206 protein-coding genes, 1 tRNA gene, 1 other RNA gene and 1 pseudogene (2 of these 209 only partly in view) are annotated in these 226,819 nt (G+C 71.5%); 103 read left to right on the top strand and 106 right to left on the bottom strand.

Annotated features, from left to right (window positions below):
• The 3 genes in view from HD593_RS14015 to HD593_RS14005 are tightly spaced (at most 58 nt apart) and all read right to left on the bottom strand, a layout consistent with a single transcriptional unit that may run on beyond the window.
• On the bottom strand, nt 1-312 hold the beginning of the coding sequence (locus HD593_RS14015) for a sugar ABC transporter permease (protein ID WP_185102590.1). The gene continues 951 nt to the left of window position 1, outside the view; the window shows 312 of its 1,263 coding nt (coding positions 1-312); its start codon is at nt 310-312; its stop codon lies off the left edge, out of view.
• Nucleotides 309-1,073, bottom strand: a complete 765-nt coding sequence (locus tag HD593_RS14010; protein ID WP_185102589.1) for an ATP-binding cassette domain-containing protein — start codon at nt 1,071-1,073, stop codon at nt 309-311. The genes HD593_RS14015 and HD593_RS14010 overlap by 4 nt, the downstream gene beginning before the upstream one ends.
• Before the next feature lie 58 nt (nt 1,074-1,131).
• Nucleotides 1,132-2,247 carry a sugar ABC transporter substrate-binding protein gene (locus HD593_RS14005; RefSeq protein WP_185102588.1) on the bottom strand — a complete coding sequence of 372 codons (1,116 nt, stop codon included), beginning with the start codon at nt 2,245-2,247 and terminating at the stop codon, nt 1,132-1,134.
• Between the two features lie 293 nt (nt 2,248-2,540).
• On the opposite strand from HD593_RS14005, the gene HD593_RS14000 reads away from it, so the two are divergent.
• On the top strand, nt 2,541-4,076 hold the full coding sequence (locus HD593_RS14000; protein WP_185102587.1) for an alpha/beta fold hydrolase: 1,536 nt from the start codon (nt 2,541-2,543) through the stop codon (nt 4,074-4,076).
• 11 nt (nt 4,077-4,087) lie between these two features.
• On the opposite strand, the gene HD593_RS13995 is transcribed toward HD593_RS14000, so the two are convergent.
• Entirely contained in the window at nt 4,088-5,485 is a 1,398-nt protein-coding gene (locus HD593_RS13995; protein WP_185102586.1) for a hypothetical protein, read from the bottom strand.
• A 193-nt stretch (nt 5,486-5,678) separates the two neighbouring features.
• On the opposite strand from HD593_RS13995, the gene HD593_RS13990 reads away from it, so the two are divergent.
• On the top strand, nt 5,679-8,552 hold the full coding sequence (locus HD593_RS13990; protein ID WP_185102585.1) for a LamG-like jellyroll fold domain-containing protein: 2,874 nt from the start codon (nt 5,679-5,681) through the stop codon (nt 8,550-8,552).
• A gap of 37 nt (nt 8,553-8,589) precedes the next feature.
• Here the strand turns inward: HD593_RS13990 and HD593_RS13985 are convergent, their stop codons facing one another.
• Nucleotides 8,590-9,294 (bottom strand): sulfite exporter TauE/SafE family protein, encoded by a 705-nt coding sequence (locus HD593_RS13985; protein WP_312903459.1) that lies wholly within the window; start codon nt 9,292-9,294, stop codon nt 8,590-8,592.
• Nucleotides 9,295-9,421: 127 nt separating this feature from the next.
• Here HD593_RS13985 and HD593_RS13980 point away from each other — a divergent pair, with 127 nt between their 5' ends.
• The 3 genes from HD593_RS13980 (at nt 9,422) to HD593_RS13970 (ending at nt 10,886) form a co-directional block, all read left to right on the top strand.
• On the top strand, nt 9,422-9,730 hold the full coding sequence (locus HD593_RS13980) for an alkaline phosphatase family protein (protein WP_185102583.1): 309 nt from the start codon (nt 9,422-9,424) through the stop codon (nt 9,728-9,730).
• Nucleotides 9,727-10,059: a type II toxin-antitoxin system PemK/MazF family toxin gene (locus tag HD593_RS13975; protein WP_185102582.1), complete on the top strand. Its 333-nt coding sequence runs from the start codon at nt 9,727-9,729 to the stop codon at nt 10,057-10,059. The genes HD593_RS13980 and HD593_RS13975 overlap by 4 nt, the downstream gene beginning before the upstream one ends.
• 83 nt (nt 10,060-10,142) lie before the next feature.
• Nucleotides 10,143-10,886 (top strand): neutral zinc metallopeptidase, encoded by a 744-nt coding sequence (locus tag HD593_RS13970; RefSeq protein ID WP_312903458.1) that lies wholly within the window; start codon nt 10,143-10,145, stop codon nt 10,884-10,886.
• Here HD593_RS13970 and HD593_RS13965 read toward each other — a convergent pair.
• Together HD593_RS13965 and HD593_RS13960 are read right to left on the bottom strand one after the other, a co-directional pair.
• The gene (locus tag HD593_RS13965; RefSeq protein ID WP_185102581.1) at nt 10,883-11,737 is read right to left on the bottom strand and encodes an alpha/beta fold hydrolase; all 855 of its coding nucleotides are present in this window, start codon (nt 11,735-11,737) and stop codon (nt 10,883-10,885) included. The genes HD593_RS13970 and HD593_RS13965 overlap by 4 nt on opposite strands.
• A gap of 111 nt (nt 11,738-11,848) precedes the next feature.
• The gene (locus HD593_RS13960) at nt 11,849-13,330 is read right to left on the bottom strand and encodes an FAD/NAD(P)-binding protein (RefSeq protein WP_185102580.1); all 1,482 of its coding nucleotides are present in this window, start codon (nt 13,328-13,330) and stop codon (nt 11,849-11,851) included.
• Between the two features lie 248 nt (nt 13,331-13,578).
• On the opposite strand from HD593_RS13960, the gene HD593_RS13955 reads away from it, so the two are divergent.
• On the top strand, nt 13,579-14,727 hold the full coding sequence (locus tag HD593_RS13955) for a helix-turn-helix transcriptional regulator (RefSeq protein ID WP_185102579.1): 1,149 nt from the start codon (nt 13,579-13,581) through the stop codon (nt 14,725-14,727).
• A gap of 176 nt (nt 14,728-14,903) precedes the next feature.
• Here HD593_RS13955 and acnA read toward each other — a convergent pair whose 3' ends face one another.
• Both acnA and HD593_RS13945 read right to left on the bottom strand, forming a co-directional pair.
• Complete coding sequence (gene acnA, locus HD593_RS13950) at nt 14,904-17,642, bottom strand: aconitate hydratase AcnA (RefSeq protein WP_312904436.1); 2,739 nt, start codon at nt 17,640-17,642, stop codon at nt 14,904-14,906.
• Between the two features lie 141 nt (nt 17,643-17,783).
• Nucleotides 17,784-18,512, bottom strand: coding sequence for a metal-dependent hydrolase (locus tag HD593_RS13945; RefSeq protein WP_185102577.1), 729 nt, complete (start codon nt 18,510-18,512; stop codon nt 17,784-17,786).
• Nucleotides 18,513-18,814: 302 nt separating this feature from the next.
• Here HD593_RS13945 and HD593_RS13940 point away from each other — a divergent pair, with 302 nt between their 5' ends.
• The 3 genes from HD593_RS13940 to HD593_RS13930 all read left to right on the top strand — a co-directional run bounded on the left by HD593_RS13940 (nt 18,815) and on the right by HD593_RS13930 (nt 20,902).
• On the top strand, nt 18,815-19,570 hold the full coding sequence (locus tag HD593_RS13940) for a PadR family transcriptional regulator (RefSeq protein ID WP_185102576.1): 756 nt from the start codon (nt 18,815-18,817) through the stop codon (nt 19,568-19,570).
• Nucleotides 19,571-19,628: 58 nt separating this feature from the next.
• Nucleotides 19,629-20,132 (top strand): DUF1707 SHOCT-like domain-containing protein, encoded by a 504-nt coding sequence (locus HD593_RS13935; RefSeq protein ID WP_185102575.1) that lies wholly within the window; start codon nt 19,629-19,631, stop codon nt 20,130-20,132.
• 89 nt (nt 20,133-20,221) lie between these two features.
• Nucleotides 20,222-20,902 carry a DUF6879 family protein gene (locus HD593_RS13930; RefSeq protein ID WP_185102574.1) on the top strand — a complete coding sequence of 227 codons (681 nt, stop codon included), beginning with the start codon at nt 20,222-20,224 and terminating at the stop codon, nt 20,900-20,902.
• On the opposite strand, the gene HD593_RS13925 is transcribed toward HD593_RS13930, so the two are convergent.
• The 6 genes from HD593_RS13925 to HD593_RS13900 form a co-directional block, all read right to left on the bottom strand.
• Nucleotides 20,892-23,234 carry a glycoside hydrolase family 2 protein gene (locus HD593_RS13925; RefSeq protein ID WP_185102573.1) on the bottom strand — a complete coding sequence of 781 codons (2,343 nt, stop codon included), beginning with the start codon at nt 23,232-23,234 and terminating at the stop codon, nt 20,892-20,894. The two genes, HD593_RS13930 and HD593_RS13925, sit on opposite strands and share 11 nt — an antisense overlap.
• Before the next feature lie 10 nt (nt 23,235-23,244).
• The gene (locus tag HD593_RS13920; protein WP_185102572.1) at nt 23,245-24,120 is read right to left on the bottom strand and encodes an ABC transporter ATP-binding protein; all 876 of its coding nucleotides are present in this window, start codon (nt 24,118-24,120) and stop codon (nt 23,245-23,247) included.
• Nucleotides 24,120-25,061 (bottom strand): ABC transporter ATP-binding protein, encoded by a 942-nt coding sequence (locus tag HD593_RS13915; RefSeq protein ID WP_185102571.1) that lies wholly within the window; start codon nt 25,059-25,061, stop codon nt 24,120-24,122. The genes HD593_RS13920 and HD593_RS13915 overlap by 1 nt, the downstream gene beginning before the upstream one ends.
• Nucleotides 25,058-25,942, bottom strand: coding sequence for an ABC transporter permease (locus HD593_RS13910; RefSeq protein ID WP_185102570.1), 885 nt, complete (start codon nt 25,940-25,942; stop codon nt 25,058-25,060). Before HD593_RS13910 ends, HD593_RS13915 begins: the two co-directional genes overlap by 4 nt.
• Nucleotides 25,939-26,934 carry an ABC transporter permease gene (locus HD593_RS13905; protein ID WP_185102569.1) on the bottom strand — a complete coding sequence of 332 codons (996 nt, stop codon included), beginning with the start codon at nt 26,932-26,934 and terminating at the stop codon, nt 25,939-25,941. The genes HD593_RS13910 and HD593_RS13905 overlap by 4 nt, the downstream gene beginning before the upstream one ends.
• Nucleotides 26,935-27,012: 78 nt before the next feature.
• On the bottom strand, nt 27,013-28,767 hold the full coding sequence (locus tag HD593_RS13900; protein WP_185102568.1) for an ABC transporter substrate-binding protein: 1,755 nt from the start codon (nt 28,765-28,767) through the stop codon (nt 27,013-27,015).
• Between the two features lie 342 nt (nt 28,768-29,109).
• On the opposite strand from HD593_RS13900, the gene HD593_RS13895 reads away from it, so the two are divergent.
• Nucleotides 29,110-30,939, top strand: coding sequence for an alpha/beta fold hydrolase (locus tag HD593_RS13895; RefSeq protein ID WP_185102567.1), 1,830 nt, complete (start codon nt 29,110-29,112; stop codon nt 30,937-30,939).
• A 140-nt stretch (nt 30,940-31,079) separates the two neighbouring features.
• A complete protein-coding gene (locus HD593_RS13890) occupies nt 31,080-31,532 on the top strand; it encodes a lamin tail domain-containing protein (RefSeq protein ID WP_185102566.1) in 453 nt (150 codons plus the stop codon).
• Nucleotides 31,533-31,581: 49 nt separating this feature from the next.
• Here HD593_RS13890 and HD593_RS13885 read toward each other — a convergent pair whose 3' ends face one another.
• The 5 genes from HD593_RS13885 to HD593_RS13865 all read right to left on the bottom strand — a co-directional run bounded on the left by HD593_RS13885 (nt 31,582) and on the right by HD593_RS13865 (nt 36,309).
• The gene (locus tag HD593_RS13885) at nt 31,582-32,169 is read right to left on the bottom strand and encodes a hypothetical protein (protein ID WP_221524754.1); all 588 of its coding nucleotides are present in this window, start codon (nt 32,167-32,169) and stop codon (nt 31,582-31,584) included.
• A gap of 122 nt (nt 32,170-32,291) precedes the next feature.
• Nucleotides 32,292-32,891 carry a response regulator transcription factor gene (locus tag HD593_RS13880; RefSeq protein ID WP_185102564.1) on the bottom strand — a complete coding sequence of 200 codons (600 nt, stop codon included), beginning with the start codon at nt 32,889-32,891 and terminating at the stop codon, nt 32,292-32,294.
• Nucleotides 32,888-34,000 carry a sensor histidine kinase gene (locus tag HD593_RS13875; RefSeq protein ID WP_185102563.1) on the bottom strand — a complete coding sequence of 371 codons (1,113 nt, stop codon included), beginning with the start codon at nt 33,998-34,000 and terminating at the stop codon, nt 32,888-32,890. The genes HD593_RS13880 and HD593_RS13875 overlap by 4 nt, the downstream gene beginning before the upstream one ends.
• On the bottom strand, nt 33,997-35,112 hold the full coding sequence (locus HD593_RS13870; protein WP_185102562.1) for a sensor histidine kinase: 1,116 nt from the start codon (nt 35,110-35,112) through the stop codon (nt 33,997-33,999). The genes HD593_RS13875 and HD593_RS13870 overlap by 4 nt, the downstream gene beginning before the upstream one ends.
• Nucleotides 35,113-35,163: 51 nt before the next feature.
• A complete protein-coding gene (locus tag HD593_RS13865; RefSeq protein ID WP_185102561.1) occupies nt 35,164-36,309 on the bottom strand; it encodes a glycoside hydrolase family 18 protein in 1,146 nt (381 codons plus the stop codon).
• Between the two features lie 120 nt (nt 36,310-36,429).
• Between HD593_RS13865 and HD593_RS13860 the strand changes: the two genes are divergently transcribed.
• The 5 genes from HD593_RS13860 to mug all read left to right on the top strand — a co-directional run bounded on the left by HD593_RS13860 (nt 36,430) and on the right by mug (nt 43,410).
• Nucleotides 36,430-37,344 carry an LLM class F420-dependent oxidoreductase gene (locus HD593_RS13860; protein ID WP_185102560.1) on the top strand — a complete coding sequence of 305 codons (915 nt, stop codon included), beginning with the start codon at nt 36,430-36,432 and terminating at the stop codon, nt 37,342-37,344.
• A gap of 79 nt (nt 37,345-37,423) precedes the next feature.
• Entirely contained in the window at nt 37,424-38,971 is a 1,548-nt protein-coding gene (locus HD593_RS13855; protein WP_185102559.1) for a 3' terminal RNA ribose 2'-O-methyltransferase Hen1, read from the top strand.
• Nucleotides 38,955-41,417, top strand: coding sequence for a polynucleotide kinase-phosphatase (locus HD593_RS13850; RefSeq protein WP_185102558.1), 2,463 nt, complete (start codon nt 38,955-38,957; stop codon nt 41,415-41,417). The genes HD593_RS13855 and HD593_RS13850 overlap by 17 nt, the downstream gene beginning before the upstream one ends.
• Before the next feature lie 66 nt (nt 41,418-41,483).
• Nucleotides 41,484-42,884 (top strand): sugar porter family MFS transporter, encoded by a 1,401-nt coding sequence (locus HD593_RS13845; protein ID WP_185102557.1) that lies wholly within the window; start codon nt 41,484-41,486, stop codon nt 42,882-42,884.
• 31 nt (nt 42,885-42,915) lie between these two features.
• On the top strand, nt 42,916-43,410 hold the full coding sequence (gene mug / locus HD593_RS13840) for a G/U mismatch-specific DNA glycosylase (protein WP_185102556.1): 495 nt from the start codon (nt 42,916-42,918) through the stop codon (nt 43,408-43,410).
• Nucleotides 43,411-43,421: 11 nt separating this feature from the next.
• Here mug and HD593_RS13835 read toward each other — a convergent pair whose 3' ends face one another.
• Nucleotides 43,422-44,366: a GlxA family transcriptional regulator gene (locus tag HD593_RS13835; protein ID WP_185102555.1), complete on the bottom strand. Its 945-nt coding sequence runs from the start codon at nt 44,364-44,366 to the stop codon at nt 43,422-43,424.
• Between the two features lie 90 nt (nt 44,367-44,456).
• Here HD593_RS13835 and HD593_RS13830 point away from each other — a divergent pair, with 90 nt between their 5' ends.
• A complete protein-coding gene (locus HD593_RS13830; protein ID WP_221525823.1) occupies nt 44,457-45,395 on the top strand; it encodes an NADP-dependent oxidoreductase in 939 nt (312 codons plus the stop codon).
• A gap of 57 nt (nt 45,396-45,452) precedes the next feature.
• Here the strand turns inward: HD593_RS13830 and HD593_RS13825 are convergent, their stop codons facing one another.
• Nucleotides 45,453-46,205, bottom strand: coding sequence for a CAP domain-containing protein (locus HD593_RS13825; protein ID WP_185102553.1), 753 nt, complete (start codon nt 46,203-46,205; stop codon nt 45,453-45,455).
• Between the two features lie 219 nt (nt 46,206-46,424).
• Here HD593_RS13825 and HD593_RS13820 point away from each other — a divergent pair, with 219 nt between their 5' ends.
• Together HD593_RS13820 and HD593_RS13815 are read left to right on the top strand one after the other, a co-directional pair.
• Nucleotides 46,425-46,601, top strand: coding sequence for a hypothetical protein (locus HD593_RS13820; RefSeq protein WP_185102552.1), 177 nt, complete (start codon nt 46,425-46,427; stop codon nt 46,599-46,601).
• A 139-nt stretch (nt 46,602-46,740) separates the two neighbouring features.
• Nucleotides 46,741-47,286 (top strand): AAA family ATPase, encoded by a 546-nt coding sequence (locus HD593_RS13815; RefSeq protein ID WP_185102551.1) that lies wholly within the window; start codon nt 46,741-46,743, stop codon nt 47,284-47,286.
• Between the two features lie 68 nt (nt 47,287-47,354).
• Here HD593_RS13815 and HD593_RS13810 read toward each other — a convergent pair whose 3' ends face one another.
• Entirely contained in the window at nt 47,355-48,014 is a 660-nt protein-coding gene (locus tag HD593_RS13810; protein ID WP_185102550.1) for a potassium channel family protein, read from the bottom strand.
• 1 nt (nt 48,015) lies between these two features.
• Nucleotides 48,016-48,681: a potassium channel family protein gene (locus HD593_RS13805; RefSeq protein ID WP_185102549.1), complete on the bottom strand. Its 666-nt coding sequence runs from the start codon at nt 48,679-48,681 to the stop codon at nt 48,016-48,018.
• A gap of 139 nt (nt 48,682-48,820) precedes the next feature.
• On the opposite strand from HD593_RS13805, the gene HD593_RS13800 reads away from it, so the two are divergent.
• Nucleotides 48,821-50,836 carry an APC family permease gene (locus HD593_RS13800; protein ID WP_379478861.1) on the top strand — a complete coding sequence of 672 codons (2,016 nt, stop codon included), beginning with the start codon at nt 48,821-48,823 and terminating at the stop codon, nt 50,834-50,836.
• On the opposite strand, the gene HD593_RS13795 is transcribed toward HD593_RS13800, so the two are convergent.
• The gene (locus tag HD593_RS13795; protein WP_185102547.1) at nt 50,816-52,435 is read right to left on the bottom strand and encodes an alpha/beta hydrolase; all 1,620 of its coding nucleotides are present in this window, start codon (nt 52,433-52,435) and stop codon (nt 50,816-50,818) included. The genes HD593_RS13800 and HD593_RS13795 overlap by 21 nt on opposite strands.
• An 88-nt stretch (nt 52,436-52,523) precedes the next feature.
• On the opposite strand from HD593_RS13795, the gene HD593_RS13790 reads away from it, so the two are divergent.
• Together HD593_RS13790 and HD593_RS13785 are read left to right on the top strand one after the other, a co-directional pair.
• The gene (locus HD593_RS13790) at nt 52,524-53,753 is read left to right on the top strand and encodes a class I SAM-dependent RNA methyltransferase (protein ID WP_246546509.1); all 1,230 of its coding nucleotides are present in this window, start codon (nt 52,524-52,526) and stop codon (nt 53,751-53,753) included.
• A 174-nt stretch (nt 53,754-53,927) separates the two neighbouring features.
• Complete coding sequence (locus HD593_RS13785; RefSeq protein ID WP_185102545.1) at nt 53,928-54,479, top strand: hypothetical protein; 552 nt, start codon at nt 53,928-53,930, stop codon at nt 54,477-54,479.
• An 89-nt stretch (nt 54,480-54,568) separates the two neighbouring features.
• Here the strand turns inward: HD593_RS13785 and HD593_RS13780 are convergent, their stop codons facing one another.
• From HD593_RS13780 to HD593_RS13755, 6 genes are all read right to left on the bottom strand, one after another.
• Complete coding sequence (locus HD593_RS13780; protein ID WP_221524752.1) at nt 54,569-54,904, bottom strand: SRPBCC family protein; 336 nt, start codon at nt 54,902-54,904, stop codon at nt 54,569-54,571.
• 922 nt (nt 54,905-55,826) lie between these two features.
• Complete coding sequence (locus tag HD593_RS13775) at nt 55,827-56,057, bottom strand: hypothetical protein (protein WP_185102544.1); 231 nt, start codon at nt 56,055-56,057, stop codon at nt 55,827-55,829.
• Between the two features lie 92 nt (nt 56,058-56,149).
• Entirely contained in the window at nt 56,150-57,394 is a 1,245-nt protein-coding gene (gene aroA / locus HD593_RS13770) for a 3-phosphoshikimate 1-carboxyvinyltransferase (protein WP_185102543.1), read from the bottom strand.
• A gap of 10 nt (nt 57,395-57,404) precedes the next feature.
• Nucleotides 57,405-57,620: a hypothetical protein gene (locus HD593_RS13765; RefSeq protein WP_185102542.1), complete on the bottom strand. Its 216-nt coding sequence runs from the start codon at nt 57,618-57,620 to the stop codon at nt 57,405-57,407.
• A complete protein-coding gene (locus HD593_RS13760; RefSeq protein WP_185102541.1) occupies nt 57,614-57,877 on the bottom strand; it encodes a hypothetical protein in 264 nt (87 codons plus the stop codon). The genes HD593_RS13765 and HD593_RS13760 overlap by 7 nt, the downstream gene beginning before the upstream one ends.
• 145 nt (nt 57,878-58,022) lie before the next feature.
• Entirely contained in the window at nt 58,023-58,373 is a 351-nt protein-coding gene (locus HD593_RS13755; RefSeq protein WP_246546508.1) for a PadR family transcriptional regulator, read from the bottom strand.
• 107 nt (nt 58,374-58,480) lie between these two features.
• Here HD593_RS13755 and HD593_RS13750 point away from each other — a divergent pair, with 107 nt between their 5' ends.
• Nucleotides 58,481-60,217: an HAD hydrolase family protein gene (locus HD593_RS13750; protein WP_185102540.1), complete on the top strand. Its 1,737-nt coding sequence runs from the start codon at nt 58,481-58,483 to the stop codon at nt 60,215-60,217.
• Nucleotides 60,218-60,242: 25 nt separating this feature from the next.
• Here HD593_RS13750 and HD593_RS13745 read toward each other — a convergent pair whose 3' ends face one another.
• The 6 genes from HD593_RS13745 to HD593_RS13720 all read right to left on the bottom strand — a co-directional run bounded on the left by HD593_RS13745 (nt 60,243) and on the right by HD593_RS13720 (nt 64,266).
• A complete protein-coding gene (locus tag HD593_RS13745) occupies nt 60,243-60,911 on the bottom strand; it encodes a DUF3159 domain-containing protein (protein ID WP_312903457.1) in 669 nt (222 codons plus the stop codon).
• 4 nt (nt 60,912-60,915) lie between these two features.
• Nucleotides 60,916-61,122 carry an OB-fold nucleic acid binding domain-containing protein gene (locus tag HD593_RS65550; RefSeq protein WP_225289212.1) on the bottom strand — a complete coding sequence of 69 codons (207 nt, stop codon included), beginning with the start codon at nt 61,120-61,122 and terminating at the stop codon, nt 60,916-60,918.
• A 208-nt stretch (nt 61,123-61,330) separates the two neighbouring features.
• Entirely contained in the window at nt 61,331-61,969 is a 639-nt protein-coding gene (locus tag HD593_RS13735; protein WP_185102539.1) for a DUF3710 domain-containing protein, read from the bottom strand.
• Nucleotides 61,970-62,051: 82 nt separating this feature from the next.
• Entirely contained in the window at nt 62,052-62,492 is a 441-nt protein-coding gene (dut, locus tag HD593_RS13730) for a dUTP diphosphatase (RefSeq protein ID WP_185102538.1), read from the bottom strand.
• The gene (locus tag HD593_RS13725) at nt 62,489-63,043 is read right to left on the bottom strand and encodes a PaaI family thioesterase (protein WP_185102537.1); all 555 of its coding nucleotides are present in this window, start codon (nt 63,041-63,043) and stop codon (nt 62,489-62,491) included. Before HD593_RS13725 ends, dut begins: the two co-directional genes overlap by 4 nt.
• A gap of 11 nt (nt 63,044-63,054) precedes the next feature.
• Nucleotides 63,055-64,266 carry an AI-2E family transporter gene (locus HD593_RS13720; protein ID WP_185102536.1) on the bottom strand — a complete coding sequence of 404 codons (1,212 nt, stop codon included), beginning with the start codon at nt 64,264-64,266 and terminating at the stop codon, nt 63,055-63,057.
• Between the two features lie 144 nt (nt 64,267-64,410).
• Here HD593_RS13720 and HD593_RS13715 point away from each other — a divergent pair, with 144 nt between their 5' ends.
• Nucleotides 64,411-66,594 carry a DUF6351 family protein gene (locus HD593_RS13715; RefSeq protein WP_185102535.1) on the top strand — a complete coding sequence of 728 codons (2,184 nt, stop codon included), beginning with the start codon at nt 64,411-64,413 and terminating at the stop codon, nt 66,592-66,594.
• On the opposite strand, the gene HD593_RS13710 is transcribed toward HD593_RS13715, so the two are convergent.
• The gene (locus HD593_RS13710; RefSeq protein WP_185102534.1) at nt 66,588-67,817 is read right to left on the bottom strand and encodes an MFS transporter; all 1,230 of its coding nucleotides are present in this window, start codon (nt 67,815-67,817) and stop codon (nt 66,588-66,590) included. The genes HD593_RS13715 and HD593_RS13710 overlap by 7 nt on opposite strands.
• A 57-nt stretch (nt 67,818-67,874) precedes the next feature.
• On the opposite strand from HD593_RS13710, the gene HD593_RS13705 reads away from it, so the two are divergent.
• Nucleotides 67,875-68,393 carry an ArsR/SmtB family transcription factor gene (locus HD593_RS13705; protein WP_185102533.1) on the top strand — a complete coding sequence of 173 codons (519 nt, stop codon included), beginning with the start codon at nt 67,875-67,877 and terminating at the stop codon, nt 68,391-68,393.
• Between the two features lie 40 nt (nt 68,394-68,433).
• Here HD593_RS13705 and valS read toward each other — a convergent pair whose 3' ends face one another.
• Nucleotides 68,434-70,917, bottom strand: a complete 2,484-nt coding sequence (gene valS / locus HD593_RS13700; protein ID WP_185102532.1) for a valine--tRNA ligase — start codon at nt 70,915-70,917, stop codon at nt 68,434-68,436.
• A 108-nt stretch (nt 70,918-71,025) separates the two neighbouring features.
• Between valS and HD593_RS13695 the strand changes: the two genes are divergently transcribed.
• On the top strand, nt 71,026-71,310 hold the full coding sequence (locus tag HD593_RS13695) for a DUF4235 domain-containing protein (RefSeq protein WP_185102531.1): 285 nt from the start codon (nt 71,026-71,028) through the stop codon (nt 71,308-71,310).
• On the opposite strand, the gene HD593_RS13690 is transcribed toward HD593_RS13695, so the two are convergent.
• Genes HD593_RS13690 through HD593_RS13680 form a run of 3 tightly spaced genes read right to left on the bottom strand, consistent with a single transcriptional unit; the run spans nt 71,243 to nt 75,174 of the window.
• Nucleotides 71,243-72,676: an alpha,alpha-trehalose-phosphate synthase (UDP-forming) gene (locus tag HD593_RS13690; RefSeq protein WP_185102530.1), complete on the bottom strand. Its 1,434-nt coding sequence runs from the start codon at nt 72,674-72,676 to the stop codon at nt 71,243-71,245. The genes HD593_RS13695 and HD593_RS13690 overlap by 68 nt on opposite strands.
• A gap of 18 nt (nt 72,677-72,694) precedes the next feature.
• On the bottom strand, nt 72,695-74,230 hold the full coding sequence (locus HD593_RS13685; protein ID WP_185102529.1) for an FAD-dependent monooxygenase: 1,536 nt from the start codon (nt 74,228-74,230) through the stop codon (nt 72,695-72,697).
• Nucleotides 74,227-75,174: an MBL fold metallo-hydrolase gene (locus tag HD593_RS13680; RefSeq protein ID WP_185102528.1), complete on the bottom strand. Its 948-nt coding sequence runs from the start codon at nt 75,172-75,174 to the stop codon at nt 74,227-74,229. Before HD593_RS13680 ends, HD593_RS13685 begins: the two co-directional genes overlap by 4 nt.
• Before the next feature lie 150 nt (nt 75,175-75,324).
• Between HD593_RS13680 and paaI the strand changes: the two genes are divergently transcribed.
• Nucleotides 75,325-75,693 carry a hydroxyphenylacetyl-CoA thioesterase PaaI gene (paaI, locus tag HD593_RS13675; RefSeq protein ID WP_185111823.1) on the top strand — a complete coding sequence of 123 codons (369 nt, stop codon included), beginning with the start codon at nt 75,325-75,327 and terminating at the stop codon, nt 75,691-75,693.
• Nucleotides 75,690-76,979: a phenylacetate--CoA ligase PaaK gene (paaK, locus tag HD593_RS13670; RefSeq protein WP_312903456.1), complete on the top strand. Its 1,290-nt coding sequence runs from the start codon at nt 75,690-75,692 to the stop codon at nt 76,977-76,979. The genes paaI and paaK overlap by 4 nt, the downstream gene beginning before the upstream one ends.
• A gap of 15 nt (nt 76,980-76,994) precedes the next feature.
• On the opposite strand, the gene HD593_RS13665 is transcribed toward paaK, so the two are convergent.
• The 4 genes from HD593_RS13665 to HD593_RS13650 all read right to left on the bottom strand — a co-directional run bounded on the left by HD593_RS13665 (nt 76,995) and on the right by HD593_RS13650 (nt 80,453).
• Complete coding sequence (locus HD593_RS13665) at nt 76,995-77,804, bottom strand: hypothetical protein (RefSeq protein WP_312903455.1); 810 nt, start codon at nt 77,802-77,804, stop codon at nt 76,995-76,997.
• A 78-nt stretch (nt 77,805-77,882) separates the two neighbouring features.
• Nucleotides 77,883-78,182: a DUF4193 domain-containing protein gene (locus HD593_RS13660; RefSeq protein ID WP_020542847.1), complete on the bottom strand. Its 300-nt coding sequence runs from the start codon at nt 78,180-78,182 to the stop codon at nt 77,883-77,885.
• Nucleotides 78,183-78,492: 310 nt separating this feature from the next.
• Nucleotides 78,493-79,761, bottom strand: a complete 1,269-nt coding sequence (locus tag HD593_RS13655; protein WP_185111822.1) for a sensor histidine kinase — start codon at nt 79,759-79,761, stop codon at nt 78,493-78,495.
• Nucleotides 79,762-79,799: 38 nt separating this feature from the next.
• Nucleotides 79,800-80,453 carry a response regulator transcription factor gene (locus HD593_RS13650; RefSeq protein ID WP_080036256.1) on the bottom strand — a complete coding sequence of 218 codons (654 nt, stop codon included), beginning with the start codon at nt 80,451-80,453 and terminating at the stop codon, nt 79,800-79,802.
• A 234-nt stretch (nt 80,454-80,687) separates the two neighbouring features.
• Between HD593_RS13650 and HD593_RS13645 the strand changes: the two genes are divergently transcribed.
• A complete protein-coding gene (locus tag HD593_RS13645) occupies nt 80,688-80,852 on the top strand; it encodes a hypothetical protein (protein WP_185102527.1) in 165 nt (54 codons plus the stop codon).
• A gap of 48 nt (nt 80,853-80,900) precedes the next feature.
• Here HD593_RS13645 and HD593_RS13640 read toward each other — a convergent pair whose 3' ends face one another.
• Complete coding sequence (locus tag HD593_RS13640; protein WP_185102526.1) at nt 80,901-81,689, bottom strand: inositol monophosphatase family protein; 789 nt, start codon at nt 81,687-81,689, stop codon at nt 80,901-80,903.
• Nucleotides 81,689-83,782, bottom strand: coding sequence for a S9 family peptidase (locus HD593_RS13635; RefSeq protein ID WP_185102525.1), 2,094 nt, complete (start codon nt 83,780-83,782; stop codon nt 81,689-81,691). The genes HD593_RS13640 and HD593_RS13635 overlap by 1 nt, the downstream gene beginning before the upstream one ends.
• Nucleotides 83,783-83,793: 11 nt before the next feature.
• On the opposite strand from HD593_RS13635, the gene HD593_RS13630 reads away from it, so the two are divergent.
• The gene (locus HD593_RS13630) at nt 83,794-84,744 is read left to right on the top strand and encodes a ferrochelatase (RefSeq protein WP_185102524.1); all 951 of its coding nucleotides are present in this window, start codon (nt 83,794-83,796) and stop codon (nt 84,742-84,744) included.
• Here HD593_RS13630 and HD593_RS13625 read toward each other — a convergent pair.
• Nucleotides 84,735-85,937, bottom strand: coding sequence for a lytic transglycosylase domain-containing protein (locus tag HD593_RS13625; protein WP_185102523.1), 1,203 nt, complete (start codon nt 85,935-85,937; stop codon nt 84,735-84,737). The genes HD593_RS13630 and HD593_RS13625 overlap by 10 nt on opposite strands.
• A gap of 91 nt (nt 85,938-86,028) precedes the next feature.
• On the opposite strand from HD593_RS13625, the gene HD593_RS13620 reads away from it, so the two are divergent.
• The 3 genes from HD593_RS13620 to HD593_RS13610 all read left to right on the top strand — a co-directional run bounded on the left by HD593_RS13620 (nt 86,029) and on the right by HD593_RS13610 (nt 89,334).
• A complete protein-coding gene (locus tag HD593_RS13620; protein ID WP_185102522.1) occupies nt 86,029-87,231 on the top strand; it encodes an MFS transporter in 1,203 nt (400 codons plus the stop codon).
• 99 nt (nt 87,232-87,330) lie between these two features.
• On the top strand, nt 87,331-88,008 hold the full coding sequence (locus HD593_RS13615) for a polysaccharide deacetylase family protein (protein WP_312903454.1): 678 nt from the start codon (nt 87,331-87,333) through the stop codon (nt 88,006-88,008).
• A 45-nt stretch (nt 88,009-88,053) separates the two neighbouring features.
• The gene (locus HD593_RS13610) at nt 88,054-89,334 is read left to right on the top strand and encodes a D-arabinono-1,4-lactone oxidase (protein WP_185102520.1); all 1,281 of its coding nucleotides are present in this window, start codon (nt 88,054-88,056) and stop codon (nt 89,332-89,334) included.
• Between the two features lie 40 nt (nt 89,335-89,374).
• Here the strand turns inward: HD593_RS13610 and HD593_RS13605 are convergent, their stop codons facing one another.
• A complete protein-coding gene (locus tag HD593_RS13605; RefSeq protein ID WP_185102519.1) occupies nt 89,375-90,172 on the bottom strand; it encodes a hypothetical protein in 798 nt (265 codons plus the stop codon).
• A gap of 113 nt (nt 90,173-90,285) precedes the next feature.
• Here HD593_RS13605 and HD593_RS13600 point away from each other — a divergent pair, with 113 nt between their 5' ends.
• Together HD593_RS13600 and sepH are read left to right on the top strand one after the other, a co-directional pair.
• The gene (locus HD593_RS13600; protein WP_185102518.1) at nt 90,286-91,233 is read left to right on the top strand and encodes a protease inhibitor I9 family protein; all 948 of its coding nucleotides are present in this window, start codon (nt 90,286-90,288) and stop codon (nt 91,231-91,233) included.
• Nucleotides 91,234-91,393: 160 nt separating this feature from the next.
• Nucleotides 91,394-93,895 (top strand): septation protein SepH, encoded by a 2,502-nt coding sequence (sepH, locus tag HD593_RS63345; protein ID WP_281402455.1) that lies wholly within the window; start codon nt 91,394-91,396, stop codon nt 93,893-93,895.
• 130 nt (nt 93,896-94,025) lie between these two features.
• Here sepH and HD593_RS13590 read toward each other — a convergent pair whose 3' ends face one another.
• Both HD593_RS13590 and HD593_RS13585 read right to left on the bottom strand, forming a co-directional pair.
• Entirely contained in the window at nt 94,026-95,678 is a 1,653-nt protein-coding gene (locus tag HD593_RS13590) for a PH domain-containing protein (protein ID WP_246546506.1), read from the bottom strand.
• The gene (locus HD593_RS13585) at nt 95,675-96,187 is read right to left on the bottom strand and encodes a PH domain-containing protein (protein WP_246547862.1); all 513 of its coding nucleotides are present in this window, start codon (nt 96,185-96,187) and stop codon (nt 95,675-95,677) included. The genes HD593_RS13590 and HD593_RS13585 overlap by 4 nt, the downstream gene beginning before the upstream one ends.
• 860 nt (nt 96,188-97,047) lie before the next feature.
• On the opposite strand from HD593_RS13585, the gene HD593_RS13580 reads away from it, so the two are divergent.
• From HD593_RS13580 to HD593_RS13565, 4 genes are all read left to right on the top strand, one after another.
• Nucleotides 97,048-97,488 (top strand): YbhB/YbcL family Raf kinase inhibitor-like protein, encoded by a 441-nt coding sequence (locus HD593_RS13580; RefSeq protein WP_246546505.1) that lies wholly within the window; start codon nt 97,048-97,050, stop codon nt 97,486-97,488.
• A 184-nt stretch (nt 97,489-97,672) separates the two neighbouring features.
• Nucleotides 97,673-99,112: a hypothetical protein gene (locus HD593_RS13575; protein WP_221524751.1), complete on the top strand. Its 1,440-nt coding sequence runs from the start codon at nt 97,673-97,675 to the stop codon at nt 99,110-99,112.
• Between the two features lie 104 nt (nt 99,113-99,216).
• The gene (locus HD593_RS13570; protein ID WP_246546504.1) at nt 99,217-101,424 is read left to right on the top strand and encodes a SulP family inorganic anion transporter; all 2,208 of its coding nucleotides are present in this window, start codon (nt 99,217-99,219) and stop codon (nt 101,422-101,424) included.
• Between the two features lie 4 nt (nt 101,425-101,428).
• On the top strand, nt 101,429-102,442 hold the full coding sequence (locus HD593_RS13565) for an NAD-dependent epimerase/dehydratase family protein (RefSeq protein WP_185102514.1): 1,014 nt from the start codon (nt 101,429-101,431) through the stop codon (nt 102,440-102,442).
• A gap of 235 nt (nt 102,443-102,677) precedes the next feature.
• Here the strand turns inward: HD593_RS13565 and HD593_RS13560 are convergent, their stop codons facing one another.
• A complete protein-coding gene (locus tag HD593_RS13560) occupies nt 102,678-103,241 on the bottom strand; it encodes a DinB family protein (RefSeq protein WP_185102513.1) in 564 nt (187 codons plus the stop codon).
• A gap of 342 nt (nt 103,242-103,583) precedes the next feature.
• Complete coding sequence (locus HD593_RS13555) at nt 103,584-104,018, bottom strand: hypothetical protein (RefSeq protein WP_221524750.1); 435 nt, start codon at nt 104,016-104,018, stop codon at nt 103,584-103,586.
• Nucleotides 104,019-104,327: 309 nt separating this feature from the next.
• Between HD593_RS13555 and HD593_RS13550 the strand changes: the two genes are divergently transcribed.
• Together HD593_RS13550 and HD593_RS13545 are read left to right on the top strand one after the other, a co-directional pair.
• Complete coding sequence (locus HD593_RS13550; protein WP_185102512.1) at nt 104,328-105,191, top strand: serine hydrolase; 864 nt, start codon at nt 104,328-104,330, stop codon at nt 105,189-105,191.
• A 43-nt stretch (nt 105,192-105,234) separates the two neighbouring features.
• Nucleotides 105,235-105,876 carry a class I SAM-dependent methyltransferase gene (locus HD593_RS13545; protein WP_185102511.1) on the top strand — a complete coding sequence of 214 codons (642 nt, stop codon included), beginning with the start codon at nt 105,235-105,237 and terminating at the stop codon, nt 105,874-105,876.
• Here HD593_RS13545 and HD593_RS13540 read toward each other — a convergent pair.
• On the bottom strand, nt 105,873-106,472 hold the full coding sequence (locus HD593_RS13540; protein WP_185102510.1) for a hypothetical protein: 600 nt from the start codon (nt 106,470-106,472) through the stop codon (nt 105,873-105,875). The two genes, HD593_RS13545 and HD593_RS13540, sit on opposite strands and share 4 nt — an antisense overlap.
• A gap of 280 nt (nt 106,473-106,752) precedes the next feature.
• On the opposite strand from HD593_RS13540, the gene HD593_RS13535 reads away from it, so the two are divergent.
• Complete coding sequence (locus HD593_RS13535; protein ID WP_185102509.1) at nt 106,753-106,941, top strand: hypothetical protein; 189 nt, start codon at nt 106,753-106,755, stop codon at nt 106,939-106,941.
• Between the two features lie 155 nt (nt 106,942-107,096).
• Here the strand turns inward: HD593_RS13535 and rnpB are convergent.
• The 4 genes from rnpB to HD593_RS13515 all read right to left on the bottom strand — a co-directional run bounded on the left by rnpB (nt 107,097) and on the right by HD593_RS13515 (nt 110,549).
• An RNA gene (gene rnpB, locus HD593_RS13530) (RNase P RNA component class A) lies at nt 107,097-107,488 on the bottom strand.
• Nucleotides 107,489-107,635: 147 nt separating this feature from the next.
• Nucleotides 107,636-108,961, bottom strand: a complete 1,326-nt coding sequence (locus HD593_RS13525; protein ID WP_221526835.1) for a bifunctional RNase H/acid phosphatase — start codon at nt 108,959-108,961, stop codon at nt 107,636-107,638.
• Between the two features lie 44 nt (nt 108,962-109,005).
• On the bottom strand, nt 109,006-109,746 hold the full coding sequence (locus HD593_RS13520) for a zinc ribbon domain-containing protein (RefSeq protein WP_185102508.1): 741 nt from the start codon (nt 109,744-109,746) through the stop codon (nt 109,006-109,008).
• A 2-nt stretch (nt 109,747-109,748) separates the two neighbouring features.
• A complete protein-coding gene (locus tag HD593_RS13515) occupies nt 109,749-110,549 on the bottom strand; it encodes a Nif3-like dinuclear metal center hexameric protein (RefSeq protein WP_185102507.1) in 801 nt (266 codons plus the stop codon).
• 121 nt (nt 110,550-110,670) lie between these two features.
• Between HD593_RS13515 and HD593_RS13510 the strand changes: the two genes are divergently transcribed.
• From HD593_RS13510 to HD593_RS13500, 3 genes are all read left to right on the top strand, one after another.
• Nucleotides 110,671-112,110: a flavin-containing monooxygenase gene (locus HD593_RS13510; RefSeq protein WP_185102506.1), complete on the top strand. Its 1,440-nt coding sequence runs from the start codon at nt 110,671-110,673 to the stop codon at nt 112,108-112,110.
• 189 nt (nt 112,111-112,299) lie between these two features.
• On the top strand, nt 112,300-113,328 hold the full coding sequence (locus HD593_RS13505) for a dipeptidase (protein ID WP_185102505.1): 1,029 nt from the start codon (nt 112,300-112,302) through the stop codon (nt 113,326-113,328).
• Nucleotides 113,329-113,452: 124 nt separating this feature from the next.
• On the top strand, nt 113,453-114,553 hold the full coding sequence (locus HD593_RS13500; RefSeq protein WP_246546503.1) for a M20 family metallopeptidase: 1,101 nt from the start codon (nt 113,453-113,455) through the stop codon (nt 114,551-114,553).
• A 498-nt stretch (nt 114,554-115,051) separates the two neighbouring features.
• On the opposite strand, the gene HD593_RS13495 is transcribed toward HD593_RS13500, so the two are convergent.
• Entirely contained in the window at nt 115,052-116,035 is a 984-nt protein-coding gene (locus HD593_RS13495) for a helix-turn-helix transcriptional regulator (RefSeq protein ID WP_185102504.1), read from the bottom strand.
• Nucleotides 116,036-116,156: 121 nt separating this feature from the next.
• Between HD593_RS13495 and HD593_RS13490 the strand changes: the two genes are divergently transcribed.
• Nucleotides 116,157-116,705 carry a DinB family protein gene (locus HD593_RS13490; RefSeq protein WP_185102503.1) on the top strand — a complete coding sequence of 183 codons (549 nt, stop codon included), beginning with the start codon at nt 116,157-116,159 and terminating at the stop codon, nt 116,703-116,705.
• A 355-nt stretch (nt 116,706-117,060) separates the two neighbouring features.
• On the opposite strand, the gene HD593_RS13485 is transcribed toward HD593_RS13490, so the two are convergent.
• Nucleotides 117,061-117,459: an SSI family serine proteinase inhibitor gene (locus HD593_RS13485; RefSeq protein WP_185102502.1), complete on the bottom strand. Its 399-nt coding sequence runs from the start codon at nt 117,457-117,459 to the stop codon at nt 117,061-117,063.
• 179 nt (nt 117,460-117,638) lie between these two features.
• On the opposite strand from HD593_RS13485, the gene HD593_RS13480 reads away from it, so the two are divergent.
• From HD593_RS13480 to HD593_RS13460, 6 genes and pseudogenes are all read left to right on the top strand, one after another.
• On the top strand, nt 117,639-118,505 hold the full coding sequence (locus HD593_RS13480; RefSeq protein ID WP_185102501.1) for a GNAT family N-acetyltransferase: 867 nt from the start codon (nt 117,639-117,641) through the stop codon (nt 118,503-118,505).
• Nucleotides 118,506-118,570: 65 nt separating this feature from the next.
• Complete coding sequence (locus tag HD593_RS13475) at nt 118,571-120,004, top strand: Nramp family divalent metal transporter (RefSeq protein ID WP_185102500.1); 1,434 nt, start codon at nt 118,571-118,573, stop codon at nt 120,002-120,004.
• Between the two features lie 34 nt (nt 120,005-120,038).
• A pseudogene (locus tag HD593_RS65100) lies at nt 120,039-120,965 on the top strand (zinc-binding dehydrogenase); the annotation flags it as partial.
• Nucleotides 120,966-120,980: 15 nt separating this feature from the next.
• Nucleotides 120,981-121,889, top strand: a complete 909-nt coding sequence (locus HD593_RS65095; RefSeq protein ID WP_350668056.1) for an NADP-dependent oxidoreductase — start codon at nt 120,981-120,983, stop codon at nt 121,887-121,889.
• A gap of 17 nt (nt 121,890-121,906) precedes the next feature.
• Nucleotides 121,907-122,863, top strand: a complete 957-nt coding sequence (locus tag HD593_RS13465; protein ID WP_185102498.1) for a helix-turn-helix transcriptional regulator — start codon at nt 121,907-121,909, stop codon at nt 122,861-122,863.
• Between the two features lie 35 nt (nt 122,864-122,898).
• Entirely contained in the window at nt 122,899-124,014 is a 1,116-nt protein-coding gene (locus HD593_RS13460) for a C45 family autoproteolytic acyltransferase/hydrolase (RefSeq protein WP_221524749.1), read from the top strand.
• On the opposite strand, the gene HD593_RS13455 is transcribed toward HD593_RS13460, so the two are convergent.
• The 3 genes from HD593_RS13455 to HD593_RS13445 are packed head-to-tail and all read right to left on the bottom strand — an operon-like array spanning nt 123,981 to nt 127,668.
• The gene (locus HD593_RS13455; RefSeq protein WP_185102497.1) at nt 123,981-125,483 is read right to left on the bottom strand and encodes an AMP-binding protein; all 1,503 of its coding nucleotides are present in this window, start codon (nt 125,481-125,483) and stop codon (nt 123,981-123,983) included. The genes HD593_RS13460 and HD593_RS13455 overlap by 34 nt on opposite strands.
• A complete protein-coding gene (locus HD593_RS64295; RefSeq protein WP_185102496.1) occupies nt 125,483-126,505 on the bottom strand; it encodes an acyl-CoA dehydrogenase family protein in 1,023 nt (340 codons plus the stop codon). The genes HD593_RS13455 and HD593_RS64295 overlap by 1 nt, the downstream gene beginning before the upstream one ends.
• On the bottom strand, nt 126,502-127,668 hold the full coding sequence (locus HD593_RS13445) for an acyl-CoA dehydrogenase family protein (protein WP_185102495.1): 1,167 nt from the start codon (nt 127,666-127,668) through the stop codon (nt 126,502-126,504). The genes HD593_RS64295 and HD593_RS13445 overlap by 4 nt, the downstream gene beginning before the upstream one ends.
• A gap of 281 nt (nt 127,669-127,949) precedes the next feature.
• Here HD593_RS13445 and HD593_RS13440 point away from each other — a divergent pair, with 281 nt between their 5' ends.
• Together HD593_RS13440 and HD593_RS13435 are read left to right on the top strand one after the other, a co-directional pair.
• Nucleotides 127,950-128,549 (top strand): TetR/AcrR family transcriptional regulator, encoded by a 600-nt coding sequence (locus HD593_RS13440; RefSeq protein ID WP_185102494.1) that lies wholly within the window; start codon nt 127,950-127,952, stop codon nt 128,547-128,549.
• A gap of 76 nt (nt 128,550-128,625) precedes the next feature.
• Complete coding sequence (locus HD593_RS13435; RefSeq protein ID WP_185102493.1) at nt 128,626-129,615, top strand: AurF N-oxygenase family protein; 990 nt, start codon at nt 128,626-128,628, stop codon at nt 129,613-129,615.
• Here HD593_RS13435 and HD593_RS13430 read toward each other — a convergent pair.
• Nucleotides 129,572-130,342 (bottom strand): class I SAM-dependent methyltransferase, encoded by a 771-nt coding sequence (locus HD593_RS13430; RefSeq protein WP_185102492.1) that lies wholly within the window; start codon nt 130,340-130,342, stop codon nt 129,572-129,574. The two genes, HD593_RS13435 and HD593_RS13430, sit on opposite strands and share 44 nt — an antisense overlap.
• 51 nt (nt 130,343-130,393) lie before the next feature.
• Between HD593_RS13430 and HD593_RS13425 the strand changes: the two genes are divergently transcribed.
• The gene (locus tag HD593_RS13425; RefSeq protein ID WP_185102491.1) at nt 130,394-131,035 is read left to right on the top strand and encodes a copper resistance CopC family protein; all 642 of its coding nucleotides are present in this window, start codon (nt 130,394-130,396) and stop codon (nt 131,033-131,035) included.
• Nucleotides 131,032-132,066, top strand: a complete 1,035-nt coding sequence (locus HD593_RS13420; RefSeq protein WP_185102490.1) for a copper resistance D family protein — start codon at nt 131,032-131,034, stop codon at nt 132,064-132,066. Before HD593_RS13425 ends, HD593_RS13420 begins: the two co-directional genes overlap by 4 nt.
• 73 nt (nt 132,067-132,139) lie before the next feature.
• On the opposite strand, the gene HD593_RS13415 is transcribed toward HD593_RS13420, so the two are convergent.
• The 3 genes from HD593_RS13415 to HD593_RS13405 are packed head-to-tail and all read right to left on the bottom strand — an operon-like array spanning nt 132,140 to nt 135,508.
• On the bottom strand, nt 132,140-133,330 hold the full coding sequence (locus HD593_RS13415; protein ID WP_312903453.1) for a hypothetical protein: 1,191 nt from the start codon (nt 133,328-133,330) through the stop codon (nt 132,140-132,142).
• A gap of 49 nt (nt 133,331-133,379) precedes the next feature.
• Nucleotides 133,380-134,171 carry a class I SAM-dependent methyltransferase gene (locus tag HD593_RS13410; RefSeq protein ID WP_185102489.1) on the bottom strand — a complete coding sequence of 264 codons (792 nt, stop codon included), beginning with the start codon at nt 134,169-134,171 and terminating at the stop codon, nt 133,380-133,382.
• Nucleotides 134,172-134,215: 44 nt separating this feature from the next.
• On the bottom strand, nt 134,216-135,508 hold the full coding sequence (locus HD593_RS13405) for a cytochrome P450 (RefSeq protein WP_246546502.1): 1,293 nt from the start codon (nt 135,506-135,508) through the stop codon (nt 134,216-134,218).
• Between the two features lie 119 nt (nt 135,509-135,627).
• Between HD593_RS13405 and HD593_RS64290 the strand changes: the two genes are divergently transcribed.
• From HD593_RS64290 to HD593_RS13380, 4 genes are all read left to right on the top strand, one after another.
• Complete coding sequence (locus HD593_RS64290) at nt 135,628-136,035, top strand: PaaI family thioesterase (RefSeq protein WP_185102488.1); 408 nt, start codon at nt 135,628-135,630, stop codon at nt 136,033-136,035.
• A 98-nt stretch (nt 136,036-136,133) separates the two neighbouring features.
• Nucleotides 136,134-136,559, top strand: coding sequence for a nuclear transport factor 2 family protein (locus HD593_RS13395; RefSeq protein WP_185102487.1), 426 nt, complete (start codon nt 136,134-136,136; stop codon nt 136,557-136,559).
• Nucleotides 136,560-136,676: 117 nt separating this feature from the next.
• Nucleotides 136,677-139,850 carry an alpha/beta fold hydrolase gene (locus tag HD593_RS61280; protein ID WP_246546498.1) on the top strand — a complete coding sequence of 1,058 codons (3,174 nt, stop codon included), beginning with the start codon at nt 136,677-136,679 and terminating at the stop codon, nt 139,848-139,850.
• A complete protein-coding gene (locus HD593_RS13380; RefSeq protein WP_185102486.1) occupies nt 139,847-140,695 on the top strand; it encodes an ABC transporter permease in 849 nt (282 codons plus the stop codon). Before HD593_RS61280 ends, HD593_RS13380 begins: the two co-directional genes overlap by 4 nt.
• A 24-nt stretch (nt 140,696-140,719) precedes the next feature.
• On the opposite strand, the gene glpK is transcribed toward HD593_RS13380, so the two are convergent.
• The 3 genes from glpK to HD593_RS13365 all read right to left on the bottom strand — a co-directional run bounded on the left by glpK (nt 140,720) and on the right by HD593_RS13365 (nt 143,828).
• On the bottom strand, nt 140,720-142,234 hold the full coding sequence (gene glpK / locus HD593_RS13375) for a glycerol kinase GlpK (protein WP_185102485.1): 1,515 nt from the start codon (nt 142,232-142,234) through the stop codon (nt 140,720-140,722).
• A gap of 26 nt (nt 142,235-142,260) precedes the next feature.
• The gene (locus HD593_RS13370; RefSeq protein WP_312903452.1) at nt 142,261-143,067 is read right to left on the bottom strand and encodes an MIP/aquaporin family protein; all 807 of its coding nucleotides are present in this window, start codon (nt 143,065-143,067) and stop codon (nt 142,261-142,263) included.
• A gap of 314 nt (nt 143,068-143,381) precedes the next feature.
• The gene (locus HD593_RS13365; RefSeq protein ID WP_185102484.1) at nt 143,382-143,828 is read right to left on the bottom strand and encodes a GNAT family N-acetyltransferase; all 447 of its coding nucleotides are present in this window, start codon (nt 143,826-143,828) and stop codon (nt 143,382-143,384) included.
• A gap of 236 nt (nt 143,829-144,064) precedes the next feature.
• Here HD593_RS13365 and HD593_RS13360 point away from each other — a divergent pair, with 236 nt between their 5' ends.
• Entirely contained in the window at nt 144,065-146,185 is a 2,121-nt protein-coding gene (locus HD593_RS13360) for an ATP-binding protein (RefSeq protein WP_312903451.1), read from the top strand.
• Between the two features lie 13 nt (nt 146,186-146,198).
• On the opposite strand, the gene HD593_RS13355 is transcribed toward HD593_RS13360, so the two are convergent.
• Both HD593_RS13355 and HD593_RS13350 read right to left on the bottom strand, forming a co-directional pair.
• Complete coding sequence (locus HD593_RS13355; protein ID WP_185102483.1) at nt 146,199-147,065, bottom strand: terpene synthase family protein; 867 nt, start codon at nt 147,063-147,065, stop codon at nt 146,199-146,201.
• A 209-nt stretch (nt 147,066-147,274) separates the two neighbouring features.
• The gene (locus HD593_RS13350) at nt 147,275-147,568 is read right to left on the bottom strand and encodes an ankyrin repeat domain-containing protein (protein WP_312903450.1); all 294 of its coding nucleotides are present in this window, start codon (nt 147,566-147,568) and stop codon (nt 147,275-147,277) included.
• Between the two features lie 196 nt (nt 147,569-147,764).
• Here HD593_RS13350 and HD593_RS13345 point away from each other — a divergent pair, with 196 nt between their 5' ends.
• Nucleotides 147,765-148,667 (top strand): proteasome assembly chaperone family protein, encoded by a 903-nt coding sequence (locus HD593_RS13345; protein WP_185102481.1) that lies wholly within the window; start codon nt 147,765-147,767, stop codon nt 148,665-148,667.
• Nucleotides 148,668-148,694: 27 nt separating this feature from the next.
• Nucleotides 148,695-149,735: a Gfo/Idh/MocA family oxidoreductase gene (locus HD593_RS13340; RefSeq protein ID WP_185102480.1), complete on the top strand. Its 1,041-nt coding sequence runs from the start codon at nt 148,695-148,697 to the stop codon at nt 149,733-149,735.
• Nucleotides 149,736-149,774: 39 nt separating this feature from the next.
• Here the strand turns inward: HD593_RS13340 and HD593_RS13335 are convergent, their stop codons facing one another.
• Nucleotides 149,775-150,557: a tyrosine-protein phosphatase gene (locus HD593_RS13335; RefSeq protein ID WP_312903449.1), complete on the bottom strand. Its 783-nt coding sequence runs from the start codon at nt 150,555-150,557 to the stop codon at nt 149,775-149,777.
• A gap of 190 nt (nt 150,558-150,747) precedes the next feature.
• Between HD593_RS13335 and HD593_RS13330 the strand changes: the two genes are divergently transcribed.
• Nucleotides 150,748-151,503, top strand: coding sequence for a hypothetical protein (locus HD593_RS13330; RefSeq protein ID WP_185102478.1), 756 nt, complete (start codon nt 150,748-150,750; stop codon nt 151,501-151,503).
• Between the two features lie 9 nt (nt 151,504-151,512).
• Here the strand turns inward: HD593_RS13330 and HD593_RS13325 are convergent, their stop codons facing one another.
• Both HD593_RS13325 and HD593_RS13320 read right to left on the bottom strand, forming a co-directional pair.
• Complete coding sequence (locus tag HD593_RS13325) at nt 151,513-154,023, bottom strand: ATP-binding protein (protein ID WP_185102477.1); 2,511 nt, start codon at nt 154,021-154,023, stop codon at nt 151,513-151,515.
• A 112-nt stretch (nt 154,024-154,135) separates the two neighbouring features.
• Entirely contained in the window at nt 154,136-156,262 is a 2,127-nt protein-coding gene (locus HD593_RS13320; RefSeq protein WP_312903448.1) for a M6 family metalloprotease domain-containing protein, read from the bottom strand.
• 106 nt (nt 156,263-156,368) lie between these two features.
• On the opposite strand from HD593_RS13320, the gene HD593_RS13315 reads away from it, so the two are divergent.
• Both HD593_RS13315 and HD593_RS13310 read left to right on the top strand, forming a co-directional pair.
• The gene (locus HD593_RS13315) at nt 156,369-157,547 is read left to right on the top strand and encodes a PucR family transcriptional regulator (RefSeq protein ID WP_185102476.1); all 1,179 of its coding nucleotides are present in this window, start codon (nt 156,369-156,371) and stop codon (nt 157,545-157,547) included.
• A gap of 54 nt (nt 157,548-157,601) precedes the next feature.
• Nucleotides 157,602-158,603 carry an amidohydrolase family protein gene (locus HD593_RS13310; RefSeq protein ID WP_185102475.1) on the top strand — a complete coding sequence of 334 codons (1,002 nt, stop codon included), beginning with the start codon at nt 157,602-157,604 and terminating at the stop codon, nt 158,601-158,603.
• A 42-nt stretch (nt 158,604-158,645) separates the two neighbouring features.
• On the opposite strand, the gene HD593_RS13305 is transcribed toward HD593_RS13310, so the two are convergent.
• Nucleotides 158,646-159,065 carry a MarR family winged helix-turn-helix transcriptional regulator gene (locus tag HD593_RS13305; RefSeq protein WP_185102474.1) on the bottom strand — a complete coding sequence of 140 codons (420 nt, stop codon included), beginning with the start codon at nt 159,063-159,065 and terminating at the stop codon, nt 158,646-158,648.
• Nucleotides 159,066-159,133: 68 nt separating this feature from the next.
• On the opposite strand from HD593_RS13305, the gene HD593_RS13300 reads away from it, so the two are divergent.
• The 7 genes from HD593_RS13300 to HD593_RS13270 all read left to right on the top strand — a co-directional run bounded on the left by HD593_RS13300 (nt 159,134) and on the right by HD593_RS13270 (nt 165,665).
• Nucleotides 159,134-160,867, top strand: a complete 1,734-nt coding sequence (locus HD593_RS13300) for an ABC transporter ATP-binding protein (protein ID WP_281402454.1) — start codon at nt 159,134-159,136, stop codon at nt 160,865-160,867.
• A 104-nt stretch (nt 160,868-160,971) separates the two neighbouring features.
• A complete protein-coding gene (locus HD593_RS13295) occupies nt 160,972-162,225 on the top strand; it encodes an MFS transporter (RefSeq protein WP_185102473.1) in 1,254 nt (417 codons plus the stop codon).
• A 111-nt stretch (nt 162,226-162,336) separates the two neighbouring features.
• Nucleotides 162,337-162,771, top strand: coding sequence for an Hsp20/alpha crystallin family protein (locus HD593_RS13290; RefSeq protein ID WP_185102472.1), 435 nt, complete (start codon nt 162,337-162,339; stop codon nt 162,769-162,771).
• 61 nt (nt 162,772-162,832) lie between these two features.
• Nucleotides 162,833-163,144 carry a MerR family transcriptional regulator gene (locus tag HD593_RS13285; RefSeq protein ID WP_221524747.1) on the top strand — a complete coding sequence of 104 codons (312 nt, stop codon included), beginning with the start codon at nt 162,833-162,835 and terminating at the stop codon, nt 163,142-163,144.
• 35 nt (nt 163,145-163,179) lie between these two features.
• Nucleotides 163,180-164,733 carry a gamma-glutamyltransferase family protein gene (locus tag HD593_RS13280; RefSeq protein WP_185102471.1) on the top strand — a complete coding sequence of 518 codons (1,554 nt, stop codon included), beginning with the start codon at nt 163,180-163,182 and terminating at the stop codon, nt 164,731-164,733.
• 23 nt (nt 164,734-164,756) lie between these two features.
• Nucleotides 164,757-165,308, top strand: a complete 552-nt coding sequence (locus tag HD593_RS13275) for a hemerythrin domain-containing protein (RefSeq protein WP_185102470.1) — start codon at nt 164,757-164,759, stop codon at nt 165,306-165,308.
• Nucleotides 165,309-165,341: 33 nt separating this feature from the next.
• Nucleotides 165,342-165,665, top strand: coding sequence for a DUF5709 domain-containing protein (locus tag HD593_RS13270; RefSeq protein WP_185102469.1), 324 nt, complete (start codon nt 165,342-165,344; stop codon nt 165,663-165,665).
• Here the strand turns inward: HD593_RS13270 and HD593_RS13265 are convergent.
• Nucleotides 165,658-166,311 carry an HAD family hydrolase gene (locus tag HD593_RS13265; protein ID WP_185102468.1) on the bottom strand — a complete coding sequence of 218 codons (654 nt, stop codon included), beginning with the start codon at nt 166,309-166,311 and terminating at the stop codon, nt 165,658-165,660. The two genes, HD593_RS13270 and HD593_RS13265, sit on opposite strands and share 8 nt — an antisense overlap.
• Before the next feature lie 80 nt (nt 166,312-166,391).
• Between HD593_RS13265 and HD593_RS13260 the strand changes: the two genes are divergently transcribed.
• Together HD593_RS13260 and HD593_RS13255 are read left to right on the top strand one after the other, a co-directional pair.
• Entirely contained in the window at nt 166,392-168,395 is a 2,004-nt protein-coding gene (locus HD593_RS13260) for a catalase (protein ID WP_185102467.1), read from the top strand.
• A gap of 110 nt (nt 168,396-168,505) precedes the next feature.
• Nucleotides 168,506-169,108 (top strand): Uma2 family endonuclease, encoded by a 603-nt coding sequence (locus HD593_RS13255; RefSeq protein WP_185102466.1) that lies wholly within the window; start codon nt 168,506-168,508, stop codon nt 169,106-169,108.
• Here HD593_RS13255 and hrpA read toward each other — a convergent pair.
• Both hrpA and HD593_RS13245 read right to left on the bottom strand, forming a co-directional pair.
• Nucleotides 169,098-172,967 carry an ATP-dependent RNA helicase HrpA gene (gene hrpA, locus HD593_RS13250; RefSeq protein WP_185102465.1) on the bottom strand — a complete coding sequence of 1,290 codons (3,870 nt, stop codon included), beginning with the start codon at nt 172,965-172,967 and terminating at the stop codon, nt 169,098-169,100. The two genes, HD593_RS13255 and hrpA, sit on opposite strands and share 11 nt — an antisense overlap.
• 92 nt (nt 172,968-173,059) lie before the next feature.
• Nucleotides 173,060-173,419, bottom strand: a complete 360-nt coding sequence (locus HD593_RS13245) for a VOC family protein (RefSeq protein ID WP_185102464.1) — start codon at nt 173,417-173,419, stop codon at nt 173,060-173,062.
• Between the two features lie 58 nt (nt 173,420-173,477).
• On the opposite strand from HD593_RS13245, the gene HD593_RS13240 reads away from it, so the two are divergent.
• Nucleotides 173,478-173,915 (top strand): MarR family winged helix-turn-helix transcriptional regulator, encoded by a 438-nt coding sequence (locus tag HD593_RS13240; protein WP_185102463.1) that lies wholly within the window; start codon nt 173,478-173,480, stop codon nt 173,913-173,915.
• An 18-nt stretch (nt 173,916-173,933) separates the two neighbouring features.
• Here the strand turns inward: HD593_RS13240 and ppgK are convergent, their stop codons facing one another.
• Nucleotides 173,934-174,668 carry a polyphosphate--glucose phosphotransferase gene (ppgK, locus tag HD593_RS13235; protein ID WP_185102462.1) on the bottom strand — a complete coding sequence of 245 codons (735 nt, stop codon included), beginning with the start codon at nt 174,666-174,668 and terminating at the stop codon, nt 173,934-173,936.
• Between the two features lie 218 nt (nt 174,669-174,886).
• On the opposite strand from ppgK, the gene HD593_RS13230 reads away from it, so the two are divergent.
• Together HD593_RS13230 and HD593_RS13225 are read left to right on the top strand one after the other, a co-directional pair.
• Complete coding sequence (locus HD593_RS13230; protein WP_185102461.1) at nt 174,887-175,930, top strand: TIGR03118 family protein; 1,044 nt, start codon at nt 174,887-174,889, stop codon at nt 175,928-175,930.
• 108 nt (nt 175,931-176,038) lie between these two features.
• Complete coding sequence (locus tag HD593_RS13225) at nt 176,039-176,683, top strand: TenA family protein (protein ID WP_185102460.1); 645 nt, start codon at nt 176,039-176,041, stop codon at nt 176,681-176,683.
• Here HD593_RS13225 and HD593_RS13220 read toward each other — a convergent pair.
• Entirely contained in the window at nt 176,680-177,258 is a 579-nt protein-coding gene (locus tag HD593_RS13220) for an HAD family hydrolase (RefSeq protein WP_185102459.1), read from the bottom strand. The genes HD593_RS13225 and HD593_RS13220 overlap by 4 nt on opposite strands.
• Nucleotides 177,259-177,369: 111 nt before the next feature.
• On the opposite strand from HD593_RS13220, the gene HD593_RS13215 reads away from it, so the two are divergent.
• Genes HD593_RS13215 through HD593_RS13200 form a run of 4 tightly spaced genes read left to right on the top strand, consistent with a single transcriptional unit; the run spans nt 177,370 to nt 181,756 of the window.
• Complete coding sequence (locus tag HD593_RS13215) at nt 177,370-178,188, top strand: DUF4253 domain-containing protein (RefSeq protein WP_185102458.1); 819 nt, start codon at nt 177,370-177,372, stop codon at nt 178,186-178,188.
• A gap of 31 nt (nt 178,189-178,219) precedes the next feature.
• Nucleotides 178,220-179,737 (top strand): hypothetical protein, encoded by a 1,518-nt coding sequence (locus HD593_RS13210; protein WP_185102457.1) that lies wholly within the window; start codon nt 178,220-178,222, stop codon nt 179,735-179,737.
• Nucleotides 179,734-180,153 (top strand): hypothetical protein, encoded by a 420-nt coding sequence (locus HD593_RS13205; RefSeq protein ID WP_185102456.1) that lies wholly within the window; start codon nt 179,734-179,736, stop codon nt 180,151-180,153. Before HD593_RS13210 ends, HD593_RS13205 begins: the two co-directional genes overlap by 4 nt.
• A gap of 10 nt (nt 180,154-180,163) precedes the next feature.
• Nucleotides 180,164-181,756: an MFS transporter gene (locus tag HD593_RS13200; RefSeq protein ID WP_185102455.1), complete on the top strand. Its 1,593-nt coding sequence runs from the start codon at nt 180,164-180,166 to the stop codon at nt 181,754-181,756.
• A 6-nt stretch (nt 181,757-181,762) separates the two neighbouring features.
• Here HD593_RS13200 and HD593_RS13195 read toward each other — a convergent pair whose 3' ends face one another.
• On the bottom strand, nt 181,763-182,554 hold the full coding sequence (locus HD593_RS13195; protein WP_185102454.1) for an SAM-dependent methyltransferase: 792 nt from the start codon (nt 182,552-182,554) through the stop codon (nt 181,763-181,765).
• A 211-nt stretch (nt 182,555-182,765) separates the two neighbouring features.
• On the bottom strand, nt 182,766-184,022 hold the full coding sequence (locus HD593_RS13190; protein WP_185102453.1) for a Scr1 family TA system antitoxin-like transcriptional regulator: 1,257 nt from the start codon (nt 184,020-184,022) through the stop codon (nt 182,766-182,768).
• 223 nt (nt 184,023-184,245) lie between these two features.
• Between HD593_RS13190 and HD593_RS13185 the strand changes: the two genes are divergently transcribed.
• The 6 genes from HD593_RS13185 (at nt 184,246) to HD593_RS13160 (ending at nt 190,015) form a co-directional block, all read left to right on the top strand.
• The gene (locus HD593_RS13185) at nt 184,246-184,956 is read left to right on the top strand and encodes a hypothetical protein (RefSeq protein ID WP_185102452.1); all 711 of its coding nucleotides are present in this window, start codon (nt 184,246-184,248) and stop codon (nt 184,954-184,956) included.
• Between the two features lie 125 nt (nt 184,957-185,081).
• Nucleotides 185,082-185,744, top strand: coding sequence for a hypothetical protein (locus HD593_RS13180; RefSeq protein ID WP_185102451.1), 663 nt, complete (start codon nt 185,082-185,084; stop codon nt 185,742-185,744).
• A 38-nt stretch (nt 185,745-185,782) separates the two neighbouring features.
• Complete coding sequence (locus HD593_RS13175) at nt 185,783-185,989, top strand: hypothetical protein (protein ID WP_185102450.1); 207 nt, start codon at nt 185,783-185,785, stop codon at nt 185,987-185,989.
• A 70-nt stretch (nt 185,990-186,059) separates the two neighbouring features.
• The gene (locus HD593_RS13170; protein ID WP_185102449.1) at nt 186,060-186,806 is read left to right on the top strand and encodes a maleate cis-trans isomerase family protein; all 747 of its coding nucleotides are present in this window, start codon (nt 186,060-186,062) and stop codon (nt 186,804-186,806) included.
• Complete coding sequence (locus tag HD593_RS13165) at nt 186,803-187,990, top strand: FAD-dependent oxidoreductase (protein ID WP_185102448.1); 1,188 nt, start codon at nt 186,803-186,805, stop codon at nt 187,988-187,990. The genes HD593_RS13170 and HD593_RS13165 overlap by 4 nt, the downstream gene beginning before the upstream one ends.
• A 45-nt stretch (nt 187,991-188,035) precedes the next feature.
• Nucleotides 188,036-190,015 (top strand): RNA polymerase sigma factor, encoded by a 1,980-nt coding sequence (locus HD593_RS13160; protein ID WP_185102447.1) that lies wholly within the window; start codon nt 188,036-188,038, stop codon nt 190,013-190,015.
• 236 nt (nt 190,016-190,251) lie between these two features.
• On the opposite strand, the gene HD593_RS13155 is transcribed toward HD593_RS13160, so the two are convergent.
• Nucleotides 190,252-192,177 (bottom strand): Xaa-Pro dipeptidyl-peptidase, encoded by a 1,926-nt coding sequence (locus tag HD593_RS13155; RefSeq protein ID WP_185102446.1) that lies wholly within the window; start codon nt 192,175-192,177, stop codon nt 190,252-190,254.
• A gap of 75 nt (nt 192,178-192,252) precedes the next feature.
• Between HD593_RS13155 and HD593_RS13150 the strand changes: the two genes are divergently transcribed.
• Together HD593_RS13150 and HD593_RS13145 are read left to right on the top strand one after the other, a co-directional pair.
• Nucleotides 192,253-193,299 (top strand): ADP-ribosylglycohydrolase family protein, encoded by a 1,047-nt coding sequence (locus HD593_RS13150; protein ID WP_185102445.1) that lies wholly within the window; start codon nt 192,253-192,255, stop codon nt 193,297-193,299.
• Nucleotides 193,300-193,348: 49 nt separating this feature from the next.
• On the top strand, nt 193,349-194,008 hold the full coding sequence (locus HD593_RS13145) for a FadR/GntR family transcriptional regulator (protein WP_185102444.1): 660 nt from the start codon (nt 193,349-193,351) through the stop codon (nt 194,006-194,008).
• Nucleotides 194,009-194,059: 51 nt separating this feature from the next.
• On the opposite strand, the gene HD593_RS13140 is transcribed toward HD593_RS13145, so the two are convergent.
• Together HD593_RS13140 and HD593_RS13135 are read right to left on the bottom strand one after the other, a co-directional pair.
• Nucleotides 194,060-198,925: an SCO7613 C-terminal domain-containing membrane protein gene (locus HD593_RS13140; protein WP_185102443.1), complete on the bottom strand. Its 4,866-nt coding sequence runs from the start codon at nt 198,923-198,925 to the stop codon at nt 194,060-194,062.
• A gap of 255 nt (nt 198,926-199,180) precedes the next feature.
• On the bottom strand, nt 199,181-199,939 hold the full coding sequence (locus HD593_RS13135; RefSeq protein ID WP_185102442.1) for a hypothetical protein: 759 nt from the start codon (nt 199,937-199,939) through the stop codon (nt 199,181-199,183).
• A 151-nt stretch (nt 199,940-200,090) separates the two neighbouring features.
• Here HD593_RS13135 and HD593_RS13130 point away from each other — a divergent pair, with 151 nt between their 5' ends.
• Nucleotides 200,091-200,336: a hypothetical protein gene (locus HD593_RS13130; protein ID WP_185102441.1), complete on the top strand. Its 246-nt coding sequence runs from the start codon at nt 200,091-200,093 to the stop codon at nt 200,334-200,336.
• Between the two features lie 187 nt (nt 200,337-200,523).
• Here the strand turns inward: HD593_RS13130 and HD593_RS13125 are convergent, their stop codons facing one another.
• The 6 genes from HD593_RS13125 to HD593_RS13100 all read right to left on the bottom strand — a co-directional run bounded on the left by HD593_RS13125 (nt 200,524) and on the right by HD593_RS13100 (nt 209,026).
• Nucleotides 200,524-201,081, bottom strand: coding sequence for a YybH family protein (locus tag HD593_RS13125; protein ID WP_185102440.1), 558 nt, complete (start codon nt 201,079-201,081; stop codon nt 200,524-200,526).
• A 453-nt stretch (nt 201,082-201,534) separates the two neighbouring features.
• Entirely contained in the window at nt 201,535-201,882 is a 348-nt protein-coding gene (gene nirD / locus HD593_RS13120) for a nitrite reductase small subunit NirD (protein WP_185102439.1), read from the bottom strand.
• The gene (gene nirB, locus HD593_RS13115; RefSeq protein WP_185102438.1) at nt 201,879-204,308 is read right to left on the bottom strand and encodes a nitrite reductase large subunit NirB; all 2,430 of its coding nucleotides are present in this window, start codon (nt 204,306-204,308) and stop codon (nt 201,879-201,881) included. Before nirB ends, nirD begins: the two co-directional genes overlap by 4 nt.
• Complete coding sequence (locus HD593_RS13110) at nt 204,305-205,699, bottom strand: FAD-dependent oxidoreductase (RefSeq protein WP_185102437.1); 1,395 nt, start codon at nt 205,697-205,699, stop codon at nt 204,305-204,307. The genes nirB and HD593_RS13110 overlap by 4 nt, the downstream gene beginning before the upstream one ends.
• Nucleotides 205,696-207,726: a molybdopterin oxidoreductase family protein gene (locus HD593_RS13105; RefSeq protein WP_185102436.1), complete on the bottom strand. Its 2,031-nt coding sequence runs from the start codon at nt 207,724-207,726 to the stop codon at nt 205,696-205,698. The genes HD593_RS13110 and HD593_RS13105 overlap by 4 nt, the downstream gene beginning before the upstream one ends.
• Entirely contained in the window at nt 207,713-209,026 is a 1,314-nt protein-coding gene (locus HD593_RS13100; RefSeq protein ID WP_185102435.1) for an MFS transporter, read from the bottom strand. The genes HD593_RS13105 and HD593_RS13100 overlap by 14 nt, the downstream gene beginning before the upstream one ends.
• Before the next feature lie 202 nt (nt 209,027-209,228).
• On the opposite strand from HD593_RS13100, the gene HD593_RS13095 reads away from it, so the two are divergent.
• Nucleotides 209,229-209,516 carry a hypothetical protein gene (locus HD593_RS13095; RefSeq protein WP_185102434.1) on the top strand — a complete coding sequence of 96 codons (288 nt, stop codon included), beginning with the start codon at nt 209,229-209,231 and terminating at the stop codon, nt 209,514-209,516.
• Between the two features lie 59 nt (nt 209,517-209,575).
• Here HD593_RS13095 and HD593_RS13090 read toward each other — a convergent pair whose 3' ends face one another.
• The gene (locus HD593_RS13090) at nt 209,576-210,052 is read right to left on the bottom strand and encodes a GNAT family N-acetyltransferase (protein WP_185102433.1); all 477 of its coding nucleotides are present in this window, start codon (nt 210,050-210,052) and stop codon (nt 209,576-209,578) included.
• 98 nt (nt 210,053-210,150) lie between these two features.
• Between HD593_RS13090 and HD593_RS13085 the strand changes: the two genes are divergently transcribed.
• The 4 genes from HD593_RS13085 (at nt 210,151) to HD593_RS13070 (ending at nt 215,915) form a co-directional block, all read left to right on the top strand.
• On the top strand, nt 210,151-212,028 hold the full coding sequence (locus HD593_RS13085; protein ID WP_185102432.1) for a hypothetical protein: 1,878 nt from the start codon (nt 210,151-210,153) through the stop codon (nt 212,026-212,028).
• A gap of 78 nt (nt 212,029-212,106) precedes the next feature.
• The gene (locus HD593_RS13080; RefSeq protein WP_185102431.1) at nt 212,107-213,489 is read left to right on the top strand and encodes an aminotransferase-like domain-containing protein; all 1,383 of its coding nucleotides are present in this window, start codon (nt 212,107-212,109) and stop codon (nt 213,487-213,489) included.
• Between the two features lie 78 nt (nt 213,490-213,567).
• Entirely contained in the window at nt 213,568-214,860 is a 1,293-nt protein-coding gene (locus HD593_RS13075; RefSeq protein ID WP_185102430.1) for a vanadium-dependent haloperoxidase, read from the top strand.
• 77 nt (nt 214,861-214,937) lie between these two features.
• On the top strand, nt 214,938-215,915 hold the full coding sequence (locus HD593_RS13070) for an aldo/keto reductase (protein ID WP_185102429.1): 978 nt from the start codon (nt 214,938-214,940) through the stop codon (nt 215,913-215,915).
• A 204-nt stretch (nt 215,916-216,119) separates the two neighbouring features.
• Here HD593_RS13070 and HD593_RS13065 read toward each other — a convergent pair whose 3' ends face one another.
• The 3 genes from HD593_RS13065 to HD593_RS13055 all read right to left on the bottom strand — a co-directional run bounded on the left by HD593_RS13065 (nt 216,120) and on the right by HD593_RS13055 (nt 217,737).
• Nucleotides 216,120-216,425, bottom strand: coding sequence for a hypothetical protein (locus HD593_RS13065; RefSeq protein WP_185102428.1), 306 nt, complete (start codon nt 216,423-216,425; stop codon nt 216,120-216,122).
• Between the two features lie 80 nt (nt 216,426-216,505).
• Complete coding sequence (locus HD593_RS13060; RefSeq protein WP_185102427.1) at nt 216,506-217,063, bottom strand: hypothetical protein; 558 nt, start codon at nt 217,061-217,063, stop codon at nt 216,506-216,508.
• Nucleotides 217,060-217,737 carry a hypothetical protein gene (locus HD593_RS13055; protein ID WP_185102426.1) on the bottom strand — a complete coding sequence of 226 codons (678 nt, stop codon included), beginning with the start codon at nt 217,735-217,737 and terminating at the stop codon, nt 217,060-217,062. The genes HD593_RS13060 and HD593_RS13055 overlap by 4 nt, the downstream gene beginning before the upstream one ends.
• Between HD593_RS13055 and HD593_RS13050 the strand changes: the two genes are divergently transcribed.
• The gene (locus HD593_RS13050; RefSeq protein ID WP_185102425.1) at nt 217,703-219,028 is read left to right on the top strand and encodes a hypothetical protein; all 1,326 of its coding nucleotides are present in this window, start codon (nt 217,703-217,705) and stop codon (nt 219,026-219,028) included. The genes HD593_RS13055 and HD593_RS13050 overlap by 35 nt on opposite strands.
• A 102-nt stretch (nt 219,029-219,130) precedes the next feature.
• Nucleotides 219,131-219,445: a hypothetical protein gene (locus tag HD593_RS13045; RefSeq protein WP_185102424.1), complete on the top strand. Its 315-nt coding sequence runs from the start codon at nt 219,131-219,133 to the stop codon at nt 219,443-219,445.
• 68 nt (nt 219,446-219,513) lie between these two features.
• Here HD593_RS13045 and HD593_RS13040 read toward each other — a convergent pair whose 3' ends face one another.
• Complete coding sequence (locus tag HD593_RS13040) at nt 219,514-219,888, bottom strand: DUF5997 family protein (protein WP_185102423.1); 375 nt, start codon at nt 219,886-219,888, stop codon at nt 219,514-219,516.
• A gap of 54 nt (nt 219,889-219,942) precedes the next feature.
• Here HD593_RS13040 and HD593_RS13035 point away from each other — a divergent pair, with 54 nt between their 5' ends.
• The gene (locus tag HD593_RS13035; protein WP_312903447.1) at nt 219,943-220,662 is read left to right on the top strand and encodes a LysR family substrate-binding domain-containing protein; all 720 of its coding nucleotides are present in this window, start codon (nt 219,943-219,945) and stop codon (nt 220,660-220,662) included.
• 25 nt (nt 220,663-220,687) lie between these two features.
• Here HD593_RS13035 and HD593_RS13030 read toward each other — a convergent pair whose 3' ends face one another.
• Nucleotides 220,688-220,828 (bottom strand): hypothetical protein, encoded by a 141-nt coding sequence (locus HD593_RS13030; protein ID WP_185102422.1) that lies wholly within the window; start codon nt 220,826-220,828, stop codon nt 220,688-220,690.
• Between the two features lie 142 nt (nt 220,829-220,970).
• On the opposite strand from HD593_RS13030, the gene HD593_RS13025 reads away from it, so the two are divergent.
• From HD593_RS13025 to HD593_RS60280, 3 genes are read left to right on the top strand one after another with little or no spacing between them, the layout of a single operon-like run.
• Nucleotides 220,971-221,207 (top strand): hypothetical protein, encoded by a 237-nt coding sequence (locus tag HD593_RS13025; RefSeq protein ID WP_185102421.1) that lies wholly within the window; start codon nt 220,971-220,973, stop codon nt 221,205-221,207.
• A 22-nt stretch (nt 221,208-221,229) separates the two neighbouring features.
• Nucleotides 221,230-221,583 (top strand): ATP-binding protein, encoded by a 354-nt coding sequence (locus HD593_RS60285; RefSeq protein ID WP_221524746.1) that lies wholly within the window; start codon nt 221,230-221,232, stop codon nt 221,581-221,583.
• 12 nt (nt 221,584-221,595) lie between these two features.
• The gene (locus tag HD593_RS60280) at nt 221,596-222,156 is read left to right on the top strand and encodes a DUF4143 domain-containing protein (RefSeq protein ID WP_312904435.1); all 561 of its coding nucleotides are present in this window, start codon (nt 221,596-221,598) and stop codon (nt 222,154-222,156) included.
• 403 nt (nt 222,157-222,559) lie between these two features.
• Here the strand turns inward: HD593_RS60280 and HD593_RS13015 are convergent.
• The 7 genes from HD593_RS13015 to HD593_RS12985 all read right to left on the bottom strand — a co-directional run bounded on the left by HD593_RS13015 (nt 222,560) and on the right by HD593_RS12985 (nt 225,925).
• Nucleotides 222,560-222,631 (bottom strand) — tRNA-Val (locus HD593_RS13015).
• Between the two features lie 17 nt (nt 222,632-222,648).
• On the bottom strand, nt 222,649-223,590 hold the full coding sequence (locus tag HD593_RS13010) for an ROK family protein (protein WP_185111807.1): 942 nt from the start codon (nt 223,588-223,590) through the stop codon (nt 222,649-222,651).
• Nucleotides 223,591-223,933: 343 nt separating this feature from the next.
• Nucleotides 223,934-224,254: a hypothetical protein gene (locus HD593_RS13005; RefSeq protein WP_185102420.1), complete on the bottom strand. Its 321-nt coding sequence runs from the start codon at nt 224,252-224,254 to the stop codon at nt 223,934-223,936.
• A 32-nt stretch (nt 224,255-224,286) separates the two neighbouring features.
• The gene (locus HD593_RS13000; protein WP_185111806.1) at nt 224,287-224,748 is read right to left on the bottom strand and encodes a peroxiredoxin; all 462 of its coding nucleotides are present in this window, start codon (nt 224,746-224,748) and stop codon (nt 224,287-224,289) included.
• 31 nt (nt 224,749-224,779) lie between these two features.
• On the bottom strand, nt 224,780-225,208 hold the full coding sequence (locus HD593_RS12995) for a DUF3052 domain-containing protein (RefSeq protein WP_185102419.1): 429 nt from the start codon (nt 225,206-225,208) through the stop codon (nt 224,780-224,782).
• A 117-nt stretch (nt 225,209-225,325) separates the two neighbouring features.
• Nucleotides 225,326-225,733, bottom strand: a complete 408-nt coding sequence (locus HD593_RS12990) for a secondary thiamine-phosphate synthase enzyme YjbQ (RefSeq protein WP_185102418.1) — start codon at nt 225,731-225,733, stop codon at nt 225,326-225,328.
• A gap of 9 nt (nt 225,734-225,742) precedes the next feature.
• The gene (locus HD593_RS12985) at nt 225,743-225,925 is read right to left on the bottom strand and encodes a DUF1918 domain-containing protein (RefSeq protein ID WP_185102417.1); all 183 of its coding nucleotides are present in this window, start codon (nt 225,923-225,925) and stop codon (nt 225,743-225,745) included.
• A gap of 594 nt (nt 225,926-226,519) precedes the next feature.
• Between HD593_RS12985 and aceE the strand changes: the two genes are divergently transcribed.
• On the top strand, nt 226,520-226,819 hold the 5' end (the start) of the coding sequence (gene aceE, locus HD593_RS12980) for a pyruvate dehydrogenase (acetyl-transferring), homodimeric type (protein ID WP_185102416.1). Its footprint extends 2,448 nt past the window's final position; the window shows 300 of its 2,748 coding nt (coding positions 1-300); its start codon is at nt 226,520-226,522; its stop codon lies beyond the right edge, outside the window.

Raw genomic sequence — 226,819 nt, 5'->3', positions numbered from 1 at the left:
CGCGCAGACGCCGCTGGCGAAGCCCGCCGACAGGTCGATCTCGCCGAGCAGCAGCACGAACACCAGGCCCATCGCGATGAGCGTGATGGCGGCGCCCTGCGTGAACAGGTTGGCGAAGTTGATCGCGGTGACGAAGGAGGGCCGGGCCACGGCGAAGACCACGCAGAGCACGACCAGGCCCAGCACGGCGGGCAGCGCGCCCATGTCGCCGCCGCGCACCCGCTGGACGTAGGCGAGGAAGCTGTTCTTGATCGAGGGTTCCTGCGCCGCGGCGACGATGGCCTCGCCGGGCAGTTCCTTGACCTTGTTCATGGGGTGACCCCGTTCTTGAGGCCCAGTTCGCCGCTGCGGCCGGAGGTGATCAGTTCGACGACCTGCGCGTGCGTCACGTCGGCGGTCTTGACCTGGGCGGCCATCCTGCCGAGGTAGAGCGCCGCGATCCGGTCGGAGACGGCGAACACGTCGTTCATGTTGTGCGAGATGAGCACCACGGCCAGGCCGGTGTCGGCGAGCCTGCGCACCAGCTCCAGCACCTGCGCCGTCTGGGCCACGCCCAGCGCCGCGGTGGGCTCGTCGAGGATGACGACCTTGCTGTTCCACAGCACGGCCTTGGCGATGGCGACGGTCTGCCGCTGCCCGCCGGACAGGCTGGAGACCTGCTGCCTGATGGACTTCACCGTGCGGACGGACAGGCCGCTGAGGGTCTTCTCCGCCAGCTCCTCCATGCTGTCCTCGTCGAGCAGGATGCCGTTCTTGCGCTCCCTGCCGAGGAACATGTTCTGGACGATGTCGAGGTTGTCGCACAGGGCGAGGTCCTGGTAGACGATCTCGATGCCCAGCTCGCCCGCGTCGCGGGGGCTGTGCACGTGGACCTCTTCGCCGTCGAAGAGCAGCTGCCCCGAGTCGATCGGGTAGATGCCGCCGATGCACTTGACCAGGGTGGACTTGCCGGCGCCGTTGTCGCCGACGAGGGCGGTGACCTCACCGGCGTACGCGGAGAGCTCGACGTTGTGCAGGACCTTCACCGGGCCGAAGCTCTTGTCGATCCCGCGCACTTCAAGGAGGGGGGTCATGGGGCTCCCTAAGCGGAGGTACGGCCCCCGCTCGTGGCGCGGGCCGTACCCCTCGGTGTTATTGAATTCCAGCCTCGGTGCACTTGGCGGCGAAGTCGCCCGTGCACAGTTCCTCCTTGGTGACGTAACCGTCGGCCACCACGTCCTTGACGTTGTCGAGGTAGATGGCCTGCGGCTCCATCAGCTCGGCGGGCACGTCCTGACCCGTCTCGGGGTCCTTGACGCTGCTGCTCGCCGTGGGCTTCTCGCCCTTGGCCAGCGCGACGGCGAGCTTGGCCGCCGCGTCGGCCTCCTTCTTGACCGCCTTGTAGACGGTCATGCACTGGTCACCCGCGAGGATGTTCTGCAGGCCCTGGACGGTGGCGTCCTGGCCGGTGACGGGCACCTTGCCGTTGAGGTTGTTCTTCTTCAGCACGGTGATGGCGGCGTTGCCGAGCCCGTCGTTGGCGGCCAGCACTCCGGCGATCTTCGGCTGCTCGGTCAGCATCTGCTCGAAGAGCGTTCCGGCCTGGGTGTTGTCCCAGTCGGGCACCGACTGCTCGGGGCCCTTGACGTACTCGCCGGCGTCGAACTTGGGCTTGAGCACGCCGTCGTACCCGGCCTTGAACAGCGTCGCGTTGTTGTCGGTCGGCGAGCCGTTCAGGTAGGCCACGATCGGCTTTTCGGCCTTCTTGTCGGTCAGGCACTTGCTCAGGCCCTCGCCCTGGAGCGTGCCGACCTTGGTGTTGTCGAAGCTGACGTAGTAGGCGGCGCCGCCGCCGAGCGTCAGCCGGTCGTAGTCGATCGTGGCCACGCCCTGGGACTTGGCCTTCTCGATGACCGTCTTGCCGGTGCCGCTGTCCAGATTCACGATCATCAGGACGGTCGCGCCATTGGTGATCATCTGGTCGGCGATGGTCTGGAACGCCGTCTTGTCGTTCTGGGCGTTCTGGATGTCGTACTGGACGCCGGCGGCCTTGAACGCCTCTTCCAGGTACTTGCGGTCCGCCGTCTCCCACCGGGCTGAGGACTTGCTGTCCGGGAGGATGACGCCGATCTTGCCGGCCTTGGCCGCGTCCGTGGCCGAGGCGGTGGAGGTCGAGGTCGTGGTCTGACCGCTATCGCCCCCGCAGGCGGTGAGACCGAGGGCTAGCGCGGCTGCCGCGGCGGTCATGCTGAGGATCCCCTTGCGCATGGTGCAGGGTCCTTTCTTCCGGAGGGGCCCGGATGAATGTTGTTTGCGGCAACGTATTCCGGGAGGGACCACATTGGAAGGGGGTAGCGACGCCCAGTTTGTTGTTTCCGGTAACAATCCAGAAACGCCAGCTCAACCTTCCCGTCGCCTTACGGCCGAGCGTGGAAGCGCGGGACGGCCGCTGCGAGCGAGTCCGGGGAAGCGGTGCACGTCCGCCGGGATCTGACACGTCCTCCGGTCAGGGGATCAAGGGAAACGGCGAGGAAACAGCGGCTGCCCTATTACTGGTCGGCATGATCTACAGGACTGCACTGACGGCACTGGCCCTGGCGCTGACGGGGCTGGTGGCGCATCCGGCTCCCGCGGGCGCGAGGTCTGATGCGTCCGCTCCGGAGTGGACCTCCTGCCCGGCCTACTCCGATGAGGTGATCCGCGGCCTGGGCGTGGCGGAGGACAAGGTCGCGGCCTTCCGCTCCACGATGAAACGCCTGGAGTGCGGCACCGTCAGGGTGCCGCTGGACCATGGTGACCCCGGCGGACGGGAGATCGACATCGCGGTGACCAGACTGGCCGCCACGGACCAGGAACACCGGCTCGGCGCCCTGGCCATCCTGCCGGGCGGACCCGGCAACAGCGGCTACCTGGACCCGGTGCTGCGGGCCGCGCTCAGGAACGAGGAGATGGCCGGGCTCAACGAGCGCTACGACATCATCGGCTTCGACCCGCGCGGGGTCGGCTACAGCACCAAGGTCGCCTGCCCCGCCCCGCCGCCGGGCCCCCGGGAGCCCGGCACGCTGACCGAGCAGGCCGCCAGGAAAATCTACGACGCCCAGGCCGCCTCGAACCAGGAGTGCGGGCGCTCCGACCCCGCCTTCCTCGGACAGCTCACCACCGAGAACGTGGCCAGGGACCTCGGCCTCGTACGCACCGCGCTGGGCGAGAGCAGGCTCGACCTGCTCGGCTTCTCCTGGGGCACCTACCTGGGCATGGTCTACCGCAGTCTGTATCCCGGACAGACCGGGCGGGCCTTCCTGGACAGCGTGGCACCGCCGTGGACCCGCCTCGACGAGCACGCCAAGGGCGCCGCGGAGGCGGCCGAGCGAAACTTCGGCCGCATGGCCGTATGGCTGGCCCGCCGCGACGGGCTCTACGGGCTGGGCGCCACCGCCCGGCAGGTGCGCCAGGAGGTCGCGAAGCTGGTGCGCGCGTACGACAAGACGCCCAGGACGTACTCCGACCTGTCACGGCCCGTGGACGGCTCGGCGGTCGCCGACCTGGCCAGGCGCAACTCGACCGAGTGGACGCGCGCCGGCAAGGCGCTCTCCGAGCTGCGCAAGGCGACGGGCACCACCGCGCCGCCCACCGTCAAGGAGTTGCTGGGCGCACCGATGATGGGCGCGCCCGTCCCCGGCACGCCCGAGATGCTGAACCCGACCATGAACCGGGCCGTCGCGTGCAACGAGGACAGCAGCCGGGCCGCGTTCGACGACGCCTGGCGCGACTACCAGCAGCTCGTCAAGCGCTACCCGGCGACCGGCCGGTCGTGGGGGCCGCCGGCCATGTGCCAGGGCTGGCCGCTGCCGGTGCGGCAGGCCACACTGAAGCGGAGCGGCGGGTCGCTGGTGCTGGCGGGGCACCTGCACGAGTACATGTCCGCCTACGACTGGACGCTGCAGACGCGGCGCGCCATCGGCGGCACCGTGTACACGGTCGCCGACGACGTGCATGTGTCGGCCACCCGGGTGCCCGAGTGCGCCGCCGACGTGGTCCGCTACTTCGAGACAGGCAAGATCGACGGCGGCTGCGCGGGCAGCCCGATCCCGAGCTGACGCGCTGCGTCTCAGGCGAACAAGCCCATGATCTTGGACGCCGCCTCCCCCAGCTGCGCCACGCCGGGGGCGGCGTCCACCAGGCCGTTCCAGAATGTCTTCAGGCGGGCCTTGCGCGGCTCCGGCCGATCGAGCTCCTCCATGAGCCCGTCGAGATTCTCCCGCGCGGCCTCGTCGCCGGACTCCGCAACGTGTTCGGTGATGACGCGCAGGGCCTGGGCCACGTCCTCGCCGTCGCGGGTGGCGATGCGGTTGAGAGCGTTGACCAGCAGCGAGCGGTTGACGATGGTGGCGCCGGCGCCGATGTCACTGAAATTGTCGCCCATCACGACCTGTTGCTCCATTCTGGCGCGAATGACGTTGAGCTGATTCTGCTGCACAAAAAGGTTCTCGATGTTCACGCGTCGCCCGCGGCCCTCGAACACGTTGGCCACTTCTTCCGGCCGCAGCCTGCCCTGGGATATCTTCTCGAGGGAGAAGACCGCGTCGGCGAAGCGTGGCATGTACTCGTCGAAATCTGTGATGATCCTTCCCTCGTGCAGGGCCTCGACGTACCTTACGAGCCAGGGAATACGTTTGGTGAGCGTACCGCGTTCACCCGGCACGAAGTCGATGTAGGCGGCAGCGTACCGACCGTACTCGAAAAGTGATTCCGAGCCTGTCTGGCTCCGGAATATGACGGCGGCGCTGGCGAGCGGCTTGCGGGATGTCGTGTCCCATCGCATCGGCAGCGGTTCGACCCGGTCCACTCTGACGTACAAGGGCGGCACCCGACGGTAGTCGGAGTAGAGCGGGGTGAAGGCGTCCGGGAGGAACATGACCCGCCCCGCGAGGTGGGCCCGTACCGCACCGTACACCGCTATGTCCTCGATGACCTGGTCGTAGGCCGACTCGGTCAGCCCGACGGGCACTCCCTCGTGAGCGACGAGGGAGGAGGAGGCCGACATGAACCAGAGCCGCCCGTCCTCGGTCAATCGATCTCTGAGCCGGATACAGCCGTAGCCGCCGCGCAACATGCGGTTCTTTCCGTCAAGGGTGTAGACCTCAGGGGATTCCGGTTCCGAGCTCCGGTACCTCTGCAACTCATCACCCGGCAGCGTGAAGAAATGAGCTCGCGCCGTCCTTCGCGACCGTTCCGCATCGGGCGTGTGATAGAGGCCCGGAGACCTCGGGAACCATTCGAGCAGGAAGAAATCCTGGAGGCGGACCCGGTACCGGGAGCGGAGCTTCTCGGCGAACACGCTCTCCCAGAAGTCCTCATTGCTGAGGAATTCCCTGCTCGCGGGAACCCGGCCAGAGCCCGGGTCGCTCAACACGAGGCCGGCCGTGGCCAACTGGGCGTCCAGCTCCTTGCCGAGGCCGACGGACAGGGGAGTCAGAAAAAGGGCGCCATCGTCGGACCCGATCACCTGTGACCTCCTCGTCACCGCTCGGCGGCACGATCGCACCGCACGACGATACTCCCAGCCCGTTCTCCCCGGGCGGCGTCCATTTGCGGACAAAGGTCGTGACAACTGCCGCGTGATCTGCGATACATCGATCAAGGCCATTCGGCGTGCGGGGGCGCTGTCCTTGTCCTTCACACCCATTCCGGGGGTCCCCTTGAAGCGGCTCTGCAGCGCCCTGACGTCCATCGTGCTCGTCTCCGCCGTGCTCATCGGCTGGAACGCTCCATCCGCCGCGGCGTTACCTGCCCAGTTCCAGAAACAGACGGTCTTCAGCGGCCTGAACCACCCGTCCAACCTCGAGTTCTCCCCTGACGGGCGGGTGTTCGTGGCCGAGAAGAGCGGCCTGATCAAGGTCTTCGACTCGCTCACCGACACCACGCCCGCCATCTACGCCGACCTGCGCACCCAGGTGCACAACTTCTGGGACCGCGGCCTGCTCGGCCTCGCGCTGCACCCGGACTTCCCGTCCGATCCCCGCATGTACGTTCTGTACGCCTACGACGCCGTCCCCGGCGGCACCGCGCCGCGCTGGGGCACCCCGGGCGGCACGGACGACCCCTGCCCGACCCCGCCCGGCGCCACCGCCGACGGCTGCCTGGTCACCGGCCGCCTGTCGGTGATCTCCCCCACCGGGGCCGAGACGCCGCTGATCACCGACTGGTGCCAGCAGCACCCCAGCCACTCCGTGGGCGACCTGCAGTTCGGCCCCGACGGCGCGCTGTACGCCTCCGGCGGCGACGGCGCCAGCTTCAACTTCGCCGACTACGGCCAGGACAACCTGCCCGCCTCCGACGTCACCCCGGACAACCCGTGCGGCGACCCGCCGTCCCCGGTCGGCACCGCGCTGACCCCGCCCGCCGCCGAGGGTGGCGCGCTGCGCTCGCAGGACGTGCGCACCGGCGCCGACCCCGCCGGCCTGGCCGGCACCGTGATCCGGATAAATCCGGATACGGGGGCCGCTGCCTCCGGCAATCCGAACGCCGCCAGCACCGACCCCAACGTCGCCAGGATCGTCGCCCACGGCCTGCGCAACCCGTTCCGCATCACCCACCGCCCCGGCACCGGCGAGATCTGGTCCGGCGAGGTCGGCTGGAGCACGTACGAGGAGATCAACCGCATCGCCTCGCCCACGACGGCCGTGCCCAACTTCGGCTGGCCCTGCTACGAGGGCGCCGGCCGCCAGGCCGGCTACGACAACCTCAACCTGACCCTGTGCGAGAGCCTGTACACGGCCGGCGCCGCCGCGCACACCGCCCCGCACTTCGCCTGGAACCACAACTCCAGGCCCGCCCCGAACGACCCGTGCCCGACCGGCGGCTCCTCCTCCAGCGGCGTGGCCTTCTACGAGGGCGGCGACTACCCGGCCGGCTACGACGGCGCGCTGTTCTTCTCCGACTACAGCCGCTCGTGCGTCTGGGTGATGACCACGGGCGCGAACGGCCTGCCCGACCCCGCCACGGTGGCGAACTTCGACTCCGGCATCCCCGCCGTGGAGCTGGAGATCGGCCCCGGCGGAGACCTGTTCGCCGTCGACTACGCCAACGGCACGATCGTCCGCTACATCTACGACAACACTCCGCCCACCGCCGTCATCGACGCCACGCCGGCGTCGGGCGACGCCCCGCTCACGGTGAACTTCTCCGCCGCCCGCTCCGGCGACGCCGACGGCGACCCCCTCACGTACGCCTGGGACCTGGACGGAGACGGCGAGCTCGACGACTCCACCTCGGCCACCCCTTCCTTCACCTACCAGCAGCCCGGCTCCCCGGTGGTGCGGCTGCGGGTCAGCGACGACCGCGGCGGCCAGGGCGACGCCACCACGACGATCAACGTGGCCAACACCGCGCCCGCGGCCACCATCACCGCGCCCACGGCGGCCACCACGTGGGCGGTCGGCCAGTCGATCGCGTTCTCCGGGAGCGGCAGTGACGCGCAGGACGGCACGGTCCCCGGCTCGCGCATGCGCTGGGCGCTCATCATGCACCACTGTCCCAGCACCTGCCACGAGCACGAGATCACCACGTTCACCGGCGCGAGCGGCTCGTTCCAGGCGCCGGACCACGAGTACCCCTCGCACCTGGAGCTGCGCCTGACCGTCACCGACACCCATGGGCTGACCGGCACCGAGAGCGTGCTGCTGCAGCCCAGGACCGTGCAGCTGACGTTCGCCTCCGTGCCGTCCGGGCTGCGGCTGGGCTTCAACAGCGAGCAGGTGGCCACGCCGTTCACCCGCACGGTCATCGTCGGCTCCGGCAACTCGGTCTCGGCGCCGTCGCCGCAGGCCGCGGGCGGCCAGAGCTACGCGTTCGCGTCGTGGTCCGACGGCGGGGCCGCCTCGCACCAGGTGGTGGCGCCCGCGGCGGCGAGCACGTACACGGCCTCCTACACGCTGGTGCCGCCCGCGGGCGGGCTGGTGGCCGCGTACGGCATGAACGAGGCCTCGGGCAGCGCGGTCGCCGACTCCTCGGGCAACGGCAACACCGGCACCGCCACCGGCACGAGCCGCACGTCGAGCGGCAGGTACGGCCGGGCCCTGTCCTTCAACGGCCTGCTGAGCCAGGTCAACGTGCCGGACTCGGCCGGGCTGCGGCTGACCACCGGCATGACGCTGGAGGCGTGGGTACGCCCGTCGAGCGTCAGCGGCTGGCGCACCGTGGTCATGAAACGGCACGCGGGCGGCCTGGCGTACGCGCTGTCGGCCGGCGCGCCCGACCAGCGGCCGCACGCCCGCATCCACACCACCGCCGCCGCCGCCGACCTGCCCGGCACGGCCGCGCTCCCGGTCGGTACGTGGTCCCATCTGGCGGCCACGTACGACGGCTCGCTGCTGCGGCTCTACGTCAACGGCACGCAGGTGGCGCAGCAGCCGGTCACGGGCCCGATCCGCACGGACGGCGGCGCGCTCAGGATCGGCGGCAACGGCCTGCTGAACCAGGTCTTCAGCGGCCAGATCGACGAGGTGCGCGTCTACGGCAGAGCCCTCACGCAGGCGCAGATCCAGACGGACATGAACACGCCGGTGAGCTGACCCCGCCGAGGCCCGGCGCGGTGCGGCGCGCCGGGCCTCACATGGCGGTGATCACGTTCTGCACGATCAGCCCCACGGCCGACAGCGCCGCCACCGTCAGCACCGCCACCCGCACCTTGCCCCCGTCGAGGTAGCGCCGCAGCGGCCCCGACACCAGGAACCCGAGCACCATGGGCACGATGAGCACGCTCCCGGTCAGCAGCGCCTGGCCGGGCAGCTCCCCCACGAGCTGGAGGATGACCAGCGACTGGGCCGCGCTCAGGAAGAAGTACATCGCGAGGGTGGCCCTGATCTGGGGCCCCTTGGCGTTCTGGTAGACGAGCGCGATGGGCGGGCCGCCGATGCCGGTGGCGGTGCCGGTGATGCCGGAGACGAACCCGGCCGAGGTGATCGTGTACCCGTTGCGCGGCACGCTCAGCGCCCTGGCCGTCAGCGCCACCGCGATCAGCACCATGACGGCGACGAAGATGCCTCTGGTGTATACGGAAACGTAGACAATGATGACTGCGGCAATGGCGCTGCCGGGCAACCTGCCGAGCAGCGCGAACCCCAGCCCCCGCCAGTCCACCCGCCTCCATTCGGCGGCCAGTGTGAACAGCGGCAGCATCATGTTGACCACCTGGATCGCGCCGGGCATGAGGTCGGGGGCCAGCATGGTGAGCACGGGCGCGGCGACCAGCCCCAGCCCGAATCCGACCCCGCCTTGGACGATGGCGCCGACGAAGACCGCCAAGCTGCCCACAATCAGCACCAATGCCGCATTTGTCATGCAGCAGAGTCAATCATCTTTACTCTGTGTTGCCATAAGTGCCATGCGAGTAATGGCGCCGCGATAGTGTTCCTGCCGACGCGCACGTAGCCTGACGAGTATGGGTGCGAAGCATAACGCGGCGACCACGATTCGTGTCAGCGTCAAGACGAGAGACCGCCTAGCCAAGATCGCCCGCCAGGAGGGCCGGAACATGACCGAGGTGCTCAACGACGCCATCACCGACTACGAGCAGAAGCTGTTCTGGCAGACGGTCAACGAGCAGATCGAGCGCACCCAACGCGAGGATCCGGAGGGCTGGGCCGACTATCTGGCCGAGCGTGAACTCGTGCTGGGCGGGAAGCCGCGCTCCCGCCAGATCGCTCCCGAGTGGGAGGGGCTGATCACATTTCCCGAGGAGAAAGAGTGAAACTAGCGCAAGGTGACATCTGGTTCACCAGTTTCGGCCGGCCGACCGGTCGTGAGCAAGGCTTCGACCGCCCAGCCTTGATCGTCAGCAACGACCATCTCAACCAGTCGCGGCTCGACCTCGTTCTCGCAGTGCCGCTGACCACGCGAGATCGCGGCTACATGACCCACGTGCGCATCGACCGTGACGGCACCGGGCTGACCAGAACCAGTTGGGCGATGATGGAACAGCTCCGCGCCGTCTCACCCGACCGGTTCGACTTCTACGTCGGCAGTGCGCCCGATGAGGTGATCGACGAAGCGGTCACGGTGCTGAAGCGGATGTTGTGAAAGTTGGCCGCCCGGCGAAAAAGCGGTTCGCCGGGTGGCGCCTCTCATCCTGTCACAGCACGCCTGCCCTTAGGCTGCCGACCGTGCGATCCACACCCCTCATCCTCGCCGCCCTCCTCTTCACCGGAGCGCCGGCGGCTCAGCCCGCGCACGCCGCCCCGCCCCCGTTCCCCGGGAAGGCCGGCAAACTGGCTGTCACCGCCTGCCCCGAGCCGCCGCTCAGCACCGGCGGGATCCCGCGGACCCGCGAGTACCTCGACACGGTCGTGAAATGTCTGAACACGTCATGGTCGGCGTACTTCGGGCGGACCGGGGTGCGCTTCGAGCGGCCGGCCGTGCGCTACGCCGAGGCGGGCACGGTGTGCGGGGTGCCGGTCGCGGACGTGGACGCGTTCTACTGCCACCCCGCCAGGACCCTGGTGTTCCCGCTGAGCGGGCGCTGGATCGAGGGGCGTACGGACCTGTACCCGTTCAAGGTCGCCGCCCACGAGTACGCCCACCACCTGCAGACCCTCACCGGCGTGCGCCGCTCCTACGAGGCCCGGTACCGGGCCGAGCCGGGTGCCCGCGGCGAGTTGCGGCGCCGGTTCGAGCTGCAGGCCGACTGCCTGGCCGGGGTGTTCATGGGCAGCGTGCGCGCGTCGCTCGCCCGTACGGACGAGGACTGGTCGGCCCTGTACGAGGCGGTGCGCGCCAGTGGGGACGACGGCGAGCGGCGCAGCCACGGCAAGGGCGCCGGCCGGGCCTCCTGGTTCGAGCGCGGCGCCACCACGACCTCGCCCGCCGCCTGCGACACCTGGTCGGCGCCCGCAGCCAGAGTGTCCTAGGCCGCCACCCCGGCGATGAAGGAGCGCAGCAGGGCGAAGAGGCGCTCGCCCTCGGTGTCGGGGATGAAGTGGCCGGAGCGTTCGAACACCTCCAGGCGCGCGCCGGGCAGGCCGTCCGCGATCTCCCTGGCCGCGCTCAGCGGGGTGATGGGGTCGCGGGAGCCGGCCACGACGAGCGCCGGGCACCGGACGGCGGCCAGGCTGGGGACCAGGTCGAAGCGGGCGGTGGACATGAAGCTCATCGTGAGCCCGGGGTTGGTGACGATCCGGGCCATGGCCTCGATGTCGGACTGTGCGGGGAAGTCCGGGTCGGGGCTGTAGGCGGGCGCGCAGAGCCGCCCGAAGGCCGCGAACGTCTCCGGGGTCCCCTCGGTCAGGAACGCCTTCGCGGCCGTGGCGGCCTCCTCTCCCGCCTCGGCGCGGAAGCCTTCGACGATCCGGTCCAGGTCCCAGCGGGCGACGGTGCTCTGCAGGATCAGCCCTGCCGCGTGGCCGGGGTGGCGGGAGGCGTAGCTCATGGCCACCGCGCCGCCCCAGGACCAGCCGAGCACGATCGGCTTGACGATGCCGAGGGTGTCGCACAGGGCGCGTACGTCATCGCCCCACTGGTCGAGGTGCCAGGTGGCGGGGTCGGAGTCCTGGCTGCGGCCGTTGCCGCGCTGGTCGACGTAGACGAGCTGGGCCAGGTCGGCGAGCTGCCGGTAGGCGGGCTTGAAGATCGAATGGTCGTGGCCGGGGCCGCCGTGGAGCAGCAACAGGGTCGGCTTCTCGCGCATCGTGTAGCCGTCGGGCTCCAGGGCGGCGCCCTCGACGTCGACGTACAACGAGGTGCCGTTCACCTGAACACGCATGGGATCCTCCAGTCAGCGGGGGTTCATGATCAGTCTCACCGCCGCCCGGTGGCGGGCGCCATGAAGGCCACCCCCTGACGCCGGTAGGGAGCACCCCACCACCTGGAACCCTCAGCCGTTCAGCACGCCGGCGAGGCGGGCGGCCTGGGCGGCGAGGCCGGGGATGCTGGAGGTGATGAACGACCCGCCTCCGGCCAGGTCCCCCAGCACGTGCAGGCGCGGGTCGGCGGGGACCAGCCCGCCCGACGGGTGCAGCGCCGCCAGCCCCTCCTCGATGAGGGTGGTGACCAGCGGTTCCGCCGCGCCGGGCACGGCCTGGGGCGGCGCGTTCACGGCGTTGACCGCGACGTCCACGCGCAGGTCCCCGCCGTCGCCCCGGACCCGGAACCCGCCGTCCGCCGCCGCCTCGATCTTGCTTACGCCGGCGAGGACGGAGAGCTGCCCCGATGCGAACAGGCGCAGCAGGGCGGCGGCGTTCACCGGCACCATCGGCGAGGCCACGGCGGTGGCCAGGCGGGCGTGGCGGCGCAGCCGCTCGCGGTCTTGCTCGGGCAGCAACCGCCACGCGAACGGGCCGACGACGTGCGCGGCCTCCTGCAGCACCCGCCGCGCGATCGCGGGCTCACCGACGGCAGCCAGTTGCCGCCGCAACCGCTCGGCGGGCGATTCCCGCCGCAGCTGTTCGGCGGGCGATTTCTGCCGCAGTCGCTCGGCGGGCGGCTCGAACTGTGCCGGCAGCAGCTCGCCGGTGAAGGCCGCGTAGTCCTCGCCCGCCTCCTCCAGCTCAGCCCGCAGCAGCCCGGCCAGGTCGTCGAGGGTGACGGTGCCGCGCTCGCGGCGCAGCGCCTCCACCCGCTCGATGGTCAGGTGCCGCCGCTGGTGGCCGAGCGGGCGCTGCCAGACGGCGGGGAGCAGGCCGCTGCGCGAGACGAGGGCGATCCGGCCGGCATGGCCGCGCGCCGCCAGCGACACGACCACGTCCACGGCCGTCAGCCCGCTGCCGATCACCGCGACGGCGGCCTCGCCCGGGACCCCGGCGAGCGTGTCCGCCAGCGGGTACGGATCACCGACATACCCGGGCGCCCCGCCCAGCCCGTAGTGGTCCTGCGGCGTCCCCACGCCCACGCACACCACAACCTGGTCGGCCAGGTGCTCCCGCCCGTCGGCAGTCCGCAGCACCACCGGCGGCCCGCCACCGGTGCGGCTCGCCGCGATGACGCGGGAGGTGACGACGCGGGTGCGCCAGCCTCGGGCCCGCAGCCGCGCCAGGGCGGTCTCGGCGGTCTCGGCCAGGTACTCGCCGTAGAGGGCACGCGGCACCAGCGGCTGTCCCAGCAGCTCGTCGAGGTGGTCGGCGGCACGTTCCGGGCCGAGCCAGGCGGCGTAGTGCCCGGAGTCGGAGCCGCGGATGGACATGATGGCGGGCGGCGCGTTGACCAGCACGCTGTCCAGATCGGGCCCGTACGCCCGGCCCCGCCACAGGTTCGTGCCCGGCTCGAACACGGTGACCTCCGCCCCCTCCGCCTCCCCGGCGGCCAGCGCGTCCAGCAGTCCGACCGCGGCGGCCCCGGCCCCGATGATCGCGAGATGCACGGCGTTCTCCTTCGTCTGCGTACTCGTTCCAAGCGACGGGTCCGAGCCTCGCGGGCGCGGCGACCGCGTCCCATCCCCCGCGCGCGGCCGATCGCCCGGGGAATGACCCCCTCAAACGGGGGGTTGGCGAAGAAGGGCCGTCCGGGCAGGCTGGCCCCCGGAGAAGAAGCGGGGCGCACCCGGAGAAGACGCAGGAGCGCACGCCAGACCGAGGAGGCGAGATCACCCGTCCGGACCGAGGAGGCGAGATGACCCGCCCGCACCGTCACGCCGAGATCCTGTCGGCGGCCGATCGGGCGGCCGACGCGCTCGACTGCTTCGGCCGCGCCTCGGCCCGGCTGCGGCGGCTGATGCCGTTCGACGCCGCCGTGTGGTCGGCGACCGACCCGGAAACGGGCCTGGTGACCGCGCCCATGCTGGTGGAGAACCTCGGCTCGGGCGAGGGGTGCGGCGCCTACTGGGAGAGCGAGCTCCTGGAGGAGAACGTGCTGCCGTTCCGCGACCTGGCCCGCGCCACCGTGCCCGCGGCGGGGCTGCGCGCGGCCACCGGCGGCCTGCCGGCCCGCAGCGCCCGCTTCCGCAGCCTGCTCGGCGGCCAGGGCATCGACGACGAGCTGCGGGCCGTGCTGCGGATCGGCGGCCGGCCGTGGGGCTCGGTGAGCCTGTTCCGCATGCGCGGCGCTCCGGCGTTCGGGCAGGACGACGTCGCGCTGCTCGCCGAGCTGTCCGAGCCGCTCGCCGACCGCCTGCGCCGCTTCGCCACCCCGCACAACCCGCACGGCGGGAACGGCCAGCACGGCCCGCACGGCGGAAACGACCCGCACGGCGGAAACGGCGGGGACGGAGGGGCCGATGAAGGCGGCGGGGGTGGCAGCTCGGCGCCGGGTTTGGTGCTGTTCGACGAGAGCGGCGACGCCACGTCGATCAACGAGGAGGCACGCGCCCATCTCGCCTCGCTGCCGGACGGCCCGTCCACCCCGTCACCGCTGGGCGTGCGGCTGCCGATCTGGCTGGTCGGCACGGCGCTCCAGGCGCGGGCCATCGCCCAGGGCCGCGATCGCGGCAACGCCCGCATCCGCCTGCGGACCCGCGACGGGCGGTGGCTGAGCTGCCGCGCCTCCTGCCTGAGCGGCTCCGGCGGCCGGCCGGGCCCCGTCGTGCTCGTCATCGAGCCGGCCGCCCCCGCCGACCTGGCTCTCATCGTCGCCCAGTCGTACGGCCTGACGCCGCGCGAGTTCGAGATCGCCCGGCTCGTGGCGCAGGGCCTGGCCACCTCGGAGATCGCCGCGGCCCTGTTCATCTCCCCGCACACCGTCAGGGGCCACTTGAAGGCCGTCTTCGGCAAGGCGGGCCTGTCCAGCAGGGGCGAACTCGTCGCCCGGCTGTTCGCCGGCTAGTACCTCCGGGAAGGCAAGAGCCGCCTCGCGGGGGGTGTCCCGCGGGGCGGCTCTCAGGGTGTCGGGTGGTTCCCCCGATACGGGGCGCGTGAGGATCGCGCCCCAACCCCCGCGTTCCCGCCCGGCTCATGACCGGGCGAGGACGCGGGAAGACCTGCCTCACTTGGCCAGCAGCCTCACTTGGCCAGCAGCGAGCGCAGCACGTACTGCATGATGCCGCCGTGCCGGTAGTAGTCGGCCTCGCCGGGCGTGTCGATGCGGACGACCGCGTCGAACTCGATGTCGCCCGCCTTGACGTGCACGGTCTGCGGGATGCCGGTGCCCTGGTTGAGCTCCTCGACGCCCGTGATGTCGAACGTCTCCTCGCCCGTCAGCCCCAGCGCCTCGGCCGAGCCTCCCTCGGGGAACTGCAGCGGCAGCACGCCCATGCCGATCAGGTTGGAGCGGTGAATGCGCTCGTACGACTCGGCGATGACCGCGCGCACGCCCAGCAGCGCCGTGCCCTTGGCCGCCCAGTCACGCGAGGAGCCGGAGCCGTACTCCTTGCCGGCCAGCACCACCAGCGGCGTGCCGGCCGCGGCGTAGTTGACGGAGGCGTCGTAGATGAACGACACGGGCCCGTCGGCCTGGGTGAAGTCGCGGGTGTAGCCGCCCTCGGTGCCCGGCGCGATCTGGTTGCGCAGGCGGATGTTGGCGAACGTGCCGCGGATCATCACCTCGTGGTTGCCGCGCCGCGAGCCGTAGGAGTTGAAGTCCTTGACCTCGACGCCGTTGGCCTGGAGGTACTGGGCGGCGGGGGTGCCGACCTTGATGGAGCCGGCCGGCGAGATGTGGTCGGTGGTGACCGAGTCGCCGACCTTGACCAGCACGCGGGCGCCCTTGATGTCGGTGACGGGCTCCGGCTGCTCCGGCATGCCGTCGAAGTAGGGGGCCTTGCGCACGTAGGTGGAGTCGGGGTCCCACTCGAACGTGTCGCCGGTCGGGATCGGCAGCGAGCGCCAGTGGTCGTCGCCCTTGAACACGTCGGCGTAGTCGCGCTCGAACATGTCGCGGCCGATCGAGGAGTTGACCACCGCGGCGATCTCCTCCGGCGACGGCCAGATGTCGCGCAGGTAGACCGGCTCGCCGTCGTTGCCGAGGCCGAGCGGCTCGGTGTCGAGGTCGAGGTCCATGGTGCCGGCCAGCGCGTAGGCGACCACGAGCGGCGGCGAGGCCAGGTAGTTCATCTTGACGTCGGGGTTGATCCGGCCCTCGAAGTTGCGGTTGCCGGACAGCACCGCGGTGACGGCCAGGTCGTTGGCCTGGATGGCCTCGGAGATCTCGGGGAGGAGCGGGCCCGAGTTGCCGATGCAGGTGGTGCAGCCGTAGCCGACGAGGTTGAAGCCGATCTTGTCGAGGTACGGCTGGAGGCCGGAGCGCTCGAAGTAACCGGTGACGACCTGGGAGCCCGGCGCCAGCGAGGTCTTGACCCACGGCTTGCGGGTCAGGCCCTTCTCGACGGCGTTGCGGGCCAGCAGGGCCGCGCCGAGCATGACGAACGGGTTGGAGGTGTTGGTGCACGAGGTGATCGCGGCGATGGAGACGATGCCGTGGTCGATCTCGAAGGAGGTGCCGTCGGCCAGCGTGACGGGCACCGGCTTGTGCGGCCGGCTGCCGTTGGCGCTGGCGTTGGAGGCGGGCGCGTCGGAGGCGGGGAAGCTCTCCTCGACGGCCTCGTCGACGCCGTCGGCCACGTAGTTCTGCACGTCGTGGCGCCAGGTGGCCTTGGCGGCAGACAGGACGATGCGGTCCTGCGGGCGCTTGGGGCCGGCGATCGACGGGACGACGGTGGCCAGGTCGAGCTCGATGTACTCGGAGAACTCGGGCTCGGGCGCGGACGGGTCGAGCCACAGGCCCTGGGCCTTGGCGTACGCCTCGACGAGGGCGATCTGCTCCTCGGAGCGGCCGGTCAGGCGCAGGTAGTCGACGGTCTGGCCGTCGATCGGGAAGATCGCGCAGGTGGAGCCGAACTCGGGGCTCATGTTGCCGATCGTGGCCCGGTCGGCCAGCGGCACGGACGAGACGCCCTCGCCGTAGAACTCGACGAACTTGCCGACCACGCCGTGCTTGCGCAGGATCTCGGTGATGGTCAGCACCAGGTCGGTGGCGGTGGCGCCGGCGGGCAGCTTGCCGCTGAGCTTGAAGCCGACCACGCGCGGGATGAGCATGGAGATCGGCTGGCCGAGCATCGCGGCCTCGGCCTCGATGCCGCCGACGCCCCAGCCGAGCACGCCGATGCCGTTCTCCATCGTGGTGTGGGAGTCGGTGCCGACGCAGGTGTCGGGGTAGGCCTTCCCGTCGCGGGTCATGACGACGCGGGCCAGGTGCTCGATGTTGACCTGGTGCACGATGCCGGTGCCGGGCGGGACGACCTTGAACTCGTCGAAGGCCGTCTGGCCCCAGCGCAGGAACTGGTAACGCTCGCGGTTGCGCTCGTACTCGCGCTCGACGTTGCGCTGGAAGGCGTCGGGGTGACCGAAGTAGTCGACGATGACCGAGTGGTCGATGACCATCTCGGCCGGGGCGAGTGGGTTGATGCGCGCGGCGTCGCCGCCGAGGTCGCGCACCGCCTCACGCATGGTGGCCAGGTCGACCACGCACGGCACGCCGGTGAAGTCCTGCATGATGACGCGGGCGGGCGTGAACTGGATCTCCACGCTCGGGGCCGCGCTGGGGTCCCACTCGCCCAGCGCACGGATGTGGTCGGCGGTGATGTTGGCGCCGTCCTCGGTGCGGAGGAGGTTCTCCAGCAGGATCTTCAGGCTGTACGGGAGGCGCGCGGAGCCCTCGACGGCGTCCAGCCGGAAGATCTCGTATGACGCGTCGCCGACGCGGAGCGTGTCACGGCTGCCGAAGCTGTTCGCGGACACGGTGATTCGCCTCCTCCATAGACAGGTGTTCAGACAGAATCCTCCCGCACTGCGGAAGCAGCCAGCACGTTAGGTAACCCTAACCACCTGGCCCGGCGGCAGGTTGTCTCGACATCAAGATATCCCGCAGAATATCTCGACATCAAGTTAAACCGGCGCCAGCCGCCAGAACAGCAGCCCGACGATCGCCACCGACAGGATCGGCGCCAGGATCTTCTGCTCGAACTTCCTTCCCGTCTTGATGCCGATCTTCCACGGCAGCACGAACTTGGCCGCCAGCGGCCACAACACCGGGCATCCCCGCTCCGTCATGCAGTCGCCCACGACATGCATCAGGCAGCCGACGCCCACCGCCAGCCCCAGCCAGGCGTAACCCACGTCGAGCGACATGAACACGGCGTACAGCCCCGCGGTCATGCCGATGTTGACCATGATGGAGCCGATCTTGTTGCCCGGGATGCCCACGCCGATGGCGCGCAGGGCCAGGCCGATGAGCAGCACCACCATGATGTCGCGGCCGATCGGGTAGGCGTTGGCCAGCCAGTGCGCCCCGAGCCCGAGCGCCACCGCGAACACCAGCGAGTGCGTCGCCCCCCGGTGCCCGCCGCTGATCCAGGAGACGAACTTGCTCAGCCCCCACGTGACGGGCCCGAACGTCTGCGCGATCGTCGCGCTCGGGTGGTCGAGGTCGGGCAGCATCGCGGCGCCCGCGCAGATGATCGCCCCGGCGATCAGCTCGGCGGGGCTGAGCGCGGTGGCCATGATCCCCGTCTCGACGAAGCGGGAGGACTCGTTCAGCAGCGGCAGTGCCGCCAGGGGCGGAGCCAGCCCCAGCCAGGCGATGGCCCCGGTCATCGCGTGCGTGTGCCCCATCATGATCGGGACTGTACGGCAAAGAAGCTCTTTACGCGCCGAGGCATGCCGCGCCGCCACACACAGGTGGCCGGGAAGGGACCCGCAAACGCAGACGAGGTCGTCTCCGCGGCGACAGCACCCCCCAGCCCTGCCGACGCGGAACGACCTCGTCTGCTGTGAATAACGACGCCCTCCCCAATCCTGTTCCCGGATTCCGCAACTTTTTCGTGATCTGGCTCACTCCCCGGCCGGCCTTGCCAGCGATACGTTAGCGATATATCTTTGACGCATCGAGAATAGATCGCGATATAGGAGGAAATCGTATGACGCACCACTTCGCAGCGAGCGGGCCCTGGCCCGGCGCACACGAGTACAAGCGCGCGCTCCGCGAGACGCTGCACGCCATGAGCGACGCCTTCGACCAGGTGGGCGAGCAGTTCGGGCGCGGTGGCCGCGGTGAGGGCCACGGCGGTGATCGCGGAGGCCCGCACGACCGGCGACATCGGGGCAGAAGGGGCGGGCCGGGCCCGTTCCCGTTCGACTTCGGGCGCGGCGGCCCGTTCGGCCCCGGCGGGCCGTGGGGCGGCGGTCACCGCGGCTGGGGCGGCCGGGGCCGCAAGGCCAAGCGGGGCGACGTCCGCGCCGCGATCCTGGCCCTGCTCTCCGAGGAGCCGCGCAACGGCTACCAGATCATCCAGGAGATCGCCGAGCGCAGCGAGGGCGGCTGGAAGCCCAGCCCGGGCGCCGTCTACCCGGCGCTGCAGCAGCTCACCGACGAGGGCCTGGTGATCTCGGAGGAGAACGAGGGCCGCAAGACCTTCCGGCTCACCGAGGAAGGCCGCACCTACATCGAGGCGCACGCCGACGAGGTCCGCGCCCCGTGGGACGAGATGCGGCCCGACATCGACGACAACACCGCCGATCTCTGGCATATCGCCCGACAGTCGGCATTCGCCATGATGCAGGTCTTGCAGACCGGAAACGACGCACAAATCCGCGAAGCGCGTAAGACTCTGGTTGAGACCCGGCGCAAGCTGTACCAGATTCTGGCCGACGGCGACGAACCGGGCGAGGAATAGGCGTATGGCCGGCGTCGCACCGGATGGCCGCCGGTTCGGGGAGAGCGAGGAGCCTGGGATGGACCGCAACGATCTCCGCATCGGCGACGCCGAGCGCGAGCAGACGATGGCCGCCCTGCGCGAGCACTTCGCGCAGGGCCGCCTGACCCACGAGGAGCTCGACGAGCGCCTCGACACGGCGCTGGCCGCCAAGACGGCCCGCGACCTCGCACAGGTGACGGCCGACCTCCCGGGGCAGGAACCCGCTTACCGTGATCCTGCCTACCGTGAGCCCGCCTCGCCGTACGGGGCGGGCGACTGGCACGCGGCCATGCACGCCCACCGGGCGCAGGTGCAGGCCATGCGCCACGCGCAGCGGGAGATGCACCGCGCCGCCTGGATGGCCAGGAGGCACGCGCACGGGCACCGCCGCGGGCCGCACCCGATCCTGCCCGTCCTGGGCGCGCTCATGGTCATCGGGCTGATCGTGGGCGGCTTCGGGATCTTCAAGGTGCTGTTCGTGGTGTGGCTGGGGGCGATGGTGTTCGGTCTGGTGCACCGGCGTTTCCACTATCGCGGCTGAGGTCCCGCCCTGATCGTTTTTGGGCCTTGACCCTGTCAGGGGCCCAACTGATGATCTGGGCGGGCCTTCGACGCGAAAGGGACACCCACATGGCCGAGCAGGGCACTCCGGTCCGCCTCACGAACCCGTTCGCCGCCGTCGCGGGTGCCGATGGCGTCGTCATGGACGTGCCGGAGTACCAGGCGGGGTTCGACCGCGACCACGCCGCCTGCGCGGAGCCGATGTGGAAGCTGGAGCGCGCGCAGGACTTCTACGAGCCCGACGTGGCGAGCTGGCGGGCCATGATGGACGGCGACTGGGAGCGGTCGCTGGCCCTCGTGCACGCCATGGCGGGCCCGCTGGCCGACTACTTCCGCCACTACCAGCCCGTCTGGCGGTTACGCGTGGTCGAGCTGCCGGTCACCCCGTACCTGCAGTGGGAGATGCACGTCCTGGCGCTGCGCGCCGCGGCGGGCTCCCCCTGCCGGGTGGTGCCCGCCGCCCGCGTGGCGGACCTGGATCCGCTGCCGGAGCTGGTGATCTTCTCCCCGTTCCTGATGTACGAGGTCCTCTACGACGAGTACGGCGGCGGGCGCGGCGGCCGCCGGATCACCGATCGCGACGTCGTCGAGCCCTGCCTGCACGCTGTCCGCGCCCTGTTCGGCGACGGCGAGGACGTGCGCGACTTCCACGAGCGCGAGATCGTGCCGCTGCCGCCGCCGCTGATCACCGACGAGATGCGGGCCGCGCTGCCCGCCTACGCGCACCGTACCGAGGAGTTCAGGATCTGACCTCCTCGTTGAGGCATCGCAGGACCGGGAAGCGGGTCAGCGCGCCCGGGTCCAGCTCGCGCCCGGTGCTCACCTCGAACACGGCGCTCTCCCCCGGCAGCAGCGTGACGAGCTGGTCGTCCACGCTCGCGGCCGGATCGAGCCGGTCGGGGAACAGCGCCAGCTCGCGCAGCACGCTCGACGCGGTGACCGTCACCCGGTAGCCGTCCGGCGTGCGCTCCGCGTGCGCGTCGTAGGCGGCCGGCGGGTAGGCCACGGCCGGGTCCTCGGCGTAGCAGCGCACGATTCCCGTGCCGTCCAGCCGGGCCGTGAGCAGCTCGCGGGCCGGGTCGTCCGGCTCGGCCACCGACGGCGGGAGCGCCACCCTGAGCACCGACCGGGGCGCAGCGTGCACGGCGACGACCTCCTTGGCCAGCGGCCGGCCGTCGAGGCCCCGCCGCTCCAGGCGCAGCTCGCCCGTCCAGGGCTCGCCGGTGTCGTTGACCAGGGCCGCCTCGCCGTCCTGGACGGTGATCAGCCGGTCGGCGTAGGCGCGGCGCAGCGCGTACCACAGGGGTTTGCGCCGCCCGTCGCCGTCGACCGCCGACCAGGACGTGACCGGCCAGCAGTCGTTGAGCTGCCAGACGATCGTGCCCATGCAGTGCGGCATGAGCGCGCGGAACCGCTCGATGCCGAACGCCATCGCGCGGGCCTGGTTGAGCTGCGTGAGGTAGTGCCAGTCGTCGAACGTCTCCGGCCGCGGCAGGTGGTCGCCGAGGCCGCGCAGCAGCTTGGCCTGCCCGTCGATCGCCTTCTGGTGGGAGGAGTCAGGGGTGAGCGGCTCGTCGGAGGAGGCGCGGCGCAGCGTGGCGTAGGCGGGCGGCCCCTGGAAGCCGAACTCGGCCACGAACCGGGGCCGGTAGGCGGCGTAGCGGCGGTAGTCCTCGCGGTTCCAGACGTCCCAGATGTGGATCGTGCCCCGGGACGGGTCGTTCGGGGGCAGGCCGGGAGCGCCCGAGTAGGGACTGCCCGGCCAGTACGGCCGGGTGGGATCCAGCTCGGCCACGATCGACGGGAGCAGGTCGTGGTAGAAGCCAGCGCCCCAGCTCCGGCCCGCCAGCTTCTCCTGCCAGCCCCAGTCGGCGTGGCCCTCCAGGTTCTCGTTGTTGCCGCACCACACCACCAGGCTCGGGTGCGCGGCCAGCCTGGCGACGTGCTGCCTGGCCTCGGCCTCGACCTCGGAGCGCAGCGGCTCCTCCTCGGGGTAGGCGGCGCAGGCGAACGGGAAGTCCTGCCAGACCAGCAGGCCGAGCTCGTCGGCCAGGCGGTAGAAGTCCTCCGACTCGTACAGGCCGCCGCCCCACACCCGCAGCAGGTTCACCCCGGCGGCCGTGGCCTGCGCGAACCGCTCGGCCAGGCGTTCGCCGGTGACGCGGGAGGGGAAGCAGTCGTCGGGGATCCAGTTGACACCCCTGGCGAACACCGGCACGCCGTTGATCACCAGCTTGAACGCCTCGCGGTCCAGCTCGACGTCCCTGAAGCCGATCCTGCCGCGCCATTCCTGCTCCCCGAGGCGCACGGTCAGGTCGTACAGGGGCTGCTCGCCGTACCCGCGGGGCCACCACAGGGAGGGCTCGGGCACGCGCAGCTCCACGACGCCCGCGCGCCCGTCGAGGCGGTGCTCCGCGGTGACGCCCGCGAGCTCGGCGGTGACGGTCAGCGGTTGCTCGGTCGTGCGCTCGACGCGTACGTGCACCTCCACCCGGCCGTCGGCGCGGGCGAGCGGGCGCACCCCGGCCAGCCGGGCGCCCGACCAGCTCTCCAGCCCGATCGGCCGCCAGATGCCGGCCGTCACCAGGGTGGGGCCCCAGTCCCAGCCGAAGTTGCAGGCCATCTTGCGGACGAACGGGTACGGCTCGTCGTAGGCCCCCGGCCGCTCCCCCAGCGCCGCCCGGAGCTTCGCGGCGTAGTCGTAGGCGGAGGAGAAGCGTACGACCAGCTCGTTGGCGCCCTCGCGCAGCAGGTGGCGGACGGGGAAGCGGTAGGAGCGGTGCTGGTTGGCCGTCTCGCCGATCAGCACGCCGTTCAGCGTGATCGCCGCGACCGTGTCGAGGCCCTCGCACACCAGGTCGGTACGCTCGTGCTCGTCCGGCGACCAGGTGAACGCCGTGCGGTAGGTCCATTCCGTGCGGCCGATCCAGGCCAGCCGGTGCTCGTTGCCGTCCAGGTACGGATCCTCGATCGCCCCGGCCGCCAGCAGATCGGTGTGCACGCAGCCGGGGACGCTCGCCGGGATCTCCGCGAGGTCCTCAGACGACAGGGTCCAGCCGCTGTGCAGCGGACGGTACTTCAAGAAGCTCTCCTTAGCAGGTCTCGAGCCGGGCGCACGCCACCAGATGCCCGGGCGCGGCCTCGTACAGGCCGCCCGAGCCGCCCTTCTGGTGGTACAGGCAGGTCTCCACGGGCACGGCGTCGTCCCAGGCCTCGTGCAGGCGCGGCACGGCCGACAGCAGCTCGCGCGTGTACGGGTGCAGCGGGTCGCCGAAGACCCGCTCGGTCAGGCCCATCTCCACCACGCTGCCCTTGCGCAGCACGATCGTGCGCTCGGCGAGGTAGTTGCCCAGCGACAGGTCGTGCGTGATGTAGAGCACGCCCAGGCCCCTGGCCTTCAGCTCGGCCAGCAGGTTGAGCACGTCGATGCGGGTGGAGGCGTCGAGCATGCTGGTGATCTCGTCGGCGACCAGCAGCTTGATGTCCAGCAGCAGCGCGCGGGCGATGAGCAGGCGCTGGAGCTGGCCGCCGCTGAGCTGGTGCGGGTACTTGCCGAGCACCTGGCCGGGGTTGAGCCGCACGTCCATCAGCGCGGTGCCGACCCGCTCGGCCCACTCGGGCGCCGGCACGGCCGGAAAGTACGCCTCCTTGATCATGGCGAACACCCGGTCGGCCTTGAAGACCGGGTTGAAGGAGCTGAACGGGTCCTGGAAGATGCCCTGGACGCGGCGGTAGTACTCCTTGCCCGAGCGCACCGGCAGGCCGTCGAAGGTGATGGAGCCGCTGGTGACCGGGTTCAGGCCGAGGATCATCCGGCCGATCGTGCTCTTGCCGCTGCCGCTCTCGCCGATCAGCGAGACGACCTCGCCGGGCACGACCTCGAACGTCACGCCCTTGACGGCGGCGACGCTCTTGCCGCCGAAGGCGCCGACCCGGAATTCCTTGGTGACGTCGTGGAGCTTCAGCATCAGGCCTTCCAGCAGGCTACGTGGTGGTCGGGGGCGAGCTCGGTCACCGGCGGGTCCTCGGCGCACTGCTCGCCCGCGATGGGGCAGCGGTCGCGGAAGCGGCAGCCGGCGGGCGGGTTCAGCAGCGACGGCGGGCTGCCGGCGATGCCTTCCAGCCTGCGGTCGGCGTAGCGCACGCCGACCTCGGGCAGGGCTTCGAGCAGCAGCTTCGTGTACGGGTGCCGCGGCGCCTTGACGATCACGTCGGCGGGCGCCTTCTCGGCGAGCCTGCCCGCGTACATGACCATGATCGTGTCGGCGATGTGGTGGGTGAGCGCGAGGTCGTGGGTGACGAAGATCATGCTCTTGACGTAGCCGCTCTCGCGGAAGCCGAGCAGGGCGCGGGCGACGGCCTTCTGGGTGGAGACGTCCAGCGCGGAGGTGACCTCGTCGGCGATCAGCAGCGACGGGTCCAGCAGGGTGGAGATGACCATCACCATGCGCTGCTTCATGCCGCCCGACAGCTCGATGGGGTAGCGGTCGAGCACCTCGCGGGGCAGGCCGACCTGCGCCATCCGGCGTTCCAGCTCGGCGAGGTCCGGCGTGGCACCGCGCGACCTGAGCAGCTCGGTGACCATCCTGCGGAGCTTGCGGGTGGGGTTGAGCGCGCTCATCGCGTACTGCGGGATGAGGGAGACCTCGCGGAAGCGGAACTCGTTCATCGCCCGGTCGTCGTCGATGGGCAGCTCGCGGCCGTCGAGCACGACCGTGCCGCCGGTGCGGCGCATGCGGCCGTCCATGCGGATCAGCGACTTGCCCAGCGTGCTCTTGCCGCAGCCCGACTCGCCGACCAGGCCCAGTATCTCGCCGTCGGCCAGGTCGAACGTCATGCCGTCGAGCGCGCGCACGTCCCCCTTGAGCGTCCTGTAGTGCACCTTCAGCTCGCTGACCTGCAGACTCATGTCTCCCTCAGTTTCGGGTTGAAGACCTCGTCGAGCCCGACGTTGGCCACGTACAGGGCGCCCACGATGGCCGTGATGGCCGCGCCGGGCGGCACGAACCACCACCACAGGCCGAGCTGGAGCGCGCTCCACTGGTTGGCGTTCTGCAACATCAGGCCGAGCGAGACGCCCTCGGTGGGGCCGAGGCCGATGAAGTCCAGCGAGGAGGCGATCAGCACCGAGCCGCCGAACAGCAGGATGAACGTCATGAACAGGTAGGAGCTCATGTTCGGCGCGATCTCCCTGGCGATGATCCGGCCGGTGCCCGCGCCGCTCATCCTGGCCAGGTCCACGAACTCCCTGGTACGCAGCGAGAACGTCTGCGCCCTGATCGCCCGCGCCGCCCACGGCCACTGCGTCAGCCCGATGAACAGGCCCTGCACGGCCACGCTGCGGATGCCCAGGTAGGCGTTGATGATCAGCAGCACGGCCAGCGTGGGGATGACCAGGATGACGTTGGTCAGCATGTTGAGCACCTCGTCCACGATCCCGCCGCGGTAGCCGGCCACGAACCCGACGAGCATGCCGATGACCGCCGCGATGCCGCCGCCGATCACCCCGACCGCGAACGTGCTGCGCAGCCCGTGCACGAACTGCACGAACACGTCCTGGCCGAACGTGGTCGTGCCGAACCAGTTCTCGGCCGAGGGCGGGCTCATGGGCTTGGGGCCGTACTCGTTGGGCGTGCCCCCGGTCAGCACGGGGCCGAGCAGCCCCAGCAGGAGCAGCACGAGCACGATGCCGAACCCGGCCATCAGCTTCCCGTTGCGCACCGCGAAGTAGAGCGCCTCGCGCCGTACCCCGGCCGGCTCGCGCGGCGCGACTTCCTGGAGAGCGGTCATGCCTGCGCACCCGCCATTCCCGCCCTGGTCCGCGGATCGACCACGACGTAGACGATGTCGATGATGAAGTTGGCGATCAGCACGCCGAGCACGATGAACAGGAACGTGCCCTGGAGGAGGAAGAAGTCCTTGTTCTGGATGGCCTTGAGGATGAGGCTGCCCAGCCCCGGATAGGCGAAGACGATCTCGGTGACCAGCGCTCCGGCCACCAGCACGCCCAGTTGCAGGGCCAGGCCGGTGATCTGGGGCAGCACGGCGTTGCGGAAGGCGTAGCGGCGGATCAGCCTGCTGGGCGCGCCCAGCGCGGACAGGTAGTTGGAGTAGTCCGACTCCAGCTCATAGATGATCATGTTCCGCATGCCGATGGCCCAGCCGCCCAGCGCCACCAGGAACAGCGACAGGAACGGCAGCGCCCAGTGGTGCAGCAGGTCGAGCACGAACGTCATCGACCAGTTGGGCCGCATCGAGAAGCTGTAGCCGCCGGCCACCGGGAACCACCCGAGTATCACGCCGAACGCCCAGGCCAGCAGCACGGCCAGCCACATGTACGGCATCGCCGTCAGCACGTAGCCCACCGGCAGCACGGTGTTGTCGAGCAGCTTGCGCCGCGCCGCGTACGCGCCGAACTGGTTGCCCACCACCCAGCTCAGCAGCACCGACGGCACGATCAGCGCCAGCGTGTACGGCACCGCCTGCGTGATCACATCGCTCACCGGCGTCGGGAACAGCCAGATGCTGACCCCGAAGTCCCCCCGCAGCAGCGCGCCCCAGAAGTTGACGTACTGCTGCCACAGCGGCTGGTCCAGCCCGAACAGGCTGGTGTAGTACGCCCGCATGGCCTCCACGGCCTCGGGCTTGGTGACGTTGGCCCGGGCGACCATGCTGGCGACCGGGTCGCCCGGCATGAAGCGCGGGATCATCCAGTTGACCGTGACGGCGACGAAGAAGGTCAGTCCGTAGATGAGCAGTTTCCTGCCGAAATAACGACGCACGTGTGTTGTCTCCGGAGAGGTCCCTCCGCCCGGGGATACAGCGGGGCGGAGGGATCGCGGGGTTCGTCCTGGGACTCGTCAGGAAGCGGCGGGCTGGAGCTGGGTCAGGGTTTCGAAGCCGCCCAGTTCGAGCCAGTTGCGCCACATCACGGCGCCGGTCTTGGGTGCGCTGCCGTCCGCGGCGGGCCAGTTCTTCCACACGCTGGTGCTGGACTGCGCCCACAGGCCGTTGTACCAGAGCGGGATCACCGGCATGTCGTCGAGATGGATCTGCTGGAGCTGGGAGATGATCTTCTGCATGCCCGCAGTGTCGTCGGTCTTGACCTGGTCGAGCTGCTTGACGAGGTCCCAGGCCTTGTCGTTCTCGTAGCGGGCGAAGTTGACGGTGTTCTGCTGCTTCCGCACCGGGAGCTGGAACATGTAGTCGTAGTAGGTGTACGGCGAGTTCGACAGCTGCCGCTCGTTGTTGATGAGCAGGTCGAAGTCCCCCTTCGCGCGCTGCTCGACCAGCGCGTTGAAGTCGGGGAACTCGGGCGTGATCTGGATGCCGGCGGTCTTGGCGCTGGCGGAGATGGACCTGGCCGACTCCATCCAGTCGGTCCAGCCCGACGGCACGATCAGGGTCAGGCTGATCTTGGAGCCGTCCTTGTTCTCGACGTACCCGTCGCCGTCGGTGTCCTTGTACCCGGCGCCGGACAGCAGCTGCTTGGCCTTGGCGGTGTCGAAGGTGAAGCCGGAGGCGGAGACCACGCTCTGGTCCACGTACTTGTCCCACTGGGGCAGCAGGCCGGTGGGGCTGGCGGCCTTGACCAGGTTGCCGTACACGCCTTCGACGATCTTCTTGACGTCCACGGAGGCGGCCAGCGCCTTGCGGAAGGCCGGGTCGTCCATCGGCTTCTTGGTGGTGTTGGGCACCAGCCACGCGGTGTTGGCCGACAACATGTACGGGGGCTCGTTGTAGTACGTCGTCAGCCCGAAGTTGCCCTTGACCAGGTTGGCCACGCCGGGCAGGAAGTTGTTGCTGAGGTCCAGGCCCTTCTGCAGCAGCATGCCCATCGCGACCTCGTTGCTGGGCGTGGCGATGTCGACGATGTAGCGCGGCTTGGGCTCCATGTTGAGCGCCGTCTTGCCCCACCAGTCGTCGCGCCGCTGCAGGACCACGCGGTCCTGGTCCTTGCTGAGGAACTTGTACGCGCCCGTGCCGACCGGGTTCTCGTTGATCCCGTCGAGCACCTCCTTCTCCGAGCGGCCCTTCCAGATGTGCTCGGGGACGATCGAGCGGCTGTAGAGGTTGAAGTCCCACTGCTGGTAGTTGGCCTTGGTGAAGGTGAACTTCACGGTCTGGTCGTCGACCGCCTCGACGGTCTTCAGCCATTCCCACAGGTGGTGGTACGGGATGGTCTCCATCTTGCCGAGCTCGAAGGAGAAGACGACGTCCTTGGCGGTGAAGGGCTGGCCGTCCGACCACTTGATCCCCGGCCGCAGCTTGACCTGGTAGGTGGTGTCGTCGGTCCACGAGCCGCTCTCGGCCAGCCAGCCGTTGAGCTTGGCCGCGTTGGGGTCGTAGTGGAAGAGCGTCTCGTACACCAGGCCCTTGGTGCCGACCGCCGAGTCCCACTCCCTGATCGGGTTGAAGTTCGGCGGCGGCCCCCACTGGGTGCCCGTGGTGTAGAGCGTCTCGTTGCGCGGAAGCTGGTCGGGGTTGGCACTGGCCGCCGCACCGCTCTGCGGCTGGGAGGCCGGCGGGGTCGGCGTGGCTCCGCCACCGGAGCAGGCGGCGGCGAGCAGGCCCGCCGCCACGAGCGGAATCATGATCCGAGCCCGGTTACGCATCGTTTCTCTCCTTCCTCCGCGCCCGGCGCGAAGGGTACGTACGCCTGTCAGACCCCCGAATCGACCCTTGGGAGCGCTCCCAGCGCTGACGCAAAAAGCGCCCGCGCGCAAAGGGCCGGTGACCGATTTCGCTGTTCATCGAGCGCAGACCCGGAAGGCCTGCTGAACCGGATAAGTACCGCGAACGTAAATTCCGCATGTCCGTGCAGTCAAGGGCCGTGACGCTTTCGAGACGTCCCCAGCAAACGCTCTCAGAACCGGTTCGCGTGGGACCCTGCTCCTGGAGAACATTCGTTCTTCCGGAGGACGACCCGGCCGGAGCCGTGGGCGAGGGTGGAGAACATGACCCTCACTGCCCTCGCGGGCGTGGTGTTGAGTCTCGCTCTGACCGCGCCGCCGCTGCCCGCCGCCCCGCCGAGCCCGGCCCGGGAACGCACGACCGTGCCGGAGGGGTCGCACGCGTGCGCCCGCGCCGCCGCCCGGTGCGACGGCACGCTGGCGGTGCCGCTGGACTGGAGCGACCCCTCGTCCGGGCGCATCGAGGTCGCCTTCGCCTGGGTCCCGGCCGCCGGGCACGCGACCGGCACGATCCTGGCCGCACCCGGCGGCCCGCTGCCCGCGCTGCCCGACCTGCCGCGCATCCAGCAGGTGCTGGGCCCCGTGCTCGGCCGGCGCAACCTGCTCATCGTCGATCCCCGCGGGCTGGGCCGGTCCTCACCGCTGCTCTGCCCGGGCCTGAACCTCGCCGAGCCGGACACGATCGCGGCCTGCGCGGCCCGTCTCGGCCCGCGCACCCGCTTCTTCACCGCCGACCAGGCCGCGCGGGACCTGGACGCGGTACGCCGGGCGCTCGGCGCGGGCCCGCTCACCTTCTACGGCAACTCCTACGGCACCGTCTACGCCCAGGCGTACGCCGCCCGCCACCCGGAGGGCCTGGCCGCCGCGTTCCTGGACAGCACGGTGATCACCTCGGCCGGCGGATACGCGCTGTGGCCCATGCGGTCCCGCCCCGACCTGCCCGACCTCGTCTGCCGCCGCTCGCCGGCCTGCCGCGCGCTGCCGGGCGACGCCCGCCGCGCCTACACGCGGCTGGTGACCCGGCTGCGCGAGCACCCCGACCCCGAGGTGCCCCTCATCACGCTCAGGAGCATGGAGGGGATGGCCGAGCCGGTGGCCGGCCGGGAGCTCAACGCCGCCGCCACCGCCTACCTCGCCGGGGATCCCGAGCCGCTGCGGCGGCTGGCCCGCGCCATGGCCGGCGGCCCCGGCCAGCCGATCGAGGGGGCGCAGTGGGCCGGATACCTGGCCTACCGGTGCGGCGACGGAGGGTTCCCCTTCGACCGGGACGCGGGTCCGGCCGAGCGGCTGGACCAGCTCGAACGGTACTACCGGCGAGAGCGGCCGCTGGCCCCGTACACGCCTGCCGACCTGGGGCTGGACGTGCGCGAGGGCCTGGAGTTCTGCGTGAACTGGCCGGCGCCGCGGCACAGCCCGGTGCTGCCGCCCCGCGCGGACCTGCCCGACATTCCGGTCATGGTGGTCGGCGGCGACTTCGACACGCACTCACCCGCCGAGGTGAGCGCCGCGATGCGGGTCTTCCCCGATGCGACGTTCGTCCGGGTCCCCTTCGGCACGCACAGCCTCGCCTGGGCGGCCGGGAAGACGGGCGACTGCGTACGCGCGGCGCTGCGCTCGTTCGTGACCGACCACCGGGTGCCGCCGGCGCGGTGCACCGCGGAGAACTACCGCGCGATCGGGGCGTTCCCCTCGTCCCTGAGCGAGGTCGATCCGCTGCCCGCGACGGGGCTGGACGCGGGACGGCGGCGGGTGCTCGCGGCCGCCTTCGCCACCGCGGCCGACGCCGCCGCCCGCCGCAACCCCGGCAACCTCTTCCACGGCCGGCTGAAGGAGCAGCCGGGGCTGCGGGGCGGACGGGTCACGTTCGGGGACGGAGTGATCACGCTGGACGAGGCCGCCTACGTGCCCGGGGTGACGGCGAGCGGGCGGCTCGCCCTCGCGCCGGAGGGCAGGGCCACCGCCTCGCTGGACGTCCTGGCGGCCGGGCGGGCGCACCGGGTGGAACTGGCGTGGGAGGCGTTCACGGCCCAGGAGCGGCCCGCGCTGTCCGGCACCCTGGACGGCACCCCGTTCCAGGTCCCGGAGCAGAACTGACGGCGGGCCTGCGCCCCAGCCCCTGGTGAGCTCATGCACGAGCTGGTGGACGCCGCCGTGCAGAGATCGCTGCCAACCAGGTGACGTACTCCGCCGTCCAACTTCCGTCACATTCGCCACATACGTGAAGGAACTCGACGGTGAGACTTGCCTCCACGCTCGCGGCGCTGGTTGCCGCGGCCGCGACGCTCGGCACGGCGCCGCCCGCCCAGGCCGCCGCCCCCGCCCTCCAGATCGTGAAGATCTACTACGACTCGCCGGGGGCGGACCGGCGCTCCAACAGCTCGCTCAACGCCGAGTACGTCACCCTGCTCAACACCACGAGGAAGGCCATCGTCCTCGAAGGGTGGAGCGTGCGGGACAAGACGGGCTACACCTACGAGTTCGGCCCTGACGTGGTGCTGGGGGCCAAGAAGCGGATCACGGTGCGTACCGGGCAGGGCGACGACGGCACCAGCAGCGTGTTCTGGAACCGCAGGCAGTACGTGTGGAACAACGACCAGGACACCGCCTACGTGCGCAACCCCGGCGGCAAGCTCGTCGACTCCTGCTCCTACAAGGCCCGCAGCACCTCCGCGTACGTGAACTGCTGAGCCCGCCCTGTCGCGGCGCTCCCGGCGGTCCGGGAGCGCCGCCCGGTTCCTACTCGCAGAGCGTGACGGTCTCGGCGTCGCACTTGTCGGCGCCGTCACCGCCGTTCGCGCTGTCGGTGCCGTCGCCGCCGATCAGCACGTCGTCGCCCGCGTGGCCCGCGAGCCGGTCGTCGCCGGCCTCGCCGGCCGCCTGGTCCGTGGCCGTCCCGCCGAAGAACTGGTCCGAGCCCGCGCCGAGGACGACCCTCGACCGCAGCGTGGTCCTGTTCGTCAGCGTGTCGTTCCCGGCGCCCGTGTCGGCCACGATCGTGGTGACGCCATCGGCGTCGCAGACCGACACGTTCTTGGCCGTGGCCGTGCAGCCGGCGCCGGGGAACAGCAGCCCGCCGTCGTTCCTGACCACCAGCCTGCCGCCCACCTGCGTGACCGTGATCGCGTCGGCGGCGGCGTCCGCGGTGATCTGGAGCAGCGGCGCCGAGACGCTCACGCCGGCGGCGGCGTGAGCCGGTCCGGCGACGGCGAACAGCGAGGCGGCCGCGGCGGCCGCCACGGTGGCGCCCGCCATCAGCGCGCGCACCCCGTGCCTGCGCAGGACGGTGGCTCTCGACCGGCTGCCGGTCCGCCGTGTCGTACTCATACACATCCCCCTCTGTCGGATGACAGGCCGCCGCGATCGGCGGCCGAAGATGAGTACAGCTCGAAGGAGGGCCTGCGCTCAGTGCCGGAGCCGACAGGCGTTCTGTGCTGAATTGCGTGGTGTCAGAGCCAGCCCATCTGCTGGGCCGTGCGGATGGCCTCCAGCCGGTTCTGCGCGTTGAGCTTGGTCATGGCGCTGGACAGGTAGTTGCGTACGGTGCCCTCGGTCAGGTGCAGCTCGCCGGCGATCCTGGAGATCGTGGCGCCCTCCGCGGCCAGGCGCAGCGCGTCGCGCTCGCGCTCGGTCAGCGGGCTGTCCCCCGCCGCCATCGCCGCCGCCGCCAGCTCCGCGTCCAGGTAGCGGCCGCCGGACTGGACCTTGCGGATGGCCATCGCCAGCTCCTCGGCCGAGGCGTCCTTGCCGAGGAAGCCGCTGACGCCCGCCGCCATGGCCCTGCGCAGGTAGCCGGGCCGGCCCAGGCTCGTCAGGATGACGATCTTGCACTGGGAGCTGATCTGCTCGGCCGCGCTCAGCCCGTCCATGCCGGGCATCTCGATGTCGAGCACGGCCACGTCGGGACGGTGCTCGGCGACCGCGCCCACCACCTCGTCGCCCCTGCCCACCTGGGCCACGACCTCGATGCCGTCCTCCAGGTCCAGCAGGGCCGCGATGGCGCCGCGGATCAGGTGCTCGTCGTCGGCCAGCAGCACGCGGGTCGTCATGCGGGCACCGCCGCCCGCAGCAGGTAACGGCCTCCGGACACGGGCTCGGCCTGCAGGGTGCCGCCCGCCGCGCGTACCCGCTGCGCGAGCCCCGCCAGGCCGATCGGCGCGTGCTCGCCGACCGGTCCGCTCACCCCGTCGTTGGACATCTCCAGCACCCCGTTCTCGATGGTGATCGTGCAGCGTTCGGCCTTGCTGTGCTTGAGGACGTTCGTCGCGCCCTCGCGTACGACGGTGGCCAGCAGCGTCCTGGTCTCGGGCGGGAGCGAGCCGGTGTCGGCGCGCACCGTGCAGCGCACGTCGGCCGCCTCCAGCACCGCGCGCACGCTGGCCAGCACCTCGTCCAGGTCGACGGCCCGGTAGTTCTGCACCACGGTGCGCACCTCGCGCAGCGAGTTCCTGGCCAGGTCGCGCACCGCGAACATCTCGGCCGCCGCCGCCTCCCGGTCGCCGCGCAGCGTCCGCTCCGCCTGCTCGGTACGGACGGCGACGTCGGTGAGGCTGCGGCCGAGCAGGTCGTTCAGGTCGCGGGCGAAGCGCAGCCGCTCCTCCGAGACCGCCAGCTTGGCCAGCGCCTCCTCCCCCTCGTGCGCCTCCGCGGTCAGCTGCCACAGCTTGAGGTTGGCCAGCACGGCGCCGACGCAGAGCGCGGTGAAGAAGGACTGGACCACGATCAGCAAGGAGGGGTTGAAGTCGGGCGCGAACGAGGCGTACACGTTGAACAGCACGATCGACGCGACGGACACGGCGATGATCGTGCGCCTGCGGACGAACGGCGCCAGCAACGCCAGCCAGGTGGGCAGCGCGAACACCTGCCCCGCCGCGGCCAGCACCAGGGCGATCGTCCCGGTGATCGCCAGGATGGCCGTGGGACGCCTCTCCCCGCGCATCGCGATCCTGAACGGCCGGATGCTCAGCACGTTGAAGACCAGGAGCAGCAGCACGCCGACGGCGACCACCGGCCACGACACGTCCGCGTCCCGCCAGCGGACGTACAGCTCGAAGTAGCCGAACACCGGGATCAGCAGCACCACGTCCGTGCAGTAGATGATCAGCCAGCGGACCTTGGTCACCTTGCTCGCGTTCCGCACGCGGTCGAAGAGCCTCACGCCGGCACCACCGCGCGCAGCAGGAACCGCCCGCCCGGCGTGGGCTCGGCCGTGAAGGAGCCGCCCACGGTGACCAGCCGCTCCGACAGGCCACGCAGCCCGCTCCCGGGCGTCGCCGGCAGCTCCGTCACCCCGTCGTTGAGCATCTCCAGCACCCCCTCGTCGATCGTGATCTCGCACCGGGTGGCCGCGCTGTGCTTGAGGATGTTCGTGCCGCCCTCGCGGACCGCCCAGGCCAGCAGCATCCTGGCGGACGGCGACAGGCTGTCGGTCCTGGCCTCGATCGCGCAGCGGACCCCGGCCGCCTCCAGCGCCGCGCGCACTCCCGCAAGCTCCTCGTCCAGGTCGAGCGCCTGGTAGCCGTGCACCGCCTGCTGCACCTCGAACAGCGACTCGCCGGCGAGCGCGCGCACCTCGGCCATCTCGGCCGCCGCGCGGTCCGCGTCCTTGGTCGCCAGCTTGGCGGCCAGCTCGCTCTTCAGCGTGATGACGGACAGGCTGTGGCCGAGCAGGTCGTGCAGGTCGCGGGCGAAGCGCAGCCGCTCCTCCGCCACCGCGAGCCTGGCCCTGGCCTCGCGGCTCTTGTGCGCGTCCCTGATCACCCACCAGAGCCAGCGCCACACGAGCATGGCCCCGATCATCAGCACCGAGTTGACGACCTGGACGACCAGGACGCCCTGCCAGCCCTGGATGGTCATGAGGGTGCAGTAGACGGTGACGACGGCGACCTGCGCCGCGGCCATGACGATCATCGCCAGCGGCCGGAGATAGAGGGCGGCCAGCGACGCCCAGAAGGTCACGGTCTGCAGCCACATCACCGACGACGGGCTGTCGAGGGGCGACAGCGCGAGCACCACCGCCGAGAGCACCCCGGCGAGCAGCAGCTTCAGCGTGGGTCTGGGACGGTGGTCGAAAGCCTCGTGGAGCAGGACGGGAGTGAACGCGAAGAAACAGGTCAGCAGGGCGATGTTGACCGCCGCCCGCGCCGCGGGCAGCTCGCCGCTCATGGACTCGCCGACGACGACCACGCAGGAGATGAACCACACGAGGCCGAACGAGGCGTACATCCAGTACAGCAGGAGCTTCCTCGCGGTCTCGGGACGTGCCGCCATCACGCCCTCCCCCTGCCGGCTCTGTGCTCCCCTGTCGGCGAAATCCTATCTTCAGGGCGGAGTTCGCCAAAGAATTCGTGAGACGTCCGGCTTTGGGGTGACTCCGCGCAGCGAGAGCCAGGCCAGGCCGTGGCGGGTGGCGTACTCGGTCAGCGTGCGGGCGTCGCGCTCGGTCAGGTCGCCCGCGTCGGCCAGCACCGGCGTCAGCGCGATGCGCCGCCACACCTGGCCGGGGTCCGCCAGCCCCTGGGCCGGCGCGATCTGCTCCGCCGCCGCCCGTACGGCCGCCGCCACCAGGCCCAGGCGCGCGCCCCTGGTGCCGCGCGGTTCGACGTCGGCCAGCAGGTTGACGGTCTCGATCTCGGCGCCCGCCTCGCGGGTGGCGCGCAACATCGCGGCGTCGCCGGGGGCCAGGCCGTCGCGCCGCAGCGGCAGCGTGAAGCTGACCCGCAGCCGCCGTTCGCGCTGGACGGCGCGGATGGCCCGCGCGCGGCGCAGCACGGCGGCGCGGTCGTCGCTGTCGCGCACCTCGAAGTCCACGGCGGCGGCGTCGAACGCGCCGACGACCCGGCGGTAGGCCGCGGCCAGGCCGCCCGGCCTGGTGCAGGTGGCGGCCAGTTCCTTCCCGCCGGGCCCGCCGAACACGGGCGCGGCGTCGCCGCCCATCGCCCTGAGCCGGCCGATCCGGTTGGCCACCGGGTTCCTGCCCGGGTCGAGCGGGAACGTACGGCCGGCGGCGAGCGCGCCGTCCGCGTCCACGAGCCCGGTAGGCGAAGGGCCTTCCGAGTCCACGAGGCGGGCGCGGCCCGCAGGCGAGGTGCCGTCCTGATCGGGGCGGCCCGCGGGGGAAGGGCTGTCCGAGGTCAGGAGGCCGCTCCACTTGGGGGAGCAGCCGTCGCCGCCCGCGACGAGGTGGCCGAGGGCGTACCGGCGGACCCCGGTGCGGCGGGCCTGCGCGGGCAGGTCGAACGTGGGCTCGCGGGCGGTGTCCACGAACGCCACGAACGCGGCGGGCACCGGACCGGCGGGCGCCGCCGGCGTCGTGGCGGGCGAGCGCGCGACCGGGGGACGCGGCGGCGGAGCGGCGTCCGCCGGCAGCAGGCGCACCGCCGCGGCGGTGCCGGCGGCGAGCGCGAGCGCTCCGAGAACGGCGAGCGGGCGCGGGAGCAGGCCGGGCTCCCTCTGGTGCCGAGGCATGGGCCACCCCGAGTGTTCGGTCGGCTACGTACGGCTCTGGCGGTCGAACGTTAGCAAGCCCGTACGGCGCGGCGCGGGCCTTTTCCGGTTCGCGTCCGTTGTGTGCGGATAATGTGGACCATGAAGCTGCGGATCTTCACCGAGCCCCAGCAGGGCGCGACCTATGACGACCTGCTCGCCGTCGCCCAGGCCACCGAACGGCTGGGTTTCGACGCTTTCTTCCGGTCCGACCACTACCAGCGCATCGGCCCCGGCGACCAGGGCCCGGGCTCGACCGACGCGTGGATCACGCTTGCCGGCCTGGCCAGGGAGACCTCCAGGATCAGGCTGGGCACGCTGGTGTCGCCGGCCACGTTCCGGCTGCCGGGGCCGCTGGCGATCAGCGTGGCGCAGGTGGACCAGATGAGCGGTGGCCGGGTTGAGCTGGGCTTCGGCACGGGGTGGTACGACGGGGAGCACTCGGCCTACGGCATCCCGTTCCCGCCGGTGGGCGAGCGTTTCGGCCGGTTCGAGGAGCAGCTGGAGATCCTCACCGGGTTGTGGACCGCGCAGGACACCTACTCCTTCGAGGGCAGCTACTACCGGCTGGCCGACTCCCCCGCGCTGCCCAAGCCCGCCCAGCGGCCGCGGCCGCCGGTGATCATCGGCGGCTTCGGGGCCAGGCGCACGCCGCGGCTGGCGGCCACGTACGCCGACGAGTACAACGTGCCGTTCCACACGGCGTCCGACACCGGGGCGGCGTTCGACCGGGTGCGCAAGGCATGCGAGGCGACCGGGCGTACCGTGCTGCTGTCGGCGGCGCAGACCACCGTGGTCGGCAAGGACCGCGCGGAGGTCGAGCGGCGCGCGACCGCCATCGGCGAGGACGCCGACCGGCTGCGCGAGACCGGCCTGGCGGGCACGCCGGACGAGATCGTGGCGAGGATCGGGCAGTTCGCCGAGCTCGGGGCCGAGCGGATGTACCTGCAGATCCTCGACCTCGGCGACCTGGACCACCTGGAGCTGATCGCCACCGAGGTGCTGCCGCACGTGTAGTGCCCGATTGCCCGGTTTACAGCGCTTGCCGGACGTAATCGGTTGGCGGCGCTTTGCTGGGTTGCGGCAGACTTGGGGCGTGCTGCTGACGATCACGACCACCGCGACGCCCGCCACCGACCTGGGCTTTCTCCTGCACAAGCATCCCGAGCGCGTGCAGGAGTTCAGCCAGTCGTTCGGCACGGCCACGGTGTTCTATCCAGAAGCGGGCGACGAGCGCTGCACGGCGGCGCTCATGCTCGAGGTCGATCCGATCGCGCTGGTCAGGTCGCGCGGCAAGAACTCCCCCGACTTCAGCCTGTCGCAGTACGTGAACGACCGCCCGTACGCGGCCTCGTCGCTGCTGGCCGTGGCGCTGGCCGACGTGTTCCGCACGGCGCGGGCCGGGCGGTGCAAGGCCAGGCCCGAGCTGCCCGGCACGCCGCTGCCGCTGGAGCTGCGGCTGCCCGCGCTGCCCTGCCGGGGCGGGCCCGAGCTGGCGCGGCGGCTGTTCGAGCCGCTCGGGTGGGAGGTGGACGCGCGGCCCGTGCCGCTGGACGAGGGCTTCCCCGAGTGGGGCGACTCCCGATATGTCGGGCTCACCCTGCGCGGCACCACCCGCCTGGCCGAGGCGCTCAACCACCTGTACGTGCTGCTGCCCGTCCTCGACGACGGCAAGCACTACTGGGTCGCGCCCGACGAGGTGGACAAGCTGATCAGGGCCGGCGAGAGCTGGCTGGGCGGCCACCCCGAGCGGGGCCTGATCACCCGCCGTTACCTGGGCCGGCGCTGGGCCCTCGCCCGTACGGCGCTGGCGCGGCTGGCCGAGCTGGGCGACGAGACGGAGGAGGAGCTGGAGCCCGCCGTCGAGGAGGACGCCCCCGCCGACGTCACGGCCTCCGACGAGGCGGCCGCCGCCGAGGCCGAAGCCGCCACCGAAGCGGAGTCCGAGGCAGCCTCCGAGGCAGCCTCCGAGTCGGGGACCGCCGCCCAGACCGAGGCCCAGGACGCTGCCCGGGAGCAGGCGGCCGAGCCCAGGTCGAAGCCGCTGAACGTCCTGCGCCGCGAGGCCATCCTGGCCAAGCTGGAGGAGCTCGGCGCGGTCAGCGTGATCGACCTCGGCTGCGGCCAGGGCGAGCTGGTCGGCGCGCTGCTGGCCAGGCCCAGGTTCGCCAGGGTCGGCGGCATGGACGTCTCGCCGATGGCGCTCACCATCGCCGCCCGCAAGCTGCGCCTGGAGCGCATGCCCGACGCCAAGCGCGCCAGGCTCACGCTGTTCCAGGGCGCGCTCACCTACACCGACAAGCGCCTGTCCGGCTACGACGCCGCGGTGCTCATGGAGGTGATCGAGCACGTCGACCCGCCGCGTCTGGCCGCGCTCGAACGCGTGGTGTTCGGCCGCGCCAAGCCGGCCCACGTGCTGGTCACCACCCCCAACATCGAGTACAACGTCCGCTACGAGTTCCTGACCGGCCTGCGCCACCCCGATCACCGCTTCGAGTGGACCAGGGCCGAGTTCACCGGCTGGGCCACCCGGGTGGCCGCCCAGTACGGCTACCAGGTCGCCTTCGTCCCGGTCGGCGACGACGACCCCGAGGTCGGCCCCCCGACCCAGATGGGAGTGTTCACCCTTGATCAGCGTTCCTGAGCTCTCCCTCGTGGTGCTCGTCGGCGTGTCCGGCAGCGGCAAGTCCACGTTCGCGCGCAAGCACTTCAAGCCCACGCAGGTCATCTCCTCCGACTTCTGCCGCGGCCTGGTCTCCGACGACGAGAACGACCAGGCGGCCACCCCGGCGGCGTTCGACCTGCTGCACCACATCGTCGGCGTGCGCCTGTCCAGGGGCCTGCTCACGGTGGTCGACGCCACCAACGTCCAGTACGCCGCCCGGCGCAGCCTGCTCGACCTGGCCAAGCGGCACGACGTGCTGGCCGACGCGATCGTCCTCGACGTGCCGGAGGAGGTGGCGATCGAGCGCAACGCCGTCCGCCCCGACCGCGACTTCGGCCCGGGCGTGGTGATCAGGCAGCGCAAGGACCTGCGGCGCTCGCTCGGCAAGATCTCGGCCGACGGCTTCAGGCGGGTGCACGTGCTGCGCGGCCTGGAGGAGATCGACGCGGCCACGATCACGTACGAGAAGGCGTGGTCCGACAAGACGGAGCTGACGGGCCCGTTCGACATCATCGGCGACGTGCACGGCTGCCGCTCGGAGCTGGAGACGCTGCTGCGCGAGCTGGGCTGGCAGGGGCTGCGGCACCCGGAGGGCCGTACGGCGGTGTTCGTCGGCGACCTGGTGGACCGCGGCCCCGACACGCCGGGCGTGCTGCGCCTGGTCATGGACATGGTGGAGGCCGGCACCGCGATCTGCGTGTCGGGCAACCACGAGCAGAAGCTGGTGCGCGCGCTCAACGGCCGCAAGGTCAAGGTCGCGCACGGCCTTCAGGAGTCGCTCGACCAGCTCGCCGCGCAGCCGCCCGAGTTCGTGGAGCGGGCCAGGACGTTCATGGACGGCCTGCTCAGCCACTACCGGCTGGACGGCGGCCGGCTCGTCGTCGCGCACGCGGGGCTCAAGGAGGAGTACCACGGCCGCGCCTCGGGCCGGGTGCGCGCGTTCGCCCTGTACGGCGACACGACCGGCGAGACCGACGAGTACGGCCTGCCGGTCCGCTACCCGTGGGCCGACGAGTACCGCGGCCGCGCCATGGTCGTCTACGGCCACACCCCCACGCTTCACCCCGAATGGGTCAACAACACGATCTGCCTCGACACCGGCGTGGTGTTCGGCGGCCACCTGACGGCGCTGCGCTACCCGGAGCGCCGGCTCGTGCAGGTCCCGGCGGAGAAGGTCTGGTACGAGCCGGCCAAGCCGCTGTCGGCCGCCGGCGGCCGCGACCCGGGCATGCTGGACATCAACGACGTGATCGGCACCCGGCACGTGGAGACCAGGTTCGGCTCCCGGGTCAAGGTCATGGAGCAGAACGCCGCCGCCGCGCTGGAGGTCATGAGCCGCTTCGCGGTGGACCCGCGCTGGCTGGTGTACCTGCCGCCGACCATGGCGCCGCCGGAGACGTCCCGGCTCGACGGCTATCTGGAGCACCCGCACGAGGCGTTCGAGGAGTTCGCCGCGGCCGGGGTGCGCGAGGTCGTGTGCGAGGAGAAGCACATGGGCTCGCGGGCCGTGGCGGTGCTGTGCCGGACGCCGGAGGTGGCCGCGGCCAGGTTCGGGGTGGACGACGGCACCGCGGGCGCGCTCTACACCCGTACCGGGCGGCCGTTCTTCGCCGACACGGCGCCGCTGGTGGAGCGGCTGCGGGAGGCGTGCGCGCCGCTCTGGGACGCGCTCGGCTCCGACTGGGTGGTGCTCGACTGCGAGCTGCTGCCCTGGTCGGCCAAGGCGGGGGAGCTGATCAGGTCGCAGTACGCCTCCGTCGGCGCGGCCGCCGGCGCCGCGCTGCCGGAGGCGGTCGCGGCGCTGGAGGCGGCGGCCGGGCGCGGGGTGGGTGTGGGCGATCTGCTTGACCGCACCCGCCGCCGCTCCGGGAACGCTGCCCTGTTCCGCGACGCTTATGCCCGTTACTGCTGGCCGGTCGACGGCCTGGACGGGATCCGGGTGGCGCCGTTCCAGATCCTGGCCTGCGAGGGGCGCACCACGGCGCTGGAGCCGCACGCGTGGCACCTGTCCACGCTGGCCCTGCTGGACTCGCCGCTGATCACCGCGACCCGGCACGTCTTCGTCTCCCTGGACTCGCCGGAGTCCAGGGCCGCGGCGACCGCGTGGTGGGAGTCGATGACGGCGGACGGGGGCGAGGGCATGGTGGTCAAGCCCGCGTCGTACGTGGCCGGCCGGGTGCAGCCGGGGGTGAAGGTGCGCGGGCGCGAGTACCTGCGCATCATCTACGGCCCCGACTACACCGAGTCGCTGGACGTGCTGCGGCGCCGTTTCCTCGGCAAGAAGCGGTCGCTGGCGCTGCGCGAGTACGTCCTCGGCCTGGAGGCGCTGTCGCGGCTGGCGGACGGGGAGGCCGGCTGGCGGGTGCACGAGCCCGTCTTCGCCGTGCTCGCCCTGGAGTCGGAGCCGGTCGACCCGCGCCTGTGAGCCCGGACCTGGGAATACGTGGGTGATCGACGGGTAGTTCCCCGACCATTCGGGGGAGGTGCCTGCATGGCCACGCAATACACCCATCATGAGCATCTGGGGCATGTCATCTTCATCACGGCAGCCGCGGCCATCGGTGGGTTCCTGTTCGGGTACGACAGCTCCGTCATCAACGGCGCGGTGGTCGGCATCCAGAAGCACTTCCAGGTGGGCTCGTTCGAGACCGGCTTCGTGGTGGCCATCGCGCTGCTGGGCTCCGCCCTGGGCGCGTGGGTGGGCGGCGGGCTGGCGGACCGGTGGGGTCGTACGCGGTCGATGCAGGTGGCGGCGTTGCTGTTCGCGGTCAGCTCGATCGGGCAGATGCTGCCGTTCGCGATCTGGGACCTGGCGCTGTGGCGGATCGTCGCGGGCTTCGCGATCGGCATGGCGTCGGTGCTCGGCCCCGCGTACATCGCCGAGGTCGCCCCGCCCGCCTACCGCGGCCGGCTGGGCTCCTTCCAGCAGCTCGCCATCGTGCTCGGCATCGCGGTCTCGCAGCTCGTCGACTACCTGATCGCCCGCCTGGCGGGCGGGGACGTCAACAACATCCTGTGGGGGCTGGAGGCGTGGCAGTGGATGCTCGGCGCCTGCGTCGTGCCTGCGCTGCTGTTCCTGCTGTTCGCCTCGACCATCCCCGAGTCGCCCCGCTACCTGGTCATGTCCGGACGTACCCGGCGGGCCCGCGAGGTGCTGGCGGAGATCGAGGGCGACGACGTGAACCTCGACGACCGCATCGCGGAGATCCAGCACGTGCTGCGCACCGAACGCGTGCCCGGGCTGAAGGACCTGCGCGGCCCGGCGATGGGGCTGCTGCCGATCGTGTGGATCGGCATCGTGCTGTCGGCCTTCCAGCAGTTGGTCGGCATCAACGTGATCTTCTACTACTCGTCCGTGTTGTGGCAGTCGGTCGGCATCAACCAGAGCGACTCCCTGCTGATCAGCTTCTCCAGCTCGATCATCAACATCGTGGGCACGTTCATCGCGATCTCGCTCGTGGACAAGCTCGGCCGCCGGCCGCTGCTGCTGGTCGGCTCGGCGGGCATGGCGGTCTCGCTGGCCACGGCGGCGTGGGCGTTCAGCTCCGCCGTGGGTGAGGGCGAGTCCGTCTCGCTGCCCGACCCGCAGGGCGCGATCGCGCTGGTCGCGGCCAACGTGTTCGTGCTGTTCTTCGCGCTGTCCTGGGGTGTGGTGGTCTGGGTGCTGCTCGGCGAGATGTTCCCCAACCGCATCCGCGCCGCCGCCCTGGGCGTCGCGGCCGCGGCGCAGTGGATCGCGAACTGGCTGATCACGGTGTCGTTCCCGGCCCTGGCGGAGTGGAACCTGCCGCTCACGTACGCCGCGTACGCGATCTTCGCGGTGCTGTCCTTCCTCTTCGTGAGCAGGTGGGTCAGGGAGACCAAGGGGCGCAAGCTGGAGGAGATGGGCTGATCACGCCTCCTCATCGGCTACCCTCCGGCACGTGCTCGACGACGTTCTCGGCCCCTCGCTCGACGTGCTGTTCTGCGGCATCAACCCCGGCCTCATGTCCGAGGCCACCGGCCACCACTTCGCCCGCCCCGGCAACCGCTTCTGGCCGGCGCTGCACCTGTCCGGCTTCACGCCGCGCCTGCTGGCGCCCGCCGAGCAGCACCTGCTGCCCTCGTACGGGCTGGGCATCACCAATATCGTGCCCCGGGCCAGTGCCAAGGCCTCCGAGCTGACCCGCGACGAGCTGGTGGCGGGCGCCGAGGCCCTGGCGGCGAAGGTCGCCGCGGCCGGCCCGAAGGTGCTGGCCGTGCTCGGCATCTCCGCCTACCGCACCGCCTTCGCCCGCCCCAAGGCCGTCATCGGGCCGCAACCGGAGCCGGTGGGCGGCGCCCGCGTGTGGGTGCTGCCGAACCCGAGCGGCCTCAACGCCCACTGGACGGTGACCACGATCGCCGGGGAGCTGGGCCGCCTGCGCTCGTCCCTCTGAGGAGCCGACGGTCAGCGCCGGTCAGCGGCCTGGAAGGTGTGGCGGTACGACTGCGGCGAGACCCCGATCGCGGCGTGCAGGTGCTGCCGGAGCGACGCCGCCGTCCCGAACCCCACCCGCCCCGCGATCACCTCGACCGGCAGATCGCTGGCTTCCAGCAACTCCCGCGCCCGCGCCACCCGCTGCTGGATCAGCCACCGCCCCGGGCTCATGCCGACCTCGTCGCGGAACCGCCGGGCGAACGTCCGCAGGCTCATCCGGGCGTGCCTGGCCAGGTCGGTCAGCGTCAGCGGCTGGTCCAGCCGGGTGAGCGCCCACTCCCGGGTGGCCGCCGTCCCCGCCGAGGACGGCTCCGGCACGGGCTGCTCGATGTACTGCGCCTGCCCGCCGTCCCGCCACGGTGGCACGACGCAGCGCCGCGCGACGTGGTTGGCCACCTGGCTGCCGTGGTCCTTGCGGACGAGGTGCAGGCACACGTCCACGCCGGAGGCCGCGCCCGCCGAGGTGAGCACGTCGCCGTCGTCCACGAACAGGACGTCCGCGTCCAGCGCCACCTGCGGGAACAGCTCGCGGAAGCGGGGCGCCAGGGCCCAGTGGGTCGTGGCGGGGCGCCCGTCGAGCAGGCCGGCGGCGGCGAGGGCGAAGGCGGCGGTGCAGATGGACACGATGCGCGCGCCGGCCGGGATCAGCGCGAGCGCGCCGGCCACCGGGGCGGGGAGTTCCGCCGTGTCGTGGGCGACCGTGTACGGAGGGATGACCACCGTGTCGGCCGAGGCCAGGGCCTCCGGCCCCAGGTCCGCCATGATCGTGAAGTCGGCGGAGGTGCGCACCGGCCGGCCGTCGACCGTACAGGTCACCACCTCGTACAGGCCGTCGGCGGTGCCGAACACCCGCTGCGGGATCCCGAGCTCGAACGGGTACACCCCGTCCAGCGCCAGGACGACGACACGATGCATGGCAGGATTCTATCGACAGATGGCATTCATGCCACTCCCGCCGGGGCAGCCGCACCCGGCAGGCTGAGATCCATGAACGACATCCCCACCATGCGCGCGATCAGCCAGGACGTCGTCGGCGGCCCCGAGGTGCTCAAGGAGATCCGCCTGCCCCGGCCCGCGGCCGGCCCCAGCGAACTCCTCGTCCGGGTGCACGCCGCCGGGCTCAACCCCACCGACTGGAAGCACCGCGGCGTCCCCGGCCTCTTCCTCGGCGAGCCGCCGTTCGTGGTCGGCTGGGACGTATCCGGCGTCGTCGAGGCGACCGGCCTGGGGGTCACCCTGTTCAGGCCGGGCGACGAGGTGTTCGGCATGCTGCCGTACCCGCACGGGGCCGGCTCGCACGCCGAGTACGTGACCGGCCCCGCCCGCGCCTTCGCGCTCAAGCCCGCCACGCTCGACCACGTCCAGGCCGGCGCCCTGCCGCTGGCCGCGCTCACCGCCTGGCAGGCCCTCGTGGACACCGCCCGCCTGGAAGCCGGCCAGCGGGTGCTGGTCCACGCGGCGGCCGGCGGCGTCGGCCACCTCGCCGTACAGATCGCCAAGGCCCGCGGCGCGTACGTCATCGGCACCGCCAGCGCCCCCAAGCACGACTTCGTCCGCTCCCTGGGCGCCGACGAGGCGCTCGACTATCGCACCACGGACGTCGCCGAGGCCGTCCGCGACGCCGACGTCGTCCTGGACTCGCAGGGCAGCGACCACGCCATCCGCTCGCTGCGCAGCCTGCGGCGCGGCGGCGTGCTGGTCTCGCTCCTGCCGGACGGCGGCATGGCCGCGCTCGCGCAGGAGGCGGCCCGGCTCGGGGTTCGCGCGGAGGTCATGCTGGTGGAGGCCGATCACGCCGGGATGGCGGCCGTCGCCGGGCTCGCGGCCGACGGCCGGCTGCGTGCCGAGATCGCGGGGACGTACGAGCTGGCGGACGCGGCGAAGGCGCACGCGCTGGGCGAGACGGGGCACACGACGGGCAAGCTGGTCATCACCGTACGGTGACAGGGAAAGGGCCAGGGCCCCGCAGAACCCTGGCCCCCGGTCACAGGTGAAATCCGGTCACCTGGCCGCGAAGTCCTGGGTCCAGTAGAGCCTGCCCGAGGAGTTCTTGGCCACGCCGACCCCGATGAGGTTGTACTTGCAGTTCATGATGTTGGCCCGGTGCCCGGAGCTGTTCATCCAGCCCTGCATGACCTCGGCGGGCGTGCGCTGCCCCATGGCGATGTTCTCGGCCCAGCCGGAGCCTCCGGTGAAGCCGGACGCCTTGATGCGGTCCATGAAGGACCGGCCGTCCTGGGAGGTGTGGCTGAAGTAGCCCTTCGCCGCCATGTCCGCCGAGTGCCCGAAGGCGGCCGCGCGCAGTTGCGGGTCGTGCTTGACGGCGGAGCAGCCGCCCTTGGCCCGCTCCTCGTTGACCAGCCGCACGACCTCGTTCTCCTCGGCGGTGCCCACGGTGCCGGAGGACGGGGCGGACGAGGTGGGGCTCGGCGCGGGCGTCGTGGGGGTGGGCGCGGTGGGGCTGGGGGTGGGGGTGGGCGTGCCGCTGCCCGGGACGCAGGTCAGCTTGGCGGCCTTGGACTTGACCGGACGGCCGCGGTAGTCGGTGGCCATCGCGTAGTAGGTGCCGGGCTCGCACGCGAGCGTGAGGTTGATGCGGCCCTTCCTGGTGGCGCCGCTCTTGACGACCGGGTCCTTGCCCGGGACGGCCCGCAGGATGCGGATGCGCAGCAGCGCGGAATTGAAGCAGCCGCGCCTGGCGGCCGAGGATGTGATCTTCAGCGTGCCGCTGACGTGCGGCTTGGCCACACTCACGCGGCACCTCGCCGCTTCCGACGCCGCGGCAGCCTGCGCCGCGCTCACGGGCGTGGCGATCGCTGCCAGGCTGGCGGCTACGGCGAGTACCCCAAGGGGTCTACGCATAGGGGGTTCCCTCCAGTTGCGGTAGACGCTGGATGGCACCGCATTCTGTCGGGACCGATACCAACTTGTCATCGAAAACGGGATATTTCCCTAATGCGGATGTAAACCAAAGTGATCGTTGAGGCGTCTGCGCAGGCCATCGGGGGTCGCAGCCGGGAGGACCGAAACCCCGCCACGGCCGCCGAGTTGCCCGCGCCCACCGCGCCCACCGCGCCCACCGCGCCCACCGCGCCCACCGCGCCCACCGCGCCCACCGTGCCCACCGCGGCGGCGGCCGCACGCGCCTGATACGCTGCGGCCAGGACGGCCCCGCGCGACATCGCGCGCCGCTCACCGAAGCCGCCGTCCTCTCAGCCGAACGACCAGCGGATCAGGACGATCCGTCGTCGAACGGCGTCCGGATCCATGACAGACGAGGAACGATCCGGTGAAGCGCTACATCCTGACCGGCACCCCGGGAGCGGGCAAGACCGCGATCCTGCGGTGGCTGGAGCTCGACGGCCACACCGTCGTCGAGGAGGCGGCGACCGACGTCATCGCCCTGCGCCAGGCCCGGGGCGACGACGAGCCGTGGACCAGCCCGTCCTTCGTGGCGGACATCGCCGGCCTGCAGCGGCGCCGCCAGGAGCGGGCCGCCGCCCTGCCCGGCGACGTGCAGTTCTACGACCGCTCGCCCATCTGCACCTACGCCCTGGCCACCTACCTCGGCCACCCCGTCCCCCCGGCCCTGACCCGCGAGCTGGAACGGGTCGAAGAGCAGCGGATCTACGACAGGACGGTCCTGTTCGTGTGCAGCCCCGGGTTCGTCACCCCGACCGCGGCGCGACGGATCACGTACGAGGAGGCCCTGCGGTTCGAGCGCATCCACCGCGACGCCTACGCCTCGCTCGGGTACGAGTGCGTCCCGATCTCGCCGGGACCGCTGGCGGACCGGGTCACGGCGGTGAAGAAGGCCGCTCTACGAGCGGACTGATCGTGCACGCCCCCGCCCTCCACCGGCACGCCCGCGCGGTGCTTCGTCCAGGGCAGGGGCGGGGGCGCTCAGTGCTGGGAGAGCAGGTGCGCGAGCTCCTGCTCCACCTCCTGGCTCGCCACGAACAGCAGCTCGTCGCCGGCCTCCAGCGGGTCGTCGGCCGTCGGCACCAGGACGCGGCCCTCGCGCAGGATCGCCACCAGCGCCGCGTCCACCGGCCACGGGACCGAGCCCGCCCGCTGGCCCACCACCGGCGCGTCGTCCGCCAGCGTCAGCTCCACCAGGTTCGCCTGGCCCTGGCGGAACGTCATCAGGCGCACCAGGTCGCCGACGCTGACCGCCTCCTCCACCAGGGCGCTCAGCAGGCGCGGCGTGGAGACGGCGACGTCCACGCCCCACGACTCGTTGAACAGCCACTCGTTGTTGGGGTGGTTGATGCGGGCGACCACGCGCGGCACGCCGTACTCGGTCTTGGCCAGCAGCGAGACCACCAGGTTCACCTTGTCGTCGCCGGAGGAGGCGACGACGACGTGGCAGTTGTTGAGCCCGGCCTCGTCGAGAGAGGCGATCTCGCAGGCGTCCGCGAGCAGCCACTCGGCGCGGGGAACGCTGTCGATCTTGATAGCCCGGGGGTCGTTGTCGATGAGCAGGACCTCGTGGCCGTTCTCCAGGAGCTCGGCCGCGATGGAGCGGCCGACGGCGCCCGCTCCCGCGATGGCGACGCGCATCTCACTCGTCCTCTTCCGGTGCCGCGGCGAGCACCTTGTTGATCCGGTCCATGTCGTTCTCCGCGGCGATGACGTGCAGCACGTCGCCCTCCTGCACCACGGTGTCGTCGGAGATCGTGACGGCCTCGCCCATGCGGTTGAGGAAGGCGGCGCGGGCGCGGGTGCGAGACTCGAGGTCGACGACGCGGGTGCCGATCCAGGAGGTGTTCACGGTCACCTCGGCCAGGACGACGGTGCCGGTGGGGTCGCGCCAGAGCGGCTCGGCGCCCTCGGGCAGGATGCGGCGCATGATCTGGTCGGCGGTCCAGCGCACGGTGGCCACCGTGGGGATGCCCAGCCGCTGGTAGACCTCGGCCCTGCGGGGGTCGTAGATGCGGGCCACCACGTTGTCGACGCCGAACGTCTCCCGCGCCACCCGGGCGGAGATGATGTTGGAGTTGTCGCCGCTGGAGACCGCGACGAAGGCGGTGGCCGACTCGACACCGGCCTCGGTGAGCACGTCGCGATCGAAGCCGACGCCGGTCACCCGCCGCCCCCGGAACCCGGCGCGCAGCCGGCGGAACGCCTGCGGGTCACGGTCGATGATGGCGACGGAATGTCCGCTGTCCTCAAGGATGTGCGCGAGGGTCGATCCCACCCGGCCACATCCCATGATCACTATATGCATTTCCCCCCGCATCGTCAGCGGTCGGCCGGTTGCTCGACACCAGTATGGACCCAGGGGGGAGCGCCGCGTTTAGGGCCTCGGCATGGGGCTAGCATCTCGTTACGTGGCGAAGGTAACGGATCTTGTCAAACGATTGCTCGTGGGACGCGCCCTGCGAAGCGGGCAGCTCCACGAGCAACTACTCCCCAAACGGATCGCACTGCCGGTCTTCGCGAGCGACGCGCTCTCCTCCGTCGCGTACGCCCCCCAGGAGATCCTGGTCATCCTCTCGCTGGCCGGCGTCTCCTTCTACTCCTTCAGCCCCTGGGTCGCCATCGCCGTCGTGGTCGTGATGCTCACGGTCGTGGCCTCGTACCGGCAGAACGTGCACGCCTACCCCAGCGGCGGCGGCGACTACGAGGTCGCCACCACCAACCTCGGCAAGAACGCCGGCCTCACCGTGGCCAGCGCCCTCATGGTCGACTACGTGCTGACCGTCGCGGTGTCCGTCGCGAACGGCGTCGACTACGTCGGCGCCACGATCCCGTTCGTGGGGCAGCACAAGCCCGCCGTCGCCATCGTCATCGTCGTCCTGCTCACCGTGGTCAACCTGCGCGGCATCCGCGAGTCCGGCGCCGCCTTCGCCATCCCCACGTACGCGTTCATGATCTCCGTCCTGGGCCTGATCGCCTGGGGCGGGTTCCGGCTGCTGGTGCTGCACGAGAACATCGAGGCGCCGAGCGCGCACTTCACGATCGAGCCCGAGCAGCACAACCTCACCGCCTTCGCCGCGGCGTTCCTGGTGCTGCGCGCGTTCTCGTCGGGCTGCGCGGCGCTGACCGGTGTGGAGGCGATCAGCAACGGCGTGCCCGCGTTCAGGAAGCCCAAGAGCAGGAACGCGGCCACCACGCTGCTGATGATGGGCCTGGTCGCGATCACGATGTTCAGCGGCATCATCGCGCTCGGCCTCGCGTCGGGCGTGAAGGTGGCCGAGCCGTCGGTGGTCGCCGAGGACCTGCTCAGGCCGGACGGCACGCCCGTCGGCCCCGGCTACTACCAGCAGCCGATCATCTCGCAGGTGGCCGACGCGGTGTTCGGCGGCGGTTCCGTGCCGTTCATCGTGATCTCCGCGGTGACGGCGCTGATCCTGTTCCTGGCGGCGAACACCGCCTTCAACGGCTTCCCCGTGCTCGGCTCGATCCTGGCGCAGGACCGTTACCTGCCGCGCCAGCTGCACACCCGGGGCGACCGGCTGGCCTTCTCCAACGGCATCATCATCCTGGCGCTGGGCGCGTGCCTGCTGCTGTGGGGGTTCCAGGCGGACGTCAGCCGCCTGCTGAACCTCTACATCGTCGGCGTCTTCGTCTCCTTCACGCTCAGCCAGACCGGCATGGTCATCCACTGGACCCGCCACCTGAAGACCGAGGCCGACCCCAGAGTCCGCCACCAGATGCACCGCTCCCGCGTGATCAACTTCTTCGGCGGGGTCATGACCGGCCTCGTGCTGATCGTGGTGCTGCTGACGAAGTTCCTGGTCGGCGCGTGGATCGTGGTGATCGCGATGCCGATCCTGTTCCTCATGATGAAGGGCATCAGGCGCCACTACGACAAGGTGGCGGCCGAGCTGGAGCTCACCGAGGACTACGAGCCGGCCATGCTGCCCGCCCGCAACCACACGATCGTGCTCGTCTCCAAGCTGCACAAGCCGACCATGCGCGCCCTGGCGTACGCCCGCGCCACCCGCCCCTCCACGCTGGAGGCCATCACGGTCGGCGTGGAGGGCGACGAGGCGCGCAAGCTCCAGGAGGAGTGGGAGCGGCGGGGCATCCCGGTGCCGCTGAAGATGCTCGACTCGCCGTACCGGGAGATCACGCAGCCGATCCTCGACTACGTCAAGACCCTCCGCCGGCGCTCGCCGCGCGACGTGGTGACGGTCTTCATCCCCGAGTACGTGGTCGGCCACTGGTGGGAGCACCTGCTGCACAACCAGAGCGCGCTGCGGCTGAAGGCGCGGCTGCTGTTCAAGCCCGGCGTGATGGTGACCAGCGTGCCGTGGCAGCTCCACTCGTCCGACCGGCTCCAGGGCAGGCCGGAGCCGTTCGCGCCCGGGGCGGTGCGGAGGCCGTGGCACCAGACGGTCAAGGAGGAGTCGCAGCTAGCCGACAAGCGCCCGTAGCCGCCACGTGTCGTGCGGGCTCCAGCCCGGGGGCGCGGCCACGGCGGCCCAGCCGTCGACGATGTTGGCGCCGTACCGGTGGCCGTGGCCGGGCGGCACGTCCAGCGCGCTCGTCATGTCCACCAGCACCTGCCAGAACGTCACCAGCGGGAACCAGTTCATCTCCGGGTTCACCCCCGGCCCGCGCGGGCCCTCCAGCCACGCCGGCCTGCGGTAGATCAGCCGGGGCGACCACCACACGACGGGGTCGGAGGCGTTCTGCAGGTAGACCACGCGCGGGCGCGGCCACGGCGCCGCCGGCAGGTGCAGGTCGGCGGGGTGCTGGGCGAACCTGGCGGTCCTGCCGTCCTGGTAGACGGGCCGCCACACGGGGCTGCCGCGATCGCGGCCGCCGGTGAGGCGCTGCCAGATCGGGTTGGCGTTCGGCGGCCCCACGAACACCGCGCCGTCCGCCCGCGACACCAGGTCCGCCAGGTCGCCGAACGCCTGCTCCAGCTCGTACGAGCCCAGGCTCTCGCCCGACAGCAGCAGCCTCGGCCGCGCCCCTGCCGGCAGCCTCGCCCACCGCTCGCGCACGGCCTCGAACAGCGCCCGGCCCGCCGCGGCCGCCTTCTCCCTGTCGACCAGGAACGACACCCAGCTCGGCAGGTACGAGTACTGCATCGCGACCAGCGCGGTGCGGCCGTTGTACATGTACTCCAGGGTGTCGGCGAGGTGCGGGTCGACCCAGCCGGTGCCCGTGGTGCCGAGCACCGCCAGCACGGGCCTGCCGAACGCGCCGGTGCGCTCCAGCTCGCGCACGGCCAGCGCCGCCTGGGCGGCCGGCGAGGGCGCGCTGTCAAGGCCGATGTAAACCCTGATCGGCTCCGTGGCCGGCCGTCCCGAGAACGCCCGCAGCCGCGCCGGCGTCGCCGCCGTGCCGGTGAACCGGCGCCCCTCCCTGCCCAGCGACTCCCAGCTCACCAGCGACCTCGGCCCGCCCGACAGGTACGCGGAGGCCGGCGGGCGCACGCCCGGATGCGTGCCCTCGTTCGCGACGGACGAGATGTCGCTCACCCTGGCCACGAACCCGTTGAACAGCACGTCGTTGGCGAACAGCGCCACCAGCGACGCGATGACCAGCACCCCGACGGCATGCCCCACGTACACGGGGACGTACCTGTCGAGCCAGGCGTTCAGCTTGCGGCCGCCGAGCCGTACGAGCCGGGCGGCCAGCAGCGCGGCGGCGAACAGGACGAGCGTCACGGCCAGGATCACCGGCGGGAACCAGGTGATCCGCGTGTCCATCCCCATCAGCGCCCGCAGGTCGCGCTGCCAGTCGAAGCTGTACCACAGCGCCACCACCGCCAGCACGCCGCACCCGGCGAGCATCACCCGCCAGGCGGCCCGCCGCCCCCGCTCCGGCAGCCGGATCACCGTACGGCACAGCGCCCCGATCGCCGCGCCCACCGCGTACCCGAGAATGCCGGTGACCGCCCCCATCACCCCCTGGTACAGCCACGTGCGCGGCAGCAGCGACGGCGTCAGCGAGGCGCAGGCGAACAGCGTGGCCACCAGCGTCCCGCCGAACCCGAGCCGCCGCCGCACCACCCTCCCCATGAACACCCAGCGTAATGGATCAAGTCCGATAAGTGGTCATCCGGGTAAGGGCACTAAGGTGTCGGATGTGGAACAGGCATCTCTCGAGTTGACGGTAGGTCCGGTCGCCCATGGCGGCTGGTGTGTGGCGCGCCATGAAGGGCGGGTGGTGTTCGTACGGCACGCCTTGCCAGGCGAGCGGGTGATCGCCGACGTCACCGAGGAGACCTCCCGCTTCCTGCGGGCCGACGCCGTCGAGATCCTCGAGGCCTCGCCCGACCGCGTCGTCCCGCCCTGCCCGTACGCCGGGCCGGGCCGCTGCGGCGGCTGCGACTGGCAGCACGCCACGGTGGAGGCCCAGCGCCGGCTCAAGGCCCAGGTCGTGGCCGAGCAGCTGCGCCGCCTGGCGGGCATCGAACGCGAGGTCGTCGTGGAGGAGGTGCCGGGCGCCAAGGACGGGCTCGGCTGGCGTACGCGGGTGCAGTTCGCCGCCACCTCCACCGGCGAGCTGGGGTTCCGCCGGCACCGTTCGCACGACATCGAGGTCGTGGACGCCTGCCTGATCGCCCACCCCGAGGTGGAGGCGGCGGGCGTCGAGGACCACCTGTGGCCCGGCGCCGCGGGCGTCGAGGTCATCGCCTCCTCGGGCGGCGACCGCGCCGTCGTCGTCGCCCCCCGCGCCCGGCGCAGCGTCACCGTCCCCGACCTGGAAGCGCCCGCCTCCGTCCTCCTCGACCAGGGCAAGGGCCGCACGGTGCCGCGGCGCGGCTCGGGCGTGCTGCACGAGCAGGTCGGCGACCGCGAGTTCCGGGTCGCGGGCAGCGGCTTCTGGCAGGTCCACCCCGGCGCCGCCGAGACCCTGCTGGACGCGGTCCTCGCCTACGCCGCCCCCGAGCCCGGCGAGTGGGCACTCGACCTCTACTGCGGCGTCGGCCTCTTCGCGGCCGGCCTGGCCGAGGTCGTGGGCCCCGAAGGCGCGGTGTTCGGCCTCGAATCAGAGGCCGCCGCCGTCCGCGACGCCCGCGCCAACCTCCGTGACCTGCCCCAGGCCCGGGTGGAACGCGGCCGCGTGGAGGAGGCCCTGGACCGCTTCCAGATCGAACGCGCCGACCTCGTCGTGGTCGACCCGCCCCGCGCCGGCCTGGGCCGCGACGTCGTGGAACGCATCGCCTCCCTGGACGCCCTGCGCATCGTCTACGTCTCCTGCGACCCGGCCACCCTGGCCCGGGACCTGGCCTGGTTCGGGGAGCGCGGGTACGTACTGTCCGACCTGCGCGCCTTCGACGCCTTTCCGATGACGCACCACGTGGAATGCGTCGCCCTGGTCGTCAAGGAGTAGGCGGGCCGTCGCGCGCCCACCCGTTGCCACGATGACCTGCTCAAGCTCTACGACGAGATCGAGCGCAACCAGGCGGCACTCCTGGAGGACGGCGGCGAGCCACTGGGCGAGGACTGGCTGGACAGACTTCACCGCGACTACCGCAACATCGTACAGTTCAGCGCTCCGGCACCCGTGATCGCGAACGATGCGCAGGAGGCGCTGGCGTTCGTCTTCGAGCAGCTGATCGTCGATCCGGTCGAGTCGCCCAAGCATCGCTCGGTGACCCGGCACGCGCTGCAGAGCCACATGCGACGGGCGTACCAGGAGGCCGACATCGCCGAGCACCTGGTGCGCGCCAAGGTGCAGCTGCATGTGGGGGCGCGGCTGCAATCCCCCATGGACTTCGCCATCGCGAACGGCAGGGTCGTCCAGCTCACGCAGACCTGGTCGTTCCGCCTGGCCCAGGTCGATGAAGTGCCCGACAGGGTGAAGTCGTGGGGGTACGCGATCGGCCGCTTCCGTGATGGAGAAGAGGCCCGGGTGGTGGACGCGTTCGGGAACGTCAGCCGTATCACGCGGGACGTGGACCTCGAAGTTGTGGTCGCTCCGCCGGAGACGCCGGAAGAGATGAGGGCGTACGAGGAGGCCGAGCAGGTGTTCGAGAACCTTGGGGCGGAGGTTCACTCCTCGCAGGATGTGGGAGCCGTTAGCACGAAGGCGGCCGAGCTGGCACGCTCTCTGTAGTCGGCCTGCGAAGGCGACAGCTCCTGCATGTACGCCTCGTCGTCCGCGTCCGAGACCTGTACGACCGATGGTCATCGCCGCCGACGGCATCACCCGCCGGAGGCAAGCTCGGCCAGGTGGTGCAGCGAGTTCGTGAGGTGCTCGGGCCCGAACGGCGGGAACTGGATGCACTTCCGGATGGACTGCGGCACCGCCGACCAGTCGTAGGTGATCGTGACCTCGGTTTTGGACGGGCCGGGCGGGGCGAGGTCGTAACGCCAGAGCCAGCCGCCGAACTCCAGACGGCCGTCGTCCTTCTCCTCGCCCGTCAGCCAACCGATGGCGTGCGGCGGGTCGAGCACCTGGACCTGGTTGGCCACCCGGTAGTCAAGTTCTGCGGCCGGCAGGCCGGCTGCCGAGAGGCATCGCTCTGTCTGAACGAACAAGCAGATACATATAGACCAAGCGATCCGCCTGTTCTAACATCACTCTATGACCATCAGTCCCCAAGGCGTCACCGAGAGCGACGGGTCGCCGAGGTGTCCACCTTCTGAGCGCCTCGCGAAGAACGGCGGTCCCCGCCTGATCCGGGCAAGCAGGGCCCGCCGCCTCTGACCCCTACGGAGCGCCCGAGCATGCGCTGGCACGCCTACCACTGGACTGGAGCGGGAGCCGACCGGGACATCAAGGCCACCCCGAGCGCATCCCGCTTGAAAACCATCTGCGTACGACCCTCGAACCGCCCACCCGGCGTGTCGACAGCCAGACGGAAGGAGAGCACGTGACCGATAGGCACGACCACCATCCCAGGGACTCCCCTCTTACGGAGAGCGAGAGCGCGGATGTCGGGGCGGACGCGAGGGCAGATGTCAGAGCGGGCACGGACGTGACACTGGGCGCGGGCGCGAGGGCCGACGTGAGGGCGGACACGGGGACGGACGCAAGCACGGACACGGGCACGGACGACCAAGACGCCAGGGAATGCAACCACCACGACCCCATCGAAACCCCACACGCCTTCCCACACCCAAAACCCCCACAAAACGGACACGCGAGGATCGATTGGGCCCCCTCGGTGGGCAGATGCGCCTCGGCCAGGGTCCGCGACCTCACCTGCGAATGCCTGCCGACCAGCTACGAACTATGCGCCGCAGCCGGCCTCCTGCACATCCGCCGAACCCAGAGAACACCCCAAGGCGTCCGGATCAGCGAAAGCCCCTGGCTCAGAACAGCCCAGGGCCTGGCCCTCTGGACCGCCCTGCTCGAAGGCCGCGCCCGGTAGGAGCCCCGGCCGGGCTCGTACGCGGGTAGCGAAAAGGCCCCTCGCAACCTTCCCTGCGAGGGGCCTCCCGCACGCCCGTACGGGTCTCAGTTCATCCCATGCCCGTGGCTGTCGTCGTCGTCCGTGTCCGCGCACCCGGCGGTGGTGGTCCACAGGGTCATCGGCGCGTCCATCTTGATGACGTTGGTCACCCCGTCGTCGCACATGATGAAGGACGGCCCGTGGAAGTCCAGGTCGTCCCCGGCGAGCGCGGGCACAGCGGTGAGGAGCAGGGCGGCGGCGGTCATGGTGAGGGCGGCGAAAGCGCTTTTGTACATGGTGGTCCCCCGATGCGATGTGAGGCGATCGTTCGCCTGCGTTCGTACCCGCACGAGTGGATCAAGTGGTTCAGGGTTCGATGCGAAGATCTTTACTCAAGGGGGATCCCCCACTCCGCCCGCAGCCCCGCCAGCGCCTCGTGGAAGCCGGGGAACGTCTTCTTCACGCACCCGGGGTCGTCCAGCGTGATCCCCGGCGTGCGCAGGCCGGTGATGCTGAACGACATGGCGATCCGGTGGTCGCCGTGGCAGGCGATCTCGGCGGGACGGGGCCGGGCCGGGGTGATCTCGATCCAGTCGCGGCCGAGGCTGACCGGGACGCCCAGCCGCCGCAGGTTCTCGGCGCACGCCTCCAGCCGGTCGCACTCCTTGACGCGCGTGTTGTACACGTCCTCGATCCGCACCGGGCTGTCGGCGAAGGGGGCGATGGCGGCGAGCGTGGGGACGGTGTCGGAAATGTCGCGCATGTTGACGGTCAGGCCGTGCAGGCCGCCCGTACCGGTGACGGTCATGGAATCGGGTGACATTTCCACTGATGCGCCCATCCGCTTCAGCACCTCGGCGAAACGTACGTCCCCTTGCAACGCACCGGAGCCCAGCCCGGGGATCGTGATGGTGTTCCCGGTCAGGGCGGCGGCGGCAAGGGGGTAGCTGGCCGTGGAGGCATCGGGTTCGATGGCGTAGTCGGCGGCCTCGTACCCCTGCGGAGGCACGTGGAACGTCGCCCCCTCGCGCCGCACCTCGACCCCGAAGCTGCGCATCATCGCCAGCGTGATCTCCACGTACGGCACCGACACGAGATCGGTGACGGTGATCTCCAGCCCCTCGGCGGTCAGCGGCCCGACGAGCAGCAACGCGGTGAGGAACTGCGACGACAGCCCCGCGTCCAGCGTGATCCGCCCGCCCTTGATGCCGGAGGCCCGAACGGTCAGCGGGTGGTGCCCCTCCTCGCCTTCATGCGTCAGGTCCACGCCCAGCTCGCGCAGCGCCGTGGTGAGGGGCCCGAGCGGGCGGCGGCGCATCTGCGGGGAGGCGTCGAAGCGGAACAGACCGTGCCCGGCCGCCGCCAGCGCGGGCAGGAACCGCGCGGTCGTGGCGCCGTCGCGGCAGAACACCTCCGCCTCCCCGTACGCGGGCCCCTCCGGCCGGCCGTCGATCGTCCACGCCTCCGGCCCGCGCTCCACCCGGTAACCGAGCGCGGCCAGCCCCTCCGCGAACCCTTCCGTGTCGTCCGAGACCAGCGGCCGCCGCAGCACGGTGGTGCCGCGCGCGGCGGCGGCGAGGAACAGGGCGCGGGCGGTGACGGACTTCGAGCCCGGAACCTGCATGATGGTCATACCAGGCAGCCTAGACGCGGGTCGCCGGCGTCGGCCTCGATCCGGCCCTGGCGAGCACTCCGGCGACACCCAGCACGGCCGCCGAGAGCGTGGTGATCAATGCCAGGACCAGCGGATCGCCCCACCACAGCGTCCCCGCGACGATGGTCGCCGCCATCGGCACCAGCACGACCGCCACCCGCCGTCCGACGGGCGAGCGCAGCGCCATCACCCCCGCGATCAGCACGAGCGCGACCGCGACGGGAAGCCCCGCCGCCTGAAGATCAGGCTCCCCAGCACGGGCAGACCGGCCAGCGCGGCCGTCCACCTGACCAGCCGCGGCACACCCGAAAGCCGCCCAGCGCCGGTCGAGCCAGGCGAACAACACATCACGAAGAGGGCGATGGGTGCGAGGAGCGCGGCGATGCCGAGCGCGTACCGCCGGCACAGGCTCGACCGGGGATCGACGGCGTGCCGCAGCCTGATCGCCAGGCCGCCGCGCACGACGTCGCAGGCGTCCTCAGCGACGGCCGCCGCCGGCCGGGTGCCGCGCTCGCGAGCAGCACCCCGAGCATCTCCTCCTCGTGCCGGGCCCGGTGCTCCTGCGGGCAGGCCGCCAGTAACCGCCGGTAGCCCCGCTCCAGGCTCGTCATGCGCCGCTCCCCATCGTCCCGAGGCCCAGGCGGGATCGCAGCCGCGCGGTCGCGGTCTCCACGTTCCGCCGCAACCGCTCGGTCTCGTCCGCCAGCCGCTCCTCGCCGGACCGGGTCAGCCGGTAGTAGCGCCGGGCCCGCCCGTCCACGACCTCCTCCCGTTCGGTCTCGGCCAGCCCCTCCCCTTCCAGCCGGTCGAGCGCCGCGTACAGGGTGCCGGCGCGCAGCCGCACCCGCTCTCCGGAGATCCGGAGCACGTCTGTGACGATCCCGTACCCGTGCTGCGGCCCGGCCGCCAGCGCCGTCAGGATCAGGAACGTCGGCTCCTGCATCGATCGGTGCGTCATGCCGACGATATATACCGATGATCGGACTATGAGGCGAACGCGGCAAAGTTCACCTGTCTTTCACTTGTCCCGCTGGATGCCGCGCCGTCCGGGGGTAGGGGGCGAGCATGCGCTACAACGTGCTGGCCTGCGACTACGACGAAACCCTGGCCGCGGACGGCCAGGTGGACGACGGGACGATCGAGGCGCTGGAGCGGCTGTCCCGGGCCGGGTTCAAGCTGCTGCTGGTCACCGGGCGCGAGCTGGACGACCTGCTCTCGGTCTTCCCGCATCCGGCCCTGTTCGACCTGATCGTGGCCGAGAACGGCGGCCTGCTGTACGACCCGCGCCAGCGTACCTGCGACGCCCTGGCCGCGCCGCCGCCCGCCGAGCTGGCCGAGCGGCTGCGGGCGGAGGGGGTGAGCCCGCTGGGCGTCGGGCAGGTGCTGGTCGCCACGCGCGAGCCGCACGACGTGCACGTGCTCGGGCTGATCCGCGAGCTGGGCCTGGAGCTGCAGGTCATCTACAACAAGGGCGCCGTCATGGTGCTGCCTCCCGGCGTGAACAAGGCCACCGGCCTGTGCGCCGCGCTCGGCCGCCTGTCCCTGTCGCGGCACAGCGTGGTGGCGGTCGGCGACGGGGAGAACGACCACGCGTTCCTGACCGCCGCCGAGTGCGGCACCGCCGTCGCCAACGCCCTGCCCGCGCTCAAGGACGCCTGCGACCTCTGCCTGGACGAGTCGAACGGGCGCGGCGTGACCGAGCTGGCCGGGCTGCTGCTGACCGGCGACCTCGACGAGCTGGACCTGCCGCGCCACCACATCCTGCTCGGCCACGCGGGCGAGGAGGAGGTGCGGCTGCCCTCGTACGGGATCGGCCTGCTGGTGGCGGGCCCGTCCGGCAGCGGCAAGTCCACGGTCACCACCGCGCTGCTCGAACGGCTCACCGGCGACGGCTACCAGTGCGCGATCGTGGACCCGGAGGGCGACTACGCCGAGTACCCGGGCCTGACCGTGCTCGGCGACCCCGACCGGGTGCCGGCGGTGGACGAGGTGGCGCACGTCCTGGAGCAGCCCGACCACAGCGTCGTGATCAACCTGATCGGCCTGCAGCTGCGCGACCGGCCCGCGTACTTCGCCGAGCTGCTGCCCCGCCTGACCGGCCTGCGCGCCAAGCTGGGCCACCCGCACTGGCTCATCCTGGACGAGGCCCACCACCTCATGCCCGCGGAGGTCCGCGAGGTGCCCATCCGGCATCCCGGCGACCTCGGCGGGCTCCTGATGATCACCGTTCATCCCGACGCGCTGAGCCCCGCCGCGCTGCGCCTGGTCACCAGCACGATCGTGGTGGGCAGGGAGCCGGGGAACACGCTGGCCGCCTTCGCCGCCGCCCGCGGCCTCGACGCGCCCACGCTGCGCCCCGCCCCGAAGGGCGATCTCGCGCTCTGGCAGGACGGTACGGACTACGCGCGCGAGCTGACCCTGGCCCCCGCCCGCGCCGAGCGCACCCGGCACCGGCGCAAGTACGCGGCCGGCACCATGGCCAAGGACAAGAGCTTCTACTTCACCGGCCCGGAGGAGCGGCTCCGGCTGCGGGCCAGGAACCTGCACACGTTCGTCGAGCTGGGCGAGGGCGTGGACGACGACACCTGGCTGCACCACCTGCGGCGCGGCGACTACTCGGCGTGGATCCGCGACAAGCTGGGCGACGCGGAGCTGGCGGACGAGGTGGCCGCCGTGGAGAGCGCGACCGAGGGCGACCTGTCGCCGCGGGACAGCAGGCAGCGGGTGGCGGATCTCATCGGCGCCCGCTACACCCTGCCCGCCGAGCCCACGGACTTCGACCCGGACCACCAGGACCGGTGAGGCACCGGCCCGGGTGGCGGGCGGGTCAGGCCGGGGCGGGTGGCTTGATCGGGGTGCGGCCGCGGCCGAGCACCCACAACATGGCCGCCAGCGCGGCGACCTGCAGCGGCCAGCCCATCACGATCTTGGCGAAGCCGAGCGCCGCCACCGCCTCGTCGCCACCGCCGAACAGGTACACCGGCCCCTGCACGGCCACCCGGACCGCGCACGGCAGCATGAGCAGCCACGTCAGCCGGGTGCAGAGCCGCACGATGCCGGGATCCTTGTGCCAGGCGGTCGGATCGCCCGTCACCGACCCGATCAGGAAGCCGACGACCGGCCACCGCGTGACGATCGAGATCAGCATGGCCACGGCGTAGCCGGCGTTGTACAGGATGCCGGGCAGGAAGTAGTCCTTCGCGTCGCCGGACCTGCTGGCGAAGAACGCGCCGATCGCGATGCCGATCAAGCTGTTGATCACGAACTGCGGCGTGGACCGCTGGATGATCCGCACCACCAGCAGCACCACCGACAGCGAGATGCTGATGATGAGCGACAGCTTGAGGTCTTCCGTCGTGATCCAGGACAGCGTGAACGCGATCGTCGGGACGGCCGCCTCGATGATGCCGCGCACGCCGCCGAGGGCCTTGGCGAGCTGTGCTCGCACCGCCGCCTCAACGGTGTCGTGGGCGACCTCTTCCGCCTCAGCACTCACCTGATCAACTCCCTGGGCGCAGCTCGTAACGCGGATTGAACATCACCTTGCGCCCGTCCTGCATGCTGACCAGGCCCTCGGCCTTGACAGTGCGGCCCGGCTCGATGCCCGCGATCTTGCGGCGGCCGAGCCAGACCAGGTCGATCACGTCGGACCCGTCGTACAGCTCGGCCTCGAGAGCAGGGGCTCCGCCCCTCGGACGCAGAGTCACCGTACGTAGCGTACCCGCCACACAGAAGCGGCGGCGACCGCCACACGAGACGATAGGGGTCGCGCCGACCTCGTCGGCGTCCTCCCGGAGTTCCTGGGCCTCGATCTCGGACTGGCTGGTGGCCAGCCGACTGAAGAACCCGCGCAATCCCCCGCGTTTAGGGGGCTCTGCCGTACTCATGATGCATCAGCCTATGTGATGTCAGCTCTTAGCGAATCTCACTGATTTCAGGTCCTCGCTTGAACGGGTTGAAACCCGGCCGCTGCTCGCCCGTCTCGCCCGTCTGCTCGTTCGGACGGCGCAGCGGGATGGGCTCCTCGCGGGCCATCGGCTCGTCGCCGCGGACCACCACGACGTCCCTGATGAACTCGATGTACGGCTGCGCGACCGCGTCGTCGGCGGCCGCCTTGCCGGAGATCACCGCCAGCAGGAACCAGCGGGGGCCGTCGATGCCGAGGTAGCGGGCCGGGCGGCTGCTGCCCTCGACCTTCATCTCGCCGGTCAGCTCGCTGCCGAACGGCCCCTCCCGCTGCTCCAGGTGCTTGGCCTGGGCCAGGATCTTGGTCTTGACCTCGTCCCAGAGGCCGGAGCTGCGCGGCGCGGCCAGGGCCTGGAGCTGCAGCGAGCTCTCGTCGTACAGGACGACCACCCCGACGTGCTGGTCCCCGACGGAGGCCAGGCGCACGTCGAAGTCGGGGTTGTGCGGCAGCCGCAGGCCGCCCAGATCGATCCGCTCGGACTCCGGGTGGGGCTCGTCGGCGTCCCACGGGCCGGATTCGCGCGTCGGCTCCGCTACCTCCTGCTCGGCCGCCTGCTCCGGCTGCTCACGACGACGACGTCGGAACACGTTCCTCACTCTCCCTGCTCGTCGGGCCGCTGCCGGGCCCGTAGTTCGTCGGGCCCCGCAGGGGCCCCTTCCCACACCACGATCAGCGGCCCGTCGATCCGAAGCCGCCGGCGCCGCGCGCGGACCCCGGCAACTGCCCGGCCTCCACGAACGCCACGCGTTCCACCCGCTGGATAACGAGCTGCGCCACCCGGTCTCCCCGCCGCAGCCGGAACGGCTCCTTGAGGTCGGTGTTGATCACCGTCACCTTGATCTCGCCCCGGTAGCCGGCGTCCACCGTACCGGGCGCGTTGACCAGCGTGACGCCGTGCCTGGCGGCCAGCCCGGAACGCGGGTGCACGAACGCGGCGAAACCGTCGGGCAGGGCGATCGCCAGCCCGGTGCCGACGACGGCCCGCTCGCCGGGCATCAGCTCCACGTCCTCGGCGGCGTGGAGGTCGGCTCCCGCGTCGCCCGGATGGGCGTACGACGGGATCGGCAGCCCGGGGTCGAGCCGCTGGATGAGGACCTCTGCTCCGCTCAAGGGTTCACCTCGTAGTCCTGGTGCTCGGTGGCGATGGCGGCCAGATCGCCGTGCTTGGCGAAGTGTTCCATGTTCACCTCGATGAACAGCGCTGCCGCGCGAACGGCGACCGGCCCGTCTGGAGCGCCGATGCGCCCCTCAGCCTCAAGGTACGCCTTTCTGCCGTCGATGCCGTTGCACCAGGCGCGCAGGTGGAGTGTCGTGCCCACGGGAACGGGGAGCAGGTAGTCGGTCTCCAGCCGTCCCGTCACATAGGGCTTGTGGAACAGGTAGACGGACATTCCGATGACTTCGTCCATGGCGGCGGCCAGGACGCCGCCGTGCGCCAGCTTCGGCGCTCCCTGATGCGCCTCCCCCACGGTGAACTCCGCCTCGACGGTGGTGCCGTCGGGGGTCCTGGCGTTGAGGTGCAGGCCGGTCGGGTGCCCGGTGCCGCAGCCGAAGCACTGGCTGTAGTGGGAGCCCAGGGTGGCGCCCGCCTGCGGCGCATCGGGATGTGCGGCGGGCTGCCGCGCGCCCGGCGGCGGGGTGGTGAGGGAGGAACGAGTCACGGGTGACGAGGTTACTCCGTGTCCTTCTCCTGCTCGTCCCCGGTGGCCACCGGCGCGGCCGGCTTCTCCGATCGCGTGAACGGCCCCTCCGGTCGCACGGGCGGCCCCTCCGGTCGCGCGGGCGGCGGCTCTCCGCCCGGCGGGGCGTCGTCGTGACCGGGTGGCAGCTCCGGTGGCTGATGTCGCAGCTCCGGCAGCGCCCGGTAGATCACCGCCGCCACCGGCACGGCCACGGCGGCGCCCGCGATGCCCGCCAGGATGCCCCCGATGGACAGCACGAGGATGATGGCCAGCGGGTGGAAGTTGAGCGCGCGCCCGACGATCAGCGGCTGCAGCACGTGGTTCTCCAGCTGCTGCTCCACGATGAGGATGCCGAGAAAGATCAGGGCGTACACGAGGCCCTTGGCGCCCAGCGTGACCAGGGTCGCGATCGTGCCGGCGAAGAAGATGCCGACGATGGGGATGAAGCTGGCGAAGAAGATCAGCACGGCCAGCGGCGCCCACAGCGGCACGCCCATCCCGGCCAGCACGATCCCCATGATCAGGCCGTGCACGGCGGCCACCGCCACCGTGCCCTGGACGTAGTGGGAGAGCGTGGCCCACGCGGCCCGCCCCGCCCGGTCCACGCGCGGCGCCACCCCGCCGAACGCCTTCAGGAACCACACCCAGATCCGGTCGCCGTCCTTGAGCAGGAAGAACGTCACGAACAGCAGCAGCACGATGGACGCGAGCACCTCGACGGCCACCGCGCCGGCCGACAGCACCGTGCCGGTGATGGCCGTGCGCTGCGCGTTGAGCAGGGCCGCGATCTCGTCCACGTAGCCGGTGATCTGCGTCTGCTCCAGGTGCAGCGGGCCCTCGATCAGCCAGGCCTGCACGGACCTGGCCGTCTCCTGCACCTGCACGACCAGATTGGGGAACTCCTCGCCGGCCCGCGCGCCCACCAGCCACCCGGTGCCGACGAGCACGGCCAGCGCCACCAGCATGGTGATCCAGGTGGCGTAGATGGGCCGCATGCCGGCGCCGCGCAAGGAGTTCGTCAGGGGGAAGAGCAGCGCCGTCAGCAGGAGCGCGATCGCCACGGGCAGCGCCACGAACGCCAGGCGGGCGATGGCCTGGACGATGAAGTAGACGACCACGCCGACGAGGATCAGGCACCCGCTCCATGCGGCCATCCTGGCCAGCACGGGCGGCACGAGCTTGGTGGGGCGGTCGGTCAGCACGTGTTCAAGACTGGCACGTCCCGGGCCGGGATGCGCGCGGATATCGGGCGGGCAGCTTTCAGCGTAATGGAGCAGCACTCCCACCAACCGGCCTCCGCAGATCGGGCCTGTGCAAGCGCGGGGGCGCGTGTCACCGTCATGGTCATGAAGGCTGTGGTGGTCCTCACCGTGCTGGCGTCCCTCATCGCCGCCCCCGCCCCCGCGTACGCCTCCGGCGCCGCCCCCGCCCCCGCGTACGCCTCCGGCGCCGCTCTGGCGCTGGAGGTGCTCTCCAGCCGCCCCGGCCAGGTGACCGGCGGCGACGCCCTGATCAGAGTCCGCGGTACGGGCGGCGCCGGGCTCAGGGTGCTCCGCAACGGCGAGGACGTCACGGCGGCCTTCGGACGGACCGGGGACGGCCTCACCGGCCTGGTGAGCGGCCTGGACGTCGGCGACAACACGATCACCGCGACGGCGGGTCCGCACAGGCGCACCCTGAAGGTCCGCAACCACCCCGTCCAGGGCCCGGTCTTCTCGGGCGCGCACCAGTACCCGTTCCTGTGCAAGACCGAACGCAGCGGCCTGGGCCCGCCCGTCGCGGACAACCAGGACGGCCAGGGCATGCGCGTCGCCGGCGGCTGGAGCAGGGACTGCTTCGCCCCCACGGTCACCGACCGCCTCTACCGCTCCACGGACGGCACGTACAAGCCGATGCCGGCCCAGGGCCGTCCCCCCGACCTGGCCACGACCACGCTGCTGGACGGCCGCACGGCCGACTTCGTGGTCCGGCGGGAGCGCGGCGTGATCAACCGGTTCCTCTACTCGATCGCCATGCTGGAGGACGCCTGGAACGGCAGGGCGATCTACCGGTTCGACGGCGGCGTGGGCATCGGCCACGACCAGGGCACCCTCGGCGGCAGCGCCCTCGACCCGTACGGCCTGGGCCAGGGCTACGCGATCCTGCACTCGTCGGGCACCCGCACCTCGACCCACTACAACCTGATCCTGGGCGGCGAGACGGCCCTGATGGTCAAGGAGCGGTTCATCGAGCGGCACGGCCCGCCGCTCTACACGGTCGGCGTCGGCGGCTCCGGCGGCGCCATCCAGCAGTACATCTACGGCCAGAACCACGGCGACCGGGTGATCGACGCCGCCATCCCGCAGTACTCGTACCCGGACATGGTCACCCAGACCATCCACGTGGGCGACTGCGAGCTGCTCGAACGGTACATGGACGCGCATCCCCGCTGGGCGCGGTGGGACGACCGTACGGCCCTGATCGGCATGAACGCCAGCGACACGGTCGTCAACCCGACCACCGGCGAGCCGGGCTCCGACGAGTGCGTCAACGGCTGGCGCGGCCTGACCCCGCTGACCATGAACCCGCTGTGGACGAGCAACAACGACCCCGAGTGGCAGCGCATGGACCCGCCGGGCGTCAAGGACACCGTCCAGTGGACGCACTGGGACGACCTGCGCAAGGTGTACGGGGTGGACGAGCAGGGCCACGCCCGTTCGACGTGGGACAACGTGGGCGTCCAGTACGGGCTGAAGGCGCTGACGGACGGCGTGATCACCCCGGAGGAGTTCCTCGACCTGAACGCCGAGGCGGGCTCGTGGAAGGAGGCGGCCGACATGGTGCAGGAGGGCTGCCCGTTCGTGCCGTCCGCCTGCCCGGCCGACTTCGACCCGTGGAGCGCCCGCAACGCGAACCTGAGCGGCGATCCCGCCCCGAGACGTACCGGTGACCCGGAGGCGATCAGGAGCGTGCGGAACAGCGGCCTGATGTTCGGCGGCGACCTCGACCTGCCGGTCATCGACTGGCGGCACTACCTGGAGGAGCAGCTCGACATGCACAACGCGCACCAGTCGTTCGCCTCCAGGAAGCGCATGCTGGACCACGACGGCAGGGCCGGGAACCAGGTCATCTGGTTCACCGACGCGCGTCCTGACGGGCCGGGGTTCGACCAGACGCCCGAGGCGCTGCGGGTGATCGACGCCTGGATGGCGAATATCCGGAAATATCCGGCGCGAGGCGTCACGGCGAACAGGCCGCCCCAGGCCGTGGACCGCTGCTTCGCCACGGACGGCACCGAGCTCGCCGCCGGCCCGCACGTCTGGGACGGCGTCCTCGACCGCCGCGCCCCCGGCCCGTGCACTCAGCGCTTCCCGCTCTACGGGACCTCGCGGACGGTCGCGGGCGGCCCGATCGAGGGCGGCGTCCACAAGTGCCGCCTCCAGCCGGTCGACCGGGCCATCGCCAAGGGCCTCTACGGCGCCTGGCGGCCGGACCGCGACCAGCGGGCCAGGCTGAAGCAGATCTTCCCGACAGGAGTGTGCGACTACTGACGGGCCTGCGGCACCGGCAGCTCGCGCATCGTCCGCATGGGCGAGGTGAACACCCACAGGAACGCCAGGCAGGCCCCCACCCCGGCGACCACCAGCGTGCTCCTGACGCCGATCAGCTCGCCCAGCACGCCGCCGATCAGCCCGCCCAGCGGCATCGTCCCCCAGACGAGGAAGCGCATGGTGGCGTTCATCCGGCCGAGCAGCTCCTCGGGCGTGGCGGCCTGGCGGAAGCTGAGCTGGGTGACGTTGTAGACGACCACGCCCGCCCCGACGAAGAACTCGTACCCGACGACCAGCCCGAGCCGCCAGTCGGCCTGCACCAGCGGCAGCAGGAAGGTCAGCGGCGCGGGGATCAGGATCGCCAGCCACATCGTCGGCCCCTGCCCCAGCCACCGGGCCAGCCGCGCGTTGAGCACCGCGCCCACGAGGCCGCCGAGCCCGCCGGCGGCCATGAGCAGGCCGATCGTGCCCGCGTTCACGTCCAGCTCCCCGGCCAGCAACAGCAGGAGCATGGGGTGGGCGATCGAGGAGAACAGGTTCGCGGTGCCGGTGCAGCCGGCGATGCGGCGCAGCAGCGGGTGCCCGAACACGAACCTGACGCCCTCGGCGATCTCCTTGCCCAGATGCGCCCGGGGCCGCTCCTGGCGCGGCTCCCGCTTGCGGATGGTGCCCAGGCACAGCGCCGACCAGGCGAACCCGGCCACGGTGACGACCAGCGCGAACGGCGCGGTGAGGAACTGGATCAGGTAGCCGCCGACGCTCGGCCCGCCGAGCTGGGCCACCGTACGGACGACCTCCAGCGTGGAGTTGCCCTCGACCAGCCGCTCGCGCCCGACGAGGTGCGGCAGGTAGCTCTGGTACGCGGCGTCGAAGAACACGGTGAACACGCCGAGCACCAGCGCCACGGCGTACAGCTGGTAGATCGTCAGCGCCCCCAGCCACCAGGCGAACGGCACGGAGGCCAGCGCCAGCGCCCGCGCCCAGTCGCTGACCACCATCACCATGCGCTTGCGCCGCCGGTCCACGATCGCGCCGGCGGGCAGGCCGATCACCACGAACGCCAGCGTCTCGCACGCGGTCAGCAGCCCGACCTCGAACGCCGAGGCGTCCAGCGCGGTCACCGCCACCAGGGGCAGGGCCAGGAACAGCAGCTGCGTGCCCACCTGGCTGGCGGAGTCGGCCAGGAACAGCCCACGGAAGTCGTGGTCGCGTAAGAGGCTCACGCTGAGAACCTCTCACAACCGATTGAGAAAATTCAACCGGCTATAGGGTGGCCTGCCATGGGCACCAAACGCCGCCCCGCCACGGAGGCCGAGGCCCGCGCGCTGGCCTCCTCCGTCCGGCTGCGGATCCTGCGCCTCTGCCTGGACCAGGCACTGACGAACAAGGAGATCGCCGACCGCCTCGGCGCGAATCCCGCCACGACCCTGCACCACGTCCGCAAGCTGGTGGAGACCGGGTTCCTGGCGGCCGAGCCGAGCCGCCCCGGCCCGCGCGGCTCGACCGAGATCCCCTACCGGGCCACCGGCAAGTCGTGGCAGATGGACGTCCGCGAGAGCGGCGTGACGGGCGGCAGGAGCGCCATGCTCGACGCCTTCCTGGAGGAGGTCAGGCTGGTCGACATCGAGGAGGCCAGCTTCACCAGGCTCGGGCTCAGGCTCACCCCGGACGCCCACACCGAGCTGCTCGAACGGCTGCACGAGGTGTTCGACGAGTTCCACGACCGGCAGCCGGAACCGGGCGGGGAGGCGTACTCGCTGTTCGTCGCCCTCCACAGGGACGTGTCCAGAGACGCGTGATGCCGGGCGCGCGTGCGCCCGGCATCAGCATCACCGCGGCTCAGCCGAGGTGGACCTCGACCTTGAGCGTGTCACCGTGCTCCAGCACGAACTCCTCGACGTTGCCCGCCGCGCACAGGTCGTCCTGCGCCTGCCGCAGCAGCTCCACGTCGGGCGCCCACACGGTCAGCCGCGACACCTCGGCCCGCATCGACTGCTTGGCCTCGGACTTGGCCTTGCGCACCTGCCCGAGCACCTCCGAGGCCACGGTCAGCACGGCCGGGTCGCCCGCGCCGCGCTCGACGGCGGGCCAGGAGGCGCGGTGCACGGAGCCGTCGCGCCACCACGACCACACCTCCTCGGTCACGAACGGCACGAACGGCGCGAACAGCCGCAGCAGCACGTCCAGCGCCTGCCGCAGCGCCGCGTGCGCCGACGCGGAGGCGGCGCCGGACTCGTACGCCCTGGCCTTGACCAGCTCCACGTAGTCGTCGCAGAACGCCCAGAAGAACCGCTCCACGACCTCGATGGCACGCGTGTGGTCGTAGCCCTCGAACGCCTCCGTGGCCTCGCGCACGGCGTCGGACAGCGCCGCCAGCATGGCCAGGTCGAGCGGCTCGGTCACCTCGGCGTCGGACTCCCCGGCGGCCAGCCCCAGGACGAACTTCGAGGCGTTCAGGATCTTGATGGCCAGCCGCCGCCCGACCTTGAGCTGCCCGGCGTCGAAGGCGGTGTCGACGCCGTAGCGGCCGTTGGCCGCCCAGTAGCGCACCGCGTCGGAGCCGTGCTGCTCCAGCAGGTCGATCGGGGTGACGACGTTGCCCTTGGACTTGGACATCTTCTTGCGGTCGGGGTCGAGGATCCACCCCGAGATCGCCACGTCGCTCCACGGCAGCGTGCCGAACTCGTAGTGCGACCTGGTCACCGTCGAGAACAGCCAGGTGCGGATGATCTCGTGGCTCTGCGCCCGCAGGTCGGCCGGGAAGACGCGGCCGAACAGCTCGTCGTCGGTGCCCCAGCGGCCCGCGATCTGCGGGGTCAGCGACGAGGTGGCCCAGGTGTCCATGACGTCGGGGTCGGCCATGAACCCGCCGGGCACGCCGCGCTGCTCCTCGGTGTAGCCGGGCGGCACGTCGGAGGACGGGTCGACCGGCAGCATCTCCTCGGTGGGCAGGATCGGCGCGTCGTGGACGGGCTGCCCGGCCTCGTCGATCGGATACCACACCGGGAACGGCACGCCGAAGAAGCGCTGCCGCGAGATCAGCCAGTCGCCGGTCAGCCCCTCGACCCAGTTGTCGTAGCGCACCCGCATGTGCGGCGGGTGCCAGGTCAGCTCGCGCCCGCGCGCCAGCAGCCGCTCGCGCAGCTCCTCGTCGCGCCCGCCGTTGCGGATGTACCACTGGCGGGTGGTGACGATCTCGAGGGGCTTGTCGCCCTTCTCGTAGAACTTCACCGTGTGCTGCACCGGCCGGGGCTCGCCGTCCAGGTCGCCGGACTCGCGCAGCAGCTCCACGATGCGCTCGCGGGCGCTGTGCACGGTCTTGCCGGCCAGCTCCTTGTACGGCTCCTCCTCCACGCCCTCGGGCGGCTCGGGCAGCAGCCGCCCGTCCCAGCCGATCACGGGCCGGGTGGGCAGGTGCAGCTCCCGCCACCAGGTGACGTCGGTGAGGTCGCCGAACGTGCAGATCATCGCGATGCCGGTGCCCTTGTCCGGCTCGGCCAGGCGGTGGGCCAGCACCGGCACCTCGACCCCGAACAGCGGCGTCAGCACCGAGGTGCCGAACAGCTCCTGGTAGCGCTCGTCGTCGGGATGGGCGACCAGCGCCACGCAGGCCGGGATCAGCTCTGGCCTGGTCGTCTCGATCCAGACCGGGCCCTTCTCACCGTAGAAGGAGATCTTGTGGAAGGCGCCGGGCCACTCCCGGTCCTCCAGCTCGGCCTGGGCCACGGCGGTGCGGAACGACACGTCCCACAGCGTCGGGGCCTCGGCCAGGTAGGCCTCGCCGCGCAGCAGGTTGCGCAGGAACGCCCGCTGCGCCACCGCCCGCGACTCGTCGCTGATCGTGGTGTAGAGCAGCGACCAGTCGACCGACAGGCCGATGCGCCGCCACATCTCCTCGTACGCCCGCTCGTCGATGGCGGTCAGCTTGTGGCACAGCTCCACGAAGTTGCGCCGCGAGATGGAGATCTCCCGCTTGCCCGGCTTGTCCGGCGGCACGAAGTCCGGGTCGTACGGCAGCGAAGGGTCGCAGCGCACCCCGTAGACGTTCTGCACGCGGCGCTCGGTCGGCAGGCCGTTGTCGTCCCAGCCGATCGGGTAGAACACCGACTTGCCGAGCATCCGCTGGTAGCGGGCCATGATGTCGGTGTGCGTGTAGGAGAAGGCATGACCCACGTGCAGGGAGCCGGACACGGTCGGCGGGGGCGTGTCGATGGAGTAGACCCGCTCGCGCGGCGCCGACCGGTCGAAGCGGTAGGTGCCCTCGTCCTCCCAGCGAGCTACCCATACCTGCTCCAAGCCGTCAAGGGTCGGCTTGTCGGGCATGGATGCATGGCGTAGTCGCTGTTGAGTCATGCCTCCTTATGGTACGGCTTCGCAGGCCCGGCAGGCGTTAGAGACTAGTGTTCGTTACAAAGGGGAAGGGAGATCGACATGGCGGAGGACAAGCCCGATATCGCCTGGCGCGTCGTCGGCGGCCTGGTGGGGCTGGTGACGGCGTGGGCGGCCAGGAAGATCCTCGGGTTCGCCTGGAAGAAGGCGACCGGCAAGGAGCCGCCCATCGACACCGACTCGCCCGAGGTGAGCATGGGCGAGGCGATCGGTTACGCCGTCGTCATGGGGGTCGGCATGTCGGTGGCGCAGATCGTGGTCAACCGGACCGCCAAGAAGCGCTACGACGCGTGGAAGTCACTGAAGCAGGTGACTCCAGGGCAGTGAGGAACTCGCTCGCCCAGCGGTCCACGTCGTAGGTGGCGACCCGGCGGCGCATCGTCCGCATCCGCCGGGCCAGCTCGTGCGGCGTGGCCCGCATGGCCGCCAGCATCTGCCGCTTGACGTCCTCCACGTCGTACGGGTTGACCAGGTACGCCTGCCGCAGCTCGTCGGCGGCCCCGGCGAACTCGCTCAGCACGAGCGCCCCGTGCAGGTCGTGGTGACAGGAGATGTACTCCTTGGCCACCAGGTTCATCCCGTCGCGCAAGGGTGTGACGACCATGACGTCGGCGGCCAGGTAGAGCGCGGCCAGCTCGTCGTGGCCGTACGACTGGTGGAAGTACCACACCGGCTGGTAGCCGAGCTGGGCGTGCTCGCCGTTGATCCGGCCCACCTGCAGCTCGATGTCGTCGCGCAGCCTCTTGTACTCGTCCACCCGCTCCCTGCTCGGCGTGGCGATCTGCACGAACACGGCCTCGCCCGGCCGCAACCGCCCGTCCTTGAGCAGCTCGCCGAACCCTTCCAGGCGCTGCCCGATGCCCTTGGTGTAGTCCAGCCGGTCCACGCCGAGCAGCACGTGCTCCGGGTCGCCCAGCTCGACCCTGATCTCCTTGGCCCGGTCCACGATGCGCGGCTCGCGGACGAGCGAGTCGAGCTGCGCGAAGTCCACGGAGATCGGGAACGCCTGCGTGGTGACGATCCGGTCGTCGAGGAAGATCTCGTTCCCCTTGTACGGCAGCCCGAGCAGCCGCCGGCACAGCCTGCGGAAGTTGGAGGCCCCTCCGGGGAGCTGGAAGCCCACCAGGTCGGCCCCGAGCAGCCCTTCGACCAGCTCCTTGCGCCACGGCAGCCGCCAGAACAGCTCCGTCGGCGGGAACGGGATGTGCAGGAAGAACCCGATCCGCAGGTCGGGGCGGAGCTTGCGGAGCATCGCGGGCACGAGCTGGAGCTGGTAGTCCTGCACCCACACGACCGCGCCCTCCTCGGCCGCCTCGGCGGCGGCCTCGGCGAAGCGCTGGTTGACGCTGCGGTAGGTCTCCCACATCTCCCTGTCGAACACCGGCGTGGCGACCACGTCGTGGTAGAGCGGCCACAGCGTGGCGTTGGAGAAGCCCTCGTAGTAGAGCTCGACCTCACGGGCGGACAGCGGGATCGGGATGAGGCTCATGCCGTCCTGCTCGAACGGCTCCAGCTTCTCGTCGGGCGCCCCGTGCCAGCCGGCCCAGGCTCCGTGACGGCGCTGCATCACCGGCGCTATCGCGGTGACGAGGCCGCCAGGACTCCTGCGCCACGAAGCCGTTCCGTCAGGCTCGATCGTGCGATCGACCGGCAACCGGTTCGCGACGATCAGAAACGAGCTACGGCCACTCAACGCAGTCCTCCTATGGGGTCAGGTGTCAGGAGAGCCGCCAAGCGCACGGCTCACAGCGGCCGCCACCGACTCCGGCCCCGCATGGGGGATGATCGCGGCGATGTGGGAATCGGGCCTGATGAGCCATGCCTCATCCGGCCCGGCGCCGAGTCTCTCGGCGAGGGAGCCGGTCCCGTCCATCTCCGCGAGCCCGCGTACGGCGAGCGGCGCCGTAATGACCTTGCCCAGGACCTGCACAAACAAACTCGAATCGCACATATCGCCCAACAGGACGAGGAATCCGTCCCGCGTGAACTCCCGCAGCCTGCCCCCCGGCAGCGGCAGGTCGGGCAGGATCACCCCGGGCGCGGGCGGGCACAGCGCCCCCTTCGGCGGCCTGCCCAGGAACGGCCGGCCTGGCTCCGGCGTGGTGAGCGGCGAGTCGACGTACCAGAACGGCTCGGCGAACCGCCCCGAGTCCACCTCCTCCATCCGCCCGCCCTCCAGCACCGCGCGCCTGCGCATCCGCTCCTCGACGGTCCTGGGGGCGAGGAAGCGCATGGTGGCGCTGGTGATCTCCAGGTTCTCCAGCGCGGCGGCGTGCCGCTCGGCGTGGTACGACTCCAGCAGCCCGGGCCCCGCCCAGCCGTTGAGCGCGAAGGCCAGCTTCCAGGCGGCGTTCTCGGCGTCCGGCACGCCCGAGTTCAGCCCTCGCGCGCCGAACGGGGCCACCAGATGGGCGCAGTCACCCGCCAGGAGGACCCGCCCGGCCCGCATGCGGGAGGCGATGCGCGAGTGGAAGCGGTACGTGCTGTGCCAGAGCAGCTCGTACGGCCGATCTCCAATGATTTGCCGGATTTTTCGCGATATATCGACATCTGTTGGGATGAAGTCCGGCGCGATCTGCCAGTCGATCCGGTACGTGCCCCCCGGGCACGGATGGATGAGCACCTGGCGGCCCGGGTTCCACACCGGATCGAAGTAGAAGCGCCGCTCGCTCTCCCAGCCGGGCAGGTCCGCCTTGATGTCGCAGATCAGGAACTGGTCCTCGAACGACTCCCCGGAGAACGCCACCCCCAGCGACGCCCGGATCCCCTGCGCCCTGGCCCCCGCGCACACCAGCACGTACGGCGCGCGCAGCAGCCGCTGGCCGCAGTGCACGGTCACCCCCGAGCCGTCCTGGCTCAGCCCCGTGACCTCGTGGTCCCAGCGCACCTCGATGAGCGGCTGCCCGGCGATGGCCTCGTCGAGGATCTGCTCGGTGCGGGCCTGCGAGATGTTCACGCACGGCGGCAGCGGCCCCTCGCGCTCGAACGTCCACGAGAACAGCTCCCGGTCGCGGTAGTAGGTGCGGGCCGTCGTCCAGGCCAGCCCCTCCTCGGCCACCCTCCCCGCCCCCGCGGCGGCCCAGATGTCGAGCACGTCGCGCTGCTGGCAGATCGACTTCGACCCGCCGCTCCCCCGCCCCGGCCGCTGGTCCAGCACCAGCACCTGCACGCCCCACCGGGCCAGCAGCAGCGCGGCGCTCTGCCCGACCGGCCCGGCCCCGACCACGATGACCTGCGCCTCGTTCATGACTGCAGCTCGTCCCACACCTGACGGTCGCGCTCGGCGGTCCAGACGCGCGGGCGCTCGACGCCGTGCAGCTCGTCCCAGAGCCTGGAGACGTTGAACGGCAGGCAGTGCTCGAAGATCGGCCAGCGGCCGTAGCGGGGCTCCAGGGCGCGGTGCGTGCGCTCGAACGCCTCCTTCAGCGACCCGGCCCCGCCCGTCTCGCGCAGCATCACGGCCAGGAAGTCGCGGGTCTGCCCGATGGCCGCGCCGACGGCCTCCTTGCCCCTGGCCACCGCGCCCCGGCCGCCGACCAGGGTCTCGGCGCCGAACGAGGCCACCCGGTCGAGGGTGCCCGAGTGCCAGTCGCGGTGGAAGGCGTCGCCGGTGTAGAGGGCGGCCTGCGACTCGACGAGGTCGCCGGCGAACAGGATCCGGTGCGCGGGCAGCCACGCCACCAGGTCGCCCTCGGTGTGGCCGCGCCCGCAGTACTGCAGCACCAGGTCGCCGCGCCCGCCGCCGAGGTCGATGGTGAAGCGGTCGCTGAACGTGGCCGTCGGCCAGGTCAGGCCGGGGATCGAGGCGGGGTCCTTGAACAGGCGGGGCATCCTGGCGTACTCGCTGGCCCAGTCCTGCTCGCCGCGCTCGGCGATCAGCTCGCGGGTCTTCTCGTGCGTCACGATCACGTCCGCGCCGAACGCCGACGCGCCCAGCACGCGGACCGCGTGATAGTGCGACAGGACCAGGTACCGGATCGGCTTGGTGGTGTGCTCGCGCAGCCTGGCCAGCCACTCGCGGGCGGCCACGGGGGTGGCCAGCGCCTCGAAGCAGACGAGGAAGTCCTCGCCCTCGATCGCGCCCACGTTCGGGTCGCCCTCGGCGGTGAGCGCGTACACGCCGTCCGCCAGCACCTCCAGTGACTGCTTCTTCTCGCCGAGATCCGCCGACGAGGCGAACGGCTTGGCCATCGCTGCTCCTCCCGCTCAGGCGTGGTTCCGTCAGAGGCATACCCCGCGGTGCCGCTCGCGCCCTCTTGACAGGCAAGTCGGGGCGGTGATTTGTTTACCGAACATTCGGTCAGTAAACAAGGGGGATCCGCCTTGGAGAGCGCGCGCCGCATGATGGGCGCCGACGCCGCCTCCGCCGCCCTGGGCATCGAGCTGGCGGAGCTGGACGAGGGCCGGGCCGTGTGCCGCATGACCGTGACCGAACAGATGATCAACGGCCATGACCTGTGTCATGGCGGGTACGTGTTCCTGCTGGCCGACACGGCCTTCGCGTGCGCGTGCAACACCGCCGGCCCCGTCACGGTGGCGGCGGGCGCCGAGATCTCGTTCGTCTCCCCCGCCCGCGCGGGGGACGTGCTGGTGGCCGAGGCCGCCGAGCGCACGCGCTACGGGCGCAGCGGCATCTACGACGTCACCGTGCGGCGGAACGACGGTCAGGTGGTCGCGGAGTTCCGCGGCCGGAGCCGGGAGTTGAAGTGAAACTTGGAGATCCTCCCGCGAGCCACGAACTCGACCCGATCGAGCGCGTGTCCCGCGACGAGCTCATGGCGCTCCAGCTCGAACGCCTGCAGCGAACCCTGCGCCGCGCCTACGAGCACGTCCCGCTCTACCGGGACAAGTTCGACCGGGCGGGCGTGCATCCGAGCGACTGCAAGGAGCTCGGAGACCTGGCGAAGTTCCCCTTCACCACGAAGCAGGACCTGCGCGAGTCCTACCCGTTCGGCATGTTCGCGGTGCCGCGCGAGCAGGTCGCGCGCATCCACGCCTCCAGCGGCACCACCGGCCAGCCCACCGTCGTCGGCTACACCAAGGGCGACCTCGACGTCTGGGCGGAGGTCGTGGCCCGCTCGATCCGGGCCTCAGGCGGGCGGCCCGGCGACATCGTGCACGTGGCCTACGGCTACGGGCTGTTCACCGGCGGCCTGGGCGCGCACTACGGGGCCGAGCGGCTGGGCTGCACGGTGGTGCCCGTCTCCGGCGGGATGACGCCCCGGCAGGTGCGGCTCATCCAGGACTTCCGGCCCAGCGTGATCATGGTGACGCCATCGTACATGCTGGCCCTGCTGGACGAGTTCACCGCCCAGGGCCTCGACCCGCGCGAGTCCTCGCTGCGCATCGGCGTCTTCGGCGCGGAGCCGTGGACCGAGAAGATGCGCGCGGAGATCGAGGACCGCTTCGACCTGCACGCCGTGGACATCTACGGCCTGTCGGAGGTGATGGGTCCCGGCGTGGCCAACGAGTGTGTCGAGACCAAGGACGGGCTGCACATCTGGGAGGACCACTTCTACCCGGAGACCGTCGACCCGTTCACCGGCGAGCCCGCCCCCGAGGGCGAGCTGGTCTTCACCAGCCTCACCAAGGAGGCCATGCCGGTCATCCGCTACCGCACCCGCGACCTGACCCGGCTGCTGCCCGGCACCGCGAGGCCGGCCTTCCGGCGCATGGAGAAGGTGACCGGGCGTACCGACGACATGATCATCCTGCGCGGCGTGAACGTGTTCCCGACCCAGATCGAGGAGCTCGTGCTGGGCGTCGAGGGCCTGTCGCCGCACTTCCAGCTCCACCTGACCCGCCCTGAGCGGCTCGACGTGATGACGGTCAGGGTGGAGGCGCGCCCCGGCTTCCCCGGCCGGGCGGAGGCGGGCGAGGCGCTGCGCAAGGCGGTCAAGGACACCGTCGGCGTCAGCGTCGAGATCGACGTCGTGGACCCGGAGACGCTGGAACGGTCGGTCGGCAAGCTCAAGCGCGTCATCGACAGGCGCTGACCCCCCACGCCATGTCTAGGGGTTGAGCTCGTCCGGGCGCGAGTCCTGCGGCGGCAGCGCGGGACGCTTGACCCGCAGGTCGTTGCGGATGGCCTCGCCCAGCTTCTTGGTGGCGATGCGGTTGAGCGCTCCTCCGGCGATGGCGCCGGTCAGGAACGGCCCGAAGGTGGTCAGATGGCGCCCCAGCGTCCGCATGAGACGGTTGCGCAGCGCCGTCTTGGTCGCGGCTCCCAGAGCCAGGGAGACGGACGCGGGCGCGAGGGGGTCGATGCCGCGCTGTTTCGCCCAGGCGGCCGTGAACGCGACGGCGCGCTGGGTTCCGGTGCCCTGGACGTGTACGCCGTACACCTCGTGCAGCTCGGCCAGCAGCTTGACCTCGATGGCGGCGACGACGATGGTCTCGGCGACGAGCTGGGCGGGGGCGGAGAGCAGGAGGGGTGGCGCGGCGAACTCGGCCGCTGCCAGTGCTCCGCCGATGGCGCCGACCGTCATCGTGGCCTTCTGCGCGGTGCGCACCAGGTCGTCGGCGAGCTCTTCGCCGGTCAGGCCATGATGATGCTCGGAAAGGGTGTGCAGATCCCTGATCGGGATGCGCGGCGCGATGTTGAGGAAGACGTCGGCCAGCCAGCGGCCCCGGCCCGCGCCGGTCGCGCGTGCCTTCTTCGCCCCGGCGGACAGTGCCTGGGCAAGTCGGCCGAGCAGCCTGCGCCGCTCGGCCGGCTCGAGCTCACCGGGAGTGGTGAGCCTGCCAACGAGCTCGCCGACCTCACGATCGGGGTCGGCGATCTCACTGCCTGGTTGCTGGTCTTTCTCTGGTACGGCCACGCGGTGCCTCCGTGTCTCTTGGTCGCGATCGCCCAGGGTGTGCCTTTACGCCCGCCCCGAGCTCCTTCGCTCCAAAAATTAGGCGGCGCACTCCCGGCAGACCTGCTGGCCGTTCTTCTCTGAGGCCAGCTGGCTGCGGTGATGCACCAGGAAGCAGCGCGAGCAGGTGAACTCGTCCGCCTGACGGGGGATCACCCGCAGGGAGAGCTCTTCGTTCGACAGGTCCGCACCGGGCAGCTCGAGCGACTCGGCCAGATCGGTCTCGTCGATGTCGATGCTGCCAGACGACTTGTCGGTGCGACGCGCCTGCAGCTCCTGGAGGCTGTCCTCCCCCAGGTCGTCGTCTGTCTTGCGCGGGCTGTCGTAGTCGGTAGCCATTGTGCTTACTCCATCCCCCTCAGCTCTATGTCTTCGCGCTCATCGCGCGTCTTCTAACGTCCGGGAAGCCCATCTTGTGCCCGTTCCGTCGGGGAGATTTCCCATCGGTACCCCGCGGAAACGGACAACGAACCTCCCAACACGTCAGGGCCTGCTGCCGTCGGCAATGGTTAGCCAAATATGGCGAAACCCACAGCCTTGGCGTCATGCACCACCGTGTTCGACGGCACATCCAACCACATGTGCGGCGTGGATGAGACGCCCCCCGTGACTCAACACGCGCACGAACGCGCCACGGCGGCACAACCGTTCATCGCCTCGGAAGCCGAATGGTCACGACCAGCCCTCCGCCATCACGCGGCACGGCGGCAACATTCCCGCCGTGCGCCTGTACCACCGCACGGACGATGGACAACCCCAGACCCGATCCCTTGGCCGAATCCACGCGGTCCGCGTGGAGCCTCCTGAACGGTTCGAACAGGCTGTTCACCTCGTACGCCGGCACATGCTGTCCTGTGTTGGCCACCTGAACAACCAAGGCACCGTCCGCCATTCCCGTTCGGATCCAGACTTTTCCGTTTTCGGGAATGTTGTACTTGACGGCGTTCTCCAGCAGGTTGCTGACAGAGCGTTCCAGGAGCACGGGATCGCCTGTGGTAGGCGCGCTGACCAGTTCGGTGGAGACGGTGACGCCGTGCTCTTCGGCGAAGGGCACGAGCTGTTCCACGGCCGTCTGGGCGACTTCCATGACGTCGAGGGGTTTGCGCACGGCGAGTTCGCGTTCGCTCCTGGCGAGGAGCAGCAGTCCTTCGATGAGCTTCTCGTTGCGCGCGTTGACCTCCAGCAGGGTACGGCCGAGCGCTTTGAGGTCCTGCGACGCCTCCGGGTCCGACAGGGCGATCTCCAGGACCGTCCTGTTGATGGTGAGGGGGGTGCGCAGCTCGTGGGAGGCGTTGGCCACGAACCTGCGCTGGGTGTCGAAGGCGACGTTGAGGCGGGTGAGCATGGCGTCGAAGGTGTCGGCCAGCTCCTTCAGCTCGTCGTTGGGGCCCTCCAGGCCGATGCGCTGGTGGGCCAGCGTGCTCTCCGAGAGCTTCTTGGCCGTGGCGGTCATCCTGGCCACCGGCCGCATCGCCCTGTCGGCCACGAAGTAGCCGATGATCAGCGCCAGGATGCCCACGCCGACCAGCGCCATCGCCGCGCTCTGCAGGAGCTGGTCGCGGGCGTTCTGGACAGTGGCCTCCTTGGCCTGCAGCCACTGGTCCTGCGCGATCGCCGCGTCGATGGCGTTGATGCCGCGCGTGTTGAGCTCTGGCCACTCGGTCACGATGGACGTGCCGACGATGGCGTACATCGAGAGCAGCAGCGCGGCGGCCGCCGCGAACACCAGCGCGCTGTAGGTGATCGTCAGCCGCCAGCGGATGCTGACCTTCCCCGGAAGCTCTCTCACACGCTCCATGGTGGAGCGCGAAACCACCGTCTGTCCCGGCGGAGGCGGGCCGTCCCAGGCGGGCGGCCCGCTGGGCGGCGGGGCCGCCTGCACGCGCGTCGCCTTCCTGGCGGAGTGCGGGCTGATCATCGGATGCGTCGGCCCCGCCTCACGCTCTGGCCTTTCACTCACAATTTGTACCCAACCCCGGGCACAGTCTCGATCACCTGAGGCTCACCCAGCTTCTTCCGCAGCGTCATCATGGTCACGCGGACCACGTTCGTGAACGGGTCGATGTTCTCGTCCCACGCCTTGTCCAGCAGGTCCTCCTGGCTGACCACGGCCCCCTCGGCCCGCATCAGCTCCTCGAGCACCGCGAACTCCTTCTTGGTCAGCACGACCTCCCTGCCGTCGCGCTCCACCAGCCGCTTGCCGGGATCGAGCTTGATCCCGGCCCGTTCCAGCACGGGCGGCAGGGCGGGCGCGGAGCGGCGGCCGAGCGCGCGCACCCTGGCGACCAGCTCGATGAACACGAACGGCTTGGCCAGGTAGTCGTCGGCCCCCAGACCGAGCCCCTCCACCTTGTCGTCCACGTCGCCCGACGCGGTCAGCATGAGGATCCGCGAGGCCGTGCGCTGCTCCACCAGCCGCCTGCACACCTCGTCGCCGTGCACCACCGGCAGGTCGCGGTCCAGCACGATCACGTCGTAGTCGATGTAGGAGGTCCGCTCCAGGGCACCGCCGCCGTCGTAGGCGACGTCCACCGCCATGGCCTCCCGCCGCAGCCCCGTCGCGATCGCGTCGGCGAGCACCCGCTCATCCTCTACAACCAGCACTCGCACGCCGGTACACCTCTCTCCGATTCTGGGCACTCATTCTGCCCACAGGCTCGATAAGCGCACGGTAAGGCATGTTCAGGGCCCGGTGACCCCGGCGTGAGCAGGTGCGGCGAGAAATTCATGTTTCGGAGGGCGACAAGCCGGGGTATGCCTGCGGGACACCTCTTGCCCGGACTTCATCCGGCGATGGGTGACTTCGCCCCCTGCACGAGTACGAACCCCCAGAGAGTAGGTGAGATGGGCGAGTTCACGACCACGATCGAACACCGCCTCGACCAGGCTTACAAGGGCCTTCGGGAGGCCCGTAGCTCCGGCGACGACTACCTCGCCGACACCCTCACCGCCGAGATCGAGGACCTGCGCCGTCTGGCCGACGATCACGGCATCCCGTTGCCCCGCTAGCCGGTGCGGAACGGCCGGAGCAGGCGCTCCGGCCGTTCCGCCACGGAATCAGGAGTCGCGTTCGGGGTTCAGCGGGGCCAGCACGTCGTGCAGCTCCTCGAACAGGCCGGGAGCCGCGCACAACGCGTAGTCAGGGCCGGCCGGCCGCCCGTTCAGCCCGCCGAACCTGGCGCCGGACTCGGTCGCCACCAGGCCCGCCGCGGCGTAGTCCCACGGGTTGATGCCGCGCTCGTAGTAGGCGTCCACCCGCCCCGCCGCCAGCGAGCACAGGTCCACGGCGCACGACCCGCCGCGCCGGATGTCGCGTACGCGGGGCAGCACCTGGGCCACCACCTCGCCCTGCACCGCGCGCCGGGTCTTGGAGTAGCCGAAGCCGGTCGCCACCAGCGCCTGGGCCAGCGGCACCCCCGTGTTGCAGCGCAGCCGCGAAGCGCCCAGCCAGGCGCCCTCGCCGCGGGCCGCGGTGAAGACCTCGCCGCGCGACGGCACGTTGACGACGCCGGCCACGACCTCGCCGCGTACCTCGACGGCGATCGACACCGCCCAGTCGGCCAGGCCGTACAGGAAGTTGACGGTGCCGTCCACGGGGTCCACGATCCAGCGCACGTCGGACTCGCCGGGCTCCTCGCCGCCCTCCTCGCCGAGGATGCGGTCGCCGGGCCTGGCGGCCAGGATGCGCTCCCGGATCAGCTCCTCCGACTCCTTGTCCAGCGCGGTGACCACGTCGGTGGGGCTGGACTTGGTCTCGATCTCGCCGGACATCGTGGGCCGCTTGGCCAGCAGCATGTCGCCGGCCTCGCGGGAGATGTCCTCGGCGAGCCGCAGGAAGTCCGTCATCAGGCCACCGAGTCCGGGCGCTTCCACTCCTGGCCGAGCACGTGCTGACCGAGGAAGGCCAGGACGGTCTCGTACCAGGCGACGATGTTGCCGGGCTTGAGGATCCAGTGGTTCTCGTCGGGGAAGTAGAGGAACTTCGCGTCCACCTCGGTACGCCGCAGGTCCCACCACAGGCGCAGCGCCTCGCCGATCGGCACCCGGTAGTCCTTGTCGCCGTGGATGACGAGCATCGGGGTGGTGATCTGGTCGAGGGCGTTGTGCGGCGACAGCAGCGAGTAGCGCTCGCCGCCGGGCAGGCCGAACTCGCGCTGCCAGTACATCGCGGCGTCGGTGGTGCCGGCGAACTGGTCGAGGTTCCACAGCGAGGCGTGGGTGACGATGGCCCGGTAGCGGTCGGTGTGGCCGGCGAGCCAGTTGGCCATGTAACCGCCGAACGAGCCGCCCATCGCGGCGATGCGCTCGCTGTCGATGTCGTCCCTGGCCAGGGCCGCGTCCACGATCGCGTCGAGGTCGGCCTGGGTGCGCGGGCCCCAGTCGCCCCAGCCGCGGTCGATCATGCCCTGGCCGTAGCCGGTGGACATGCAGGGGTCGGGCATGAGCACGGCGTACCCGTGCTGGGCCAGGATCCACGACTGCCAGCGCCACTGCCAGTCGTTCCACGAGCCGAGCGGGCCGCCGTGGATGAACAGCACGAACGGCGCGGGGCTGGCGGCGGAGGCGCCCTCCGGCAGGGCCAGCCAGCCGCGGACGGCGGTGCCGTCGTCGGCGGTGGCGGTGACCTCGGTGAGCGTGCCGGGCACCTCGGGCCGGGGCGCGGGCGAGAGCAGGTCGGCGACCTCGCCGGTGGCGGCGTCGATCCTGGCCGGGGCGGGCGCGAGGTTCACGGCGCTGCGCAGGGCGTAGATCCAGCGGCCGTCGGGCGAGGGGTTGAGGCCGAGGTAGGAGGCGTCGTCCTGGGTGATCCTGGCCGGCTCGGCGGACTCATGGTCGCGCCCGCTTCGCTCCTCGTTGGCTCGTCCCTCGCTCTCTCGTCGCGAGCTCCTGCGCTCGTCGAGCGGGACGCGGAAGACCGGGCGGCGGCCCTGGTGGTCGGCCGCGATGTAGACGGCCGAGGAGTCCGGCGCCCAGTCCACGTCCGAGGGCCACAGGTCGGGCGCGTAGGCGCGGCCCTCGCCGGTGGCGAGGTCGGCGATCCACAGCTCGCTGCGCGCGGAGACGTCCAGCCCGGTGAGCCTGTCGCGCGAGCAGGCCAGCCTGGTGCCGTCGGGCGAGACGGCCAGCGGCCCGGTGAAGTCGTAGGCCTCGTCGGACAGCAGCACGCGCCGCTCGCCGCTGGCCACGTCGATGGCCACCAGCTCGGTACGCGACTCGCCCCTCGGCAGGCCGACCCGCCAGGTGGTGATCACGGTGGTGCCGTCGGGGGTCAGCTCGAACCCGCCCTCGCGCAGCGCGTCGCCCGCGTCGGGGGTCAGGTCGCGCACGTCCTCCAGGCGGTCGGCGCCGAGCCTGGCCGCGAACAGCCTGGGCCGGCCGGGACCGAGGTCGTGGTCCCAGTAGCGGACGGGGTAGCCCTCGTGCAGGATCGCGCTGATGCCGGCCTCCTTGCGGGCCTTGCGCTTCTCCTCGTCGGCCGACTCCTCGCCGTCGAGCACGTCGGAGACGAACACGACCACGTCGCCGGCCGTACGCACGCCGGCGATGCCGCCGGGCCGGGTGGCCACCTGGCGGGCCTCGCCACCGGCCCGGGGCAGCAGCCACAGCGCGGGCACCTCCTCGCCCGCGTCCTTGACGGTCGGGTCGGGGCGGGCGGAGGTGAACAGCACGTCGCCGGCGTCGGTGAAGACCGCGGCGGACTCGCCCTTGGCCGAGCGCGTCAGCCGGTACGGCTCGCCGTCCAGCGGGATCGCCCAGAGCGCGGTGCCGAACGACTTGCCGTCGGGGTTGAGGGACTGGACGGTGGAGATCAACCTGGAGCCATCAGGCGAAAGCCGCAGAGAGAGGACCCGGGGAATGGCCACATAGTCACGAATGTCGTTGAATGCGCTCACTCGATCGAACCTACCTCGCGGGGCGGACCGCCGACACTCCCCCATAGGGTTGTCACGTGGGAATTTACGACGCCTTGCTGGTCCTGTCTTTCGGCGGTCCCGAAGGCCCGGACGACGTGATGCCGTTCCTGGAGAACGTCGTGCGCGGCCGCGGCGTGCCGCGCGAGCGCCTGCTGGAAGTGGCCGAGCACTACCAGAGCTTCGGCGGGGTCAGCCCGATCAACCAGCAGAACCGCGACCTGGTCGAGGCGCTGCGCCCGGTGCTCGACGTGCCGGTCTACTGGGGCAACCGCAACTGGCACCCGTTCGGCGAGGACACCGTGCGTCAGATGCACGCCGACGGGATCAGGAAGGCCGCCGTCTTCGCCACCTCGGCGTTCGCGGGCTACTCGAGCTGCCGCCAGTACTACGAGGACATCAAGCGCATCTCGTTCGAGGGCGGCCCCGAGCTGGTCAAGATGCGCCACTACGGCGAGCACCCCGGCTTCGTGGCGGCGATGGCCGACCACACGCGGGCGGCGCTGGAGCGGCTCGGCCGCGACGACGCCAGGCTCGTCTTCACCGCCCACAGCATCCCGGTCTCCATGGCCGAGGCCGCGGGCCCCGAGGGCGGCCTGTACGAGGCGCAGCTGCGCAGGAGCGCCGAGCTGGTCAGCCAGGCGCTGGGCCGCACCGAGCCGTGGGACCTGGTGTGGCAGTCGCGCAGCGGCCCGCCGCAGGTGCCGTGGCTGGAGCCGGACGTCTGCGACCACCTGCGCAAGATCGAGGCGCCGGCCGTGGTGCTGGTGCCGATCGGGTTCGTCTCCGACCACATGGAGGTCGTCTACGACCTCGACACCGAGGCCAGGGCCGTGGCCGCCGAGCTGGGCCTGCCGCTGGAGCGGGCCGCGACGGCGGGCACGCATCCGCGGTTCGTGCGGATGGTGGCCGAGCTGATGGCGGAGCCGGAGCCGGCGCCCTGCCCGCTCACCTGCTGCCCGCCCCCGAGGCGGCGGCCTCAGGCGTAGGTCTTGGCGTACGCGTCGGCGATCGACATGACCTTGTTCACGTAGTCCCACGAGTGGTTGTAGAACCAGATCGCCTTGCGCAGCCTCTCGCCGCCCTGCCCGGCCTTGTTGGCGCACAGGTAGTTCGCCGCGCCGGGCACGGCGTCGTACGGGCTCCAGATGTCCTTCTTGCCGTCCCCGTCGCCGTCCACGCCGTAGTGCTTCCAGGTGGCGGGCATGAACTGCATCGGCCCCAGCGCGCCCGCGCTCGACGGCCCGTTGTTGCGCCCGTGCCCGCTCTCCACCTGCCCGATCGCGGCCAGCACCGTCCATGACAGCCCGGGGCAGCGGGTGGCGGAGGCCTTGTAGAGCTCCAGGTAGCTGCCCGGCCGGCCCACGCTGACCTGCTGCGGCTGCTCCTGGGCGGGCTGCTGCTGGGCGGGCTGCTGCTGCTTGGGGGCACGCGCGGCGGCGTCGAGCACGACGACCTGGGCGCCCTTGCCGAGCACCTTGCGCACGCCGGCCTCGCCGATCCTGCCCTCCTTGCCGTGCAGCAGCACCGCGACGCCCTGCGCGAACCCCAGCGACCTGCCCACGTCCGCGCTGACCAGCCCGTCCACGCCGGTCAGCCCGAGGGAGGCGGAGGCCGCGGCGCGCAGCCTGGGCCCGCCGTCCACCTGGTACACGGCGCCCAGGATCATCCCGAACCTGCGCATCGTGCCCGCCTCCGCGACCAGCTCGCCCCTGGCCAGCGCGCTCCACACGGCGGGCTGGTCGGCGACGGGCTGCGGCGTCCAGGAGCGGAAGCCGGACGGGTCCACGGCCAGCAGGTTCAGCCCGGTGCCCGAGATCTTGACGGCGCCCGCGTCGACGACGGTGACCTTCTGCACGTGCTTGAGCTTCGCGAGCGCGAGCCTGGTCTCCTTGGGCACGGTGCCGGCGGCGATCGCCAGCACGCGGGCCGGGGTGGAGGTGACGCCCGGGCCGCCGGCGCCGAAGTCCTTGACGGGCTCGGCGGTGGGCACGAGCTGGTCGAGGCGGGGCGGGGCCGACTCCTGCTGGGTGGCCGCCCGGGGCCGGTCGCGTACGGGCTCCTGTGCGCTGCTCAGCACGTCACCGTCCACGAGCACCACGACACCGCCGGCCGCGGCGACGACCGCGAGCACGGCGACGAGCATGAGCATGACCGCACGGACAGTGGGAAGACCGGACACTCGGGACACGTTAACTCACGCCAGCCCGAAACCACTTGCGATCCCGACATATGTGCGCAATGGTTAGCTGCTTGAGTAAGGGGGAAACAGCGTGGTCGGGCCTTACCGGGGGTTGTTCGAGAGGCCCGGGACGAAGGCGTTCGTGCTGGCGGGGCTCGTCGGCCGGATGCCGATGTCGATGCTGGGCATCGGCGTCATCCTGCTGATCACCGCGCTGACCGACAACTACGCCACCGCCGGCGCCGTCGGAGCCGCCTCCAACCTGGCCTTCGCCGCCGCCGCCCCGCTGTCGGGCCGGCTCGCCGACAGGTTCGGGCAGGGCAGGGTGATCCCGCCGTTCGCCGTGGTCAACGCGCTGGCGCTGGCCGCCCTCATGCTCTCGGCCGGATCGGGGCTGCCCGAATGGACGCTGTACGCCTCGGGGCTGGTCATCGGCGCCACCTCGCTGTCGCTGGGCTCCATGGTGCGGGCCCGCTGGTCGGTCATCCACGGCGGCACGGACCGGCTGCACGCGGCCTTCGCGTTCGAGTCGGTGGCCGACGAGGTCGTCTTCGTCACCGGGCCCGCGCTGGTCACGGTGCTCGCGACCACCGTGAACCCCTACGCCGGCCTCATCGTGGCGCTGGTCTGCATGCTGGGCGGCTCCCTGACGCTGGCCGCGCAGCGGCGCACCCAGCCGCCCGTGCAGCTCGTCAGGTCGTCGGGCGGCACGCCGATCCTGATCCCCGCCGTCGCCCTGCTGGCGGGCGTCTCCCTGGCGCTGGGCGCGATCTTCGGCTCGGTGGACCTGATCACGGTGGCCTTCGCCGAGGAGCAGGGCGTCAAGTGGGCCTCGGGGTTCCTGCTGGCCTCGTTCGCGGGCGGGTCGATGGTGTCGGGCCTCTGGTTCGGCTCGCGGAGCTGGCGGATCTCGCTGCGCGCGCGGTTCGTGCGCGCGCTGGCCCTGTTCGTGGTGGGGCTGCTGCCGATCCTGTTCATCGACGCGCCGGGCATCATGGCGGCGGCGCTGTTCCTGGCGGGGTTCGCCATCTCGCCGACGCTCATCACCTGCTTCTCCCTCACCGAGAGGCTGGTGCCGCAGTCGCTGCTCACCGAGGGCATGGCGTGGATCTCGACCGCGATCACGCTGGGCGTGGCGCTCGGCTCGTGGGCGGGCGGGCAGCTCACCGAGACGTACGGGGCCTCCGACGCGTACGTGTTCTCCATCGTCGCGGCGGTCGTCGCGGTGATCGTGGGCATCGGAGGTTCGGGTTTGCTGAGACTTCCCGACGCTCCTTCACGCCCGGAGAGCTGATCCGCTACGGTCGGGAGATCCCTCGCAACACCCATCACACTGGAAGCACTAGTTATGTCCCGACAAATCAGTTCACTTCTAGCTATCGCGGCTGTTTGCGTGACCCTTGCTCCGGCGCCCGCCTTCGCGCAGGCTCCGAAGAAGGAGCCCGTGGATTGCGAGCAGGTCAAGTGCATCGCGCTGACCTTCGACGACGGGCCGGGCAAGTATGCGGGCACGCTGCTCGACACGCTCAAGAAGTACGACGCGAAGGCGACGTTCTTCCTTGAGGGCCAGTACGTGAAGAGCCGCCCGCAGTACGTCAAGCGCATGGTCGCCGAGGGCCACGAGCTCGGCAACCACAGCTACAGCCACCCCGACTTCACCAAGAGTGAGGCGTGGACGATCCGGAGCGAGATCCAGAAGACCCAGGACGCGGTGAAGAAGGCGGCGGGGGTCGAGCCCAAGCTGCTGCGCCCGCCGTACGGGATGGCCGACCTCCAGGTGTCCGACATCGCCGCGGAGTTCGGCATGCCGATGATCCTGTGGACCGCCGGTTCCCAGGACTGGAGCACCAAGAACGTCGACGCCATCCAGAAGCAGACCCTGGCCGTGGCCAAGCCGAACTCGATCATCCTCATGCACGACTGGGTGAAGCAGACGGTCGACGGCATGCCCTCGCTCATCAAGACCCTGCAGAACAAGGGCTACCACCTCGTCACGGTCTCCGACGTGGTCAAGAAGGAGAACCTGGAGCCCGGCGACATCTTCCCCGTTCCCGAAGGCTGGGAGAAGTGAGTATCGTTCACGTTTAACCGGAACGATGCTCTGGAGGGGTGCCCCGTGGCCTTCGTGAACTGGGCGCGCAACCAGTCGGGCACCCCCGCCGAGGTGCGCTCCCCGTCCTCCGCGGAGGACGTCGTACGCGCCGTGCGCGACGCCGCCGCCTCCGGGCGGCGGCTCCGCATGGTCGGCACGGGGCACTCCTTCACCGGAGTGGCACTCACCGACGGCATCATGCTCCGCCCCGGCGCGCTCACCGGGATCAGGACCTGGGCGGACGACCGCGTCACCGTCCTGGCCGGCACGCCCCTGCGGGTGCTGAACGAGCTGCTCGCCCGGCGCGGCCTGGCCCTGGCGAACATGGGCGACATCACCGAGCAGACCGTCGCGGGCGCCATCCAGACCGGCACCCACGGCACCGGCCGCGACAGCGGCGGCCTCGCCGACCAGGTCACCGAGCTGGAGCTGGTGCTGGCCGACGGCACCGTGGCCACCGCCCTGCCGGGCGAGGACCTGTTCGACGCGGCCCGGGTGGGGCTGGGCGCCCTCGGCGTACTGACGGCCGTCACCCTGCGCGTGGAACCCGCGTTCCTGCTGCACAACCGGCGGCGCAGGCTCCCGCTCGGCGACATCCTCGGCACGCTCGACGAGCTGACCACCGCCAACGAGCACCTCGACTTCTTCTGGCTGCCGCACACCGACGCCTGCCTGGTCAAGACCAACAACCGCAGCCCCGGCCCCGCCAGCCCGCCCGGCGCGTTCCGCCGCTGGCTCGACACCGTCTTCCTGGAGAACACCCTCTTCGGCGCGGCCTGCGCCCTCGGTGCCCGGCTGCCCGCGCTGATCCCGCGGATCAACCAGCTCAGCGCGGCCGCGCTCGGGGACTCCGAGTCGGTGGACGCGTCGTACAGGGCGTTCACCGCGCGGCGGGACGTGCGCTTCCTGGAGATGGAGTACGCCGTGCCGCGCGACCGCCTGGCCCAGGCCCTGCGCGAGACGCGCGACCTGGTCGAGCGGATGGACTGGAAGATCACCTTCCCCGTGGAGGTGCGGGTGACGCCGCCCAGCGACGCGTGGCTGTCCACCGCGTACGGCCGGCCGTCGGCGTACGTCGCCTGCCACCTCTACCGCCCGACGCCGAACCCCGCCTACTTCGAGGGCGTCGAGGACATCATGACCCGCCTGGACGGCCGGCCCCACTGGGGCAAGCTGCACACCCGCGACGCCGCCTACCTCGCCAAGGTCTACCCCCGCTTCACCGACTTCGTCGCCCTGCGCGACCGCCTCGACCCCGGCCGCCTGTTCGCCAACGCCTACCTGGACACCGTGCTGGGCGCCTAGCTGCGGCGGCGCGCGGTACTCCGGTCTCCGCGCTGGATGCCTAGGCCGGTGGCGTGTCGTACTCGGGCTCGGCCCGATCCGCGCCCGGCGACGGCGCCTCCTCGATCACGTCGGGCTGCTCCTGCGCCGGCGGCGGGGTGGGCGTGCCCTCCTGCGACGGCTCCACCGTATCCGACGGTGTCGGCGCCGGCGTGGGCGTCGGCTCACGGGTGGGCGTGACGGTCCTGGTGGGCGTGGGGGTGGGCGTCGGCTCCGGGGTGTCCTCGGGGGTGACACTCGGATCGAGGTACGCGGGCGGCTGCTGCGTCCCCGTCTCCCGCGTGACCGGCCCGCGCTCCTCCTCCTGCCGCTTCTGCTGCACCTTCGCCGGCCCCTTGCCCGTGACCTGCTCGTGCACGGTCTGCTGGGCGGCCGCCTGGTAGACCAGGATGCTGCCCATGCTCACGCCGAACACGATCGCCGCCGCCGCGCCGACCTTCAGCCACGGCAGCCGCCACCTCGACGACGCGGGGCCCACGGCGGGCATCACCAGCGTGACGTCCCCTTCGTCCCGCTCGTCCGCCCGCTCGTCCTCCTCCGGTTCCTCCTGCAGTTCCCCCTGCAGTTCCTCCCGCCGGACGACCAGCGGCGTGCGCTGCTTGACCCGCTCCCCCGTCCGCTTGAGATAGTGCGTGTACACGGCCGTGGCCACCGTGCTGGCGACGCTCACCACCGCCGCCCCGATCACCGTCCCGGCCACGCCCAGGTACGACGCCGCCACCGCCGCGGTGACCGCGGCCAGCGCGCTGCCCAGGATCTGCGGCACGCTCAGCTCGAACCTCCGCTGCTCGCCGCTCATCCCCCGGATCAGTCCTTCCTTGCCCCGCGTTCGGTAAAGACCTGTCTCGTGAATAGACGCGAGCGCGTGTCCTGTTGTTCCTGTGACCTGCGTGACAGGCATCCTTGCCGATCGTGCCCCGACGACTCGGCCTGCCCTCCGTGTACCTCGCCGCGGCCGTGGCAACGGCCGCGGCGACCGCCGCCCCTCTCGCCATGACACCCGCCGCGGGACTCGCCCTGCACCCCGACCATCCGGAGCCCGCCCGGCCCTACATCGTCACCGCGCGCGACCGGAAGGCCGCCCGCGACCTCGTCGGCGAGGTGCGCTGGCGGGTGCGCCGCTACTACACCTCGGCGCTGCCGGGGTTCGCCACCTTCCTCACCGCCTCCGAGCTGGACGAGCTGCGCGCCGACACGCGAGTACGCACCATCGAGCCGGACCGCCAGATCCACCCCATGGCGGTGCGCGCTCCCGGCCGCCCGCCCTCGGTGCGGGCGAGCGGCGCGGGAACCACCATGTACGTCCTGGACAGCGGCGTCGCGATCCGCCGCGCCGGGCTCCGCGACCGGGCCTGGCGCGCCTTCGACGCCACCGGCGGCACCGGGCGCGCCTGCGGCGGCCACGGCACGCGCGTCGCCGCCCGCGCCCACGACGTGGCCCCGGAGGCGGGCATCGCGTCCGTACGGGTGCTCGGCTGCGGCGGCTCCGGCACGCTGGCCGACATGCTGGCGGGGCTCGACTGGATCCACCGGCACGCCCGCGGGCCCTCCGTGGCGCTCCTGCCGACCGACGGCGCCGACTCCCCCGCCCTCGCCAGATCCGCGCGTTCGCTCGTACGCTCGGGCGTGTTCGTCATCGGCGCCGCCAACGGCGCCGCCTGCCGGCTCACCCCGGACGGCCGGGCGTTCTCCGCCCACGCCCCGTACCTCGCCGGAGCCGCCGCCCGCCACCTCGAACGTCATCCGGACGCCGACCCCGCCACCCTGTCCGCCTGGCTGGACTGCACCGCGGCCCGGGGCGCGATTCGCCAGAACCCGTCGAGGCCAAATAACCTCCTGGTACGCAACGGCGGGCTCTAGAGGGATGGACACCACAAATGTGACCGGCGTCACATCGCCCCGGGGCTATCCCAGGAAGGCGATGTTCGGACATGCCGGGTACGGTGCTGGCAGGCAACCGGCACACGCGAGAGACTCAAGGGTCCGGGGGAAGAATGGCGACGCTGACGAAGGGACTCGCATGCAGGAGCTCCGACTCGTCGCGGTGAGTGAGGACGGCACCTACCTCGTGCTGGCTACTGCCGGACGGGGTACGCGCTTCACGCTTCCCGTGGACGACCGGCTCCGTGCTGCCGTCCGCGGCAACTTCTCCCGTCTCGGCCAGTACGAGATCGAAGTGGAGAGTCCGTTGCGCCCCAAGGAGATCCAGGCCCGCATCCGAGCCGGAGAGACGGCGGAGGAGATCGCCGCGACCGCCGGGATCCCGGTCGAGCGTGTCCGCTGGTTCGAGGGGCCCGTGCTCCAGGAACGCGAGTACGTCGCCCAGCAGGCGCAGCGCGTCGCCGTACGCATGCCGGGCGAGTCCGCCCCCGGTCCCACGCTCGGCGAGCTCGTCGCGGAGCGGCTGACCAGGCGCGGCGTGCCCACCGACGAGATCGACTGGGACTCCGCCAAGCGCGACGACGGCCTGTGGCGGGTCAAGCTCGGCTACGTCTGGAACGGTCACACGCGCCACGCCGAGTGGCTCTTCGACCCGCGTAAGCGGCACGTCACCCCGCACGACGACGAGGCCATGCGCCTTTCGGCCGCCGACTTCGACCCCGAGCCCGCCGTGGTGGAGGACACCACGGTGACGCCGTTCGCGCCGCGCGTGGCCAAGCTGCAGCCGGTGCCGCCGCTGGCGTCCGACCCGCTGCCGTTCCCCTCGGTGGTGCGCGGCGAGCCCGAGCCCTACACCTCTTCCGAGACGGCCTACCCGCCCTCCCGCGAGGCGCCCTTCGACCCGCCGGCCAGAGAAGAACCGCCGTCACGCGAGCCCTTCCGGCCCGAGCCGCCCGCCCGCGAAACCGGCTACGCCCGCCCCGGCGACACCACGTCCCGCCGCGGCGGGTCTTCGCCATGGCTGCCCGACTTCGGATCGGGACGGCCGGACCACGACTCCATCTACGCCCCCGCCACCCCACCCCCCTCCCGCCCGGCGCCGCAACCCCTGGCCGAGGAGCCCGCCTCCCCAGCCAGGCCGATCACCCCACCCCCCGCTCAGCCCGGCCCCACAGCAGCGCCCGCCACCGAGCCCACCGCGCAGGCCAGCGCCACGGCAGCACCCGCCGCCGAGCCCACCTCCCACACCGGGCCGGTAGCCGCGCAGACCCACCCCATGTCGGGGTCCGCCGCCGAGCCTCGGACGCCCCCGGCGCCGACGGCTCCGGCCAGGCCGGAGGCTCCGCACACCGTGGCGGAAGCGCCGCAGGTCGAGGCGGTGGCTGCCGCGAGCGCGGCGGCTTCCACCGAGGTGTCCACCACCGGCGCGGAGGAGTCCGGCGCGGAGAAGTCCGGCGCGGAGGAGTCCGGCGCGGAGGAGTCCGGCGCGGAGGAGTCCGGCGCGGAGGAGTCCGGCGCGCCGGTCACCGACCTCAACACGCCTGCCGTCGCAGAACCTGCCGTCGCGTCTGAGGCCGCGGCCACCGCACAGAGCCCGGCCACCGCACAGAGCCCGGCCGCGTCGAGCACCACGGACGCCCAGGTCACCGCGTCGCAGGTCACGACACCTCCGCCGCCCGCCGAGGCGACCCCCGCAGTCGCCGGCACAGCCGTGACCGCCGCAGACACGGAAGCGACCGCCGCGGGCACGGAAACAACAAAGGAGTCGGCAGCCGTCGCGGAGCCCGAAGCGGCAGCCGCCGCCCCGGCCCAGCCTCAGGCAGCGACCGCCACTTCGAGCCGGCCGCAGGTGGCGGAGGCTCCCGCTGCGGAGACTTCCGCTGCGGAGGCCGGGACACCCAAGGCCGAGCCGGCCTCGAGCGCCGCACCAGCCGCAAGCGCCGCACCGGCCGCGAAGGCGGAACCCGTCGAGAAGGCGGAACCCATCGCAAGCGGTGACGCCACCACGTCACAGGCCACCACAGCCCAGGACACCGCGTCACAGGACACCGCGTCACAGGACACGGCGTCCCCGAGCACCACGACCCAGGACACCACGACCCAGGACACCACGGCCCAGAGCGTCGCGGGTCAGACCACCGCGTCCGAGCCTGCAGCGACCGCGACCGAGGAGCCCGCAGCCGAGCAGGCGGCGCCCCGGGAACCCGCAGCCGAGCAGGCAGCCGTGACCGTCACCGAGCAGGCGGCGGCCGAGCCGGAGCCGGTCGTTCCCGCGAAGGCCCCTGAGCCCGAGAAGGCCCCTGAGCCCGAGCAGGCCGCCGAGCCCGAGCAGGCCGCCGTCCCCGAGCCCGCACCGGCCGCCGAGAAGCCGGCCGCACCCGTGCCCGGGAAGAAGGCGACGCAGCCGGAGCCCGTTCAGGAGAGCAAGCCTCCCGCACCCCAGCCCAAGCCGAAGCCCGCTGCTGCGGCGGTGCCGGCGGCGCGGGCGGGCAAGGACGAGGGCAAGGAGGAGCCGCCGGTGCCGGTGCCGTCCCCGCCGCCCGCCCCGGCCGCGCGTCAGGCGCGCAAGGGTTCGAGGGGCCGCCGCGCGTCCGTGCCGACCTGGGACGAGATCATGTTCGGCGCCCGCCGCCAGGACTGACCACCGGAGACGACACCGCTGAGCAGGCCGTAACCCCCCGGGCACCCACCGGCAGCGCACGCCAGAAAACCCCTCCGTGGTCTCTCCGGCGACCGGCCCGGTCAGAGTCCGTTGCAGCCGGCCAGACCCGTCAAGGCTCGCCGCGCTCCAGGAACGGCGCCAGCCACTCGGGCGTCACCTCCGCGGCGAACTCCACCCCCTGCGCCTCGGCGACGTCGATCGCCGAATAACCCCCCTTGCCCGCCCCGACCCCGGCGATCAGCGTGAGCACCCCCGACTGCCGCTGGAACCAGGTCTGCCGCAGCCGCCACCCCACCACGGCCCGGCGTTCGACCACGGCCTGGGCCCGCCGCAGCGACCCGGACCGCACCGCCAGGCGTCCCCCGTCGTAGCCGTGCCCCAGCGAGGCGTACCTGTCGAGCCCGAGCGGCACCCCGCCGCCCGCCAGGAGCAGCGCCAGCACCAGCAGGACCCACCAGAAGGCGCTCCCGGTGGCCCAGAGGCCGGCGGCGCTCGCGGCGGCCAGCACCAGCCAGGGGAAGACGGCCCGGAACAGGCGGCGTCTGCGGGCCACGGGCGGATGGGGGCGGAGGGGTGCGTCGTAGGGGCCGATCGCGTCGCCGGTCACCTGGAACGCGACCGTCCGCGGCACGTCGGGCAGGAGTTGCCCGCGCGTCTCCGAGTCGCCGAGCCCTGTCACGATGGCCCAGACGCGTACGACCCCGGCCCAGCGTTCGACCAGGCCGTCCACGATCTCGTAGCCGCGCACCCGCTTCGACTCCAGCGACACGCTGCGCCGGTTGATCAGCCCGCGCTCGGCCACCAGGTAGCCGTCGCGGCGCTTGAGCACGAAGTCCCAGTTGAACACCGCGTACATCAGCCCGCCCGCGAACGGCATCGCCAGCACGAGCAGCACCGCCACGCCGACCAGGAGGTAGGGGTGACCCCAGAGCCACTCCCCCGCGCTGAGGGCGTCGTCCTGGCTGAGCCCCAGGTCGTCCCCCCATTGGAAGGCCAGCCCGATCGCGCCGCCGACGAAGGCGAAGGGGGTGAGCAGGTACGCGCCGGACAGCGGCCCGTACAGGAGCCATTTGCGCGGCACGCCGATGATGGGCCGGTCGGTGGTGGTGTGAGGGGTGTGCGCGTCTTCGGCGGGTTCGGCGGTGCGGCGCAGGAGGAGCGCCTTGAGGCGTTCGGCCTCGTTCAGGGAGACGCCGGCGAGCTTGGCCTCCTCCTCGTCGCCGCTCGCCCCTGTGTCGATCTTGAGGATGGTCAGGCCGAGCAGCCGGTGCATGGGCGGGTTGGAGACGTCGACGCCGCGGATGCGTTCCAGCGGGATGGTCCGGACGGAGCGGCTGATCAGCGAGCGCTTGGTCTCCAGGCGGTCGCCGACGATCTCGTACGTGAAGGTGGCCCATCTGACGGTCGCGAACACGACGGCGGCCAGGACGCCCACGGCCGCGTAGGCGTACGACCTGGCCGAGAAGCCGCCCACGAACAGGACCCCGACCAGGGGGAGGAGAAGGGAGGGCAGCATCCGCACGGGGTCGATGAGCAGCACCTTGGGGCTGAGCCGCTGAGGCGCCCGCCCCGCGGGCGGCGGCCAGGGAAACGGCCCCCCAGGCCCGGGATACGGCCCGCCAGGCCCCGGCGGCGGTGCCCCCTGGACGGGGGATGCGGGTCCGGCCGGGGGCTCGCCACCGGCCGGGGGAGGGGGCGTGGGCGGGGCCCAGCCGCCGTCCGGAGGGCCAGGGGCGGGGTCGCCGGGGCGGGGTTCGGTCATGTGGCGTCGTCCCTGAGCTCTTCCGCCCGCCGCGCGAGCCGCTCAGCCAGTTCCGCCGCCACCCGGTAGTCGAGCCCCTTGATCGTCGAGGACCCCGCGTGCGAGGCCGTGCGGATGTCGAGGGTGGCCAGACCGAGCATCCGCTCGAACCATCCCTGCCCCTTGTCGACGGTCTGGATGCGGCTCACAGGCACGAACACCCACTCCCTGGTCAGGAACCCCGACCTGGCGTAGACGACGTCCCCAGACAGCTCCCAGCGATGTACGAAGTACCGTACGAACGGCTCGGCCACCAGGAACGGCAGCGTCACCGCCACGACCCCGGCGGGCAGCAGCCAGGCGTCCTCGGCGAGCCACCGTGGCACCCACGACCAGTCGCTCCCGTCGACCCACCGCGACACGAGCAGCGAGCCTCCCAGGAAGAACACGAAAGCGACCAGCGACTCCAGCAGCCACATCCGGATGGCTTTGGGCGAGACGCGGTTCGCCGGATCACGCAGAGCGCCCATTGACGTCACAAGGCCAGCTTATGGCGCGAACCCGGCAGGCGATCTGTCAGCGGGCCGGGAAAGGACCGGCCGGATGCGGATTTACGCCCGGCGGGGCGGCCGGAGATCGGCTGAGCGGCCGGAGATCGGCGGGCCGTCCGGCGGGGCGCCCGAAGATCCGCGAGCCGTCCCGGCGCGGCGGGCGAAGATCCGCGGGCGTCGAGGCAAAGATCCGCCGGTCGCCCCGGCGTGTCTGCCGACTCCCGGCTCGGCCTCGGTGCCATGCTCGGTGGCGGCCGGCCGCAGGCTGTCGAGCTTGGCCACGTCGGCGGCGCCACGTACGTGCCAGCCAGGCCCGGCAGCGCGTCGTGACCGCACCACTGCGCGAGCGCCTCACGCAACGTGGCAGCCGCCGTCCGCATCCAGGCCCCGCGCGGCCTCTCGTCTACTCGAAGCCCCGATCTGGCGCACCTGGTTTTTGCGACACCGCCGGTCCGAAACCTATGTCCGTTTCGTCGGGGTGACCGCCCGGCGCCCCGCCCGCCTCGCGCCGGCGCATAGCAGCAGGCGAGAGAGGTTGCGCCGGTGGGGGCGGATCCGGGCGCCGGCAGCGCGCGGGCGAGCGCCGTTGTGGCCAACCTCACTACGCGAATGCCCTCATTCCCGGGCTTTTCGGATCCTTTACCGACCACCGACCATCGGGAAACGGTCTGCGCACCGCCGAGAGCCGCGTAGCATCGTCCGGCATGGGGCTGTGTAACGCGGCATCGCGCATGCGACGCTTCGCCGTCAGTGTGACGGCGGCGGCTGTCGCGTTGTCCCTGTCGGGTTGCAGCAGCCTGAGCTTCATCGGCAGATCCCAGGCTCAGGACATCGCCGAGATGAACGTCACGAGTCCCGAGCTGCGTGAGGGCAAGCCACTACCCAGCGAATACTCCTGCGGGAGCGACCAGGGCAGCCCGCCGCTGCGCTGGTCCAGCCAGCCGCTGCAGGGGGCCAAGTCGATCGCCATCGTGGTCGACAGCCACACGCCCGCGAGGTCCGCGGTGCACTGGGTGCTCTACGACATCCCGGCGACCACGACCGAGCTGGGGCCCAACGCCGCCGCCGACCCACCAGGAGGGACGGGGCAGGCGAGGGTGACCAGCGGCAGGGTGGGTTACGAGCCTCCCTGTGAGAAGGAAGCCAGCTACCGGTTCACGGTGTACACGCTGAGCGGCAAGGTGGGTCTCGCGGCGGGCTCCCCGCTGCCCGCGGTCCTGAAGAAGATCGCGGAGCAGACCATCGCCCGCGGCCGTCTCACGGCGGTGAACATCCAGTGAGAGGCCGAACACGGCAGGTAGTGCCGGTGTACCAATTATTCGCGTAGGGTGTGACAACTCTCATAGTGGTCCGACACAATCAGATCCAATTGTTAGGCACTGGTGATCAAAGGGGGCAGATCGCGTCGATGGCCGCGCGATCTCATCGGTGCCAGAGGGAGGCCATGGCTTTGAGGGTGGTGCAATGATCGCGGTCGTAGTGAGCTTGGTCGCTGTCGTGCTCCTCGTGCTCGTCGTCGTGGCACTGGGCATGCGCTCGATGAACCGCAGGGAGAGCTCGCTCCCTCCGGAACGGCTGAAGGAGATGGCCGAGAAGGAGGAGCAGACACAGACTCGTTCGACGGACCAGTTCGCGGCGCACGAGCCGCGGATGGCCAATTTCAGCCCGGACTTCAGTCCTATTGACGAGGTCAAGCCCAAACCGGTGCGTACCGGTCAGCGTGGCCGGCGTGGCGTCGACGAGTGGGGCAACCCCACCAACGACGACGATGACGAGGAGTTCTGGGCGAACATCCGCAGCGATGCGGAGGAGGGCGAGTTCGGCGCCGGGGGCACCGTGGCCGCCAGGAAGGGCGCCTCCCGCCCGGTCGAGCGTCCCGCCGCCGAAGCCGAGCGCCCCGCCGGGCGTCCCGCCAAACGTTCCGAGCGCGCCGCCAAGCCGCGGCCCGCCGCCGCCTCCGCCGGCGTCGACCCCAACGCGGCCACCGTTCAGGCCCCCCTCCCCCAGCGCCAGCCCGCCGCCGCCTCGGCCAATCTCGCCGACCTGGTCGAGCCTGCGAAGCGCAGCACCCCCAGCCAGGCCGAGCTGGCCGACCAGCGCACCGTGACGTTCGCGGCGCCGACGGCCGACGTGATGAGCATCCTCGGTGCGGGAGCCCAGCCGGTGCCCGCCCCCACGCGCCCCGAGCCGTCCTCCTCCCCCAGGCCCGCCCCGGTCTCCTCCAACTCCGTCTCCTCCAACTCCGTCTCCTCCAACAGCGTCTATCCGGCCGCAGCGAACGGCAGCGGCTCGTTCCCCGCGGTGAGCCCGACCTCCAGCGGCAGCTTCCCCGCCCCTCCGGCACCCATCCACGGCGCGCCGACGAGCGACCCGTTCCCCGCGTACGGCGGCGGCGCGGCCGACCCGCTCGAGACCACCTGGACCCAGCAGCCCGCGGGCACCACGTCAGGCTCCTGGGCGGCCTCGCCCGACATCCTCGACGACCCGGCCCCCGCTCCCTCCGCCCCCTACGGCGGGGCGAGTTCGTGGCCGGCGTTCGAGCAGCCCGCCGCCCGCTCGTCCTACCCCGCCTCGTACGAGGTGCGCTCCGGCTGGGCCGTGGCCGACGACTCCGATCCGCTCACCGGCCCCTCCCCCGCCTCCGGCACGCCGACCGTGCCCGGACGGGCCGTCTCCAACTACGACGTGCTGTCGGCTCCCACGCCGCCGGTGCCTCCGGCCTCCCCGTTCGCCGCGGGCGCGTACGAGACCGGCGACATCACGACCAGCCCCGCGGCGGCCTGGCCCGAGCCTCCGTCGGCGTCGGCACACGGGGCCCAGCCTTCGCAGTCGCGCGGCAACGGCCGGGGCAACCACCGGCGCGGCCCGGAGCAGCAGGACCATCCGCACGACTACTACCGGTGATCTTCAGCCCCCATTAATCCGTAAAACCAGCGCGACGCCCCCTTAAAGCAGGACGTCGGAGCAATAGGGTTTGCTCCATGTTCCGCGACACGCAGAGTAGCTGGATGAGCACCCTCCGGCATGATGTGCCAGCCTCGCTCGTGGTCTTTCTCGTCGCGGTGCCCCTCTCCCTGGGCATCGCGATGGCCTCCGGAGCGCCGCTGGCAGCCGGGTTGATCGCCGCCGTGGTGGGCGGCATCGTGGCCGGCGCGCTGGGCGGCTCGGCCGTCCAGGTGAGCGGCCCCGCCGCAGGTCTGTCCCTGGTGGTCGTGGACCTCGTGCACACGTACGGCTGGCGGGCCACCTGCATGATCACCCTGCTGGCCGGGGCCGTACAGCTCGTGCTGGGGGTGTTCAAGGCGGCCAGGGCGGCGCTGGCGGTCTCGCCGGCCGTGATCCACGGCATGCTGGCGGCCGTCGGCATCATCATCGCCCTCTCCCAGCTCCACGTGGTGCTGGGCGGCAGCTCGCAGAAGTCGGCCATCGCCAACGTGCTGGAGCTGCCCGGCCAGATCGCCGACCTCCACGGGCACAAGGTGGCCGTCGGCATCCTCACCATCACCGTCCTGGCGTTGTGGACGCGGCTCCCCAAACGGCTCAAGGTGGTGCCCGCGCCGCTGCCGGCGCTGGCCGCGGCGGCGGTGACGGCGTGGGCGTTCGGCTGGGACGTGACGCGGGTGGACCTGTCCGACAGCCTCACCGAGTGGGCCTTCCCGGTGCTGCCGCAGGGCGACTGGCACCTGGTGGTCTCCTCGGTGCTGCTGGTGGCGCTGCTGGCCGGCTGCGAGTCGCTGCTGTGCTCGGTGGCGGTCGACGGGATGCACGGCGGGCGCCGGGCGGACCTCGACCAGGAGCTCACCGGCCAGGGCGTGGCCAACATGGTCACCGGCGCGCTCGGCGGCCTGCCCGTCGCCGGGGTGATCGTGCGCAGCACCGCGAACGCACAGGCGGGCGCCCGCAGCCGCTGGTCGACGATCCTGCACGGGGTGTGGGTGCTGGTGTTCGCCCTGGGGTTCGGCTGGACGATCACGCTGATCCCGCTGGAGGCGCTGGCCGCGCTGCTGGTGCTGATCGGCGTGCAGATGGTGAACCTGGGCCACATCAGGAAGGTGCACGGGCACGGCGAGGTGCCGGTGTACGTGGTGACGATGGCCGCCGTGATCCTGCTCGGGCTGGCCGAGGGGGTGCTGGCGGGGCTGGCGCTGGCCGCGCTGATGGCGCTGCGCCGCCTGACCTGGGTGACGGTGCTCAAGCGGGAGGACCGCGACGGCCGGCTGCACGTGACGATCTCGGGGTCGCTGACGTTCCTGGGGGTGCCGCGGCTGACGCACGAGCTCCGTACGATCCCCGCCGCCACCGTCGTGGACCTCGACCTGAACATCGACTTCATGGACAACGGCGCCTTCGAGGCCATCCACTCGTGGCGGCTGGACCACGAGCGGATGGGCGGCACGGTGGTCATCGACGAGCTGCACGACGAGTGGTACGCGCTGGCGGCCAGCGGGGCGCGCACGTTCCCGGCCAAGTCGCCGCCGAAGGCGCCGGACCGCTGGTGGCTGCCGTGGGCGCACCGGCGCCGGGAGGTGGAGCCGGTCACCGTGTCGCACGACGGCGCGCCGGAGTGCCTCCTCACGGCGGGGGCGCGCGAGTACCACCGGCACACGGCCCCGCTCGTCAGGCCCATCTTCACCGAGCTGGCCCGCAAGCAGCAGCCGTCGCACCTGTTCATCACGTGCGCCGACTCCCGCATCGTGCCCAGCCTGATCACGGCGAGCGGGCCCGGCGACCTGTTCACCGTGCGCAACATCGGCAACCTGGTGCCGCGCAAGGGCTCCGAGCCGCACGACGACTCGGTGGTGGCGGCGATCGAGTACGCCACGCAGGTGCTGGGCGTGCACACGATCACGGTGTGCGGGCACTCGGGCTGCGGCGCGATGGCCGGGGTGCTGAGCGGCGGGGTGCAGGCGGGCAGCCTGCCCGGGCTGCGCAGGTGGCTGCGGCACGGGGACCACAGCCTGGCCACGTTCATCGAGACCGAGGGCGACCGGCTGCACGGCGGGGCGCTGGACGTGCTGTGCCGGGTCAACGTGCAGCAGCAGCTGGAGAACCTGCGCACGTACAGGAAGGTCGACGAGCAGGTGCGGGCGGGCAAGCTGGAGCTGGTCGGGCTGTTCTTCGACATCGGCTCGGCCAGGGTGCACATGGTGCCGCCGCTGCGTCCTACGCTCTCCGTGAAGACGTTCGATCGGCGGATGGTGACGAGCGAGGATTGAGCCCATGAAGGTTCTGGTCATGGGTGGGTCGGGGTTCCTGGGTCGCGCCGTCGTCGAGACGGCGCTGGCCCAGGGGCATGAGGTGACGACGTTCAACAGGGGGCGCAGCGGGGCCGACGTGCCCGGCGTCGAGGCGGTGCGCGGCGACCGGGAGGCGCCCGCGGACCTGGCGCGGCTGGCCGAGGGCCGCTCGTGGGACGTCGTGGTCGACACCAGCGGTTACGTGCCGCGCGTGGTGGGCGAGTCGGTGCGGATGCTGTCGGGGCGGGCGGCCACGTACGCGTTCGTGTCCAGCGTCTCGGCGGTCGACGGCTTCCCCGCCAAGCCGGCCGTGGAGGAGGCTCCGGGCTGGGCGTGCGCGCCGGACGCGGGGCCGGACGACGGCGACTACGGGGTGCTCAAGGCGGGCTGCGAGCGGGCGGTCGAGCAGGGGTTCGACGGCTCCGCGCTGATCGTGCGGCCCGGCGTGATCCTCGGGCCCCACGAGGACGTGGCCAGGCTGCCGTGGTGGCTGACCAGGATCTCCCGCGGCGGCAGGGTGCTGGCGCCCGGCGACCCGTCCGCTCCCCTGCAGCTCGTGGACGCGCGCGACGTGGCTTCCTTCACCCTCGACCAGGCCGCGCGCGGCGCCTCCGGTGACTTCCTGGTGACGGGTCCGGCGGGCGAGACGACGTACGGCTCCTGGCTGGCCGCCTGCGTGTCGGCCACGGGGTCCGGCGCGGAGCTGGTGTGGGTGGACGACGCGTTCCTGGTGGAGCGGGAGGCGGGGGCGTTCGTGGAGCTGCCCCTGTGGAGCCCGCCGTCGGAGATCAGGGACCACTTCTGGAGCGTCCCCACGGCCAAGGCGGAGGCGGCGGGGCTGCGTACCCGGCCGGTGGCGGAGACGGTGCACGACACGTGGGCGTGGCTGCGCGAGATCCCGGAGGACAAGCGCACCTACGGCAAGACCAACCGGCACGGCATGGACGCGGAGAAGGAGGCGGCCATCCTCGCGGCCTGGGATGCGCGTTCTGCGTAATCCTCCGCAGAACGGGTGGCGTGGGCGGGGTTAGGGTCGCTGTGCCCGCGAGGTTCTCCACCTGCCCATGGCGCTCCTCGCGACGCCGGTCCTCACTCCCAGGGGCCGGAGGGGCGGAGGTGCCCGCCGGCGAGCCATGCCCTCTGGACGGGGCCGCCGATGATGGCTCGACGGCGGAACGGATCGCCTCCGCCCCTCATCCGATGAAGCCGTGCCCTCTTGAAGCAGCTGAAGGTCAGATGCGGCGCGGTACGGCTCCGTCCTGCCAGCGGTAGAGGTCGCGCAGCAGGGAAATCTCGGCGCCGTGATGGATCAGCTCCCTGTTGACGTGCAGGACGATGCCCTCCATGGGAAACCGCTCGGGACCCACCGCGGGCGGATTCTCCAGGTCGGCGTCCGAGAGTTCGCGGACCCCCGCGTTCCATCTCCCGTACATCTGATCGAGCTGTTTCAGCGCCTCGTCAGCGGTCCCCGCGTAGGCGAAGGTCTGGGAGTCCACGTCCTGGCCGCCGAAGTGCCATCCGACCCGATAGCCCAGGCACGAGACGATGATGTGGGCGAGCCGCCAGGCAATCGTGGTCACCGGCGCCGGCACCGGGTCGGGGGACGCGAAGTCCATCGCCCATTCCCCCGAACCTACCGGCATCGGCGCGGCCGACGTGCCACGTGGGCGGATGCTCCAGCAGCCACGCACCGGCTCCCAGAAGTACTCCTCATCGGCAAGACCGTCCAGCCGCGGCCGCAGGTTCTTGTGCCAGTGCCGGTCCAGCTGGTCCGCGATTCGCTCGCTTCTTGTCATTTCGGCACACTACAGACAGCGGAGCGTCCCGGGACGGCCGGGGCCGAGCACCGCCCACATGGCCGCACCGCCCGCACCTTCTTGCCCTGAGCCGCCCGCACCGTCTGCCTGAACGCCAGCACTGTCTGCCTGAACGCCAGCACTGTCTGCCTGGCCGCCAGCACAGCACTGCCTGCAGACCCGTCAGTACTGCCTGAATGGCCGTCAGTACTGCCTGAATGGCCGTCAACGCCGCTGCGTGCCTGACCAACGACCGCCGCGCCACCGTCCGACGCCCGCCGTCCGACGCCCGCCGCGTGCCCGCCCGAACCGCGCGGATCCGGCGTGTCGTTCGTCGGGTGCTCAGCGGTTGAAGCCGGACGAGTGATCGCCCGTGATGATCGTGCCGCTGTTGTCGCGTCCGATCGCCACCGACCGCTCGCCGGACGCGGTCACGGTCACCGTGCCGCCCGTCCCGGCCCGCGCCTCGGCCACCATGGCACGCAGCTGGGCCACCAGCTCCTCGTCCGCCGCCAGCAGCCTGCGGATCTGCACCCGCAACGCCGCCTGCAGATCGGGATCGTCCGGAGCCTGCGCCAGCTCGACGACCGCCTCCGGAAGCTCGTCCCCCTCCGACCGCACGCCGAAGATCCGCTGGAGCATGCGCCGTCCCCACGCCACGGTGACGTCGGCCGCCTCCTCCCGCGCCCGTACCAGCACGGCGGCCCCGTACGCCCCGACGGCGGCCGTCACGTACGGCGACAGCTCACCGACCAGCGTGGCCAGCTCAGCGCCCATCGCTCCCCCTCATGCCACCCGGCCCCGACCGATATCCCACCTGGCGAAGAATCTAGCGTGCCCTCCGGCCGCCGGCCCCGGCTCCCACGGACCCGTCACCCCACGGATACGCCCTTCCTGCCCTCCAGCCCCGGCTAACACCGTGGAAACATCGGTACAGCAATGCTGCCTGCCATGCATGTCATGGCATCGCGCGATATATCCCCATCCCTCCCTGGTCGCGGGTAGGACGGCGTGCCGCCGTACTCACAGCCCGAGCCCAAGCCCGGGGCGCGGCGATGCCGACGGGTCGCTCTAGCCGGTGCGCTCGTGCCACTGACCCTCCTCGCGTCGAGCGGCGTCCACCAGCCCACGCCCGCCCCCATGCCGATCCCCTTCTCCCCCGTCGCCATCGCGTCCGCACCGGAGCCGGCGCCGGTGAAGGAGCCCGCGCAGAAGCGGCGCCCCTCGTACAGGAAGGGCCTGACCCGTTCACTCGACCGCTACCTCGACGACCTCCCGGGCGACCTCTCCGTGCAGGTGCGCGAACTCTCGTCCGGACTGTCCTACACCTACAACCGCAGCCTCAGAACGGCCACGGCCAGCATCGTCAAGGTCAACATCGTGGCGGCCCTGCTGCTACGGGCCCAGCGGGAGCGCCGCGGGCTGACGGGCTGGGAGAAGCGGGCGGCCGCACAGGCGATCAAGATCAGCGACAACGACGCGGCGTCCCGGCTCTGGGCGGCGATCGGCGGCGCCTCGGGCCTGGCCGCGGCCAACAGGAGGCTCGGGCTGCGGGACACGCGTCCGGGCCCCGGCGGCGCGTGGGGGTCCACCACGACGAGCGCCACCGACCAGGTGCGGCTGCTGAACGCGCTGGTGTCGGTCAAGAGCCCGCTGTCGCCCAAGCACCGCCGCTACGTGCTGGAGCTGATGGCGGACGTGACGCCGGAGCAGTCGTGGGGCGTGAGCGCGGCAGGCGGGCGCGCGGAGGTCAAGAACGGCTGGCTGCCGCGGCAACGTGACGGTGGCCGGTGGACGGTCAACAGCATCGGCCGCGTACGGGAGCGGGGGCGTACGTACCTGATCGCCGTGATCTCGCGACGCCACCGCTCGCTGGGCGCGGGGACCAAGGCGGTCGAGCACGTGAGCAAGCTGGTCGCCAAGGCCATCGGCAAGGCCGCGAAGAAATGATCGCGGCGAGGCATGCTGGAAGAAGCCGTTCTGAGGGGATTCGATGGCGCGACAGGCCGATTTTCAGCATCCGCGGTTCGCCCAGGCGTACGCGCGGGTGGCCGAGCTCGTGGACCGGCGGGGCGCGTACGAGCACCGGCGCAGGCTGCTGGCCGGGGCCGAGGGGAGGGTGATCGAGGTCGGGGCCGGCAACGGCCGCAACTTCGCCCACTACCCGCCGGCTGTCACGCGGGTCGTGGCCGTGGAGCCGGAGGACACCCTGCGCCGGCTCGCCGCGACGCAGGCGCAGTCGGCGCCGGTGCCGGTGTCGGTCGTGCCCGGGCATGCCGAGGAGCTGCCCGCCGACGACGGCACGTTCGACGTCGTGGTGATGTCGCTGGTGCTGTGCTCGGTGCCGTCGCAGCCGCGGGCCCTGGCGGAGGCCGTCCGGGTGCTCAGGCCCGGCGGGCAACTGCGGTTCTACGAGCACGTACGGCCGGCCAACCCGGCGTTCGGCCTGCTGGCGGACGTCGTGACGCCGTTGTGGCGGCGGTTCGCGGGCGACTGCCGGCCGAACCGGGACACGCTGGGGGCGATCAGGCGGGCGGGGTTCGAGGTGGTGGAGGCTGAGCGGTTCGGCTTCGCGCCGCAGCCGGGGGCTCCGCGGTTGACGCACGTTCTGGGGTACGCCAGGAAACCGGGCTAGAACAACACGTCGCGGCGAACGATCACGACGGCCAGGCTCAGCAGCGGGCCGATCACGGCGATCAGCAGATACAGCAGCTCGCGTCCGCGGTCCCAGAAGGCCCGCTGCCTGATCTCGAACCATTTGAACGCCGAGACGCCCGCCACGACGCTCACGATGAGTTGCAGGCCGATCGTCCCCCACAGGGTGCTCGACCACTCCTCACGCGGAGTCGTCGGCCACGAATTCATGTAACCCTCGAGGTCGAAGACGCACCTCACCAGGGTGAAGGTCGTTATCACCTGCGCGCCGAGGGCGGCGTAGGGCGCGGCGTTCCCGGGTTCCGCGGCGGCGGTCACCGCGGGCCGCGGAGGAGGCGGATCCTGGCTGACGGGCCCGCTCTGCGGTTCGGCCGGCGTGGGCACGGGCCCCGGCGGTGGCGGCGCCGTCTCCCGCTGCCCCTCCTGCTCGGTCTTCTGCGCGTCACGCGCGCGGCGCTCGTCCTCGACCAGGCGGAACTGTTCCCGGGCTAAGTGAAGCTGTTTGCGCGCGAGATAGATCTGGGGCACGCCGATGCAGATCCCGACCACGATGCCCGCCAAGGCCAGGGCGTCCATACCGATACACTGCCCGTAACCATCCGAGAGGCGCAAGCGACGATTCTCCCGGTGCGGCGGCCCCTTCCCGGCACCGGTGAGGCAGCATTTGCCAAGACACGCTGGCTCGAACGTCAATAACCTCGATCGCCCTGGTCAGGGGCCGTAAACTGACGGCGTACCGGTCAGTAGCAAGCGGACGTTATTCACACCCGCTCGCCCTCACATCCGTTGCGCGGGTCGAGCAAGCTTCGCAGACACGTCACTCGAAACGGCGTGCTCCCCAACGGAGGTAGGCGGGATGGACAGTCGCTGGCATGTGACGCTCGCCCTCGGCGTAGCGGCCATCGTGGCCTTGTTCGTGGCGATCCTGGTTCTCGTGGACACCAAGGCCGAGCTGATGGCCGCCGGAGCAGCGGCCGGAGCCTCCTTCGTGGCGGTGGCCGGGCTGGCGCTCACCATCGTCGGCCTCAGCCACAGAAAGCCCTAGCCCTGCCTCGGCGAACGGGAAGATCACGGCCGCGTCGGCAGCACTTCCGGAAAGGTCTTCTGCCAGGGAAAGTTCCGCGTTGATGCCAACATCGATCGGCCGGCCGGCGACTGGACACACCAGCGCTCAGCGGCCTCGCCCCGAAAGGTGATGGGGTGACGAGTCGGCCTGTAGGCCGGGTTCTGTCCTTCGTACGAAGGGGCGACCATCCATCTAGGACCGCCGTTGCCGGCGGCCTCGAGCGGTCTACCCGCGCGGCTCGGGCGGGCAGCCCTCGAACGTCGCGCGCGGAACGCTCCTGGGAGCGTCCCTTCTTGACCTTGCTCCGGGTGGGGTTTACCTAGCCGCCCACGTCACCGTGGGCGCTGGTGGTCTCTTACACCACCCTTTCACCCTTACCCCCCGGCCAGGCCGGGAGGCGGTCTGCTTTCTGTGGCACTGTCCCGCGGGTCACCCCGGGTCGGCGTTACCGACCACCCTGCCCTGTGGAGCCCGGACCTTCCTCGGCGGGCCTGATGAGGCCCGACGCGGTCGCCCGGCCGACTCGTCTGGTGGACTGTATCAAATCTCAAGCCGTTCCCAACTCAACGACAAGATCGATTCGCTGGAATGGCGGGGTCATCGCCTGAGGGGGGCGGTGGCGACGCGGCGGTCGTGCCGGGTGTGTCTCTGGTGGCGCCCGGCACGGCTCCGCTCAGCGCAGGTGCGAGGTGTCGTTGAACGACTTCACGACGGCCGGGCCGTCGGCGTAGTACTCGATCAGCGACAGGCACGCCAGGTCGAGATGCATGCGGTACAGGGCCTGCAGCGGCGCCAGCAGGGCGTCTCTGAGGAGCAGCTTGATCGGCGTGACGTGCGAGACGGCCAGGACCGTCCTGCCCTCGTACCGCTCCACCAGCCGCTCCCTGGCCGCCTCCACGCGGCGGGCGGTCTCGGCGAAGCTCTCGCCGCCCGGCGGGGCCATGTCGGGGTCCGCCAGCCAGGCGGTCAGCTCGGCGGGCCAGCGGCGCTGGACCTCCGTGAACGTGTGCCCCTCCCAGTCGCCGAAATCCGCCTCCCTGAGCTCTTCGAGCACCTCGACCTCGACGCCCGCCTGGTCGGCGACCGCCTGCGCGGTCTGCCTGGCCCGCTTGAGCGGGGAGGTGACGACCACGTCCAGCCGGTACGGGTCGCGCGACAGCCGTGCGGCCGCCGCCGAGGCCTGGGCCAGGCCGTTCGCGGTGAGCTCGGCATCTCCCAGGCCGGAGAACCTGCGTTCGAGCGACAGCTCGGTCTCGCCGTGCCTGAGGAGGAGCAGGGAGGTGGCGACGCGGGTGGGCGGGGCCCAGCCGGTGCCCTTGGCCGTGCCCGTGGACCTGGCCTGGGCGGTGGCCACGGAGGCGGTGGGGGCGGACAGTTCGGAGATGTCGCCCGCGTCGAGGAGGTCCGTCTGGCGGCCTGAGGTCGGCGCGGGGCGTGCGGCTCCGGTCCCTGAGGCCCGCGCGCCGGAACCGGCAGCGGGAGCGGCAGCGCCGGAAGCAGCAGCGCCGGGAGCGGGCGTACCGGGGGCCGGGGTGTCGCCGCCGGTCGTGCCGCCCGCCTTCCAGGTCAGGCCCTTGGCGGCGGCGTCCATGGCCTCGTTGGCGAGGCGGTCGGCGTGGGAGTTGCGTTCGCGGGGGATCCAGGTCCACTCCGTCACTCGCAGCCGCCTGACCAGGGTGCCGGCCTCGGCCGCCAGCGGGCGCAGGCCCTCGTTCTTGATCTTCCAGCGGCCCGCCATCTGCTCGACGACCAGCTTCGAGTCCATCCGCACGGCCACCCGTGCCCCGTCGCCGCCCAGGTCGAGCACGGCCCGCAGGCCGGCGATCAGGCCGCGGTACTCGGCGACGTTGTTGGTCGCCACGCCGATCGCCTCGGCCGCCTCCGCCAGCACCTGGCCGTCGGAGGCGTCCTTGACGACCGCGCCGTACCCGGCCGGACCCGGGTTGCCGCGCGAGCCGCCGTCGGCCTCGATGACGTACGAGGTCACAGGCGAGGTCACAGGCGAGGTCACAGGCGAGGTCACAGGCGAGGTCACAGGCGAGGTCACAGGCCGGACTCTGCGGTGCGTACGAGGATGCGGCGGCACTCCTCGCACCGGAGCACCTCGTCGTGGGGGGCGGCCTTGATGCGGTTCATCTCGGCGATGGACAGGGCCACCTTGCAGCCCTGGCACCGGCCACCGTGCAGCATGGCGGCGCCCACGCCGTACTGCTCCCTGAGCTTCTCGTAGAGCTTGAGCAGGTCGGCGGGGATGTCGCCGACGACGCCCGCGCGGCGGCCCTGCACCTCGGCCGCCTCCTTCTCGATCTCGTTCAGCGCGGCGTCGCGGCGGTCCTCCGCCGCGGAGAGCGTGGCGCGCTCCTCGTCGCGCTTGGCCGCCAGGTCGGTGACCTTGGTGTCGGCGGCCTCCCTGCGCTCCATGATCTCCAGCACGACCTCCTCCAGGTCGCCCTGCCGCCTGTGCAGCGAGGCGATCTCGGACTGCAGGCTCGCCAGGTCGCGCGGCGAGGTCACGGCTCCGGAGTCGAGCCGCTTCTGGTCGCGGTCGGCGCGGGTGCGCACGGCGTCGACGTCGTTCTCGGCCTTGGTCTGCTCGCGGGCGAGGTCGCCGGCCTCGGTCTCGGCCTCGATCACCTGGGTGGCGAGCCTGGCGAACGACTTGGAGCGCTCGTCGATCTCGGCCAGCTCGGGCAGGGTGCGGCGGCGGTGCGCCAGCCGGTCAATCACGGAGTCGAGCTCTGCCAGGTCGAGCAGTCGCTTCTGTGCTTCAGGGGCTGCTTTCATGATCAATATCCTCTTGTCCAAGCATCGGTGACCGTGGCGGAGACACGTGTTTCAACGGTAACGCCACTCTCGCGCAGGATGGACGCCGCGCTGTCGAGCCACGGCCACTCGGTGGCCCAGTGCGCGGCGTCGATCAGCGCGGGCCCGCCCGACTCCACGAACTCGCTGGCAGGATGATGCCGCAGGTCCGCTGTGAGGAACACGTCGACGCCCGCGGCGGCGGCCGTACCGAGGAGCGAGTCGCCCGCGCCGCCGCTGACGGCCACGCGCAGGACCGGGCGGGACAGGTCGCCCGCCACGCGGATCCCCCACGACGTGCGCGGCAGCCCTTCGGCCGCCTGCCGCGCGAACTCCCCCAGCGTCGTCTTCTCCGGCAGCTCCCCGATGCGGCCCAGCCCGCGCCACGGGTCGTCGGGGAACGGCTGCAGCGGCACCAGGTCGCCGGCCAGCCCGACGGCCCTGGCCAGGGCGTCGGAAACGCCCGGGTTCGCGACGTCGGCGTTGGTGTGGGCGGTGTAGAGGGCGATGTCGTTCTTGATCAGGGTGTGGACGAGCCTGCCCTTGGGCGTGGTCGTGGCCACGGAGGTGGTGCCGCGCAGGTAGAGGGGGTGGTGGGTGACGATCAGGTCGGCGCCCCAGTCGAGCGCCTCCTCGGCCACGGCGGCGACGGGGTCGACCGCGAACAGCACCCGGCGCACCTGCTGGGCCGGGTCGCCGCTCACCAGCCCCACCGCGTCCCACGACTCGGCCCGGGCGGGCGGGTAGGCCGCCTCGAGCACCTCGATCACGTCAGTCAACGTCACAGCAGCCACCTGCGCAGACTACCGGCCCGCGGGGCGCCTCGCGGCGGGCGCGGCGAGGGGTGTCTTCAGAACGGGGTTCGGCGTAATGTAAGTGGATCCTGACTTGCGTTCGGAGGGCGGCATGGCACCAAGCGTCGCGATCGTCGGAGCGGGTTTCGGCGGGCTGTGCATGGCGATCCAGCTCGAACGGGCGGGGATTCGCTCGTACACGGTCTTCGAGAAGGCCGGGGATGTCGGCGGCACCTGGCGCGACAACAGCTATCCAGGGGCGGGGTGCGACATTCCCTCGCATCTGTACTCGTACTCCTTCGAGAAGTATGCGAGCTGGACCCGCCGCTACCCCGAGCAGCCCGAAATTCTCGAATATCTCGAACATTGCGCCGATAAATACCACGTCAGGGAGAAGATCCGCTTCGGTACGGAGGTGCGGCGGGCCGTTTTCGACGGCGCGAAATGGCAGGTCACCACGCCTGGCGGCACGGAGGCGTTCGACGTGCTCGTCATGGGGGTGGGGCAGCTCAACCGGCCCCGACTGCCGGACATTCCCGGCATGGCCGAGTTCGAAGGGGTCTCGTTCCATTCCGCCCGCTGGAACCACGAGCACGACCTGACCGGCCGGCGCGTCGCCGTGATCGGGAACGGATCGTCCGCGGCCCAGCTCATCCCCCGCGTCGCGGAGCGCGCCGAGCACCTGTACGTCTTCCAGCGCACACCCAACTGGGTGATCCCGAAGCCCGACGCCACGTTCGGCCCCGTGACGCGGCTCGCCTTCCACTTCGTCCCCGGGCTCCAGCGGGCCTACCGCGAGTGGATCTACCGGTACGCGGAAGGCACCCTCTACCCCGCGCTCTCCCAGGGGTGGAGCGCCGGGCTGCTCAAGCAGCGGGCGCTGCGGCACCTGCGCGACCAGGTGCCCGACCCCGGCCTGCGGGCCAGGCTGACGCCCGACTACCCGCCCGGGTGCAAGCGGGTGGTCATCGACAGCAGCTTCTATCCGGCGCTGACCAGGCCGGACGTGTCGCTCGTCACCGACAAGATCGTACGGGTCACGCCGAAGGGCATCGAGACCACCGAGGGGCCGTACGAGGTGGACACGATCGTGTACGCCACCGGCTTCAAGAGCACCGAGTTCCTCGTTCCGATGGAGGTGGTGGGGCGCGAGGGGCGGGCGCTGGCGGAGCGGTGGGCGGGCGGGGCCGAGGCTTATCTGGGGATCTCGGTGCCCGGGTTCCCGAACATGTTCATGCTGTACGGGCCGAACACCAACCTTGGGCACAACTCGATCGTGTTCATGATCGAGTGCCAGGTGGGGCATGTGATGAACTGCCTGCCGTACTTGGGCGGGAGCGGGCCCATCGAGGTGCGGGACGAGGTGATGGCGGCGTGGCGCAGGCAGCTCGACGCGGCCATGGGGCGGATGGTGTGGGGGGCGGGGTGTCAGAGCTGGTACAAGACCGCGTCGGGGCGGGTCACGAACAACTGGCCTGGGACGACGACGCTGTACCGCAGGCTCACGGCCCGGCCGCCGCGACCGGCTTACCGGACGGCCGGGCCCACGTAGGTGGGCGGGTCGCGCAGGTGGGCGGGTCGCGCAGGTGGGCAGGTCGCGCAGGTGGGCTGCCGGCCCGCGTAGGTAGGCAGCGGGTCTGGGCGGGCGGCCGGTTCGTCAAACCCAGGTCGTACAGATGATCCAAAAAATCGAACCTGGGACGCATTGGAGCAGGTCCCAGCCTCGCGATACCGTCCTGCCATGACGCTTCCCCTGCACCAGCGCGCTGTCGTGGCCGACACTCACAACGACCTGCTGATGGCGGTCTCCGCCAGGCCGCCGCACCAGTGGGCCTCGTTCTTCCGGGAGAGATGGCTGCCCCAGCTCCTCGACGGCGGGGTCGATCTGCAGGTGCTGCCCGTCTTCATCGACGACCAGTATCTCCCCGAGGGCGCGCTGCGGCAGACCCTGCGCATGATCGAGTGCGCTCACGTGCTGGCGGAGGGCAACCCCGACCACGTACGCCTCTGCCTCGACGCCTCCGACATCGACCGGACGCTCGACGACGGCAAGATCGCCCTCGTGCTCGCGATGGAGAGCATGCCCGGCCTCGACGCCAGCGTCGAGCTGATCCCGACCATGCACCGGCTGGGCGTCCGGGTGGCGTCCATCGCGCACTTCGGCCGCACGCCGCTGGCAGACGGCAGCGGCGAGGACGCGACGGGCAGCGGCCTGACCTCCGCCGGCGTCGCGGCCGTGCAGGAGATGGAGCGCCTTGGCATCGTCTTCGACGTCTCCCACCTCGGCGCCTCGGGGGTCGCCCACGTCCTGGAGCTGGCCACCAGACCGGTCATCGCCACCCACTCCTCCGCCCGCGCCCTCCGCGACCACCACCGCAACCTCACCGACGACCAGCTCAGGGCCGTCGCCGCCACCGGTGGCGTCATCTGCGTCAACTTCTTCGCCCCGTTCCTCGCCGAGCGCGAGGAGGACATGACGCTCGACCGCCTGCTCGACCACATCGAGCACATCGTGTCGGTCGCCGGCATCGACCACGTGGGCCTCGGCCCCGACTTCATCCGCGAGGTGATGGACGACCTCACGCCGCCCTGCTGCGAGGACCTGCACACCAGAGGGGTTGACCCGAAGCAGGCGGTCCCGGGCCTGGAGGGGCCGCGCGGGCTGCCCATGGTCACGGAGGGCCTGCTCGCGCGCGGGCTGCCGGAGAAGGACGTCATGCAGATCATCGGCGGCAACGTGCACCGCCTCTTCGGCGAGCTCCTCTCGTGACACCCCCGGCCCCCGCCGCCCCGCCACCGGCCGGCCCCGGCGTCCCGCCACCGGCGGGACCTGGCGTCCTGACAGCGCCGGGCTCGAACAGCAGGCCGACGACTCTTCCCGGGGGACGACCGTCATGAGCGCGACCGACAACATCTCCCACCAGGCCGCCCGCATGGTCGAAGACCTGGAGGAGCTGGTCCTGTGCGAGTCCTTCTCCAGCGACCTGGAAGCCGTGGCCCGCAGTGCGAAGGTGGTGGCCGCGATGGGCGCCCGCCATCTCGGCACGGCGCCGGAGTTCCTGGAGATCGACGGCGTCACGCACCTGCGCTGGTCGTTCGGCACGCCCAGGGTCCTGCTGCTCGGCCACCACGACACCGTCTGGCCGATCGGCACCCTCGCCACCCACCCGTGGTCCGTGGTGGACGGAGTGGCGCGGGGGCCGGGGGTGTTCGACATGAAGGCGGGGCTGGTGCAGACGTTCCACGCGCTGGCGGGGCTCGACTCGCTCGACGGCGTCACGCTGCTGATCACCGGCGACGAGGAGATCGGATCGCTCACCTCCTCCGCCCTGATCCAGGAGACCGCCCGCGGGCTGGCCGCCGCCTTCGTCATGGAGGCCAGCGCCGACGGCGGGGCGCTGAAGACCGCCCGCAAGGGCACCTCCAACTACACCGTCAACGTGCACGGCAAGGCCGCGCACGCCGGGCTCGAGCCGGAGAAGGGCGCCAACGCGGGCATCGAGCTCGCCCACCAGATCCTGTCCGTCGCCGCCATGGGCGCGGGGGCCACCACGGTCACGCCGACGGTGCTGTCGGGCGGCACCTCCTTCAACACGGTGCCGGCCGCCGCCTCGGTGGGCGTGGACGTGCGGGTGGCGGAGGTGGCGGAACAGGCCCGGGTGGACGCGGCCATGCACGCGCTGCGGCCCGCGGTGCCGGGCACCCGCCTGGAGATCCTCGGCGGCCCCAACCGCCCGCCCCTGGAAGCCTCCATGTCGGCCGCCCTCTTCACCCTGGCCCAGGAGCTCGCGGCGGGGCTGGGCCTGGGACCGCTGGCTTCGGCCTCGGTAGGCGGCGCCTCCGACGGCAACTTCACGGCCGGAGTGGGCTGCCCGACCCTCGACGGGCTGGGCGCCGTGGGCGGCGGGGCCCACGCGGATCACGAACACGCCATCGTCGCCGAGATGCCGGGCCGCACGGCCCTGCTGGGAGCACTCATCGAGGCGGTCCGGTAAGGGCGGACGGAAGCTCATTCGGAAGGCGGCCTCGGCGCGTAGGGAAGGTGGTCATGTCGCGCGGGGCGGGTCCGGATCGCGTGGCAAGCTGGCGCACCACCGGTCGATCGCCTTTCGGGTGCGTAGCACGATGACGTTCGTGGGTGCGGCGGCGTGCTCGGCCAGGAGGGTGCGGACCACGTCATGCCTTTGTCACTGTCCATCCGAGCCACCCTTCGACGTCATCCAAGCCATCCCACGACGTGATCCAAGCTGCCTCTTGACGTCATCTGGGCCACCTCCTCAACGTCACCCGAGCTGCCTCTCGACGCCGTCCGGGGCCACCTCCTCGACGTCACCCGAGCTGCCTCTCGACGCCGTCCGGGGCCACCTCCTCGACGCCATCCGAGCCGATGCCTCGACATCACTCGAGCCGCCCCCTCGACGTCTTCCGGAGCACGCATCGACGGCTTCGACGTGTCCGGAAATATCGTGCACATGACACCGGCCACTCATGGGTCACCGGCCACTCGGGCCGTCCTCTGGTGGGACCGCTCGGGTGAAGCGGGCTCCCCAGGTGCGGAGTTGGTCGCGTAGTTCGGGTGGGTTGAGGACGTGGAACTCGGCGTCGAGTACGCCCAAGGCCATGATGGGCCACTCCAGGGAGTCGACGGTCATCCGTACCCGGCACTGTCCCGCGTCGATCTCCTCGACGGTGCTCCACCTGCCGATCCGTTCCCGTACCGCCCCGGCTGGGGCCTGTACCAGGGCCTCCACCCGGTAGGGGCGGGGCAGGGCGTCCAGGCCGGTGCGGACGAACTCGGCGGCGTCGGCGGTGGGGAGCGGGCGGGGGCGGAAGCGGGCGCCGGTGCCGTGGGGTGCGGACAGCCGGTCGGCACGGAAGCTGCGCCAGTCGTGCCGTTCCAGGTCGTAGGCGACCAGGTACCAGCGGCGGCCGAGTGAGACCAGCCGGTGCGGCTCGGTGTGCCGTGCGGTGCGCCGGCCGTCGGCGGCGGTGTAGGAGAAGCGGAGCCGTTCGTTGTCGCGGCAGGCCAGCGCGAGCGTGGTGAGGACGCCCGGGTCGACGCCCGCCCTGGCCTGGTCCGCCCAGCCGGCGGTGACGGTCATCGCGCGCAGCGCGTCGATCCGGCGCCGGAGCCGGACCGGCATCACCTGCACCACCTTGGCCAGCACCCGGACCGAGGACTCGGCGATGCCCTCCACCGGGTTCTGCGCGGCGGCCTGCAGGCCCACGGCCAGGGCGACCGCCTCCTCGTCGTCGATCACCAGCGGCGGCAGCGCGGCGCCCGCGGCGAGCTGGTAGCCGCCGTCCACGCCGCGCTGGGCCTGCACGGGGTAGCCCAGCTCGCGCAGCCGGTCGACGTCCCTGCGCAGGGTGCGGGCGGAGACGCCGAGCCGTTCGGCCAGCTCGGCGCCCGGCCAGTAGCGGTGGGTCTGGAGCAGGGACAGCAGCCGTAGCGTCCGGGTGCTGGTGTTCGCCATGTTCACGATTCTTCCGCAATTCAGGTCAGAAAGTGGCCGCTATGGGTGTCAGTCTGTTGTTGAGCGGCAGGAACACCTCCCGATCTCGAACGGCCGAACATCCCAACGGAAGGCAGCGATCATGACCGTCAACACGCCGAGCACGAACAGCACCAGCGACGTGACCGGAGAGCGCGCCGACCTGCTGGCGGCGCTGGCGCAGAGCCGGCACTTCCTGCGCTTCACCACCCGCGACCTCACCGACGAGCAGGCCGGGCTGCGGACGACCGCCAGCGAGCTGTGCCTGGGCGGTCTGATCAAGCACGTGGCGCAGGTCGAGCGGGGCTGGGTGGACTTCATCCTGGAAGGGCCGTCGGCCATGAAGGACTTCACCGAGATGACCGAGGCCGACGTGGCCGAGTTCACGGACGGGTTCCGGCTGCTGCCCGGTGAGACGCTGGCCGGGGTGCTGGCCGAGTACGAGGAGGTGGCGCGCAGGACCGATGAGGTGATCGCCACCCTGCCCGACCTGGACGTCTCCCACCCGCTGCCGGCCGCGCCGTGGTTCCAGCCCGGCGAGCGCCGGTCGGCCCGGCGGGTGGTGATGCAGCTCATCGCCGAGACGTCCCAGCACGCCGGGCACGCCGACATCATCCGCGAGTCGCTGGACGGCGCGAAGAGCATGGGCTGAATTGCCATCAATAGGGCGAAGGAGCGCTGGACTGGTCAACGGCTGCGTGACGCAGCATGGGTGATCAGCGAGTGGGCGGAGGGCGTGGGGACATCGGTGCGGCGCCGCGCGCTTACCGCATTCGAGGGCCGGCGCGGCCGACGGCGGCCGGCGCGGCCGACGGCGGCCGGCGCGATCGGTGGCAGGCGACGCGGCCGGCGCGGACGACGGCAGGCGACGCGATCGGTGGCGGGCGGCGCGATCAGTGGCGGGCGACAGCGGGCTGCAGCGGGCGGCGCGGCCGATTACGGGCGGTGGCGGGCGGCGCGGCAACGCCTGCCGCGAGGGGCAGGCGTTGCCGGCATGGTTCAGGTGGTCATCCGGCGACCGGGCCCAGCTCTCGTTCCAGTACGCACCGGTTCGGGAACTCCTCGTAGTACGACTCCGGCCGTCCGTACCAGTGCCCCTGCGCCTCCACCTCCACCGGATCCCAGATCATCGGGCACGGACCCGGGTCGACCTCCAGGTCGCGCAGGTACCCGTCCACCGAGCGGAGCGCGTCGCAGGCCGCCCCTGGGTACGGGTGCAGCCCCCCGTCCGGGTCGCAGGTGAGGTGCATCGAGTACGCGCCGCCATCGCGGGGGGTGACGGTGATGTAGAGGTCCGCTCCGGCGGCGGCGTGGGCGGGGAGCGTCGCGAACGGGCCTGCGAGGGTCGCGGCGGCGCACAGTCCGAGCGCGGCCAGCCGGCGGGCGGCGGTCAGCACGAACGACATGATGTCCTCCCTGGTCAACGGGCGTCCCGGCATGGGACGGCGCACCCACCATGACTACAGCCGGTGAGGTGATGGCGACCAGGAGCAGCATAGGTATCTCTTCGTGATCGATCAGATACAGACAGCTATCCGTGCAGCTCATAGGAGGAGGACTTGTATCCGCGTGCGTAAATGGAGCGATGGAGCACGAGGAGGCGGCGGCCAGGGCCGGCGTGGTGATCAGGGAGTTGCGGGAGATCGGCGAGTTCGAGCAGGTCTACCGGCTCTTCGACGAGATCTGGCATCCGGAGCCGGCGAACGTGCCGGTGACCGTGGAGCTGATGGCCGGGTTCGCGCACACGGGCAACTACGTCGCCGGGGCGTTCGCGGGGGACGCATTGGTGGGGGCGTCCGTGGGGTTCCTGGCGTCGGGCGAGGCGCTGCACTCGCATGTCACCGGCGCCGTCGTCGGCAAGGGGGTCGGGTACGCGCTGAAGCTGCACCAGCGCGACTGGTGCCGCGAGCGGGGGCTGGCTCGGATCACGTGGACGTTCGACCCGCTCGTACGGCGTAACGCCCACTTCAACCTGGTCAAGCTGGGCGCGCGACCGGAGGCGTACCTGACGGAGTTCTACGGGGCGATGGCGGACGCGATCAACGAGGGCGACGCCTCGGACCGGCTGCTCGCGGTGTGGCGCGTCACCGGAAAGCAGGCAGAGGAGAAGGCGGACCTGGGCGAGGCGTACCCGCTGGTCCGGGAGGCCGATGACGGCGGCCCCGTGACAGCGGAGGCGAACGACCGCGGCCCCGTAACAGCGGAGGCACGCGAACGCGGGCCTCTGAGCGGGGAGGCGGGCGGCCGCGGGCCTCTGACCGGGGACGCTGGCGGGCGTCGGGTGCTGCTCGTGGGGACGCCGCGCGATGTCGAGCGGTTGCGGCGGGAGGACGCCGGGAAGGCGATGGCGTGGCGGATGGCCGTGCGGGAGGCGCTCGGCGGGGCCATGACCGCTGGGGCGCGTGTGGCGGGATTCACGGAAAGAGGCGAATACGTAGTGGTAATTAACTAGGTATTCCACACCTGTTTCGGGTCTCTGTAATGTGGCGGATAGGCAAGCCGAGCAAGGAGATCCGCATGGCGGAATTCACCCCCACCGTTCCTGCGCGCGTCCTACCCGCCGTCGCCGTGCGCGACCTTCCCGAGCCGCCCAGATCGACCTGGCGGGTCATCGGCCCTGGCCTGGTCGGGGCCGGTGTCGGGCTGGCGTCGGGCGAGTTCATCCTCTGGCCGTACATCGCCTCGCAAGTCGGCCTGGTGTTCATCTGGGGAGCCGCGATCGGCATCATCACCCAGTGGTTCCTGAACATGGAGATCGAGCGTTACACCCTGGCCACCGGCGAGACCGCGCTGACCGGTTTCAGCCGCATGTGGAAACACTGGGGCCTGGTCTTCGTGATCATGACGCTCTGCTCGAACCTCTGGCCGGGCTGGGTGACCACGTCCGCGACCATGGTCACGTACCTGACGGGCTCGGGCGAGGGCTCCGTGCGGTGGATCGCGATCGGCATGCTGCTGCTGATCGCGATCAGCCTGACCATGGCACCGGTGATCTACATCCTGCTCGAACGGGTCATCTTCGTGAAGATCGCGCTCGTGGCGACGCTGATCGTGGTGGCGATCCTGTTCGCGATCAACGCGGAGAGCTGGCTGGAGCTGGGCAGGGGCCTGACGGTCGGGGCCAGGTTCCCGGTGCCGCCGCTGGAGTTCGCGGTGCTGATGGGCGCCATCGCGTACGCCGGCGCGGGCGGCGGCCAGAACCTGTGCCAGAGCAACTGGATCCGCGACAAGGGCTTCGGCATGGGCCTGTACGTCCCGCGCCTGGTCAGCCCCGTCACCGGTCACGAGGAGGCGGTCTCCTCGACCGGGTTCCAGTTCGCGCCGACGAAGGAGAACCTGGCGCGGTGGAAGCAGTGGTGGCGCTTCGCCAACATCGAGCAGGCGTGGACGTTCGCCATGGTGTCGTTCGTGACGATCGCGCTCATGTCGATGCTGGCCCACTCGACGGTGTTCGGCCGGCCGGGGCTGGAGAACAGCATCGCCTTCCTGGAGGTCGAGGGGCAGGTGCTGCAGAGCACGGTCGGCACGTGGTTCGGCCTGCTGTTCTGGGTGATCGGGGCGCTGGCCCTGTTCGCCTCGGCCATGGGCATCGTCGACTACACCTCGCGGCTGGCCTCCGACACCATCAAGACGGTCTACATGCGTGACAGGTCCGTCTCGGTGAACCGGGTCTACTTCTACACGGTGTGGGCGATGGCGCTGATCGGCACCGTCATCCTGCTGGCGGGCCTGGACCAGCCGCTGATCCTGCTGGTGTTCTCGGCGTGCTTCGCGGCCGTGATGATGTTCGTGTACTCGATCCTGCTGATCATTCTCAACCGGCGGGCGCTGCCGGAGGCCATCAAGGTGCGGTCGTACCGGCTGGGGGCGCTGGTGTGGTCGGTGGCGTTCTTCGGCACGCTGACCGTGATCGTGGTCATCCAGCAGGCCCAGCGGCTCTTGGGAGGTTGACCTCAACCGAAGTTGAGGTACCACACTCGGCGGCATGAAGATTGTCGAGGTGACGAGGTTCGGCGGTCCCGAGGTGCTCGTGGCCGGGCGGGCGCCCGGCCACGAGGCGGGGCCGGGGCAGGTCGTGATCGCCGTGTCGGTGGTGGACGTGATGTCCATCGACGCGCAGCTGCGTGCCGGGTGGGGGCGCGAGTGGTTCCCCGCCCGGCCGCCGTACGTGCCGGGCACCGGCGTGGCGGGGCGGGTGGTCTCGGTCGGCGACGGGGTGGAGGGCGGGTGGGCGGGGCGGCGGGTGGCCGCGCTGCTCCCTAACGGCGGAGCGTACGCCGAGCGTGCCGTGGCCGGCGTGGAGACGGTCGTCGCGGTGCCGGACGAGGTACCGCTGTGGCAGGCCGCGGCGCTCGTCCAGGTCGGGCCGGCGGCGCTGAGCCTGGTGGAGGCGGCCGAGCTGCGGCCGGGTACGCGGGTGCTGGTCACGGGGGCCGGTGGCGCGCTGGGTCTCGCGCTGGTACGGCTCGCGAGCGCGGCGGGCGCCCTGGTGACGGCGGCGGCGCACGGCCCGGCCAAACGGGAGGCGGCCCTGGCGGCCGGAGCGGCGCAGGCCGCCGACTACGCGGAGCCGGCGGAACCGGCCGCCGGGGCGTTCGAGGTTGTGTTCGACGGGGTCGGCGGCGAGGTCGGCGCGGCGGCGTTCGCGCGGACCGCAAGCGGCGGAAGGTTCTTCGCATACGGAGTGCCCAGCGGTTCGACGGCGACCATCGCTCCAGCGGAGGCCGGGCGGCGCAAGGTCCGGGTGATCGGCATGGAGCAGGTCCAGTTCGCCCCCGACGAGTTCACCCGCCTGGCCGAGCAGGCGCTGAAGGAGGCGGCGGCGGGCCGCCTGGCGACCCCGGTGGGCCTGGTCGTGCCGCTGGAGCGGGCCGCCGAGGCGCACGCCGCGCTGGAGGCCCGCGAGCTGGTCGGCAAGGCCCTGCTGCTGGCCACCGCGCAGGCCGTCCGCTACGGCAGGCACGGCGGCCCCGAGGTGCTGGAGCTGACGGAGATCCCGCTGCCCGAGCCGGGCCCCGGCCAGGTACGGGTGGCCGTCAGGGCGGCGGGCGTGAACCCCATCGACTGGAAGATGCGGCAAGGCCTCCGCGGCGCCCCGCCCGACGGGCCGCAGGGCACCGGCATGGAGCTGGCGGGCACGGTGGACGCGCTCGGCGAAGGGGTGACCGGCCTGCGGCTCGGCGACCCGGTGTACGGGCAGGTGGCGCCGGGCGCCCTGGCCACGCACGCGATCGCCGACGCGGACGCGCTGGCGTACAAGCCAGACGATCTCACCTACGAGGAGGCCGCCGCGCTGCCCGTGGCCGTCGAGACGGCCCGCCGGGCGCTGCGGGACCTCGCGCTGCAGGAGGGCGAGACGCTGCTGATCCACGCGGTCGCGGGCGGCGTCGGCCTGGCCGCCGCGCAGCTCGCCCTGGCCAGGGGCGCCACGGTCATCGGCACGGCGAGCGGGCGGCATCACGAGTTCCTGCGCGGGCTCGGCGTCCGGCCCGTGGAGTACGGCGACGGGCTGGAGCGGCGCCTGCCGGAATCCGTCGATCGGGTGCTGGACGCCTCGGGCAGGGGCGAGCTGGACCTGTCGGTGAAGCTCACCGGCGACCCGGCCAGGGTGATCACGATCGCCGACCGGGCGGGGGCGGAACGGCTCGGGGTGCGCTTCTCGACCGGCGACGGGGCGGCCGCCGCGGCGCGGGCGCTGCGCGAGTCGCCGCACGTACGGCTGCCGGTCGCGGAGGTGTTCCCGCTGGAGCAGGCGACGCAGGCCCACCGCCGCAGCGAGCAGGGCCATTTCCTCGGCAAGCTCGTCGTGAACACGGAAGCTTCCTTGCCGCGATAGCGGGCACACTGGTGCCCATGCTGGAAACCTCGGCCCGCCTGCTCAAGCTCCTCTCTCTGCTCCAGGCGCACCGCGACTGGTCGGGCCCCGAGCTGTCGGCCAGGCTCGGCGTCTCGACCAGGACCATCCGCAACGACGTGGAGCGCCTGCGCTCGCTCGGCTACCCGGTGCACGCGACCCCGGGCGTGGCGGGCGGCTACCGGCTGGGCGCGGGGGCGGCGCTGCCACCGCTGCTGCTGGACGACGAGGAGGCGGTGGCGGTGGCGGTCGGGCTGGGCCGGGCGGCCGGGGGCGGCGTCGAGGGCATCGAGGAGACCTCTGTCCGCGCCCTGGCCAAGCTGGAGCAGGTGCTGCCGTCCCGGCTGCGGCGGCGGGTGAGTGCGCTCAACGCCTACACGGTGCAGATCCCGGGCAACGCGCCGTCCGTGCCGCCGGAGGTGCTGACCACGATCGCGAACGCGGCCCGCGACCACGAGGGCCTGCGCTTCGACTACACCGGCCACGAGGGCGATTCGAGCGTGCGGAACGTCGAGCCGCACCGCCTGGTGCACCGGCGCGGCCGCTGGTACCTCGTGGGCTACGACGTGGACCGCGACGGCTGGCGCACGTTCCGGGTCGACCGGGTACGCCTGCGCACGCCGTCGGGCCCCCGCTTCACCCCGCGCGAGCTGCCCGGCGACGGCGACCTCGCGGCGTACGTGGAGAGGGGGCTCAACACGGCGATGTGGCGCTACCGGGCGACGGTGCTGCTGCACGCCCCCGCCGAGCGGATGCGGGAGCTGCCGCTGGGCCTGGAGGTCGAGCCGGTGGACGAGGGCACCTGCCTGCTCAAGCTGGGCGGCGACGACGTCAGCGGGATGGCGGTGTGGATCGGGTTCATCGGCGTGGACTTCGAGGTGCTCGATCCGCCGGAGCTGGCCGAGCACGTGCTGCGGCTGTCAGAGCGTTACCGGCGGGCGGTCAGCGGCCGGTAAGGCGGCGGTCAGCGGGCCGGGCGAGGCTGCCGTACATGAAGAACATGACCCGCGTGGCGGGCGGCAAGGACGACTTCCAGCTCGTCACGCACCTCACGCTCGCCGGCAGCCAGTACGAGATCGGCAAGGCGCTCACCGAGGAGGCCCGCCGGCTCGGCTGGTCACCCATGCCGATCGACCCGGTCGTGGGCCGGGCGCGCAGGACGTGGTTCGAGCGCCACTGGCCGCAGCACCACGCCCGCATGGACGGCGCGGCGGCGGTGCTCGGCCTCGACCCCGACCAGGACGACCTGGTCCTCGACGACCAGGGGTACATCCCGGCGGGTCACGGCTGCTCGGCCCTGTGGATCCCGCCCTCGGCCGCGACGGACGGCCACGGCCGGGTGGGCCGCAACTACGACTTCTTCCCCACGACCACCAGCGAGCTCATGGGCAGCGAGCCCCAGCCGGGCGAGCTGCCCATGGCCTCCCGCCCCTACGTGATCACCACGGTCCCCGACGAGGGGCTCTCCTCCACGGTGCTGACGATGTCGGCGCTCGACGGCTGCATGGACGGCATCAACTCGGCGGGCCTGGCGGTCATGCTGCTGGTCGCCGACTTCGAGACCGCCGAGCCGCCGGCGGCCTTCGCGCCGCAGGTCGGCGTGAACAGCGTGCAGCTGCCCCGCTTCCTGATCGACACCTGCGAGAACGTGGACCAGGCCAAGCAGGCGCTGCTGGGCGCCAAGCAGTACGACCACGGCATGCCCCTGCACTACCTGGTCGCCGACGCGCACGGCCAGGCGTTCGTGTGGGAGCACGGCAGGGACGGCGGCGAGCACATCGTCGAGTTCGGCGACGGCCCGCTCTGCGTCACCAACCACCTGCTGCACCGCCATCCCGACCCGATGAACCTGCCGGAGGACACCGGGTCGAGCTTCGCCTCCTACAGCCGGCTGCGCACGCTGTACGAGCGCAGCAAGGGCGCCACCATGTCGGCCGGCGACCTGCGCGAGAGCCTGCGCGCCGTCGCGCAGCCCGAGGAGGCCGCCGTGCCGTTCCGCACGCTGTGGAGCACGGTCTTCGACACCGCGGACCGTACCCTGTCCACCCGCTTCTACCTGGGCGAAGGCGGGCGTTACAGCGAGGAGCTGGTGTTCCCGGCGAGGTAGTCGGCGCGTACCTTCGAGCGCGACAGCTTGCCGGTGGGGGTGCGCGGGAGCGCCTCGCGGTACTCGATCACCTTCGGGTGCTTGAACCTGGCGATGCGCGGCCCGCAGTGCTCCAGCAGCTCGGCCGTCAGCTCGGGGCCCGGCTCGAGGCCCTCGGCCGGCTGCACGAGGGCGACCACGTTGTGGCCCCACTCCTCATCGGGCACCCCGATGACGGCCACGTCGGCCACGGCGGGGTGCTCCAGCAGGGCGGCCTCGATCTCGGCGGGGTAGATGTTCACCCCGCCGGAGACGATCAGGTCGGTGCGCCGGTCGCACAGGAACAGGTAGCCGTCCTCGTCGAGGTAGCCGATGTCGCCGGGGGCGTACCAGTCTCCTCTCTTGCTGGCGGCCGTCTTGGCCGGGTCCTTGCGGTACTCGAACGAGCCCATGCTGGACTTGACGTAGATCATGCCGGGCTCGCCGGGCGGCAGCTCCGCGCCGTCGTCGTCGAAGATCTTGGCCTCGAACGTGGGCGCGGGGCGGCCCACGGTGCCGGGCCTGGCCAGCCAGTCGTGCGGCTTGACGGAGAAGGCGATCGTGGACTCGGTCGAGCCGTAGTACTCGTACAGCACCGGGCCCCACCAGTCCATGATCTGCTGCTTGACGGAGACCGGGCAGGCGGCGGCGGTGTGGATGACCTGGCGCAGGCTCGACACGTCGTACTTGGCCCGGACGTCCGCGGGCAGCTGCAACATCCGGTGGAACATGGTCGGCACCATCATCGCGTTGGACACCCGGTGCCGCTCGACGAGCTCCAGGATGTGCACCGGGTCGAACCGGGGCGTGATCACCACGGTGTGCCCCAGGTGCAGCGCGAACTGGGCGTGCGCGCAGGGCGCCGAGTGGTACATCGGCGAGGTCACCAGGTGCACCTCGGCGCCCGGCCGCAGGTCCACCACCTCGCCGAAGAACCACGTGTAGAGCGGCACGATCGCCTCCGGCTCGGCGCCCGGCAGGCCGCGCTGGACGCCCTTGGGGAAGCCGGTGGTGCCGGAGGTGTACCACATGACGGCGCCCGACGTCCGGCCGGCGGGCGCGTCCGAGGGCTGCCCCTCGGCCAGCCCGGCCGTCCCGGTCTCCGCGCCCGGCACGGCCTGGTCGGGGCCGGTGACGACGACCTTGGCGTCGCAGTCGCCCAGGATGTACGCGATCTCGGAGCCGGTCAGGTGCCAGTTGATGGGCACGTAGTAGAGGCCGATCTGCCCGGTCGCCATGACCATGACCAGCGCGTCCACGCCGTTGGGCAGCACGCCCGCCACCACGTCGCCGGTGACGAGCCCGCGGGCGCGCAGGCCGTGCGAGACCTGGTTGACCCGGGCGAGCAGGTCGCCGTAGGTGACGCGGGTGTCGTCGGTGTCGATCACCGCGAGGCGGCCGGGGTCGGCGGCGGCGATGGCATAGAAGCCCGGTAGCTCGCTGACGTCCATTACAGCTCCAGCAGTTGTCCGAGACGGGCGCGGTGGATGCGTGGCGGGCCCAGCAGCACCTCGTCCGCCTTGGCCCGCTTGTAGAACAGGTGGGCGTCGTGCTCCCAGGTGTAGCCGATGCCGCCGTGCAGCAGCAGGTGGTCGCGGGCCACCTCGAAGCAGGCGCGGCCGACGTAGACCTGGGCGAGCGCGGCGGCCTCGGGCAGCTCGGCGGGCGACTCGTCGGCGGCCCAGGCGGCGTACCTGACGATGGACTCGGCCTGTTCGAGCTTGCAGTGCATGTCGGCGAGCTTGTGCTTGACCCCCTGGTAGGAGCCGATGTAGCGGCCGAAGGCCACGCGGATCTTGGCGTAGGCGACGATGGCGTCGAGCGCCGCCCGCATCACGCCGAGCTGCTCGGCGGCCAGTGCGACGCACAGCCGGTCGAACACGCCGGTCTCCGGCGCCGGGCCGAGCACGCGCGCGGGCGCGCCGTCGAGCACGATCCTCGCCTGGCCTCGGGTGAGGTCGAGCGTCTCCAGCGCGGTCCTGGTCACGCCGGGGCCCGTCAGCTCGACGGCCACCATGACCAGGGCGCCGCCGTCGCGCGCGGGCGCGACGAGCACGTCGGCGTCGCCGCCCGAGAGCACCTGCGCCGCCGTCCCGCTCGCCGTGCCGCCGGTGTACGACAGCTCGGTGTGGTCGAGCGTGGCCGCGATCCGGCCTTCGGCGATGCCGGTCTGCAGCTCCTTGTCGGGCACCTGGCCCAGCGCGAGCGCCGCGAACGCGGTGGCCAGGAACGGTCCCGGCAGCAGCGCGGCGCCGGTCTCCTCCAGCGCGACGGCCAGCTCGGACATGCCGGCGCCGGCGCCGCCGTACTCCTCGGGGACGATCAGTCCGGACAGGCCGAGCTCGCCGTTGAGGCGCGCGTACACCTGCGGGTCGTAGCCCTCGCGGACCTTGGGCAGCGGCGAGGCGGTGCGCAGGAAGTCGCGTACGGCCGCGCGCAGCTCCTGCTGTTCCTGACTGAGTACGAGCTTCACGCCTGCGTCCCCACCTTCAGGTCCTTGAACGGCACGGTCTTGTCCACCCGCGGCTCGGGCGGGAGGCCCAGCACGCGGTCGCCGACGATGTTGCGCATGATCTCGTTGGTGCCGCCGCCCAGCGCCATGCCGGGAGCCATCGAGATCGCGCGGGCGAGCGGGTGGTCGGCCAGCGCGGTCTCGGGCCCGACCAGCCGCGTGGCCAGGTCGGCCTGGTAGAGGGTCAGCTCGGCCAGCAGCAGCTTGGCTGCGCTGCCCCGCGCGCCGGGGAAGACGCCCGCCCTGGTCTCCTGGGCCAGCCGCTGGTTGAACAGCGCCAGCGCGCGGTTGCGGACGTGCAGCTCGACGAGCTCGTCGCGGACCAGCGGGTCGCTGGTGTCGAGGGCCTGGCGCAGCGCCTCCAGCGAGGCCGGGTGGTCCTTCTGCTGGCCCATGCCGACACCCGCCGAGATCGACAGCCGCTCGTGCAGCAGCGTCGTGACGGCCACGCTCCAGCCGTCGTTGACCTCGCCGACGCGGTGCTCGTCGGGGATGGGGACGTTGTCGAAGAAGATCTCGTTGAAGTTGGCCCTGCCGGACATGTCCTTCAGCGGCCTGACGGTCACGCCGGGGTGGTGCATGTCGATCACGAACATGGTCAGGCCCTTGTGCTTGGGCACGTCCACGTCCGTACGGGCGAGCAGCAGCCCCCAGTCGGCGTGGTGGGCGACGGAGGTCCACACCTTCTGGCCGTTGACGATCCAGTGGTCGCCGTCGCGTACGGCCCTGGTCTGCAGGCTGGCCACGTCGCTGCCGGCGCCGGGCTCGGAGAAGAGCTGGCACCAGACCTCCTCGCCGCGCAGCAGAGGCCGGACGAACCGCTCGCGCTGGGCGTCGGAGCCCCGGTCGACGATCGTGGGCCCGGTCATGCCCAGGCCGATCGAGAAGATGTAGGTGGGCAGGGTGTAGTCGCGGGCCTCCTCGGCGAACACCCGCTCCTCCGCCTGGGTCAGCCCCTGGCCGCCCCACTGCTTCGGCCAGGTGATGCCGGAATACCCGGCGTCGTAGAGCTTGGCCATGAACTCCTTGGCCCGGGCTATCCCGTCGGCCTCCGGGTAGTCGTCGGTCGGAACGTTCTCCCGCAGCCACTCGCCGGCCGCACGCCGATAATCAGCAAGGTTCACATCGACTCCTCGGCATCAGTGCTCACTTACTCTAGTCAGCACATCGGAGCACGTACAGAGCATTGCTCTGGGCACGTCCCGCCCGTTTCGTCACGCGGATGCGGGCAAGGGTGTTGGAAAGGGACCCCGGCAGAAGCACGTTCGGATGTACATGGTTACCATGATCAACGTGACTGTCGGTGAACGGGAAATCCGGACCGTGCCCGGGTTCCTCATACCAGAACAGATCACGCCCGGTTTGTCCTATAAATACTAGTGATCAGAAGTTAGAGTTACTCGCTGTGACAACAGGTTTCAGCCGATTACGGCGCGAGGATTTGCTGAAAACGGCCTGCGAGGTGATCGCGGAGCAGGGATTCGGGCACACCAGGACCCTGGACATCGCCAGGGCCGCGGGAGTCAGCCAGGCGCTGCTCTTCTACCACTTCGAGACCAAGGAGCGGCTGTTCGCAATGGCGTTCGGTTACGCCGCCCGCCAGCATCTCAACGCGCTGACCGACGTCGAGCAGTCGGCGGGCACGCCGACCGACCGCCTGCGTTCCCTGCTGCGGCTCTGCTCCCCCGCGATCCCCACCGAGGGCTGGCGCCTGTGGATCGACGCCTGGTCCGAGGCGATGCGCAGCACGGAGCTGGAGGAGACCTCGCGGCGGATCGACGCCAGGGGCCGCACGCTGATGCGCGGCATCATCGAGGCCGGCGTGGCCTGCGGCGAGTTCGACTGCCCCGATCCCGACTCGACGACGTGGCGGCTGTTCGCGCTCATCGACGGGCTGGCCGTCCAGACGCACGCGCATCCCAAGGTGTTGTCACGGCGCCGGGTCAACGTGCTGATCCGCTCGGCGGCGGCGAGCGAGCTGGGGGTGCCCGCGGAGAAGCTCTGAATGCCGGGATCCTCACCTCTTCCCAGTCTTATTGGATTCTCCGTACAATTACTGGGCGAGGAGAGGAGTGCACGCGATGACATCCGCACCGAGCTCTACCGCCGCCAGGGAGCGCGACGAACAGGTCGCGAGCCGCAGCGCGTACCGCGCGGTCATCGAACGCCTCTCGAAGGCGTCGGTGGACAAGCACTGGGAGCCGTACCGCGACATCCCGTGGGACGACCCGGAGTTCCACGTGGACCAGACCGATCCGCGCTGGGAGCTGGCCGGGGTGGACCGCCTCGGCGGGCACCCCTGGTACCTCAGCCGCTCCCCCGAGGTACGCGCGCGGATCGGCCTGTGGCGGGTGGCCACCGCCATGAAGATCGGGCTGCAGTTCGAGAACCTGCTCAAGCGCGGGCTGCTCAACTACGCCTACCGGCTGCCGAACGGGTCTCCCGAGTTCCGGTACGTCTACCACGAGACGACCGAAGAGGCGCATCACGGGATGATGTTCCAGGAGTTCGTGAACCGTACCGGGCTGCCCATCCGCGGCATGCCGGGGCCGCTGTCGGTGGTCGCCCAGGTGGCGCCCTGGATCCCGCTCATCTCGACCGAGCTGTTCTTCATCTTCGTGCTGGGCGGCGAGGACCCGATCGACCACGTCCAGCGCAGGCTGCTCAAGGACGGCCGGGTGCACCACCCGCTGGAGGAGACGATCATCCGCATCCACATCGCGGAGGAGGCCAGGCACATCTCCTTCGCCCGGCACTACCTGCGCAACCGGGTGCCGCGGATGCCCGCCTACCGGCGGCTCCTGCTGGGGATCGCCTCGCCGATCATCCTCGGCGTCATGGCCCGCATCATGCTGGCTCCGCCCGGGCCGATGATCCGGCGCTTCAGGATCCCCGCGAGCGTGGTGACCGAGGTCTACCTGCGCAACCCCGCCGCCCGGCAGGAGATCCGCGACTCGGTGGGCAAGACGCGCGAGCTGTGCGCCGAGATCGGGCTGATCAACCCGCTCACCCGGCGCATCTGGCAGGTCATGGGGATCTGGGAGGCCGCCGCGCCGTCAGCACCTCGGTGACCGTCGCCAGCTCCCACCTGCCCGACGGGTTCGCCGCCAGCAGCCGCCGCCTGGCCTCCTCCTTGAAGGCCGCCAGCCGGTCGCCGAGGCGGGCGGGGGCCGAGTAGGAGTACGACAGCTGCAGGCCGATCACGGCCTCCAGGTCGTACACCAGGCGGTCCTCGTAGTGGGCCCGGTCCAGGACGCTGAACGGCGAGGTGGCCAGCACGTCGTCGTGGTGCTCGCCGGTGGCCTGGAACGAGCTGGACGCGCTGAAGGTGTTCACGGCGAACTCGTCGCGCACCCGGCGGGTGACCGGCTCCCAGGGCTCCTCGCGCGGCTCGCGGGTCGGCCCGACGAGGGCCACGACGCCGTGCGGGGGCAGCAGCTCGTCCAGCTCCGCCAGCACCGCGCGGCGGTCCATCCAGTGGAACGACCTGCCCATGACGACGTGGTCGAATCCGGGCAGCCGGCGCAACATCGTCGAGTCGGCCCTGATCCAGCGGATGTTCCTGTTACCCGTGGCCAGGCGCCTGCCCTCGGCCAGCATCTCCTCGTCGGGATCGGCGGCGAGCACCTCACGCACCCGCCTGCTCAGCGGGATGGCGATCGTGCCGGGGCCGCAGCCGAGGTCCAGGACGGTGCTGTCGTCGCCGAACGTCATGGCCAGGTGCTCGATCGCCGGATCGCCCGGTCTCGTGCGGTACTTCGCGTAATAGGGTGCCGCGCCGCCGAACAGGTCTTCCATGGATGGGACCATATACGGGTCCGCAACGTGTTTTATGGAAGGTTCTGATCTGTGAGGCGGCTACTCACGGTCCTGCTGCTCGCGTTCGCCGCCGTGGGGGTCACGTACTCCCCGGCCCAGGCGCACAACGTGCTGATCGGCAGCGACCCGGAGGACGGGGCCACGCTGACGGCCTCGCCCTCGCAGGTGACGCTGGTGTTCGACCAGGCGGTGCGCCAGGGGTACGCGCAGGTGGGCGTGACGGGCGCGGACGGGTCGGCGTGGGCCGACGGGAGTGCCGTGGTGGCGGCCGAGCGCGTGTCCGTGAAGGTCAAGCCGCTGCCGGCCGGAGGGTCGTACGTGGTGGGGTACCGGATCCTGTCGGCCGACGGGCATCCGGTCACCGGGAAGATCGGCTTCAAGCTGGCCGCCGCCGCCACTCCTGGCGCGAGTGGTGTGGCGGCGGGGGCGGCGGCGGGCGGCTCCAGCGCCGACGCCGCCGAGGCGGCGGCGAACGGCGGGGCCGGGATGGCCGTGGTGTGGATCGTGGGGGCCCTGCTGGTGCTCGCGGCCGGGACCGCGGTCGCCCTGCGCCGCGCCACCCCCGCCGGACGCGCCGCTCCGGCTCCGGACGCTCCGGGCGCTCCGGGCGCTCCGGGCGCGGAGGGCGCGGGTGCTGGGGTGGCGGGGCGTGGGCAGGGGGGCGCGGCGTGACTGCGGTCGCTGCTCCGCCGGCCCGGCGGGAGCGCGTCGGCGGGCGGCTGGTGGCCGGTGCGTTCGGGGTGTGCGCGGTCGTCGCGGCCGTGGCGGCCAGCTCGTTCACCGCTCAGGAGTCCGTGCCCGGCATCCCCATGCCAGGCCCCGTCGTGTCGGTCGGGCTGCCGATCGTGCGGGTGCTGCTCGACGTGGCCGCCGTGGCCGTGGTCGGGCTCAGCCTGCTGCCCAAGCTGCTCGGGTTCAAGGCGCCGGAGCGTACGGAGCCGGTGCTGCTCAGGGTGCGGCCGCTGGCCGTGATGTTCGCCTGGGCGTGGGCGATCTGCGCGCTGGTCACGATCGTCTTCCAGGCCGCCGAGCTGAACCCCGGCGCCGTGCCGACGTTCGAGATGATCGCCGGATATGTCGGGAGTGTCGGCACGGGGCAGGGGCTGCTGTTCAGCGCGGCGTGCGCGCTGGCGGCGGCCGGGATCGGGCTGATGGCGGTGCGGTTCGGCGAGAAGGTGCCGGCCGAGCTGCGGATCATCGTGGCGCTGTTCGGGCTGCTGCCCATCCCCGTCACCGGGCACGCGGTGAACTCCGTCTGGCACGACCCCATCATGATCTCGATGGAGATCCACGTGATGGGGGCGGCGGCCTGGACGGGAGGGCTGGTGGCCACGGCCGTGTTCGTGGCGCCACACCGTGACCTGCTGGCCGTGGTGCTGCCCAAGTTCTCCAGGATGGCCACGGTGTGCCTGCTGCTGGTGGCGCTGTCCGGGCTCGTCACCGGGCTGGGCACGATGGCGCTCACGCCCGGCGTGACCCTGCCGGACGCCATCGTGACCAGCCACTACGGGGTGCTGGTCGTGATCAAGACGGCGCTGGTCGCGCTGCTGGTGCCGCTGGCGGCGCACATCCGCTTCCGGCTGCTGCCCGTCATCCGCCGCGGCGGGGCCACCGCCCTGGTGGGGTGGGCGGCGGCCGAGGTCGGGGTGATGGGGCTGGCGTACGGGGTGGCGGTGGCGATCACCCGCGCCTCGATCGCCTGACCACCACTGCCGTGCAGCGGCCGCGACCACCGCACGCGAACGCAGGGCCGCCTTGGCGCGGTCGCAGGGTCCGCTACGGTGTGGCGGGCGCGACCGCTGGGCGTGGTGTGGCGCCGCCGAGCGGCTGGGGGTCCCGCCTGCCCGCGATCCACTCGATGGCCAGCCAGGCGGCGAGCAGGCCCAGCCCGGCCCACAGCGCCGACGGCGTGGCGAGCGGGGGCGCTCCCAGCAGGCCCTCCTGGCCCGTGATCGCGCCGTACACCGAGCCCATGACCGCGCTCTGCGCGACCAGCGCGCCGTACGTGACCGCCGTCACCCCGGCCGCCCCGAGCACCGCGCGCACGACCGGCACCCGTACCAGGAAAGCCAGGTCCACCAGCAGCCCGGCGGCGAGCATGAAGAACGGCACCGCCGACGGCGGGAAGCCGGTGAAGGTGAGCAGCGGCCAGATCAGCGTCCTGAACAGCACGTAACTGCCCGCGACGAGCGTGGCCGCGCCGAACCTGCCGACCATCAGCCTGGCCACCACCAGCACCGACAGCACCCCCACCACGGCGTAGACCGGGTACAGGTAGTCGGGCACGGGCAGCGTGAACCCGGCCATCATCGTGCGGTCGATCGGCCGCCCCATCTGGTCGGCCGCGAACTGGAGCAGGATCGGCTCGGCGTAGGTCGCGTGGTTGTCCCACGCGCCGAGCGACAGGATGCCGTACTCCTGGTGCTGCTCGGGGAAGTGCATGTTCTCCAGGAAGAACGCGAAGAACGCGCCGAGCACGACCACGCGCTCGCGCCCCTTCTGCGCCCCCATGAACCAGCCGCGGATCACGCCCGCGATCATGAAGAACGTTCCAACGTAGAGCAGGATGTGCGACGGGCTCCACGAGGTGATGTCGAGCCCGTTGACGCGGTGGTTGATCAGGTCGAGCGGCACCGCGACGAGGAAGATCCCGGTGCCCCACTGGATGAGCCTGAGCGCGAGCTTGTCCACGCCGTACCCGGTGTAGCCGTGGATCACGGTCAGGGCGACGGCGATGACCGTACCGACGGAGTTGAGCAGGTGCGGCGGGGCGAGGTCGTCGCGCAGCCACTTGAAGTGCCAGGAGACGTCCCAGGCCGAGCCGAGCACCTTGAGCGTGAACGCCGCCAGCCAGCCGAAATAGAGCACCCTGAACAGGTCTTGCGGAGTTTCGCGGCCCGCCTCGCCGCGAGTCCAGTAGGGCAGGGCCCAGGCGGCGGCCCTCTTGAACGATGCTGGAGACTTCACGGCAGAGAATCTTACGGTCATCCGCCTCGTACGGCCCGATCGCGGGTCCCTACCTGGCGGAAGCCCGCAGGGAGTACATGAGGGGGATCCTCGGAGCGCCGTCGGGCCGCCGGTAGCCGCCGTCCGCCTCCACCAGGTCCGTGAAGCGGCGGAACAGCGTGTGATCGTGCTCGTGCAGGAACTCCAGGCGCAGGCCGGCCGCGGCGATGGCGCTGACGACGTCGCCGAGGCCGTGCTCGAACTGCACGGAGGTCCGGTGTTCGAGGGTCTGGCTGCCGGTGTAGCTGTAGGGGTAGTCCCAGACCTGGGGCGTGCGGTCGAAGTAGTCGCGAATAACCGTGGCGCCGGTGTCGTCGTCCAGCACGTTGGTGAACGGGTGGAACTCCGCGAGGTACAGGAAGCCGCCGGGGTTCAGCAGGGCGGCGACCGCCTCGGCCCAGCGGGTGAGGTCGGGCAGCCACACCAGGGCGCCGACGCCGGTGTAGACGATGTCGTACGTCTCGCCGAGCGCCCGCGGCGCGTCGTAGACGTCGGCCGTCACGAACCTGGCCGGGAGGCCGCACTCGGCCGCGATGCTCCTGGCCTGCTCGATGGCGGCGCCGGAGAAGTCGAGGCCGGTCACCTCGGCGCCGAGCCTGGCCCAGGAGAGGGTGTCCAGGCCGAGGTGGCACTGCAGGTGCGCCAGGCTGCGGCCGGCCACGTCGCCCACCTCCGCCAGCTCGAACGGCCGCAGCGCGCTGCCGCCCGCCTTGAAGCCCGCCACGTCGTAGAAGTCGCTGTCGAGGTGGACGGGGACGCGGGCGTCCCAGTTGGCCTGGTTGATGCGCAGATAGTCGACCATGGCGGTTGATCCTAGGTAGGAGGCGCCGCCTTTTTCCACGCATTTCAGGATCGGCGGCGCAGGCGTACCGGCAGGTGCTTGAGCCCGTTCTGGAAGTTGGAGGTGAGCCGGCGCGGGCTGCCGGCGAGCTCCACGTCCCAGGAAAGCAGCTCGCGGAAGACGGAGCGGAACTGGGCCCGGGCCAGGTGGGCGCCCAGGCAGAAGTGCGGGCCGAAACCGAAGCTGACGTGGTCGTTGGGCTCGCGGGCGAGGTCGAAGCGGTCGGGGGCGGGGAATACGGACGGGTCGCGGTTGGCGGAGGCGTGGTAGACCACGACCTTGTCACCCGCGCGGATGGGCCGGCCGGCGAGGGTGAGGTCGCGCGTCGCCGTACGCCTGAAGTGCATGACGGGGGGCCAGAAGCGCAGCATCTCCTCGATCGCGGAGCCCAGCAGGGAGGGGTCGGCGCGCAGGCGGGCCAGCTCGGCGGGGTGCTGGAGCAGGGAGAGCAGGCCGCCGGGGATGCCGTTGCGCAGGGTCTCGTTGCCGGCGACGGCGAAGAGGAAGAACATGTTCTCGAACTCCTCCTCCGTCAGGCCGCCCTTGCGCATCACGGCCATGACGGACTCGCCGTCCACCGGCGTCCGCGCCAGGGCGTGGGCGTAGGCGAACATGTCGGCCAGCGCGGCCCTCGAACGCGGGTTGACGCCCGGCCCGAGCTCGCGCCGGGCCGCGAGCGCCAGGCGTCCGATGGGGGTGAGGGACTCGACGTCCGCCGTGGACAGGCCGGCGTAGTCGTCGTCCTGGTAGCCGATCACGCGGGACGCCCAGTCGTACAGCAGCCGCCTGTCCTGCGCGGGCACGCCCATGACGTGGGCGAGCGTCCACACGGGCAGGTCGGCGGCCACCTCCACGAAGTCGCACTCACCCGCCTCGAACAGCGCCGCCGCCCGCTCGGCGATCGTGCGCTCCAGCGCCCGTACGGCGCGCGGGGTGAACGCGGCCGCCACGATCCTGCGCAGCCTGGAGTGATCCGGCGGGTCCATGTTCAGCATCTGGGCCTGGACGAAGCGCAGGTCGGCGGGGGTGTCGGGGTCGCGGATCTGGGTGGCGCCGAGGTGGGAGGAGAAGTCCGCCGGGGTACGCAGCACGTGCTTGACGTCGGCGTGCCTGAACACCGCCCAGAAGCCGGGGCCCTCGCGCCAGGGGCCGATGGACGGCTCGGGGATCCAGTGGACGGGAGATTCCACTCTGAGGCGGGCGAACAGGTCGTACGGGACGGCCGTGTCGTAGGTGGACGGGGTGAAGAGCTCGACCGCGGACCGGCCTGCTGGATGACCGTCGTTCATCGCCGCCATACCGTCGTCTCCCGTGTTCCGGACCGGTTCTCCACAGCCGGATCCGGGGCCGTGGCGACTTGTCCACAGGCTCCCGGCCAGGCCTCTCGACCACCCCGTCCAGCGTGCATGATGAGCGCGTGACTCCAGAAGACGCAGAGGCGATTCTCCAGGAATACTTCGCCCCCTGGATCAAGCAGCTCGGCCTCCGGGTGGAGGAGGTGGGCGACCGTCACGCGATCGTGCGGCTGCCCTGGTCCGACGAGCTGGCCAGGGAGGGCGGCGGGCTGTGCGGGCAGGCCATGATGGCGGCGGCCGACACGGCCACGGTGCTGGCCATCTCGTCGGCGCGGGGCGGGTTCGTGCCGATGACCACGGTGCAGCAGTCCACGACGTTCCAGCGGCCGGTGGTGGGCAAGGACGTCCTGCTGGACGTGCGCATCACGAAGCTGGGGCGCACGCTGGCCTTCACCGAGATCACCCTCACGGCCGAGGGCAGCGCGGAGACGGCCGCCCACGCCACCACGGTCTACGCGATCATGGGCTGATAGCCGTCGCCCTTATCTCTCAGGTAATCGCCACGCCGTACCGATCCGAGGAGACTGACGAGTGCACGCACCGCCATAACGGACTTCAAGGATGAATCATGACGACTTTGGACACCGTGCAGGAGCTGCTTCGCCGGATCGGTGCGGGTGACGCCGACCGGGCCGCCGAGCTGTTCGCCGAGGAGTGCGACTGGCTCTACAACTGGCCGGCCGAGGGGCATCCGGCGGTGCCGTGGATCCGCCCTCGTTCCAGCCGCGGTGACGCGGCGGATCTCTTCCGCGCGCTGCGGACCTACCACGTGCCCGAGCTCAACGACACCACCGTCACGCGGATCCTGGTCGACGGCGACGACGCGGTCGTGCTGGGCGAGTTCACGCAGACCGTCGCGGCCACGGGGCGGCCCTACACCTCCGCGTTCGCCCTGCGGCTCACGGTCACCGACGGCCAGATCAGCCGCTACCACATCTACGAGGACAGCCTCGCCGTGGCGCGGGCGCACTCCGGCGACGCCACCGCCTCGTGATGGGCGCGCCCCGAAGGCTCCGTGATCCACCGGTCCACCTCGACGAGCACCTTTCGGCAGGTCCCGGCGTGAGTGCCGTCTCAGCGATCTCTCAGGTGCGGAAAGTAGGCTCGCCGCATGAAGCGTGTGGCCGCCCTGGTTGCGGCACTCGCCCTCATCGGGGTGACGACGTGGCTCGTGTGGCCGTCGGCTCCGGAGGTGCGGGGCCAGGACCAGCGAATAACCGTCGTCGACGGACCAGCCGACGACCAACGGGTCGAGCTGGATACGACGTTCTTCCCGCCCCCTGACGGGGGGAAGGCGCCTGCGGTGATGCTCGCCCACGGGTTCGGCGGCAGCAAGCAGAGCATGCGCGACCAGGCGGTCCGGCTCGCGCAGCAGGGCTATGCCGTACTGACCTGGTCGGCTCGCGGCTTCGGCCGCTCGACCGGGCAGATCGCGCTCAACTCGCCCGACTACGAGGTCAAGGACGTCAAGCAGCTCATCGACTGGCTCGCCAAGCGGCCCGAGGTGCAGCTCGACGCCTCCGGTGACCCGCGCGTGGGCATCGCGGGCGGCTCGTACGGCGGGGCCATCGCCTTGATGACGGCGGCCCATGACCAGCGGGTCGACGCGATCGTCCCCCAGATCACCTGGTCCGACCTGGCCGACGCCCTCTTCCCCAACGCCGCCACCCAGACCGTCGCCACGGGCACCGGAACGGCTGCAGAGCCCGGCACGCAGGCCGGCGCGGGCACGCAGGCCGGCGCGGGCACGCAGGCCGGCGCGGGCACGAGCGGCGTCTTCAAGCGCATGTGGGCCGGGATCTTCTTCGGTCAGGGTGTCTCGCTGGACGCCACCTCGCTGCTCGGGCGCAGGGAGGCGGCGGCCGGGCCGGTGACGGAGGAGCAGGCGCGGTGCGGCAGGTTCCTGCCCGCGATCTGCGACATCTACCAGGAGGTCGCCGAGGACGGCCGGGCCACGCCGGAGGCCGTCGCGCTGCTGCGCAGGTCCAGCCCGATCACCGTGGCCGGGCAGATCAAGGCGCCGACCCTGCTCATCCAGGGCCAGCGCGACTCGCTCTTCCCCCTCGGCCACGCCGACGCCAACGCCAGGGCCATCGCCGCGGCGGGCACGCCGGTGAGCCTGGCCTGGTTCGACGGCGGGCACGACGGCGGCAACGGCGAGGCCGACTGGCTCTTCGACCAGTCGGCGGCCTGGTTCGCGCGCTATCTCAAGGGCGAGGGTTCCGGGCAGGCCACGCCGCCGGTGAGCGCATTCACGGTGACGCGGGACGGCGGGCGCGACCCCGGCACCCGCCAGCGCATCCGGCTCCACCCGGAGGCCGGCTCCTACCCCGGCCTCGCGGGCACCGGCACCACCACCGTCGCGCTGAACGGCCCCGAGCAGAACATCGTCAACCCGCCCGGCGGCGCCCCGGCCTCGATCTCGACCGTTCCGGGCATCGGCGGGCTGCTGGGCGGCCAGAACTCCGCCGGGGTCTCGATCGACATGCCGGGCCAGAGCGCCACGTTCGAGTCCGGCCCGCTCACCGCTCCGCTGCAGCTCACCGGCAGCCCCGCCGTCAAGATCAAGGTGACGGGCAAGGGCGAGGCGACGCTGTTCGCGAAGCTGTACGACGTGGCGGACGACACCCAGCTGCCCACGTTGCCCGCCGGGCTGGTGGCACCCGTCCGGGTGACGATCCCGGAGGGGGCCGGCAGCGCGGAGGCCACGGTCAGCCTGCCCGCCGTGGACCACCGCTTCGCCGTGGGGCACCGGCTCCGGCTGGTCGTGACCACGACCGACATGGGGTTCGCCACGCCGGCGCAGCCTGCCGCGTACCGGGTCTCGCTGGCCTCGCCCGCCGTCAGCGTCCCGACGGTGGGGACGCTGGCCGCCGCTCCGACCGGGGTGGCCTGGTGGGTGTGGGCCATGCCGCTGTCGGCCGTGGTGATCGCCGCGATCCTGCTGGCCACGGGCCGCACCACGTCCCGCCGCCGCCCCACCGCCGCCACCGCCGCCACCGCCGCCGCGGGCGCCGCGGGCCAGGGTCTCACAGCGAACGCTCCGCTGCTCGCGCCCTCCGCGAACGGCACGGCGCACCTCCACTCCGCCAACGGCGCCGTGCACGAAGACGCCCTCAGCGGCACCGCGCATGACGTCGCCACCGACAGTACGGCGCATGACGTCGCCCCCGACGGCACGGCGCAAGAAGTGGCCGCCGACAGCACAGCGCAAGAGGTCGCCCCCGACGGCACGGCGCAAGAAGTGGCCGCCGACAGCACAGCGCAAGAGGTCGCCACCGACGGCACGGCGCAAGGTGTAGCCGCCGACGGCGCGGCGCACCTCGCCTCCGCCAACGGCAGCGCCGGCAGCAGCGGCAGCGGTGACGGCGCCGGGAGTGACAGCGGTGATGGCATCGGCCGCAGCAGCGGTGACGGTGCAGGCATCACTGTTGGAAGCGTCGGCACGGGCTTCGGCGCAGGCGGTGGCGGTGGCGGTGGCGGTGGTGCCGACGCCCTTGACCGTAACGGCGATGGTGTGTCCTCGGAGAGCCTTGGTGGGGCCGAGGTGCCGTTGGAGATCAGCGGGCTGACGAAGGCGTACCGGAACGGTGAGCTGGCCGTCGACGACCTGTCGTTCCGGGTGGAGCGGGGCCAGGTGCTGGGCCTGCTCGGGCCGAACGGCGCGGGCAAGACGACGACGATGCGGATGATGATGGGCCTCATCCGGCCGGACGCCGGCGAGATCCGGATCTTCGGGGAGCCGGTGACGCCGGGCGCGCCCGTGCTGTCGAGGCTGGGGTCGTTCGTCGAGGGGCCGGGCTTCCTGCCGCACCTGTCGGGGCGCGACAACATCGAGCTGTACTGGGCCGCCACCGGCCGCCCCGTGGCCGACGCGCGCTTCGACGAGGCGCTGGAGATCGCGAACCTGGGCAAGGCCCTCGAACGGGCCGTGCGTACGTACTCGCAGGGCATGCGGCAGCGGCTGGCCATCGCGCAGGCCATGCTCGGGCTGCCGGACCTGCTGGTGCTGGACGAGCCCACGAACGGGCTCGACCCACCCCAGATCCGGGAGATGCGGGAGGTGCTCAAGCGGTACGCGCGCGACGGCCGTACCGTGATCGTGTCCAGCCACATGCTGGCCGAGGTGGAGCAGACCTGCAGCCATGTCGTGGTCATGCGGCGCGGCAGGCTGGTCTCGACCGGTCCCGTGTCGCGGCTGCTGAGCTCGGCCGCCACGGTCGCCAACGGGCACGGGCCGCGGCTGGAAGACGTGTTCCTCGACCTCATCGGAGACAAGGCATGACCGCCGCGAGCGGCTACGCGCCGAACCGCACGCTGCCGTTGCGGGTGGAGATCGTCAGGCAGTTCAAGCGGCGGCGCACGCTGGGCATGTTCGCGCTGCTGCTGGCCCTGCCGTGGATCCTGGTGATCGCGTTCCAGATCGGGCCGCAGCCGAGCTCGCAGGGGCAGTCGGCGCTGCGCATGTCGGATCTGGCGACGCAGAGCGGGCTCAACTTCGCCATGTTCGTCCTGTCGGTGTCGGCCAGTTTCCTGCTCGTGGTGGCGGTCGCATTGTTCTGCGGCGACACCGTGGCGAGCGAGGCCAACTGGTCGTCGCTGCGGTACCTGCTGGCGGCGCCGATCCCGCGCGACCGGCTGCTGCGGCAGAAGCTGATCGTGGCGCTCGGCTACTCGGCGGCGGCGGTGATCGTCCTGCCGCTGATGGGGCTGCTCGCGGGCACGCTGGCGTTCGGCTGGGACGACATCACGGTGCCCGGCACGGGCGAGACCATCCCGGCGTTCGACGTGCTGCCGCGCTTCGGCATCGTGATCGGGTACGCGCTGGTCAGCCAGCTCGTGGTGGCGGCCCTGGCGTTCCTCATCTCCACCATGACCGACTCCCCGCTCGGCGCCGTGGGTGGAGCGGTCGGGCTGTGGATCGTCTGCACCATCCTGCAGGCGGTCGAGGCGCTGGGGGTGCTGCGCGAGTTCCTGCCGACGTTCTGGAACAACGCCTGGACCGATGCCCTGGTGCCGGAGCTGGACTGGAGCGGGATGGCGAAGGGTGCCTCCGTGTCGATCACGTACGCGGCGATCCTGGTCGCGGTGGCGTTCCGGCGCTTCCGCCGCAAGGACGTGACCAGTTAGGGGCCCCTGCGGGGGCCTTCAAGGTCAGTCGTTGGTCCAGTCGAAGGCCTTGGTGACGGCCTTCTTCCAGCCCGCGTACGCCTTCTCGCGCCGTTCCTCGTTCCAGGTCGGGTTCCAGCGGCGCGACTCCGCCCAGTGCGCGCGCAGCTCGGCCGTGTCCTTCCAGTAGCCGACCGCCAGGCCGGCGGCGTACGCGGCGCCGAGCGCCGTGGTCTCGGCGACGACGGGGCGGCTGACCGGGACGCCGAGGATGTCGGACTGGAGCTGCATGCACAGGTCGTTGGCGGTGACGCCGCCGTCCACCCGGAGCACGTCGAGCACGACCCCGGAGTCCCGCTGCATCGCCTCGACGACGTCGCGGCTCTGGTAGCAGATGGCCTCCAGCGTGGCGCGGGCGAGGTGGGCGTCGGTGTTGTAGCGGGACAGGCCGACGATGGCGCCGCGGGCGTCGGCGCGCCAGTAGGGGGCGAACAGTCCGGAGAAGGCGGGCACGAAGTACATGCCTCCGGAGTCGGCCACCTGCCGGGCAAGCGTCTCGCTCTGGCCGGCGGAGGTGATGACGTGGAGCTGGTCGCGCAGCCACTGCACGGCCGAGCCGGTGACCGCGATGGAGCCCTCCAGCGCGAACACGGCCGGCTGGTCGCCGAACTTGTAGGCCACGGTGGTGAGCAGGCCGCTCTGGGAGCGTACGCGGTCGGTGCCGGTGTTGAGCAGCAGGAAGTTGCCGGTGCCGTAGGTGTTCTTGGCCTCGCCGGGCGAGAAGCAGACCTGGCCGACGGTGGCGGCCTGCTGGTCGCCGAGGATGGCGGTGATCGGCACCTCGCCGCCGAGGGGGCCGTAGCGGACGCTGGTGCCGTAGCCGGCGGGGTCGGCGGAGGGGCGGATCTCGGGCAGCATGGCGCGGGGGATGCCGAAGTACGACAGCAGCTCGTCGTCCCAGTCGAGGGTGTCGAGGTCCATCAGCATGGTGCGGCTGGCGTTGGTGACGTCGGTGACGTGCACGCCGCCGTTGACGCCGCCGGTGAGGTTCCACACGGTCCAGGTGTCGGTGTTGCCGAAGACGGCCTCGCCGCGGTCGACGGCCTCGCGGACGCCGGACACGTTCTCGAGGATCCACTGGATCTTGCCGCCGGAGAAGTAGGCGTCGGGCCGCAGGCCGGTCCTGTCGCGGATGACCTGGCCACGCTCGTCCTGTTCGAGGGCGGCGGCGATGCGGTCGGTGCGGGTGTCCTGCCACACGATGGCGTTGTAGTACGGGCGTCCGGTGCGCGGGTTCCACACGACCGTGGTCTCGCGCTGGTTGGTGACGCCGAGGGCGGCCAGGTCGCTGTCGTGCAGGCCGGCGCGTTGCAGCGTGGTCTGGATGACGGCGGCGGTCCTGGTCCAGATCTCGATCGGGTTGTGCTCGACCCAGCCGGCCCTGGGCAGGATCTGCTCGTGTTCGAGCTGGAACTTGGCGACCTCGGCGCCCTCGTGGTCGAAGATCATGAAGCGGGTGCTGGTGGTGCCCTGGTCGACGGCGCCGACGAAGTCCGGCATGGTGCTCTGCTCTCTCCTCGGGGTCCTCAGTCGGACGGCTTCACGGTGTCGCGGTCCTCGCCCTGCGGGAGGAAACGGGCGATGCACGCCTGGTACAGCCCGGCTCCGAGGATGCCGCCGGCCAGCGGGCCGACGATCGGGACCCAGAAGTACAGGTCCCCGTACTGGTCCCGCCACGCGCCGCCGTAGCCGGTGAGGAAGCTGGCCAGGCGCGGCCCGAAGTCGCGTGCCGGGTTGATGGCGTAACCGGCGTCGGTGCCGAAGGACATGCCGATGCCGACGACGAGCAGGCCGATGACGAACGGCCCCAGGTTCGCGCTCGGCGCCATGTTGGCCGTGTCGGACAGGGCGAAGATCACGAAGAGCAGGATCGCGGTGCCGATGACCTGGTCGCGCAGGCCGCCCCACATGTCCACCGGCAGGGTGCCGTTGCCGGGCAGGGTGGAGAAGACGATCTGCGTCTTGATCGTACGGCCGGGGTCGGCCATGGCGAGCACCTCGGAGTAGTTCCACCGCACGATGAGGGCGGCGACGAACGCTCCGGCGGTCTGCGCGACCGCGTACGGGAGGACCTTGGGCCAGGGGAAGCCCCTGAAGATGGCGAACCCCACGGTGACGGCCGGGTTGAGGTGCGCGCCCGTGGTGCGGCCGGCGACGTAGACGCCGAGCATCACGCCGATGCCCCAGGCCCAGGCGATGCTGTCGTGGTCGCCGAGCTGGGCGGCGACCACCTGGGCGACGACGCCGGCACCGAACAGGATGAGCACCATCGTGCCCGCGAACTCGGCGACGAGCTCCCCCGTCAGCCCTCTCCGGGCGGGCTGTCCGGCCACCGGTCACCTCCTTGAAGCGGCCTTGTGTGCATTCCCCGATCCGGGCAGTGAACACGCTTTGTGCTCAATACATTGCAGAAAGTGATGGCCGCACGTCGGGAGGGGTGGCCGACACGGCGATCTGCGAGATGCGCGGCGCCGCTGCACGCTCGCCCCGGCCCGCGCGGCCGCCGCATACGGCGCCCTGATCGCGACGAGGGCGGGGCTGCGGCAAGGGGCCACAACGCGTTGTGGGCGGGGCTGCGGCACGCGTTGTGGGCGGGGCTGCGGCGTAGCGCCGCAAGCCCGGCGGGCGCAGGCCCAGGCTCGTGGTCCTACAGGGGCCGGCTGAAGGTGACCAGGCTCGTGCCGGGCCCGTGATAACCGGCGACCGGCTCGCTCACCGCGAAGCCCATGCGCCCGTGAAAGGCGATGGAGCCGCTGTTGACCGGCGCGGTGATGGCCTTGACGACGCGCCGCCCGTCACCGCGCGCCAGCTCGAAGAACCGCTCGTACATGGTGCGCGCCAGCCCGCCCTTGCGCGCGTCCGGCGCGACGCCGACGAAGTGGATGTACGCCTCGTCCGGCAGCGAAGGCGACAGGAACCCGATCAGGAAGCCCGCCAGCTCACCCCCGGCGCCCTCGGCGACCAGGCTCGTACGGTGGAAGTGATCGAGGAAGAGCCTGGGCAGGGCACCCGAGATCGGGCGGCCCCACCAGGCGTCCACCACCGCGGCGATGGCGTCGTAGTCGGCGGGCGTGGCGGGGCGCAGCGTGTACATGGCAGGGATGCTAGTCCCAGTGGGGCGGCCGGTTCTCCAGGTAGAAGGAGTCGCTGTCGGCCTCGCGCCAGTCGCCCCAGCCGAGGTCGGTGTCGTCGGCGGTCTGCTCAGGGAGGAAATCTTCCACGACAGACATGCTACCCAGGCGTACAAACCGGCACCGAGCGTGTCCGCCGGATCAAGGACAGGCCGCTACCACGGCGGTACGATGCGAAGGCAGGTGTCGCCTACCCCCCGTGAGGCTGCTCATGGCCACCCCGACAGGCTGGCGGCGTGAAGGCAATCTGCCGGCGGAGCTCACGAGCTTCGTCGGCCGCACCCGCCTCCTCGCCAACCTCAAACGGCACCTCGGCGAGTCGCGGCTGGTGACCGTCACCGGCATCGGCGGGGTGGGCAAGTCGCGCACCGTGCTGCGGCTGGCGCACCAGGTGCGCTCCCACTACCCCGACGGCGTCTGGTTCGCCGATCTGGCCCGGCTGCAGGACGCGGGCATGGTCAAGCACACCATCGCCTCCGCGCTGGGCATCGCCGACCAGTCGTCGCGGGCGGAGTCGGAGTCGTTGTCGGAGTGGGTGGGCGAGCGCGACATGCTGCTCATCATCGACACCTGCGAACATCTGGTGCAGGGCTGTGCCGAGCTGGTGCACGAGCTGCTGGAGGCGGCGCCCAACCTGAAGGTGCTGGCCACCAGCCGCCAGTCGCTGCACCTGCCGTACGAGCACGTGGTGCCGGTGCCGCCGTTGCAGGTGCCGGGCGACGACCCGGCCGAGAGCCTGTTCACCAACGAGTCCGTGCAGCTCTTCGCGGCCAGGGCCGGGGCGAGCGTGCCCGACTTCGTGCTCGACGAGGACAACATCGCCCCGGTGGCGGAGCTGTGCCGCAGGCTCGACGGCATTCCCCTGGCCATCGAGCTGGCCGCGGTGCGGCTGCGGGCGCTGTCGGTGGAGCAGATCCTGGGGTTGCTGGCCGACCGGTTCAGCCTGCTGGCCGGCGCGAGCCGTACGGCGCTGCCCCGCCACCAGACGCTGCGGGCGGCGATCGGCTGGAGTCACGAGCTGTGCGAGCCGGCCGAGCGGCTGCTGTGGGCGCGGCTGTCGGTGTTCGCGGGTGACTTCGAGCTCGACGCGGCCCGGTTCGTCTGCTCCGACGGGCGGCTGCCGTCCGAGGACATCACCGACCTGGTCACGGGGCTGGTGGAGAAGTCGATCCTGCTGATCAGGAGCAACCACGCGGGCGTGCGGTACAAGCTGATCGACACGCTGGCCGAGTACGGCGAGGAGTGGCTGGACAAGCTCGGCCAGAAGGAGCAGATGCGCCAGCGGCACCTGGAGTACTACCTGAGCCTGGCCCAGCGCAGCGAGGACGCCTGGTCGGGGCCGCGGCAGATCTACTGGTTCGTCCGCATGCGGCAGGAGCACGACAACGTCCGCGTGGCGCTGGAGCACGCGCTGAAGACGCCCGGCAAGTCGGCGCTCGCGCTGACGCTGCTGTCGTCGTTGTGGTTCATGTGGGTGTGCTGCGGGTTCGCCCGCGAGGGCCGCCTGTACCTGGAGCGGGCGCTGGAGGCCAACCCCGCGGTGAGCAAGGAGCGCTGCAAGGCGCTGTGGGTGCTGTCGTACGTCAAGAGCGCGCAGGGCGACAGCGCGGGAGCGCTGGCGGCGGCCGAGACGTGCAGCACCGAGGCGGTCCGGGTGGGCGACTCCCGGGCGGTCATCCTGGCCTCGAAGATGCAGGGCACGGCGGCGCTGTTCCAGGGCGACCTGCAGAAGGCCAGCGCGCTGCTCGGCGTGGCGATCGAGTTCAACACCGAGAACAGGGAGCTCAACCCCGGCCTGCTGCCCGCCATCGTCGAGCTGTCGATCGTGCTGACCGCGCAGGGCGAGCTGTACGAGGCCGAGTCGCTGCTGCAGGACTGCCTGCAGGTGTGCAAGGAGCGCGGCGAGCTGTGGGTCAGCTCGCACGCGCAGTGGGCGCTGGCGAGCACGCGCATCGCGACCGGCAGGATCGACGACGCGCTGCAGAACGCCAGGGAGGCGCTGCGGATCAAGCGGCACTTCCACGACACGCTCGGCACGCTGATGGCGCTGGAGACGGCGGCGCGGATCTTCGTCCTGTCCGACAAGCTCACGCTGGCCGCCCAGCTGCTCGGCGCGCTGCAGCAGAACTGGAAGACGGCCGGGCTGCCGCAGCTCGGCGCGCCGTGGATGACCGAGGAGCACAACGCGTGCATGCGCGACTGCCGGCAGCGGCTGGGCGAGCTGGTCTACAAGAACGCCTTCGAGGAGGGCGCCCGGCTGGATCTCGATGAGGCGTCCGCGCTCGCGCTGGACGACCCGGACGCCCCCGACGAGAGCTAGGGTTTCGGGACCGTTAGACGGCCTGCGGCCACTGGGTGCCGTCAGGCCAGGCGTGCACGTACCGCGCACTGCCGAGGGAGAACTCGATGTGGCCTCGCACCCAGTGTTCGAGACCGCGGACGTACTTGCGGACCGGGAGCGGGGCCCACTGCTCCAGCGCCGCGCGCCGGTCGAGGAACGCGGCGATGGCGTCGTTGTGCATCTGGGAGACCTCGCCCAGCGCGTCCTGCAGCGTGAGGGACTTGTGCGTGGCCAGCACCGTGACCAGGTTGTGCCGGGCCTTGTCGTTGCCGCGCTCCTTGGCGTACGACAGGAGGTCGTTGTCCCAGCCGATGAGGTCGCACGCCAGGTCGGACAGCGTGCGCACGTCGGGGTGGTGCCACTCCTCGGCCTCCAGGCGGTAGCCGCCGCCGGCGTCGATGAGGGCGAAGCACGTGTAGGTGGCTCCGGTGATGCGGCGCATCAGGACGTAGTCGTCGGGTGTCGGGATGAGGTCGACCTCGCGATTGGCGGCCTCCCAGATCTGGGCGAACAGGTATTCCTTGACCGTGATGCGCCACCGGTCCACCTGCGCGGGGGTGGCGTACTCCGAGATGCGGTGCAGCAGCTCGTTGAGTGCGAGGCCGAACGGGTCGTCGGCCTCGGGGGTGCGCCGTCCGTCGAGGATCTCCAGGAGCGGCGGCAGGGCACGGGCGAGTGCGGAGGCCCGGTGCCCCATCAGCTCGCCCTCGCAGAACGCGTCGTCGAAGGCGAAGAGCCAGTTGTACCAGTCGTTGATCAACCGGAGACTGTCGCGCGGCACGGTCGGGTTGGTCCGTGCCGCGAGCATGCCGATCTTCGAGCGCCGGAAGTGCTCGATGGTCTCGGCGCCGTTGAGCATCTGTGAGGCGGCCAGCCATGCGTGGCTCTCCGCGTCGACCTCCGAGGCATGAACGTTGATCTCATTCGGGAACGGACATGGCAGCGGAGGGATGTGGAGCGGTCGCCTACTGAAGGAGTGCGCAGAAGTAGCCACGTCCCCCAGCATGACTATGGAGTGTTCGAAAGGCCACACTCGGCAACTTCGAGCCCTTTAATGCTTATTTCATACTATGAATCGCTTTGCGCGAACCATTGGATAAACTGCTCATTTGCCAACATTCGCGCGGTCTCCATCGCGGACGGCTGTTCTGCGCGCGGATCGGCCCCGGCGTCCGGCAGCGCTCTGACCACGGCAGACTCCCGCTTGAAGACCGCGCCCGCGAGCGGCGTCCGCCCGCGGTCGTCGGCTCGGTTCGGATCGGCGCCGCTTGTGACAAGCCTGCGTACAGTCTCAGCGTGACCGTAATAAGCCGCCGGCATCAGCAAAGTGTCACCTTTGCCGTCGGTCGCGTCGACCGGCACCCCCGTCTCCACGTACGCCCCCGCGGCGCCTTGGTGTCACCCGCTCTGGCCAGGCCGGACAGCTCGGTGGCCAACCCTTCCGGCCCGGGATCCCCGTCCAGGCCGCCCCTTGTGCCCCGATAGGGTGCCGTGCACGGAATCGATCCGGCGCGCCGTAGGTTCTGGTGAAGAGTACCTAGGGAAAGGCTGTTCAACCGTGTTCGACCCGAAGGATCTCTACGAGCTCGCAGACGACGCGCCCGAGCTTGCCGATCCGGTGTTGCTGTACCACTTCGACGGCTTCGTCGACGCGGGCTCGGCCGGACGGCTCGCGCTGGGCCACCTGCTGGCCGAGCTGGAGCACCGGGTCGTGGCGACGTTCGACGTGGACCGGCTGCTCGACTACCGGTCGCGGCGACCCATCATGACGTTCGACACCGACCGGTGGGTGGAGTGTGAGAGCCCGGAGCTGGCCGTCCACGTCGCCAAGGACGCGACGGGGACCGAGTTCCTGGTGATGAGCGGGCCCGAGCCCGACCGGGAGTGGGAGTTGTTCGCCAAGGCCGTGGCGGCTCTGACGGAGCGGCTGAAGGTGAGCAAGCTGGTGACGCTGCACGGCATCCCCATGGCCGTGCCGCACACCCGCCCGCTCGGCATCACGATGCACGCCAGCAGGCCCGAGCTGATCAACAACGCGCAGAGCAGCGTGTTCGGGCGGGTCCAGGTGCCCGGCAGCGTCGCCGCGCTGCTGGAGCTGCGGCTCGGGGCGCAGGGCCACGACGCGCTCGGCTACGCGGTGCACGTGCCGCACTATCTCTCGCAGGCCGAGTATCCGACCGCCGCGGTGAGCGGGCTGGAGGCCGTGACGCGGGGGACGGGGCTGGTGTTCCCGATGGACGCGCTGCGCGAGGCGGCTCGCCGTACGACGACGGAGATCGAGGAGCAGATCCGCGCCTCCAGCGAGCTGTCCACCGCGATCAGCGGGCTGGAGCAGCAGTACGACGCCTTCGCGGCGGGCGCGGAACGCGAGAACCTGATGGCCGAGACCACTCCCATGCCCACCGGCGACGAGCTCGCCGCCCAGTTCGAGCGCTTCCTCGCCGAGCGTGACGACGAGTAGCCCGGCACCCCCCGATACGCTGGCTCGATGAGTGAGATCCGCGTCGGCCTCGTCGGTTACGGCACCGCTGGGGCCTACTTCCACGCCCCGCTGATCCACGCCACCCCCGGCCTGACCCTGGCGGCCGTCGTCACCAGGAATCCCGATCGCCAGGCCGAGGTGGCCGGCAGGTACGGCGCGGCGGGGGTGAGCGACGTGCGGGAGCTGTGGCGGCGCTGCGATCTCGTCGTGGTCGCCTCGCCCAATAGGACGCACGTGGCCACGGCCGCCGCCGCCCTCGCCGAGGGCCTGCCCGTCGTGGTCGACAAGCCGCTGGCCAGGACGGCCGAGGAGGGCCGCGAGCTGGTGCGGCTGGCCAAGGAGCGCGGGGTCATGCTCACCGTGTTCCAGAACCGGCGCTGGGACGGCGACTTCCGCACCGTACGGCGGCTGGCGGGCGAGGGGCGGCTGGGCGAGGTGCTGCGGTTCGAGTCGCGGTTCGAACGCTGGCGGCCGGTGCCGAAGGGCGGCTGGCGGGAGGCCGGCGGCCCCGAGGAGGTTGGCGGCCTGCTGTACGACCTGGGCAGCCACCTCGTCGACCAGGCCGTGCAGCTGCTCGGGCCGGTGCGGGAGGTCTACTGCGAGAGCGACGTCAGGCGCGAGGGGGTCTCGGCCGACGACGACACGTTCGTCGCCCTGACCCATGTCGGCGGTGCCAGGTCCCACCTGTGGGTCAGCTCGATGGCCGCGCGCCTCGGGCCCCGCTTCCGGGTGCTGGGCTCCGCGGCGGCCTTCGTCAAGCACGGGATGGACGTGCAGGAGGAGCGGCTGCGGGCGGGCCTGACACCCGATTCGCCGGGGTTCGGCGACGACGAGGAGGACCGCTGGGGCGTGCTCGGCACCGAGGGCGAGCGGGAGATCGTCCGGACCGAGCCGGGGGCGTACCTCGACTTCTACCGGGGCGTGGCGGCGGCGCTGCGCGAGGGCGCGGCGCCGCCGGTGGATCCGGACAGCGCGGTGGACGTGCTGGCGATCATCGAGGCGGCCCGCCTCTCGGCGACCCAGCGGATCGTCGTCCACCTGAGCTGATCAGCGGACGCCCAAGCCGGCGCAGGCGGGCGGCGCCGGTCATTCGCGCAGGCGGGCGCGCATCGCGGCGGTGTCCTCGTCGGTCCAGCCGTTCTGGGCCAGCCAGCCCAGCGGCCTGCCGAAGCGGTCGTCGAGGACGCCGAGGAACTGCTCGATGTAGCGGGCCCTGGGCAGGTGGTCGTCGGCCGGGCGCGAGTCGAGGTCGCCCCGGTAGGTGTCGCTGCCCCGCAGCCGCTTGAGTATCAGCTCCAGCCGCTCCCCCGTGGCCACGTAGTCCTCGACGATCGCCTCCCGGGTCGCCCCGGCGAGCTCCAGCGCCAGCGCCGACAGCACCCCGGTGCGGTCCTTGCCCGCGGCGCAGTGCACCAGCGAGGCGCCGTCGCGCAGCGCCATCGCGCGCAGGGCCGCAACCACGGCGTCCGGCCGGTCGCGCAGGTAGCCGAAGTAGAAGCCGGTCACCCGCAGCTCCTCGTCCAGCACCCGCTCCGCCCACGGCAGCACCCGCTCACCGTCGATCGTGTCGGCCTCCACGTCGGTGTGCAGGCCGCCCTCGGCGAACAGCGTCAGATGGTGGTGCCGTACCTCGGGCACCCTGGTCAGCGGCCCCGGCCCCTCCAGCGACACCTCCGCGTTCGAGCGGAGGTCCACCACGTGCCGCAGCCTCAGCTCGCCCACCAGCAGCTCCACGTCCGCCGGGGTGAGGCCCTGCAGGTTGTCGGCGCGGAAGATCTGCCCGCGACGGGTGCGGCCGCCGTCACGAGTAGGCAGTCCGCCCAGGTCACGCGCGTTGACCGCGCCTTCCAGATCGATCCACCTCGTCATCTCACTCATTATTACGACCCTATATGTCCGCCAAATATGAGCGGATTCGAGGTTCATAACGCAGCATGAACGTATGGATCCACGAGCTCTGCCTCCACGGCTGGTGATCGATCCATCGCTGCACCCGGAGATCTCGGTCGAGCTGCGGTCGAGTCCGCACATTCTCCGCCAGGCTCGGTCGGGCGCGCGAATGGACACCACACGCAATCCCGCCATGCTCTTCGTCCTGCCGGCCTTCCTGGTGTTCCTCTCCTTCGTGACCGGTGGAGAACTCTTCCTCCTCGCGGGCATCGGAGCGGGCCTGATGGTCCTGATCAGGTGGATGGCGATGGACAGCACCTATCGATCCACCAGGCGAAGACTCCGGCTGGCACGCGAGCACGCCAACCAGTACATCCTGCCCGAGGATCTCGACTACCCCTGCCAGCAGCTGCTGCGCCGGGCGCAGCACGCCGTCGAGGCGATCATGGGCTCCGCGGTCCACAAGGCGGGCCTGATCGACAGCATCGAGAACCAGGTGTCACTGCCGGAGGAGGTCTGGCAGATCGCCACTCGGCTGCGGAAGCTGTCGTCGATGCACGCCGAGCACGGGAAGATCATCCCGCGCGAGCTGCCGCCGGGCATGGAGGACGCGTTCAAGCCGTACACCAGCGCGCTCGACGCCGCCTGGACGTCGCTGTCGCAGCGCGTACGCCACCTGGAGAAGTACGCCAAGCAGGTGCTCAAGGCGGACAAGGTCTACCACGCGCACACCCGGCTGGAGAGGCTGGCGGCCAAGACGCCGGAGTACCAGCAGCTCATCGCCGAGACCGTGCGGGACGAGCTGGCCCACGAGCGCATCAGGGAGCTGTCGGACCAGGCCGCGCACGTGCGCAAGCTGTTCGAGGAGAGCATCCTCCAGGCCAGACAGGCTGCGGGCGAGCTCCTGCGATCACCGCTCACCTGAGCGGGCGGGCTACTGCGGTCGCCGCTCGTCTGAGCCGCCGGGGGCCGCGCGGCGCAGCAGCTCCAGCGTCCTGCGCATGCCGGCCTCGTTCCCGAGGCTGCGGTAGATGTCCCTGGCCTGCTCCAGCGGCCTCACCGCGGCCCCGCGCCCGCCCGCGTCCAGGTGCGCCTCGCCGAGGTAGCGCAGGCTCCTGGCCATCCACCACCGGTCCTCCAGGTCGGCGAACTCCCGCACCGCCCGCCGCAGCTCCTGCTCGGACTCCTCGATGCGCCCGAGCCTGGCCAGCGCCCGCCCGGCCGACACCGCGGTCCTGGCCACCCCCCAGGAATCGCCCAGCGCGGCCAGGATCTCCTCGGCGCGCCTGACGTAGTCCAGCTCGCGCAGCCCGTTGTCCGGGTCGCCGACCTCGCCGGCGGCCCGCAGGCAGCGGGCCTCCTCCCACAGCTCCCCGCGCTGCTTGAACATCTCGCCGGCCCGGTCCAGGCTGAAGCCGGCCCTGGTGAACAGGTTGGCGGCCAGGCGGCGGTCGCCGTGGCGGTGCTCGCCGCGGGCCTGGGCCGCCAGCACCTCGCCGTAGACGCGCAGGGTCTGCGCCTCGGAGTAGCGGTTGCCCTCCCGCTTGAAGATCTCCAGGGCGTCCTCCAGCAGCTCCCTGGCCTCCTCGGGGCGCCGCTCGGCCATCCGCATCTCGGCCAGGTTGCGCTGGGTGCGGGCCATCCACCACAGGTCGTCCTCGCCCTTGAACGCGGTGATGGCCCCGATCAGGTAGTCCTGCGCCCGGTCGAGGTGACCGTCGCTGAACAGCGTCATGCCGATCGTGCGCATGGCCCTGGCGGCCCACCAGGTCTCGCCCAGCTCGTTGAAGATCGCCAGCGCCCGCTCGGACTCCTCCAGCCCCCGCTCGCGCAGGCCCAGCCCGCCGTGCACGGCCGAGGCGTCGAGCAGCGCGATGGCCAGCGAGCGGCGGTCGCCGGCCCGCTCCGCGGCCTGGCAGCCCAGCTCCGCCACGGCCACCCAGTCGGCCCAGTACGCGCGCAGCGAGTGGCACAGCGAGCAGAACGCCCTGGCGAGCCCCCACGTCAGCTCCCAGAGCCGGAGCTGGTGAGCCAGGTGGATCATGGCGAGGAGCGAGAGCCGCTCGGCGTTGAGCCAGTCACCGGCCCCGAGCTGCCCGTCGGCGCTGGTGCGCCGGCCGCCCCTGCTCCAGTCCTGCGGCCAGCGGTTCTGGGCGGCCTCCTCGGCGCGGCGGCGGTAGCCGTACAGGACGCGCTCGATGGCGGCGCTGCGCCGCTCGTCCTCGTCGTGGTCGGCCAGCTCGGCGGCGAACACCCGGACCAGGTCGTGCAGGCGGTAACGCATCGTGCCGGTCTGGTCGGTGCCCGAGCACTCGGCGAGCTGGGCGTCCATGAGCGCCTCCAGCTGGTCGGCGCCGTCCAGCACGGAGATGTCGAGCAGCTCGCCGGCCACCCAGCCGGGCACGTCGGGCGAGGTCAGCGCGCTGAGCAGGCGCAGCAGGCGGCGCTGCATGCCGGTGCAGTCGTCGTAGCTGAGCTGTACGGAGGCGCGCACGCTCTTGTCCACCGTGGGCGCCACTTCGAGCAGGTCGAGGATGCGCCGTGTGTCCACCAGCCGGTTGGCCATCTCGCGCATCGTCCACTGCTCGCGGGTGGCCAGCCGGCCGCCGCAGATGTTGATCGCCAGCGGCAGGTAGTCGCACAGCCGCACGACCTCCTTGGTGGCCTCCAGGTCGTCCACGACCCTGGCCCCGCCCGCCAGCCTGGCCAGCAGCTCCACCCCGTGCGCCTCGCTGAACTCGCCGAGCCGCGTGTCGTGCGTGCCGTTCAGGAACAGCGGGGCGCGCGAGGTGACCAGCACCCCGCAGCCGGGCTCGGCCGGAATGAGCGGTTTGACCTGCTCGGCGTCGTGCGCGTTGTCCAGGCCGATGAGGATCCTGCGGCCCTTGGTCCAGGTCAGCCAGAGCTTGCGCAGCTCCTCCAGCCCGCCGGGGTCGGTGGTCAGGCGCACGTCCAGCGCCCGCAGGAACCCGATCAGCACCTCCTCGGGCCGTACCGGGGCGTCCACGCCGCCGCGCAGGTCGGCGTAGAGCCGGCCGTCGGGGAACCAGCCGGCCACCTCCTGCCCGAACCTGGTCATCAGCGCCGACTTGCCGACGCCGCCGCGCCCGTACACGGAGACGACCAGCGGCGGGAAGAGGTCGGAGGACTTGCGGCGGGCGGAGAACACCTCGCGCAGCTCGGACAGCGCCTCGGAGCGGCCGGTGAAGTGCTCGGGCACGGGCGGCCACTGGTCGGGGGCCATCGGCCCGGGCTCTAATCGGGGCCTGCTCCTGGTCCCGCCGCGCGACTCGGTGGTGGCCCAGGTGGTCAGGCCGACGAGCAGGGCCGCGGCCACGGTGACGCCGATCTTGGCGGCCGGCGGGATCTCCCACTCCACGGACGCTGCCAGCACGCTCGCGGCCGCGGCCGCCAGCCCGGCGGAGACGGGAGCCGCCCAGGGCACCTTTCTGCGTCGCGGCTTTTCCGGAAGGTTGTCCCCTGTCAACGAACACCCCCTTTGGGGGTGATTCAAGCCGATGGGGTACGGCTTGCGCCAGCCGTACCCCACCGTTCACTCAAATTCCGATCACGTGACAGGTGGCCGTCATGGTCTTGCTCGGGTCGCTCTCCGAGGTGGCGGTGAGCTTGACCCTGGCCAGCCTGTCGCCGCCCGATTCGCGCACGGCGTTGACGGACACGAGCGAGTGCTTGCCGAACGCGACGGAGGCCAGGGCGTTGGGGAGCTGGGCGGTCCAGCCCTTGCCCTGGACCTCGGCCTTGAGGCGGTAGAGGTCGGACTTCAGGTAGGCGCTGACGTCCTCCGGGTGCTGGCCCTGCGCCGGGGCCGCCTTTCCGGTGTTGAACAGCGGGAACTTGCAGGTGGAGATGTTCTTGGCGGTGGGGACGCCGGCGGCGGGCAGCAGCTTGACGCCGCGCCGCTGCGGGCCCGCGCCGTCGAGCGAGCGGATCGCGACGGTGTAGGAGAGCTCGCCCTCGCGGTTGCGGTGGATGTCGGTGATGTAGAAGTGCAGGCGGTTGGCCTCGTCGACGTACTCGTACTCGCTGCCGGAGTCGGTGCCGGCGTGGAAGAGCGCGTCGGAGAGCTGGCGGTAGTCGCCGATCGTGATCGGCACCTTGGTCCCGTCGGGCAGGACGTAGTCGGTCATCCCGATGTCCTGCGGGTTGGCGTCGATCACCCACTCGAACGCCGGGAGCTTCCAGCCGGGGCCGCGGTCCTCGTTCTTGGTCTTGGCCAGCAGCACGCCCGAGTCGGGGGTGAAGGAGTCGCTGCCCATGCGGTCCACGACCTCGACGGTGTAGTTCTCCCAGCCGCCGCCGTCGCACATCGGGTCGGTGGTGACGTCGCAGGCGGGGCTCTTGTCACCGGTGTCGAAGGAGATGTTGACGCCCGACAGCCCGTCCTCGCCGGGCTGCACGGAGCGGGCCGTGACGCGGGCCGTGACCAGCCCCGATTCGTCCAGGGCCTCGCGCGAGAGGCGCAGCACGTTCTGCTCGTCCACCATGCCCAGCTTGATCTTGTTGCGCAGCATGTGGTGGGCGCCCATGGACGCGCCGCCGGTGGGCGGGATCAGCCAGCGGGAGTGCGGGCCGCCGGGGCCGTTGAAGCTGCCGCGGCTGAGCATCTCCCAGATGCCGGTGTAGGCCCTGTTCACCGGGGTGGCGTAGGGGTTGTTGTAGTTGTCGGCGATGCCCATGATGTGGCTCAGCTCGTGGGCGTAGACGGCCATGCCCGAGCTCTCGGCCTGCACGGAGTCGACGCCGAAGCGGGCGTTGGGCCAGAACGTGGAGCCGGCCTGCCAGGAGGTCCACTCGACGTAACGGGTCGGCGACCAGTTGGGCAGGGCGGGGTCCGGCGGGCCCCACTCGTCGGTCACGTCCTCCTTCGTGGGGAACTTCATCATGCCGAACTCCTGCCAGGTGGACGATTCGTCCTGGCCGGCGCTCAGGTAGAAGACGAAGTCGAACTGGGCGAGCACGTCGGGGCCGACGGCGGCGAGCCAGGCGGCGTTGCCGTCGGCACGCAGGTTCCTGGTGCAGGTGTCGCCCGCGGGGCAGGCGCCACGCTGGTACTCCATGGCGTACTCGTGGTCCTTGCCAGGCATCGTGTACGGGCCGAAGCCGGTCAGCTCCACGCCGATCCGCCCGCCGGAGTCCTCCATCCAGTACTCGTGGATGGTGTGCCCCTTGTTCAGGTCGTTCGGGGTGTTGAGGAAGTCCTGGTAGAACTTGGCCACCTGGTCGCGCGGGACGTCGTGGGCCTCGGCGCTCGGGTTGCCGAAGACCGTCGAGCCCTTGGGCTGGGTCACCACGAACGGCTGGTTGTCGTAGTCGAGCAGCACGAGCGCGCCCTTGAAGGTGCGCTGCGACCCCTTGACCGCGGGGTCGTTCCAGTTGGTGCCGGGCGGCTTCTTGTAGTCCGCCCACGTCATGTTGTCGGGGTTCTCCCAGTTCTGCGGGTCGATGGGCTTGATGCCGCCCGGTGCCGGGCGAGCGCGCAGGGCCGGGGCGTCGTCGAGGGGGGTGTCCGACTGCCAGGGCTGCGTCTGCGGCCAGTGGTCCAGCCGCCACGGGTGCTCAGGATCTTCGGGGGGTGCTGCGGAAGCAGGGGTCGCCATCAGGCTCACCGGGATCAGCACGATGGCCGCCAGCAAACCCTTCAGCAGCTTCTTCGGGGCATTCACGGATTGACGGTATAGACGTTATTGACGGAGATCACCGAGCAGTTGTAGGGAAGACTCGTAGTTGTGTTTCCGTCAATTGATGAAAAGTCCACGTAGGGGTGGGATTGTGGCGGATCTCCAGCGGACCGTTGACGAGCTCGCCGCCCGGCTCGACCGCCCTCTCCTGCTGGAGGACCGCATCCAGCGCGTCGTGGCGTACAGCGAGCAGAGCGGCGCCATGGACGACGTGCGGCGCGACTCGATCCTGCGCCGGCACACCGTGCCCGAGGTGCGGCAGTGGTTACGGGCGGCGGGCATCCACGAGGCCACCGGGCCCCTGCGCACGCCCGGCGCCCCGCACCTGGGGCTGCTGCCGCGCGTCTGCGTGCCGATCAGGCACGCGGACGGCCTGCTCGGGTTCCTGTGGCTCATCGACGCCGAACCGCCCATGACGGACGCCGACGTCGCCGAGGCGGCGGCCGCCGCGCCCGGGCTGGCCCTGGCGCTGTTCCACGAGAGCCTGGCCAGCGGGCTGGCCTCGCACCGGGAGCTGGAGGCGGTCACCGGGCTGCTGCTCGGCGACCGGGAGGCCGCCAAGGACGCCGCCGAGCAGCTCATCGAGGCCGGCGCGTTCCCGCAGGCGCAGCCGGTGAGCGTGCAGGTGGCCAGGCCGCGTACGGCCGAGCCGGACGACGCGCTCAGGCTGGCGCTGGAGCAGGGGCTGCTGGCGCTGCGGCGGCGGCTGAGCGGGCACCATCCGCTGCACCTGGTGCGTTACGACCACGCCGTGCTGCTCACCGCCGGGCCGCCGGTCCCGGCCGACGACCTGCACGCGGCCATGCCGGTGCCGGTGGTGGTGGGGATCGGCCGGCCGGGCCCGGCGCTGGCGCAGGCGGCGGGGTCGTACCGGGAGGCCAGGCAGGCGGCCGAGGTGGCCGCGCGGGTGCCGGGGCTGGGGCGGACGGCCGAGTGGGCGCGGCTGGGCGTCTACCGGATGCTCACCCAGCTGCCCGACCAGGAGCTGCATCCCGGGCTCGAAGGGCTGCTCGCCGACGCGCAGTACCTGCCGCTGCTGGAGACGCTGGAGACGTACCTGGACCTGGCGGGCAGCGCGGTGGCGACCTCGCGGGCGCTGCGGCTGCACCGGACGTCGCTGTACTACCGGCTGCAGCGGGTGGAGGAGCTGGCGCGTACGGATCTGAAGGACGGCGGCGAGCGGCTGGCCCTGCACCTCAGTCTCAAGCTCGCGCGGCTGTCGGGGCGCTACTTACCTCGGGATTCACATGGTTCGTCCCGATTGCGGTGATGTCACGGATTCACGTTTAATGCCCTGAGGGCTAGTTCTTGACGGGGAGTGGGGATGCCGTCCGCGAAGCGTGCCAGGCCGATGATGGGCAGGCGCGCGCCCGCGCCGGTCGTGATCCACTCCGCGCCGCTCGTCCTGCCGATGTGCGCCGATCCGGTGCGCGACGGCGCGGTGGCGACGCGCGGCGAGCGGGTGCTCTCCGTGGGTCCACGGGCGGACCTGCTGTCGGCCCATCCGGCCGCCGAGGAGGTGCGCTGGCGGGGCATGATCGTGGCGGGCCTGGTGGACGCGTGCTCGGCCGTGCCGTCCGCCGCGCCAGGGGTGACCGCGCGGGCCCGCGTGGTGTCCGACCTGGCCGATCCCGCCGGCTTCCCCGGCATCTCGTACGTCGCGGTGACCAGCGAGAGCGAGCAGGAGTGGGAGGACAGCGAGCGGGACGCCGTCATCACCGCCATCCGCGAGGTCGACCGGCCCTGCGCGGTCGGGATCGCGGTGCACACCCGCGATCCCCTGGTGCTGGAGGACGTGTCCGTGCTGGCCAGGACGTTCGGGCTGCGGCTGCTGGTCGACCTGGACCGGCACTCCCCCGCGGCGCTGGACGAGGCGGGGGCGCTGGGCCCGCTGTGCCACGTGGTGTGCGCCAGGCCGCTCGACCCCGGCGAGCGCAAGCTGCTGCGGCTGCGCAGGACCGTGGTGGCCCTGTGCCCGGCCGCCGAGGACGCGCTGGCCCTGCTGGAGGAGGGCAACGTCGTGGCCTTCTGCGACACCGGCCCGTCGGGGCCGCTCGGGCTGGCCGCGGCCGTGCGGCGGCACGTGCGCGGGCGGGGCCTGCGGCCGCGCGGGCTGGACCGCAGGCTGGTGGAGGCCGCCACGCTGGGCGGTGCCAGAGCGCTGGGCCTGGACCGGGGCAGGGGCCGGATCGGGGCGCTGGCCCCCGGAGCGCGCGCCGACTTCGCGGTCTACGACGCGCGGGGGCGGTATCCGTACTCCGCGCTGCTGGCCGAGCCGCCGTGCCTTGGCACGGTCGTCGGCGGCGCTCTCGCCGCGTCGGCCTGAGCCTGGGCACGGTCGTCGGCGGCGCTCGCCGCGTCGGCCTCATCACCGGAACTGGGCGTCCACCAGCCTCAGCAGCTCGCCGAGCTGGTCGCGCTGATCCTGCGAGAGCACCGCGAACAGCTCCTCCCCCGCCTGCCTGCGCGCGTCGCGGGCCCGATCCGCCATCTCCCGGCCCTCGGGCGTGATCACGAGCAGGGTCGAGCGGCGGTTGGCCGGATCGACCTCCCTGCGCACCAGCCCGGCCTCCTCCAGCGCGTCCACGACCGGCGTGAGCGAGCGGGGCACGATGCGCAGCTCGTCGGCGAGCCTGACCATGCGCATGGGCCGCTCGGCCTCGGCCATCGCCCGCAGCGCCCGCGCCTGGCCGGGGTTGAGCCCCAGCGGCACCAGCCGATGACTGTAGCCGTGCCGCAACCGCTTGCCGACCAGGAACAAGAGCTCGGAGAGCTCCTTTTCTTCCATGCGATCAGTTTAGCGGAACAATTATGAGTTAACCTCTGTTTGAGTGGACATCTGAAAGGAGGCACCACTTGGCGGAGGAACCCCGTGCGCCACTCCGGCGCATCGTCAAGCTGTTCGGCGCCTACCGCGGCCGCCTGAGCGTGGTGGCCTCGCTCATCCTGCTGTCGTCCCTGGTCTCGCTGGCCTCGCCGTTCCTGCTGCGCGAGGTGCTGGACGTGGCGATCCCGGCCAGGGACGCCGGGATGCTCACGCTGCTGGCGCTCGGCATGATCGTCGTGGCGGTCACGACGAGCGTGTTCGACACGCTGCAGACGCTGGTCTCCACCACGGTGGGCCAGCGGGTGATGCACGACCTGCGCATCGCCGTCTACAGCCACCTCCAGCGCATGTCGCTGGCCTTCTTCACCAGGACCAGGACCGGCGAGGTGCAGTCGCGCATCGCCAACGACATCGGCGGCATGCAGGCGGTCGTCACCTCGACCGCCGCCTCCCTCGTCTCCAACCTGACGACCGTGATCGCCACGATCGTCGCCATGATCGCGCTCGACTGGCGGCTGACGCTGATCTCGCTCGTGCTGCTGCCCGTGTTCGTGTGGATCAGCCGCAAGGTCGGCGCCGAGCGCAAGCGCATCACCTCCGAACGGCAGCGCAAGCTGGCCGGCATCGCCTCGATGGTGCAGGAGTCGCTGTCGATCAGCGGCATCCTGCTGGGCCGTACGATGGGGCGCGCCGCCGAGCAGACCGAGCGCTTCGGCAAGGCCTCCCACGAGCTGGCCGAGCTCGGCGTGCAGACCAGCATGGCCGGGCGGTGGCGGCAGTCGTCCATCCAGATCGTGATGGCGGCCATGCCCGCGGCGATCTACTGGGCCGTCGGCCACACCGGGTCCATCTCGGTGGGCACCCTGGTGGCCTTCACCACGCTGCAGACGAGCCTGTTCAGGCCGGCGGTCTCGCTGCTGCGGCTCGGGGTCGAGGTGCAGACCTCGCTGGCGCTGTTCGGGCGCATCTTCGAGTACCTGGACCTGCCGGTGGACATCCATCCCGGCACCCGGCGGCTCGACCGCGTGCGCGGTGAGGTGCGCTTCGAGCACGTCGGCTTCTCCTACGACGACGCGCCCACGCTGACCGACGTGGACATCACGGTGCCCGCCGGCACGAGCCTGGCGATCGTGGGCGAGACGGGCTCGGGCAAGACCACGCTGAGCTACCTGCTCCCCCGCCTGTACGACGTCACCGGCGGGCGCGTCACGATCGACGGCACGGACGTGCGGGAGCTGACGTTCGAGACGCTGAGCGACGCCGTCGGCGTGGTGTCGCAGGAGACGTACCTGTTCCACGCCTCGATCGCCGACAACCTGCGCTTCGCCCGCCCTTCGGCGACCGACGAGGAGCTGGAGGAGGCGGCGCGGGCGGCGCGCATCCACGACCACATCGCCTCGCTGCCCGACGGCTACGACACGCTGGTGGGCGAGCGCGGCTACCGCTTCTCCGGAGGCGAGAAGCAGCGCCTGGCCATCGCCCGCACGCTGCTGCGCGACCCGCCGGTGCTGATCCTGGACGAGGCCACCAGCTCGCTGGACACGCAGACGGAGCTGGCCGTCCAGCAGGCGCTCGACGCGCTGGCGCGGGGCCGTACGACGATCACCATCGCCCACCGCCTGTCCACGATCCGCGACGCGGACCAGATCGTCGTGCTCGACCACGGGCGCGTCGTGGAACGCGGCACCCACGACGAGCTGATGGCCAAGGGCGGCCACTACGCGGCGCTGGTGAGCCGCGATCAGCCCGTGGAACTCGTCTAGTTCAGTTTTAAACGTGTCTTGCCTCACATTCCGGCTGGACCGGAATCCGCCCGCCTGAACGGTGCGTTTGTTCCCGCGGTGCATCGTCAAGGCAAGGACCCGTTTTGTCTCCCTCTTCCTCCACGTTCAGAGCCCTGCGTCATCACAATTACCGGCTCTGGGCGGGAGCAGACATCGTCTCCGTCACCGGCACCTGGATGCAGGTGCTGGGCGTCAACTGGCTCGTCCTCACGCTGACCGGCTCGGCGACCAGCGTCGGGCTGAGCCTCGTCATGCAGGCCCTGCCGACGCTGCTGTTCGGCATGTGGGGCGGCGCGCTGGCCGACCGCTTGCCCAGCAGGCCGGTCGTGGTCGCCGCGCAGCTCGCGCAGGCCGGGCTCGCCGCCGTGCTGGCGGTGATCGCGTTCACGGACGTGCGCTCCGTGCTGCCCATCTACGCCGTGGCCCTGGCCGGCGGCCTGATCTCCGCGCTGGGCGGGCCCGCGCTCGGCCGGTTCGGCGCCGAGGTGGTGCCGCCCGCCGACCTGCCGAACGCGATGGCGCTCGGCTCGATCATGAACTCCGCCGGCCGCATCCTGGGCATGAGCCTGGCGGGCGTGCTGCTGCCGTTCGCCGGCATGGGCGGCCTCTTCGTCATCAACGCCGCCAGCTTCTTCGTGGTGATCGCGGCCATCGCGGCCATGCGGCGCGCGGAGTTCCACGTGCTGGCCTCCGCCGCGCGGCAGCCCGGCGCCGTGCTCGACGGGTTGCGGTACGTGCTGCGCACGCCGTGGCTGCTGGTGGTCCTGGCGCTCTGGTTCGTCTCGGGCAGCGTCGGGCGCAACTACCAGGTCACCATGGCGGCCATGAGCGCCGGCCCGCTGGAGTCGGACGCCGCCGGCTACGGCCTGCTGTCCACGGTCTTCGCCGTCGGGACCGTGCTGGGCGGCTTCCTGGCCGCCACCAGGCCGCACCTGACCCTCAGGCTGCTGCTCATCACGGCGTTCGCGACCGGGGTGGCGCAGGCGCTGAGCGGGCTGATGCCGTCGTTGTGGACGTTCGCGGCCATGATGCTGCCGATCGCGGCCGGCGCGGTGGCGATCGACACCACCGTCAACGCCCGGGCACAGCTCGACAGCCCCGAGGAGATGCGCGGCCGGGTGATCGCGGCCCTGTCCATCGTCAGCGCGGGCGCGGGCGCGGCCGGCGGGCCGCTGCTCGGCTGGCTCAGCGACACGCTGGGCCCGCGGGTGGCGCTGGAGGCAGGCGGCGTGTCCTGCGTGGCGGCCGCCCTGATCACGGCCGTGGCGCTCACCAGGCTGTCCGGGCGTACGATGCGCCAGGCCGTCAGGGTACGGCCGAGCCTCGAGAACGCCTGACCTCTCCGGAAATAATCGCCCACCCCTCTTGGTTGGATCTCAGTGAGCAGGTAACCTACAACTGAAGTTAGAGGTTAGCTGCAACCGAGCATCCAGCGGAGGAGGATGGACATGTTGTTGACCTCGATCGACCCGTTCTTCCAGGAGTTCGAACGGCAGTTCAACCGCCTGGCCCGCCAGACCTTCGACAGCACCGGCAACGCCGTGATGCCGATGGACGGCCTGCGCCGCGCGGACGACGTGCTCCTGCGGTTCGACCTGCCCGGCATCGACCCCGACTCCATCGAGGTGACGGTGGACCGCGGCGTCCTCAGCGTCAGCGCCCGCCGCGAGGAGGAGATCGGCGGCGACGAGCGGCTGTTCGTCCGCGAGCGCACCATGGGCACGTTCACCCGGCGGGTCTACCTGTCGGAGCACCTCGACAGCGACCAGATCGACGCCGGCTACGCCAACGGCGTGCTCACCGTCCGCATCCCGGTCCTGGAGCGGGCCAAGCCGCGCAAGGTGGAGATCCAGCGCGGCGAGACGAAGGCCATCAAGGCCTGATGCGCGCGGTACGGGGGCGGGCGGGTTCCGCCCGCCCCCGCGCCACGAGGAGAATGGAATCATGCCGGACCTGCCGTTCGACGACGAACACGCGCCCCTCTACTCGCTCGGGCAGGTGGCGGAGATGCTCCAGGTCCAGCAGGCGTTCCTGCGGCGGCTCGACCAGCACGACGTCATCAGGCCGAGCCGGTCGAGCGGCGGCCAGCGGCGTTACTCGCGCCGCGACATCATCATCGTGCAGCACGTGACGCGCATGACCCAGGAGGGCATGACGCTCATCGCCATCCGCCGCATCCTGGAGCTGGAGCGCGAGGTCGCCGTGCTCCGCCGGCAGCTCAAGGAGGCGCACGCCCGGCTGCGCGATCTGGAGTGAGCCCGCGACCGCGGGCGGGCGCGTAGCCTCGTCTCGTGCACAACACCAGATACGCACCCTCCGGCATGGTGTGCAGCGTCGACCACCTCGCCTCGGCGGCCGGGCTGACGATGCTGGAGCGTGGCGGGTCGGCCGCGGACGCGGCCATCGCCACCAACGCCGTGCTCGCCGTCGTCGCCCCGCACCTGTGCGGTCTCGGCGGCGACCTGTTCGCCCTGGTCCACGATCCCGAGCAGGGAGGCGGGCCGAGCGCGCTCAACGCCTCGGGACGGGCGGGATCCGGCGCGGACCCCGCCCGGCTGCGGGCCGAGGGCCACACGCGCATGCCGCACCTGCACGACATCAGGTCCGTGCCGGTGCCGGGCTGCGTGGACGGCTGGGCGGCGCTGCACGCCCGGCACGGCCGCCTGCCGCTGGCGGAGCTGCTCGCGCCGGCGATCCGGCTGGCCGATCACGGGTTCCCGGCCTCGCCGCTGATGCAGGCGGGCGCCGTGGCCGCGGCCCGACGGCCAGGGGGTGGCGACTTCGCCTCCGTACGCGCCGCGGGTGACCGCGTCACCAGGCCGGGCGTCGCGCGGGCGCTGCGCGCGGTGGCCGGACGCGGCAGGGACGGCTTCTACCTGGGCGAGTTCGGGCAGGGCCTGGTCGAGCTGGGCGCCGGCGAGTACACCGAGGGCGACCTGGCCGCGCCGGGCGCCGACTGGGTCGAGCCGCTGAAGGTCCGCGTGTTCGGCCACGACGTCTGGTCGATGCCGCCCAACTCCCAGGGGTACCTGCTGCTGCGCGCGCTGGCCATCGCCGAGGGGCTCGACCTGCCTGCCTCGCCGCACGACCCCGTCTGGGCGCACCTGCTGGCCGAGTCCGCCAGGGTCGCCGGGCACGACCGGCTCGACGTGCTGCACGAGGCCGCCAAGGACCTGCTCGACCCGGCCGAGACCGCCAGGCGGCGGGCGCTCGTCAGCCGGGACTCCCGGCTGCGGCTGCGGGCTCCGGCCGAGCCTGGCGACACGACGTACCTGTGCGCGGTCGACGCCGACGGCATGGGCGTCTCGCTGATCCAGTCGAACGCGGCCGGGTTCGGCAGCATGATCTTCGAGCTCCGTACCGGGATCAACCTCCACAACCGCGGCATCGGCTTCTCCCTCAAGCCCGGCCACCCCGCCGAGTACGGCCCCGGCAGGCGCCCGCCCCACACCCTCACGCCCGCGCTGATCACCCGCCGCGACGGCACGCTCAGATCCGTGGCCGGCACGATGGGCGGCGACGCGCAGCCCCAGATCCTGCTGCAGGTCGTCACCCGCCTGCTGCTGCACGGCGAGGAGCCGGGGCAGGCGATCTCGGCGCCGCGCTGGCGGCTGGGCACCGGCGGCACCGGGTTCGACACCTGGGACTCCCCCGACGACTCCGTGCTCGACCTGGAGGAGGGCGCGAGCTGGGCCGACGGCCTGGCGGCGGCCGGGCACCGGGTGGCGGCGCTGCCGTACGGGAGCTCGTTCGGCCACGCCCACCTGATCGACGTGCGTTCCGACGGGATGCTGGCCGGCGCCGCCGACCCGCGTTCGCTCGTCGGATCCGCGATTGGACGCTGACCGTCCGGGTAGCGAGCCACACCATGGCTACGGACGTCATCACCCTCATCACGCAGGACCACAGGGTCGTAGAAGGACTCTTCGACCAGCTCAAGAAGCGGCAGGGCGACCAGCAGGCGCTGGTCGCCGAGCTGCACGCGCTCCTGATCGCGCACGCGCGCGCCGAGGAGGACCGCGTCTACCCGGGCATCGACGCCCACCACAGCGTCGAGGAGCACAAGGAGGCGGAGGTCCTCCTCGACTCGCTCGTCCGCGCGCGGCCCGGCACGGCGGAGTTCGCCAAGGCCCTCGACGAGCTCATCGAGTCCGTCAACCACCACGTCGAGGAGGAGGAGACCAAGCTCCTGCCCTCGCTGAAGAAGGCGGTGGACGCCAAGGAGCTGGAGCGGCTCGGCAAGGCGTTCCAGCAGCGCAGGGCCGAGGAGCTGCAGGCGCTGGGCGGCCCGGGATCCGGCGGGGCGGGTGAGCCCACCAAGGCCGAGCTGTACGAGCGGGCGCAGCAGGCGGACATCCCCGGCCGCTCCCAGATGGGCAAAGAAGAGTTGGCCCAGGCGCTACGGGACGCCAAGTCCTAGGATTCCGGCCCGCTCCCTGGGTAGGGGGCGCGTATGACCGAAACACCTCCGAACCGGCACGGCATGGCAGATGAGCAGGAGATCGAGGTCACCGAGTGGACCGACGACCTCGGCTTCCGCCACGAGATCGTCGACGACGACCCGCAGCGCAGGGACACCCTCGACGAGCGGCTGCGGCGGGAGGCTCCCGAGCGCCTGCACGAGCCACGCCCCAAGCACCGGCTGACGCAGCCGGACGAGGGGCTGGAGCCCGACCGGGACGACGAGGAGATCGGTGTGGACTACCTCGACGACAACGACGACCTGTCGGCCGAGGAGCGGGCCGTCCGCATCGATCCCGACGAGAACCTCACGTGAGCCGTTCCAGGACGGGCACGAGGGCAGGCAGGTCGTCGACGATCACGTCGGCGGCCTGCGCTTCGCGGCGCTCGGCATGCAGGTAGCCCCACGGGCCGCGGCGCAGCAATGCCGTCCGCATGCCCGCGGCGGCGGCCGGCAGCACGTCGTTGTCGAGCCGGTCCCCGACGTAGAGGATCTCGGCCGGCTCGCGGCCCGCGACGGCGGCCACCTTGGCGAAGAAGCCCGCCTCCGGCTTGGACACGCCCCACCCCTCGGAGGTGTGCACGGAGTCGGCGGGCAGGTCCATGGCGACCAGCGCGTCGTAGGCCCGGCGGGGCTGGTTCCCCGCGATGATCACCTGGCGGCCGGTGGCGCGGATGGCCGACAGGGCCGCGCGCACGTCGGGGTAGAGGTCGCCGGCGTCGAAGTGGTTGCGCAGGCCGGTGGGGTCGTCCCGCTCCCAGGCGGCGTCCTCGGCCTCCAGATCGAAGCCCGGGCGGATGAGCCGGAAGGCGTCGCCGTGCGGGCGGTCCAGCGCGGCCATCCCGCCGAGCGCGCCCATCAGCACGAAGGGGCTCACGCCCAGCCGTTCGGCCCAGCGCGTCCAGATGCGCGTCTCGTCGATCAGCGTCTCACCGACGTCGAACACCACGGCCTTGATCATCGATCCCCCCACCCTGTTTCACCTCAGCTGTCTGGGCACTAGCACACACCGGACGAAATATCCGTAAGGGGGATCTTTTCATGCAACCAGAGCGTGACGCGAAGGACCGCCAGCTCGACGAGCACCGCGTACCTCTCGACGACCTCAACATGACCACCGACCAGGGCACCCGGGTCGACGACACGGACAACTCGCTCAAGGCCGGCACCCGCGGGCCGACCCTCATGGAGGACTTCCACTTCCGCGAGAAGATCACCCGCTTCGACCACGAGCGCATCCCCGAGCGGGTGGTGCACGCCAGGGGCTCGGGCGCGTACGGGGTCTTCGAGCTGTACGAGCCGCTCGGCGAGTACACCTCGGCCGCGTTCCTGAACGACACCTCGGTCAAGACGCCCACCTTCGTGCGCTTCTCCACCGTGGCGGGCTTCCGCGGCTCGGCCGACACCGTACGCGACGTGCGCGGCTTCGCCACGAAGTTCTACACCACCCAGGGCAACTTCGACCTGGTCGGCAACAACTTCCCCGTCTTCTTCATCCAGGACGGCATCAAGTTCCCCGACTTCGTGCACGCCGTCAAGCCTGAGCCGCACAACGAGATCCCGCAGGCGCAGTCGGCGCACGACACGTTCTGGGACTTCGTCCAGCTCCAGCCGGAGTCGCTGCACATGGTCATGTGGCTGATGTCCGACCGGGCGATCCCGCGCAGCTACCGGATGATGCAGGGGTTCGGGGTGCACACGTTCCGGCTGGTGAACGCCCAGGGGCAGGGCACGTTCGTCAAGTGGCACTGGCGGCCGAAGCTGGGGACGTACTCGCTGGTGTGGGACGAGGTGCTGCGCGTCCAGGGCAACGACCCCGACTTCAACCGCCGCGACCTGTGGGAGGCGATCGAGCGCGGCGCCTACCCCGAGTACGAGCTGTGCGTGCAGCTCGTGCCCGAGTCGCGCGAGCACGACTTCGACTTCGACCTGCTCGACGCCACGAAGATCATCCCCGAGGAGCAGGTGCCGCTGCGGCCCATCGGCAAGATGACGCTGATCCGCAACCCGCAGAACTTCCACGCAGAGACCGAGCAGGTGGCCTTCCACACGGCCAACCTCGTGCCCGGCATCGACTTCACCAACGACCCCCTGCTCCAGGCCAGGAACTTCTCCTACCTCGACACCCAGCTCCTGCGCCTCGGCGGCCCCAACTTCCCGCAGATCCCCATCAACAGGCCGATCGCCCCCGTACGCAACGACCAGCGCGACGGCTTCCACCAGCACCTGATCCACGAGTCGCGCACCAGCTACGCCCCCAACTCCATCAGCGGCGGCTGCCCCGCGGCCATGGACGGCTACCGGCACTACCAGGAGAAGGTGGAAGGCTCCAAGATCCGCAAGCGCAGCCCCAGCTTCGAGGACCACTACAGCCAGGCCACGCTGTTCTGGAACAGCATGGCCGACTGGGAGAAGCGGCACATCGTGGCCGCCTTCCTGTTCGAGCTCGGGCACGTGGAGCGCAAGCACATCAAGGAGGCCATGGTCGTCCACTGCGGCAAGATCCACCCCGACCTGGGGGCCGCGGTCGCCCAGGGCCTCGGCCTGCCCGCACCGGGCGGCGGCCAGGTGCACTCCAACGCCTCGCCCGCGCTCAGCATGACCGGCCAGCCGCGCAGCGTCGCCACCCGCAAGATCGCCATCCTCATGGCCGACGGGACGGACGCCGCCGCCGTCACCGCCTTCCGCCAGGCCCTCGAAGGCCAGGGGGCGATCTGCGAGATCGTGGCGCCGCACGAGGGCGAGGTCGGCGGGCTGCCGGTGGACCGGCAGCTCAGCGCGGCCAACTCGGTCATCTACGACGCCGTGGTGGCGACCGACGGGGGTGCGCTGGCCGCTTCGGCGCGGGCCGTGTTCTTCGTGCTGGAGGCGTTCAGGCACGGCAAGGCCGTCGGGGCCGTGGGGTCGGGGCGGCAGCTCCTGGAGGCCGCCCGGCTGCCGAACGACACGGGGGTGATCGTGGGGGACGACATCGCGAGCGCCTTCGCGGAGGCGGTGGCGGGGCATCGGTTCTATGACCGGGACGTGTCGGGCGTGCCCGCGTGAGACCTTGTCGGCCGCTTCCGCTACGAGCGGAGGCGGCCGATTCTGTCGCTAAGGGTGATGGTCCGGTGACATACTTAGCGTACCCGTTCGAACACGAAGGGACAGAGCCGATGGTGGCCATGGCGATCGAACCTCCGGCGGCCCAGCCCGAGACGGCCGGCGAGCCCATGTTCCAGACCACAAGAGAGTTGTTCGATGCCCTGCCCCCCCTCCCCGGCTTCCGGGTCGAGCTCATCGAAGGGAACCTGCTCGTGAGCCCGCTCGGCAGCCCGGAGCACTCCTGGAGGGCCGCAGACCTGCACGATGCCCTCTTTCCGCTGCGCAAGGAACGCGGCTGGAGCGGATCGCCCCAGGGTCCGGGCATCTGCATCGAAGGCCCCCGAGACTCGGCCTCCCCGGATTATGTGTTGAGCCCGCCCGACTGCAACCGATGGGGAAACGAACTGTTGTCATCCGGGGTCATCATGGCCGCCGAGATCGTCTCACCCAGCAGCATCCATACCGACCGCGTGGCCAAGCTGCATCTCTACGCGCTCGGCAAGATTCCGGTCTACCTTCTGATCGATCCGATCGCGCAGCCGCCGGTCGTCACCGTCTACAGCAACCTTCAAGACGGCGAATACCGCACGGCCACCTCCGTGGCGATGGGGAAGGTCATCTGCCTGCCCTCGCCCATCGACTTCGAGCTCGACACCTCCATGATCAGGGCGTGAGCTTCTCCAGCGCCTTCGCGATCCGCTTCTCCGACACGGGCGTCGGCGTCCCCAGCGTCTGAGCGAAGAAGCTCACCCTCAGCTCCTCGATCATCCACCGGATCTCCACCACGTCCGGGTCCCCCCGCCGCGCCGGATGCAGCCGGTCCAGCACGTCGTGATAGTCGTCCTCGACCTTGTGCACCCGATCCATCCACTCCTGATCCCGCCAGGGCTCCTCGGGCAGCTTGGTCAGGCGGCGGTCGATGGCCCGGATGTAGCGCAGGAGGTCCGGCAGCCGGCGATAGCCCGTGGCGGTCACGAAGCCCTTGTACACCAGCTTGCCGAGCTGATCCCGCACGTCCTGCGTCGCCGCGCTCGCCCGCAGCGCGTCCAGGCGCACGTTCGACTCGTGCCAGACGCTGAGGATCTGCTCCACCCTGGCCAGCACGTCCCGCGCCGTGTCGTACAGGTGGGCGCGCACGTGCTGGTAGAGGCGGTCGAAGCCGACCGGGTCCCAGGCGGGGCCGCCGGCGTCGAGCATGAGCTTGTCCACGGCGGCGTTGACCACGTCGTCGAACAGGGCCACCGCCCCGCCGTGGGGGCTGCGCGACAGGGCCAGCTTGGCCTGGTTGGACAGGCCGCCGAGCAGCGACTTGGCCGGGTTGGTGACGTTGAGCAGGAGGAGGCGGCGGACGCCGGGCCAGTGGGAGCGGCGCTGCTCGGCCTGGGTTTCGAAGATCTTGATGGAGACGGAGTCACCCGCGTCCACCAGGGCCGGGTAGCCCTTCATGCGGCCCTGCTCGAAGACCTTGGGCAGGGTGCCGAAGCTCCAGGTGTGCAGGCCGGTCTGCTCCAGGTCGTCGCCGGCCTGAGAGAGCGTCTGGCGCAGGCGGGGCGCCAGGCGGCGCTTGAGCGCGTCGAGGTCCTTGTCCTCGGCCACCGTGCGCTTGCGCTCGTCGATCACCCGGTAGGTGATGCGCAGGTGGTCGGGCACCTGGTCGAGCTGCCAGGCGTCGCGCGGCACGCGGATGCCCGTCAGGCGCAGCAGCTCGCGTTCGACGGCCTCCAGCAGCGGCTCGCCGCCCTGCTTGACGCCGGCGAGCACCTGCTTGGCGTAGTTGGGGGCGGGCACGAAGTTGCGGCGCACGTTCTTCGGCAGGGAGCGGATCAGCGCGGTGATCAGTTCCTCGCGCAGGCCGGGGATCTGCCAGTCGAAGCCGTCGGAGTTGACCTGGTTGAGCACCTGGAGCGGCACGTGCACGGTGACACCGTCGGCGTCGGCGCCCGGCTCGAACTGGTAGGTCAGCCGCATCCGCTGGCCGAGCTGTTTCCAGGTGTCGGGGTAGTCGCGGGCGCTGATGTCGGCGCCCTCGTTGACCAGCATCTCCGGCGAGAACGTGAGCAGGTCGGGCTGCTCCTGCCTGGCCTTCTTCCACCAGGAGTCGAAGTGGCGGGCCGAGACCACCTCGGCCGGCACCCGCTGGTCGTAGAAGTCGAACAGGGCCTCGTCGTCCACCATGATGTCGCGGCGGCGGGCGCGGTTCTCCAGTTCCTCGACCTCGCCGAGCAGGCGGCGGTTGTCCCTGAGGAACTGGTGGTGGGTGTCCCAGTCGCCCTCGACCAGCGCGTGCCTGATGAACAGCTCGCGCGACAGGTCGGGGTCGATGCGGCCGTAGTTGACCTTGCGGCCGGTGACCAGCGGCACGCCGTACAGGGTGACCTTCTCCAGGGCGATCACGGCGCCCTGGTTCTTCTCCCAGTGCGGCTCGGAGTAGGTGCGCTTGACGAGGTGCTGCGCGAGCGGCTCGACCCAGTCGGGCTCGATCTTGGCGTTGACCCGGGCCCACAGGCGGGAGGTCTCCACGAGCTCGGCCGACATGACCCACTGCGGCTGCTTCTTGGCCAGTGCCGAGCCGGGGAAGATGGCGAAGCGGGCGTTGCGGGCGCCCAGGTACTCCTGGATCGGCCTGCGGCCGTCGGCGCCGCGCTTCTCCATGACGTCCTTGACGCCGATGTGCGACAGCAGGCCGACGAGCAGCGAGGCGTGCACGTGGTACGGGTCGGCCGGGCCGCTGTTGGGCTGGGCGCCGAGCGACTGGCGTACCTGGCTGTAGATGTCCTGCCACTCGCGTACGCGCAGGTAGTTGAGGAACTCGGCCTTGCACAACCGCCGGAACGCGCTGGAGGACAGCTCCTGCTGCTTCTCGCGCAGGTAGTTCCACAGGTTGAGGTAGGCCAGGAAGTCGGACTCGGGGTCGGCGAAGCGGCGGTGTTTCTCGTCGGCCTGCTGCTGCTTGTCGGAGGGGCGCTCGCGCGGGTCCTGGATGGACAGGGCGGCGGCGATCACCATGACCTCGCGCAGGCAGCCGTTCTTCTCGGCCTCCAGGACCATGCGGCCCAGGCGCGGGTCCACGGGGAGCTGGGCGAGCTTGCGGCCGACGCCGGTGAGCTTGTTCTGGGCGTCGAACGCGCCCAGCTCGTGCAGCAGGTTGACGCCGTCCTTGACCTGGCGGCGGTCCGGCGGCTCGACGAACGGGAACGCCTCGATGTCGCCCAGCCCGATCGAGGTCATCTGGAGGATGACCGAGGCCAGGTTCGTCCGCAGGATCTCGGGGTCGGTGAACTCCGGCCGGCCGAGGAAGTCCTCCTCCTCGTAGAGCCGGATGCAGATGCCGTCGGAGGTACGCCCGGAGCGGCCCTTGCGCTGGTTGGCGCTGGCCTGCGAGATGGGCTCGATCGGCAGGCGCTGCACCTTGGTGCGGTGGCTGTAGCGGGAGATGCGGGCGAAGCCGGGGTCGACGACGTACTTGATGCCCGGGACGGTGAGCGAGGTCTCGGCGACGTTGGTGGCCAGCACGATGCGGCGGCCGGTGTGGCGCTGGAAGACGCGGTGCTGCTCGGCGGCGCTGAGGCGGGCGTAGAGCGGCAGGATCTCGGTGTTGCGGAACTCGGCCTTGGCCAGCGCGTCGGCGGCGTCGCGGATCTCCCGCTCGCCCGACAGGAACACCAGGATGTCGCCGGGCCCCTCGCCGATCAGCTCGCGGCAGGCGTCCACGATGCCCTGCGTCTGGTCGTCGTCCTCCTCCAGCGGCCGGTAGCGCACCTCCACCGGGTACGTGCGGCCGGACACCTCGATGATCGGCGCGTCGTCGAAGTGGCGGGAGAAGCGCTCGGGGTCGATCGTGGCGCTGGTGATGACGACCTTGAGGTCGGGGCGCTGGGGCAGGAGCTGTTTCAGGTAGCCGAGGATGAAGTCGATGTTGAGGCTGCGCTCGTGGGCCTCGTCGATGATCAGCGTGTCGTACTGGTCGAGCAGGCGGTCGTTCTGCAGCTCGGCCAGCAGGATGCCGTCGGTCATGAGCTTGACCAGGGTGCGGTCGCTCGCCTGGTCGGTGAAGCGCACCTTGTAGCCGACCACCTCGCCGAGGCCGGTGCCGAGCTCCTCGGCGATGCGCTCGGCGACCGTGCGGGCGGCGATGCGGCGGGGCTGGGTGTGACCGATCAGCCCGCGTACGCCCCGGCCCAGCTCCAGGCAGATCTTGGGGATCTGGGTGGTCTTGCCGGAGCCCGTCTCGCCCGCGATGATCACGACCTGGTGGTCGCGGATGGCCTCCAGGATGTCGTCCTTGCGCTGCGATACAGGCAGGTTTTCCGGATATTTCACTACCGGTACGGCTTCGCGGCGCCGTACCAGTCGCTGTTCCGCCCGCTCCAGGTCGGCCAGGATCTCCGCGGCGATCTTGTCGCGCGCGTCGCGGGAGCGCACGCGGCGCATGCCGTCGAGCCTGCGCCGCAACCGCCGCTGGTCTCGCGGCATGAGGTCGGGCAGGCGGGACTGGAGCTCGGCGAGTGGAGAGGACAACGAAGGCGTTCCCATACTGCTTTCAGGATATTTGAGCCCCGCATCCCCGGAGCCAACCGCCCATGGTGCCTGACGCGCCCGCCTCGCGCATCCCAATATCGCCGTGTCTAGCGATCGTGAATCGTGATCACGTAACCCTCGGGGCCCTCGAAGCTGAACGTCCGCCCGAAGGGGCCGTCCACGGGCGGGGTCACGATCGGCACGCCCGCCGCCTGGAGGTCGTCGTGCAGCCGCTGGGCGTCGCCGGCCTTGAGCCAGAGCGCCACGCCGGCCCCGGGCCGCTCCGGCAGCTCGACGCCGGGCAGCGGCTCCCGTACGGCGAAGGCGATGGGCTCGGTGGCGAACACGACGGCGTGCGGCGGGGCGGCGGGATTGCGGACGAGACCGAGGTGCTTCTCGTAGAACGCGGCGGCCCGCTCGAGATCCCGGACCTGCAGCGCGACGAAGTCGATTCCGGTGACAGTCATGAAACGTCCCTCCCATGTCAGAGCTTTGACATGGGAGAGCATATGTCAGAATTCTGACATGACACAAGAGGACGCCACCCGCACGATCGGCTACCAGCTCAAGCGGGTCCAGGCCGCCCTGCGCGCCGCCATGGACGGCGCCTTGCGCGCGCACGGGCTCACCACGCCGCAGTACGCGTGCATGGAGCTGCTCGGGCGGCAGCCCAGGCTGTCGAACGCGGAGCTGGCCCGAGGCGCGTTCGTGACGCGCCAGTCGATGAACGTGGTCCTGCGGAACCTGGAGGACGCGGGGCTGGTGTCGCGGCCCTCGACCGCGCCGTCGGGCCGCGCGCTGCCCACGCGGCTGACGGAGGCGGGGGAACGGACCCTGGAGGCGGCCAGGGCCGACGTGCTGGCGATCGAGCGCCGGATGACGGCCGGGCTGGACCGGGCCCAGGCGGAGGTGCTGCTGAGGCAGCTCGACGACATGGCCGACGCCCTCTCGGGCCCGGCCTGACCGCCAGGGGGCGAAGCGTCAGCGGACGGTCTGCACCCGGCCCGCGGCCGCGTGGGCGACGCCGATGATGCCCGCCTGGTTCTGCAGGGCGGCGGGCACCACGGGCGTGGCGAGGTGCACGTGCGGCAGGAACTTCTGCGCCTTCTTGCTGACGCCCCCGCCGATCACGATCAGCGACGGCGTGAACAACATCTCGACGTGGCGCAGGTACTCCTCCACCCGCTCCGCCCACTTGTCCCAGCCCAGGTCGTGCTTCTCCCTGGCCCGGTCCGAGGCGTGGTGCTCGGCCTCCTTGCCGTTCAGCTCCAGGTGCCCCAGCTCGGTGTTGGGCACCAGGGTCCCGTCCACGAACAGGGCGCTGCCGATCCCGGTGCCGAACGTCAGCACCAGGATGGTCCCCCGGTGCCCCTTCCCCTCGCCGAAGCGCACCTCGGCCAGGCCGGCGGCGTCGGCGTCGTTGAGCACCGTGGCCCCGCCGAACAGCCGCGCCGCGTCGACGCCGACCCAGGAACGATCCACGTTGGCGGCCGACCTGATCACGCCGTCCACGACGACCCCGGGGAAGGTGACCCCGACCGGACCGGTCCAACCGAAATGTTCGGTGATGGTTCGCACCACCCCGGCCACCGCGTCCGGCGACGACGGCTCGGGAGTGGGGATGCGCAGCCGCTCTTCCAGCAGCTCACCGGCCTCTGTGTCGACCGGCGCGCCCTTGATGCCCGAGCCGCCGATGTCGATGCCCAGCACGTTCATGATCCTCTATCTACCCCGCAGGCGCGAAAAACTCTAATTCCGGGCCCGGCTGAACCCCGCCTCCCCCCACCGCGTATCTCGCGTCACAAGCGCTAACTAGGAGGCAACGGATGCGGCCACGCATCATCACACTCTGCGCTGTTGCGGTCGTCTTGGGAGCGACTCTCACCTCTCCCGCACACGCCACCACCAGGACGCGATTCGACGTCATCAACCTTGTGTCGGACGTTCAGGGCAAAGCCCCGGTCACCGACCCCAAGGTCGTCAACCCGTGGGGCCTGGCCATGGGCAAGACACTGTGGGTCTCGAACACCGGCACCGGTAGCGCCACCGTCTACTCCGGCACGGGCAAGAAGGAGAAGACGGAGGTCGCCATCCCTGGCGGAGCCCCGACCGGCCAGGTGTTCAACCCCGGCGAGGGCTTCACCGTCAAGGGCAAGCCCGCCACCTTCATCTTCTCCAGCCCGAGCGGCGCCATCAGCGGCTGGAACGCGGAGGCCGACCCGGCCAACGCGATCATCGCGGCGTTCACCCGCGGCGCCGACTACAAGGGGCTGGAACTCGTCCAGACCGAGGACGAGGCGTTCCTGCTGGCCGCCGACTTCGCCAGCGGGCGCATCCACGCCTTCGACGAGGACTTCAGGCGCATCCCGCTGGGCCGGTCGCAGTTCAGGGACCGGGCACTGCCGAGGGGCTACAACGCCTACAACGTGGCGGTGGCCAACGGCAACATCTGGGTCGCCTACGCCCTGCGCGACCCGAGCACCGGCAAGCCCGTGTTCGGCAACGGCAAGGGCTTCGTCAGCCGCTTCAACGCCAGCGGACGCCTGACCGGCCGCATCTCCCGCGTCGGTCTGAACGCCCCCTGGGGGATCACGGCCGCGCCCAAGGGCTGGAACCGGAGCGAGTACCGGAACGCGCTGCTGGTCGGCAACTTCGGCGACGGCACCGTCCACGCCTACCGCAGCGGCCGGCACCTGGGCTCGCTGCGCACGTCCGAGGGCAAGCCGATCGTGCTGCCCGGCCTCTGGGACCTCGAGCCGGGCACCGCCGCCACCGGCGGCGAGAGCTCGCTGTGGTTCTCCGCCGGCATCGACGGCACCAAGCACGGCCTGATCGGAGTCATCGCCCCGCAGGGCACGAAGGTGAGCTCCAACGGTGCGGCGAGCACGCCGTCGAGCAGCCCGACGCACCCCTCGGGCCACCAGTCGAGCGCCCCGAATACCCAGCCGCCCTCCCAGAATCCCTACGGCGGGTACTGACAGGCGCTCTGCCGCCGCCGCCCCCTGGCCTGGCGAGAAGCGCAGCTCGCCCAGCACGGCGAGGGGGCGGCGGTCCATCCAGCGGTACAGCCTCTAGAGTCCGGAGCCATGAGTGAGCAGACGTTCAGCGAGTGGCTGAGGCAGCAGTGCGAGCCCGAGTGGACGGCGGTGGTGACGCACCCGTTCGCGACGGCGATCACCGAGGGAACGGTGGCCGGCGATGACATGCGGCGCTACCTGGAGCAGGACTTCCAGTTCGTGGACTCCTTCACGGCACTGCTCGGCGCGGCCGTGGCCGCCGCCGACACGTTCGAGGCGCGGGTGCCGTACGGCACGTTCCTCGGGCAGGTGGCGACCACCGAGGAGAAGACGTACTTCCACCGGGCGCTGGCCGAGCTGGGCGGGCGGACCGAGGTGCCGCTGGAGCCGGTGACGGCGGCGTTCAGGCGGCTCATGGACGAGGTGCGGGTGTCGCAGGACTACCTGCTGATCGCCGCCGTGCTGTGCGTGGCCGAGTGGTGCTACCTCGGCTGGGCCTCGCGGGCGGCCGGGCCGCCGCCGGAGAGCTTCGTGCACCGGGAGTGGATCGAGCTGCACGAGGGCGAGGAGTTCCGCGCCTGGGTGGCCTTCCTGCGCGGGGAGCTCGACCGGCTGGGCGAGGGGCTGGGCGAGGAGCGGCGCCGGGAGGTGCTGGGCGTCTTCCGCCGGGCCGTGGAGCTGGAGCTGGCCTTCTTCGACATGGCCGCCGGCTAGCCCAGCACGGCCGCCAGATCCTGAAAGGTCCGGTAGTGGATGCCGGTCATGCCAAGCGCCCTGGCGGCCTCCACGTTCGGCAGCCGGTCGTCGACGAACAGGCAGCGCCCGGGCTCGGCCCCGGCCCGCTCCGCGGCGATCTCGTAGATGCGCGGGTCGGGCTTGGCCACGCCGACCCTGGCGCTGCTGACCACGTCGTCGGCGAAGTACGTCAGCCCGAGCCGGTCGATGTGCTCCTCCAGCGTGTCCATGGCGTTGGTCACGATGATCACCGGCACGTGCTCCTGCGCCCTGGCCAGCAGCTCCTTGACCTGCTCGTCCACCCAGAAGCCGATCTCGATGAACTCGGCCACGGCCTGCCGCGCGCGCTCGTCGCCGCCGAGCGCCGCCACGATCGACTCCGCCCACTGCGCCTCGGTGACGTGGCCGAGCGTCGGCGGCAGGATCAGCTCGGGGTCGAAGGCCGTCTTCATCAGGGGCAGGCCGTAGCGGGCCTCGATGTCGGCCTGGGCGGCGTGGTCGAAGTGGCGCAGCACGCCGTCGAAGTCGGTGAGAACCGCGTCGAAGAGGAGCACAGAACAGCATTCTGCCCCACACCGGCACCCCGGGGGCGCCCGCCACAGGTACCGGGACGACCGGCGGCACTACCATCTCCGAGACAGGATTCGGTATCGGAACGGTAGGGCATGAGCGATCATCGGCTGCCACGCGAGCTGGGCCCCCTGTTCGCCGACGGCGGCAGGGGGCGCCGGCTGCCCGTGGCCCTGCCTCCCGGTGACGTGGTCTGGCCGGATCCCGGCTACACCGGGCAGGGGGTGCCGGCGCGGCCGGCGTTCTGGATGAGCGACGAGCCGGTGGCCGGCGCGGACTGGACGCTGCTGCGCGAGTGGCACGCGCACAGCGGCCTGTGGCCGCTGCTGCTGGACGAGTCGGCGCAGCCCTGGAGCGTGGGGCAGATCGTGCCGGACGACCCCCGCCAGATCGACCACTTCACCGCCGAGGGCTTCATGGCGGAGGTGTGGCAGGAGTGGGTGGCGCAGATGCCGCCCGACGCGCTGGAGGAGCTGGAGCCGTACGGCGCGATCTGCCCGGGCCTGGCGGCTCCGGGGGTGCTGAAGGCCGACCCCGGGGCGGTCGCCGACTGGCTGGCGGGCGAGCTGGCGGCCAGGGGCATGCCGCTCGGCCTGGTAGCGGCGGGCCGGGGCGCGGACGCGCTGGCGGTGATGGGCTGGCAGGGGGCGCTGCACCACAACGAGTGGATGGTGCCGATGGCGGCGGTGGTGCGGAGCTGGGAGGACCGGTTCGGCGCGCGGGTGGTGGGCGTCGGGTTCAACACGCTGGAGCTCAGCGTGGCGGCGCCGCCTGCCGATCACGAGCACGCGCTGCACGTGGCGGCCGAGCACTGGGCGTTCTGCCCCGACAACGTGGTGCAGGGGCCGGGTGATCTGCAGGGGTACGCCGCCCAGATCACGGGCCGTCACGCATGGTCCTTCTGGTGGGACTGAAAGTCCGGGTTTTACGCTACCTTTAGCTTTCGTGCCATGGGGAGATCTGACGCCGGAGTTACTGCACTCCTCCGTCTGGGCCGACGGGCTGGTGGAGTCGGCGGGCATCCCGATCTATGACATGCCGCTGGTCTCGGTGGGCGGCGGCCTCGGCTCCTTCACGCTGCTGGACGTGCTGCGCATCCGCGGCGTGGCCACCTCCGCCATGCGGGTGCTCTCGACCAGCGACTCCCCCTGGCAGACCTGGGAGTACCTGACGCGGGTCTCGCAGCTGCCCGCGCACGAGCGCATCCGCTCCGACGCGGGCGCGCGGCCCGACAACATCTGGGGCTTCCCCTCGTACGCGGTGCAGGAGGCCTGGCAGGAGCGCTCCATCGGGCCGCTGTTCCAGGTGTTCACCGAGCCCATCGGCACCGACTTCTACAGCCCGCGCGCCGCGCTCGTCATGCGGACCGTGCAGCGCGAGGCCGACCGCATCGGCTACTGGGAGATGCTGGCCAAGGGACAGGTCCGCATGGTCAGGAAACGGCTGGGCGGCGGCTACTTCACCGTGCTGACGCCGCCCGCCGGGAGCGGGCCGACCAAGCGGGTGGTGCTGCGCTCGCGGTACGTGCACCTGGCCGTGGGGTATCCGGGGCTGAAGTTCCTCGACGACCTCCAGGAGTTCCGGCAGCGGCGCAACGAGCGGTACCGCGTGGTGAACGCGTACGAGCCGCACGAGCACGTCTACGACCAGCTCAGCAAGCGTCCGGGCGTGGTGGTCGTGCGCGGCGCCGGCATCGTGGCCTCGCGGGTGCTGCAGCGCCTCATGGACGACAGGGAGCGGTACGGCCTGCAGACGCAGATCGTGCACCTGTTCCGTACGTACGTGACGGGCACCCACGGGCCGCACGCGTTCATGCGGCGCAAGGGCGGCGACGGGTGGGCGTACCAGGCGTTCACGATGCCCAAGTCGGCGTTCGGCGGCCAGCTCAAGGCGCAGTTCCGCAAGGCGCCGCCGGAGCGGCGGGCCCGGCTGGCCGCGCTGGTCGCCGGCACCACCACACCGAAGCTGGCCCGCTGGCAGGAGCAGATGCGCCGGGCCAGGCAGGGAAGCTGGTACCACCCGGTGCAGGCCGTCGTGGAGCGCATCGACCAGGCGCCCGACGGCCGGCTGGTCACCCACACCCGCAGCGGCGGCTCGGCCGCCATGCAGTACGTCTCCGACTTCATCATCGACTGCACCGGCCTGGAGGCCGACATGCCGGAGCACCGGGTGCTGGCCGACCTGCTGCAGCACGGCGGCGCCCGCCCCAACAAGGCGGGCAGGCTCCAGGTCGGACCGAACTTCGAGGTGCTGGGCACGGAGAACGGCGACGGCAGGCTGTACGCCTCGGGCGCCGCCACCGCGGGTAACCACTTCCTGGCCGTGGACAGCTTCCTCGGCATGCAGACCGCGGCCCTCGACATCGCCGACGACCTGGCCAGGCGGGGGTTCTGCAAGGGGCTGGGGCCGGTCAGGTCGGTGTCGCAATGGATGAAGTGGGCGGCGAACAGGAGACCGGCTTGATCCCGACGCTGGCCGGGCGCGTGCAGACCCGGCTGTTCGTGTTGGCCACGGTGGGGGTGGTGCTGACGGCGCTGCTCGCGCTCGTGCTGCCCATGTCCTTCGGCGACGCGTTCGTGATGTTGCTGACCGTGGCCGTCGCCGGCCTCGGCTGGGAGCTGCTGTACCACCTGCTGATGCAGTTCCGCTGGGACAAGGACTGGCCGACGCTGTTCGGGCTGCTCACGGCGGTGCCGGAGGGGCTGCTCATGTGGGTGCTGCTCGATCTGGACCTGGTGCCGGGGGTCGAGGGGCCGGTGTCCTTCTGGGCGTTCGCCGTCATGTTCACGGTCGTGTGGCTCGGCCAGTGGCTGTTCGTGAACGGGCCCATGCGGGTGCTGTTCGTCCAGTGGCGGCTGCGGGGTGGCCGTCTGTTGTGAGGGGGGATCCATGGGCGGCGTAGCGCTGGCACGCCCGCTGTACTTCTGGCTGGGCACGCTCGCCACGGTGGCGGGGGTCGTGCTGCACCTGCCGATGTACCTGCACAGCGCCGAGATGGGCTACCGGCTGGCCGGGATGCCGATGGACCTGCCGATGACGGTCGGCATGGTGCTGATCGTCGCGGGGCTGGTCGTGACCGCGTGGGGGCTGGTGCCGCCGGGCGCGTTCACCGCCAGGCCGGCGGCCGAGGTGCGGGTGCGCGCGCTGGACGACCAGAAGATGCGCCCGGCGCACCTCGGGCTCGTGGTGGTCATGTCGGTCGCCGTGGTGATCGACGCCATGAAGCCGATCACGCTCGGGTTCGTCTCCCCCGGCATGGTCGCGGAGTACGGGCTGAAGTCCCCGCTCAACCCGGGCGGCGACGTGCCGGTGGCGTTGCTGCCGCTCTTCGGTCTCACGGGGACCGTGCTGGGCTCGCTGCTGTGGGGCTGGCTGGGCGACAGGATCGGCCGCAAGCCGTCCATCCTGTACGCGGGCGTGCTGTTCATCGGCACCGCCATCTGCGGCGTGATGCCCAGCTTCGAGGGCAACCTGGCCATGTGCCTGGCCATGGGACTGGGCGCTGGCGGCATGTTGCCGATCGCGTTCTCGCTGCTGGCCGAGACGATCCCGCCCCGGCACAAGGGCTGGGTCATGGTGCTCATCGGCGGCAACCTGGCCATCGCCTACCTGCTGGCGAGCTTCCTGTCGGCCACGCTGGCTCCGGAGTACTCCTGGCGGGTGCTGTGGCTGGTCGGCCTGCCCACGGGGGTCTTCCTGATCCTGCTCAACCGGTTCATCCCCGAGTCGCCGCGCTTCCTGCTGGCCTACGGCCGCGACGCCGAGGCCCACGCGATCATGGCCAGGTACGGCGCGGCGCTCACCTCCGGGTCCGACGTCGAGCGGGTCCAGGACGAGCACGAGGGCGGGTACTCGCGGCTGTTCCGGGCGCCGTTCACCGGGCTGACGGTGGCGGTGGTGATCCTGGGGCTGAGTATCGGCCTGGTCACGTACGGCTTCCAGCTCTGGATCCCGTCGAACCTGCGCAGCCTCGGCCTCGACCAGTCCGCCGCCGACCGGGCGCTGGCGGACTCGACGCTGCTGGGCCTGCCGCTGATCTTCATCTCGGCCGCCATGTACGGCCTGTGGAGCGCCAAGAAGACGATCGTGGTGCTCTCGGCGCTGGTGGGGGCGGCGCTGGTGGTGCTGTCGTTCTCCGGCGAGACGCTGGCGCAGGACCGCACCTGGCTCTACCTGCTGCTGGCCGGGCCGATCGTGGGGACGGCGGCGATCGCCGCGGTGCTGGCCGCCTACAGCTCCGAGATCTACCCGACCCGGGTGCGCTCGCGCGGCTCCGGGCTGTCCGCGGGCGTCGGCAAGTTCGGCGGCGTGGCCGTGACCGGCGTGCTGGTCGCGGGCGCGGCGGCCCCGTCCATCGGGATGACGGCGCTGCTGGGGGCGGTGCCCCTCGTACTGGCCGTGGTCGCGGTGCTCGTGTTCGGGGTCGAGCCGGCCAAGGGCCCGGCCGGCGCGCCGGCCGGAACCGCGGCCTCCCAGGCGTGACAGACGTCAGGGGACCCGGGCCACGGCGCCGTAGTTCCCCGACGCGCTGGGCTGATCGGCGCAGGCGGTGTCGTGGTCGGGCTGCCATTCCGGAACCCACACCAGCCCCGGCTCTACCAGCACCAGACCTTCGAGCAACGCCTCTACCTCCTCCCTGGTGCGAATCGCCTGGCCCGGCAGCGTCATGGCCAGCAGGTCGTGAATGGCCGGCAGCAGCTCCGCCGGAACGGCGTCGAACGTGGTCTGCATGACCGACAGGTAACTCCTCTCCGGGACCACCTGCCGGATCCGCTTGATCACGTAATGGAAGTACTCGTCGTCGTTCAGGCTGTGGGTGGACAGCAGCAGCACGGCCATCGGCCGGTCCCAGTCGAGGAACGTCTGCAGCACCCGGTCGTCGAGGAGGTCGTCGATCTCGCGCACGTCGCCCTCTACGACGCGGACGAGGTCGGTGACGGGCTCGATGGTCGCCCTCGCTCCGGCCAGCACCATGGGGTCGTTCTCCACGTAGACCACGCGCGGCACCGAGGCGCGCAGGGCGTCACGGGCCACGTCGTGCAACTGCCTGCCCGGTGGCAGGCCGCTCGGTACGCCACTTCCGACGATCACGAACTGGTCCACGCCTTCGCTCGCCAGATGACGGACCACACGGCGCAAATATTCAAGTACGGCCCTGGCGGCCGTCGTCGTGATGGGCGCGGCCTGATCATAACGGCGGATGACATCCCGGTCCGCCACGAAGTTGTTCTTCCCGCCCGCGGCGGCGTCGAGAATGCGAGTGGCACGCGCTTGGGTCATCTCCAGCATCGCCAGGTTTCGGATGGCACGCTGACGCATTGAGTGTTACCCCTTTCCCCTCGCCCACTATCTCGGGAAAAGCTGATCCTTTCGGACCCCACTCGATGACCCAGACCATATGATCCTCGCCCCGCGGCGAAAGACAACCACAAAAGCCATTGATTATGGATATACCTACGTAACCATTCGTTGGTACAAACCAGCGGAGAGATCAAATACCCAGCGAACGCGAAAGCCTTTCGCGATGGTAATTGAGCAGCTCGAACGTCTCGTCGCGGGTGGTCGTCGTCACCGACAGCTTGGTGAACGCCTGATGGAAGGCCTCCACGGCGCCCGCCTCGGTGATCAGCGCGTCGGACTCGATGCCGTGGGCGCAGGCGATGTCGGGCTCGAACGCCTCGGTGAAGCGCCACAGCGTGAACGGGCCGGTGCGCGGCACGTACGCCGGGTCCTCCATCGGCACCACGTGCAGCGAGACGTTGGGCCGCTTGGCGTGCTCGATCAGCACGTCGAGCTGGCGGAGCTGGACGTGCTGCCCGACGATCGAGCGGGTGAGCACGCTCTCGTCGATCACGGCCCACAACACCACGCCGTTGTCGCGGGGCACGGCCTCCTGGCGGGCCAGCACGAGCGCGAGCGCCTCCTCCACCGTCTGCTGCCCGAGCGTCGCGGGCCCGGCCACGGTGATGGCGGCCCTGGCGTACTCCTCGGTCTGCAGCAGCGGCGGGACGAACTGGTTGTGGTAGGTGCGGATGACCGTGGCGCGCCCCTCCAGGGCGTAGCCGGTGGCCAGCCAGACGGGCACCGACTGCGCGTCGTACCAGGCGGCCTCGCGCTCGCCCCTGGCCAGCGAGAGCACGTACTCGCGGATGGGGGGCACGGAGACGCCGTAGACGGTCAGCAGGCGCTCGACGGTGATGGGCGCCGGCGCGATGCGGCCCTCCTCGATGGCGGGGATCGCGGCCGCGCCCCTGCCGATCGCGGTCTCGACCTGCTCGACGGAGAGCTGCGCGGACAGGCGCAGGCCGTGCAGCCGCTTGCCCAGGGCCCGGCGCTGCGGGCCGCTCAGCGGCGCGACCGCCTCGGGGATGTCGGACGTCGGCTCGGGCTCCTCGGGCAGCCCCTCGGCCTTGCGGGCCAGCTCGACCACGCCGCGCAGCACGGCCAGCGAGCCCTCCGACAGCCCGGAGGCGGACAGACCGATCGTGGCCGCGCGCAGTTGCAGGTCCTCCACCGAGCCGGACTCGAGGTAGTCGTCGCCGACCAGCCAGCCGACGCTCACCTGCAGGCAGGACGCCAGCGCCCTGAGCACCTGGAGCGTCGGGTTGGTCTGCTTGCCGGTGCGCAGCTGGCTGACGTAGGCGCGGGTGATGGGGATGCCGGCCTCCGTCAGGGCGGAGGCGACCTGCGCGCCGGTGAAGCCGCGCTTGGTCAGCGCGAGATCGAGCCGCTCGGCGAAGTTCGCCACGGCACACCTCCTAGCCGCCCGTGAACATTGTCCAGCGTAAGGGACGCGAGCCCCACTGTCCCCTGCCATGCGGGCAAGCTCTGCCACGCAGGCAGGTATCAACTTATGCGCAAACTGTCAGTTGACATAGCCCCCTGCAGAAGCGGACTATCGGTTCACGTGGTAACTGTGGCTTAACAGTCTCAGGGTTCTGGAGAGATCCCCTGCGAGGAGGTGGCCGGACGTGACCATGGATTCGACCTTCCTGGACGGCCCGGCCGTCCCTGGTCAGGAGCGAGTGGTCCAGCGCATCTGCGCACGCGTGGCAGGGCCCGTCGCGGGAGCCGGCGTACACGTCGCCGGCCTGCCGCTCGGCGGGGTCCAGGTCTGGCTGGACGACCCCGGCCACCGCTGGCGCTTCTACCACCGGATGGCCCGCGAGCTGCGGCTGGCGGGCTGGCACACCGAGACGGGCCCCGATCGGCTGCTGTTGCTCGGGTGGAGTGCGGTCTGCCTGAGCCACCGCTCCAGGATGCTCGGCGCGGCCCTCGCGGGCCGGCTGGCGGACTTCGACAAGACGGCGTTCACCGCCGTCATGGTCGCCACCCGGCTGCGCCACGAGGGGTCGCCCGCCGAGGAGCTGCCTGTCGAGGTCGAGGCCCACTGCGCCGAGGAGCTGCGCTGGCCGGCCAGGCTGGCCGACCTCGACGGCCTCGAACGGCGCTCGTCGCTGGAGCCCATGCGGCTGAGGCTGGCCCAGGTGGCCGGCCTGGAGGCCAAGGTGGCCCGGCGCTGCGGCGAGCATCTCGCGCTCGCCTCCAAGGTCGCGCGCATGGTGGCCGGCGGTGCGGGACCGGCCCGTACGCGCGCGGCGGGACCCGGAGCCGGGCTGACGGAGCGCATGGTCTGCGTCAGCGTGCCGAACGTGGCCGAGAGCGCGGTGACGGCTCGATGAATCTCCCGGCCCCCATCTGCCAGGACGCGACGGCGGTCATCCCGGCCGCGTCCCGGCGACCGCTGCCACCCGGCGGCGCGCGGCCACCGGCCTTCCATGGCCGGCGCGTACCGTACGCGGCCCGCGTGGCAGCCCTCCCAGCGCTGGCCCCGGCGCTTCCCCACCCCCACGGCACCGTGCGGCACGTGCCCGACCTAGTCGGCGCGGTGCTGTCGGCCAGCGCGGTAGCGGCTGGCGTGCTGGCCGTCTCGAGGGGTGGCGTCTGGGGCCGGCTTTCTCACCGCCCGCCGGGTCGCGTGCGCACGTACGCCGTCCTGCCGCTGATCTCGTGGCGGCGGCGTGCCCGCGACCCGCGGCGGTTTCGCGGCTCCCCAGGAGCCGCCACGATGGCGGCGGCGCCTCCGGCCGTGCCGGTCGTCCGCCGCGTCGGGCTCGGCAGGGCCGTCTACGGCGGTGTACCCGGCCTGGACGGCACCATCGGCACGACAGCGATGCCGGGCGGAGCGATCGCCGTGACGGGCGCCACGCCGCCGATCGGCCGGCCACCCCTCGGGGAGCCGGTGCCCGGGCACGCCCGCGTGCTCATGGCCGTTCTGCCGGCCACCGTTCTGCTCGCCGCCACGGCGCTGGTGCGGGTCGCCGGGGCGTCGGAACGTGTGAACGGACCTCGATCCCGACGCGCGGCCGAAGGGGGGCCGGCGATCCTCTGCCGGCCCCTCGCCGGGCCTCGCGTGCCTCTCGACCGGGCCGGAACCGACCGGCCCGCCCTCAGGAACCACCCCGAGTAACCACCCCGAGTAACCACCCGCTGTACATAGGAGTGACCATGCTCACCGACGAGTTGCGCAGGCCACAACCACACGAAGTCCACGCGCGGGGCCTCCGGCCCGGCGCGCCGCCACCGTCCTGGGGCGGGGAACCGCGAGGCGAGGAACAGGCGGCGGGATCGGCGCGCACCGTGCACCGGCTGCGCCGCATCCGGCAGGTGTCCGTCGACGCCATCACCGAGATCGACGAAGCCCTGCGGCACTGAGCCGACCGACCTCTCTCTCGCGCCTTCCCGCACAGGAGGACAAGACCATGCGCACCGTCCGGGGCACACGATGAGCCGCCGCAGGGTCGGCGTGCTCGTGGCGCCCGCGAACCCGTCGGCGGAACCCGAGCTGACCAGGCTGCTCGGCTCGCGGGCCGACATGCACGTCGCCCGCCTTCCCGTACTACCGGGACCGTCCCTGGTCGACCGGCTGGAGAGCTACAACGCCGCCATGCCCGCCATGATCGGCGCGTTCGACGGCCTGCGGCTGGACGCGATGGTGATGGCCTGCAGCCAGCCGCGCTACCTGCTCGGGCCCGACGAGGACCGCGAGCAGTGCGCCGAGCTGACGGCCGCGACCGGGGTGCCGTTCGCCACCGCCACGCTGGCCGCCCGCGAAGCGCTGGAACACGTGATGGCGACCGACATCGTGCTGGTCTCGCCGTACCAGCCGTGGGTGACGGATCTGGCCGAGCGGTTCTGGAAGACGGCCGGGCTGAACGTCACCCAGGTCGTCCAGGTACGCGCGCCGGACGGCTACTCGCCTTACGGGCACACGCCCGCCTCGCTGGTCAGCCAGGTCGAGCTGGCGGAGCCGCCCGCGGACGCCGTCCTGCTCTTCACCGGCACCGGGCTGCCCACGCTGCCCGTGCTCAGGCCGCTGACCAGCGGCAACGACCGTACCCTGCTCACCTCGAACCTCTGCGTGGCCTGGTGGGCCCTGTCCAAGGCCGTCGGCCGGCACGTGACGCTGAGCCGCGTGCCGTACCGCCGCCACCACCTGGCGGCCGCGGCCCGCATGGGAGGCAGGCCATGAACGGGGTCATCGTGGTCGGCGCCGGGCCCGCCGGCCTGACCGCCGCGCTCTGCCTGGCCAGGGCCGGGATCCCGGTCACCGTGCTGGAGCGCGAGCACGAGCTGCCCCGGCAGGCCCGCGCCTGCACCTTCCACCCCGCCACGCTCGACCTGCTGGACGACCTCGGCGTGGCGGCCAGGCTGGTGGCCGCCGGCCGGGTGGTGGACCGGGTGCAGTGGCGCGACCGGCCGGGGATCGTGCTGGCCGAGATGGGCATGAACCGGCTCGACGGCCTGACCAAGCATCCGTTCAGGATCCACGCCGACCAGGCGTCGCTGACCCGGCTGCTGCTCGCCGCCCTGAGCGTCTACCCGGACGTGGACGTGCGGTTCGGCACCCACGTGGACGGCGTGGCGGAGGGCGGCACGGGGATCCGGGTCCGCGTCGGCCACACCTGGACGCGGGCCCGGTACATGATCGCCGCCGACGGCGCGCACAGCACCGTGCGCGGCTCGCTGGGCCTGCCGTTCCCCAGGTCCGCCTACCCGGCGCAGGCGCTGCGCGTGTTCACCGACTCGCCGCTCGACCGGCTGCTGCCGAGCCTGGCGCCGCTGACGTACGTGCGGGACGTGCAGCAGTCGTGCACGCTGCTCGGGCTGCCCGACCACTGGCGGATCATCTTCAAGATCCCCGCTGACACGCACGAGCCGCTGTCCCCGTCGAACCTGTCGCTGCTGGTCCGCAAGGCGCTGCCCGGGGCGGGCGAGCCGATCCGGATCACCGGCGCCGACCGGTTCGGGCTGTCCAGGGGGGTGCTGACCTCGTACCGGTGCGGGCGGGTGCTGTTCGTCGGCGACGCCGCGCACCTGACCTCCACCGTCGGCGGGCTCAACATGAACGCCGGCATCCACGACGCCGCCGAGGCCGGCCAGGTGATCGCGGCCGTCGTCGGCGGCTACGCCCGGCCCGCCGCGCTGGAGGCGTGGGCCTGGCGGCGCCGGTCCGTGCTGCTGCAACGGGTGATCCCGCGCGGCGAGACCCGGCTGGCGGGCGTGCGCGAGCGCGACAGCGCCCGGCTCGCGGCGGCCATGGCGGGGCTGCGGGCCATCGCCGGCGACCCGGACGCCACCCGCGCCTACCTGGCGCAGGCGTCACTGCTCGACACGCCGAGTTCCGCGTCCGCCGACTCGGCCGGGAGGACGTGACCTCGGAACCCGTGTCCGCGTACCGAATGGAGGAGGTGACACCGGATGTGGCGAACCCTGTCGGACGACGCGCGCCAGGCCATTCGTGACCTGTGCGACAAGCACGGAGCCCGCCTCTACGACTACTGCCGCACCGAGCTCGCCGCGGGCGACGCCGAGCAGGCGGTCGCCGGGGCCGCGATGACGGTGCACCTGTACGCGGATCGCGTGGTGGATCCGGCCCTGCGCCGGCCCTGGCTGTACGCGGTGGCCAGGGCCCACCGGGCGGTCGTCGCCAAGCCCGCGAGCATCGGCTCGTGGTCGCGGCCCGGCCGCATGTCGGAGCTGCTGCCCGAGGCCCTGCTGTCCCTGGAGCGCCCGCAGCGCGAACTGCTCGACCTGTCCGTACGGCACGGGCTGGCGGACCGCGAGCTCGCCGCCGTCTTCGAGCTGCCCGAGCCCGAGGTGCGCGCCATCGTCATGCGGGCCGCGGCGGCGCTGGAGGAATGGTTCGCCGCGATCGTCGCCGCCCGCTCCCGCGACGGGTGCCCCGAGCTGACAGCACGCATGGCCGAATGGGTCGCGGCCCCCGGGCGGCGGGCCAGGGCGAGGATCGGCCGGCACATCCAGTCCTGCGCGAGCTGCCGGGCCGCGCCCAGGACCATGACGGCCGGGGCGCTGCTGCGCCGCCTGCCGATCGCGGCACTGCCCGGCACACTTCCCAACCGGCTGGCGTTGGCGCAGCCGTTGCCCGGCGAGGGGCCACTCTGGCGGGCCGACGGCTTTCCTGTGCAGGCCCGCACACTGGTGGAGACCGGCTCCTCGTCGCCGGCTCCTCCGGTCGCCGACGCCACGCCGTCCGCCCCGGTCGCCGGCCCCACGACGGCGACCCCGGGAAAGCCCTGGTCGGCGGCGGGCGCGGCTGCCGCCGACCAGGAGCCCCCCGGCTCCGACCCGGAACGGCGCGGCACCGAGCCCGGGCGTCGCGGCGACGACCTGGAACGCCCGGCCGCCGCCGCTTCGAGCGCCGGACTGGAAGGTCCGGCGGGTGGTCCGGTGCGTCCCGGCGGCGATCCGGAAGGTCCGGGTGGTCCGGGCGGTCCGGGTCGTCCGGGTGGTGGTCTGGGGCATCCGGGCGCGCCGGCCGTGCGCGGGCGGCACCCGTTCACGCCGCCCAGCCGTACGCGGCCCTTCCGCGGCGGCGCGTACGGCGACAAGCTCGTCTACACCACCGTCACCAAGGGTGAAAGCAACGGCACTCACCACAACGGCGTGGTCGTCCGCTACGGCGGCATCACCCTGTCCGCCCTGGAGCAGGCGCCGAACGGGGGCGGCGCGCAGTGGCAGGAGTACTGGCGGCCGCCCGCGGACGATGACGACGATCCCGAGCCCGGCACCCCGATCAGGGCCGTGGCCAGGCTCGGGCTGATCCTCGGCGTGGGCCTGCTGGCGGCGGGCCTCATCTGGGCCGTGCTGAACGCCCAGGCCCACCCGGCCACGCTCACCAAGGCGGCCGCGCAGACGAGCGTGCCGCCGGTGGAGCCCGAGCCCCGGGCCTCGGGGGTCGCTCCCAGCACCGCTCCCGGGTCGGCGCTGACGTCCGTACCGAGGAAGTCCGCCCTGCCGCGGCCCGCGGCGCCGGTGGCCCGGCTGTCGCCGTCGTCGTTGTGGCTGGGGCGGGAGCGCAGCGGGACGTTCTCGCTGTCCTGTACGGGGAGGTGCGAGATCACCTCGGCCTCCGGGACGGACGGCATCGCCGTCACCGGTAACCGGATCCGCATCCGTTCCCCGCGGGACTTCTGTGACGTGGAGCCGGGGGTGCATCGCGGGAAGGTCGCCGTCCGGTGGACCGGCCGCGCCACCGGCGACGGGCGCACCACCGGCGGGGTCACGACCGGTGGCGGGACGCTGACCATGAACGTGGCCTGGACGGTCGGCCGTGCCACGGATGACGGCGTGCTGATGGCGGACGATCGCGGGGCGAGGTCCGACGACCGCGTCCTGACGGCGGACGCCGACGGCGACTCGCCGAGCGACTGCGGCTGAGGACGCCGGTGGGCGGCCACCGCCCCCAAGCGCCGGCCACCACCGCACCACACCCCGCCGACGCGGCGCGGCGAAGGGGCGGCCGTGGCACCGGGCGCGCAGCCGCACGAGCTGCACCACGCACGGCCGCCCCAGGAACGCCGTTCGGCCCCGCGCGCGTACCGCAGCGCGCGGGTTCCGCGTGCAACCCCGCATGACCCCCGCCGGAGAACGGCGAGGGTCATGGAACCAGGGGCTTAGAAGAACTGGAACTCAGGCTCGGGCTGAGGCAGCTCCACCCGCTCGGGCCCGCGGAACTTGGCCGTGTCCTGAGGCACGTCCGCCAGCGGCGTCCCCAGCACGAACGGCACGCTCACGCTGCTGCGAGCCAGGTCGACGGTGACGTTGGCCCCCGTCCCCGCCTCGTCGGTGTACGTCGAGTCGGTGCCCGCGATCACGAGCCCGATCCGATGCCCCTTCTTGAACGTGTAGTCCTGTGGCAGGGTCAGCCACCGCACCGTGCCGTACGTGCCCACGGGCAGCGGCGTGGCCTGGCTGAGCGACTGCCGGTTCTGCACGTCGATCCAGCCCCGGGCGACGATCTCCAGGGGCCGGTTGGCGAGGTTGGTGACGACCTTGCGGTAGCAGGCGTCGTCGGCCGCGGTGCTCTCCCCGTGGCAGTCCTCCTCCGTGAGCGTGGTGATGCCCTGGCCTCGGCGCCAGTCCACGCGGGTGGTGTCGCCGAAGTCGACCAGGAGCGCCGTCAGGTTGGAGGTGGGCTTGTCGAGCTTGACCCGCAGGTCGGCGGTGGGCGTGCCGGACAACCGCAGGTCGAGCCGGAGCGCCCCGGTGGTGAACGCCACCCGGCCGGGGTGCGCGGTGCCCACGTCGGCCACCATGTCGGTCTCGCTCATGGCGAGGTCGGTGAAGGAGGCGGTGCTGTTCCTGGCGGCGGGCCGCAGCCCGAGCGAGCCGTCCGCCGACGGCCGCAGCGACGCCTTGATCGCGAACGGGGCCGGCCAGTCGCGCTGCTTGACCCACTGCACGGGGCCGATCTCGACGTCGGCGCGGGGCTCGTTCATGATCCCGTTGCGTACGCCGTGCAGCCAGTGGTCGAACCACCGGTGCAGCGTGTCCACCCACAGCCCCCTGCGGCCCTCGAAGTCGAACGGGTCCACGTGCTGGGTCTGGCCGACCCAGATCTTGCGGGGCACGTGCCGGTCGGCCAGCGCCTTCCACCAGGCGGAGAAGTTGTCGGGCTTGACGTTGAGGTCGTTGACCGTGTGAACGACGAACACGCTCGCCCTGACCTTGGAGACGTCGGCGAGCAGGCCCTCGATGTAGTCGCGCTCGGCCCAGAACGCGTTGTGGTCGCCCGTGGCGTCGCCGTCCTCGGCGTCCATCTTGTCGCGAACGGCCTGGCACTTGGCCTCGGGGTCGGTGTCGACGTAGTTGGCCAGCCAGGAGGCGTAGTCGTAGTTGTAGACGACGCCGTTCGAGCGCTGGTACTTGTACCAGGAGCTGATCGCCGAGATGGGCACGATGGTCTTCAGTCCCTCGACGCCGGTGGCGGCCACGGCGTTGGCGAGGGTGCCGTCGTACGACTTGCCGATCATGGCCGACTTGCCCGTCGTCCAGTCGGCCACGGCCGGGGTGCCGTCGGCCCTGAAGGCCTTGGCGCGGCCGTTCAGCCAGTCGATGACCGCCTTGCCGCCCAGCACGTCGGCCTTGCCGCCGACGTCGGGGCAGCCGTCGGACCTGGTGGTGCCGAGCATGTCGACGTTCAGGACGGCGTAGCCGCGCGGGACGAAGTAGTTGTCGTAGAAGAGCGGAAATTTCGTGACATTTCCGGCGGCGTCGTAGACCTTGCGCTCCGACTCGTTGCCGCGGCCTGAATTGTCGTAGTACGGGCTCTCGTCAATGATCACCGGCACCCTGAGCGACGGGCCGGACTCCTTGGGCCGGATGATGTCCACCCTGACCTTGTCGAGCGAGCCGTCGAGGTCGCTGTCGACGGTCGACTCCACGTACACGTGCTCGCGGACGGCGTCCGCGTACGAGAAGACCGGCTGCGTGCGGCCGTTCTGGACGGTGATCGCGGGAGCGGCTGCGGCGGCCTGGGCAGGGGTTGCTATCGCGAGGGTGAGGGCGACTGCGAAGAGGGCTGGGCGTAATTGTGACACGCGTGACCTCCGGGACGGATGGACCGAAACAAGCGCAATCTCTCAGACGGTCAGAGAGGTGGCAATATCCCAGGCATGGATGTGTTGGATCGGGTACGGGGCTGCCTCCTGGGCGGCGCGATCGGCGACGCGCTGGGCGCGCCGATCGAGTTCCAGTCGCTGCGGGAGATCCGCAAGCATCACGGGACGGGCGGCATCACGGGATACGTCACGACCTGGCGCGGCAAGACCGGCCTGATCACGGACGACACCCAGATGACCCTCTTCACCATCGAGGGCCTCCTGGACGCCCGCGTCACCGCAGCTCACGCTAGCGGAGCGGGGCACGAAGAACGTGGCGGCGCGCGGGAGGTGGCCGTGGACGCCGTTCGGCGGGCGTACCTGCGCTGGCTCGACACCCAGCAGCTCCAGGCGCCCCCGCCGCCGAGCGTCCCCCACCGGACGGGCCGGCTGCGCGAGGAGGCCTGGCTGTACTCGCGGCGCGCCCCCGGCAACGCCTGCCTTTCGGGCCTGCACCGCCGTTTCCCCGGCCCATCCCCGTGGGGCGAGCCGGGCCCGGTGAACCCCGACTCGAAGGGCTGCGGCACGGTGATGCGCTCGGCCCCGTTCGGCCTGGTGAACCGCGTGCCGCGGGAGGCGTTCGAGCTGGCGGCGGCCTGCGCGCAGATCACCCACGGCCATCCGACCGGCTACCTCGCCGCCGGCGCGTTCGCGGCGATCATCACGCACCTCATGGCGGGCCGGGCCCTGGAGCCCGCCGTCCACCAGGTGATGGAGCTGCTGGCCGGGTACCCCGGCCACGAGGAGACCACCGCCGCCCTGCGCGCCGCCGTGCACCTGGCAGGCAGCGGCGAGCACTCACCCGAGGCGGTCGAGTCGCTGGGCGGCGCCTGGGTGGCCGAGGAGGCGCTGGCCATCGGCGTCTACTGCGCCCTGGCCGAGCCCGCCGTGGACAGGGCCCTGCTGCTCGCGGTCAACCACTCGGGCGACAGCGACTCGACCGGCTCCGTGTGCGGCAACCTCCTGGGCGCCCTGCACGGCACCGCCCCGCTGCCCGCCACCTGGCTGGCTCCGCTGGAAGGCAGGGACACGATCGAACGCCTCGCCGCCGAACTGGCCTGACCACGTCACCGTTAGGGTGGATGTTCCTCAGCCGAACAGGAGTGGGCGCATGCGTAACGTCGCCAGGACCTCGCTCGTGGACGCCGCCATCGCCGAGCTCCGCAGGGAGATCGCCGCGGGGGTGTGGCCGGTCGGCACCAAGATCCCGTCCGAGAGCCGGCTCGCGGAGAGCCTGGGCATGAGCAGGCTGTCGGTACGGGAGGCGGTGCGGGTCCTGGCGCACGCGGGGCTGCTGCACACCCGGCAGGGCGACGGCACGTACGTGACCGCGACCGACGAGTCCCAGGTCGCGCTGCGGCGCCGGCTCGACACGGCGGCCGCCATGGACATCATCGACGTGCGCCGCGGCCTCGACCTGGTCGCGGCCAGGCTGGCGGCGGGCCGGCGCACCGAGGAGGACCTGGCCGCGATGCGCGAGACCCTGTCCCGCAGGGACGCGGCGGGGCGGGCCGGCGACCTCGACGGGTTCGCCGACGCGGACGTGGACTTCCACCTGCTGGTGGCGGACGCCGCGCACAACGCGCTGCTGGGCGACCTCTACCGCAGCATGAGCGACGCGCTGCGCGACAGCGTCAGGGACCAGGAGGAGGCGGCGCTGGTCCCCGACACCTCGCACGAGGACCTGCTGCGGGCGATCGAGGACGGGGACGCGGCCCGGGCCGTCGCCATCTCGGTCGCCATCCTCGACCAGCAGGAACGCGACCTCTGACCCGGCCCGCCCACGAGTCCGCCGCGCCCGCCTCCCGCTCCTGGAAGCCCGTCAGCGCATCCTGACGATCAGCCGGCGGATCCTGCGCAGGTCGCGCAGCCTGTGCTCGTACGTGGCTCCGGTGAACAGCAGGAACGCGCCCGCCACAGCGATCGGCAACCAGCGCGGGCCCTGGCCCATCAGCTCGGCCAGTGCGGGCGCGAACTCGTGCGCCGCCGTCACCACCAGCACCGTCCCGCCGAGGATCAGCGGGGCCTGGAGCCGTGCCCAGGCGCCGGCCAGGGTGGCGGCGAACGCGGCCAGGCCCAGCAGCAGCGGCCTGGCCAGGCCGGGGTCGTTCCAGGCGGCGTACACGCTGGGCAGGAACGTCAGGGCCAGCGCGGCGCCGTACCCGGTCCAGGAGGAGATCCCGGGGTCGCGCCGCCTGGCCAGCCACGCCGCCACCAGCGCGCCCGCCGTCAGGGGCACGGTGTACGCCTCGGGGGCGGTGACGCCGGACAGGGCGAGCCGCAGCCAGAGCGCCACCTGCAGCAGCCCCAGCCCGGGCCAGACGGCGAGCCGCCGGTCGCGGCGCAGTGCGACGCCGAGCGCGAGCAGGCCGGCGCAGGCCAGGGCCGCGTCCAGCAGCTCCTGATCACCGCCCGCCATCACCACCCCTGCCACCGCCAGCCCCCACCCGGCCACCTCGGCCCCGATCGCCGCCCACGCCCAGCGGTCCGCCAGTGGCCTCGCTGTTGTACGCGGCACAGACGCCGCCGCCGACCTCGCCGTCGTATCCAGCGCGGACGCCAGGGAACTCGCCGTCACGCCCGGCGCGGACGCCGGTGGCGTGAGTGTCGTGAGGCGGGTGGCGGTGAGGAGGGCCAGGGTGGCGACGGCGAGCACCGCGAACGCCGCCTGTTCCACGGTCAACCCCGCCGACAACGACCAGGCCGCCGCCAGCCCGCCCGCCGCGACGGTGGCCGTCGCCGCCGCGCCCGCCCGCGCGGCCTCGCCGCGCGCCACCGCCGCGGCCGCCATCCCCAGCACCGCGACCCCGGCAAGCATCACCGGCGTGTACGCCTCCACGTCCAGCGACCAGGCCACCACGTGCGCACCGGCCACCAGCGCCATCACCCCGGCCGCCCCCGCCCGTACCCCGGTGACCGCCTGAACGGTCAGCGCCACCAGCACCACCCCGTGGAAGACCAGCACCCACGGATACGCCAGTTCCGCCGCGGGAGGCACGAGCCCCAGGCACAACGGCACGGCGACGGTGGCCACGGACCGCGCCGCCACGCCCCCGCGCAGCCGCCGCGCCATGAGCACTGCGGTGGCCACCACGAACACCCCGACCCCGAGCGCGGTCACCACCTCCACCCGTTCGAACCCGAAGCCCGCCACCATCGGCCGGCCCACGTCCCACACCTCCGGATGCGGCAACCACCCGCCGAAGTACTCTCGCCACGGACGCCCGACCCGGGTGTACGGGAACCCCATCACCTCCATCCAGACCGGCACGTGCGGCAGGATCGCCACCCCCGAGGCCACGCCCGCCACCGCATAGGCCGCCGCCCTGACCCCGCCCGTCAGCCACCCACCCTCCGGCCGCCCACCCCGCAACCGCCCACCCTCCGGCCGCCAGCCGTCCAGCCGCCCGGCCGACGCGGCCAGCGCCAGCCCACCGACGGCCAGCACCAGCGACAACCGCGCCACATCCTGCGCCAGCACCATGGCCACCGGCCACAACACCAGCGCCGCCGCCCCCAGCGGCCCGGCCACGGCCGAAGGCAGGACCGGCATCGCGGCGGCCCGCGACAGCAGCACGACCACCAGCAGCAGGACCAGCGCTGCGTCCGCCTCGCCGAGCCCGCCGCTCAGCGCCGCCGCCACGCTCTCCGCCCCGACGGCCAGCCCGGTGACCGTGGCGGCCACGCTCGTCACCGGCGAGCCCCTGCCCCGGACGGCACACAGCAGCCCCGTCACCACGATCGCCGCCAGCACCGCGAGCGTCGCCGTACGGTCGGCCAGCGACCAGGACACCACCAGCGTCGCCGTCCACAGGCTCGCCCCGCCCGCCGCCGACCGGCTCACCGCCGACCAGAGCGCCAGCCCGGCCGTGAGCGCGACCAGGAAGGCGAGCGCCGCCCAGTACGGCACCCCGGCCACCACCGGCAACGTCGTCGCCGCCACGGGGAACGCGATCCCCGCCACCCCCATGGCGGCTCGCCTGCCCCAGCGCGCCCACGCCGCCAGCACGCCGGCGACCGCGGCCAGCACCAGCACGGGCATCAGCAACGGCTGCGCCTGCCAGGGCCCCGACGGGCTGAGCGCCTCCCGCGCCCCCTCCGCCGCACCGGCCCAGGCGTGGGTCAGCCAGCCGTACGGGCCGACGAGCGCCGGCATCACGGCCCCGCTCAGTGGCAGCGGCGCGAGCACGGCCAGCACGCACGCCTCGGCCGCCGCGACCGTACGCCAGGCCCCGCGAGGCCTGCGCCAGGCCGAGGCCGCGGCCAGCACCGCACCGATCGCCAGCAGCAGCGCCTCCATACCCTCCACCGCCGCCGCACCGAACAGAACCTGTGCCAGCGCCAGCAGCCCCACCCCCATGGCAGCCGCCTCGGCCGCCGTCCTCCCGCCGGGCCGTACCAGCCTGCTCAACCGGTCGAGGAACCCGAGGGCGACGGTGGCGCTCGTCCGCCTGGCCCGTACGACCGCGGCGGCCAGCTTGCGTGACGGCCTGGTCACGACGAGCGTGCCGGCCCGCACGCCGAGCATCGCCGGCGCCGCCGCCATCCCGCTCCCGAACAACGCCCAGGCCAGCACCGCCGCCGCCAGCGTCGCCCCGGCACCGCCCACGGCCTGCACGACCCTCGGCCGGGCGGCCACGGCACAGCCCGCCAGCACGACGAGCAACCCGCCCGCCACGGCGACGCCCGCCTCACGATCGGCCACCGCCCAGCCCATGGCCAGCCCGGCCAGGTACACGCCGAGCCACAGCGGCGCCGCGTACCCGTCCGTCGACGCGGCGGCCGTCCACAGGAGAGCGCCGGCCAGCGCCACGAGCACGCCGAGAACCACCTCGTACGGCAGCCCCGCCGCCACCGCTCCCGTGAGCACGGCCAGGGAGCCCGTGACCAGGCAGAGCGTACGGCGCAGGCCGGGGGTCCAGAGCTCGCCTCTGGGCGGCACCAGCGCCAGCCCCGCCGCCACGGCCGCCATCACCACGGGCGCGGCCCCGGTGCCGTCCCACCGGACGCCCGGGGCCAGCAGGTCGGACGCCCGGCCGGCGCGTTCTCCCCAGGCGGACGTCAGCCAGCCGAGCGGGCCGACCGCGACGGCGATCACCACGTGCGCGTTCCAGCAGGCGGCCACCGCCAGCACGAGCCCGCCGCCCGCCCGGACACCGTCCCGCAGCCGCACGGGCATCCGGAAGGCGGCGGCCAGGACCAGCAGCCCTCCGCCGGCGACGACGGCGGCCTGCCACGAGGCGCCGACGACCGAGGCGGGCACGGCACAGCAGGCGCCCACCGCGGCGAGTGCGGCGCAGGCGGCGATCACCAGGCGCGCGGTCCGGCCTTGCGTCGCGGCCGCCCACAGGATCGCCACCGCCGAGGCGATGCCGAACACGAGGGTCATCGCGGGCATGAGGTTCACGATCGCCAGGGTGGGTCCCAGATCCGAGACGGGCAGGGGGACGAGGCCGCCGCTCGCCGTCACCGTCACGTACGCCGCCAGCCCCGTCCCACCGGCCCACGCCACCGAGCCGGCCACGGCCGTGGTCACGTACTCGGCGGCGGCCCGCGCCCGCCGCGCCACCTGCCACAGCACCAGGTCGAACGCCGCGGTCACCACCAGCGCTCCAGCCAGCCACGCCAAGCCGGGCGCATCGGCCAGCCATCCCAGGCCGGGCGCGTCGGCCACCCGCCCCAGGCTGGGCACCAAACCGGACCCGTCCGGGCCGGGCACCAAGCCAGACCCGTCCGGGCCAGGCACCAAGCCGGACGCGTCCGGGCCGGGCGCCGTGACGGAACCGATGGCCAGTGCGGCCAGCGGTAGCGGAGCCTGGGCGAGGGCGATCGCGACCGGTGTGGGCAGGCGCAGCGGGGTCCGCCACGCGTACCCGGCCCACACCACGCTGAGCGCCGCGGCGCTCAGAGCGTGACCCCACAGAGGATCCAGCCCGGGGCCTTCGCCGGCCCCACCACCGTCGAACACCTGCATGACGGCGACGCCATCCAGGGGTATCAGCACCAGCCCCAGCAACGCCACCGTCTCGGCAGTCGCGACCAGCCGCCGGCGCACCAGCACCCAGGGGGCGGCCAGCACCGCCACCGTGAACACGGTCAGGATGAGCGCGCGCAGCGCCGGCACCTGCCAGCTCACCAGCGTGAACACCACCGCGGCGATCGACAGCAGGGTCCCGCCGAGCAGGAGCAGCAGGTTCTGCACCGCCCGATGCGACAGGTCCCGCCGAGGCTTCCGCCCACCTTCCGCGGCCGGCGCACTCCCGGCCGGCACCCCGAGCATCCCGCCGGACACCACCCCGTCAGGCGACGCGTCCCCGGCCTGCCCGGCCTCGCCCCGCCCAGCCCCGGCAGGCCCCGTCCCGGTCCGCACGGCCTCACCCGCCCCAGCCCCGGCAGCCCCGGCCCCGGTCAGCACGACCTCGGACGGCACGACGCCGGGCAGCGCAGTCTCCACCGCCTCTGCCACCGTCTGCGCGGGTGTGGCCGTCCCGGCCGCTCGCATGCCCGCGAGCGCCTCCTCCCTCCGCCGCAGCAACTCGGTACGCCGGCGCTCAAGCTCGCTGAGCGCGGCGGACGCTTCCAGGTAGACGGTGGCGGCGGGCCCGTGGAGCAGCAGCCGGCATTCGGGGCAGGCGTCCACCGAGCCGGCCAGAGCGGTGCCGCAGGCGGGACAGTTCGGCCAGTCCATGCGTGAACCTCGCGAAGATCGGCAATGCCCACGACCTTGCCGCACATTTCACTATCTGTCCTGGCAATCCAGGAAGCCGCGTCCCCGTCGTGACAAACCGGCAGTCGCCGCACAGGTCCTGGGCTCAGCCGAGCAGCGCGCCCCCGCGCCGCCCGCCCCTCCCCCGCCGACGTGGCGGAGCCGGGGTGAGCCCCCGACGCGTGCCGCTCGGGAAAGAGGGCGTCGGGAGCGCACCCCGGCGGTCTGCCCCCGCCCCTACCCAGAAATCACGATGGTGTCCTCCGGCGAGCGTTCCGGTTCCGCCTCCCTGCGGCGCCGCCGCCGCGCCACCGGCAGCCCCAGCGCCGCCCAGGCCACCACCGCGCCACCGGCGGCGGCCAGGAGCAGCATGTACGCGGGCACCCCGCCCGACCCGCCCACCTGGGCTGATGGCGAGGCCGAGCCCCCGGACCCGGCAGCAGCGGTCGCCGCGGTCCCTTCACCGAACCCGGGTACGGCGGTCGCCGCGGTCCCGCTGCCGGGCGCGGGTGCTGCGGTCCCGTCGCCGGGCGCGAACCCGGGCGGTCGCACGTCGCCCCAGTAGTCGTGCCCGCCCTGCGCGATCGCGTCCGCCAGCCCGGGCTCCACCGGCTTGATCCGCAGTGCTCCCGGCACGGTGAGCGTCCCCACCTCGTACGGCTGGAACGGCCCCTGGACGCCCTCCACCTTCCACACGCCGTCCGGCACCACCACGGACGCCAGGTAGTGCGCGGCCTCCGGCAGCGCCGTCCCCTTGAAGTCGAGGCGCGTGCCGTCCTCCCCGGTGAGCCGCAGCCCGACGGGGTCCATCTTCCCCTCGAACGGATGGGTGCCGTGCTGCAGCACCCAGAACCCCAGCGCGTACGACGTGCCGCTCTCGAACCGGGCCGGCGCGGGATCCAGGAACGTCATCGCCCACCCACCGGCCGCCGCGGCCGGAGCCCCTCCGGCGACCAGCGCCGCCACCGCGATCACCGTGGCCAGGATCTTCCTCATGGGACCACCTCCGGTGTAGATACACCGGCGGCCGGACGAAGGTTCTCCGGAATCCGTCCGCTCCCGGCAAGGGTCTGCGACATTTCCCGAAACGGCGCGCACAATGGGAGGCAAGGGCGAGAATTCGGCGAGGAGCGAGGAGGCTTGCGCCGTGTCCGCCGCCGGACGTGAATATCTGACCGCGATGCTCGACGTGCTCGTTTACGAGAACGTATTGATCGCGTGGCGGCGGATGCCGCTGGGCGGGTACATGATCGTCTCGCACGAGGGCGAGGAGATCAGGCTGACCGCGCAACAGGCGGAGATGTGGGCCCGGGGCGCCTTCGCGGTGTACCTCGCCCTGGTGGATCAGCGCCGCATCCGCCCCCGGATCCCCGGCGACACCACCCCAAATTAGCCCACATATCACACAAAATGCCTATTTCTGGATATGCGGCGTCTTAACCGCGCAATATACGGCTAGTTACGGCCGAGGTTTCCGGCCTCGGAGCCGCTTGAAGCGTCCTATGGCGGAGGTGGCGGCCGATCCCCCGACCCGCCGCCAGCCCCGCCCCCTACACGGGCCGCTCAGGACCCTCGCGCGTTCAGGACGCCTTGTTGTTCATGAACTGCGAGATCTTCCACTCCTCGCCGTCCTTCGTGAGCACGAACAGCTCACGGTAGTTGTCATTGCCCTGCTTGCTGGTCGAGCGGACGATCGCGTCCGTGTCCCCCGCCGTGCGCGACTCGTCGATCGTGTGCGTGGCCTGCTTCATGCCGTTGCCCTGGAGCTGCTTCTGGAACAGCGTACGGATCGCCTGCGAGCCCTCCGCCGTGGGCTGCCCGTTCACGGCGGCCACCGCGTCGTCGGAGAAGGCGTTGGCGACCTGGTCGGCGTTGCCGGACTTGAGTGCGCTGAAGAAGCCCTGGACGGCCGACTGCGGCTGGCCGCCGCCCGCGGTGTCCGTCGGGGAGGCCGTGTCCGTGGCGTCGGGGGAGGCCTCGGTCTCCTCCGGCGAGATGGAGTCCATGTCGGTGGGCGTGCCAGGGCTGGCCGCGCCCTTCATCGCCTGGGTGTTGTTCCCCGCGGAGCAGCCCGCGACGAGGAGGGCGGGCACGATCGCCGCCAGCAGGAGCGCCCTGCGCTGAGAAATCTTGCTCATGGCCGCTTTGATGCCCCCGCGGGTCGGCGGCGAATGCGCGGTTTAGGCACTCCGCACGACCCCTTTACCTGGTCCGGGTATTACTCACGGTAACGGTTCACAGGAATGGGCGAGACCGGTCAGAGCCGTGATCGTTGCCCCGCCGATACCAGCGCGTACGGCGGCGCCGATAGCGTCCATCCAGTGCCGCGAACCCGTGCGAACCCCGAACCACTCCCCCAGCGCGAGGACGCCGAACGCTGCGAAAGCGTCGACTCCGATCGGCGCTGCGTGTTACCGGCGGCCCACCGCGGAGCGCACGTCTACCCCCCGGCCGAAGTGAGCGCCGTGGAGACCAGAGCCTAGCCTGCGACCCGCCCCGGCGCAGCCACTCCCCACGAACGACAGCACCAATGCCGGAAAAGCCCAGACCGTCGTGCGAGCCGACGGCCTGGGCTTGACCCGGAGTCCCCGCTAGACGCCGACCTCCACCCGCTGTTCGAGGCTGACCTCCACGCGCCCGCCGTCGCCCACCCGCACGCTGTAGACGGGCACCGACACCGCCTCGTCGTCCAGGCAGCGCCCGGTCACCAGCGAGAACACCTGCTTGTGCAGCGGCGAGGCCACGGTCGGCTCGCCCTTCCTGGTGCCGACGATGCCGCGCGAGAGCACGTACGCCCCGCTGAACGGGTCGAGGTTGCCCAGCGCGTACAGCTCGCCGTCGTAGGCGCGGAAGATGGCCACCTGCGTGCCCTCGACCAGGGCGCAGACGCCGCGTTCCGGCAGCAGCGCCTCGTAGGCGCAGATCGTCGTCCAGTTCACTGGGCCATCACCGGCTTGATCTGGCCGCGCTCGCTGGCGAACACGATCGACGGGTCGGGCACGCCGGGGGCGTTGACGAAGCTCACGAACCGGCCCAGCTTCTCCGGGTCGTCCAGCGTGGCGGCCCACTCGTCGGCGTACGTGGCGACGTGGCGCTCCATCTGCGTGTCCAGGTCGGCGCAGATGCCCAGGGAATCTTCCATGATCACCTCACGGAGGTAGTCGAGCCCGCCGTCCAGGGACTCGATCCAGGTGGACGTGCGTTGCAGCCTGTCCGCGGTGCGGATGTAGAACATCAGGAACCGGTCGATGGTCCTGATCAGCTCGTCGGTGGTCAGGTCGTTGGCCAGCAGGTCGGCGTGGCGGGGCTTGAAGCCGCCGTTGCCGCCGACGTACAGGTTCCAGCCCTGCTCGGTGGCGATGATGCCGAAGTCCTTCGAGCGGGCCTCGGCGCACTCGCGGGCGCAGCCGGAGACGGCGGACTTGAGCTTGTGCGGCGAGCGCAGGCCCCGGTAGCGCAGCTCCAGCGCGATGGCCATGCCCACCGAGTCCTGCACGCCGTAGCGGCACCAGGTCGAGCCCACGCACGACTTGACCGTGCGCAGCGCCTTGCCGTACGCGTGACCCGACTCGAACCCGGCGTCCACCAGCCGCCGCCAGATCTCCGGGAGCTGATCGACCCGGGCCCCGAACAGGTCGATGCGCTGGCCGCCGGTGATCTTGGTGTAGAGGCCGAAGTCGCGGGCCACCTCGCCGATGACGATCAGCTTGTCGGGCGTGATCTCGCCGCCGGGGATGCGCGGCACGACCGAGTACGTGCCGTTCTTCTGGATGTTGGCGAGGAAGGCGTCGTTCGTGTCCTGCAGCGTGGCGCGCTCGCCCTCCAGGACGTGCCCGTTGTGCAGCGAGGCCAGGATCGAGGCCACGGCCGGCTTGCAGATGTCGCAGCCCCTGCCCTGCCCGTGCTGGGTGATGAGCTCGGAGAACGTCGTGATGCCGCGCACCCGTACGATGTCGAACAGCTCGGCCCGCGAGTACGTGAAGTGCTCGCACAGCGCCTTGCTCACCTCGACGCCCGACTTCTCCAGCAGCTGCTTGAGCATCGGCACGCAGCTCCCGCAGGTCGTGCCGGCCCGCGTGCACGCCTTCAGCCCCGGCACGTCGGTCACGCCCTTGTCGGCGATGGCCGTGCGGATGTCGCCCGCGCACACGTTGTTGCACGAGCACACCTGCGCCTCGTCCGGCAGGTCGAGCTGCGCCCCCGCCCCGCTGAACAGCAGGTCGGACGGCGAGGCGGGCAGCGACTTGCCCACGAACGGCCGCAGCGACGTGTACGGCGAGGCGTCGCCCACGCAGATGCCCCCGAGCAGCGTCTGCGCGTCGTCGCTGATGAACAGCTTCTTGTAGACGCCGGCGACCGGGTCCATGTAGGTGACGTCCAGCGCCCCGTCCATGGCCCCGAACTGCGCCACCTCGACGCCCAGCAGCTTGAGCTTCGTGGACATGTCGGCGCCCTCGAACGCCGAGGCCCCGCCCATGATCCGGTCGGCCGCCACCTCGGCCATCGTGTTGCACGGCCCGACCAGCCCGTACACCATGCCGCCCGCCAGCGCGCACTCGCCGACCGCGTAGATGGAGGGGTCGGAGGTGAGCATCCCGGAGTCGACCACGATGCCGCCCCGCGGACCGACCTCCAGCCCGGCCGACCTGGCCAGCTCGTCACGGGGCCTGATGCCCGCCGAGAACACCACGACCTGCGCGTCCACCAGGGTCCCGTCCGGCTTGAGCAGCCCGGTCACCTGGCCGGCGGCGTCGGTGACGATCTCCTGCACGCCCGCTCCGGCGTGCACGCTCAGCCCGAGCCCCTCGATGTGCGACTTCAGCACCGAGCCGCCGCCCTCGTCCACCTGGCGCGGCATCAGCCAGGGGCTCATCTCGACGATGTGCGCCTTGAGCCCGAGCGCCCGCAGCGCGTCCGCGGCCTCCAGCCCGAGCAGGCCGCCGCCGACCACGACGCCCTCCACGGCGTCCTTGGCGGCCGTCCTGATCGCGTCGAGGTCCTCGATCGTGCGGTAGACGTAGGCGTGCTCGGCGCCGGGCACGGGCGGCACGAACGGCGCGGAGCCGGTGGCCAGCACGAGCACGTCGTACGGCTCGACGCCGCCGTCGGCCAGCGTGACCTGCCCGGCCTGCCTGTCGATGCCGGTGACGCGGGTGTTCAGCCTGGTCACGACCCCGGCGGGCACCTCGTAGGTGAGGTCCTCCGCGCTGGTGCCGGACAGGTACGAGGTCAGGTGCACCCGGTCGTACGCCGGCCGCGGCTCCTCCCCGATCACGGTCACGGTGCCGCCGAAACCCTTGCCCGCCAGGGTCTCGACGAGCCGGTGAGCGGTCGGACCATACCCAACGACGACGATCCTGTTCATACCGAAACCCCTTCCTGCTCACAAAGCCAGCCGACGATGCCCTCCACGGCGTCGCGGCAGGTGCCGCAGCCGGTCGTGGCCCTGGTGGCGCTCGCCACCGCGGCCACGTCCCTGGCCCCGGCCTCCCAGCACGCCCTGATCTGGCCCTTGGTCACGTTGTTGCACTGGCAGACCTTGGCCGCGTCGGGCATCAGCGTCGGGCTGTCGGCCACGGGGGCCGAGGCCAGCCCGGGGAAGAGCAGCCCGGCGCGGTCGCCTGGCACCGGCCCGCCGCGGTCGAAGAGCTGGGTGAGCGTGCCGACGGCGTCGCTCTCGCCGAGCAGGATCGCGCCGACCAGGCGGCCGTCCTGGATGACGAGCTTGCGGTAGGTGCCGCGGGCCCGGTGGCTGAAGCGCACCACCTCGGCGTGCTCCTCGCCGAGCTGGGTCTCGCCCATGGCGGCCAGCTCGACGCTCTTGGCCTTGAGCCGGGTGACCAGGCGGGAGCCGCGGTAGAGGGCCTTGCCGCCGGTGATGACGTCGGCGGCCACGGCGGCCTGCTCCCAGGCGGGGGCGACCAGGCCGTAGACGGTGCCGTCGTGTTCGGCGCACTCGCCGATGGCGAAGATGGACGGGTCGTCGGTGCGCAGCTCGTCGTCCACGACGACGCCGCGCCGTACCTCCAGGCCCGCCTCGGCGGCCAGGCCGGTCACGGGGCGGACGCCGCACGCCAGGACGACGAGGTCGGCCTCGACGAGCTCGCCGGCGTCGAGGCGGACGCCGTTCTCCTCGACGCCGGAGGCGGACACGCCGGTGCGGATCTCGACGCCGAGCCCGTTCAGGGTCTCGCCGAGCACCTCACCGGCCTCCACGTCGAGCTGGCGCTCCATGAGGTGGCCCGCCAGGTGCAGCAGGGTGACCGGGAGGCCGCGCCCGGCCAGGCCGCGGGCGGCCTCGATGCCGAGCAGGCCGCCGCCGATGACCACGGCCTTGCGGGCGCTGGTGGCCGCCTCGATGATGCGCTCGCAGTCGTCGAGGGTGCGGAACGGGACGGCCCGCTCGACGCCCGGGATCGGCGGCACGATGGCGTCGCTGCCGGTGGCCAGCACCAGCAGGTCGTACGGCTCGCGCCGGCCGCTCTCGGTGACGACGTGCCTGGTGTCCCTGTCGAGGTGCGCGACGGCGTCGCCGAAGGCGGCCTCCACGTGGTGCGAGGCGTACCAGGCGGGGTCGAGCAGCCGTACCTGCTCGGGGCGGGAGCTGCCGGCCAGCACGTTCGACAGCAGCACCCGGTTGTAGGGGTGGCGCGTCTCCGCGCCGAAAACGGTGATCTTCATGTGCGGGTCGCGGGTACGCACCTCGCTGACGAGCCGCGACCCGGCCATCCCGTTGCCCACGACGACGAGCCTCATGAGTCCCTCTCCACCCTGACAGCGCAGACCTTGAACTCCGGCATCCTCGACGTCGGGTCGAGTGCCGGGTTGGTGAGCCGGTTGGCGCCCTCCCAGTGGAAGGGCATGAACACGGTGTCGCGCCTGATGGCGTCGCTGATCCTGGCGGCGGCCTTGGCCTCGCCTCTCCTGCTGCTGACGCGCACGACGTCCCCGGCGCTGATGTCGAGCTGCTCGGCCAGGTCCGGGTGCAGCTCGACGTACGGCTCGGGGGCGGCCTGGACGAGCGGCGCGATCCTGCGGGTCTGGGCGCCGCTCTGGTAGTGGGCGAGCACCCGGCCGGTGCTCAGGTAGAGGGGGTAGTCCTCGTCGGGCTCCTCGGCGGCCGGCCGGTGCTGGACGGGCACGAACCTGGCCCGGCCGTCGGGGTGGGCGAACCGGTCGAGGAACGGGCGCGGGGTGCCCGGGTGCTCGGGGGAAGGGCAGGGCCAGAAGACGCCGGTCTCGCCGGCGATGCGCTCGTAGGTGATGCCGGAGTAGTCGGCGGGGCCGCCGGCGCTGGCGCGGCGCAGCTCGTCGAAGACCCTGGCCGGCTTGGTCTCGAAGGTGTGGCCGAGGCGCCGGGCCAGGGCGGCCAGGACGTCGAGGTCGCTCCTGACGCCCTCGGGCGGCGTGGCGGCCCTGCGGCGGAGCAGGACGCGGCCTTCGAGGTTCGTCATGGTGCCGCTCTCCTCGGCCCACTGGGTGACGGGGAAGACCACGTCGGCCAGGGCGGCGGTCTCCGACATGACGAAGTCGCAGACCACGAGCAGGTCGAGGGCGCCGATGCGCTCGGCGACGTGCTCGGCGGCGGGGGCGGAGATGACCGGGTTGGAACCGAACAGCATGAGCGCCTTGGGCCCTTCCGGAGTGCCGAGGGCGTCCAGCAGCTCGTACGCCGACCGCCCGGGCCCCGGGATGTCCTCGGCCGGGATGCCCCAGACGCGCGCCACGTGCTCGCGGGCGGCCGGGTCGTCGATCTTGCGGTAACCGGGGAGCTGGTCGGCCTTCTGACCGTGCTCCCTGCCGCCCTGGCCGTTGCCCTGCCCGGTCACGCAGCCGTACCCGGAGCCGTGCCTGCCGGGCAGGCCGAGCGCGAGGGCGAGGTTGATGAACGCGGTGACCGTGTCGGTGCCCTTGGCGTGCTGCTCGGCGCCGCGCCCGGTCAGGATGTACGCCTTGTCCACGGCCGCCAGGGCCCTGACGGCCTGCCGCATGTGGTGGACGGGCACCCCGGTGACCCGCTCGACCCGCTCGGGCCACCAGGCCGACAGCGAGGTCCGGACCTCGTCGAACCCGGTGGTGCGGGCGGCGACGTACTCCTCGTCGGCCAGGCCGTCGGCGATGGCCAGGTGCAGCAGGCCGAGCGCGAGGGCCAGGTCGGTGCCGGGGGTGGGCTGCAGGTGCAGCCAGGCCAGCTTGGCGGTCTGGGTGCGGCGCGGGTCGATGACGATCAGGCGCGACCCGTCCAGGTGGCGGACGAACGGCGGCATGGTCTCGGCCACGTTGCCGCCGGCGATCATGACGACGTCGGCGTCGTCCAGGTCGGTGATGGGGAAGGGCATGCCCCGGTCCAGGCCGAACGCCCTGATGGAGGCGGCGGCGGCCGAGGACATGCAGAAGCGGCCGTTGTAGTCGATCTGGCTGGTGCCGAGGGCGACCCGGGCGAACTTGCCGAGCGTGTACGCCTTCTCGTTGGTCAGCCCACCCCCGCCGAACACGGCCACGGCGTCGGGGCCGTGCTCGGCGCGGATGGCGGACAACCGGTACGCCACGTAGTCGAGCGCGACGTCCCAGTCCACGGGCTCGCCGTGCAGGAGGGGGGCGGTCAGGCGCTCGCCGTTGGTGAGGAGCTCGCCCGCCGTCCATCCCTTCTGGCACAGCGCTCCCGAGGCGTTGGCCGGGATGTCGGTCCTGGGGCTGATGGCCAGCCCGGGACCGATCTCCATGCCGCACTGCAGCGCGCAGTACGGGCAGTGCGTCTTCGTCGCCACGTCAGATCCGGGCATAAGCGAGGCTCGCAACCACCTTGACGCCGACCGTCCTGGTGTAGCACCACCAGGTCAGGGCGAGACAGGACACGTAGAAGACCCCGAAGGCCAGGAAGGCGGGGGCGGGGGTGCCGGCCGCGGCGAACGCCATGCCGAACGCCCGGTTGATGAGGAACCCGCCGAGGGCGCCGACCGCCGAGATGATGCCGATGGCGGCGGAGGCCTGGCGCTTGCCGTACAGCAGGGTCTCCTCGGTCTCGTCGCCGCGCTCGGCGACGGCCTTGGCCTGGAAGATGGCCGGGATCATGCGGTACGTGGAGCCGTTGCCGATGCCGGAGGTGAGGAAGAGGAGCTGGAAGGACAGGAAGAACAGCCAGAAGTTGCCGGAGGTGCTGGCCAGCCAGACGAGCAGGACACCGCCGCCCATGGCGGCGAAGTTCCACAGGGTGACGGGGGCGCCGCCGAGCTTGTCGGCCAGCCAGCCGCCGATGGGCCTGATCAGGGAGCCGATGAGCGGCCCCGCGAAGGCGACGGCGGCGTACGGGGCGTCGGGGAAGAGGCTCTGGCTCAGCAGGGGGAAGGCGGTGGAGTAGCCGATGAACGAGCCGAACGTCCCGATGTAGAGGAAGGACATGATCCAGGTCTGGGCCTTGCCGGCGACCGCGAGCTGCTGCCGGGGGTTGGCCTTGGCGCTGGTCAGGTTGTCCATGAAGAAGAAGGCGCAGGCGGCGGCCACGACGATGAACGGGATCCAGAACCAGCCGGCGGCGGCCAGCCCGAGCGAGCCGATCACGAGCGGCATGACGAGCTGGACGGAGCTGACGCCGATGTTGCCGCCCGCGGCGTTCAGGCCGAGCGCGACGCCCTGCTTGCTGCGCGGGTAGAAGTAGGTGATGTTGGCCATGCTGGAGGCGAAGTTGCCGCCGCCGAAGCCGGCCAGCGCCGCGATGACCAGGAAGAGCCAGTAGGGCGTGCCCGGGTTGTTCACGGCCACGCCGAGCATGACGGCGGGGATGAGCAGCAGGATCGCGCTGACCACCGTGAAGTTGCGGCCGCCGAACTTGGCGGGCCCGAACGTGTAGGGCACCCGCAGCACGGAGCCGATCAGGTTCGGCAGGGCGACCAGCCAGAAGAGCTCGTCGGTGGTGAACTCGTACGACCCCATCTTGGTCGCCACGATGCTCCACAGCGTCCACACCGTGAAGCCCAGGTGCTCGGCCACGATCGAGAAGATCAGGTTGCGCCGTGCGACCCGCTTGCCTGAACTCTCCCAGAATGCTGGGTCATCGGGATGCCACTCGGCGATCCAGCGCGCCATTGACCTCTCCTACGCTCGGCGTCCGGGGATCTCCAAGGTAGGAAGGGCTCGTTACGCACTCTGACCCTGCGTGGCTGTGCGCCGGTTACGTGTGATTCACCTCGGTAACAAGCCGCGCACAAGCGTCACCGCGGAAACATGCCCGTAATGATCGGTTACCTGCTCTGTGCTGGGGTAACTGCACCTGAGCAAGGGGGGAAACATGATCAAAAAGCTGCATGACATGGGTGTCAGGTCGGGCCACATGTACACCGCGGGGCTGGTGTCGATCGGTCTGGCCTTCGGAAGCTGGCTGCTGTCCAAGAACACCGAGACCGCGGGGCTCGACCGGGCCGACCGGTGGGGCATCTTCATCGGTGAGTGGGCTCCCACGTTCTTCGCCATGGGGGTGGCGCTGCGCATGGAGGAGACCCACCGCGACCTCGAAGAGCCGTCCGCGGGGATGTTCGAGCAGGAAACCACCCGGGCTCGGTCCCACGCCGGCGTTTAACCGGATATGTCACGCAGGTCACGTCACCGTACGTGACCTGCGTGACGTGTGCCCGCCTCTCAGTCGCGCCGTTCGGCCAGGCGGGCGAGCGGCTCGTCGGTCAGCCGGTAGCGGTACCAGTCGTCCTGGTTGACCGCGCCGAGCTTCTCGTAGAAGTCGATGCTGGGCCTGTTCCAGTCGAGCACCGCCCATTCCAGGCGCTGGTAACCGCGCTCGGCGCAGATCTCCGCCAGCTTGCGCATCAGGCCCACGCCGTGGCCGCCGCCGCGGTGCTGGGGGCGCACGTACAGGTCCTCCATGTAGATGCCGTGCGTGCCGCGCCAGGTGGAGTAGGTGAGGAACCAGAGCGTGAAGCCCACCACCTCGCCGTCCTGCTCGGCCATGTGCGCGAAGGCGGCGGGGTTGTCGCGGAAGAGGGTGTCGTGGAGCTGCTCCTCGGTCACGCGCACCTCGTGGGCGGCCTTCTCGTACGTGGCGAGCTCGCGGATCATGCTGACGATCTCGGGCACGTCAGCGGGTGTGGCAGGACGAATCATGGCATTGAGGCTACGCGTCCGCGAACCTCACCCAGAACGGTATTCGGACCGGCGGGTGCGCGCTCAGACCGGTCGTGAGCGTTGCACCAGGGGCGGAGGTGCGCCCGCCGTCATGCCCCGACATCCAGGTGGCCATCCTCCGCGGCGAGCGCGCGTTGTTCGAGCACGGTGACCTGCAGCGCGCCCGGCGCTGGTTCGACACGGCCTACCGCGAGGCGCAGGCGTGCGGCGACCTGGCGGGCCTGGCGCGGGCGGCGCTGGGCCTGGGCGGGATCTGGGTGCACGAGCACCGCACGGCGGTCGAGTCGGAGCAGGTACGCGTCCGCCAGCGGCACGCGCTGTCACAAGTGGACCCCGGCTCCCCTATCGCGCTGCGGCTGCGGCTGCGCATCCAGGGCGAGGAGGACTACCGCGGCGGCACGCACGAAGGCATCCTGCGGCTGCTGGCCCGGACCAGGAGCTCGGGCGACGCGCTGGCGCTGGCGGAGGCGCTGAGCCTGGCGCACCACTGCGTGCTGGGCCCCGAGCACGGGGCACTGCGCCTGGAGCTGGCGGGCGAGCTGATCGGCCAGGCGGCGGCGACCGGCCGCGCGTGCGACCTGATCATGGGCCTGATGTGGCGCACGGCGGACCTCTACCTGGCCGGCGACCCCCACGCGGAGCGTTCCCTACAGGAGCTGCGCGCCGTCCTGGCGGACCACCCGCACCTGGCCGTCGAGTACGTGGCCGGCGCGATCGAGGTCATGCTCACCATCCGCGCGGGCCGGCTGGAGGAGGCGGAGAAGCTGGCCGACGGCTGCTTCGAGCGCGGCGTGGCCGCCGGCGACATCGACGCGACCGGCTGGTACGGCGGCCAGCTCGGCGCCATCCGCTGGTACCAGGGCCGCGCCGCCGAGCTGCTGCCCGCCCTGGCGGACCTGGTCAACTCCCCCACGCTCAGCCCCATCGACAACTCCTACGTGGCGGGCCTGGCCCTGGCCGCGGCCGTCGCGGGGGACCGGCGGCGGGCGGCCGGCCACCTGGCCCGGTTACGCGGCCGCGACCTGGCGGAGCTGCCCAGCTCCAGCTCCTGGATGGTGGCGATGTACTGCGTGGTGGAGGCCGCGCACCTGCTGCAGGACGCCGACACCGCCGCCGCCGCGTACGCGTTGCTGAGCCCGTACGCGCACCTGCCGGTGATCGCCAGCCTGGGCGTGGCCTGCTTCGGCTCGGTGCGGCACTCGCTGGGCATGGCCGCGCTCACCACCGGCGACCTCGACCTGGCCATCGCGCACCTGCGCGCGGCCGTGCACGACAACCTGGCGCTGGGCCACTGGCCGGCCGCCACGCTGTCACGCTGCCGCCTCGGCCAGGCGCTGGCGCTGCGCGACGGCCACGCGGACGCGGCGGCCCGGGCGGAGCTGGCCACGGCCGCCCACGAGGCCGCGCAGCTCGGCATGGTGCTGCCCGCGGTGGTCGGGCGGCCGCCGGAGTCGGACGGCGCCTGCCGGTTCCGCCGCGACGGGCGGCACTGGCGCGTGGAGCTGAACGGCCGGGTGGCGCTGGTCGCCCACAGCGTCGGCATGGCGTACCTGGCCACGCTGGCCGCCGACCCCGGGCAGGAGATCCCGGCCGCGGACCTGGCGGCGGGCACGCCCGGGCACGGGCCACTGCTCGACGACGTGGCCAGGGACTCCTTCCGGCGTCGGCTGACCCGGTTGCAGGCCGAGATCGACGAGCACGAGTCGGCGCAGGACCTGGAACGCGCGGCGGCACTGCGGATGGAGCGCGAGTGGCTGATCGCCGAGCTGGCCGCCGCGGCCGGCCTGGGCGGGCGGGCCCGGGTGCCGGCGGGCGGCGAGGAGCGGGCGAGGATCGCGGTCGGCAAGGCGATCAGGCGGGCGCTGGCCCGGATCTCGGCCGTGGACCCGGCGATCGGCGAGGAGCTGCGCGCCACGGTGCAGACGGGGGTGCGCTGCTCGTACCGGCCCGGGTGAGGCTGGCACGGCGTGGAACGGGATGTCACGCCTTTCAGGTCGGGGGGCCTTTCCCGTACGTCGACTGGGGGACATTCCATGCGCCATCCGCAAAGGCTCAGCGTACCGATCCACCTTGAGCGGAACCTGCCCGAGCCGCTGCAGGACCAGCTGACCGCGCAGCTCAGGAGGGCCATCGTGCGGGGGCAACTGGCTCCCCGCAGCCGGATGCCGTCCACCCGAACGCTGGCCCGGGTGCTGGGGATCTCCCGGGGCGTGGCGCTGGCCGCCTTCGAGAGGCTGCTCGCCGAGGGGTACATCGCCGGGCGGCACGGCTCCGGCACGTACGTGTGCGCGCCCGCGAACGCGCGGCCCAGCTCCGCCGGCTCCGGGGAGACCCGCATCGACCTGCGGCTGGACCGGCCGAGCGCACACGGCTTCCCGCTGGCCGAGTGGCGGGCGGCCTGGCGCCGGGCCGGGCTGCACCGGCCGCCGCTGGGCGGGCCGCCGCCCGCCGGCCTGCCGGCGCTGCGGGCCGCCATCGCCGCCCACCTGCGGGACACGCGCGGCCTGGAGCTCGACGGCCACGAGGTGATCGTCACTGCCGGGTACGCGGATGCGCTGCGGCTCCTCCTGCGCGCGCAGGGCGGCCACGACCCGGTGATCGCGCTGGAGGATCCCGCCCCGCCGAGGCTCAGGGCCGCGCTCGGCCGGCTCGGCACCGTGCTGCCCCTGCCGGCGGACGGCTGGGGCGCGCGCACGGACCGCATCCCGGCCGCCTGCGACGTCGTGGCGGTGCTGCCGGAGCGGGGCCTGCCGCTCGGCACGCGAATGCCGCTGGAGCGGCGCCAGGCGCTGGCCCGGTGGGCGGCCGACAGCGGCGGCCTGGTGCTGGAGCCGGCCTTCGACGGCCTCTTCCGCGACGGGCCCGGCCCGCTGCCCAGCGTGCTCGCCCTCGGCGACGCCTGGTCCACGGCCATGGTGGGCTCGCTCGCCGAGGTGCTGACGCCGTCGCTGCGGCTGGCGTTCGCGGTGGTGCCGCGCCGGCTGGCCGGGGAGATCGAGCAGGTCATGCCGGCCGGGCCGTCGATCACCTGCCAGCTCGCGGTGACCGAGCTGCTCGGGTCCGGCTGCGTGGCCGGCCGGGTGGCGGGGCTGTCCGCCCAGTACGAGGCCAAGCGGGCGCTCGTCCGCCAGACCTTGGAGGCGTACCCGCACATGCGGCTGCTCGGCGCGCGCACCGGCGCGGCGGCCACGCTGCTGCTGCCGGTGTCGGTGCCGGCCGGGTCGGTCGCCGCGGCGCTGCGGGCCCGGCGGGTCGAGGTGACCGAGCTGGCCGCCTACCACCATCCGGACGCGCAACCGGGCAACGGGATCGTGCTCGGCTTCGGCCACCTGGACGGCCTCTCGCTGCGCCGGGCGCTGCACGCGCTCACCCGCACCCTGGACGAGCACCGCCTGGCCCGCCGCACGGCCGCCTGACCCGGCGGGGTAGTGGCGGCAGCGGCGCGTGAGGCGCATCTTGCAGTGACCGGCTCTCCACCGGAAGAGGGGGATCACATGAACGCACTCCTCGCGCTGCTGCTCCTCGCCCCGCTCGCCCCGCCCGCCACCGCAGTTCCCGACGTGGACCCGGCCCGGGCGTGGAACGAGCAGGCCCTGCGGGTCGTACGCGCCGAGCGGGCCTCCGACGCGGACGCCGCCAGGACGTACGCGATGCTCAACGCCGGCATGTACGACGCCGTGAACGGCATCGCCACCGCCCGCGGCGACAGCCGGGCCAGGACACCCGCGCTGCGCGATCCCAGGGGCGCGCCCGCGCGCGGCGACCAGCAGGCCGCGGCCGTGGCGGCGGCCCACGCGGTGCTCACCCGCCTGTACCCCGGCCAGGAAGCCTCGCTCACCGAGCGGCTCGACGCGGACCTCGGCCGATTAGGGGCGGGGCCGCGCGTCGCCGCAGGACGAGCCTGGGGCGAGAGCGTGGGCAGGGACGTGCACGCGGCCAGGCAGGACGACGGCTCCTCGCCGGTCGAGACGCAGCCCGCGGGCTCGGGCCCGGGCGTGTTCGGGCAGGCGTGGTCCGGCGTGCAGTATCGCGGCATGCGGCCGTTCGGCATCGCCGACGCGGCCCCGTACGTCGGCGACGGCCCGCCGGCGCCGGCGAGCCTCGACTACGCGGCGGCGTTCGCCGAGGTCAGGCTGGTGGGAGACGCCGCCATCGCCGACGCGGGCAAGTCGGCCGTCTACCAGTACTGGTCGCTGCCCGCCGGCACGGCGCAGCCTCCGGGCGAGTGGGTCAAGATCGCGCTCGCCGTGGACCGGCCGCTGCCGCTGGCGGACGAGGCCCGGCTGTTCGCCCTGCTCGGCATGGCCCTGGCCGACACCTCGATCCCGACGGTCCGGACGAAGTTCGCCTTCCGCCACTGGCGGCCCCAGGCGGCGATCCAGCAGGCGGACACCGACGGCAACCCGTACACGGAGCCGGTGGCGGGCTGGCGGGCGCGGGCCGGCAGCGCGGGCAGCTCGCCCGAGTACATCTCGGGTCACAGCTCCTTCAGCGGCGCGGGCGCGGCCGTCCTGGCGGGCTTCTTCTGCGCCGACCGGATCCCGTTCACGCTGGTCACCGACAGCGCGCCGGTCGATCCCGCCACCGGGCAGCCGTGGCGGCGGAGCTTCCCCGGCTTCTCGGCCGCCGCGGCGGACGCTGGCCGCTCGCGCGTGGACGGCGGCCTGCACCTCTCCTTCAGCAACCTCGACGGGCTCGCGATGGGCGCCGGCGTCGCCGCGGAGATCCTCGCCGGACGCCTGCTGCTCAAGGCCGGGCCCACGCACACCGGCGAGTGTCCCCGCTGACGCGTGCCCGGTTGCCCGCCGGTCCCGATCATCCGGGACACTGGTGCTGGTCAGGCACTTACCAGTGAGGTGGACAGATGGAACAGCGGGTGTTGGGGCGTACCGGACGCCGGGTCGGGGTGGTCGGGCTCGGCGCCTGGCAGCTCGGCGCCGACTGGGGCGAGGTGTCCGAGGACGAGGCCGTCGCCACGCTGAGCGCGGCGGTGGAGTCGGGTGTGACCTTCATCGACACCGCCGACGTGTACGGCGACGGGCGCAGCGAGCAGATCGTCGGCCGCTTCGCCAAGGACCGCCCGGAGATCACCGTCGCGACCAAGATGGGCCGCCGTCTGGAGCAGGTCCCGGACAACTACGTGATGTCCAACTTCCGCGCCTGGAACGAGCGCTCGCGCCGCAACCTCGGCGTGGACACCATCGACCTGGTCCAGCTCCACTGCCCGCCGACGCCCGTCTACTCGACGGACGCCGTGTTCGACGCGCTGGACACGCTGGTGTCGGAGAAGAAGCTCGCCGCGTACGGGGTGAGCGTGGAGACCTGCGAGGAGGCCCTGACCGCCATCGCGCGCCCCGGCGTGGCGACGGTGCAGATCATCCTCAACGCGTTCCGGCTCAAGCCGCTGGAGGAGGTGCTGCCTGCGGCCCGCGCGGCCGGGGTGGGCATCATCGCCCGCGTCCCGCTGGCCAGCGGCCTGCTGTCGGGCAAGTACGACGAGCACACCACGTTCTCCGCCGACGACCATCGCACCTACAACCGGCGCGGGGAGGCGTTCGACGTCGGTGAGACGTTCTCGGGCGTGGACTTCGGCACCGGCCTGGAGGCGGTGCGCCGCCTGGCGCCGCTGGTGCCCGAGGGCGTCACCATGGCGCAGTTCGCGCTGCGCTGGATCCTGGACCAGGAGGGCTTGTCGGTGGTGATCCCGGGGGCCCGTAACCCGGCCCAGGCCCGGGCCAACGCCGCCGCCGACGCCGTGCCGCCGCTGGACGAGGCCACGCTGGCCGCCGTACGGGACGTCTACGACGAGCTCGTCCGCCCGCAGGTCCACCACCGCTGGTAGGGGAACCGCCAAGCGTCCCGCCCGGCCCAGCAGAGGCACCGTCAAGCGGCGGCAGGTCTGGTGGCCTCGCGGCCACCGCCACCCATCTCGCTGTCCGGGCGGGACAACCCGCCGGAGAATCCACTCCGGAGGTCTCGTGCTCGTGCGCGGCTGCGCACCTCCACCATGTGCCCCTGAACGGGTTCGGACAAGGGCCCCCGGCGTTCAGCAGGTGACGGTCTTGTCGTACGAGCCGAGCTTGAACGTCCATTCGCGCGACTGCCCGTTGGCGAGCGTCGCGCAGGGCCCGTCGGGGCCCCAGGAGATGACGACCTTGACCCGCATGGTCCTGCCGCACTCGTTGCGCAGCCAGACGATGAGGCCGTGCGGCTGCTCGTCGACCACGCGGGCGATGCAGCCCGGAGCGTTGCCCGCCCGCGCGGCGGCCGCGGCGGGCCCGCCCGTCCCGAGCACCAGCGCCGCCCCTGTCAGGGTGGCGAGCAGCGAGATGACGACGCGACGACTGACCATGGAGCGCCCCTTCCTTCGCACAGCCAGGACGCTACTACGGTGCGTGCTCGCTCGATAACCCTCGGCAACGCACTTGTCGCTCAGCGGACACCCGGCGGCCGGCCCGCCGGGCTCGGCTCCGGGGCCAGGCACGGCAGGTGCGCCCACCTGTAGAGGGCCACGATCATCGCCACGAGCGACCCGAACCAGCTGATGACCACGGTCCCGCCGAGGTCGCCGTAGCCGTAGTCGATCAGTAACGCGATCGTCCCCAGACCGGACACGGCCCAGCGCAGCACGTCGAGCAGGCCTGCCCTGAACTCCCGCGTGCTCGCCCGGAGCCGCGCGATCGCCACCTCGGCGACCAGCCAGACGGCGACCAGCCCGCCGCCGCCGTTCGCCAGCCCGATGACCTGCCGGGCCACGGATTCCCCGTCGGCCGCGACGGGGAACAGCCAGGCGGCGGCCGAGACCCAGGCCATGGCGACGGCGACGCGTGCGGCAAGCCCCGGCAGGTCGTCACCGGAGCGCCGCAACTGTCCCAGCCCCGTCGCGCAGCACATCCACCCGGCGGGGTCGAACAGCACGTCGAAGCCGTTCAGCCGGAAAACGCAGAAGGCCAGGAGCAGCCCGGTGGCGATCTTCGCGGCGGGGGTCATGCGGGGCTTCCGTCAGCGATCGCGTCGTCGCACACCTTCACGGCGAACGCCCGCTGCCAGGCGACCGGGACGCGCTCTCCCCTGGTGTTCGTCAGCGTCCACGAGTTCCAGACCACTTCGGACTCCCACTCCCCCAGCCAGGTCCGGTAGGTGAACCGGATCGGCTGGGGCTCGTGCGGGACCGCCGCGCAGTCGGTGATGACCATGCGTCTTCTCATGGTTCCCCCGGCGTCGTGGCCGACCGTCACGGTGGCGTCCTCTTTCCTCGTCACATCGGCCGGCAACAGACGCAGACCCGGTATGTCCATCGAAATGGCGGTGATGGTGAAGGTGGCGAGCCCTTTGTTTTCCAGTTCGATATCTAGGTTGCTGGAGAGCACCCCGTTCTCGTCCACGTCGGCGTTCACGAAGAAAACAAAGAGGCTCCAGTCAATACGCGGGTACAGCGCGCCCGTCTCCCACAGGAATGCCGCCACGGCGACCGACACCGCGCACACCCACACCGTGACCGGCAAACCGAATCGCCGGGCACGCCGGCCACCGATGCCGAACTGCCGCCATAAATCATCCGGAGTCACGGCGCGAAATCCTATATCGTGACACATCGTGACAGCACCCCCGGCGATTGCCTGGATCATCGTGGCGGTCATCGCGGCGGCGGCGATGCCGGTCACCCGGGAACGCCTCACCCGATTCGCCTCGGCGCTGGGCCTTTCCGTCACTGCCGCCAACGCCCGCCAGATCGTCGACCACGTCACGGACCTGCGCCGACGCCGCCTGATCTGCGTTATCTTGGCCGCGCCGCTGTCGTTGTGGACCGGCGATCCGTTCTATCTGGTGCTCGGCTGGTGCGTCTCCTATGTCTTCTCCGATAAACGCGCGCGACTTGCCGCAGAAGTGGAAATCCATCGCACCACTTGGTTGCTGGCTCTGGGCACCGCCACGTTCGCAGGCGGTTACCGGCTGATCAACCAGGGAGTCACCGCGGCGCTTCTCATCCATGCCGCCGCCGTGATTGCCGTGGCGATGGTCATGGCCCGACCCGCCCGGCCGTATGTCGCTCATCGAGAGCCCGCGATACTCCGGTCGTCGGCGCGGAACGCCTATTCTGCGGCCAGCGCGATCGCATTGTCGGGAGCACTGCTGGCCCCCGGCCCGGTGCCGGATCGCGAACTACCTGAATACACGATGCCCGTTCCGCCGGCCACTCGCACGGCAACGTTCGGCACGGTCGGCGAATTCAAGGGGCTCACCTGCCCGTGGGCGGACCAGCTGGACGATCCCTGCCGTTATTGGCTGGTCAACGGCGAGCCGTTTCCGCAGGCCGCGCCGTACGTCGTGGGAAGGGGTGGAGCGCCTGTCAGGGCGCCGTTCGTGCGCAGCCCGGACAAGCAGGTGGTCGTCTACCTGCACCGGCAGGAGCGCCGCCTGGTGTATCAGAAGGGCGATGACGTGCGCCCGCTCACCGGCGTGCTCGCCGACACCGAGGTCCCGGAGGTCACGTTCGCCGCCGGCCAGAGCCGGCAGGTCGCGCTCGCAGGCCACGACGTACGCGTCCTCGACCTCGAGGACGGGACCACGCGGGTCATCCCCGGCGCCCGGCAGGTGCACGATTTCAACGAGGGCGGCATCGTCGTCGAGACGGCCTCCCGCGTCGTCGTGCTCGACCGTCAGGGCAAGGAGCGGGGCGGCTTCCCCGTCAAGGAGCTCGGCGGTGCCGACTCGTACCACCTCCGGTGGGACGGACGCCGCCTGGTGACCTTCCGGCTCTACGAGGGACTCACCGAGACCTACGACACGAGGACCGGCAAGCGCCTGTCCAGCGTCGTGCCGGACTTTCCCGACGACGACTCGCCCGACACGGCCCTGGGGTGGACGAAACAGGGCGCCTTCCTGGTCAGGGGCACGGCCGACGACGTCTACCGCGTGGATCTGACGACCGGCAAGCTGAAGCTCCGCCCATGAGACGATCCCCTGCGCTTGATCACCGTCGCGGCCGTTCGGCATGATGTCGCGACGAGGGCGAGCCTGCCTGCCCTCCTCCCGGCTCCCGAGAGGCGAACTCGCGTGATCCTGGCAGTCTTACGGATGGCCGCCATCGCGGCAGGCGGCCTGAACGTCGCGCTCGGCCTCTACCTGCTGATCACGAACCGGTCCCCCCGGCTGTTCGGGCGCCGTCAGGATTGGGACCCTCGCCTGTTTGGAGGCGGGATGTCGCTCCTCGGCGCGGGCGTCGTCCTCATGACCGTGACCAACATGCTGCCCGGCCTCCCGCTCGGGCTGTCCCCGCCGTTGCTCGTCGTGAGCATCGGATGCTGCCTGTCCGGCCCGGCCCTGATGCTCTGGTCGGCCGCGACCTCGCGCGGCACCCCGGGCAACTGAAACCGCCGGCCTCCTCCGCGAGCGCGAAGGACGAGTCGGGTGCAGCCGCCCCGGACGCTAGCGCGACGCTAGCGCTGCTGCTTGAGACGCTGTGCTTCCTTGCGGGCCTCGGCCTGCACGGCCCGCTCGTGCTCCAGCCACTCCGGGTTCTCCGCCTTCAGCGCGTCGATCTCGGCGGTGGTGAGCGGCTCGGTGATGCCGGCCCTGGCCAGGCCGGAGATGGAGACGCCGAGCTTCGCGGCGACGACCTGCTTGGGGTGCGGGCCGTTGCGGCGCAGGTCGACGAGCCAGGCGGGCGGCGCGGACTGCAACGCGTTCAGCTCGTCCCTGGAGACGACTCCCGCCTGGAACTCGGCGGGAGTGGCCGAGCAGAGCACGCCCAGCTTCTTGGCCGCGGTCTCGGGCTTCATCGTCTGGATGCTCTTCGGCTTGGACGAGGTCATGACGCCAAGAGTAGTCAGTCGGGACGCTTTTCCTGACATCGGTACGCTGTGGAAGTGACTGATGGTGAGACCGGCAAGGTGTTCCGGCTGGCGTACGTGCCCGGGGTGACCCCCGCGAAATGGGTCAACATCTGGACCGAGCGGACACCCGACATACCGATCACCCTGACCTCGGCCCCCGCCTCCGAGGTGGTGGGGCTCCTGCGCGACGGCGGCGCCGACGCCGCGTTCGTCAGGCTGCCGGTCGACCGCGACGGCCTCAGCGTGATCCCGCTCTACGTGGAGACCACGGTCGTCGTGGTGCCCAAGGACCACGCGGTGGCCGCCGCCGACGAGGTGACCACCGCCGACCTGGCCGACGACGAGGTGTTCCAGCCGCTGGACGACACCATCGAGTGGCCGGCCCTCCCCGGCCTGCCCGCGTTCACCCATCCGGCCACGACGGCGGACGCGATCCAGCTGGTGGCGTCCGGCACCGGGCTGCTCCTGGTCCCGCAGTCGCTCGCGCGCCTCCACCACCGCAGGGACCTCACCTACCGCCCGGTGACGGACGCGCCGCAGTCGCAGATCGCGCTCGCCTGGCCCACGGACGCGACCACCGACCTGGTGGAGGACTTCATCGGCATCGTCCGCGGCCGGACCGTGAACAGCTCCCGGGGCCGCATTCCGGCCGCCCCCCGCGCGGACAAGCCGTCCCAGAAACCCGCACAGAACGGCTCACCCCGCCGCACCGCACGCCCCACCCGCCGAGGCAAGGGCCGCCGGCCCCGGTGACCGGCGGTCCTTGCCTTCATGCGATCTACAGATCCTTGCACCACATCCACTTGCCATCGACGTAGCACTTGTACCAGCCGTCGTTGGCCGGGTTCCAGGCGTGCGCGGGACTGCTCGCCACGCCGATCGTCAGAACCGTCGTGACGGACACCAGAACCAGAGCCATCGCCCGGCGCACACCCCGGGCCGCAACCATGTTTCTCATGCCCGCCATGCAACCCGCCGCCCCTTGGACCACTCTTGGACCTGGCTGCAACACCACTCAGGTGCCGCAGGTTTGCGGGTCGAGGCTCGGGCAGTTGCCGGTCATGGACGACGAGAAACCTCCCGAGGAGATGCCGCCCGCGGTCGGAAAGGTCTCCGGAGAGTCCGACACCCTCGCCGCACGCGCCGGAGTTCAGGTACGGGACACTCCGCGCCCGATCCCGGCCGAACCGGTCGAGCCGCCGCCCGATCCCGAGCAGAAGGCCGAGGAGGAGCGGCGGGAGGTGGCGGCCGACGCGGGCGAGGAGGCCGTGGAGCCCGACGTGGAGCCCACCGACTGAGGGACTGCCGCGTTCGTTCCCCATGCGGCAGAACGCCCACATCAAGTTCGGCAGAACGCCCACGCAAGCTTCGGCAGAACGCCCACAGCCACGACGTCACCTGGGGCTGCGCGATCTTCCAGACGCCCTGCCGGGCCGGACGGAGACCATCGAGCTGTGGCCGCTCTCCCAGGGGGAGATCGACGATGCTCCCGACGGATTCGTGGATCACGTCTTCACGCAGGATCTCGACACCACCATGCGTTCTTGTGCCCTCCGCAAGCACGACTACGTCGATCGAGCCTTGCGCGGCGGCTATCCGGAAGCGATGCGACGGGACCCTGGACGCAGACGGAACAGGTTCTTCGACTCGTACATCACCGATTTGATCACTTGAGACGTACGCCAGATCTCCGACATCGAACGCCAGCCCGCCCATGCGGGCGGCGATGACGCTCAGGAGCCTGCGCATCTCGGCCGGGCGTGGTCCTCGAATCTCACCCGGCGCGCCATCTCCACCCCGAAACTGATCACCACCGACAGCGGACTCGGCGGCCGCCTGATCGGTATGTCATCCGATCGCGCCAGGGATGTCACGGCCCCCGTCGGCCCCCTGCTCGAGAACTTCGCCACCGGCGAGGTGGCACGCCAGCTCACCTGGGCCAACGAGCCCGTCCAACTGTTCCACTACCGAGACCGGGACAAGGTCGAGGTCGACATCGTCCTGGAGCACGCGTCCGGTGAAGTGATCGGGATCGAGGCGAAAGCCGCGGAAACCGTGCGCAGCGACGATTTTCGCGGACTGCGCCACCTGGCCGACCGGCTCGGAGCCAGGTTCCGCGCCGGCTTCGTGCTCTACACCGGAGAGCAGGCGCTGGCCTTCGGCGAAAGGCTACGGGCGCTCCCCATGTCGGCCTTGTGGACGCTCGGGGCACTTCCGCGCGTGGACACCGCGAACCGAGGACAGTAGGTGGTGCTCCGCGGCGACCGGCTACTCCAGGTAGACACTCGATCCGATGCCCGCTACCCGATCTCGCGAGAGCGGCGAGGATCGCCAGGTATCCGGACACTCTCTGCATGAGATGAACGGCTGACGTCCGGAACCAGGCCGTTGACGAGGCCGAACACGCCCGGGTACGTCCCTCGCCCGTTCGGCGTCGGACTCTGGAACCTCACGTACATCGGTACTCCTGCCGCGATCGTCCTTCCGCGCGTTCTACCAGCTTCACTGCTCGCCGGCCCCATGAACAACAAAGTCGACGAGAGGACGACGAAGAAGGATTTTCAGGAGGGTGCTCGCCCGCGTGATCTCATGGCACGTCAATGGCACGACAGCCCCGTAGCATGATCGCTGCGCGGCTCCCTGATGCAGGTGGGCGGTACTGGGTTCGAACCAGTGACCCCTCGCTTGTAAGGCGAGTGCTCTACCGCTGAGCTAACCGCCCCTGATCGGCACTACACCTTACGACACCAACGGCCCCGATCGCACATCCACCGCCCACCCGGGCCCCAGCTCGGGCCGCCCAGCCGCGCGCCAGCCCAGCAGGGCCGCGCCGAGCATGCCGGCGTCCACCCCGAGGGCCGCCGGGACCAGCGGGGGTGCCTCGCGGAAGGCGAGGCGCTTGATCAGGCGGGTGCGGACCGGGTCGAACAGGGCCGGGCCCGCTTCCGCGAGGCCGCCGCCCAGGACGATGACCGAGGGGTCCAGCAGGAGCGTGTACGTGGCCAGTGCCAGCGACAGAGCCTCCACGGCCTCGTCCCAGACCTCGATGGCGATCGGGTCGTCCGAGGAGACCACCTGCTCCGCCTTGACGCCCTCCACGCCGGCCCGCTGGCTGTAGCGGCGGCCGACCGAGGCCGCCGAGGCGTACGTCTCCAGGCAGCCGAACTGGCCGCACGCGCACTGCTCGCCGTCGGGGAAGACCGGGGTATGGCCGATCTCGCCGGCCCAGCCGGAGGAGCCGCCGTACGGCTCGCCGCGGATGATCGAGGCGCCGGCGATGCCCGTGCCGATGGGCAGGAAGAGAAAGTCCGTCAGGCCGCGGCCCGCGCCGAGGATGCTCTCGGCCAGGCCGCCCGTGCGGACGTCGTGGCCGAGCATCACCGGGATGTCCAGGGTGGTGAAGCTGGATGCGGGGACGTCGCGCCAGCCGAGGTTCGCCGCGTACACGGCCGAGCTGTCCGTCACCAGGCCGGGTACGGCAAGGCCGACGCCGGCCGGGTTGCCGTCGCCGGAGGCGGCCAGGTGGCTGATGAAGCCGGAGATGGCCGCCACGACCGCCTCCGGGCCCTCGGCTCGGGGGGTCGGGCGCCGCTCGCTCAGCAGCACCGCGCCGGACTCGCTGACCAGGCCGCCCTTCATGGACGTGCCACCGACGTCGAGCGCGACGACGAACGAACTCATTGCGGACACGAAAGGAGACGATAGCGCAGCTCAGCAAATGTCCGGAAAGGGCGGGAGGTTGAACGCTCACAAGCCCCCCGGCCCCTCGTGAGGCCCTCAGGGCACGACGGACGCTCCCGTGCGCCCAGCACGGCCCCACCGGGCGATGCTCCCCCCACGGAGCCCAGCACGACCTCACCGGGCGCCAGATGCCCGCGGAGAGCCAGGCACAGCCTCACATGGCGAGTGGACACCCGCGGGACTCAGCACGGCCTCACAGGGCGGTGGACGCCCGTGGGGCCCAGGAACACGGCCTCACAGCGGCCGATGAACCACCCGTGAAGCCCCAGCCTCACAGAAGCCCTCAGGCCCGTCCCAGCACCCGGTTGAGTGCCGCCTCGACCTCGGCCGACAACCCGGGCGGTGGCGCCACGGGAGCCGGAGGGTCGAGCGCCTCGGACGAGCGGGCCAGCCGGACGGCCCCGCAGGACCGGCACTCCACCTCGCCCAGCCTGCAGATCAGCGCCGTGGACGCGCAGGTGGAGCAGGAGTCGAGGTCGAGGTCGTGCAGCCGTTGACAGTCCGGGCAGATCAGCACCTGGGACTCGTTGCGCACCCCGCGCTGCCACGGGCTGGCGCCGCGCACCGGGTCCGTCTGCCGGGCCCCGCAGCGGTAGCAGGGCATCCTTCCCTCCGAAAGTCACGAAGTCCGCGAAGTCATGAAATATCGGCGAGTGCCTTGACATAGTCGGCGACGTCGCGTGCCGAGGAGATCGGATTGACCACCGACCACCGGATCACGCCCTCGCCGTCGATGATGAAGGTCCCCCGCCGAGCGAGCCCCCTCGCATCATCGAACACACCGTACGCCTGCGCGACCTGTCCGTGTGGCCAGAAATCAGAGAGCAGGGAGAACGTGTAACCCTCGCGATCCGCCCACGCACGATGCGTGAAGACGGAGTCGACGGAGACGGTCAGCAGCCGCGCGCCCTCGATCGGGTGATCGCGCAGGGCGGACAGCTCGCTGGAACAGACCCCGCTGAACGCCAGCGGGTAGAAGACCAGCACGACCTTCTCGCCCCGGAGCCGAGCCAGGCTCACCGGGGTGCCGTGCTGGTCCTGCAGCTCGAAATCCGGAGCCAGGGCGCCGACCTCGGCAGGATGTGCGTTCACAGCCATCATCCTGCCGTACGGCAGGCGCTCAGGCTCCCTACCTCTTGCCCTTCGGCGGGACGAGCCTGGTCCCGGACCAGTCGGGTGCGGCGGAGATGCTGCTCGTCTGCGAGAGACCCGCGGTGGCGGCATCCTCCCCGATGTCGCTCGGCTCCACGTGGCCCTCGCGCCCCGCTTTGGGAGTCAGCAGCCAGATCTGGCCGCCATCGGCGAGTGATCGCATGGCGTTGGTGAGAGCGTCGAAGAGGTCCCCGTCGCCGTCGCGCCACCACAGCAGCACGACGTCCACGACGTCGTAACTGTCCTCGTCCAGCAGCTCGTTGCCGGTCAGGTCTTCGATGGACCCGCGAAGCTCGTCGTCGACGTCCTCGTCCCAACCGATCTCCTGCACCACCTGACCCGACTTGAGGCCGAGTCGTTCGGCCAGGCCGCGCTCGCCCTGCGCCTGACCCGCGGTCGCGCTCACGTTTATCCCTCCTGCTTGAGTGGCCCCGCTTATGCGGTTTATCGCTTCGGCACAGTCCACACGCTGTGACCCTCAGTCGTCAACGGTCGCCACGGGTACGGCCGTAGTCGGTCAGAATCAATCAGACAAAAACGACAGGCGAACCTGGCGTTGCGGGTTGTCGACGTTCAGATCGATCAGCGCGACAGACTGCCACGTGCCCAGCGCCATTCGCCCGCCCAGCACGGGGACGGTCGCGTACGGCGGGATCAGCGCGGGCATCACGTGCGACCTGCCGTGTCCTCTGGATCCGTGGGCATGACGCCAGCGGTCGTCGGCCGGCAGCAGGTCGCGCAGGGCCGCCAGCAGGTCGTCGTCGCTGCCCGACCCCAGCTCGAGCAGCGCGACACCCGCTGTCGCGTGCGGCACGAAGACGTGCAGCAGCCCGTCCGCACCCTGGGCCCGTACGAAATCGGCGCATTCGGCCGTGATGTCGTGCACCGTCTCTCGTGAACCCGTGGCCACAGAGATGATTTCAGATCTCACACGGAAATCCTACTTAGGCACGACCACGGCATCGGGGCCGGGAAACACCAGCCCAGTGTGCCCGTCGTCGAACCGCACCACGTACGGAGGCCCGCCGTCAGAGCCCTGCACCTCCGTGATTACGCCGCTCCGGTCCCTTTCGCCAACGGTATTCCCGTGCACCAGGAGCCGGTCGCCAACCGTCGCATTCATACCTCCCACATTGGTACGCGGATAGCCGGACGAAAAGAGTGATTCCGAACTTTTGCGGAGGCCGGAGAGAGAGATCAAATGATGACCGAATTGTTACCAGCCACGGGGCCGGCGAGGGGCCTCCGACGACGGCGCCGGAGAGAGCGGACACCCCCGACCGCCCACCACGGCAATAGAGGTGCCGCCCAGATGTGCCGTGTGCTGTGTCACACGCTCCCGCGCATGTACCACATCTCACCGCCACCTGTCACTTCAGGGGCATGCTGCCTGGTCTCCAGGGAGGGCGGCTAGACTCGCCCGCCGCGAGTGAGAAGGCTCCCCCACGGGGAGGCTACGAGCTACAGAGGGAGGCATCCCCGGCGCAACCAGGATTCGAGCGAAATTTCGTCCGTTTTCCTGTCTTGTTAAATTGTCCCAGGGATGTAACCTTTGGTGGCGATTCGTCCTACCATCGGTGGTCTAGGCCATCGCAGATGGCCCTGCCAGCAGGGACACTCTGGTTACCGGCCAGTAGAGATGCGTTTTCTACGGCTAGCGACCAGGATGGAAGGCGACCCAGACCAGACATCAGTCCATCTCGGAAGGCGAGACCCAGTGGCTTCCGGACGCCAGCGATTCTCGATCATCAGCGACGGCCTACCCAGCCAGCTGCCTGATGTCGACCCCAGCGAGACCAACGAGTGGCTCGAGTCTCTCGACAACGTCGTCAAGACCGAAGGCCGCACCAGAGCCCGCTACCTCATGCTCCGCATGCTGGAACGCGCCCGCGAGCACCAGGTCGGCGTGCCGGGCCTGCGCAGCACCGACTACATCAACACGATCCCGCCGGAGCGCGAGCCCTGGTTCCCTGGCGACGAGCACGTCGAGCGCCGCATCCGCGCCTATATCCGCTGG

The sequence above is a fragment of the Nonomuraea rubra genome (assembly GCF_014207985.1).
Taxonomy (GTDB): Bacteria; Actinomycetota; Actinomycetes; order Streptosporangiales; family Streptosporangiaceae; genus Nonomuraea; species Nonomuraea rubra.
Note: the sequence above shows the minus strand (reverse complement) of the source record. Positions and strands in the feature narration are given on the sequence as shown.

What these genes read in the sequence shown, in the direction of transcription:
- HD593_RS14010 (WP_185102589.1), bottom strand. Translation starts at nt 1,073, where the DNA reads ATGACCCCCCTCCTTGAAGTGCGCGGGATCGACAAGAGCTTCGGCCCG.
- HD593_RS14005 (WP_185102588.1), bottom strand. Translation starts at nt 2,247, where the DNA reads ATGCGCAAGGGGATCCTCAGCATGACCGCCGCGGCAGCCGCGCTAGCC.
- HD593_RS14000 (WP_185102587.1), top strand. Translation starts at nt 2,541, where the DNA reads ATGATCTACAGGACTGCACTGACGGCACTGGCCCTGGCGCTGACGGGG.
- HD593_RS13980 (WP_185102583.1), top strand. Translation starts at nt 9,422, where the DNA reads ATGGGTGCGAAGCATAACGCGGCGACCACGATTCGTGTCAGCGTCAAG.
- HD593_RS13965 (WP_185102581.1), bottom strand. Translation starts at nt 11,737, where the DNA reads ATGCGTGTTCAGGTGAACGGCACCTCGTTGTACGTCGACGTCGAGGGC.
- HD593_RS13955 (WP_185102579.1), top strand. Translation starts at nt 13,579, where the DNA reads ATGACCCGCCCGCACCGTCACGCCGAGATCCTGTCGGCGGCCGATCGG.
- HD593_RS13945 (WP_185102577.1), bottom strand. Translation starts at nt 18,512, where the DNA reads ATGATGGGGCACACGCACGCGATGACCGGGGCCATCGCCTGGCTGGGG.
- HD593_RS13940 (WP_185102576.1), top strand. Translation starts at nt 18,815, where the DNA reads ATGACGCACCACTTCGCAGCGAGCGGGCCCTGGCCCGGCGCACACGAG.
- HD593_RS13935 (WP_185102575.1), top strand. Translation starts at nt 19,629, where the DNA reads ATGGACCGCAACGATCTCCGCATCGGCGACGCCGAGCGCGAGCAGACG.
- HD593_RS13930 (WP_185102574.1), top strand. Translation starts at nt 20,222, where the DNA reads ATGGCCGAGCAGGGCACTCCGGTCCGCCTCACGAACCCGTTCGCCGCC.
- HD593_RS13920 (WP_185102572.1), bottom strand. Translation starts at nt 24,120, where the DNA reads ATGCTGAAGCTCCACGACGTCACCAAGGAATTCCGGGTCGGCGCCTTC.
- HD593_RS13915 (WP_185102571.1), bottom strand. Translation starts at nt 25,061, where the DNA reads ATGAGTCTGCAGGTCAGCGAGCTGAAGGTGCACTACAGGACGCTCAAG.
- HD593_RS13910 (WP_185102570.1), bottom strand. Translation starts at nt 25,942, where the DNA reads ATGACCGCTCTCCAGGAAGTCGCGCCGCGCGAGCCGGCCGGGGTACGG.
- HD593_RS13900 (WP_185102568.1), bottom strand. Translation starts at nt 28,767, where the DNA reads ATGCGTAACCGGGCTCGGATCATGATTCCGCTCGTGGCGGCGGGCCTG.
- HD593_RS13895 (WP_185102567.1), top strand. Translation starts at nt 29,110, where the DNA reads ATGACCCTCACTGCCCTCGCGGGCGTGGTGTTGAGTCTCGCTCTGACC.
- HD593_RS13885 (WP_221524754.1), bottom strand. Translation starts at nt 32,169, where the DNA reads ATGAGTACGACACGGCGGACCGGCAGCCGGTCGAGAGCCACCGTCCTG.
- HD593_RS13880 (WP_185102564.1), bottom strand. Translation starts at nt 32,891, where the DNA reads ATGACGACCCGCGTGCTGCTGGCCGACGACGAGCACCTGATCCGCGGC.
- HD593_RS13870 (WP_185102562.1), bottom strand. Translation starts at nt 35,112, where the DNA reads ATGGCGGCACGTCCCGAGACCGCGAGGAAGCTCCTGCTGTACTGGATG.
- HD593_RS13865 (WP_185102561.1), bottom strand. Translation starts at nt 36,309, where the DNA reads ATGCCTCGGCACCAGAGGGAGCCCGGCCTGCTCCCGCGCCCGCTCGCC.
- HD593_RS13860 (WP_185102560.1), top strand. Translation starts at nt 36,430, where the DNA reads ATGAAGCTGCGGATCTTCACCGAGCCCCAGCAGGGCGCGACCTATGAC.
- HD593_RS13845 (WP_185102557.1), top strand. Translation starts at nt 41,484, where the DNA reads ATGGCCACGCAATACACCCATCATGAGCATCTGGGGCATGTCATCTTC.
- HD593_RS13835 (WP_185102555.1), bottom strand. Translation starts at nt 44,366, where the DNA reads ATGCATCGTGTCGTCGTCCTGGCGCTGGACGGGGTGTACCCGTTCGAG.
- HD593_RS13830 (WP_221525823.1), top strand. Translation starts at nt 44,457, where the DNA reads ATGCGCGCGATCAGCCAGGACGTCGTCGGCGGCCCCGAGGTGCTCAAG.
- HD593_RS13810 (WP_185102550.1), bottom strand. Translation starts at nt 48,014, where the DNA reads ATGCGCGTCGCCATCGCGGGAGCGGGCGCCGTCGGCCGCTCCATCGCG.
- HD593_RS13805 (WP_185102549.1), bottom strand. Translation starts at nt 48,681, where the DNA reads ATGCATATAGTGATCATGGGATGTGGCCGGGTGGGATCGACCCTCGCG.
- HD593_RS13795 (WP_185102547.1), bottom strand. Translation starts at nt 52,435, where the DNA reads ATGGGGAGGGTGGTGCGGCGGCGGCTCGGGTTCGGCGGGACGCTGGTG.
- HD593_RS13775 (WP_185102544.1), bottom strand. Translation starts at nt 56,057, where the DNA reads ATGTACAAAAGCGCTTTCGCCGCCCTCACCATGACCGCCGCCGCCCTG.
- aroA (WP_185102543.1), bottom strand. Translation starts at nt 57,394, where the DNA reads ATGACCATCATGCAGGTTCCGGGCTCGAAGTCCGTCACCGCCCGCGCC.
- HD593_RS13755 (WP_246546508.1), bottom strand. Translation starts at nt 58,373, where the DNA reads ATGACGCACCGATCGATGCAGGAGCCGACGTTCCTGATCCTGACGGCG.
- HD593_RS13750 (WP_185102540.1), top strand. Translation starts at nt 58,481, where the DNA reads ATGCGCTACAACGTGCTGGCCTGCGACTACGACGAAACCCTGGCCGCG.
- HD593_RS13715 (WP_185102535.1), top strand. Translation starts at nt 64,411, where the DNA reads ATGAAGGCTGTGGTGGTCCTCACCGTGCTGGCGTCCCTCATCGCCGCC.
- HD593_RS13705 (WP_185102533.1), top strand. Translation starts at nt 67,875, where the DNA reads ATGGGCACCAAACGCCGCCCCGCCACGGAGGCCGAGGCCCGCGCGCTG.
- valS (WP_185102532.1), bottom strand. Translation starts at nt 70,917, where the DNA reads ATGCCCGACAAGCCGACCCTTGACGGCTTGGAGCAGGTATGGGTAGCT.
- HD593_RS13695 (WP_185102531.1), top strand. Translation starts at nt 71,026, where the DNA reads ATGGCGGAGGACAAGCCCGATATCGCCTGGCGCGTCGTCGGCGGCCTG.
- HD593_RS13685 (WP_185102529.1), bottom strand. Translation starts at nt 74,230, where the DNA reads ATGAACGAGGCGCAGGTCATCGTGGTCGGGGCCGGGCCGGTCGGGCAG.
- HD593_RS13680 (WP_185102528.1), bottom strand. Translation starts at nt 75,174, where the DNA reads ATGGCCAAGCCGTTCGCCTCGTCGGCGGATCTCGGCGAGAAGAAGCAG.
- paaI (WP_185111823.1), top strand. Translation starts at nt 75,325, where the DNA reads ATGATGGGCGCCGACGCCGCCTCCGCCGCCCTGGGCATCGAGCTGGCG.
- HD593_RS13660 (WP_020542847.1), bottom strand. Translation starts at nt 78,182, where the DNA reads ATGGCTACCGACTACGACAGCCCGCGCAAGACAGACGACGACCTGGGG.
- HD593_RS13655 (WP_185111822.1), bottom strand. Translation starts at nt 79,761, where the DNA reads ATGATCAGCCCGCACTCCGCCAGGAAGGCGACGCGCGTGCAGGCGGCC.
- HD593_RS13645 (WP_185102527.1), top strand. Translation starts at nt 80,688, where the DNA reads ATGGGCGAGTTCACGACCACGATCGAACACCGCCTCGACCAGGCTTAC.
- HD593_RS13640 (WP_185102526.1), bottom strand. Translation starts at nt 81,689, where the DNA reads ATGACGGACTTCCTGCGGCTCGCCGAGGACATCTCCCGCGAGGCCGGC.
- HD593_RS13635 (WP_185102525.1), bottom strand. Translation starts at nt 83,782, where the DNA reads ATGGGGGAGTGTCGGCGGTCCGCCCCGCGAGGTAGGTTCGATCGAGTG.
- HD593_RS13605 (WP_185102519.1), bottom strand. Translation starts at nt 90,172, where the DNA reads ATGAGCGGCGAGCAGCGGAGGTTCGAGCTGAGCGTGCCGCAGATCCTG.
- sepH (WP_281402455.1), top strand. Translation starts at nt 91,394, where the DNA reads ATGCAGGAGCTCCGACTCGTCGCGGTGAGTGAGGACGGCACCTACCTC.
- HD593_RS13590 (WP_246546506.1), bottom strand. Translation starts at nt 95,678, where the DNA reads ATGACCGAACCCCGCCCCGGCGACCCCGCCCCTGGCCCTCCGGACGGC.
- HD593_RS13585 (WP_246547862.1), bottom strand. Translation starts at nt 96,187, where the DNA reads ATGGGCGCTCTGCGTGATCCGGCGAACCGCGTCTCGCCCAAAGCCATC.
- HD593_RS13580 (WP_246546505.1), top strand. Translation starts at nt 97,048, where the DNA reads ATGAACGTCACGAGTCCCGAGCTGCGTGAGGGCAAGCCACTACCCAGC.
- HD593_RS13575 (WP_221524751.1), top strand. Translation starts at nt 97,673, where the DNA reads ATGATCGCGGTCGTAGTGAGCTTGGTCGCTGTCGTGCTCCTCGTGCTC.
- HD593_RS13570 (WP_246546504.1), top strand. Translation starts at nt 99,217, where the DNA reads ATGAGCACCCTCCGGCATGATGTGCCAGCCTCGCTCGTGGTCTTTCTC.
- HD593_RS13565 (WP_185102514.1), top strand. Translation starts at nt 101,429, where the DNA reads ATGAAGGTTCTGGTCATGGGTGGGTCGGGGTTCCTGGGTCGCGCCGTC.
- HD593_RS13560 (WP_185102513.1), bottom strand. Translation starts at nt 103,241, where the DNA reads ATGACAAGAAGCGAGCGAATCGCGGACCAGCTGGACCGGCACTGGCAC.
- HD593_RS13555 (WP_221524750.1), bottom strand. Translation starts at nt 104,018, where the DNA reads ATGGGCGCTGAGCTGGCCACGCTGGTCGGTGAGCTGTCGCCGTACGTG.
- HD593_RS13545 (WP_185102511.1), top strand. Translation starts at nt 105,235, where the DNA reads ATGGCGCGACAGGCCGATTTTCAGCATCCGCGGTTCGCCCAGGCGTAC.
- HD593_RS13540 (WP_185102510.1), bottom strand. Translation starts at nt 106,472, where the DNA reads ATGGACGCCCTGGCCTTGGCGGGCATCGTGGTCGGGATCTGCATCGGC.
- HD593_RS13535 (WP_185102509.1), top strand. Translation starts at nt 106,753, where the DNA reads ATGGACAGTCGCTGGCATGTGACGCTCGCCCTCGGCGTAGCGGCCATC.
- HD593_RS13520 (WP_185102508.1), bottom strand. Translation starts at nt 109,746, where the DNA reads ATGAAAGCAGCCCCTGAAGCACAGAAGCGACTGCTCGACCTGGCAGAG.
- HD593_RS13510 (WP_185102506.1), top strand. Translation starts at nt 110,671, where the DNA reads ATGGCACCAAGCGTCGCGATCGTCGGAGCGGGTTTCGGCGGGCTGTGC.
- HD593_RS13505 (WP_185102505.1), top strand. Translation starts at nt 112,300, where the DNA reads ATGACGCTTCCCCTGCACCAGCGCGCTGTCGTGGCCGACACTCACAAC.
- HD593_RS13500 (WP_246546503.1), top strand. Translation starts at nt 113,453, where the DNA reads ATGAGCGCGACCGACAACATCTCCCACCAGGCCGCCCGCATGGTCGAA.
- HD593_RS13495 (WP_185102504.1), bottom strand. Translation starts at nt 116,035, where the DNA reads ATGGCGAACACCAGCACCCGGACGCTACGGCTGCTGTCCCTGCTCCAG.
- HD593_RS13490 (WP_185102503.1), top strand. Translation starts at nt 116,157, where the DNA reads ATGACCGTCAACACGCCGAGCACGAACAGCACCAGCGACGTGACCGGA.
- HD593_RS13485 (WP_185102502.1), bottom strand. Translation starts at nt 117,459, where the DNA reads ATGTCGTTCGTGCTGACCGCCGCCCGCCGGCTGGCCGCGCTCGGACTG.
- HD593_RS13480 (WP_185102501.1), top strand. Translation starts at nt 117,639, where the DNA reads ATGGAGCACGAGGAGGCGGCGGCCAGGGCCGGCGTGGTGATCAGGGAG.
- HD593_RS13475 (WP_185102500.1), top strand. Translation starts at nt 118,571, where the DNA reads ATGGCGGAATTCACCCCCACCGTTCCTGCGCGCGTCCTACCCGCCGTC.
- HD593_RS13465 (WP_185102498.1), top strand. Translation starts at nt 121,907, where the DNA reads ATGCTGGAAACCTCGGCCCGCCTGCTCAAGCTCCTCTCTCTGCTCCAG.
- HD593_RS13460 (WP_221524749.1), top strand. Translation starts at nt 122,899, where the DNA reads ATGAAGAACATGACCCGCGTGGCGGGCGGCAAGGACGACTTCCAGCTC.
- HD593_RS13455 (WP_185102497.1), bottom strand. Translation starts at nt 125,483, where the DNA reads ATGGACGTCAGCGAGCTACCGGGCTTCTATGCCATCGCCGCCGCCGAC.
- HD593_RS13435 (WP_185102493.1), top strand. Translation starts at nt 128,626, where the DNA reads ATGACATCCGCACCGAGCTCTACCGCCGCCAGGGAGCGCGACGAACAG.
- HD593_RS13430 (WP_185102492.1), bottom strand. Translation starts at nt 130,342, where the DNA reads ATGGAAGACCTGTTCGGCGGCGCGGCACCCTATTACGCGAAGTACCGC.
- HD593_RS13410 (WP_185102489.1), bottom strand. Translation starts at nt 134,171, where the DNA reads ATGGTCGACTATCTGCGCATCAACCAGGCCAACTGGGACGCCCGCGTC.
- HD593_RS13405 (WP_246546502.1), bottom strand. Translation starts at nt 135,508, where the DNA reads ATGGCGGCGATGAACGACGGTCATCCAGCAGGCCGGTCCGCGGTCGAG.
- HD593_RS13395 (WP_185102487.1), top strand. Translation starts at nt 136,134, where the DNA reads ATGACGACTTTGGACACCGTGCAGGAGCTGCTTCGCCGGATCGGTGCG.
- HD593_RS61280 (WP_246546498.1), top strand. Translation starts at nt 136,677, where the DNA reads ATGAAGCGTGTGGCCGCCCTGGTTGCGGCACTCGCCCTCATCGGGGTG.
- HD593_RS13380 (WP_185102486.1), top strand. Translation starts at nt 139,847, where the DNA reads ATGACCGCCGCGAGCGGCTACGCGCCGAACCGCACGCTGCCGTTGCGG.
- glpK (WP_185102485.1), bottom strand. Translation starts at nt 142,234, where the DNA reads ATGCCGGACTTCGTCGGCGCCGTCGACCAGGGCACCACCAGCACCCGC.
- HD593_RS13365 (WP_185102484.1), bottom strand. Translation starts at nt 143,828, where the DNA reads ATGTACACGCTGCGCCCCGCCACGCCCGCCGACTACGACGCCATCGCC.
- HD593_RS13355 (WP_185102483.1), bottom strand. Translation starts at nt 147,065, where the DNA reads ATGCTCAACGGCGCCGAGACCATCGAGCACTTCCGGCGCTCGAAGATC.
- HD593_RS13340 (WP_185102480.1), top strand. Translation starts at nt 148,695, where the DNA reads ATGAGTGAGATCCGCGTCGGCCTCGTCGGTTACGGCACCGCTGGGGCC.
- HD593_RS13335 (WP_312903449.1), bottom strand. Translation starts at nt 150,557, where the DNA reads ATGACGAGGTGGATCGATCTGGAAGGCGCGGTCAACGCGCGTGACCTG.
- HD593_RS13330 (WP_185102478.1), top strand. Translation starts at nt 150,748, where the DNA reads ATGGACACCACACGCAATCCCGCCATGCTCTTCGTCCTGCCGGCCTTC.
- HD593_RS13310 (WP_185102475.1), top strand. Translation starts at nt 157,602, where the DNA reads ATGCCGTCCGCGAAGCGTGCCAGGCCGATGATGGGCAGGCGCGCGCCC.
- HD593_RS13305 (WP_185102474.1), bottom strand. Translation starts at nt 159,065, where the DNA reads ATGGAAGAAAAGGAGCTCTCCGAGCTCTTGTTCCTGGTCGGCAAGCGG.
- HD593_RS13290 (WP_185102472.1), top strand. Translation starts at nt 162,337, where the DNA reads ATGTTGTTGACCTCGATCGACCCGTTCTTCCAGGAGTTCGAACGGCAG.
- HD593_RS13285 (WP_221524747.1), top strand. Translation starts at nt 162,833, where the DNA reads ATGCCGGACCTGCCGTTCGACGACGAACACGCGCCCCTCTACTCGCTC.
- HD593_RS13275 (WP_185102470.1), top strand. Translation starts at nt 164,757, where the DNA reads ATGGCTACGGACGTCATCACCCTCATCACGCAGGACCACAGGGTCGTA.
- HD593_RS13270 (WP_185102469.1), top strand. Translation starts at nt 165,342, where the DNA reads ATGACCGAAACACCTCCGAACCGGCACGGCATGGCAGATGAGCAGGAG.
- HD593_RS13265 (WP_185102468.1), bottom strand. Translation starts at nt 166,311, where the DNA reads ATGATCAAGGCCGTGGTGTTCGACGTCGGTGAGACGCTGATCGACGAG.
- HD593_RS13260 (WP_185102467.1), top strand. Translation starts at nt 166,392, where the DNA reads ATGCAACCAGAGCGTGACGCGAAGGACCGCCAGCTCGACGAGCACCGC.
- HD593_RS13255 (WP_185102466.1), top strand. Translation starts at nt 168,506, where the DNA reads ATGGTGGCCATGGCGATCGAACCTCCGGCGGCCCAGCCCGAGACGGCC.
- hrpA (WP_185102465.1), bottom strand. Translation starts at nt 172,967, where the DNA reads ATGGGAACGCCTTCGTTGTCCTCTCCACTCGCCGAGCTCCAGTCCCGC.
- HD593_RS13245 (WP_185102464.1), bottom strand. Translation starts at nt 173,419, where the DNA reads ATGACTGTCACCGGAATCGACTTCGTCGCGCTGCAGGTCCGGGATCTC.
- HD593_RS13240 (WP_185102463.1), top strand. Translation starts at nt 173,478, where the DNA reads ATGACACAAGAGGACGCCACCCGCACGATCGGCTACCAGCTCAAGCGG.
- ppgK (WP_185102462.1), bottom strand. Translation starts at nt 174,668, where the DNA reads ATGAACGTGCTGGGCATCGACATCGGCGGCTCGGGCATCAAGGGCGCG.
- HD593_RS13225 (WP_185102460.1), top strand. Translation starts at nt 176,039, where the DNA reads ATGAGTGAGCAGACGTTCAGCGAGTGGCTGAGGCAGCAGTGCGAGCCC.
- HD593_RS13215 (WP_185102458.1), top strand. Translation starts at nt 177,370, where the DNA reads ATGAGCGATCATCGGCTGCCACGCGAGCTGGGCCCCCTGTTCGCCGAC.
- HD593_RS13200 (WP_185102455.1), top strand. Translation starts at nt 180,164, where the DNA reads ATGGGCGGCGTAGCGCTGGCACGCCCGCTGTACTTCTGGCTGGGCACG.
- HD593_RS13195 (WP_185102454.1), bottom strand. Translation starts at nt 182,554, where the DNA reads ATGACCCAAGCGCGTGCCACTCGCATTCTCGACGCCGCCGCGGGCGGG.
- HD593_RS13175 (WP_185102450.1), top strand. Translation starts at nt 185,783, where the DNA reads ATGCTCACCGACGAGTTGCGCAGGCCACAACCACACGAAGTCCACGCG.
- HD593_RS13170 (WP_185102449.1), top strand. Translation starts at nt 186,060, where the DNA reads ATGAGCCGCCGCAGGGTCGGCGTGCTCGTGGCGCCCGCGAACCCGTCG.
- HD593_RS13165 (WP_185102448.1), top strand. Translation starts at nt 186,803, where the DNA reads ATGAACGGGGTCATCGTGGTCGGCGCCGGGCCCGCCGGCCTGACCGCC.
- HD593_RS13160 (WP_185102447.1), top strand. Translation starts at nt 188,036, where the DNA reads ATGTGGCGAACCCTGTCGGACGACGCGCGCCAGGCCATTCGTGACCTG.
- HD593_RS13150 (WP_185102445.1), top strand. Translation starts at nt 192,253, where the DNA reads ATGGATGTGTTGGATCGGGTACGGGGCTGCCTCCTGGGCGGCGCGATC.
- HD593_RS13145 (WP_185102444.1), top strand. Translation starts at nt 193,349, where the DNA reads ATGCGTAACGTCGCCAGGACCTCGCTCGTGGACGCCGCCATCGCCGAG.
- HD593_RS13140 (WP_185102443.1), bottom strand. Translation starts at nt 198,925, where the DNA reads ATGGACTGGCCGAACTGTCCCGCCTGCGGCACCGCTCTGGCCGGCTCG.
- HD593_RS13135 (WP_185102442.1), bottom strand. Translation starts at nt 199,939, where the DNA reads ATGAGGAAGATCCTGGCCACGGTGATCGCGGTGGCGGCGCTGGTCGCC.
- HD593_RS13125 (WP_185102440.1), bottom strand. Translation starts at nt 201,081, where the DNA reads ATGAGCAAGATTTCTCAGCGCAGGGCGCTCCTGCTGGCGGCGATCGTG.
- nirB (WP_185102438.1), bottom strand. Translation starts at nt 204,308, where the DNA reads ATGAACAGGATCGTCGTCGTTGGGTATGGTCCGACCGCTCACCGGCTC.
- HD593_RS13110 (WP_185102437.1), bottom strand. Translation starts at nt 205,699, where the DNA reads ATGAGGCTCGTCGTCGTGGGCAACGGGATGGCCGGGTCGCGGCTCGTC.
- HD593_RS13105 (WP_185102436.1), bottom strand. Translation starts at nt 207,726, where the DNA reads ATGCCCGGATCTGACGTGGCGACGAAGACGCACTGCCCGTACTGCGCG.
- HD593_RS13100 (WP_185102435.1), bottom strand. Translation starts at nt 209,026, where the DNA reads ATGGCGCGCTGGATCGCCGAGTGGCATCCCGATGACCCAGCATTCTGG.
- HD593_RS13095 (WP_185102434.1), top strand. Translation starts at nt 209,229, where the DNA reads ATGATCAAAAAGCTGCATGACATGGGTGTCAGGTCGGGCCACATGTAC.
- HD593_RS13090 (WP_185102433.1), bottom strand. Translation starts at nt 210,052, where the DNA reads ATGATTCGTCCTGCCACACCCGCTGACGTGCCCGAGATCGTCAGCATG.
- HD593_RS13080 (WP_185102431.1), top strand. Translation starts at nt 212,107, where the DNA reads ATGCGCCATCCGCAAAGGCTCAGCGTACCGATCCACCTTGAGCGGAAC.
- HD593_RS13075 (WP_185102430.1), top strand. Translation starts at nt 213,568, where the DNA reads ATGAACGCACTCCTCGCGCTGCTGCTCCTCGCCCCGCTCGCCCCGCCC.
- HD593_RS13070 (WP_185102429.1), top strand. Translation starts at nt 214,938, where the DNA reads ATGGAACAGCGGGTGTTGGGGCGTACCGGACGCCGGGTCGGGGTGGTC.
- HD593_RS13065 (WP_185102428.1), bottom strand. Translation starts at nt 216,425, where the DNA reads ATGGTCAGTCGTCGCGTCGTCATCTCGCTGCTCGCCACCCTGACAGGG.
- HD593_RS13060 (WP_185102427.1), bottom strand. Translation starts at nt 217,063, where the DNA reads ATGACCCCCGCCGCGAAGATCGCCACCGGGCTGCTCCTGGCCTTCTGC.
- HD593_RS13040 (WP_185102423.1), bottom strand. Translation starts at nt 219,888, where the DNA reads ATGACCTCGTCCAAGCCGAAGAGCATCCAGACGATGAAGCCCGAGACC.
- HD593_RS13030 (WP_185102422.1), bottom strand. Translation starts at nt 220,828, where the DNA reads ATGGCTCTGGTTCTGGTGTCCGTCACGACGGTTCTGACGATCGGCGTG.
- HD593_RS13025 (WP_185102421.1), top strand. Translation starts at nt 220,971, where the DNA reads ATGGACGACGAGAAACCTCCCGAGGAGATGCCGCCCGCGGTCGGAAAG.
- HD593_RS60285 (WP_221524746.1), top strand. Translation starts at nt 221,230, where the DNA reads ATGCGGCAGAACGCCCACATCAAGTTCGGCAGAACGCCCACGCAAGCT.
- HD593_RS13010 (WP_185111807.1), bottom strand. Translation starts at nt 223,590, where the DNA reads ATGAGTTCGTTCGTCGTCGCGCTCGACGTCGGTGGCACGTCCATGAAG.
- HD593_RS13005 (WP_185102420.1), bottom strand. Translation starts at nt 224,254, where the DNA reads ATGCCCTGCTACCGCTGCGGGGCCCGGCAGACGGACCCGGTGCGCGGC.
- HD593_RS13000 (WP_185111806.1), bottom strand. Translation starts at nt 224,748, where the DNA reads ATGGCTGTGAACGCACATCCTGCCGAGGTCGGCGCCCTGGCTCCGGAT.
- HD593_RS12985 (WP_185102417.1), bottom strand. Translation starts at nt 225,925, where the DNA reads ATGAATGCGACGGTTGGCGACCGGCTCCTGGTGCACGGGAATACCGTT.